The sequence below is a fragment of the Alicyclobacillus pomorum DSM 14955 genome (genome assembly GCF_000472905.1).
In the GTDB taxonomy this organism is placed as follows: domain Bacteria; phylum Bacillota; class Bacilli; order Alicyclobacillales; family Alicyclobacillaceae; genus Alicyclobacillus_A; species Alicyclobacillus_A pomorum.
The window spans coordinates 1-230,686 of record NZ_AXAR01000002.1 but is presented as its reverse complement, the minus strand read 5'-3'; the positions used below and the strand labels follow the sequence as shown (position 1 = coordinate 230,686).

Sequence of the window (230,686 nt, the reverse complement as noted above, 5' to 3'; positions counted from 1 at the left end):
ACAAAGGTAGAGACTACAAGACAAAAGACGTCTACAAGGGAGAGAACATATCTATCTACTCGGAAGACATTTCCGACCTTAAGCTGGGATTTGAAGAATATCAGACGGGGAAATACCGGAAGGTCTTGAGAAAAAGTGAGCTCGAAACCGTGTACAAAGTAACGACGTATGCGCGCTACCGAGGCCATCGCTTCGTCCTGATGTCTGCTCATAGCGATGAGGTCACTTTGACTCAAGTTGGATGGCAGGACCCACCCATTTTGGTCGTTGTCCACTTGGGGTTTAACGAAGTCGAGAGGGCAGTCTTTGAGAAGACAGTGCCCATCGCTGCATTGGACAAAATATGGGTCGACATCCAACCTGTCGACGGCTTCCCAGCCCCAGTGGAAAGTATTATCAACCAAGGGAGATTCGAATGAAACAGCGGATTCTTGTCATAGAAGACGAGGAAAACATTAGAGATGTCTGTAGGCGATATATGGAACGCGAGGGGTACATAGTCGTTACGGCGACCGACGGACAAGAGGGATGGGAATTCTTTCAACTTCACGAGCCAGACCTGGTGGTTGTAGACATCATGATGCCGAAAAAGGATGGCTATCAACTGTGCCAGGACATTTGCCAACAATCGGATACGCCTATCATTCTACTGACTGCTCGGGGGGGAGGAGCGTGATAGAGTCATGGGGTTAACTCTCGGTGCCGATGATTACATCACGAAGCCTTTTTCTCCGCGGGAATTGATTTGCGTATACACAACATTTTTCGTCGCATCATGCAAGGAAACACGAATTACACCACCAAGGATGAACCTGAGACGATCCGGCGATGCGGCGGGTAGCCATCTCAGGCCAGGTTGTCGATTTAACGGTCAAGGAATTCGATGTGTTACATGTCATGGCCCGGCGACCTGGGCAGGTATTCTCCAAAGGGAAATTGCTGGAGCTCGTTTGGGGATTCCATCATGAAGTGGATACTAGCGCCGTAACGGTTTTGATTCGCAGACTCCGCGAAAAAATTGAAAAGAACCCCTCACAACCGAATTGGATTCACACCGTGTGGGGGATCGGATACAGGTTTGAACCGAACGGAGATCAAATGCAATGAGACTCAGGACACAACTACTGCTTATTAATCTTGCGAGCCTTGCATTATTGATGGGAGCGGTTGTTTATGGCTATAGCAAAATGTTGCTGAATTTGGACCAGGCCAGACTGTTCTCTTTCATCGTCGTTGGCGCAGGAATCCTCTCTTCGGTGGCCTATTGGTTCATGTCGATTCCCATTACGAACTCTGTGAAACGCTTAATTCGCTTTGCGGAACAGGTCGGTGATGGGCGGTTTGAGGAAGTTCACATCAAGAATTCGGGTCCATATGAAGTTCGCCAGCTCACCGAATCCGTGCAAGAAATGAAAGAAAAAATACACGACAGTTTACAAAAACTAGAGTCGATGGAGAAAACGCGCCGTGAACTGATTGCGAACGTGTCTCACGACTTACGCACTCCCATTGCTTCGATTCAATCCTTTGTCGAGGCATTGGATGACGGAATCATTGACGATGATGAAACGTCACATCTATACCTCACAACCATACATCGAGAAGTACGGAGACTGAGTTCGCTCATCGATGATTTATTCGAACTGTCGAAATTGGATGGTCCAGCTACATCATTACACCATCATCTCCTTCGTGTTATTAATGATGACAGGTGTTGCTCTGTTTTTGCCATACGTTCACGCCGCGCTGATATCGTACCTACCCGTTATCTATTACGTTCACATCGTGCTCGGCCTCATCTTCGGTGTGACCTTGCTGATACCACTGTTGACACAATGGCCGGTCGGGAAAGTGATTCGCCGTTTCGACTGGTTTTTTCCTCTGGTGTTTGGGACCGTCATCGTGGTGACGGGATTTTTCATTTGGCAAGTAACCCTATTTCCGACGACGTGGCGCGGCCTTGCATTCCACTGGCATGGTTGGATGTCGTACGCACTCTCGGCGTGGTTGCTTGTTCATGCAGTATATAAAGCGATAGGTTATCGACCTGCCAACGATGGCTTAAATGCACGCGAGGATCCAACGCGAAGACGATTCTTGCAGTGGTTCGGGACCGGGATTGTCGGCGCGGCTGTGTTCACCATTGTGGATCCAGTCGGATGGCTGACACGTTCGTTCAACGCCAGAAACGGGGAGGAAGGAACCAGCGACACAGCCACCGACTTTGCCGCCTACTACACAGTGACGGGGGGTTACCCAGTAACGGACTTGTCAACCTACCGGCTCAAAATCGATGGATTGGTAGCCCACCCGATGACATTGAAATGGAGCGACCTTATCGCCCTAGCGCCATTGCAGGAACAAGCCGACTTTCACTGTGTGACGGGATGGAGCGTGCCGAACGTCCAAAGGAAGGGTGTACATTTGAAGTCACTCATCCATTTGGTGAAGCCCTCACCACAGGCAAGCTATGTACACTTTTACTCGTTTGATGGTGTGTATACTGAATCCTTGTCGTTATCTGAAGCACTCCATCCCACCGTCATGTTGGCCTATCAGTTAAACGGCAAGCCCTTAAGCACAAAACAAGGTTTTCCGCTGCGTTTGGTCGTTCCAACAATGTACGGATACAAGTCCATCAAGTGGGTGAACAGAGTCGAGTTTAGCGATAAACCACTCGTCGGTTACTGGGAAGCACGGGGTTATTCGACTGAGGCCTACCTTGGAAAGGGGATGTAAACCACAGTTCCCAATTGCTCTCCAACGCAGTCGCCGTCTTGGGGATGTACAAGCCCATCTTGTATACTTTGTGCATGGGGCTTTGAAGGGAGCGTATGCAAATGACGAGTGAAATGTACAGTGAGCGCAGAAAGGCGTTATCCAAAGCGCTCGACAATCACTCCACGGTATTGTTGTTTTCCGGCACTGCACCGCACAAGTCTGAGGACGTCGATTATACCTACACCCCCAACCGCAACTTCTATTACCTGACCGGTATCACCCGTCCGAACATGATCTTGATGTTAACCAAGCAAGGGGAGTCGGTCACCGAAACGCTCTTCATTGAAGAAGCCAATCCGGTTCTGGAAAAGTGGATTGGCCGCCGCATGACGGTTGCAGAGGCAAAAGCCGTATCCGGCATTAATAGCGTCTATTTTCTTGATAGCTTTGAGGCGCAACTCGGCCGCCACCTGGCGAGGAAGCGCTGTGACGCTGTGTACCTGGACCTCGGTCGTGCTTCCTGGCAACAGCCGTTGTCGAAGGCACACGAATTCGCGGCGGAACTAACTCGCAAACACCCGTATCTGCAGATTCGGAATGTTCACCGAGAGCTGGCCAACCTGCGGCTCATCAAGAGCGAGGAAGAAATCAACAACATCCGCAAGGCGATTGACATCACGCGGCAAGGTATTGAAAACCTGCTCGCCAACGCCAAGCCTGGCATGATGGAATACGAGTTGGAGGCGTACTACGACTTCCCGCTCAAGCTCAACGGCGTGAAAGAGCCTGGGTTTACGTCCATCATCGCCAGCGGCCAAAACGGCGTCATTCTCCACTACGAGGAGAATGACCAGCAGACGAAAGATGGAGACCTCGTCCTGCTCGACCTGGGCGCTCAGTACAAATACTACAGCGCGGACATCAGTCGGACGTTCCCAGTCAATGGGAAGTTCACGGAACGCCAGAAACAGATCTACAACATCGTCCTGAACGCGGAAGAGGAACTCATCGCCGCCGTCAAGCCGGGTGTCACCTGGAAACAGTTGAACGACCTGGCGAAGCGGCTCCTTGCCGACGGGTTAAAGTCCCTCGGTTTGATTCAGGACGACGCGGAAATTTCGCGCTACTACTACCACTCCGTGGGACACCAACTGGGCCTCAACGTTCACGATGTCACCACGCTGGATGAAAACGATCCGCTGCAACCCGGTATGGTCATCACGATTGAACCGGGCCTGTACATCGAAGAAGAGTCCATCGGAATCCGCATTGAGGACGACGTCCTCGTGACGGAGAACGGACAAGAAAATCTGTCAAAACATATTCTCAAGACGGTCGAAGACATCGAAGCGTTCATGGCGAAAGCATCGAAGTAACTTGAGAGTCGGCCCGCCGGACACCCAACGGATGAATGGCGGGCTCTTTTGTGGAAAGATACGGATGAAAAACCCGCGATGACATGCCTGGTATCGCAAAAGGGGGGATGTCTGTGTTTCAGAAGTACGCGAGTTGGGTGTTTCGGCTGCGCTGGGTGATTGTCCCCATTTGGTTGGTCGTCATGGCCTTGGCGATTGCGCTTCTGCCCAATCTGCAAGCGGTCGTTGCGCGCCAGAACACCACCTATCTGCCGGACACCAATTCTGTGATTCAGGCACAAAAACTCGCAAACCAAGTGGATCCGGGAAAAAACGCCAAAACCACCGCCGTGATTGCAATTCAGCGCAGAAGTGGGCTGACGGATGCGGACGTACAGTATTTTGAGAATGGCTTGCAGTACTTGGAGCAGCACAAGAGCGCCTACGGCATTGTCACTGTCACAGACAAACGGAACACAGATTCCTCTCTTGCGTCCAAGTTCAGAAGCGGAGACAACACAACAGAACTCGGAACGGTTGGATTCAGCCACGGCGTGGGGGATCCAGAACTGCCAGATGACCTCGCGATGGTCAAGCAGGCGTTCTCGACGCCGCCCGCGGGTGCCCATGTGTATGTCACTGGGGATGCGCCCATTCAGGAAGAGGACATACAGATTTCTCAACAGGGGGCAGACAAGACGACGGTGGTCACCATCGTGCTGGTGCTCGTCATTTTACTCCTCGTTTTCCGGTCCATTCTGGCGCCCGTTCTCACCCTGGCTGCCATCGGGTTATCGTTCGTCTTGTCTTCGAGCATTGTGGCGGGCTTTGCAAAACTGGGATTGCCTGTGTCCACGTTTACACAAACGTTCTTGATTGCCGTGCTGTTTGGCGCGGGCACGGATTACACCATCATCCTCATCAACCGCTTTCGTGAGGAGCTAAGCCGCCATGGCGGGGACAAGCAAGCGGCGCTCATAGCGGCGTTTCAAGGCGTGGGGAAAACGGTCGTTTTCAGCAGTCTGACCGTCATCGTTTCTTTTGCCGCACTCGGGTTTGCGAATTTTGGGTTGTACAAGTCCGCGGTAGGCGTGTCCATCGGCGTGACCATCACGCTGGTGACGTGTCTGGCGTTCATCCCGGCATTGATGGGTATCTTGGGACCTGTCCTGTATTGGCCGCGAAAACCTGTCGGGGGTCATGCCCACGGAGACTCCAGAGTTTGGCGTGCGACGGCCCTAGTGTCCACTCGCTGGCCGTGGCGAACCATCCTCGTGTTGTTGGTCGTTCTGTTGCCAGTGGCGCTTTTGTTCGGCAGCGACAGGTCGTTCAATCCCATGTCCGACATTCCTCAGGCGCCAGCGGTCAAGGGGTTTCAGGCGGTTGCGCAGGCGTTTGGGCCGGGCGAGGCGCTGCCATCAACGATTGTGCTACATACCGACGGCAATCTCCGGTCTTCGGACGGGCTTGCCACGATTCAGAAACTATCCACCGCCATGGCGAACGTGCCTGGCGTGAAGGAAGTGGATAGCGCGACACAGCCGATTGGCAAGAAAATCACCGACTTTGAACTCAGTACCCAGAACCAGAAGGCGGCGGACGGTCTACACAAAGTTTCCAACGGCCTGACGACGCTGTCCAGTCAGTTGCTACAGAGCGCGCAACAAGCGCAGGATGGCATCTCTGGTGCAAAGTCGCTCGCCCAGGGCGCGCAACAGGTCCATGACGGCTTGCGAAGCGTGAACCAGGGCCTGTCTCAGTTGGCCGGAAGTGCGAATCAACTGAATCGCGGCGCGTCTCAGCTGTCTTCCGGCTTGTCGCTCGCTGCAGTGGGAGCCAACTCGGTGGCAGGAGGTGCCGAATCGCTGGCTGCGTCGCAACGAGAGCTATCTGATTTGGCCAGTCAGTTGAATTCCGGGTTACAAGCCTGGGCCGCGAAGCACCCGCAAGACGCGGCGGATCCTTCGTTCCAGAAGCTGCTGGGATTGGCCAGTGCACAGCAGTCCGGCAGCCAACAGGCCGCCAGTGGAGCGGTGACGGTAGCCGGAGGGGCGCAGGCCCTCGCAAAATCCATCGGGAAACTGCAACAAGGCGGTGAAGCGCTGAACCATGGACTCGGTCAGCTGTCACAAGGTGCGATGCAGTTATCTCAGGGAACGGCAAAACTCGCTGACGGCAGCGCGCAGGTGTCGAACGGTGTCGCGAAATTACCACCGTCCTTGCAGCAAACGGCCTCTGGGCTCCAGGCGGCTGGTCAGGGTGCGCGGCAGTTGGAAGACGGCGTGTCGCAAGTGAGGCAGTACTTGAGTGCCACCAAGTCGGCGGAAACGGCGGGAGATCCGGGGTTCCACGTCCCCGAGTCGGCGGTCACGTCCAATGCTGACCTTAGGAAAGCCATGGATGCCTACATTTCACCCGATGGACACATTGCGAAGTTCACGGTCATCTTGAGCCAGAATCCGTATTCTGCCGAGGCCATGGCCAATCTGGCCAGCATTCGGACCGCTGCGGAAACGGCGCTGCAGTCCAGTCCAATTCACACAGGGACCGTTCTCGCGGGCGGAACCACCGCGGTCCAAGAGGCGCTGAACGAAATTTCTGCGAAGGACTTCACGCGGACGATGGTCATCGTTCTGGCGGCGATTTTCCTGTTGCTCGTCGCCATGTTGAGATCTTTGATTGCACCGTTGTACATCATTGCGTCTTTGGCGGGAACTTACACGGTCACCATGGGCTGCCTGCAGACGATTGTCCTTCACGTCTTGCACAAGCCAGGGGTCTCGTGGGCTGTACCGTTCTTCGTGTTTCTCTTGCTGGTCGCCCTGGGCGTCGATTACAGCATGTTTCTGATGGCGCGCTTCGAGGAGGAGTACCTGCGGGGGATGTCGCCAAGCGATGCGATTCGGGAAGCGATGTCCAAGATGGGAAAAGTGATTTTCTCGGCGGCGGCCATCATGGCGGGGACGTTTGGCTCCATGATAGTGGCGGGCGTAGAGTCTTTAACGGAGATAGGGCTCTCCGTAGTGATGGGCTTGATTCTGTACGCCGCTGTCTTCCTGGCTTTCTTCATCCCAGCCAGCGTTCGCGTGGTCGGACGAGGCCACGGCTGGCCGTTCCGATTCGAGAAAACTGTCGCCAAGCACTTCCGGAGACCGGCGGAGGAATAATTCCGAGCCTGCAGGACCACTTTCGGCCCTCCACGCTGATATACTGGAGAAGAGCCATTCCATCGTAGGAGGCATTTTTATGCACAAATTAGCCCAACAGTTGAATGAGGCCATTGAAAGAGATACTCCACATGTGTACAACATGCTGTCGGACCTGGGACGGAAAATGTATTTTCCCAAGGAAGGCATCCTCAGCCAGTCTGCGGAGGCCAAGGCAAAGGCAACGAAGTTCAACGCAACCATCGGGATTGCGCTGGAGAATGGCCAGCCCATGCACCTGTCAGTCATTGCCGACCATTTGTCCGCCTTTTCCCCAAAGGATATATTTGACTATGCACCTCCCGCCGGGAAGCCGGAGCTGCGTTCCGCTTGGCGAAAAAAGCTGTTGGAGGAAAACCCCAGCCTGCGGGACAAATCGTTCGGAACTCCCATTGTGACGAACGCGTTGACCCATGGTTTAAGCATTGTCGCGGATTTGTTCGTCAATCCGGGCGATGCGGTCATCATACCGGACAAGAACTGGGAGAACTACGAGCTCAACTTCGGAACCCGTCGGGGCGCCGAGATGGTCTATTATCCGCTGTACAACGAACAACAGAAATTTAATGCGGCCGGCCTGCGCGAGGCCATTCTGGCGCAACGACCGAAAGGCAAGGCCATTGTCCTGCTCAACTTCCCGAACAATCCTACGGGATATACGCCCGGTGTAGAAGAAGGGAAGCAGATTGTAGAGGCCATTCGTGCGGGGGCGGAAGCAGGCATTGACATCGTCGCTGTGACAGACGATGCGTACTTCTTCCTGTTTTTTGAGGATTCCATGAAGGAATCTTTGTTTGGCTCTCTCTGCAACCTACATCCGCGCGTCTTGGCCGTCAAAGTGGACGGTGCCACCAAAGAGGAGTTTGTGTGGGGCTTTCGCGTCGGATTCATCACGTATGCCTCGGAAAGTGAAGCAACGCTCCAGGCCCTGGAACAGAAAACGATGGGATTGATTCGAGCCACGATTTCAAGCGGCGCCCATCCATCTCAAACGTTTGTGCTGCACGCGCTGAAGTCACCCGATTTCCCGGCGCAAAAAATGGAGAAGTTCCACATCATGAAGGGCCGTGCCAACCGTGTGAAGCAGCTGCTGGATTCCGGTAGATATCGCGACGCGTGGGATTACTACCCATTCAACTCCGGCTACTTTATGTGCTTGAAACTGAAAAAGGTGAACGCGGAAACACTGCGCGAACACCTTTTGAACAAATACGGAATTGGAACGATTGCCCTCGGTGAGACAGATTTGCGCGTTGCGTTCTCCTGCATTGAAGAGGAACACTTGCAAGAACTGTTCGACACCATCTACCAAGGCGCACGCGAGGTAGAGCAGGAATCCAGGGAATAGAAAGACAAGGTTTTGGCCCCCTCCGTATCCGAGAGGGGGCCAAACTTCTGAAATGGCACGCTGCAACGTATTGTAGACGGTGGGTAGATTACGCCTGATAGGCCGTCTCGAGGCCAATTTCAATCATCTGGTTCAAGGTGGTCTGACGCTCCTCGGCACTTGTCGCTTCGCCGGTTAGGACGTGGTCGCTCACGGTGAGGATGGTCAGTGCCTTGCGGCCGAACTTCGCTGCCAGGGTGTAGAGCGCCGCCGTTTCCATTTCCAGCGCTAACACGCCGTAATCGGCCCATTTGTGCACCGCGTCCATATCTTCGTTGTAGAACGTGTCTGCGGTAAACACATTACCGACTTTGATGTTCACCGCCTTCTGTTTCGCCACTTCATACGCTTTCAGCAGCAAATCGAAGTTTGCGGTAGGTGCAAAGTCAATATTTCCAAAGCGCACCCGGTTGATGGCGGAATCTGTTGAGGCGCTCATCGCCAGCACGAGGTCGCGCACTTTCATGTCCTTTTGAATGGCGCCGCACGTGCCAACCCGAATCAGGTTTTGCACGTTGTACTGTTCCATCAGTTCGTGCACGTAGATGGAGATGGACGGTACGCCCATTCCCGTACCTTGTACCGAGATCCTACGCCCTTTGTACGTCCCTGTGAATCCCAGCATCCCGCGCACGTTGTTGTACTGTACCGGGTTTTCCAGGTACGTTTCGGCAATGTACTTGGCGCGAAGAGGATCTCCAGGGAGAAGTATGGTATCGGCAATGTCGCCTGGTTTTGCTCCAATATGTATACTCATGCAAACGCTCCTCCTTGAAAGTGATTTCACAGACACCCTCAGACTATTGTACCACGGTCACGGAACTCGTTTTCGCCTGTGGGTGTAATGTTCCCATTTTTCTGCACTTGACAAGGGGGATTGTCACAAAACTGGTATAATCGGGCCAGGTGCAGAATGTCAGTGACCGACGGAATCGTGGTTTTTGCGAATCTATCGCGACAGGAAGGTGCCATGATGAAATTTTCCGAGATGAAGTACGAACGGCCGGACTTTGCCGCATTGGAAGCGGACTTTGAGCAGTTACTGAGCCAGTTTACCAATGCCAGCACGTTTACAGAACAAAATGAGGCGCTGCAGAAACTGACCGAGCTGCGCAATCATTTCGATTCGATGTACGAGTTGGTCTACATTCGTCACACGATGAACACAGAAGACGAGTTTTACGCGGCGGAACAAGACTATTTCGACGAGAAAAAGCCAGTCTACCAAGGCTGGGTTTCGAAGTTGTACAAAGCGATGATGGAATCCAGATTCCGCACAGAGCTCGAGGCAAAATGGGGACGCCAGCTGTTCGCCTTGGCGGAGTGCGCGGTCAAGTCGTTTGCGCCGGAAATCGTGGAGGATTTACAGCAGGAGAACAAGCTGGTCAGCGAGTACGTCAAGCTCACGGCGAGTGCGAAGATCCCGTTTGAGGGCGAGGATCGGACGTTGCCGCAACTGCACCCATTCCAACTGTCCACGGACAGAGACATGCGGAAGCGCGCATCGGAGGCGAAGTGGAACTTTTACAGCGAACACGAAGCCGAATTGGACCGAATCTTCGACGAACTCGTCAAGGTCCGGACCCGGATGGCACACAAACTTGGATTCAAGAACTACGCGGAACTCTCATACCTGTTGATGAATCGCACGGACTACAACGCGGAAATGGTGAAAGCGTTCCGCGACCAGGTTCGTGATGTGATTGTGCCGGTGGCGACCAGGCTGCGGGATCGGCAGCGTGAGCGAATTGGAGTGGACACACTCCGGTATTACGACGACGAGTTCATGTTTCCATCAGGCAATGCCGCGCCGAAGGGCAATCCGGAGTGGATTGTCGAGAACGGGCGCCGAATGTATCAGGAACTGTCGCCGGAGACGGACGAATTCTTCCGCTTTATGATGGACAACGAACTGCTGGACCTTGTCAGCAAGAAGGGGAAAGCGGGTGGTGGATACTGCACGTACATCGCAGAGTTCAAGGCGCCGTTTATCTTCTCCAATTTCAACGGCACGTCCGGAGACATCGACGTCTTGACGCACGAGGCCGGACACGCCTTCCAGGTCTATCTGAGCCGCGACTACGAGGCGCCCGAATACCATTTCCCGACGTATGAGGCGTGCGAAATTCACTCTATGAGTATGGAGTTTTTCACCTGGCCGTGGATGGAATTGTTCTTCCAGGAAGACACGGAGAAGTACAAATACGCGCACCTGACGCACGCGCTGTTCTTTGTACCGTACGGCGTGGCTGTGGACGAGTTTCAGCACATGGTTTACGAGAACCCTGACCTATCTCCGGCGGAGCGAAAGAAAGTGTGGCGCGACCTCGAGAAAAAGTACCTGCCCCACCGCAAGTACGAAGGCAACGACTTCCTCGAACGCGGGGGATTCTGGTTCCAACAGCGGCACATTTTCAACTCGCCGTTCTACTATATCGATTACACGCTGGCGCAGATTTGCGCGCTTCAGTTCTGGAAGAAGATGCACGAAAACCGCGAGGCAGCATGGGCGGACTACGTCCACTTGTGCAAGCTGGGTGGCAGTAAGTCGTTCCTTGAGCTGGTGAAGGAAGCAAACTTGGTTTCGCCGTTTGAAGACGGGTGCATCGCGTCTGTCATCTGCGACATCGAGGCCTGGCTCAACCGCGTGGACGACCAGGCGCTGTAAAGCCGCGAATGCAGGTGGTGATGGCGAAGGCCGCGAACAAGATGAGCCACGGCTCGACGGGCGCACGCATTCGGTCCCACGCGGGGAAGAGAAAGAACAGCCCGATGTAGTACAACGCGACGAACAGCCCTAACAACGGCCTCCGGTCTCGCCGTCGGAACACGGACAGGACTTGTAGGACAACGCCGATGGCAGCGAGCAGAAGGACGCACCGATATTCGGCCAGCGACAATCCGCGGATGGTTTCGTGGAATGTCTTGCTGACCGGAGGAATGGAGTGCCCCATGGACCAGTTGTCGGCGTTGTCTACACCTTGGAACAGGTGGTACCACTTCACGAACCCGAGCCGGATGGTGGCTCCAGGGTGTTCTGAGATATACGTCCACGCCATATGGCTGGCTTTTTGATTGTCCGCCACTTCGTTTTCCACGTATTGCAGAAACGGATTCTCTGTTGGATTGGACGGCCAATAGTACGCGCCGTTGGCATACGGGTTGTTTCCCTGCCACAGGTTGACGCCGCCATTGGTAGATACGAGGACCAAGTGGTGAAAGTGAATGTAGTTGCGGACGGTGACGGGCGAAATGGTGACGCACATAGCGGCCACCACCACCAACGCGTATTTCACGCTCTTCCAAAACCCGATGCGGTTCAACAACAAGTACAGAAACAGTGCGCCGGGGGCCAGCAGGGCGACTGGACGCACCACGCACGCGAGTCCCAGCGTAACGCCAGATGCAACCCACATGAGCAGGCTTGTCCGCGGAAGTGGGTTGCACACCCACAAGTAGTAAGACAGAAAGAACAGGAACGTAAACAGCATCTCGGAGCACAAGACGCTGGACCACTCAATGTGCGGCAAGTACAAGGCCATCAAGAGGCCGCCAATCCACCCAGCGAAACGGCCGAATTGTCGGTATGCTGCCGCGTACACGAGGCTGGCAGTCAACGCACTGAGGCAGATGTTGGCCAGCACGCCGGAAAGCCAGTGAACGCCAAATGCGGCGTAGACAACAGACAGAAACAGCGGGTATCCAATCGGGAAGTACGCTGTTGGACGACCGTGGAACTGGTATCCCTGCCCGTGAAGGATGCTGATGGCTTCGTTTTGATACCATAGAAAGTCAGACTGCGGCATGGGGTGAACGTACGCAATCCACGCCAATCGCACCGCGAATGCAACGACGAAAACCACCCACGCTCCAGCCGTCTTCCATTCATGTTTCACTCCATCCAACAGACTTCGCACAACGGTACCTCCTGATGTTGTATCCACAACTGCACAATACTCTCATTCTCGTCATCATTCGACAAAGATCAAGCGTTTCGTTTCAAGCCTCACCATCATTCGCCACGTGCGTCCGTTTTCCCTGTCCCGGTCATTCCCCGCGCGTGAATCGGCCGTTGGAACTTTCCACACCAAAGCGCCGTGGGAAATGGCGACGGGGTGACCGCAGACTTTGTCGATGGCCCGCACGACCACGTCCGGCAAGGCTTCATCGGGCGTGTTTGGATAGTACAGCAGGCGCCTCGCCCCGAGACCAGGCAAGTCCATATGCAGAATCTGAAGGGCATCCGCTTCAGTCAACCTGTCCCACGCGAGGCGAGACATTTCTCGCAGGGCTGCTTGTCTCTGCAGTGTATTTGCCGTGTACCCGTAGGGATTCACCATGGGAAACACGAAACCACTCTCCGCATTCGCCTGCATCACCACGGACGGATCCGGTGTCAGCACCAGCGTCGGTTGCCCGTGCACGGCCTCTGCAACAGGATTTCCTGGTTGGAGGGCTGCAGCGGCATCCGGGGTGTCGGTCGTCGGGAAAGGCGTCTCCGGGAACCAGGTGACGAGCACGCCGGCGACGGCTATCCAAACCACGGTGTGCCCGAACAGGGTATTGTTCCTTCGCAACCACGTTTCCCCAGCAGTGACGAGCAACACGATCACCAGGATGTCCCCGTACAGCATCAAACGGGACGGAATGGCACTGTTGATGAACGGCACGTGCTGGAGAAAACTCCACGGCAACCAGATGTCCGTGCGCTGTCCAGCGATGTGGAGGTGGGGACCCATCGACAGCAGCGCGGTGAGGATGACAGTGACCCAGGCGGATCTGGCAAACGGCCGTTTGTACCAAAGGGGCAGCGCAAGAACGAGAAGGAGGAGACAGATGATGCCAAGGTATCCGTTGTTTTCCCAATAGTTTCCCGTATAGTGCAAGGACACAGCCGTCGTGTAGGCAGAATGCAGCGCATACACGGGGGTAGGCAGGATGAAGTTCAGCAAGTCGTTGACGTACAGGTCTTCCTTGAGCAGATGCCCCTGCGGCCGGTCGGCGCCAAAGAGCAGGGTATAGACTCCGGGGGCGGCCAACACCACAAACGTCACCGCCGCTGCCATCAGAGACGGCCGCGGGGTGAAGCATAGAAGACGAAGTCTGGTGGGGCCACCCACAACGACGTGTACGAGAACAAAGATGGCCATGACAAGAACGAATGTGGTGAATATCTCAATGGACGTGTAGAACTGACAAATGGCCAGCAGACCTAGCACAACCCCGTACGGAACAGGTCTGCGTACACCTCTCATGCAGCCAGCGACGAGCCACCACATCAGCGCCAGCGGAACCGCGGTAAACCACAAGTGTAGGTGAAACAGCGACTGGGCGGTGGAGTACGGGAGAATCCCCATCAGCACACCGCCCACCACGGTGAGCCAGCGGCGCACGGAAAACAGCGCCAGCAGTTGCTGGCCGAGCCAGCAAGCGAGGACAAAATTCAACACCCACAGGGCGTTGTACAGAAACGTCGCATTCACCAGGACGGTGAGCCAGCCGAAGAGGAATGAGATGCTGAAAATTGATGTATTCCACATCAAGTTTTGGCCGTAGGGCGCATTGAGCCACTCCGTTTGAAGTGGATTTTGCCCGTGTGTCAGGGCGTACCAAAACCAGTGCAAGTACCACATGAACTGCTGGGGATCTCCTGGCCCGCCAAGGAAGCGGCGAAACGGATCCTGCAAAGCATTGCTGGCGATGGAAACAGCCAGGACAAGATACAGGACGCAAATCCACAACTGGTGACGGAACCGGATGGACGTGTTCGGCAGGCGCGCGGAAAACATGAGAAAGCCTCCATAGGATGATAGAACTCCATTAGAATATATTCTGAAGAAAGTGAATGTACAAGGAAGGGGTACAGCCATGACTCAGCGGATTGCACCGTACGGAAGTTGGAAGTTCCAACCCGGCGCCCCCTTAGGGGGATCCGCTTGCGGTATGATGGAAACGAAGGCAAATGCGAATGAAGTGGCGTGATGCATGTGAAAGCTCATGATGAGGTTGCCATCCGGGACGCGCTCGGGAGAGCCTTACGGGATCTGCGGATCTCAATCACAGACCGATGTAATTTCCGGTGCACATACTGCATGCCGAAAGAAGTGTTTGGCAAGGACTATCCGTTCTTGCCACAGCACGCCGTCCTGACTTTCGAAGAGATTGTCCGGGTGGTGCGGCTGTTTGAGCGACTTGGTGTGCGTAAGATCCGGCTGACGGGCGGGGAGCCGCTGCTCCGGCGCGATGTGGAGCGCTTGGTGCGCATGATTGCGGAAGTCCCCGGAATTGACGATATTGCCATGACCACGAATGGATCGCGGTTGACTTATGAGAAGGCGGCAGCACTGAAAGCAGCGGGGCTGCGGAGAATCACCGTGAGCTTGGATTCATTGGACGACGGTGTGTTTCAGGCGATGAACGACGTGTCATTTCCGGTGGACAGAGTGCTGCAGGCCATAGACGCTGCTGCGAAGGCTGGGTTGTCGCCTGTCAAAATCAACATGGTTGTGAAGCGTGGTGTGAACGAAGACAGTGTGGTGCCGATGGCGGAGCGGTTCCGCGGGACGGGCCACGTGGTACGCTTCATTGAATATATGGATGTCGGTAACAGCAATGGCTGGCGGATGGAGGACGTGGTGACTGCGGACGAGATTTTGTCCATGATTCATCAGCGTTGGCCGCTCGAGCAGATACCGGCACGGACCGCGGGGGAGGTCGCAACGCGCTACCGCTATCTCGATGGCCAAGGGGAAATCGGCATCATCGCCTCCGTCACGAAGCCGTTCTGCGGCGGATGTACACGGGCCAGGATGTCTTCGGATGGGCAGTTGTACACGTGTTTGTTTGGCGGAAAGGGGCACGATGTGCGAGCGTGGCTCCGCTCGGGGATGTCGGACGACGAGATTCTGGAACGGATTGCCTCCGTCTGGTCTCACCGGAATGACCGATATTCAGAAGTGAGAACATCTGAGACAGCGCGCTTACCACGCGTAGAAATGTCGAAGATTGGAGGTTAGTCAGTATGGCATTTGCTAGAAAAGTCGCAATTGTAACGGGTGCCGCTCGAGGGATTGGCAAGGCGGTTGCTGCAAAGTACGCCGAGTCTGGCGCCAACGTGGTGTTGGTGGATATGGATGCGGAGACGTTGGCAGAGACGGGTCGTCAACTTCGAGAAGTGGGTGGCAGCTGTATCACGCAAGTGGGAGATGTCGCGAATCCGGGTGACATCACGGCGTTCGTAGAGACGACTGTGCGTACGTTCGGGCGCTTGGACATCCTCATCAACAACGCCGGCATTGGCTTGTGGAAATCCCCATTCGATGTGGACGTGGCGGAATGGGACAGGGTCATCAACGTGAATTTGCGGGGGACGTTCCTGGCGTCCCGAGAGGCTGCGAAAGTGATGCGGACCACGGGCGGGGGTGCCATTGTCAACATTGCGTCCACGCGCGCACTGATGTCTGAACCGAACTCCGAGGCGTACGCCGCCACGAAGGGCGGCATTGTAGCCTTGACGCATGCGTTGGCCTTGTCACTTGGCGAGTACCGCATTCGTGTCAATGCCATTAGCCCAGGTTGGATTGAAACCGGGGACTATTCGCAACTCCGCAAGGTGGACCATGAGCAGCACCCTGCTCGACGCGTGGGCACACCGGACGACATTGCTCGCGCCTGCCTGTTTTTGACGCACCCGGACAACGATTTTATCACCGGGGAAAACCTCGTGGTGGACGGCGGGATGACGAAAAAGATGATCTATGAACCGTAGACATGCGAACGACAGGATTCGGCACCCTCTGGGATGAGAGGGTGCCTTTTTCACACTCAACTTCCGTTTGGCACATTGGTCAGCGTAATTCCTTTGACTACGCCCGTCTTCAGCTGTCCAGTGCTCTGATCTGCAAACTGAATGGTGACGGTTCCCGAAGTGCTACCAGTGGCGACCACGAAGTCGCCTGCCCGGAGTCTGGCGATGACTGTGGAGGAGTTCGATGCGCTGTACACCGGGACAGACACCTGAGACGGCGAATTCATATTCGCCACAGGCAGTCGATACACGTTTTTGAACGATACATCGTTGCCATTCACCCAACCTAGTCCGGGGATGTGGTACCAATCTATGGCGGTGCCGCCTGCCATGCCAATCTTCATTTGATCAATGTCGACCACTGTGCCCGGAGCGAGCTGTTGCACGCCTGCACCAATTTTCAAACTTTGCCACATGTTGAAGTCACAGATACCCGTCACCGTTCCTAGTGAAGCCTGGTACTGTTTTACGGCGGCTTCCGTCATCGGTCCAAACTTTCCGTCCGTGTCCAACTGCGTCCCCAGCTGTTGATTGAGAGCTGCCTGTAGCGTCGCCACGTCATCCCCTTGGTCCTTTAACTGCAATGGCCTCGTGAACATCTGTTTCACGCCGCTCGCCATGTCTGGGTAGACTGGCAGACTGTTGTAATACGGGGTGTGCTGTACAACACCTTTCGCTCCGTTTAGGTAGTAGACCGGTTCGGCCGTAGTCGGCGGAGCCGGTGCCGACGTGGACGTGTTTGGTGGATACTGCGTGTAACGGGTCTCGTTGTCGCCAAGGTCGATAGCGAACTGGTTCATGACATTGCCAATGGCGTTCGCCCAATTTTTGTCGGATGCGTAGTTCTGCTGCATACCCGCGAGCGTAGGCGTTTTCCATTAATCACAACGTTGACCGACCCACTCTTTGCGACGAGATTCAGATTCACGCTCTGAGACTGCTTCGTCTTGAGCGTCCAGACCTGCGGGGTGTGTGAGCCATTCCAGCTATTCTGAATGCCAATAGCCGTCAACATGTTCTGAACATAGTACAAGGGCATGTACGTGGTGCCGTTGTAAGTGAAGGCATTTGGACTTGAGTATTCGCGGGTGTTTACGACGATATGTGTGATCCGCATGGCCTGTGTGGATGCCAGTGCGGCCTGGGGGAATAGCGTCATTCCCAACGTGGCGAGAGACAGTGCCGCCACTTGAGATCTCCGATACGGCATGTTGTTAATTCACACTCCCATACCCCTTTTCCTACCACTTCTATCCATATGAATGAAATCCTCCTGTCTTTCATGGAATTTCCTCGCTGCTAGTGGTTGTACCAGCGCTCCATGCGAGGTATAGTATGACGTGTTACCTTTCATAGAACCCGTTACCGAACGGAGGCGAAGGCCGTCGAAGCGGGTGTCGTGCCGATATCGCAGATTTCCGTGAGTTTTTTTGTTGCGTTTTTGCTTTAGCTCGCTAATGTAGTAAACAAATCAAGCGGTCCGCCGCATGATTTTTGAGGAGGATATCGATGAGTAACGGGAAGCTTGGAATCTGGGTGCTGACGGCATTGGTCGTTGGCAATATGGTTGGATCAGGTATTTTTATGCTGCCTGCTACACTGGCCAAAGCAGCGAGTCCAGCAGGTGTCCTGTTGGCTTGGGGCGTGACGGGACTAGGCGTCCTCATGCTGGCGCTCGTGTTTGGGAGCTTGGCCATTCGCAAGCCGACGCTGAAGGGTGGACCACAGGCGTACGCTAAGGAGCTCTTCCGTGAAGGGACACGCCGATCTGATCTTGCGGGATACATGGTTGCCTGGGGATACTGGGCCGCCAACTGGGCAGGGAATGTCGCCATCATTACCACCTTCGCAAGTTACCTGTCCACGTTTTTCCCCATCATGACGAGCAGCGCGACGTGGTTTCGCCTAGGCGGATTTACGGTCACCGTCGGCCATGGATTGACGTTTCTCGTCTGCACAGCGCTCCTGTGGGGTGTTCACGCTCTCATCATGGGTGGCGTGGAAGGCGCGGGCAAGGTCAATTTCATTGCGACTGCCGCGAAAGTGCTTGGGTTTGTGTTCTTTATTGGAATCTGCTTGTTTGCGTTCGAGAAGAGTAATTTGTTGCCGTTGTTTCAGCCCCGAGCGGCATCGAACGGCACTCCGCTCGGCTTGTTCGGCCAAATGAACAATGCGGCGCTGGACACACTCTGGGCGTTCGTGGGCGTGGAGTCCGCCATCGTCCTGTCATCTCGCGCACGGAAGGCGAGGGACGTCAAGCTGGCGACACTGTTTGGACTGCTGATTGCACTTGCGATATACGTCGGGATTACGTTACTGGCCATGGGGGCTTTGCCGCAACACGAGTTGATGAATACGGACAAGCCGCTGATTGACGCGCTGGATCACGTGATTGGATCCGCAGGCGGGTACGTGATGGCGGTCCTCGGATTGATCTCGCTCACCGGATCCGCCATTGGTTGGATCCTCTTGAGTGCCGAAGTGCCATATCAGGCAGCGCGCGATAACATGTTCCCTCGGTGGTTCTTGAAGACAAACCGCCGTGGCGCGCCGAAAGCGTCGCTCATCGTCACCAACTTGATGGCGCAAGTCCTGATTTTTTCAACCCTTTCGGATTCCATGGCAGGCGCATTTAACTTCGTGATTACACTGGCGACACTGTCGTATCTGTTGCCGTACGTGGTTGCCTCCATCTACCACGTTGCGCTGGTCGTGAGGGGAGAAACGTATGCTGAGAATCCGCGTGGTCGTGTGGTGGACGGTATCATTGCAGTACTGGCCACGGTGTACTCATTGTGGGTGGTGAAGGCGGGATCGGCCGATTTGAAGACGTTCCTGCTGGGCGTAGCGATGCTCGTATCTGGTTTGGTGTTCTTCCCGCTGGTGCCGAAGTCGGACAATCGTCCCGAGCAACGCCCGTTTTCGTCCGAAGTTGGCGCATCCTCCTCGGCCCGACCATAGAGTATGTAGAAGGCTCCTCGCGGGGGCCGATACACACTCAAGGAGGGTGCACAGTGTCAAAGCCGGTAAAACGTACCGCCAAAAAAGGCAAAATCAGCGTGTCCAAGCCAAGTGCAACTCCGGCCAACCAGGACCCGGTCGGCGCATCCACGACGTCGACGCAAGGCGGGAAGCCACTAAATACACTGAAGCAGAACTTGACTGGCAAACGGAAGGCCATTTTTGAGATCCTGGATGACGTGAAAAAAGTCCGGCCGGAGCAGTGGCAAGATCCAAATCAAGTCGAGCAGTTGGCGAAAAACTTTGCGAACAAACTGGGGTTGCCTGTGCCGGAACAACGAATTAAGCAATTCGTCAATGCGTATAAAGACGCGACGAAAAACGGGCCCTCCGCCAACGTGGATGAACTGGTCCAGAAGTACGGACAGAACGTTGACGAACAGACATTGAAAGAGATCAAGAAGTTTATCCCGAAAACGAAGTGAATCTATGTTGGAATAGCAAAGAAAGTGCGGCGAAGCGATTTCGCCGCACTTTCATTTGTTTTGAGTGGAGGGTTCTTCTGTGCTGGTCTGTTCACTGTCGTCGGACTTGAACAGATGTGCCCCGACGGGCGAGTTCATCAAAGCCATGAGGATGTTTGTAAAGTCCTCAGTCTTCAGGTTCTTGCCTTTCGACTTGATGAGTTTGTCGAGTACGCCGGTTTCCTTCAGCGAGTTCGATGTCAGGAAGATGGTGTCCAGCAGTTGATCCGCCTGGTGTAAGTACTGCATCCAATTCTTAACCATGGTGCGCAAATTGCCGACCGTCTTCAGTGACTCCTGTAAGTTTTTTGGAGACAACAACTTGGACAGATTTCCCTTGCTCTTGGTTGCTTCTGGTTTTGCCGGTGCAGAACGCCGTTTGGCCGGACCGGATTTGCGTTTCGGTCGCCTTTTCCCTGACGACGGGCGGGATGTTCTTTGCAGCTGGCTTTTCGCCAACTGGATATCCGCCAGAATCTGTGACCGCTTGGTGTTGTAGCCTGGTACGGACGGATCCAGGCTGTTCAGTCTGCGCCGAAGTTTGCGTATTTCCATGCTCGCTGGTCGGCTCGAAGTTTTTGCACCCACGGGTAACCACCTCCTTACCCCGCGATGTGGGAAGGTGACTACGATATTCTATTGGTCCGGCGCGCCGTTGGTGCGAGCCGACAACAGTATAAGGAAGATGACCAGAGGAACAATATGGGGCGAGGGGGAGATGACATGCAGCGCGAGAGATCACTGCACTCCAAATACGGCGGAGTTCACTTCATTCAACTCAAACACGCCCGGGACATCAACGAATTCGTCCGGAACCTCCCGGCCGACAAAAAGGACAGTCTGTTTGAAGTGATGCAGGAATTGCACAACCACGGCTACATTCAAATTGCCAACGACGGCGAATGGATGGACCCAGGGGCAGAGATTCATCCCATCCATTGACTACACGAATTTCAAGTGCTGTAACCGAAAGGGAGCCGAACCTCGTTCAATCGAGGTTCGGCTCCCTGGAAGATGGATTGTTTATACCGAATCTCTTCCGTTCCCTTCCTCAAGACAATCTGCTGAGGAATTGGCGGATTCTTTGCACAGCTGTCCCGATGTTCTCGAAGGACGTCGCATAAGAGAGCCGGATGTTGTTGGGGGCTCCAAACGCTTCGCCAGGCACCGCGGCCACGAGATCTTGCTCCAGCAAGAGTTCGCAGAAGTCAGTGGCCGAGGAGATTACCTTGCCTTCTAACTCCTTGCCAAACAGTTCACTGATGTCCGGGAACACGTAGAAGGCACCATCCGGTGTCAGGCAGCGCACACCCGGCATGGATTGCAGTTCGCGGACGAGGTAATCGCGTCGGCGTTGAAATTCTTCGACCATCTCTGGTTGAAACGATTGGAGTGCGACCACGCCCGCGGCTTGCGAGATGGTAGAGGGGCTGCCTGTTCCATGGCTTTGCAGGCTGCTGATGGCCTTCGCGACATCCACAGGCGCGGCGGTGTAGCCGAGGCGCCAGCCGGTCATAGCAAACGCCTTCGAGAAGCCGTTGACGACAATGGTGCGGGACCGTAGCTCTGGCACCAGTGCCGCGATACTGTGATGCCGCGTGTTGTATACGAGCCGTTCGTAAATCTCGTCCGTGACGACGTACACGTCGTATCGCGACAGCACCTCGCCTAGTGCACGCAACTCGGCCTCCGAATAGACGGCGCCCGTCGGGTTGTTGGGCGAGTTGATGACGACCGCCTTTGTCTTTGGCGTAATGGCCGCTTCCAACTGTTCGGGCGTCAGCTTGTAACCGGACTGTTCACCGCACGAAACCACCACGGGCACGCCGCCAGCCAGACGGATTTGCTCCGGGTAGGAGACCCAGTAGGGGGCAGGCAAAACCACTTCGTCTCCATCGTCACAAATTGCCAGGAAAATGTTGAACAGCGCGTGCTTACCGCCGGAGGACACAACAATCTGCTCCGGTGTGTACTGCAGTCCGTTTTCCACCATCAATTTGGACGCAATCGCCTTTCTCAGTTCCAGAGTTCCGGCAGCTGCGGTATACCGGGTATTGCCCTCTGTGATGGCTTGAATGCCGGCGAACGACGCCGGCACGGGTGTATCGAAATCCGGTTCGCCAACGCTCATGTTGACCACCGGTTTTCCTTCCTTGAGCAGGGCTTTGGTTTTGGCGTCGACGCTCATGGTCGCTGACGGGGTAATGTTTCGCACGCGGCTGGAGATCCGGTGATGCATCTCTCCACACTCCTCTCCTATACACCAAAGGGAATCTATGCTTTGGACAACCATCCGCAGGTTGACGCCATTTTAGCACAATTCCGAAGGGTGCCGCTCAGAACCAGTGTGGAAGCCACGACTTGTACCACGGCCGTTTGTGGGCGCTATCTTCCGGCGTCGCGTGCAGAGGACAGGGTTGCTCTGGTTCCGTACCGCGCGCGAAATAGTCGGCTTCGGTCACGCTGCACTTGTCGGTTGCCAGTCCTGCTGTGACGGGGTCAATCACCTTGCGCACCAGCCCGCCAGGGGGCTTGAACCAGTCGGAAGGCAGCCGCTGCTGCGCGGTCCCCATAAATTTCGCCCAAATCGGCGCGGCCAAGTGGGACTCCGTGAGCGTGAGGGGGCGATTGTCGTCATAACCCACCCAGACGGCGCAGACCAGTTTTGGTGTGTAGCCGACCATCCACACGTCCGACTTGGTGGTCCCCGTCTTTGCCGCAGCCACACCGTGCAGATACTGGCGTGCAGAGTAGCCGGTGCCGTGCGGCTCGAACACGCTCGTCAGCAAATCGGTCATCTGAAACGCCACTTGTCTCGACAACGCTTTGTCCGCTTTCGGGTGGGACACCCACACGTCGCCGGTCTTGTCGTCGCGCACTTCGCTCACGGTAAACGGCGTCACGCGATAGCCGCCGTTGGCCAGTGTTGCGTAGGCAGTGGCCACTTGCAGCGGACTCGTCGGGAACACCCCCAGTGCCAGCGACGGATAGGGTTTCATCTGGGAATCAATTCCCATCCGATGCGCGGTATTCAGGACGGTGTCCGGTCCTACGTCGAGGTTGGTCGTGACCGCGTACACGTTGTCTGAACGTGCAATCGCTTCGCGCATGGTCAACGGGCGATGTGCGTAGAATTCGCCATAATCGTGGACGGTGTACAGCTTATCTTGGTCGTACATAAATGTAGTGACTTCACTGTTCACCTGCCGCGCCGGCGTCCACCCGTGTTCCAGGGCGGCCGCGTACAGCATGGCTTTAAAGGTAGATCCTGGCTGGCGCTCCGCGAATACGCGGTTGTACGGGGACGACCCGTAATCGCGGCCGCCGACCATCGCTTTGATGGCGCCGGTTTGTGGATCGAGCGCGACCAGAGCTGCCTGAAGGCCCTTGGTGCCTGTCAGTGTGGTGGAAATGGCGCGTTCGGCCGCCTGTTGCAACAGCGGGTCCAGCGTCGTCTTGATGCGCAGGTCACCGCGGTACAGGTCGTCCGGGCTGAGGTGGAAGTTTTGCTCCGCTTCCGCAACTGCCGTCGACGTAAAGTACGGCGCACGCTGCACCGGGGTGTGGAAGGTACTCAACTGAAGGGGTTCCTGAAACGCCTTGTCCGCCTCGGCCTGTGAGATGTGACCGGTCTGCACCATTCGAGTCAGCACGGTGTGCTGGCGTTGCTTCGCCAACGTCATGTTGACGAGCGGCGAGTACAGGCTCGGCCCCTTCGGCAATCCCGCCAGCATCGCGCACTCTGCCAGGTCCAGGTTCTGCACTGACTTGTTGAAATACAGGTGCGCGGCCGCGTCCACCCCGTAAGCCCCGTGCCCGTAGTAGACCGCGTTGAGGTATTCCTCGAGAATCGAATCCTTGCTCTCGTGCAATTCGAGCTGGATGGCGTAGAGTGCCTCGCGCAATTTGCGCGTTATGGTCCGGTCTTGACTCAGGAACAGGTTTTTCGCCAGTTGTTGTGTAATGGTGGATCCTCCCTCGACCACCTTCCCCCGGCGCATATCCACCACTAGAGCGCGCCCAATGGAGAGTGGGTTGAACGCCAGGTGGTGATAGAAGTTGGCGTCTTCCACCGCAATGGTCGCGTTGCGTAGAGCTTGGGGAATCTGTGACAAGGGAACGTGCATGGAGCGGTCGCCTTTGAGCGTCCACTCGGCGAGCCGCTGGCCGTCCGCGCTGTCGATGTGGGTCGGATTGACCATGATTCCGTCGGGGAGTGGGGTCATGCGCAGACACACCAAGAGGGCGGTCATGCCCCCGAATCCGCACACGAGCGGCAGCGCAAGGTACTTGCTCCACCACGGCAAGTTCCGCCACCAGCCACCGTTCCTGTAGTCTGCATTCGATTTTTCTTCTGGCGAAATGCTTGGTTGTTGGGTCGACAAACCAAATCCTCCTCCGTATACCAATCGGTATTATGCCCGGGCTCTGTTTTCCCATGCGAGTTAGGGGAGGATTTGGATGCGTATCTCGTTTGGAAATACGGCAAGAAGCGGCGTTTACCCAAGTGACAGGTTTGGTATAATACATCACGGCTAAATAAAGGAGGGCGCCCCATGACAAAGTCAGAACTGTGGTTCACGGAATTACAGAACGAGAATTTGACGATTGGACTTCGAATTAACAAGATTTTACATAGTGAACAAACTGAATATCAGACGATGGACGTGGTAGAGACCGAGCAGTACGGCACCCTGTTGGTGCTCGACGGCTGCGTGATGACCACCGACAAGGACGAGTTTGTCTACCACGAGATGATGGCGCACGTCGCACTGCACACGCACCCGAACCCGAAGAGCGTGCTCATTGTGGGCGGTGGCGATGGCGGCGTGATTCGCGAAGCCATTAAACATCCGTCTGTGGAGCGCGCAGTGCTTGCCGAAATCGACGGCCGCGTCGTGGAAGTGTCCAAGCAGTACTTCCCGAACATCGCGTCTGGCTTGTCGGACCCGCGCGTGGACGTCCAGATTACGGACGGCATTAAGTATGTGGAGAATCACCCGGGCGAGTTTGACGTCATTTTCATCGATTCCACCGACCCGATTGGCCCAGCGGTCGGTCTCTTCGCGAAGCAGTTCTACGAATCGGTGTCGCGCGCGCTGAAAGACGACGGGCTGTTTGTGGCGCAGACCGAGTCGCCGTTTATCAACCAGGACCTGATTCAAAAGGTCCAAGGCGATGTGCGTGACCTGTTCCCGATTACCGAACTGTACCTGGCTTACGTGCCGACGTACCCGACCGGCATGTGGAGCTTCACGATGGGCAGCAAGAAGTACCATCCGCTCCGCGACCAACAGCCGATTCGCGTGACGGATACGAAATACTACACAGAACAGGTGCACAAGGCTGCTTTCGCCTTGCCGCGCTTCGTAGAGGAGCTTATTCAGAAATGACCATCAAAGCGTTTGACCCGGCGTACTCTGGCAACGTGTTCATCGGCGCGACCGGCGACTTTGCCAGCGCGCAGGCTGTGATTTACGGCATGCCCATGGATTGGACGGTCTCTTTCCGATCCGGCACTCGCCTTGGCCCAGCTCGTATTCGCGAAGTTTCCATCGGTCTGGAAGAGTACAGCCCGTACCTCGACCGGGACTTGTCTGACCTCCGCTACTTTGACGCGGGGGACATTCCGTTGCCGTTCGGCAACGCGCAAAAGAGCGTCCAGCAGATCTACGAGTTTGTTAAAGGGGTGTACGCGGCGGATAAGTTCCCACTGGGACTGGGCGGCGAACACCTCGTGTCCTGGGGGAGCATTCGCGCCGCGCGGGACAAGTACCCGGATCTGCGCGTGATTCATATTGACGCCCACACAGACCTGCGCGAGCACTACGAAGGTGAGCCGTATTCTCACGCCACCGTCATTCGCAAGGTATGCGACGACATCGGTCCAGACAGGGTCTATCAGTTTGGCATCCGCTCAGGCACGCGGGAAGAGTTTCAATGGGCGCGTGAAAACACGCACTTCTTCCCATTTGACGTCGCCGCACCGTTGGAGAAAGTGCTGCCAGAATTGCAAGGGTATCCAGTCTACGTGACGTGGGACATCGACGTGATGGATCCGGCGCACGCACCGGGCACAGGTACTGCCGAACACGGCGGCATTGATCCGCGGGAGGCGTTCCGTACGATTCAGCTGCTTGGGCAACTGAACGTGATTGGCTTTGACCTCGTCGAAGTCGCGCCGCAGATAGACCCGAGTGAGCTATCCCAAATTCTCGCAGCGAAGCTCGTACGCGAAGCGCTGCTCGCGTTTGTGAAGTAACGGATGTACTGGCTGGCGGAAGAAGAGTTTGCGCATACCGTGACGTTGGTGTGGGAACGCACATCTCGCAGTGTTTCAGGGGACACACAAGTCGAGACAGACGCAGAGACAGAGCGGGCGGCGGTGTCGGACGCGGTGTGGCGGCAGAAGGGGGACACGCACTACCTGACCTTCGCAGACCCTGCGTCCGGTGACGGAGCAGCCGCGGGGAAAACCGTCCTGCGGTTTCAGCCGGGCGAGCTGGTGCTGACCCGATTCGGCGACGTCACCTGGAACCACACCTTCGAACCTGGCCAGACTCGGCAGTCCACCATGCGCATGGGTGGTTTTTGGCTGGATGTGGAGGCCAAGACCCACGAACTCGATGTCCATGTGGAACCGAGCGGGGGACGCATCTCTCTCTCCTATCGCATGGATGTGGGCGGTGTCACCCAAGAGGTTCACCTGCAACTTCAGTTTCGCGAGGGGGCGACCGGAGACGACCGCACACACGCGTAAAGACCCAAAGCTCGCACAGCTGATGGAGCGGATGCGCTGCGAAATCGCGCGCGAACTTGGGTTAGACGCCGCCTACACTGGCGACTTCGGCAACGTGTCCAGCAAAGATTGCGGCGTCTACGGGCGCTTGCTCCAGATGCGTGCGAAGGAATTGGTTGAGGGGTGCACCGATGACGGGGGTTAAGCAGATCTCGCTGTTCAGCTTCGTCTCTTCTTTTCGTTCCATGCGTTCGTTCAAAAGAGCATGCACGGAAAACAGGACCCACGCGAAAAGCGGGGTCCTGTTTTCACAAAGAAGGCATGTGTAAGGGAGCTGCTGTTTCCACTCACCAGGGGATGTTGGGACCCGAGTTGTCCCTTTTCACATTGAAGTTTGGATTGTACACAACACGGCTGCAGAACGCCATGTAGCACAGGAGAACGAGGATTGCAATCCCTGCGAACAGGTCCAGAATCGGAATGAGAATGCCGACGTACAACAGCAACCACCACAGGCTGATACCGAACGCTTTGTACAGGCGAATGACAATGATAATGCCGAGCACGGCGGGTACAAGGTCCAAAAGGACTGCTAGGAAAGCCAATACGCCGGAATTTCCGGCCATCGCCAACATGGCTAAAATGGGGGGGACAATCATCCAGAGAATGTGTATCCGTCGAATCTTCACCGTGTCAAACAGCGGCCACAGGTGTCCAATCGGGATCCAAGCCAACCATGGGTGGTTCACGTTGGCCTTACGGAACAACTTGTAGTTCACAAGGCCCATGAAGACGTAGACGGCAATCAACAAGAGAAGCCATACGACGATGGCACCTGCGATAAATCCACCTAGTGCCGCCGCCAAGCCCATATCCGGCGTTGAATACATACCCTTCTACTCTCCCTCCTTTGTGTTGTCGGTGCATGACCCTACACTCCCATCATCCTATGGGTGTACTGTGACGAGTAGACCAAGGTGCTGAAAAATTGTCATATGCTGAATATTCAGCACAAACGCGATGCTCTCAGATATAATGAGGGGCGAGAACTGTGCATGCTATCAGCCTCATCAGATGGAGGTGCTAGGCGTGAATTCTCGTCGGGATGCAGAGCAGGATTGGCTCATCCACATCCTCGACACCATTGACGAAGGCATTCACGCCGTCGACGTCGACGGCGTCACCATCTTCTACAATGCGGCTGCCGGGAGGATGGATGGTCTGGCGCCATCCGACGTCATCGGCAAACACGTGCTGGCCGCGTTTCCGTCACTTGAAAACGAAACCAGTACCCTGCTACAAGTGTTGAAAACGGGCCGTGCCATTCACGACCAGCCGCAAATCTACACCAACTACCTGGGCGTCAAAGTGCACACCGTGAACACAACACTGCCGATTGTCTCTGGCGGCAAGGTGGTAGGGGCGCTGGAAGTGGCGAAGGACCTCACCCAAGTCCGGCGGCTCACGGAGCAGGTGTTGGAATTGCAGGCGCGGGTTGTGGGGGATAGGCGGAAAGGGCAGCTGCAGAGGAAACACCGAGGGCCGTCCAATGCGGTCTACCGATTTTCGCACGTGCTCACACAGGATGCGCGCATGATGCAGTTGAAGCAGCGTGCGGAACGGGCCGCGAAAACTTCTTCCCCCATCCTCGTGTATGGCGAGACAGGGACGGGGAAGGAGTTGCTCGTGCAAGCCATCCATCACGAGAGTCCGCGTCACTCGGCACCGTTTATGGCGCTCAATTGTGCCGCGTTGCCGGGGACGCTGCTGGAGGGCATTCTGTTCGGCACGGTGCGCGGAAGTTTCACGGGCGCAGAAGACCGACCGGGGCTATTTGAACTGGCGGACGAAGGCACGTTGTTTCTCGACGAGATCCAATCGATGCCGATGGAACTGCAGGCCAAGCTGCTGCGGGTTCTCCAGGAAGGAGAGCTGATGCGCGTCGGCGACACGCGGATTCGGCGGGTGAACGTGCGCGTGATTGCCGCGATGAACGTGGCGCCGGAAGCGGCCGTCCAGGCGGGACAACTGCGGCAGGACCTGTATTTTCGCATCAACGTGGTACGTTTTGATATTCCACCGCTGCGCGAGAGAACGGGCGACATCAGATTTCTGACCGAACACTTTATCGACAAGTGGAACAAGCAATTTGGAACGGACGTAACTGGCGTGACCCCCGCAGTGCGGAAGCTATTTCAGCAGTACCCGTGGCCGGGCAACGTCCGTGAGCTTGAAAATGCGATAGAGGCCGCTCTGAACATGATTCATTCCGGGCTGATTGACGTCGATGCGCTTCCAGGTCATCTGCGGAATTGGCTGCAGAAGCAGCAAGGTCAATCCGACGCACGACGTGCTGAAAATTCGGCAGGAAGCCACCACCCGAGTTCGTCCCATCCTACGTACTTGGAGTGGGCGGACATTCTGGTGACGGAAGGCATGAACGAATTCTGGCAGTCGTTGGGGAGCGGATTGGATCCTGGCGTGCCGTGGCGGGGACTGCAGGTTGCTTTTGAAAGAATGGTCCTTCAGCGTACGCTCAGTGCACTTGGCGGCAACGTCAAGGCGGCGGCGAAACATCTCGGTATGCCCCGACAAACCCTTCAATACCGCATCAAGCAACTCGGTCTGTGAACCGGGATGTTTTTTTGTGCGCGCATATTCTCTGAATTGGCACGCAAATTGCATGGTTTATAAGGTGTCAGAGCACCGCAGTCTCGACAGGAGGTGTTGGTGTGCTCAAAGGGCACCCGTATGGATTGCATCGCGTCCTGGACCCAGTGGGCGCCATGCCGCAGGCGGCGTGGAAACTGGATAACCAGCCGGTTTGTTACGACAACGAAATATTGATTGACGTCGAGGTGCTGAACATCGACTCCGCCTCATTTGCGCAAATCCGCGAGGAAGCTGGCAACCATCCGCAACAGGTTGCGGCCATCATGCACCGGATTGTACGAGACCGTGGGAAGCACCACAACCCTGTCACCGGGTCCGGCGGGATGCTCGTTGGCCGCGTGGCAGAAGTGGGGCCTGTGATTCGGCGGCGGGGAGATCTCGAGGTTGGGGACAAGATAGCGACGCTCGTGTCCCTCTCCCTGACGCCGCTTGTAATGGAAGAAATCAAGCACATCGACATGAAGAACGGTCAAGTCGAAATCACAGGCAAAGCCATTTTGTTCGAAAGTGGGATCTACGCGAAGATGCCAGACGACGTGCCGGACAGAGTAGCACTCGCAGTCTTTGACGTGTGCGGGGCGCCGGCGCAAACGGCGCGCCTGGTGAAACCGGGGAACTCGGTGGTGATCTTCGGGGCTGGCGGTAAGTCCGGGTTGACCGTCCTGCGCCAGGCCCGGCTGTCCAGTGGGTCCGGAAACATTGTCGCCGTGGAGTACGGGGAAGCGGCCTGCGAGCGGGTCCGAAAGCTCGGCTGGGCCGACGCCGTCCTGAACCTCGATGCCACGAAACCAGCCGAGGTATATGCGGCGGTGCACGACGTTCTGGGACCTGACATGGCCGATGTGGTCATCAACTGCGTGAACGTGTCCAACACGGAGATGTCCTCCATTCTCTGCGCGCGCGAGCTGGGGTCCGTCTACTTCTTCAGCATGGCCACCAGCTTCACCGCGGCGGCGCTGGGCGCGGAGGGCATCGGCAAGGACGTCAACATGGTCATTGGCAACGGGTACTGCAAAGGGCATGCCGAGTTTGCCATGAACCTCGTTCGCAACACGCCGGAGTTGCTGCGCGTATTTGAAGAGAAGTTTGCCATCGTATGAGAGGTTATCCGACAAGGGATTGACAAGTCACGCACCTTACTACCAAGTCCCTGTTCGGACACGCAACATCAGCGCTTTGCAAACACCGTCCTGGCCGCTTGGAAGCGGGCCAGGCAGACCAAGGGGGAAGGAATATGAGTCTTGCAGAACACGAACTCACGCATCGCTACGGGAAAAAGCAGCGCCATTTTCGGGAGGTTGAGCTGTGGAAAGACGTCACAGATGAGCAGTGGAACGACTGGAAGTGGCAGCTGACGCACACCATCAACACCATCGACGACCTGCGCAAAGTCATCAACCTGACGCCAGAGGAGGAGAAGGGCGTTGCCCACGTGCGCGAGTCCATCCCGCTTCGTATCACGCCCTACTACGCGATGATGATGGATCCGGACGATCCGTTCTGTCCTATTCGCTTGCAGGCGGTTCCGCTCTCCAACGAAATGCAGCGGACGCCGTGGGATATGGAGGACCCACTCGATGAAGACGGTGACGCGCCGGTACCCGGTTTGACGCACCGGTACCCGGATAGGGTGTTGTTCCTCATTACCAACCAGTGCTCGATGTACTGCCGCCATTGCACCCGTCGGCGCTTCTCCGGGCAAGTCGGCCACGCGGTCCCAAAGCCGCAGTTGGACGCGGCCATCGACTACATTCGCAACCACCCTGAAGTTCGCGACGTGCTCCTGTCCGGCGGCGACGGGCTCTTGGTGAACGACAAGATTCTTGAGTACATCATCAGTTCGCTGCGCGCCATTCCGCACGTGGAGATTATCCGTATCGGTACGCGTGCACCGGTGGTGTTCCCGCAGCGCATTACCGACAATCTCTGCAAAATCTTGAAGAAGTACCACCCGGTCTGGGTGAACACGCACTTCAACCACCCGGATGAAATCACGCCGGAAGCTGCAGCCGCTTGTGAGAAACTGGCGGACGCGGGGGTCCCGGTGGGCAACCAGACGGTGCTGATGCGCGGTGTGAACGACTGTGTTCATATCATGAAGAAACTGTTGCACGACCTGGTGAAGATCCGGGTGCGTCCGTACTACCTGTATCAGTGCGATCTCTCAGAAGGCATTGAACACTTCCGCACCTCGGTCGCGAAGGGCATTGAGATTATGGAACAGCTGCGCGGCCATACGTCGGGCTACGCCATTCCGACCTACGTGGTCGACTGCCCGGGCGGCGGTGGCAAGATACCCGTGGGGCCGCAGTACTTGATTTCTCAAGGCCACGGCAAAGTGGTGCTGCGGAACTTTGAAGGCGTCATCTCGACCTACCATGAACCCATCTACGAAGACACCGGATGCCCGCCCACCTGCACACACGACAAGTCGACGGACGACGAGAACCTCATTGGCGTCGCCCGACTGTTGAACGACGTGCAATTGGCGTTGGAACCCAAAGGGTTGAAGCGTGCGGAGCGCAACCACCACTGAGACTGCGCGGATGTGGATGGAGGGGTACCCATGGACCTGATGGCGCGCTGCCGCGCACACGGCTGGAGCAAAGTCGCGTTCATTGGCGCGACCAAACACGCGGGGAAGACAACCGCGCTGAACGGCCTGGTGGAGCAGGCGCACCGTCAAGGCGTCACTGTGGGCCTGTGCAGCATTGGCCTGGATGGAGAGCGCTTGGACACCATCCTCGGGGTCGAAAAGCCGCCCGTGTATGCGCCGGAGGGCACCATTGTCATCTCCGCGGAGGCGGCGTTGGAGCAGTCGACGGCGGAGCTTGAGTGGCTGGAGGTTTTGCCCGTGGAATCTCCGTTGGGCTCTGTGGTTGTGTGCAAAGTCACGCGCGGGGGAAACGTGGTCCTGGCTGGCATTCGTCAACGCGCCCACGTGGACCTGGCCATGCCTCGCCTGATCGACTACGGCGCGACATTGCGGTTGGTGGACGGGGCGTTTGACCGGATTGCAGCGGCCTCCCCCGAATTGGTGGATGCTGTGGTGTTGGCGGTCGGTGCCGTCGCAGGCAAGACCGTATCCACTGTGCTCCAGCACGCACAACCGTTCCTACAGCGGTTTCTGCTGCCGGAAGTGGACAGGGGCATCAGGGAGAAGTTGATGCCCGCTCACCAACAACAGGTCATTGGGTGGTTGTCCGGCACTCGTGCGCACTGTACGCACCAACGCGGCGCACTGTTTGGCATCACGGCACACGCCGATTGGACGAAGGACGTGGATGCCGTCTACCTCCCAGGTGCTGTGACGGACTCCGTCATCTCGGAATTGCTCGGCCACAGCCGAAGTCTCACGGTCATTGCGCAGCACCCGGCGCAAGTGCTCGTTCACGCCGAAGCGTACCGAAAGCTGTACAGAGCCGGGCATCGCCTGTGTGTCTGGACTTCGTTGCCCATCCTCGCGGTGGCTTGTAACCCGCACAGCATCACTGGGTACGACTTGCCACGTCAACCGTTGTTGGACGCTCTGCGGGCATGGGTTGGGGATATCCCTGTATACGATCCGCTCCACGACGACGAAGTTGTCTCATTGCAGCATCCACTTGACGTTGGAGGCGACAGCCATGACGAATCACACACTCGCGCCGAATCACATCGATGAGATTCCAGTCCTGGACGCAGCGAGTGCTGACGTCATCCTTTGGGCGGATATCTGGCGTCGGTTTCAGCCGGTGACGCCCTATGGTCAACGGTGGAAAGTCTCAGTACAGCCTTTTGTACCGGGACAGGAGGAAGCTTGGACTCGCGCGCTGCAACAGCTCGAACGGGACGCGGACGTTTTGACAGAAGAGGACGTTCGTCGTTTGCGCGAGCAACTGCGCCGTGTGCCGGACATCGAAGACACGCTGTCCACATTGACTGCCCCAGACGCTGTCATTCAGCCGAAACAAGCACTGCTGTTGAAGCAGTGTGCATTCATCGGACGGGCGTGCGCGAATGATGAAGCGGCGCAGCGGATGGGTGGCCTACCGCTCTCGCTATGGACTTTGCTCATGGACGCCTTTGGGGAGGATACATCGCTCACCTTTGCTGTGGAACACATCGGTGGAGAGGCGTACCAGACATTGGGCCGGGAGGTGGCAAACGCCGCGGCTGCGTATGCTGAGCGCGTTCGGCGGCGGGATCAAGACTGGATGGAGGCCGTAGGAAGGAAGCCGAACCGGGACGGCGTCCTGGCGCTGTCGCTCCCTGTCGAAGCCACCACAGCAGAACGGCTGAAACGTACGGACGGCGTTCGCTGGATCAAAGACACGCCGTTTGAAAGCGTGTTCGAGGTGTTGCCTACGGCTGCCATGGCCGCCGCTGCCGAACGGCTGGAGGCCGCGCAGCGCGCCTTGGAAGATTGTGCACAGCAAGTGATGCGACGACTGACCGATGCGGTGCGTGCGGAACTTCCACATTGGTACGAGGCCGTTCGCCAATTGTGCCATCTCGACATCCGGCTCGCCAAAGTTCAGATGTTGCGGAGCATGTCCGGTTGTGTGCCGCATCAGGGAGACAGCATCCACATCCGCCTTGTGGACGGAGTGCACGTCGGCGTGGCGGACGCGTTGCAGCAGCGCCAGTTGGACTTTACGCCGCTGACATGGGCCGTCGATGCAGGGGTCAGTGTGATTTGCGGATCGAACATGGGCGGCAAGACGGTCGCGATGACCACTCTGTGCGCATGCCAGATGCTGGCCCAGTACGCGATGCCTGTGCCGGCACGGCAGTTTGAGACGGCGCTGGTGCGCATGGTCCGCTTTTGCAGCGGTGGGGCAACGGATGCAAAGAGCGGGCTCAGTTCGTTTGGCGCGGAAGTCGTGCGACTCACCCATGTGTGGGAGGAACTGCAGGTGGCGACACCGGCACTTCTTTGCTTCGACGAACCGGGCAAGGCCACCAATCCGGTGGAAGGCGAGGCGCTCACCATAGGGCTGATGCGCTGTTTGAAGGCGCTGACACCGCAGGTGGTGGGCGTCATTGCGACGCATTTCGCGGCTCCGCTTCGTGAACTGGATGTCTCATGGTTCCGGGTCAGTGGGCTGCAGGCGACGGCGTTAGAAGTGCGTGAGGCGTTCACAGACGCGACCGACAAGATCTCCCGATTGGAGCGGGCTATGAGATACACCATCGAGCGCCTGGAGCAAGGCGAGGTGCCACATGAAGCCGTCCTGGTTGCACAGTGGATGGGGGCGCCCGAGAGGCTGCTCCAGGAAACGCGCGCATTTTTGGAGGGGAGGACGGAGCCGTGAAGACCAAGCTACATTTGGATGAGTCCATGATTGCCCGCGGCCGCGCGGCGGCCAGCCAGATTGCGGACGACGTCGCAGACTTCATCGCGGAGCGGACGACGGTGGCGGTCGAGCGCACGGTGCTGCGGTTGTTCGGCGTCGATGGCGTGGATGCCGAGGGCGTGCCGCTGCCGAACGTGATTGTGGATGAAGTGAAGGACCTGGGAAGACTCGACCAGGGCGTCGCAAAGACATTTGTAGGGGCACTGCTGCAAACGGGGTTGTCCGTGCAGGAACTGGCGGAAGCGATTGCGGACGGCAGCGTCCGACTTGCCGATATTCCGCAACCAGCAGAGGGAGAGGTGCTGGAGAAAGGGCGTGCGCTCGCCGCTGTGGCGATGGAGCGGATTGCGGCGAATCGACAAACGCGCGACGAACTCCTCCACCGACTTGGCGAAGGCAAACAACCGTACATCTACGTGATTGTGGCGACGGGCAACATCTACGAAGACGTCGTGCAGGCGAAATCGGCCGCGCGCCAAGGTGCGGACATCATCGCGGTCATTCGCAGCACGGGGCAGAGCCTGCTCGACTACGTGCCGTACGGAGCGACCACGGAAGGCTTTGGAGGTACGTTTGCGACGCAGGAGAACTTCCGCATCATGCGCGAAGCATTGGACGAAGTGGGCGAAGAAGTCGGGCGCTACATCCGGCTGTGCAATTACTGCTCTGGCCTGTGCATGCCCGAAATCGCGGCCATGGGAGCCATCGAACGACTCGACGTGATGTTGAACGACGCACTGTACGGCATCTTGTTCCGCGACATCAATCCGCAGCGCACGCTGGTGGATCAGGCGTTCTCGCGGATGATCAACGCGTACGCCGGGGTCATCATCAATACCGGCGAAGACAACTACCTGACGACTGCCGATGCGGTGGAAGCGGCGCACACGGTGCTTGCGTCACAGTTCATCAACGAGCAGTTTGCGCTTCGGTCCGGGCTACCGGAGGAACAGATGGGGCTCGGGCACGCCTTTGAGATGAATCCGATGATTGAAGACGGATTCCTGTACGAGTTGGCACAGGCACAGATGGCGCGCGAAATCTTCCCGGACGCGCCGCTCAAGTACATGCCACCGACGAAGCACATGACGGGCAACATTTTTCGCGGGCACGTGCAGGACGCCTTGTTCAACCTCATTGGCATCACCACACAACAGGGGATTCAATTGCTGGGCATGATGACGGAGCAGATTCACACACCGCTCATCTACGACAGACACCTGGCCATTGAGAGCGCCAAGTACATCTTCAACAACGCGCGGCACTTGGGCGATGAAATTGAGTTTAAGGCGGATGGCATCATCGTTCAGCGGGCGCAGACGGTCCTGCGGGAAGCCGTGGAATTGTTGGAGGAGATTGTACACATCGGGTTCTTCGAGGCGCTGTCGCGGGGGCTGTTTGCCGACGTGAAGCGGACCATGACGGGCGGCAAAGGTCTGGGCGGAGTGGTTCATCGCCATGCGGAGTACTTCAACCCGTTTGAAGAGCAACTGCGGCAAAAACTCGGATTGCAGCCAGCAAAGGTAGGGGTCAGGGCATGAGCGTTGATTACCGCACGCAAATTGCAAAGGTAGACTTGACACGCGTTCGTCCGTACGGCGATACGATGGACGATGGCAAGGTGCAGCTGAGCTTTTCGCTTCCGGTTCCGGATGGCCCGGAGGCTGTCGAGGCGGCCCGGCAATTGGGTGCAAAGATGGGGCTGGAAAACCCCACTGTCGTGCACCACGAAGACATCGGCGAAAACTTCACCTTCGTTGTGATGTACGGGAATTGCGTGCACACGGTCGACTACGCACATATCCAGGTGCCGAAAGTGGACAGTCCGCGGATGGACTTCTACGAGATCAACCAATTCATTCGCGAGTGCATCGGCCGCAAGATCACCGTCATCGGCGCCTGCACCGGAACGGACGCGCACACCGTCGGCATTGACGCCATCATGAACATGAAGGGGTACAACGGCGAGTATGGCCTTGAGCGGTATCCGGAAATCCACGCGTACAACCTCGGCAGTCAGGTGGAAAACGAAGAGATGGTGCGAAAGGCCATCGAGTTGAAGGCCGACGCCTTGCTCGTGTCACAGGTGGTGACGCAGAAGGACGTGCACATCCACAACCTGAGTGCACTGGTGGACTTGCTGGAGGCCGAGGGACTGCGGCAGAACCTGGTCCTGATTGCGGGGGGACCGCGCATTACACACGAGTTGGCGCTGGAGCTCGGCTACGACGCAGGATTTGGGCCAGGCACCCTGGCACCGGACGTGGCTTCGTTTGTGGTACAGGAGATGGTGCGAAGAGGCCTGGCGTAGTTTGTATTCGAAGCTCACAGGGACAATGACAAATAAAGGGTGAGGAGGGCGTCACTGGGCGCCTTTTCTTGTTGTGTCCTCATGTGGTCATCCCACGAAACACAGGGTGTGTCCCGATCCCCGCGCGATTCTGTTTGACGGACAATAGACCATTGCGGCTCAAGTTGAGTTATATCATTCAGTCATTTCCAACTGTGGAGACAACTTAGAGTTCACAGATATATGCGATTCATGGTATGTTAATCATGATAGATTCGGCGGGCTCATTGGATATCCAAAAGTGCTTGTCCAGGCTTTGGGCAGTACGTGTCACGGTTCCCGTCTCATATCAAGTAGACATCGTATGGAGTTCCACGAACCGACCGGTCGGTAGGATGGGAGGGGATGCGACCGATGTGGTATGCAATTCAGGGCATTGTATTTGTGATTCTGTTTGCCACCGCGCTGTATCTGTTTGGGTCCGCGGTCGCACAACGCGTCAAGTTTCTCATGGCCGCCGCAAAGGATCCCACGCGCACCGACAGAAAAAAGGAGCGTGTGTTCGGGTTCTTGAAGTACGTTCTCGGGCAGCGCAAAGTCATTGCCGAGCCGTCCGGGATTGGTCACTTCTTCATCTTCTGGGGATTCATCATCCTCGTCTTTGGCGACTTGGACTTTCTGTTTTACAACCTGACCAACATTCATTTGCCGTGGGCAACCAACAACGTATACCTGTTTATCCAGGAACTGTTTTCTGCGTTTGTCTTGGTCGCCATTGTGGTCGGGTTGATTCGTCGTTACATCATCAAGCCGATGCGTGTGGAACAGACGTTTGAAGCCGGCTTTATTCTCGGTCTGATTATGACCATTGTGCTGACGTATTACTTGTCCACTGCGGCGGATATGGCGGCAAACGGCGTGCATCCCGGCTGGGCTTCGCCTGTGGTCAACGCGATTGCCGGCGGCTTCGCTGGACTTTCCCATGGGGCGCTCATCGCCATCAAAGAAATTTTCTTCTGGTTGCACGCCCTTTGTCTGATGACGTTCCTCGTCTTCATTCCGAGATCCAAGCACTTGCACATGGTGGGCGCGATGTTCAACTGGTATTTCCGCCGCCTTGACAGCCCGGGCAAGCTGACGAAGCTCGACCTCGAGGACGAAAGCATCGAAGAGTTTGGCGTCGGTCGCATTGAGCAGTTCACGTGGAAGCAATTGCTGGACGGGTACGCGTGCACCGAATGTGGTCGTTGCCACGTATCTTGTCCAGCCACGCTGAGCGGGAAACCGCTCTCACCGAAGTACGTCATCTTGAAAATGAAAGACCAAATTGTCAGCCAAGGGCCCGGTTTACTCGCGCAAATGGCAGCTGGCGCAGAGAACGTCGCCTCCGAGTCGCTCTTCGCACATACGTTTTCGGAAGAAGAAATCTGGGCCTGTACCACCTGCCGGGCTTGTGAGGAAGCTTGCCCCGTCGCGAACGAACACGTGCAGGCAATTGTCGACATGCGTCGCCACCTGGTGCTGACGGAAGGCAAGACCTCCCCAGAAGTCTCCAAGGTGTTCTCGAACCTGGAGCGGCAGTCGAACGAATGGGGGATCAATCGCCGTGAACGCGCCGCGTGGGCAAAGGATCTTCCGGTAAAAACGATGGCGGAAGTGGACGGTCAGGCTGAATACCTGTTCTTCGTCGGAAGCGCCGCTTCGTTTGACCAGCGTAACCAGAAGATTGCGCAGGCGTTTGCCAAGGTATTGCTTGCGGCTGGCGTGGATTTCGCCATTCTCGGTGCCGAAGAAGAGAGCGACGGCGACTCAGCGCGTCGCCTCGGCAACGAATTTCTATACCAGGAGTTCGTACAGCGGAACATCGAAATTTTCAACACGTATGGCGTGAAGAAAATCATCACGACGGATCCGCACGCGTTCAACACGTTCAAGAACGAATACCCGGATTTCGGCTTCGAAGCGGAGGTCTGGCACAGTACGCAGTTTGCGGCGAAACTGTTGCAGGAAGGCAAATTGAAGCCGAAGAAGGCGATTGAACAGACCATTACGTACCACGATTCGTGCTATCTGGGCCGGTACAACGACGTGTACGATCCACCGCGTTACATCCTCGAATCCATCCCGGGTGTCAAGCTCGTGGAGATGGAGCGGAGTCGCAACAAGAGCATGTGCTGCGGCGCTGGCGGCGGCGGTATGTTCAAAGAGGAGACTGGGACTCGTATCAACGTCATGCGCGCGAACCAGGCCATAGAGACAGGTGCGAGTATCGTAGGCACGGCTTGCCCGTACTGCATGACGATGTTGATTGACGGCACGAAAGCCAACGGGAAGGAAGACGACCTCGCCACGTACGACGTGATTGAACTGCTGGCGATGTCGCTGGAGTTGTAATCAATGGCTTGGCTGTGTGGTTGCGAAAATAGGGGGACACCGAAATATTCGGTGTCTTTCCTACTGATGAGAGGCTCGAACAGTGTACAATAGAGCTGTGACGTCATTGACGGTACATCTGTACCCGTGCAAATCGGAATCTATGAAAATGCATGAATGACGTGATTGTCCGATTTATTTTTGATAATGCCTGAAAGCGATTACGTGGCGACAGCGGGAGGGAATGTACGTGGCGAAGTCTGTGATTGTGAGTGCGGCGCGAACGCCGTTTGGGCGCTTCCAGGGTAGCTTGGCGAGCAAACGAGCAGTGGAGCTCGGTGCCATTGCCATTCGGGAGGCCATGACGAGAGTGGCATTGAACGCGGAGGAAGTGGATCAAGTCCTGATGGGGATGGTGCTGCAAGCCGGTGCAGGGCAAATTCCCTCGCGTCAGGCGGCACGGTTGGCCGGGCTGCCGTGGGAGACGCCGAGCGTCACCATCAATAAAGTGTGCGCTTCCGGACTCAGGGCCGTGACGCTGGCTGATTCTCTCATCCGCGCAGGCGACATTCAGGTTGCGGTCGCAGGTGGAATGGAGAGCATGTCGAACGCGCCCTACGCTTTGCAAGGTGTCCGCACGGGGCTGCGGATGGGCGATGGCGCTGTGATTGACCTGATGATCCACGATGGGTTGCAGTGTGCGTTTCACAACGTCCACATGGCCGTCCTCGGCAGCCGCGTCGCGAAAGAATACGAAATCACGCGAGAAATGCAGGACGCGTGGGCGTTGCGCAGTCATCAACGAGCCGTGGCGGCCATCCAGTCCGGCGTGTTCGCGGACGAAATCGTCCCCGTCACTGTGGAGACGAAGAAGCAGAGTGTGACCGTCACAGACGACGAAGCACCGAGAGCGGACACGTCCCTGGAGAGATTGGCTGCGTTGCCGCCGGTGTTTACGAAAGACGGCACCATCACTGCTGGCAACGCGCCTGGGGTCAACGACGGTGCAGGGGCGCTGGTGGTCATGTCCGAGGACTACGCAAAGGAAACCGGCCGCGAGCCGTTGGCTTACATCCTTGGCTATGCAGAGGTGGCCGCAGAAGCGGCGTACATTGCCACAACACCCGCGCTCGCCATCCAAAAATTGTTGGAGAAGACAGGGTACACACTGTCTGATATCGACTTGTTTGAAGTGAACGAAGCGTTTGCAGCAGTGACCTTGACCTCTGGCAAAATCCTCGGCTGGGATGAGGAAAAGGTCAACGTCAACGGTGGGGCGGTTGCGCTGGGACACCCCATCGGTGCCAGTGGCGCCCGCATTCTGATGCACCTGGTTTACGAGTTGCAGCGGCGCGGTGGCGGTCTTGGAATTGCCGCCATCTGCAGCGGTGCCGCACAAGGCGATGCAATTCTGGTAGAAGTACCAAATTGATAGAGAGGGTGGAGAGAGTTGGCTCAACACATTGGTAAAGTACTGGTGGTCGGAGCTGGACAAATGGGTAATGGGATAGCCCAGGTTGCTGCGCAAGCGGGACTCGACGTGGTTCTGAACGACATCAAGCAGGAGTTTGTGGAACGCGGATTTGCGAACATTCGCAGGAACTTGCAGCGGAGCGTGGAGAAGGGGAAGCTCACCCAAGACCACATGGAAACCGTGCTCGGCCACATCACCTTGTCGACGTCGTTGCAGGACGGCCACGATTGCGACATGGCGATTGAGGCGGCTACGGAAAATATGGAGATTAAACTCGGTATCTTCCGCCAATTGGATGAAATGCTTCCGTCGCATGCCATCTTGGCGAGCAACACGTCGTCGCTGCCCATTACGGAAATCGCGGCCGTGACGAAGCGGCCCGAGCAGGTGATTGGCATGCACTTCATGAACCCGGTCCCGGTCATGAAGCTGGTGGAAATCATCCGAGGTCTCGCGACCAGCGATGCAGTCTATGAGACGGTGTACAATCTGGCGGTTCAAATGGGCAAGACCGCTGTGGAAGTCAACGACTTCCCAGGCTTTGTCTCCAACCGCGTGTTGATGCCTATGATTAACGAGGCGATTTACTGTGTCTACGAAGGTGTTGCGACACCAGAAGCGATTGATGATGTGATGAAACTGGGCATGAACCATCCGATGGGGCCACTGACGCTCGCTGACTTCATCGGCCTGGACACGTGCCTTGCCATCATGGAGGTCCTCTACGAAGGGTTCGGCGACTCCAAGTACCGTCCCTGCCCATTGTTGCGCAAGTATGTGAAGGCAGGTTGGCTCGGTCGCAAGACGGGGCGCGGATTTTATACGTACGCCTAACGGGGATTGCGCGGGATACGCGAGGCTTTCTGAATCATAGAGACGAGGTGTGGAACATGGCGGAAGACCGATATGTGGAACTTCATGTAGACGGGCAGATTGGAACCATTACGTTGCGCCGGGAAAAGCAGTTAAATGCATTAAACCAGACTGTCCTCGCTCAACTCAATCAGGTACTGGACGAGCTTGCGGGACAATCGGAAGTCCGGGCGGTTTTGTTGCGCGGCGAAGGCCGTGCGTTTGCAGCAGGGGCCGATATCGCAGAGATGACCTCCTTGTCTCCAGTGGCTGCAGGACAGTTCGCGCGCTTGGGACAAGCTGTTTTCAGTAAATTGGAGAAACTGCCGCAACCTACGATTGCGCTTGTGCACGGGTATGCATTGGGCGGTGGAATGGAGCTCGCCATGGCTTGTGACATCCGGATTGCGGCCGAGGGGACGAAGTTTGGACAACCGGAAGTCACACTGGGCGTCATTCCTGGGTTCGGCGGTAGTCAACGCCTGCCGCGCATTGTCGGGCAAGGCAACGCGCTGAAACTCTTGTTGACCGGAGGCATCATTGACGCCGTGGAGGCACATCGCATTGGGCTCGTGAGCGAAGTCGTGCCCATCGAGGAACTCGCCGCAAGAGGGCGCGCGTTGGCGGAGCAACTCAGCGGGCTGGCCCCGAAGGCGTTGGCATGGGTGAAACAGGCCGTCTACGAAGGGGCCGAATTGGACCAAGACAAGGGCTTGGCGTACGAGGCGTCTTTGTTTGCTCTGTGCTTTTCTACGAATGATCAGAAGCAAGGGATGGAAGCGTTTCTAGCGAAGAGAAAACCGGCCTTTGAAGGGAAGTAGACACCATGAACTTCGAATTCACCACGGAACAGACGGAAATTCGCAACTTGGTACGAACGTTCGCCCGGGAAGTCATTGCTCCGCGTGCCGCGGAGATTGACGAAAAGGATGAGTTTCCGCGAGACATCCTGCGCAAAATGGGCGAGCTCGGCCTCATGGGACTGCCCGTACCAGAAGAATTGGGCGGTGTCGGAGCGGATTTCCTCTCCTACATCTCAGCCATCGAAGAAATCTCCTACGCTTCAGCCACGGTCGGCGTCATTCTGGCGGTTCACACGTCGGTTGGAACGTTTCCCATCGTGTACTTCGGCACCGAAGAGCAGAAGCGTAAATTTGTGCCGAAGTTGGCGTCAGGTGAATGGCTGGCTGCATTCGCATTGACAGAGCCGAACGCCGGATCCGACGCGTCCTCCATCCGCACCAGGGCCGTGTTGGATGGCGACCACTATGTGCTCAACGGCAGCAAGATGTTCATCACCAACGGCGGCGAGGCCGATGTGTACTGCGCCTTCGCGGTCACTGATCCGAAGCGCGGCAATCGCGGGATTACCGCATTTCTGGTAGAGAAGGACACACCAGGGTTTCGGGTGGGCAAGAAGGAGAAGAAAATGGGCTTGAACGGCTCCGCCACGTGCGAACTTCTCTTCGAGGATGCCCGCGTGCCCGTGGAAAATCGCCTGGGCAACGAAAACGAAGGATTTTCCATCGCCATGCGCTTGTTGGACGCTGGGCGCATTGGGATTGCCGCGCAAGGCTTGGGGATTGCCCGCGCTGCCTTTGACGCAGCCAATCGCTACGTCCGGGAGCGCAAGCAATTTGGACAGGAAATCTTCCAGTTTCAAGGCATCCAGTTCATGTTGGCCGACATGGCGACGAAGATTGAAGCGGCCAAATGGCTCGTCTACCACGCGGCACATCTCCGCCAACAGGGCAAGCCGTGTGCCAAGGAGGCATCGATGGCCAAGCTGTTTGCCACCGATACCGCGATGCAAGTGACCACGGATGCTGTCCAGCTGTTCGGTGGTTACGGGTATGTCAAAGAGTACCACGTGGAGCGCTATATGCGAGACGCAAAGATCACGCAAATTTACGAAGGGACCAACCAAATTCAACGCATTGTGATTGCACGGCATTTGCAACGTTAGGCTGTGAGCGATTTGCAAAATGACGCAGAACCCGTTGTTCGCCGTGATTTTGCAAATCGCCGGGCTGTCAGTGGTCTGCACGAGTCAGCGTCGAATCAACGTGCGGCAAGGCCGCCTTTGTAGGAGTTTAGAAAAAGGGAGAGAGCACAGTGAACTTTCAACTAGACAGGGAACATGAACAACTTCGCGCCCTCGTGCGTGAATTCGCGGAGAACGAGGTGGCACCAGGTGCTGCAGAGCGGGACGAAGCAGAGCGCTTCGACCGTGAATTGTTTGACAAGATGGCGGAGATTGGACTCACGGGGATCCCCTGGCCAGAGGAGTACGGCGGCGCAGGGATGGACTTTCTTGGCTATGTCATTGCCGTGGAAGAACTGTCCCGTGTCTGCGCGTCGACCGGTGTCTGCCTCTCGGCGCACACGAGTCTCGCCGGATGGCCGATTTACAAGTTTGGCACGGAGGAACAAAAGCAGAAGTACCTGCGGCCCATGGCGGAAGGGAAGTGGCTCGGCGCGTACGGGCTGACCGAGCCGGGATCTGGCTCCGACGCAGCGGGCATGCGGACCACTGCCAAGAAGGACGGGGACAGCTACATCCTGAACGGCAGCAAGATATTCATCACCAACGGCGGGCCGGCGGAGGTCTACGTGGTGTTTGCCTTGACAGATCCAGAGAAGCGCACGCGTGGAATTACGGCGTTCATCGTGGAGAAGGGAACACCGGGATTCACCATTGGGAAAAAGGAAAAGAAGATGGGCATTCGCGCCTCCACAACGGTGGAACTGGTTTTCGACAACTGTCGAATTCCGGCGGAAAATCGCCTCGGCGAAGAAGGCTTTGGGTTCAAGATTGCCATGATGACACTCGACGGTGGCCGGAACGGTATCGCCGCGCAAGCGGTGGGGATTGCCCAGGGCGCCTACGAATTGGCCAGGAACTACGCGCGTGAACGGAAACAGTTTGGCAAGCCCATTGCGGATCAGCAGGCGATTCAATTTAAGCTCGCAGACATGGCGACGAAAATCGAAGCTGCGCGGTTGTTGACCTATCAGGCGGCGTGGTTGGAATCCCAAGGGCTGCCGTACGGCAAGGCTTCCGCGATGAGCAAGGTGTTCGCGTCCGACACGGCGATGGAAGTGACCACGGAAGCGGTGCAGGTGTTCGGGGGCTATGGGTTTATCCGCGAGTACCCGGTGGAACGCTATATGCGCGACGCAAAGATTACGCAGATCTACGAGGGAACCAACGAAATTCAGCGGCTTGTCATCGCCCGCAACATCCTCGCAGAGCAATAGACTGCGGCTTTCATGGTAAACTGTCTCTTGTCTGCACAGCCACATTCGCAGGCAACCTCGGTATTCTGGAGGTGTCACGGTGCACCCGATAGTGCAACGAGTGATTCAGGGTGATAAGCGCGCGATTGCTCGCGCGCTGACCCTGATTGAAAACGACGACGAAAGCAAGCGCGAGTTGCTGCAAGGATTTTACCCGTACGCGGGGCGGGCGCACATTGTCGGCTTTACGGGGTCGCCAGGGGCGGGCAAGAGCACGCTCGTCGACCAGGTGATTGCGTACCTTCGCGCGTCGGGGAAGAAGGTGGGCGTTCTCGCTGTGGACCCCTCAAGCCCTTTTAGCGGTGGGGCGCTGCTTGGAGATAGGGTACGCATGATCCGACACAGCAGCGATCCGGGGGTTTACATACGCAGCATGGGCAGTCGCGGCAGTCTCGGTGGACTGGGCCGATCTACGCGCGAGATGCTGTACGCGCTCGAAGCGTATGGATGCGACGTCATTCTACTGGAGACGGTCGGCGTCGGACAGTCTGAATTGGACGTAATGACCGTTGCGGACACTGTCGCGTTGGTACTGACGCCAGGCTCAGGAGATCACGTGCAAACGGCAAAGGCCGGCATCATGGAAATTGCCGACGTGTTCGTGGTCAACAAGCAAGAACTGCCGGGCGCTGATGCGCTGGTCCGCGAGCTGCAGTTGATGCTGCACGACAAGCGACAGTACCGCGAAGATTGGAAGAACCCGATTGTGCGGACCAGTGCAACGGCCGGAGAAGGCATCGAACAACTTTGGGCAGAAATGACCCGCCACTATGAACACATCCGCACCCACGGCTATCTGGCCCAGCGAAGAAAGCAACGCCACATGGAGGAGACCATGAAACTGGTAGAGACCGCGTTTGCCAAGTACCTTCGGGCGCGTGCCGCATCCGACGAATCCTGGCGGAGCGTTTTGATGGACGACCTACAGGCGGACCCCTACATCGCTTCCGAAAAAATCCTGCGCGACTTGCCGTGGATCCGCTTGTGAAGTGGGTGTATAGATGTGCTATAATTCCCTTATTTGATTGCACATCTGCGGTTCGCGGTGTTTTGAGCCTTGTAGCGTTTTGTAAACGCTCGTGTGTCAAACAGCACACGTTTTCTCTATTTTGGTCTCTATGTTTCGGAGAATAAATTGACATCTCCGTGTCTATACTTGGGGAATCGCGGGCGCTTGGCAGCAAGGGAGGTTCACGGATGACAGTAGCCATTTCCAAATCCACGGAAGAGATTCGCGAGATGCCGCTCGTCGAATTGGCGTGTGAGATCTTAAAGGTCAAGAAAGAACCGTACTACTTCCGTGATTTAATGGCAGAGATTCAGCAGTTGCGGGGCATGAGCGACGACGAAGTCAAGGACGTCATCGCACGCCTGTATACGGAAATTAACATCGATGGTCGGTTCGTCTGCATCGGTCAGAACGTGTGGGGGCTGAAACGCTGGTACCCCGTGGATAAGGTCGCTGACCGGGCGCCGTCCAGTAAAAAGTTTGTGCGAGCCAGCGGCGACGCGTTCAGCGACGACGACGAAGACTTACTCGATGATTATGATGAAGAGTTGGAAACCGAAGAGCTCGAAGATGTGGAAGACCTCGCACTCGTAGACGACGAAACGGATGCATTTGACGCAGCGGGCGAAGACGAAGAGGAAGATGTCGACTTCGTCGACGAGGAAGAACATGAGGATGAGTTAGAAGAGCTCGTCGAAGAGGAAGTGGACGAGGAAGAAGACTGACTGACCGCTTCGGCCGGCGGGCACAGTGAGTGCGTATGTCAGCGATGGCACATCGCTCATGTATGACTGAGAAATTGAATACAAGGCTGCGTTCTGGTCGCAGGAGACCAGAACGCTGTTTTTGTGTGAAGTGCGGATATAAGGAGGAGCCAGTATGGCCAAGTTTATCTTTGTCACAGGCGGTGTCGTCTCCGGTCTAGGAAAAGGCATCACTGCCGCATCTCTCGGACGACTTTTGAAAAACCGCGGATTAAACGTCACCATTCAAAAATTTGACCCTTACATCAACATTGACCCAGGTACGATGAGCCCGCTTCAGCACGGGGAAGTTTTCGTCACCGAAGACGGTGCGGAAACGGACCTCGACCTCGGACATTATGAACGGTTTATTGACATTAATCTCACCTCTGCAAACAACGTTACCAGCGGAAAAATTTACTGGTCAGTGATTTCCAAGGAACGCCGTGGCGATTACCTCGGCGGTACGGTCCAAGTCATCCCTCACGTGACCAACGAAATCAAAGCGCGGATTCTCAAGGCAGCAACGCCCGAGACGGACATTGTCATTACGGAAATTGGTGGCACCGTCGGCGACATTGAAAGTCTTCCGTTCCTGGAAGCCATTCGCGAGCTAAAAAGTGAAGTCGGTCGCGAAAACGTCTGCTACATCCACGTGACCTTGATTCCTTACCTCTCCATGAGCGGTGAAGTCAAGACAAAACCAACCCAGCACAGCGTCGCCGAGTTGCGCAGCATCGGCATCAATCCACACATCATCGTTTGTCGCACCGAAGTCCCGCTCACTGCGGACGTGAAAAAGAAAATCGCGCAGTTCTGCGACACCGATTTGGATTCGGTGATTGAAAACCGCGACATCGACGTGCTGTACGAGGTACCACTCCACTTGCGGCAGGAAGGCTTCGATGACATCGTTCTCAAGCACCTGAATATGACCGCGCCAGAACCGGACCTGGCAGAATGGACCGCAATGGTGAATCGAATCAAGAATTTGGACAAGCAAGTGCACATTGCGGTGGTGGGCAAGTACGTCGCACTGCCGGACGCTTACGCCAGCGTATCGGCTGCGCTCCACCACGGTGGCTACGAGAACAGCGCGAACGTGGAAATCCACTGGATCCAATCCGAAGACGTCACAGACGACAACGTGGCCGAATTGCTTCAAGGTGTGGATGGCATTCTGGTGCCGGGCGGATTCGGAGACAGGGGGATTGAAGGGAAAATTGCCGCTGCGCGCTACGCTCGTGAGAACCGCATTCCGTTCTTCGGCATTTGCCTGGGTATGCAAATTGCGGTCGTTGAATTCGCGCGGAACGTGGCTGGATTGGCTGGCGCAAACAGCAGCGAAATTATGCCTGATACCCCATACCCCGTGATTGACCTGTTGCCAGAGCAAAAGGAAGTGGAAGATAAAGGCGGTACGATGCGCCTTGGCGGATACGCTTGCCGGTTGGTGCCGGATTCGTTCTCTGGAAAGGCCTACGGCAGTACGTGGGTAACCGAGCGGCACAGGCACCGGTACGAGTTTAACAACGCCTATCGGCAAACGCTCGAGGAAAGCGGATTGCGCATCGCCGGGACATCGCCAGACGGTCGGCTCGTGGAAATTGTCGAGATTCCGGATCATCCTTGGTTTGTGGGCGTACAGTTCCATCCCGAGTTCACGTCGCGCCCAAATCGTGCCCAACCTCTGTTCCGTGAGTTCATCCGTGCGGCATTGCAGAGGCAGTCTTAAAACGAACGGAAAGCCGGAGGCGTCTCCGGCTTTTTTCATTTGTCGAATCGAATTCCTCGAGTCGTACGGAAAAATGAAGGAATTTTGCTACATTTGCAGAAGAAAGCAAAGTCAGCCCCTGCCTATAATCATTCAGGCATGTGAACGATTCTCACTTTGTTCCCACAGATCCGTCGAGGGACGGTGGCTAAGGGAGGCAGTGACGTTGTCGAAAAAAATTCTGATTGTGGACGACCAATTTGGTATCCGCGTGCTCTTGCAGGAAGTACTTGTTCAGGAAGGATACAAGGTGTTTCAAGCGCCAAACGGCCCAACAGCGCTGGACATCGTGAAGACTCAGTCGCCAGACCTCATTCTACTGGACATGAAAATTCCAGGCATGGATGGTCTCGAAATCTTGCGCAATATCCGCAAGATGGAGGTGGATACCAAAGTCATCATGATGACCGCGTACGGGGAACTCGATTTGATTCAAGAAGCCATGGAAATGGGGGCCCTGGCGCACTTCACGAAGCCGTTTGACATTGATGAACTCCGTCAAGCGGTGAACGCACAACTGGTCGGGTGATAGAGCATGGCAGGCACAGATCAAACGAAAACATATGAAAGTCTCATTCGCGTTCGCATGAGTGAACACGATGCGCACTACGGTGGCCGCCTTGTAGATGGTGCGAGGATGCTGTCGCTGTTTGGCGACGTGGCGACGGAGTTGTTGATCCAACTCGATGGAGATGAGGGACTCTTTGTGGCCTATGACTGCGTGGAGTTTAAAGCCCCCGTGTACGCCGGGGATTACATCGAAGCGCGCGGAAAAATCACCCGAATTGGAAATACGTCACGCCAGATGGAGTTTACTGCGTACAAAGTCATTGAAGCCAACATCCATCCGAACGTCCCATCGGCGGCACGCGTCCTCGACCATCCGATTCTCGTTACATACGCGACGGGCACATGTGTGGTCCCGTTGGACAAACAACAGAAACGTAACCTCACCTGATACGGTTCCTGGTGCACGGTCCTGATGGACAGGTGTGCCAGGAATTTGTGTTGCAAAGCGGAGGGGGAAAGTCATGGATAAACTCATGATTACTGCGGCTGTCGTCGGGGCCGAGATCACGCGGAACCAGCAACCAAACTTGCCCATCACACCAGAAGAAATTGCGGACGCTGCGTACGCGTGCTATCGGGCGGGGGCGAGTATATGCCACCTGCACGTACGCAATGACGACGGCACACCGACGCAGGATAGAGAACGCTACCGTGCGACCATCGCGGAGATCCGCAAACGCTGCAATATCATTGTCCAGGTATCCACAGGCGGCGCGGTCGGGATGACTGCGGAAGAGCGTCTGCAGCCGATTGAACTGAATCCGGAAATGGCCACACTCACCTGCGGCACCGTGAACTTCGGGGACGACGTGTTTTGGAACGGGCCAAAAGATCTGGAGCGGTTTGCGGACATGCTGAAAACCCACCGCGTGCGACCGGAGTTTGAAATCTTTGACGCTGGTATGGTGAGTAACGCGCTCAACCTGTATCGAAAAGGTCTGGTGGAACCTCCGTTCCACTTCGACTTCGTCCTCGGCGTCCCTGGGGCGCTGCCCGCATCTGCGAAGAACTTATTGTTCCTTGTAGAATCGTTACCGGAGGGAGCCACGTGGTCGGTGGCAGGAATTGGCCGCCACCAGCTACCGATGGCGACCTTGGCCATTGTGCTTGGTGGCCACGTGCGCGTTGGATTTGAGGACAACATCTATTATCGAAAGGGCGAGTTAGCGCAAAGTAACGCGCAGTTGGTGGAGCGCGTGGCGAGGATGGCAGCGGAGCTGGACAGACCCCTCGCTACGCCGGACGAAGCGCGCAAAATTCTGGGAATTCCTCGTTGACGCTTCACCGCGTTTTCCAAGGTCCGCATGAGTGCTATCATAAGGACGAGACAATGTCGGAACACTGGACATGACAGACCGACACAAGTAAGGAGTGGAGACAACGATGAAACTGTTTATCGATACTGCCAACACTGCAGAGATACGAAACGCGGCAGAAATGGGCATTCTGAGTGGCGTCACCACGAATCCTTCGCTGGTTGCGAAAGAAGGACGGGACTTTATCGAGGTTCTGAAAGAAATCACCACCATCGTCGACGGCCCCATCAGTGCCGAAGTCGTAAGCCTCGATGCGGACAGCATGGTTGAAGAAGGCTTGCCGTTGGCGGAAATTCACGAGAACATCGTCATCAAGGTACCGATGACTGCCGAAGGGTTGAAGGCGGTACATCGCTTTGCGAAGCGCGGTATCAAGACCAACGTGACCTTGGTCTTCAGTGCAAACCAAGCGTTGCTGGCCGCACGTGCAGGTGCGACGTTTGTCAGCCCGTTCATCGGTCGTCTCGACGATATCAGCTTTGACGGTGTTGAACTGATTCAGGACATCGCCACCATTTTCGACATTCATGCGATTGACACGGAAATCATCGCTGCATCCATCCGCCATCCGATGCACGTGACGCAGGCGGCGAAGGCCGGGGCGCACATTGCAACCTGCCCGTACAACGTGCTCGACAAAATGATTAAGCATCCGCTGACGGACCAAGGGATTGAACGGTTCCTTGCGGACTGGAGCACTGTTGCCAAGAAATAAGCTGTGAGGCTGTGCAAGGGCGGCGGAGCCAAGACCGGTCTGTCGCCCTTCATTTTGTAAGGGAGTGTGTAAAAACCGATGATGGACGCCACACAAATCATTGAATTCATCCGCACCAGTGAGAAGAAAACGCCGGTCAAGGTCTACCTCAAGGGCCGATTGCAAGACATTCCGTTCCCCACCACTGTACAAACGTTTCTGTCTGGAGAAGCAGGGGTGGTTTTCGGGGAATGGAAAGACATCGCACCGCTACTTGACCAGTACAAAGGCAGCATTGACGACTTTGTCGTGGAAAGCGACCGCCGCAACTCCGCCATCCCGCTGTTGGACACCAAGAACGTACACGCGCGGATTGAACCAGGCGCCATCATTCGCGACCAAGTGACCATCGGCGACAACGCGGTCGTCATGATGGGGGCGGTCATCAACATCGGTGCCGTGATTGGCGAAGGCACCATGATTGACATGAATGCCGTCATCGGTGGCCGTGGCACCATCGGGAAGAACTGTCACATCGGCGCTGGAGCCGTCATTGCGGGCGTCATCGAACCGCCGTCTGCGAAGCCTGTGGTCATTGAGGACAACGTGCTCGTGGGTGCGAACGCGGTCATTCTGGAAGGGGTCACGGTTGGCGCGGGATCCGTCGTAGCTGCCGGAGCCATTGTTACAGAAGATGTGCCGCCGAACGTGGTGGTGGCTGGTGTTCCTGCCCGCGTCATCAAGCAGATTGACGAAAAAACACAGTCGAAAATTGAAATTAAGCAAGAGTTGCGGCAACTATGAGCGTGAAGATTCCGTTCTCACTGACAGAGATCCGTCGACAATTGCATCAAATCCCCGAACCGGGATTTGAGGAATTCAAGACCCAGAAGTTTTTGCTGGAGCACATTCAAGCGCTGCCGCAGGAACGAATGGACGTGCGCACCTGGCGTACTGGGATCTTGGTCAAGGTGAAGGGGACAAACCCACGGCAGACCTTGGCGTACCGTACGGACATTGACGGACTGCCGATTGAGGAACAGACGACGTACGATTTCAAGTCCACACATCCGGGATATATGCATGCTTGCGGACACGACATGCATATGGCAATTGCACTGGGTGTACTCGAACACTTCGTTCAGCATCCCATTCCGGACGATTTGGTTGTCATCTTTCAGCCAGCTGAAGAGGGGCCGGGCGGCGCGTTGCCGATGTTGCAAAGTGAGGTGTTTCAAGCGTGGCGGCCGGATCACATCCTCGCCTTGCACATTGCACCGGAGTACCCGGTCGGTACGATAGCCACCCGACCTGGCATCCTTTTTGCGAATACGTCCGAATTGTTCATTGACCTGGAAGGCACCGGCGGGCATGCTGCATTTCCACACACGGCAAACGACATGGTTGTGGCTGCTGCCCATCTCGTCACGCAACTGCAATCTATCGTAGCGCGCAATGTGAACCCGCTAGACTCTGCCGTCGTCACCGTGGGGAAGATCACCGGGGGGACAAAGCAGAACATCATCGCCGGGCACGCGCGGTTGGAAGGGACCATTCGCACGTTGTCCACAGAGGCGATGACTCAGGTCAAGTCCAGGATTGAGGCGTTGGTGAAAGGCATCGAGACGGGATTTGCCTGTCGCGCGGAGATTGATTACGGCAGCAACTACCGGCAGGTGTACAACGACGAACACCTGACAGCGGAGTTTATGTCTTGGGTGCGGCGTGACGGCGCTGCCCATTTGGTAGAATGCAGAGAGGCGATGACGGGGGAAGACTTCGGATACTTCCTCGACGCCATCCCCGGTTTCATGTTCTGGCTGGGCGTTGAAACTCCCTACGGACTGCACCACGCCAAAATTGAACCGGACGAACGAGCCATTGAGGTCGCCGTCCGGGTGGTCACGCGCTACATCGAGTGGAAATCGAATCAGTGAATCGAATCAGCGATGGCTGTGGGCTGTGAGGGTTTGGAGGAATGCCTCCATCCTATCACAGCCTTCTTTCAGTTCTTGACGGCTGCATGCGTACGAGATTCGAATGTACCCTTCGCCAAAGCGAGAGAACGCGTCGCCCGGTACCACCGCCACGCCGCCTTCTTTCAACAGACGTGTGGCAAAGTCGAAGGAACTCAGGCCGAACTTTTGAATAGATGGGAAGATGTAAAACGCTCCCTCAGGCTTGATGACGTCCATGCCCATGGCCGTCAGGCGTTGGTAGACGTAATCGCGCCGCCACTTGTATTCGTCCCGCATCGGGCCTGCGTCATCTTGGCCGCAGTTCAGCGCTTCGAGTGCCGCGTATTGTGCCACAGACGCTGCGCACGTCACGTTATATTGATGGACTTTCAGCATGTGGCGTGTGATTTCGCGAGGTGCGAAGGTGAAGCCGATGCGCCATCCGGTCATCGAATGGGACTTGGACAACCCGTTGATGACAATGGTCTTCTCACGCATCCAAGGATACGCCGCAATGGACTGGTGCTGGCCGTCAAAGAGCAGTTCGCTGTAAATCTCATCTGCGACCACGAAGATGTCCTTGTCACGCAGTAACTCGGCGATGCCGTCCAGTTCCTCCTTGGTGAGAACACAGCCGGTGGGATTGGATGGATACGGTAGCACAATGCAACGCGTCCGCGGTGTGATGTACGGTTTCAGTAATTGGGCTGTGAGTTTAAATCCGGACTTGGTCGTGTCCGCGAATAGCACTTTCGCGCCACAGAGCCTTGCGACTGCCTCATAACCTGGATACACAGGCCCTGGGAGAATGACCTCTGCGCCTTCCGTCAGAATGGTCCGGAACGCGATGTCAATGGCTTCGCTTGCGCCAATGGTGGTGATGATTTCGTCCTCCGGGTTGTACTCCAGCCCATAGCGGTTCGCAACAAAGTCGCTGGCGGCTCGACGCAGTTCCAGTAGACCGGCGTTATGCGTGTATTTGCTGCGGTTTTCCTCAATGGCGCGGATACCTGCGGCTCTGACATGTTCCGGGGTTGGAAAATCCGGTTGTCCGATGGTGAATGAAATGGCACCCGGGTACTGGCGGACCAGGTTGGAAAATCGGCGGATGCCGGAGATCTCAATGTTCTTTACGCGTGGGTTCAGTAAGTGCTCCATGCGGTCACCTCAAATCATCAGCCTTCATCCGATTCAGGCGTTCTTACAACACTGTAATCCAATCAGAATCCAGCGTCCAGAAAATGACGCTTTCACAGGTTCACGCCGGTTATCCATTGGATGAATGGGTTCTCTCCGTCCTGGCGATAATCAGAAATGAGACGCGCGAGATCCTGCGCTTGCACTGCGATGAAATGATTTTTCTTGCAAAAGAGTATGTCACATTCAATCAAATGTGATATCATACAAACGGGCGAAATCGAACAGATACATATTTATGGCTGCCTTGATGTACGGAAAATGAATGCTCCGGGAGATGAGAACGGCTGTGGATCGGGAACTTGCCTTGGAAATCGTACGTGTCACCGAAATGGCCGCATTGAACTGCGCTCGCTGGATGGGCCGTGGGCAGAAAAATGAAGCAGATGCCGCCGCGACCAATGCGATGCGCGAGATGTTTGACACAGTGCAAATGGATGGAACTGTGGTGATTGGCGAAGGAGAGATGGACGAGGCCCCGATGTTGTACATCGGCGAACGCGTCGGTTCCGGTACGGATGAAGCGGTCGACGTCGCGGTGGATCCACTCGAGGGCACCAACATCCTCGCGAAGGGTTTGTGGAACGCCATGTCTGTCGTTGCGGTTGCGCCAAAAGGGACGCTGTTGCATGCTCCAGACATGTACATGGATAAGATTGCGGTTGGACCGAAGGCGAAAGGAAAGATCCACCTGGACGCATCGGTGCAGGAAAATCTCCAAGCGGTTGCGAAAGCAACAGATAAGGATATCTCCGATGTGGTCGCGGTGATCCTTGACAGGCCGCGCCATGAGCATATCATAGAACAAGTCAGGGCTGCTGGTGCCCGAATTAAGCTGATTTCCGACGGCGATGTTGCAGCCGCCGTCAACACCGCGTTTGAGGACACGGGCGTGGATATTCTGTTTGGTTCGGGAGGCGCCCCGGAAGGCGTTTTGGCCGCTGCCGCCCTGAAGTGCCTGGGTGGAGAGTTGCAAGGTCGCCTGCTTCCAGAAAACGATGAACAGCGGGAACGTTGCAGGGCCATGGGGCTCGAAGACATCAACAAAGTCCTCACCATGGACGACCTCGTTAAGGGCGATGACGCCATCTTTGCAGCGACAGGTGTCACGGACGGTGAACTGTTGCGCGGTGTTCGCTTCATCGGGAAGTCTCGTGCACGGACCCACTCGCTCGTGATGAGAGCCAAGACGGGCACAATTCGCTTCATCGAAGCCACGCACGATTTATCTCGGAAACCACTACCAAAAGCGGGTGGGTGACCCCTCTCAGGACGCGTTACCCCCCCCCTTGAAAGTTCATCTAAACCTATGTGCGCATTTCGTTGTGCAAGCATAGGATAGGATTGACTGGGTAAACATGATATAATGCAGACGGCTTGTAGGCCGTGCCCTGCAAGCCACGGATTGGAGAATCGGGGGACGCCTATTGGATATTCATGAATTAGAATCGAAAAAGCTTACAGAGCTGTACCAGTATGCGAAGGAGTTCCAGATCCCCTATTACGGGAACATGAAGAAAAAGGAACTAATTTTCGCGATATTAAAAGCGCAGGCTGAGAAAGATGGCTTGATGTTCGCTGAAGGCGTACTTGAAATCATGCAGGACGGATACGGGTTCTTGCGACCGGTCGGATACCTGCCAAGCGCGGAAGACATCTACGTCGCCGCATCACAGATACGAAGGTTTGACCTTCGAACGGGGGATTTGGTCTCCGGGAAAGTGAGACCGCCAAAGGAAAATGAGCGGTACTTCGGGCTCCTGCATGTCGAAGCGGTCAACGGAGTCAGTCCGAACCTCGCTGCAGAAAGACTTCACTTCCCAGCCCTCACTCCACTGTTTCCTCAGAAACGAATGGAATTGGAAACCACACCGGATCGAATTGCAACGCGCATTATTGATTTGTTTGCGCCCGTCGGCTTTGGCCAACGCGGTTTGATTGTGGCGCCGCCGAAGGCCGGAAAAACGCTGCTGTTGAAGGAAATCGCACACAGTGTGGCGACGAACTACCCGGATGCGACGCTGCTGGTGCTGTTGATTGACGAACGGCCGGAAGAAGTCACTGACATGCAACGGTCCGTGAAAGGGGAAGTCATCGCTTCCACGTTTGACGAAGTACCGGAAAACCATATTAAAGTGGCGGAACTGGTGCTGGAACGCGCGTTGCGCCTGGTTGAACACAAAAAGGACGTCGTCATTTTGCTCGACAGTATCACGCGTTTGGCACGTGCGTACAACCTCGTGGTGCCGCCGAGTGGCCGCACACTGTCAGGGGGTATTGATCCGGCCGCGTTCCATCGACCGAAGCGCTTCTTTGGCGCTGCACGCAACGTGGAGGAAGGCGGTAGCCTGACCATTCTCGCCACAGCCTTGATTGACACTGGGTCACGTATGGACGACGTCATTTACGAAGAGTTTAAAGGGACCGGCAACTTGGAACTGCACTTGGATCGGCGGCTTGCCGAGAAGCGCATATTTCCTGCGCTCGACATTCGACGCTCCGGCACGCGCCGTGAAGAGTTACTGTTGCCGAAGGAAACGCTCGAAAAGATATGGGCTATCCGCAAGTCGATGGGGGACAATCAGGACTTTACGGAATTGTTCATCCGCAAGTTCAAGCACTACAAGACCAACGAAGAATTCCTCCAAGGGCTGGAACTGCAAAAGGAGAAGAAAGCGTAACACGCGTCGGCGGTGTGCCGACGGAGTCTTCTGGTTTTGGTTGGAGTGCTATCAGAGAGAGGTTATTCTGTGAAACAACCAGTGCTCGTATACGCCAATGACCGCGGGGAAGTCATGAACCACGATGTTTACCTGCCAACAGGTCGGACCGGCAGCTTTCTGACCGACATCGAGCCGTCGGAGTGGATTCCGCTTCCGAAAGGCGCAACACTGGCATGGTTGCCTGGAACCCACGTGATTGGCGTGGATCCGGAGACTGGACAAATGAAAAAGCTCAGCGACCGCGCTTTCGCGGTCGGCGCGTTGTTGCCACAGGGATTCACTCGACTGTACCTCCCAGGGTACGTGAAGCGCGGGAAAGACGCCGAGACATTGCCTTTGTTCGGATATACTGCTGTCGGTTGGCTGGATGGGCAGTTTGTGGTTGCTGCAGATGCGACCGATAATCCGGATCTGTGGGATCCTTCGGCCATCGGCGAGGGTGAAGTGGAGCTGGCCGTCGAGCGCATGTTGTCAGCACACCCTGACAACCGACTTTACGAGCACCTGTCACACTGCGCACTGACGTATGGTTGCCTTACCGCAAAGAATACGTTTCTGGGGCGACTGGAAGGCGCTTTGCCAATCTCCTCCACCTGTAACGCGGCGTGTGTAGGGTGCATTTCGGAACAGCCGGACGACGCTCCGTTTCCATCTCCACAGGTGCGGCTAAAGTTTCGGCCGACCGTCGACGAACTGGTGGACGTCATGCTGACGCACATCCGCAGCAACCCCGAGGGCATTGTCAGTTTCGGGCAAGGATGTGAAGGTGAGCCCGCCACGCGTTGGCCGGACATTGTGCAGGCCATTCGGAGGGTACGCGAGCAAACGGCAGACGGATACATCAACATCAATACCAACGGGGGATTGACCCGGCCGCTTCAAACCATTGTGGACGCTGGCCTGGATCTCATGCGCGTGAGCACCATCAGCGCCTTGGACGACCACTACAACGCCTACTATCAGCCGCGTGGGTACGGCGTGAAGAATGTTGCAGCCACCCTGCGCTACGCTGCGGACAAAGGGGTGTACACCTCCATCAATTACCTCGTGTTTCCAGGTGTCACGGACCGTGAAGAAGAGGTAGAGGCGATGGTGGATTTCCTGAGAGACAACGGGGTACGACTGGTGCAGATGCGCAACCTCAATATTGACCCAGAGTACTACTTGTCGAAGATCCCGCCGCAGCGCGGTGAACTGTTGGGCATGAAAACTGTCATTGAGATCTTTCGGGCAGAGTGTCCGGGCTTGGAAGTGGGTTCTTACACGCACGTACCGCCGATAAAGAGGCGAGTGTAACACAGGCGGAACCCTGCCGGCGTCCCGCCTGTGTACTCCGCGTTCGAAACTTTACTGGGCCACGATGGTGTGAATGGCGTCTTCGTGGAAGCCCGGCAACTCCAGCGGACTTGCGAACGCGGAAGCCGTTCCAACAAACAGACTGATACACACCGTCAGCACGCTCAGCGCCTTCTTCATGCGAACCCCTCCTTACATCGTCATTCAGGTTTTGGCAAACACTTGATGTGAGGTACATCCTGATCCTACGGACGACCATGGGATTCGACAATCAAATATGGAAAAATATTGTTCATTCGTGTATCACGATTTGCAAAATGAAATATAATTTACCATTCGTTTATTGGCGTCTGCTCGTTCCCGATGGGTGACAACGTCGGAGTTGCGTGATATAATGAGCAACAGTGTCTTATGTGTGTTGAATACAAAAGCGAGGTGAAACGACATGAAGACCGGCATTCATCCGGAGTACCATGTGACGACAGTCACCTGCGCTTGCGGCGAGACGTTTGAAACCGGCTCTGTCAAAGAGAATCTTCGCGTTGAAATTTGTTCTAAGTGCCATCCGTTTTTCACCGGCAAGCAAAAGCTGGTTGACGTGGGTGGCCGCGTTGACAGGTTCAACAAGAAGTACGGCATCAAGTCTCCTCAAGCGTAATGTAGGATGTCAGCGTGTATCTGCGCTATCAAAACGGGTCAGTGTCCGTTTCTGGACATTGGCCCTTTTTGACAATACAGCGATTGGCAACATGGCAATCCTCAGCAACTGTCGTCCACGAGGCACATCGCGCACTGTACACCCCGTTTGCCTTGACACAGGACTTGTCATAAAGTCCAGGTGCAGGGCCGTGTATAATAGATCTTGAGATCTCGCGGAAGATGGAACGAGAACCCCGGAAACGGGATGGCATAGAGGTGCAGGTCATGTTTGATAAACTGGAAGCCATGGAACAGCGGTATACGCTGCTCAGTGAGTGGCTGTGTAATCCGGATATCATCAGCGATACAAACAAACTCCGAGAGTACTCCAAGGAGCAGTCGGATCTGTCGGAGACAGTGGAAACGTACCGCGCCTACAAAAAGGCGAAGCGGGAATTGGCCGACGCCAAGGAAATGCTGCACGAAAAGCTCGATGACGAGATGCGTGATTTGGTGAAGATGGAAATCGAGGACAAGGAGAAGGAACTCGAGCGGCTGCAACACGAGTTGCAGGTGCTGCTGTTGCCCAAAGATCCGAACGACGACAAGAACGTCTTTCTCGAAATCCGTGCCGCTGCAGGCGGCGAAGAAGCCGCCTTGTTTGCGGCCGATTTGCTGCGCATGTACTCGCGTTATGCCGAGCGCAACGGTTGGAAGACGGAAATTATTGACGCCAACTACACTGATATCAACGGTTTCCGCCAAGTGACCATGTCCATTCAGGGCAAAGGCGCCTACAGCAAGTTGAAGTTTGAAAGCGGTACGCACCGCGTGCAGCGCGTGCCGGTGACGGAGTCTGGTGGCCGCATCCACACTTCTACCGCCACCGTGGCCGTGCTGCCGGAAGTCGAAGACATTCAGGTGGAAATCCACGAGAAGGACATCCGCATTGATACGTTCTGCTCCACAGGTCCTGGGGGACAAAGCGTCAACACCACGCAGTCTGCGGTGCGGATTACGCACTTGCCGACAGGGATTGTCGTTTCATGTCAGGATGAAAAGTCACAGATCAAAAACCGCGAAAAGGCCATGCGTGTGCTGCGGGCTCGGCTGTATGAAAAGTACGAGATGGAACGGCAGCAGGAGCTCGCGGCGAACCGAAAGAGCCAGGTCGGCACCGGTGACCGAAGTGAGCGCATTCGCACCTACAACTTCCCGCAGAGCCGCGTGACGGATCACCGCATCGGGCTGACGTTGCATCGGCTGGAGTCCGTGTTGGACGGTGATTTGGAAGAGATTATTCAGGCGTTGATTATGGCGGATCAAGCGGAATTGTTGGCGGCGGCAGAAGCGTAAACGGTTCTATGGGCACACGCAGCGTGGGCCATGTCTACCATTCGCGTTGCAGGAGGCATATCAGTGACAGCTCAGACCATCAGGGAGGCCATCGCGTGGGGGGCCTCCCTTTTACATCAGGGACTATCCAAGCAATCCCAGACGTTTGTCGGCGCACCGGCAGAAGAACAGGCGCGCCTGGTGCAACATGAAGCGATGATTTTGCTCGAGCATGCCACGGGCTGGTCTCGCACGCGCATTCTCATTTCCTTGGACCATTCGCTTCCAGACACGGCACAGGCCTCGTTCCGAGCGCTCGTACAGCGCCGCGCAGGGGGTGAACCGCTGCAGTACGTGACGGGAGAAGCCTGGTTCTACGGACGACCGTTTGCCGTGCGGCCCGGGTGCTTGATTCCTCGCCCGGAGACGGAAATGCTCGTGGAATGTACTGTCGGCTGGATTCGGAAGCATGCGCCTGCCGCGCGCGTGGTCGATCTCGGAACGGGCAGCGGTTGTATCGCCGTGACCCTGGCTTTAGAGTGTCCCGGTACGTCCGTCTGGGCGCTTGATATATCGGCGGATGCGCTGGAAATTGCCCGGAGGAATGCAACGCAGCACGGCGCGGGCGTCACGTTTGTCCAAGGAGACGGAATCGACTGGCTGGGACGGTCTGCAGCGGATGGCGGCACGCAGCTGAACGTCTTGGTGAGCAATCCGCCGTACATCCCCAGCCACGACGTAAACGAGCTAGATTCTGAAGTTCGCGCCTGGGAACCGCGGCTGGCCCTGGATGGCGGAGACGATGGGCTCGACATCTACCGAGCACTGAGCCGCCTCGGGGCAAGTATGTTTGCGCCTGGGCAGGCCGCGCTCTTCCTCGAAGTGGGGGCGGGGCAGGCTCAAGAGGTGTTGGAACTCTTTGCATACGTCCACCAGGACCAATGGTCGGGATGGACGTTTCACGCGGCGAAGGACCTGCGTGGTGTGGATCGGATTGTGTGGGGCGAGCGGGTGCGGTGAGGTTACGAATCTCTGAGGTTTAAACCTACCATTTCGGGGACACACTGTTGCTAGACGTGATAGAGCCGATATGAAGGGCTCGGTACCTCGGAGGGATGGTCATGGAGGCAATCAAGCGGATGTTGGTCTTTCTTGGCGTGATGGCTTGCATCGTTGGTGTTGGGAGAACCGTTCTGGCGCAGACTGCACATGCTGCAAGCCCCGACACAACGACGTACGACATCGCGGAGCCCCATGACGCGCCGATACCGAAAGATGCACTTCGGCTGCGGATTATCGCCAACAGCGACAGTGCAGCAGATCAGGAAGTGAAGCGCGAAGTGCGCGACGCCATTGTGGTGAAAGTGGCCACCATCGTCAAAGGTGCGCGGAACGCGGAAGAGGCCGAGGCGAGGGTGGAGGCCGCGCTGCCGACGCTTCGCACCACCGCCTTGGACGTCATGCGCCAGCGAGGGTATGATTATTCCGTGAGTGCTGACATCGGCAAAGTTCCGTTTCCAACGAAGGTCTACGGCAACCAGGTGTACCCGGCGGGTACGTACGAAGCGCTTCGCATTACGCTCGGGTCTGGACGCGGGCAGAACTGGTGGTGTGTGCTGTTTCCACCGCTCTGCTTCGTAGACATCGCCGACGGCGACGCAGTGCCAAACACCGGTCAATTTCCGGACCTCCCGCCGCTGGAGACGATTCAAGTGCCTGGACCAGACGGACAACCACGCGATGTGCAAGTTCGCCTTGCCGTCGAAGACTACGGAGAAACTGCATTGAAAGCCATTCACCACTTGTGGAATCGCTAGATGTGCGTGTCCAAAATGGGGTTCAGTGGTCATGCATGGGAGAGCCTGACACATTCCAGTGCTCGACCGTTGGATCCCTTGAGAAGGAGATTTCAATGAACGTTTGGAACGTAGAGAACGAGGAAGATATCACAGCGCTGGAGCGACAATTGCGTGAACCGGCTGCCGTCCTGTCCCAGGGCGGTCTTGTCGCATTTCCTACCGAAACCGTGTACGGCCTTGGTGCCGATGCGACCAACGAAAGCGCGGTCCGTGGCATCTTTGCTGCAAAATCGCGCCCAGCGGATAATCCGCTCATTGTACATATTGCAGATGTGGAAATGCTGCCTTGCGTCATCGCCAACCCAGCGCAGCTCCCTGCGCCTGCGCGAAAGGCGATGAACGTATTCTGGCCCGGGCCACTGACACTGATTCTTCCAGCCAACGAACAGATTGCGCCCTCCGTCCGGCCTGGAACCGACACGGTGGGGGTGCGCATGCCCGACCACGCTGTGGCTCGGACGCTCATTCGGCTTGCAGGATGCCCAGTGGCCGCTCCCAGTGCAAACAAGTCCGGGAAACCCAGTCCAACAACGGCGGGGGACGTACTGGAGGATATGGAAGGCGTCATTGATGGCGTGGTCGACGGCGGCTCGTGCGACGTCGGGGTGGAATCCACGGTGGTCGCCATCGAGGAAGAGTACGCTGTCATTTATCGCCCAGGCGGCGTCACCAAGGAGCAGTTGGAGGAAGCCCTCGCCATTCCGGTTTCGCTCGATCCGCACCTTACCTCACCGACACAGGCACCCAAAGCGCCCGGGATGAAGTACCGGCACTATGCGCCAAACGCCTCCGTTCACGTGTGGTGGGGCGAAGACGGCGCTGTACGGCGAGCCTTAGCAACGTTTTGTGATGCGCACAACGGTGAATCTCTGGCTGCCATCGTGCCAAGTGGCTGGGCGGATTTCGTACCAGGGGCGGACCCTGCCTGGTCCGCTCCTCCAGAGATTCCGTACGCCGTGGCGCTCTCGCGTGAACTCTACCGACTGTTGCGCCATTTTGACCGGGCGGGCGCGAGGCACGTGCTGATTGTCGGTGTTCCGCCGCACGGCATGGGGGCCGCTGTCATGAACCGCTTGCAGAAAGCGTCAGAAGGCCGTTTGTATCATGTTTGACGATACCCCCCAGCGCTGCCCAGAAGGCGGCCGCTGGGACGAACACCTGGTGGTTGACAAGCACTGCGGGACTTTGCAGGTTCACCGGCTCTCCGTCGACCACCACTTCCAGCCCCTGCTCTTGTAACGTCAAAGGCTGCGCCGTTCCGTCCATCTTCACGTGCATCTCTGCTTTCGGGGCAGCAGAAGGACCTCCTACAGGTGCTGGATCCAACAGCCCAGTTTGCACCAGTCCACTGTGCTGTGGCGTGTTGATGTCCACTTCCCGAGTTTCCACGTGATACGTCACTTGTGCGTCCGCGTTTTTGGCGAGGTACGCGACCGGAGCATATACGACGCCGTTCCACTCAAATACGTTGGTCGAACGCTGCGTGACACTATCCACGACCATCCCTGTCTGAAGTGGGAGCTGCGTGGCGGTCACGCTCACGTCAGGGTAACGGCGGAGGAGGACAGACACATCGTCTTGCTTCACGTACCCTGTTTTGCCTGTCGCGGTAACGACCTGCAGCCAGTCACCGTTGCGGCCGACCACCAGAGCACCGTCACCAGGGCTCAGCCAGTCGATAACTAAAGATCCGGGGGATGTAGTTGCATTCACCGGCGTCCATTTGCTGGCTACAGCATGCAACAGCGGTTGATGCGACTGAGGATGGTTCACCACATCCACCACTGCGTTCGCGATGGCCTGTTGGCCTGCGATGGTCGGGTGAATGTCCAGGTCGGATAACCGCACCATAGTATCCTGGTGATGGTTCACGACGCGGTAGACGTCGACCACGGGCAAGCGGTTCAAAGCGGCAGTCTGGTCAATCACCTGGTTGGCCGCAGCCACCACTTGTTCGCCAATGTCGTGGAGGGCGCTGCCGTCCGGGAACGGATCGTACAGGTTGAGCAGGATGATTTGCGCAGTGGTCCACTTCCGAATTTGACGGATGACCTCGGGCAAGGTTTGCATGTATTGTTGCAGCGCCTGTTGATAAAGGCTGTCCGACAGGACGTCGCTTTTTGCAGGCAGTTGTTCCTGTGTGGATGCCAGCAACGCGTACGTGGTGTGCAGGAAATTGTTGCTGCCAATATCGAGCGTGACCACGTTCGCCTTTTTCAGCGCACTTTCGTACGGTTTCGTCTGTAACGCGTTGAGAAGGTTGGCTGTTTCCCACCCTGGTACGCCGAGATCCGTGACCTTCCAGTGTTCCTCGCGACCGACAATGTATGGAAACGCGTACGGCGACGGCGTGGATGTTGTGGCGCCAGGCAGGTTGAAGCCAAACGTGATGGAATCGCCGAGCGCGACGAGTGTTTTGTCGCCTTGTGGCAGGGCGGGAATTGGATTTTGCGTAGGTGGTGCGGCTTGCGAAGCCGCAGGGTTGCCAGCCGCTGCGCCTGTCACTTGCTTTCCGACCGGGTTTTCGGCATTCGAGGCCATCGTCTTCGTCAAGGGCCTGCGCGGAAGGGCATCTACCGCGGCGATGTCCGGAGGAATGGATGGTTTCGGCATGCACCACCAACCGATGATGGCTACGGACACAGAAAGAATGGGGGCGAGAGCCACAGAGAGCACGCGCTTCCAACGAGTCTTCGCGCGTTGGGGCTGACGGCTGAGAGGGGGTTGACGTCGTTCTGTCATGGTGCCGATGCCTCCCATCGGTGTATCAGTGTACCACGCAGGCTGTACCCGTGTGAGAGAATGTGCACTACCCCTATTGTAAGGCGAACCGAGGTCCTCGGCTACCTGTCTTGGTTTTCAGATGGTGTGGGAGATCGGCATGTCCCCCTTTGTTCGTGCATAGAGTGAACTAGACTGGACAAAGGGGGAGCGCCGTGCTTAACCACTTTCACGACTTGATGGAAATCTTCATGATGGCCGTGGCACTGGGCATGGATGCTTTTTCGCTGGCCGTCGGCGTGGGGCTGCAAGGCCTGCCCAGGAACCGGGCTGCCCTCCTGTCGCTGTCCATCGGTACGTCTCACGTCGTCATGACGGTTGCCGGCATTTACGCAGGTCTCTTGATGCAAGGAATGATGGGGCAAATTGCGCAGTGGTTTGGCGCGTTTTTGCTGTTAGGATTGGGTCTGCACATGGCGTATACGACACTGTTTCAACGCGAAGAGCCGGTGGCGGTGGGTACCTCTGCCGCGGCGACGCTCCTCTTTTCGGTCGGGGTTTCGATTGACGCGTTGTCCGTCGGATTCAGCCTGGGGCTACGAAGCACGACGTACGGCATGGTCTCCGCAGCGGTGTTTGGATGTGTCGCGGCGTTGATGTGTGCATTTGGTCTCTTAATCGGCAACAAAGCCAACAGACTGGCTGGCATGTACGGAGAGTTGATTGGCGCCGCCATTCTGATGGGCTACGGCCTGTACTTCATGACGCAGTGATACATCATCATGTATTCCTCATTAAAATCCAATCATGGTCTCATCTAATTCATCGAATCCTCTCGGCTTTGCGATGCCGATTCTTGAATACCACGATATCACCTATATCAAAAACGATCCGTTTGCCATGAGCCCAACCCAGTTTGCGTCCGAGATGGACTTTCTCAAGGCGCGTGGTTTCCACGCCGTGACGCTGGACCAGGTGTACGCCGCGATGACGGGACACGCGAAATTACCAAGACGCCCAGTGGTCATCACGTTTGAGTCGCACACCGTGGACCATCCGCATTTGACGCAGTTAAATCCAGCGCAGTTGTGGCGTGAGGTGGCGCAGTCCAAAGAGACGCTGTCCAAGGATTTTGGTCGCCCTGTGCTGTTCTTCTGCTACCCGTACGGGGACTACAACAACCGCGTCATCCGTGCGGTCAAACAGGCCGGTTACCTCTTGGCGACGACCACCAACGAGGGATACGCCGATCCGATGGTAGACGGTCCGTATTGTCTCCGTCGCATTGCGATTCATCAGGGGTTGAGCTTGCGCCGCTTCGCGGCCCTGTTGCATACCTCGTTGCCATCGTCCGCGGTCTTGGGCCCATCCTTTGCAAGGGCTTCTGCCTGAGCGGTTGCATGCGTGTTTTGCAGAGGGATATACTGAAAAGAAAGCTGGAAGAAAAGGCACGGTACGACGCCTTTCGCGCGGTCTGATTGGAGATAGACCTGATGGCGAGAGGCGGACGAGCGGGACGCTTGACCCGTCGTTGAAGGGGGTAGGCGACGTGCACCTTCTTTTTATCTGTACAGGGAACACATGCCGCAGTCCAATGGCGGCTTTTTTTGCGAGACATGAAATCCATCAGCGGGGACTGGGGTGGTCGGTGGAATCTGCAGGGTTGTACGCAGTGCCGGGGCAACCCATGTCCATGCTTGCCGCAGATGCACTGACCCGCCGTCAAATTCCTCTGCAGAACCACGCGTCACAACCTGTGACAGAGGAGCTGGTGCAGTGGGCGGACGTCATTCTCGTGATGACGGCGTCCCACGCGCAGGACTTGGAACGTAGATTCCCTGCGGCAAAAGGTAAAACGGCGTTGCTCGGGCGCTTTCTCGCGGATGACCCATCAAATGAACAGGTGGAATGTGATATTGTAGATCCGTTCGGAGGATCCGACAGGGAGTACGAAGATTGTGCTCGAGACCTGCAGAATGCAGTTTCCAGGCTCATTGATTACCTGGAGACAAAGGGGGGTGTCCTATGAAAGTGGCTATCGCCAGTGATCACGCTGGATTTCGCCTGAAAGAACAGTTGAAGAAGACGCTGGACGAGTTGGCGCTGGACTACGAGGATTTGGGGACGTTCGACGAGACATCCGTCGATTACCCGGACTACGGTGTGAAAGTGGCCAAGGGCGTCGCTGACGGCACGTTTGACCGAGGGGTATTGGTCTGTGGAACAGGGCTTGGCATGGCCATCACCGCCAACAAAGTGAAGGGCGTTCGCGCCATCACTGCCCACGACGTGTTCTCGGCGCGCATGTCCCGCATGCACAATGACGCGAACGTGTTGACCATGGGCGAGCGCGTCATCGGGGAAGGCGTTGCGGCAGACGTCTTGAAGGTTTGGCTGACCACTGACTTTGAAGGCGGACGGCACGCCAGACGCCTGGACAAAGTTCACCACATTGAGCAGGAGAATCTGTGATGAGTGCGTGCGACGACGTTCGCCAGGAACTGGATGGCGCCGAAGTCGACGTGAACGTTCAGCAGATTCAGCATGAATTGAAAGAGTGTTTGGCCGATTTGCGCCAGGCCTCCGGTCTGGGCAGCGGTCAGTTACTGGTTGTCGGTGCGTCCAGCAGTGAAGTGGTCGGTCGGCGAATCGGAACCAGCACGTCTCTGGAAGTCGGCGAAGCCATCGTCCAGACCGTGCTTGAGTTTGCAGAGGAAGTCGGTTGCTCTGTGGCATTTCAGTGCTGTGAGCACCTCAACCGAGCGCTCGTCGTCGAGACCGAGGTCGCCGAGAAGTTGAACCTGAAGGTCGTGACAGCAGTTCCTGTTCCAGGTGCTGGCGGGGCCGTGGCCGCGCACGCGTACTTTGCGCTGCGTCAGGCCTGCTTAGTGGAGTCTGTTCAAGCCGATGCCGGATTGGACATCGGGGATACGCTCATTGGCATGCATTTAAAACGGGTGGCGGTACCCGTGCGCGGCCGGAGAAATCAGGTGGGAGAAGCTCACGTCACCATGGCCAGGACGCGTCCACCGTTGGTCGGCGGGGCGCGCGCGGTGTACGATGTGGAGGAAGCGCGCCGGCGAATCGGAAAGTCGTCGGAACATTGACACCATAGGCCGCAGGCGTGCACCTCAGAAAGGTGTACGTGCGACAGATTTGTGGGGAGGATTCAAAACATGTCTCGTTTGCAGTCGTGGGACCCAGAAGTCGCTGCAGCGATGCAACAGGAGTTGCAGCGGCAGCGCGACAAGATTGAGCTGATTGCTTCAGAAAACTTCGTCAGTGAAGCGGTGATGGACGCCATGGGGAGCGTGCTCACCAACAAGTACGCCGAGGGATACCCAGGGCGTCGTTATTACGGTGGCTGCGAGTACGTCGATGTGGTGGAAAACATTGCGCGCGACCGTGCAAAGCAGCTGTTTGGCGCGGAGCACGTAAATGTTCAGCCACACTCCGGAGCTCAAGCCAATATGTCTGTCTACTTTTCTGCATTGCAACCGGGCGACACGGTACTCGGTATGAACTTGTCCCACGGCGGTCATTTGACACACGGAAGTCCGGTGAACTTCTCGGGGCAGCTGTACAAGTTTGTGGCGTATGGCGTGGACCCGGAAACACATACCATCAACTATGACGAAGTGCGCACGGCGGCCAAGGAGCATCGCGTAAAAATGATTGTGGCCGGCGCCAGCGCGTACCCGCGGATCATCGATTTCGCGAAGATGCGCGAAATTGCTGACGAAGTCGGCGCCGTACTGATGGTGGATATGGCGCACATCGCCGGCTTGGTTGCCGCCGGGGTTCATCCGTCCCCTGTTCCGCACGCACAGTACGTGACCACCACCACGCACAAAACGTTGCGCGGACCGCGCGGCGGGCTTATTCTCACCACGAGCGAACACGCCAAAGCCATCGACAAAGCGGTGTTCCCAGGGGTGCAGGGCGGGCCGCTCATGCACGTCATTGCGGCAAAGGCCGTAGCGCTTGGGGAAGCGCTGAAACCGGAGTTCCGGACGTACGCCGAAAAGATTGTCGCCAACGCGAAGGCGCTCGCCAACGGGTTGCTGGAACGTGGCTTCCAGTTGGTTTCTGGCGGAACGGACAACCACCTCGTATTGATTGACGTACGAAACATGAACCTCACAGGCAAGGAAGCCGAACGCCGCCTCGACGAGATTGGCATCACGGTCAACAAGAACACGATTCCGTTTGATCCAGCCAGCCCCATGGTCACGAGCGGCATCCGTGTCGGCACGCCAGCCGTCACCACGCGTGGCATGGACGAGGCCGCGATGGATGAGATTGCAGAAATCTTCCATGTTGCACTCTCGGCGGACTTTACCGAAGACCGCAAGGCACACGCCCGGCGCCTTGTCCGCAACTTGACCGAGCGTTTCCCAATGTACCCAGGCGTTTCCTACGCGGAATAAGGAAACCTATCGTTCAGACCCCCTGATGGCTGCGACCGTCAGGGGGTCTTTCTTTCACTTGCACATATCGATAATTATCGATATAGTGGTGTCATGGACGTGATGTTGATCTTAAAAGCTTTGGCAAATCCAATACGCCTGCAGATCCTGAACTGGCTGAGGGAACCTCACCGCTACTTTTCAGATCAGGAGGTTGGCGACTTGGACGCAGACGGCGTCTGTGTGAGTGTGATCCAACGGCGAGTGAACCTCTCCCAGTCCACGGTTTCTCAGTATTTAACAGAATTGCAACGAGCGGGACTGGTTCAATCGAAACGCATTGGCCAGTGGACCTATTATCGTCGGGACGAAGCGGGCATTCGACGGTTTCTGGACGAGTTGGAGCGAGTCATCGGCCAGGGCGAAGAGAGAACGTCTTAGTGGACTCGTACTGTTGCCAACGGCGGCAAGCACGGGTCTCTACGCGCTGATATATCGGGATTTCACGAAATACAAATATTATGTGCTTCAACAAGAGGAGGAGTATCTTATGTTTCATCCACCGCTTTCCACGCAGGTGACGGAAGGACGGGGCTACCGCCGCATGTTCACCCAGGGGAAACTGACGCTGGGTCTCTTCTTTCCCATCGAAGCCTTTGTTGGAGACGAGCCGACCATGCAACACCAGGAACAGCTTGCCCGCCGCGCGGAAGAACTCGGGTTTGCCGCTCTGTGGGTGCGGGACGTGCCCCTGCGAGACCCGAATTTCGGGGACGTCGGACAGGTGTATGATCCGTGGGTGTACCTCGGCTGGATGGCGGCTCATACAAAGGAGATTGCCCTCGCCACTGGATCCATCGTATTGTCGCTGCGGCATCCCTTGCACACCGCAAAGGCGGCTGCCTCGGTGGACCAACTGTCTGGCGGACGCCTGGTGATGGGCGTGGGCTCCGGCGACCGTCTCGTCGAGTTTCCCGCTTTTGGCGTGCCCTTTGACGAACGTGGAGACCGGTTTCGCGAAAACCTTCGGCTGATGCGCGAGGCATGGTCTGAGCAGTTCCCCGTCCTGGTCTCGCCGTACTACGGTCACATGCAGGGTGCCGACCTGGTACCAAAGCCGAGCGGACGGATTCCGATTCTGGTGACCGGGCACAGCCAGCAGAGCTTGGATTGGATTGCCCGGGAGGCGGACGGGTGGATCACGTATCCGCGCGGGCTGGCTGTCCAGGCGCAAATTGCCCGGCGCTGGCAAGACGCGCTGGCCAACGCTGCCCCTGGCCAGTTCAAGCCGATGGTTCAGTCGTTTTACATTGATCTCACGGAGGATCCCGATGTGCCGCCGGAGCCGATTCATCTGGGATTCCGCGGCGGTCGTAAGGCGATGCTGGCATACTTGGAAGGGTTACAGCAGGTGGGCGTGAACCATGTGATCCTGAACTTTAAGTACGGCCGGCGTCCCGCAGACGAGGTACTGGAGGAGGTTGGCGAGGAGATTCTGCCACTGCTGAAGTGAATGAGTAGCCAAAACACGCAGGGCGGCTGTATCGCCGCCCTGCGTTATCTTCGCCGTTCAGACCCGTACAACTTCACAATCTCATCGCGCGTCATCCACACGAGCTTAACCTCCAACGCTTGACGCCCTTGCTTCAGCCGCGAGAAACCTTCCGGGTGATACATCCCCATCAGAAAGCGCATGTAACGCTGCAGCCGCTTTTTCGTTCTCGTTTCAGGCAGATCCTCCACATGGAAACCCAGCATTTCGATGCCGCGATTCATCAGTGTGATGGCGACTGCAACCTGGACATCCTGGTAATTCGGGTCGTACTGGAGCAACTTGGCGATGTCTTGAAAGCCTTCCTTCGCCATGCGCAGGCCACGAATCAGCGCCCGATGGTCGTCCGCACTCGAAAATGTAATGAGCGTATCGTTCTGGAAGTGCAGGTCAAGCGCCTTGGTTCCATTCGTCACGACCACTTCGCCTTCGTCGTTCGTACGGGTACCGAAGCGCCACGTGGTCGGTGCGATGCGGAATATCCGATTGACGCTTTCGATGTGGTACAGCTTCGTGAATCCGAACTCCACAATGCGCCACAGCACAATCAACCAGCGACGCAACAGCGGGTAGCGGCTGTAGAGCGACTTCATGGTCTCGGATTGCTCGTGCAGAGCGCGTTCCATCTCTCCAACGGTCGTGAAGGAATAACCTCGCTGGGCTAATTGCTCCAAAATCACCGGCAGTGCAGCAATCGTGTTGAGTGGCGCCTTGTCCGCACCGCCTGCGTCGTGGCAGAGAACAATCGCGCCCGTATGTGCCCCTCCGACCACCCGTTGCACCACTTCGTCCGCGTACTCGCCGGGTAACCAGTCAATCGCACGCAAAGACCAGAGCGTCGGTTTCAGGTGGAGCACGTTGCAGGCCAACCGCGTCACCCAGTTGAACGCTCCCCAGGGTGGCCGGTAGTAGGCAATGGTCCTTCCCGCAATCTGTTCCAGTCGCCGCTTTCCCCGTGCGACGTCCAACCACGTGGAAATGGGGTCAAGCAACCAGGCGTGGCGGTGCGCATCGCCGTGCGACGCCAGTTCGTGGCCGTCTTCGAGAATGGCTTGAACAAGGTCTGGGTGCGCTTCGGCGCGCTTTCCGACCAGGAAAAACGTTGCTCTTGCGCCGTGTTCCCGCAGGATTTGCAGAACCTGTGGGGTATAGCGTGGGTCCGGCCCGTCGTCAAACGTCAAGGCGATGTTACGCAGTGTTGAGGGCCCTTTGTACAGCGTGCCGATATGCAACAGCTTGAACAGAAGCTCGGCGAGCGGTGCGTAGAGTATGTACATAAGGATGAGGAGTCCAAGGATAACCAGTATCAGCAAAACCGCTTCGTCCTCCCTAAACAGCCCGTTGTCCATCGGATGAAATGGCTCTTTCTAGATGATACCACGCGAGGACACAAAGGAGGTGTTTCACGGTATTTTTGAGTGTCCGGGCACTCGGTGCGGGCACCAAGGGCCGTGTTGTGCTTATGTTCGTTGCTTTTGCCTGACCGACACAACACGCCCTCGGGTCTCCGCGCCCTCGTCCTGAACCCGTTCGACGTTTCGCGGCCGCTCAATCGGCAGAACCATGTACAACAGCCCCATTACGAAGATAACGGCAGCGCTGACCACAAAGGGCGCGCGGGGACTGATGGTGTCCCAGACGAGGCCACCAAGATACGGCCCCACGGCTGAACCAAGGCCTTCTACCGTCATGAAAACGCCCCACAGAGTGCCTTTCTTGTCTGGATCTATGGACTTGTCGAGCACCGAGTTCCAGGCTGGCAGGATGAACCCGTAGCAGGAGCCGAGGACCGCAACGGCGACAAACGTCGCAGGAACGGAGTGAAAAAACGGGCAGATGCCGAGCGTAAGCCCCGCAACGAGGAACGCCGGTACGAGAAACTTACGTGGCCCGAAGTGGTCCACCAGCTTGCCGGCCGGAATCAGCAACAAGACGGCGAATGCTCCGCCAAAGACGAGCATGACACTGTACATGGCCCCACTCAGATGCAGAATCAGCTTGGCGTACAGCGACAGAATGGGGAGCAGTGAAGCGACGGCGAACGTCTGGGCAAACATGCCAGGAAACAGAAACGCCGCTTCCTTGACATTTCTCCACAATGATTGCCAGTACTGTGCTCTGCCGATGTGTGCATGGTGTCTTTTCTCCACAGCAGCGCCGTGGACGCGGATGGTTCCTTTGCGAACCAGTATCCACACCAGTGCAAATGCGGCAATATCCACCGCTATCAGCAGCCAGAACGCCACCGTATAGGTCCGGCCGATAATCAGGTTGATCACTATAGGGCCGAGTCCGGTTCCGGCGAGCCAGAAGATGTACAGGTAGCCCATGAATTGTGCTCGGCTTTTTTCCGGCGTCGCGAGACCGATGCCAGAGATGGCCGAGGGCCACATGGGCGTGACGCCAAATCCGTACAGCGCAAGGCTGCCAATCAAGCTCCAGATGGTGGTCGCGTGCATCATCCAGAAGATGGATATCAAGGCGATGCCAAAGCCGGTCAACAGGAGGGTGCGCTGGCCGAATTTGTCCGCAATCCAACCCGCGGGGGATCTCAGCAGGTTGTCCGCCAGGTAGTGGATGGATAGCGCGAGTGACGTCCATTCCACTGCGAAGCCGAGGACGCTCTTGCCATATGTAGGAATCATGGAGAGCGTCAGGGCACCGCGAACAAATTCAGACAGCGTCAGGGAGATCAGGACACCAAATACAAATGGCTGAAACAGCTCCGGTTCCAGCCACTTGGAGAGTCGGGATGACACCCACGTACGAATGTTCATTAAACCACTCCTTGCAGTCGCTAGTCATCCCAGCAATGACCTGGGGAATGGCCGGCGTTCGCTGACGCGGATTAATGCTGGTAGTGGTAGTGTGCCCGAGATTTGTTTCGATTTGCGAGGTCCATCAAAATTTCCGCAATGTCTTCCGCGGAGTTCACTTTTCGGACCTTTAGCGCTTTCGCTTTCATCGACGCCCGCTTTTCTGGATTTTTCACCAACAGGTCGTACAGATGCTCGCTCACCTGCTTGCGGTTGCGGGCGAGAACGGCCACGCCGGAGCGGACCAAGAACTTCGCGTTTTGCACTTCTTGTCCCGGAATGGGCCGATATAACAGCATCGGCAACTGAACCGCCAGTGCCTCCGAGATGGTGAGACCGCCGGCCTTCGTCAACATCAAGTCTGCCACGGCCATCAGCTCGTACACTTCCGACACAAAGCCGTACACCCAGGCCGGGCGCGTAGCCGTTTTCACGGCTTCGTCCAGCTGCATTTTCATGCGCTTGTTTTTGCCCGCCACTACAATCACTTGCACTGGGTACGGATATTGAAACAACTCTTCACAGATTTGATTGACGTCGCCCATCACGCCGTAGCCGCCACCCATGACCAAAACGGTCGGGATTTCTGGGCGTAGGCCGTACTTCTTGCAGAGCGCTTCGCGGTCGAACGACTGCAAAAACGCGGGGCGAACAGGAATCCCGGTCACGTGAATGGCGTCACTCGGAATGCCGCGTGCGAGCATGCCCTTACGGACGTGTTCAGACCCCACGAAGTACGCGTCCGTGAACGGGTGAATCCACTGGCTGTGAATCGCGTGGTCCGTGATAACCGTGGCCAGAGGCACGTCGACTTTACCCTGTTGCTTCAAGTACGACACCACGCCCGCGGGTGTTGGGAACGTGGCCAACACGACGTCGGGCTGGTATTCACGAAGCGTTTCCTCCATTTCGTCGATGCCCAGCGAATTCAACTGGCGCTGGATGATGGAGGAGGGTGGGATCTGACTGGTTCCTTTATAAAACCAACCGTACAGTGCAGGTGCAAACCGGACGCTGTTCAAGTAACAGTACTTCATCACAGAGTCGAGCATCGGATGCACACTGCGCATATAGTCGATGATCTTCACTTCCGTATGAGGGCTCATGTTCTTCAGCGCGTCGCGAATTGCAACCGCCGCCTGTTGGTGGCCTTCGCCGTACGAAGCCGACAGGATAAGCAGTTTCTTTAAAGAGGACACGATGAGCACCTCCTCTCAGGAGCTTTAGCGAAAGTCAGCAAAAAAGGTGACCACATTATACCATAATCGGCGATGGCAACTGCTTTGTGGTACAGCCTTCTGGTATAATTGCAACGATAGACAACCTATTGGATAGTATATGACGGATAGCGACGAAAAAGGAATGTCCAACTCGAAAGTCACGGACAACGCTTTGTGCGTGAAATTCTCCACAGCATGCGGCGTTTGGCTTTTCGCACGGACAACCGCTGAAAAAGGAGTGTCCATTCATCGTGGGACAAGTCCACGTCTTAGATCACCCGTTGATTCAACACAAATTGACGTTCATCCGGTCCAAGGAAACCGGCACGAAGGAGTTTCGTCAACTTGTTCAGGAAGTAGCCATGTTGATGGCGTACGAAATCACTCGCTCCCTGCCATTGGTGGAGACGGAAGTACAGACCCCTGTGGCACCCGCGAAAACCAAGGTCATTGAAGGCAAGACGCTCGCTCTGGTGCCCGTTTTGCGCGCCGGCCTGGGCATGGTGGACGGTATCCTCGCCATGATTCCGAACGCGAAAGTCGGACATGTGGGACTATACCGGGATCCAGAAACGCTCAAGCCCGTCGAGTACTACTGCAAACTGCCGCCTCATATCGAGGAGCGCGACGTGATTGTAGTGGATCCTATGCTGGCCACGGGCGGATCGGCCGTCGCAGCCATTTCTGCTGTCAAGGACCGCGGCGCAACGAACATCAAACTGATGTGCCTCGTCGCTGCACCGGTTGGTATTGAGAAAGTCCAGGCGTCCCACCCTGACGTCGACATCTACGTGGCCGCCGTGGACGAGGGATTGAACGAACACGGCTACATTGTGCCAGGGTTAGGCGACGCGGGCGACAGGCTGTTTGGTACTCGTTAGGCGTCGCCAAGCAGTGCCCCGAGATTCACACGTGAAACAACGCCGTACGAGGAGGTCCGCTTGTGGATACGCCCATCAAGGTGATGACGGTGTTCGGAACACGGCCGGAAGCCGTGAAGATGGCGCCGCTTGTGAAAGTACTCGAACAGCAGGAAGGGATTGAATCCCTTGTCTGCGTCACTGCACAGCACCGCGAGATGCTGGACCAAGTGCTCGAGGTCTTCGATATTCATCCCGACGACGACCTCGATATCATGGAACCGAAACAAAGCCTCGGAACCATTACTCGCAAGGCGCTCTCTGGCCTCGAGGACGTGATTGCCGCGCGCAAGCCGGACATCGTCCTGGTGCACGGAGATACCACCACTACGTTTGCCGCTGCGCTGGCTGCGTTTTATCATCAGACGGCCATTGGTCACGTGGAGGCGGGGTTGCGCACATACGACAAATACAGTCCATTTCCAGAGGAGATGAATCGGCAGTTGGCCGACGTCCTCTGTGACTTGTACTTCGCCCCCACCACATGGGCGGCTGAAAACCTGTGGCGGGAAGGCAAGTCGCCGGAAAAGGTGTTTGTCACTGGCAACACTGTCGTAGACGCCATGAAGACGACCGTCCGCCAGTCGTATCAGCACCCTGTACTCGACAGCATTCCCAAAGGTGCTCGGTTGATCTACATGACGTCGCACAGACGGGAGAATTTGGGCGAAAAACTGCATAATATTTGCAACGCCGCAAGGCAGCTCGCGGATACATTTGAGGATGTTCACCTTGTCTACCCTGTGCACTTGAACCCAAGTGTACGCGAAGTCGCGTTTGACATTCTCGGCGGACATCCGCGAATTCACTTGATTGATCCGCTGGGCGTCGTCGACAACCACAACTTTCTGGCGCGGTCGACGCTCATTCTGACGGACTCAGGGGGCATTCAGGAAGAGGCGCCATCCCTCGGCGTCCCTGTACTGGTCCTCAGAGACACCACAGAGCGTCCGGAGGGAATTTCCGCCGGAACGTTGAAGTTGGTCGGCACCAACCAGGAGGATATATACAACGAAGCGGTGCACCTACTCACGGACGAACAGGCGTACCGGGATATGGCGGGGCGCAAGAACCCGTATGGGGACGGCTATGCGTCGGAGCGGATTGTCCAAGCCATTCTGCACTATTTTGGCCGTGGTCCGCGGCCTGAACCGTTCACGTACCGTGTTGGCATGAGCAACGACTTGCAACGATAGGAAGAGTCTCACTGAGCTCGGGCAAGAGCTCCATGGCGAGAGGGTTTTGACTTGGCGTCTGCTGCGAGGGCGCTGGAGAGGAGATACCAGATTCGACGGGGAGGAATTTCGATGGGCAAGGAAGTTGTGATTGTCAGCGCGGTTCGCACCGCGATTGGAAGCTTTATGGGGACGTTGTCTTCACTTTCAGCGACAGAGCTCGGGAGCGTCGTGATTGAAGCGGCCCTGAATCGCGCTGGCGTGGACAAAGCGCAAGTCGAGGAAGTATACATGGGCAACGTTTTGCAAGCAGGGCTGGGTCAGAATCCAGCGCGGCAGGCGTCCATCAAGGCTGGGCTTCCAGAGACCGTGCCTGCCACCACCATTAACAAGGTGTGTGGGTCTGGCTTGAAAGCCGTGATGTTGGCTGCGCAAGCCATTCGAGCTGGAGATACAGACATTCTGGTCGCCGGTGGCATGGAGAGCATGTCCAATGCGCCCTATTTGTTGTCAGGCGCCCGCAACGGTTTCCGGATGGGCGACCAAAAAGTCGTTGACAGTATGATCCGCGATGGCCTCTGGTGCGCGTTCTGCGACATTCACATGGGCATCACCGCTGAAAACATCGCTGAGCGCTACGGTTTGACGCGGGAAGAGCAGGATGAATTCGCTGCGCGCAGTCAGCAGAGAGCGGAAGTGGCACTGAAAGCAGGCAAGTTTAAGGATGAAATCGTCCCCGTCGAAGTTCCCCAACGCAAGGGAGATCCTCTTGTGTTTGATACCGACGAGTTCCCGCGTGCTGGAACCACGAAAGAAACCCTCGCCAAACTGCGCCCTGCATTTAAGAAAGACGGTACTGTGACCGCCGGCAACGCATCAGGTATCAACGATGGTGCGGCGGCTCTCGTTGTGATGAGTGCAGAGAAAGCGAACGAGCTCGGCCTCAAACCGCTTGCCCGCGTGGTCAGCTATGGCAGCGCAGGTGTGGATCCGTCCGTCATGGGCCTCGGTCCGATTGACGCGACGAGGAAGGCCTTGGGCAAAGCCGGTCTCGCAGTGGAGGACATGGACCTCGTGGAAGCAAACGAGGCGTTTGCCGCGCAAGCACTGGCTGTCGGGCGTGACCTCGAGTTTAACCCTGAGAGGCTCAACGTCAACGGTGGCGCCATTGCGCTCGGTCACCCGATTGGCGCAAGCGGTGCCCGCGTACTGGTCACGCTGTTGCACGAGCTGCAAAAGCGTGAGGGGCGCTACGGACTCGCCACACTTTGCATCGGTGGCGGCCAAGGCGTCGCCATGGTGGTTGAGCGCCTGTAAGGCGAACGTGGTTTGTTTGAACAGAGTGTAGACTCTCACTTATCTTCATTCAGCGCCTGCCGACGGGTAGGCGCTTTCTGTCTGCATGGATCATGCGGATCCATCAGAATGTTGAACACGAGAGATGGACACAATCTTGGCTGGAATCCAACGGAAACCGTGCGAGCGGGCAGCAGTCTATGGTAATTGATATATCACCAAAAGGTGTTATAATCCGATGTGACACCCTTAGGTGTTATATCTAGGCGACGAGGAGGTATTTCCTTTGGGAGAGAAATTGCCAGAAATCCGTAAAACCGTTGTATTGAATGCACCGATTGAGAAGGTGTGGAAAGCTGTTGCAACGTCAGAAGGAATTTCGGCATGGTGGATGCCGAACACGTTCGAACCTGTTCTAGGACGTGAATTCATACTTCGTGCCGGTCCGTACGGCGACTCACCTTGTAAAGTAACAGAACTCAATCCTCCGCACCGTCTTGGCTTGGATTGGGACAAGGATTGGCACGTTGTATTTGAACTTCGGGAGCTGGAAGAGGGTAAAACGGAGTTCACACTGATTCACTCTGGTTGGGATGCAGACAAAGTCACGAAGTTTGGACAGCCGCACTCGAACGTTCGCAGCATCATGGACGGCGGGTGGGAGAAAATTGTCAAAGAGAAGCTTCCCTCGTACATCGAGGCTTGAATTGGCTGCTTCCGAGTCGAAGCACGATGTATTTCAGGCCATTGCGGACCCTACGCGCCGTAAGATATTAAGATTGCTTGCTGACAAGGAAATGCCTATCGCTTCCATCGTAGAACGCTTCCCAATCAGTCGAACCGCTGTCAACAAACATTTGCAAGTTCTTTCCGATGCGGGGCTTGTCAGTCGTCGCCGGATTGGGAGAGAAACTCGTTACAAGGCCCAGCCGCAGCCTTTGGCCAAAGTAAAACAATGGCTCGCCTTTTTTGAACAATATTGGGATGAAAAGCTGTCCGCTCTAAAGGACTACGTGGAATGTGAGGATGAATAGTGGTTACAAGAGGCATCTGGGACGTTTCAGTACATTGAATGAAAAGGGATTCCGCTTCAAGGGACGTGGAATCCCTTTTCATGATGAAAACGGTGATCACACACAGAGCGGTTCAGGTACACTATAGGAGGGCTGGTTGCTTGAAGGGAAGGGGAAAAACCGCGCAATCTCCATTCGTTGGACAAGCCGAACCATGTATCGAGGATGCCTGGATCCCATTGGATGGTCAGATGCAACTCTCTGAGAACGCTTTCTTTTAGTTCCTGAAGTATCTATCGGGCGTAAGCGAGAGCAATCGCGGCAATTTTATGAACAAGTGGGGAAATACCGTCTGAAATCGCGCTGTATCACGGTTTTTTCGTTGACAAGGGTCTATGCATTCGGTACTATTAGCGAGGGTTACGGCATTTCACTGTGAGGGACAGCTGTTTCACAGTGCGAAACAATGAACCTCCAAGTACTTGAAGACAGATCTCTCACGGTTGAGAAGGCTGACGTTCGGGAAAGATGATTCTTGCCGGTGGTCGGTCTCTCTCATTTCGCGCGACCTCGCACTGTTACTTCCCTTCAATTGTTTTGTTAGGCGGTGAAGATGTTCGCAGACAACAACGGAAATCGAAAGCAAAATGATGCACCGAGCGCACTCAGAACCATTGCGGTGTTGCTCAGCCTCATGATGCAGTTGGCGACGTGTACCGTTGTGTTCGGGTTTATAGGACATCTTCTCGCGGACAAATGGCATCACCCGTACATCACGGCAGTCGGCATCGTTGTGGGCCTGGCAGTTGGAATGTCGGGTTTTGCTTATCTGGCAAAACATTTTTTAGGAGAAAAGCCGTGAATACTGACATCGTAAAACTGCAAACTCGGTTGCGAGTGATTCAGTGGGCTGGTTTGGCGTTCATCGGACTGACGGTGATTGCTCGGTTTGTGACGCCCTGGCACGAGGTGTTAAACGGTTTGCTCATCGGGGAAGTTGGAGGCGCGGGTGCAGTCTGGAGCATGGTGCGCCAAGGTCATTTGCGGGACAATCAGCAAGGCCCTGCGCTCATGGTATCTGGAATCATTGGCTTTTTCACGCGCATGATCCTTCTGATTGCCGTCATGGTGCTCGCCATCAAGTTGCCGCACGTCAACGTTATCGCGGCCCTTGTTGGATACTTGCTCGGATTTGTCTTCATTGTTGTGGGTCTGTCCAGATCCGCCTAGGCTAACCTGAGCATGCAAATCTCGCAGCGAAAGTAGGTGAGAAGGTGCCTCAACATCCATTTCTGTTCAGTGGCCACTGGTACAAGGTTGACTTGGTCACCGTCGCTTGGACGCTCATTGCGGGGTTGATTCTCATTATCGTTTCCGCCTTCGTCGTTCGGAGACTGGACATGCGGAGCCCCAGGGGCCTGCAGAACTGGTTCGAGTGGGCGATTGAGTTCACGCAGAAAATGTCGCGTGACATGATGCCCTCCGAGGCGGGCGCGCGCTTTGTGCTTCCGTTTGCGTTCATCGTGTTGGCCTACTTGTTCGTGGCAAACTGGCTGGGTCTCATCTTCACCTGGGAGTTCGAGCCAAGTCGTGATATCCCATGGCTGGGCATGGTCGCGGGGAAAAAGTACTCGCTGTTGAACTCTCCAACCGAGAACATGAACATGACGTTGGCACTGGCGATTCTCGTGTGGCTCGTCAGTCATGCGTATGGTCTCCGTCATCCGTTGCGGTGGTTGAAGACCTATCGCAACCCGATGGCCATCATCGACGAGATCACCAACCCGTTGACGCATGGCATGCGACTTTTTGGTAACATCCTCGCTGGTGAAGTCTTGATTGAAGCGCTGCTTCGGATGCCGATGTTGTTTGGGTGGATCCCGACGGGATTGCCGCTCCTGATTATCTGGCTCTTGTACAGCGCTTTCGTCAGTACCATCCAAGCGTATATCTTTGCGCTCTTGTTGACGCTTTACATTGGTCACAAGGACTTTAACGCTGCACATCATTGATGTGCGGCATTCCACGAAACCAATTTGGGATCTCAGAGGAGGCTTTCTTACATGAACCACGAATTGCACCTGATTGCTGCTGCGCTTTTGCTTGGTTTTGCTGCTGTAGGTTCTGGTGTAGGTAACGGTGTTTTGTTCAGCAAGTTCGTTGAGGGCGTATCTCGTCAACCTGAAGCTCGCGGTACCCTGCTCGGAAGTGCCATGATTGGTCTCGCGTTCGTCGAAGCGTTCCCGGCCATCATGCTCGCTCTCGGTTTGATTGTGTTCTTCAGCTAATCAGCGAATGAGTAGGATTCACGAATGCCAGTCACACTGTAAGCCGACGAGCAAACGAGAGGGGTGACGCATGTGGGTATTATCGAACCAGGCACAATGATTGTCTCGTTGCTTGCCTTTCTGATTGTGTTTTTCATCATTTACAGAGTTACGTATAAACCGCTGTCCAACATGATGGAACAACGCCGTCAGCATATTGAGCACCAAATCCTGTCTGCAGAACAGGGGCGTGCCGAAGCCGAGAAAATCCTTGCGGAACAGCGCAAGTTGCTGGATGAAGCTCGCCGCGACGCAAAGGAAATCATGGACACGGCACGCGCTCGCGCAGAGAAGCAAGCGCAAGATATCATCGATGCTGCACAAGCAGAGGCACAGCGTATTCTCGACGAAGGACGTCAGTTGATTGAGCGCGAACGCGCTGAAGCCATGAATGGCGTCATGCAGCAGGTTGCGGCGTTGACCGTGGAGTTGACCACGAAGTTGCTGCGCAACCACGTTTCCGAACCTGTGCATGAAGAAATGCTGAAAGAAGCGCAGAAAAACTTGGGAGAGCTTGTGTCATGAGTGGGGTCGTAGCACGTCGATACACGGCAGGTCTGTTTGATTATGCGCAGGATCACGGTGTCGTCGACGTTGTCGACCAAGGCCTCAAGCTGATTGCCGACACGCTGACGCAGCACCCTGAGTTCAAGTTGTTGCTGGAGCACCCGTTGATTCGCGTAGAGCAGAAAACGGCGATGGTGCAAGAAGTGTTTGGTCAGGCTCTGGACCCGGTGGTGACAAGGTTTGTGAACCTACTCATTGGCCGTGGACGAGCAGACCAGTTACAGGCCGTTTATGAAGCGTTTCACGCACTGGCTGAGGAGGCTAAAGGCGTGGTGGGTGTTACAGTGCAATCGGCGTTTCCGATGAATGAACACCAAGTTGCAGAGTTGGAACAGCAGTTGGGGGCAGCGCTGAAAAAGAAAGTGCACGCTGTCGTCGAAGTGCGTCCAGAGCTGATTGCAGGCTATCGTGTGCAAATCGGCAACAAAGTGCTCGACGCGACCGTCAAGAGTGCACTGCGCCAGTTCAGTGGAAAATTACTGCGCCACGGCGTAGTTCAAGGTTAGATGGACGGACCCGTATAGCGAGGAGGGAATGCATTGAGTATCCGACCTGACGAAATCAGTGCTCTGATTCGTAAACAGATAGAACAGTTCGAAGCGCAGGTGCAAGTGCAAGACACTGGCGTCGTGCTCCAGGTAGGCGACGGTATCGCCCGCATCCATGGGTTGGACAACGTCATGGCTGGTGAGTTGGTTGAGTTCAGCAACGGCGTGTTCGGTATCGCGTTCAACCTGGAAGAGGACAACGTCGGTGTCATCGTCCTTGGCTCTGTCACAGGCATTCAAGAAGGAGACCAGGTGAAGCGGACAGGCCGCATCGCCAACGTCCCTGTCGGTGAGGCGCTGCTCGGTCGCGTCGTCAATCCGCTGGGACAACCTCTGGATAACCGCGGACCGATTGAAACGGAGCATTACCGCCCGATTGAGTCTCCGGCACCGGGCGTTATCGTTCGTAAATCCGTTCACGAGCCGCTGCAAACGGGTATCAAGGCGATTGACGCGATGATTCCGATTGGCCGCGGTCAACGTGAGCTCATCATCGGCGACCGTCAAACCGGTAAGACTGCCATCGCGCTTGACACCATCATCAACCAAAAGGGTAAAGGTGTCATTTGTATTTACGTAGCTATCGGTCAAAAGCAATCGACCGTCGCCCGCGTCGTCGAAACGCTGCGCAAGCACGGCGCGCTCGACTACACCATCGTGGTGGCTGCAAATGCGTCCGACCCTGCGCCGCTGTTGTACTTGGCTCCCTACGCAGGCTGTGCGATGGGTGAGTACTTCCTGTACAACGGTGGACACGCGCTTGTCGTATACGACGACCTGTCCAAGCAAGCGGCGGCATACCGCGAAATGTCCTTGCTACTCCGTCGTCCACCCGGTCGCGAAGCGTATCCTGGCGACGTGTTCTACTTGCACTCCCGTCTGCTGGAACGCGCAGCCAAGTTGAACGAAGAGAATGGCGGCGGGTCGCTCACCGCACTGCCGTTTATCGAAACGCAGGCGGGTGACGTATCGGCGTACATTCCGACCAACGTCATCTCCATCACCGACGGACAGATTTTCTTGGAATCCGACCTGTTCTACTCCGGTGTTCGCCCGGCCGTCAACGTCGGTATTTCCGTCTCTCGTGTCGGTGGTTCTGCACAAATCAAGGCGATGAAGAAAGTGGCCGGTACACTTCGCCTCGACTTGGCGCAGTATCGTGAACTGCAGGCCTTCGCCCAATTTGGTTCGGACCTGGATAAAGCGACTCAGGCTCGCCTGGCTCGTGGTGAACGTACGGTCGAAATCCTCAAGCAAGGCCAGTATGAGCCAATGGCGGTTGAGAAGCAGGTTGTCTCGCTGTGGGCAGTCGTCAATGGATATGTCGACGATATTCCAGTGGCTTCGGTCCGCAAGTTTGAACAGGATTGGCTGTCGTTTGTGGAAACGCAATATCCGCAAATCTACGAGAACATCTTATCTACAGGTGACCTCAAGGATGACACGGTTGCCCTCCTGAAGGAAGCTGTAGCGAAGTTCAAGCAGACGTTCGTCGCGTAACGACGACTCCGTCCGAGACAAAAGTGCGGGGTGCTCCAACGTTGTGAGAACAGGGGATAGGCCCCTGTTCCGCGACCGCGAGGTCCCGAAAAGGTGGTGAGCAGAGTGCCACAAAACCAACGAGATATTAAACGCCGTATCAACAGTACGAAAAATACAGCACAGATCACCAAGGCCATGGAGATGGTTGCGGCGGCAAAACTCCGGCGCGTGCAAGAGGCCGTTCAACAATCCAAGCCATTCCTGGCGAAGATGCAGGAAATGCTCGCAGGCATCTCCAAGTCTGCGCGTTGGATCAAGCATCCGTTGCTCGCAGAGCGTCCAGTGAAGCGGACAGGCTACTTGGTGATTACGGGAGATAGAGGTCTTGCCGGACCCTACAACTCGCAAATCATTCGCGTTGCACTGCAGGAGTTCCGGGGCAAGGACAAGTCCACGTACACGGTGTACGCCGTTGGGCGCCGCGGCCGCGACTTCTTCCACAAGCACGGCTACCCCGTGGGTGGCGAAGTCATCGGAGTGCCGGATGTACCAACGTACGACAGCGTGAAGGACCTCGCTCGACAAGTCGTCGCAGCGTACGCTGCGGAAGAGTTTGACGAGTTGTACTTCATCTACAACGAGTTTATCAATCCAGTCACGCAGCGACCCGTGGTGAAAAAGGTACTGCCGCTGTCCGATGTCGGCACAAGTCACGAGAGTAACACGCAATACCTGTTTGAGCCCGACGCAGAAGCCGTCTTTGAGAAGCTTCTGCCGCGGTACGCAGAGACGCTCGTGTACCAAGCCGTACTCGACGCAAAGGCAAGTTTCCATGGTGCACAAATGACAGCCATGGGCAACGCAACGGATGCGGCGAAGGAAATGATTGAAACGCTGACGTTGCAGCTGAACCGTGCGCGTCAAGCGGCGATTACCACTCAGATTGTTGAAATCGTGGGCGGTGCGGAAGCGCTCAAATAGCGCCACGTAAGCGCCCCGTTTGTACGGTTTGAACGTCAAAGCCAAGAGCCACTCCCACGCCTCCCCACGCTTGGATGGCCTTGGCCAGAGGAGGGACTATTTTGAACAAGGGACAGGTTGTGACGGTCATGGGCCCCGTCGTCGACGTGCGCTTCGCCGAGGGTCAACTGCCAGCCATCAACAACGCCTTGCGGATTGATCACGACGGCGAGGTGTCCATTCACCTGACACTGGAAGTCGCCCTGCACCTCGGGGACAACGTAGTTCGTACGGTCGCCATGTCCTCCACGGACGGCGTTGTGCGCGGCATGGAAGTGGTTGATACGGGCCGACCGATTTCCATTCCAGTGGGGCAAGCCACACTGGGCCGCATCTTCAACGTGCTCGGCGAAACGATTGACGAACAAGGGCCAGCCAAAGCGGAAGAGCTGTGGTCCATTCACCGTTCGGCGCCAGAGTTCAGTGAACTTTCGACCACCATGGAAATCTTCGAGACCGGTATCAAGGTCATCGACCTGCTTGCGCCGTACGTCAAGGGTGGTAAGATTGGTCTCTTCGGTGGTGCCGGCGTCGGCAAGACCGTCTTGATTCAGGAGCTCATCCACAACATCGCGAAGGAACACGGCGGTTACTCCGTATTCGCAGGTGTTGGTGAACGTACGCGTGAGGGGAACGACCTCTACCACGAAATGAAGGATTCTGGCGTTATCGAAAAGACCGCCATGGTCTTCGGTCAGATGAACGAGCCGCCCGGTGCGCGTCTGCGCGTGGCGTTGACCGGTCTGACGATGGCCGAATACTTCCGCGACGTGGAGCAACGCGACGTGTTGTTCTTCGTGGACAACATCTTCCGCTTCACGCAAGCGGGTTCCGAGGTGTCGGCATTGCTCGGCCGTATGCCGTCCGCCGTCGGTTACCAACCGACCCTGGCAACGGAAATGGGCCAGTTGCAAGAGCGAATTGCGTCCACCGTCAAGGGTTCCGTTACGTCGATTCAGGCCATTTACGTGCCTGCCGACGACTACACCGACCCAGCGCCGGCGAACACATTTACGCACTTGGACGCAACGACGAACTTGGACCGTCGGATTGCGGAAATGGGTCTGTACCCAGCTGTCGATCCGCTCGCGTCCACATCCCGCGCGCTCTCCCCGGACATTGTCGGCGAAGAGCACTACACAGTGGCTCGCGGCGTTCAACAGGTGTTGCAACGCTACCGCGAACTCCAGGACATCATTGCCATCCTGGGTATGGACGAACTGAGCGACGAAGACAAACTCACGGTGCAGCGCGCGCGGAAGATTCAAAACTTCCTCTCGCAGCCATTCTTTGTGGGTGAAGCGTTTACGGGTCTTCCCGGACAGTACGTCCCAGTCAAAGAGACCGTTCGGAGCTTCAAGGAAATCCTCGAAGGAAAACACGACGACATCCCGGAACCTTACTTCCGTTACAAGGGCTCCATCGAGGATGTGGTCGCGGCAGCCAAGGCGGACGGTATCAGCGTTTGATGTGGATGAGGGCTCCCGAGAGACCATGTCTTTCTCTCCTGTGGGAGCCCGTCCGCTGTACCAAGTTCCTGGTGACCTGCCGACGTACATCTGATGTAGGCGTCGGATGGGTCACAGACTGGAGGTTGACATGAGTAGCGTGCTTCTGGAAGTCGTCACACCAGAGCGCCTGGTTGTGTCGGAACAGGTCAACTTCATCACCGTGCTGACCGGCGGCGGCGAACTCGGCATCCTCCCTCGGCACGCGCCGCTCGCCGCGACCGTCAAACCGTGCATTGTCAAGGTCAAGACGGACGCTGGCGAAGACTTCATCAACGTGAACGGCGGATTTCTGGAAGTGCTGCCGGAAAAGGTAACGATTCTGGCAGATGCTGCAGAGCTCGCCTCCATGATTGATGTGGACAGGGCTCGCGCCGCGAAGGAGCGTGCGGAGAAGCGCCTAGCCCAGAAGGAAGGCGTGGACATCGCTCGAGCGGAAGCTGCCTTACAGCGGGCGTTGCGCCGTCTGGAAGTCGTCGAACTGTCTAACAAGGCGGGAGGCGCCCTAAGTTCCGGCAAGGCATCTGAGCAGTGACAATGACTCTATACATCTTGTTTCTATGAACCATCGAAGGGCTATTCGGGCCACAGTAGAACTGGCACCGGATAGCCCTCTTGTTTTACACCTAAATGAACGTTTGTTATAATTACGCGAAGACTCTATTGAATTGAAATATTGATTCGGATGTTCCATCGACGCAAAGTTTGCAGAGCGCTCCCCTCTGAAAGATGTGCGATTTGTCACAACGCTCCGTGTGACGGAGCCGTTCTCATCTCATTCTCAGCCTGGAGGGACAGTCATGGCCCACATGTTCCAGTACTGGAACGGCTACCTTTTTGTCACGTTCTTCTTGGTCCTCGGCATCCTCTTGCCGGTCGGCGCGCTGTGGGTGCTCGGTCCCCTACTCAGACCGCATCGGCCGACCAGTGCCAAACTCACCACCTATGAAAGCGGTGTCGAACCCATTGGAGACGCGCACGTGCGGTACAATGCGCGCTACTACTTATTTGCGCTGTTGTTCGTCGTGTTTGACGTCGAAACGCTGTTCCTATACCCTTGGGCCGCCAGTTTTCACAAACTCGGCCTGTTTGCATTTGTAGAGATGCTCCTATTCCTCTTCATGTTGGTGATTGGGCTCATGTATGCCTGGAGAAAGAAGGTGCTCGAATGGACCTGACCCGCGCTTCGCAATTGCCCATCATCGAGTACGAAGGGCTCACGCCGGAAGAAAACGCGGAGCTGAATCGCGGAGGCGTCCTCCTCAACTCTTTGGAAACGTTGAAAGGATGGGCCCGCAGCAACAGCTTGTGGCCGATGACACTCGGATTGGCGTGCTGTGCCATCGAAATGATGGGGGCAGCTGCTGCACACTACGACCTGGACCGGTTCGGCATGATCTTTCGCGCGTCACCCCGCCAGTCGGATGTAATGATTGTGGCTGGTACTGTGACGAAGAAGATGGCGCCGCTGATCCGTCGTCTGTACGACCAAATGGCAGAGCCGAAATGGGTCATCTCCATGGGGGTCTGCGCGACGGCCGGTGGTCCATACGTGCGGAGCTACTCGGTGCTCAAGGGCGTGGACCAGGTTGTTCCCGTGGATGTGTACATTCCCGGCTGCCCGCCGTCTCCACCCGCGCTCATCTATGGGCTCAATATGCTGCAGGAGAAAATTCGCATGGAGGCCCGCGGAAAGAAGGTGACCCGTGCGTGAGTGAAGACAGAGAACATCGGACGCCACCCAAGGGGCCCGAAGGCAAAGAGCCATCGGTCACTGCCGCGGAGAGGCCCAAACCGGTTTCCAAGCCGGCTGCAGCGTCCGGCGCAGCGGTCAAGCCAGCTCCACCCAAAAAGGCGCCACCACCGCCAGATCCGCGGGTGGAGGCCGCCAAAGCCAAGGCCGAAGAGATCCGAAAATTTATAGATCAGCAGTTGAGCACCGAAGCTGTAGTGGAGACGGGAGCTGCCCACATTCACCCGATGCTCCTGATTCGGAAAGAAGATTGGGTAGCTGTTGTGGAACTCTTAAAGCGCAGCGACGCCTATCAACTCAATTACTTGGAGTGCATGGCTGGCACTGACTACCCGAACTACATTGAGGTGGTCGTTTACCTGCAATCGACCGAACTCGGCCACTTCATCTGTCTGAAGACGAGGACAGACAGGGAACAGGCGGAGATACCGTCGCTGTGCGCAGTGCACCCGGGCGCCAATTGGGAAGAGCGGGAAATCTACGATTTGCTCGGCGTCACATTCACCGGCCACCCGGATCTGAGGCGAATTATGCTGGATGATGACTTCAAGGGCCATCCGCTTCGCAAAGACTACAGTGCATGGGAGGCCTGATGCCCAGTGTCACTCATTGACGAGAAAGATCAGGTCCGCACCGAAGAGATGTTGCTGAATCTCGGACCGCAGCACCCAAGCACGCACGGCGTGCTCCGGCTGCTCGTGAAAATCAACGGCGAGACCATCACGGATGTGGAACCGGTCATTGGCTACTTACATCGCGGCACGGAGAAACTGGCGGAGGATTTGCAGTACACGCAAATCATACCGTACACGGATCGCCTCGATTACTTGGCCGCCATGCTGAACAACTATGCGCTGTGCCACACGATTGAGCAGGCGATGGACCTAGAAGTTCCTGAACGGGCCGAGTACCTACGCGTGATTGTCATGGAGATGCAGCGCGTGGCGTCGCACCTGATGTTCATCGGCGCCTATCTGTTGGACCTCGGCGCCATGAGCCCGTTCCTGTACGTATTCGCAGACAGGGAACAAATTGTTCAGCTGTTCAATGAAATCTGTGGTGCACGGCTCACGTACAACTACATGCGTGTGGGCGGCGTGAAATGGGACGCGCCTCCGGGATGGCTTGAAAAGGTCGCGGACTTCGTCCAGTACCTCAAGCAGAAGTTTCACATGTACGACGAATTGATTACGGGCAACGAGATCTTCCTGGCGCGCACGCGCGGCATCGGCAGGTTTGATACAGAAACCGCACTGGCCTACGGCCTGAGTGGCATCAACCTGAGGTCCACAGGATACCCGTGGGATCTGCGCCGCAAGAAACCGTACAGCATCTACGACCGCTTTGATTTTGACATCCCGGTCGGGCAAAATGGTGACTGCTTTGACCGCTATTACCTGCATCTGCTGGAAATCAAGGAGTCCCTGCGGATTGTGGAACAGGCACTGAAAAGTATCCCGTCCTCCGGTCCGGTGCTGGGGAAGGTGCCGAAGATGATCCGCGTGCCTGCCGGCGAGTACTACAGCGGCATTGAAGGCGCCCGTGGGGAACTCGGCTTCTACATCGTCAGCGAAGGAAAAGACAAGCCCTATCGCTTGAAGATCCGGAAGCCTTCGTTCATCAACTTGCAGTTGCTGCCGGAGTTGTTGCGCGGCCAAAGCATCGCGAATGTCATCGCCATTTTGGGTGCCGTGGACATCGTGCTTGGGGAGGTGGACGCCTGATGTGGGATTGGCGCAGCCAACCGCTGACGGTACCGTCAGTCATCGCGATGCTCATCGGTGCGGTGGTCATCCTCCTGCTCGCGCTGGGGGTCGTGACGTATACCATCTATGTGCAGCGAAGGATTCTCGGCTGGATGCAACTGCGCATCGGGCCCAACCGCGTCGGACCGTTGGGTCTGTTCCAGACCATTGCGGACGTTCTGAAACTCCTCATCAAGGAAGACGTCGTTCCCGCCAAGGCGGACAGGGCGTTGTTTATGCTGGCACCCATCATTGCGTTTGTACCTTCCTTTACGGTGATGGCTGTGATTCCGTTCAGTGCGCACAACGTGTTTACAGCAAACCTCGGCATCGGTGTGCTTTTCTACCTCGCGTTGTCCGCCATCACCATACACGGCGTGATGCTCGCTGGGTGGGCGTCCAACAACAAGTACGCCCTGATTGGCGGCATGCGGAGCGCGGCGCAGATGCTTTCGTACGAAATCCCTCTTGGACTGTCGCTGGTTGGTGTGGTCCTGATGGCTGGGTCGCTCAACCTCAACGACATTGTGCTCGCGCAACAGCACGCCGGACTGTGGAATGTTATCCCGCAAATTCTCGGCTTTATCGTCTTTCTCATTGCGTCGACTGCGGAACTGAACCGGACGCCGTTTGACTTGCCGGAAGCCGAATCGGAATTGGTGGCAGGGTACCACGTGGAGTACACCGGTTTTCGGTTCGCGTTCTTCATGCTCACGGAGTACATGTACTTGTTTGCCATGGCTGGCCTGTGTGCCACCTTGTTCCTCGGTGGTTGGAGTGGCCCGCTCCTGCCGGGTTGGCTGTGGTTTGCCATCAAGGTGTTCCTGTACATCTTCTTTCAGTTCTGGCTGCAGGCCACGCTGCCGCGATTCCGCGTGGACCAGCTGATGACGTTCAGCTGGAAAGTCTTGTTGCCGCTGGCGCTTGTCAACCTCGTACTCACAGGCGTCGTGAAGGCGATTTGGTAAACACGGGAGGAATGGGGTGAAACCATGATTGGTTTCCTGAAAGGACTCAGCGTCACGCTGCGTCAACTGCCCAAAAAGAAGGTCACCCTGCAGTACCCCGACGTGAAGCCGGAGTGGCCGGAGCGCTTTCGAGGCGTTCATCGCTTCATCCCGGAGCTTTGCATTGCGTGCAACCAATGCGCGCGCATCTGTCCCACCAGTTGCATTTCTCTGTCGGGCGAGCGGGATGAAAACAAGAAAATGAAAATCCACACCTTTGACATCAACTTCGACATTTGCATTCTCTGCGACCTGTGCACGGAGGTGTGCCCGACCGAAGCGGTGCTCATGTCGGATACGTTTGAGATGGCCAAGTACTCGCGAGACGATTTGTACCTCGATATGCACTGGTTGCACGACAACCAGTTGAAGTACGAGCAGGCGCACCCCGATAGATTTGAACGCGCTAGGGGTGAAGCCGATTGAGTGGGCCACTGATTGCCTTCTACGTCATCTCGTTGTGCATCTTGGGCTGCGCGGTACTCATGCTGAGCTTTCGCAAGGTCATCTACATGGCGCTCGCCATCGGCGGCGTGTTCGTGGGGTGCGCGGCCATCTACCTGCTGCTTGGCGCGGAGTTTGTGGGCGTCGCGCAAATTCTGATTTACGCGGGTGCCATCACCATTTTGATGATGTTTGCCATCATGCTGACCAACCACGAAGCGACAGAGCCACCGTTCCAATGGAATGCACGGAATGTGGCAAGCGCCGTAGGCTGTATCCTGCTCGGGATACTCATTCTTCTCGTCATCCGATCCACACCCTGGCCACAGCCGGACACGTCGGTCGACGTCAACGGCGGGAACAGCAATCCGGTCGCCATCGGCATGGCACTCTTCAAGCAGTACGCGATTCCGTTTGAACTGGTGTCGCTGTTGCTCATTGTCGCGCTCGTTGGGGCAGTCATTCTCGCGCAACATCGAAAGGAGGACGAGTAAGGTGGCTGGAGGGGCGCCGTTTCCGATTCCAACCGGTTCTGTCCTCGCGCTGGCAGCGATTCTCTTTTGCATCGGGCTCTACGGGGCGCTGACCAAACGCAACCTCATCATTGTGCTGGTGTCTATCGAACTGATGCTGAATGCGGCGAACATCAACCTGGTTGCATTCTCAAAGTTGAGCGATAAACCGAGTTTGAACGGGCAGATCTTTTCACTGTTCACCATTACGGTCGCAGCCGCAGAGATTGCCGTCGGCTTAGCGCTGTTGCTGGCCATTTTCCGGCTGCGCAAGACGAGCGAAGTCAAGGATCTCGACGTCCACAAGTGGTAAAGGGGTGATTCGATGGTTGCATACGCATGGCTCGTTCCACTGTTGCCGCTTGTGGCGTACATATTCCTGCTCTGTCTCGGGCGGCGTGCCCCCGAAGGCATCGTCACCGGCGTTTCCGTCGTGCTTACGTTCCTCTCATTCCTTGTCAGCGTGGCGGTGTTTCGCGCTGTTGGGTCGAATCCAGACCAGGTCGCAGCCTACACCTTCCACTGGCTGACAGTGGGCTCTCGGTCCATCAGCGTCGGGTTTGAAGTCACGCACCTCAACGCTCTGATGCTGGTTGTCGTCACCCTGGTCAGCACGTTGGTGCTCCTGTTTTCCAAAGGCTACATGCACCACGATGACCGATTTGCAGTGTTTTACCAATACCTGAACTTGTTCGTCTTCTCCATGCTGGCATTGGTCATTTCGCCAAATTTCCTTCAACTATACATTTTCTGGGAAATGGTCGGCCTGTGCTCGTACCTCCTGGTCGGGTTCTGGTACTTCAAACCCGAAGCGGCGCTCGCAGCCAAAAAGTCGTTCATCGTCACGCGCATCGGCGACGTCGGCTTGTTCGCGGGTATCATTCTGCTGTTCTTGGCCAGTGGATCCTTCGACTACAACACCATTTTCGTCGCGGCTGCCGCTCACAAACTGACCTTGGGGTGGATTTCCGGGCAAGCCTTGGTGACGTTGACGGCCATCCTCATCTTTGTCGGCGCCATCGGGAAATCGGCACAGTTCCCGCTTCACGTCTGGTTGCCGGACGCAATGGAAGGCCCAACGCCGGTCTCCGCGTTGATTCACGCGGCGACCATGGTTGCGGCCGGCGTGTACCTCGTGGCGCGAGCGTACCCGCTGTTTCAAGCGAGTCCCGCGGCACTGACGACGGTCGCCTGGATTGGCGGTATCACCGCACTGCTGGGGGCCTTGATTGCGCTCACCCAGCGCGACATCAAGCGCGTCATTGCGTACTCGACCATCTCGCAGCTCGGCTACATGATGATGGCGCTCGGCGTCGGCGCGTACGCATACGGTGTCTTCCACCTGATGACGCACGCCTTTTTTAAGGCGCTCCTGTTTTTGGCGGCTGGCTCCGTCATCCACGCCGTTCACACCCAGGACTTGTTCGAGATGGGGGGGCTGCACAAGAAACTGCCGCTCACCACGTGGACGTTTCTGGCCGGAGCCCTGGCACTTGCGGGCATTGTTCCGTTTGCGGGATTTTGGTCCAAGGACGACATCATGAGTGCGACGCTGCAAAGTGGACACACAGTGCTCTACGTCTTTGCGCTGGTTGCCGCGTTCTGCACAGCGTTCTACATTTTCCGCGTGTTTTTCCTGACATTCACCGGGGAGCCGCGGAATCCAGCAAAGTACGAGAACGCACATGAAGGCGGGTGGGTGATGAACCTTCCGCTCGTGGTGCTGGCTGTTCTGGCCACGGTTGGCGGGTTCTTCAACACGCCGTTGAATGGAAACGGGCTGGAGAAGTACCTGTTGGCGGATGGCGCGGTGGGCGTCACCTACAGCGAGAACGTCCCCTTGATGGCCCTGAGCGTCGTCATTGCGCTACTTGGCATCCTGTTGGCAGCCATCCTCTACTGGCGCCCGCTGGTGAAGCCCGAGAGGCTGGCCCGAGGATTTGGATTTCTGTACCAGCTTTCGTACCGGAAGTTCTTCTTCGATGAGATCTACGGCGCGGTGGTTGTCGGAGGCGGCAAAGTCATGGCGGCCATCGTGGACGGTGTGGATCGGTACATTGTGGATGCCATCGTGAAACTGGTGGGCAGGGTCGTCTACTACCTGGGCCTTGGCCTCAAGTACACGCAAACGGGGCAGGTTCAAACGTACGGCGTCGTGGCAGGGTTTGGCCTGTTCATTATCCTCGCCATTGCGATGTACCGCGTAGGAGGTGTGTTCTAGCATGGGCCTCGTATTCTGGCTGGTCGTAGCACCTCTGATTGCAGGGCTCGTCATCCTGCTGGTGCCTAGGCTCGGCGCCGCTGTGCACCGCGGGCTGGCGTTCTTAGGATCCGCCGCAGCCCTGGTGCTCACCGCTGTCGCCTGGGACCAGTTCCAATACAACATCACAGGCTTCCAGCACGTCACGGCACTCTACTGGTTTACGCTGCCGAGCTTGTGGCACGGTGCCAACCCGAATGGGCCAGGCAATCTCATCATTGGTCTGTCGTTCGGCGTGGACGGGTTGTCGCTGCCGCTACTCGCGTTGACCTCATTGATTTCGCTGCTGGCCATTGTCGCGGCCAAGCGCTCGGTAGAGCGAACGAGAGAGTACTACTTCTGGATCTCGTTGGTGACTGCAGGCCTGCTCGGCGTCTTCTGTGCGCTGGACCTGTTCACGTTTATCGCCGCACTGGAAATCACGCTGTTTGCAATGTTCTTCCTCATCTACATCTTCGGGGAAGAACGTCGCCAGTCCGCGGCGTTCAAGTTCCTCCTCTACCGGGGGCTGGCGACGGTCGCGCTGTTGGTGGCGTTGGTCGGAATCGCATACGGCGCAGCTGGCGCCTACGGATCTCAGCAAGCGGCCACGCTGTCCGGCACGGGACTCAGTTTTGATATCCCGACGTTGACCAACGTGATGCACACCGTGTCCACGCAAGCGTTCTCCAGCCACGCGCGCAGTTGGCTGTTCTTGTTCCTGTTGCTTGCTGTCTTTATTGAAGAAGCGTTTGTTCCGTTTCACACGTGGTTGCCGACGGCGCACGAATCTGCCGATACGCCAACGAGCATGATGCTCGGTGGAGTCCTAACCAAGACCGGCGCGTACATACTGCTTCGCTTCGGCGTTGGATTATTGCCTGGGGAAGTACGCCAATACGGCGTGTTGATTGCCGTGTTCGGCGCCATCAACATCCTGTACGGCGCCTTTGCCGCGTGGGCTCAAACGGATTGGCGGCGCCTCATCGCGTTTGGCAGCATCAGCCACATGGGACTCGTTCTGCTCGGGATTGCCGCGCTCAACGCCGTCGGTCTGCAGGGGGCGATGTTCATGATGGTGTCGTCCGGTCTCTTGACAGCGCTTTTGTTTTTCCTGGTCGGCGCCATTAAGGACCGAACTGAGACCAGCCGCATCCCGGCACTGGGCGGACTGTCGCGCAGTCTGCCGATGCTGTCCGGATTCTTGCTGGTGGCTGCGCTGGGCTCTCTCGGTTTGCCGCTCACGAGCGGCTTTATCAGTGAAGTCCAGGCGTTTATCGGAGGCTTTGACACCTATCCGGTCATCTCGTTTGTCGGCGTGTTGGGGGTTATCCTGTCGGCGGTGTACCTACTCTACGCGATGCAGAAAACGACGTTCGGCCCGCTCGACCCAAGGTACGGTGAACTGGTGGACGCGACACCGCGCGAATATGTTCCGGCCCTTGTATTGACGGCGCTGGTACTCTTCATTGGAATTGACCCCAAGGTCATTGGGGAACTGTTTGGCCTGTCCGTAAACGCCTTGATGAGGATTGGGGGGTAAGTCGATGCCGAATCTGGACGCACTACATCAACCATACTGGTCTGCCATGGGTCCCATGATTACCCTCACTGTTGCGGCGTTTGTGGTGATGATTTTAGAATTTGTGTTCAAATCCGAGGACAAGCGCTGGCTGCACGGTCTTAGCATGCTCGGCGTAGTTGCAGCCTTGGTGGTCGCCATCTGGCACTTCTACGCAAAGCCGCAGGCGGTCCTCGCGACGGTGCAGAACGATATCATCGCCACCATGTTCACGCTGCTCATTCTCATCACGGCGCTGTTGGTCTTCCTGTTCACGTATGATTACGCCGCGCAGGTGAAGGTGGCCTCTGAACACACGTACCTAATCCTGTTCGCCGTTGTCGGCGCCCTGGCCATGGTCTCATCCGTGGACATGGTGACGCTGTACGTCGGCCTGGAACTGCTCTCCGTCTCCAGTTACATCCTAGCCGCGCTGCGGACGAAGTCAACACGCTCCGTGGAAGGCGGCATCAAGTACCTGTTGATGGGGAGTATCGGATCGGCTGTGCTCCTCTACGGGCTCTCCTTCATCTACGGGCTCAGCGGGACGACCAACCTGGGCGAACTGTTCTCCAAGCAGACACTCACGAGTGGTGCGTCCCTATTCGCACAATATCCCGCGGTGACCGTCCTTGCCTTTGTGCTGATTCTCGGAGGATTGGGCTTCAAGCTGTCGTTGGTGCCATTCCACATGTGGACGCCGGACACGTACGACGGCGCGCCGACACCCATCAGCGCGTTTCTGTCCACGCTATCCAAGACGGCAGTGTTCGGGATGCTGCTCCGGATGATGCTCTATGTGTTTTCCGTGTCTGGCTCCAACATGTTCTACCTGGCGAGTCTTCTCGCTGTGGCCAGCATGTTGGTCGGTAACTTGATTGCCCTACCGCAACGCAACATGAAGCGGCTACTTGCGTTCTCCAGCGTCGCGCAAGCAGGGTACGTCCTGATTCCGTTCACCATGTTCAACGAGAACAACGTGGTGGATTGGACCTCACTCGTGAACAGCATCACGTTCTACCTGTTCGCGTACACGTTCACCACCGTTGGGGCGTTTGCCATCGTGCACGTGGTCTCGCACGCTCGCAACTCCGGTGACTCGGACGCGCTTCTCGGGCTGTATCAGCGGTCACCTTGGCTCGCCGGCGCGCTGACTATTTTTCTACTCGGCCTCGCAGGTATGCCGCTGACTGCTGGATTTGTCGGGAAGTTCTACATCTTCGCCGACACCATTCACTTGCATCAAGCGTGGCTCGGTGTACTGCTCTTTCTCACGAGCGTTGTGTCGTTCTTCTACTATTTCGGCTGGATCCGCAAGATCTACCAGAAGAGCGAGGCCAAGGACAGCGTCCTCATTCGCCCCAGCGGCATCATGAACACGCTGCTCGGGCTCTGCGTGCTGGGGACTCTGATTCTTGGCGTGGTGCCTGCGACTTTACTTCACGCATTGGCTAAATTGGCGTAAAATAACGATGTCTAAGTCGGTCAGTTTCGTCTCACAGAGGGCTCCATCGGATGGCCTGGGCCCTTCTGTGAGGCGTTTTTATGAAGGAGGAAGCGGCAGTGAACGATGTGACTACCAGTACCGTGATGCTTGCCGCCGCCGGCGCCATCTTTATCATCGCGTTTCTTGGCGGGACATATATCACGTGGCAAGCACTTGGGGTGTTGAAGTGGGATAAAATCGTGTTCGATCCCATCGGGCACCAGACCCGCATGCTCCGTTTTATCCTCGCCATGATTGGCGGCTTCTTCATTGCCAGCACCGCGGCTGCCTATTTGCTGGCAGGTCAAGCCCTCCGCGCCCTCTTATAATCGTCCAGTCAGCGCCCACCTGGCGCTTCGCGGGGCCAAGCGCTGACTGTCAATAGAAAACGTTGAATATTCCTCACTTTATTGGAATTTCTCAGAAGGAAATCGACAGAAAATCCAGAAATATGACAGATAAATCAGAGATAACGCGGTGTTTGAAGGGGGATGAGTATGCGCGCCATTGGCGTCGTGCGAAAACTGGACCAACTCGGGCGGATTGTGATACCCAAAGAGTTGCGCAAGAAATATTCCATCAATGTAGATGACGACATTGAGATTCTGGTAGACAGCGACACCATCATCTTACAGAAATTTGTACCGAGGTGCGTGTTTTGTCAGAATCCTTCCGAAACCATTCGGGTCTTCAAAGAAAAGCACATCTGTCGCGACTGCTGGGACAGCATCACGGCGCACGGGCTGTGATGCGGCCGAGCAATCCAATCGGTGAACCGCGGATGGAATTCACCGAGCGCGCATGGGTATAATCTCGTGTCTCCGGCGAACGATAGTAAGAAATTCGTTCTCGAGGAGGCACTTACTTTGTTCTCCCAGCGAGCACACCGCTGTTTTCAGGTACTCATCACCACGATTGCCATGATGGGTGGCGCTGCAGCAGTCTTTCCCATGCAGACTGCACAAGCGGCACAGTCCGGTGCCACCGCGCAAACCACCCCCGTTCCCCGGACGGTAGAGCGAGAGTATGGAAAGCCCATACCGGCCTATGCCAAGTGGGGAAAGATTGCGGTGGCACAAGCGAAGCGCTGCCATCCCAAAGCGGCTGTGGTGGACTACTTGCACCTTGGCAGGACTGTCGTATCGGGCACGGTTGCGGAAGAAGCCTTTCGATTGTGGATGCGGGAAGGAACCAAGGAGTGGGGAATCCTCGTTCGCGTTCAATTTAACCCCCAAACAGACGAGTTGATACGCGTGACCTGTCAGAACTTGCGCTGACGAGCTGGGGTTTACAGTGTGGGCAAAACGGATGAGAATTTGTGGGACGCTGCCTATTTCAACGAAGTGCAAAACAGCGACGAACGAATCTAGTAAAATGTTGTGATCTATCATCTGCTGACACTGCAAATCTCGTAAATGAGAATCAGAATAAATCGTAGACTCCTTGTCCAAACTGACGTGTATAGAAGACACGCGGACAGGGGATGAAATACATGAAGAAGCTCGGTTGGTTGGCAATCGGCGTTGTCCTGGCAGGGGTGTTGAGCGCGTATGCGCCGGCCGGTACCCACAAGTCCTCACCTCTCACAGGAAATTCCTCTACTTTGGACGAGCCGACGGACAAAAACAGTACCCCTTTCACCGAAGTAAATTATCTAGAGACCAGTTTTACGGCCACGAACGCAAATGTGGATGGCTACTTGATTCACAATTGGAGTCAACTGAATGACAACTTTATGTCGGAACGCGAATTGCGCCAAGCGGCCGACAAGCTCAAGCAGGACCTGCACATTCAAGGCGCGAAATGGATGACACATGCGGATGCGTCCGAAAACTTTGCGGAAGTGTACGGAAGCTGGTCCGACAACACGGATATTTCTGTTACGCTTTCATCCATGCGCTACTCAAGCACACAAAGTACCACCGTCCTGGTGGTGCACGCGCACCACGCAGGTAAGGGCTTCGTGCGCCTTGCAAGCGAAGTAGCTATGGTTCGCAAAGCGGTGACAAATTCGGGATGCGCACCACAAATTAGCACTTGTATAGAGGGTTTTACCAATGCTAGAATGATGGGCGTTCAAGTGGATGGGCTCGTGACACGCGCATTTTCCGCAGTCGGAGCGCATCGCGTTGAAGGTGTCAAATCCGATTTGGTGACCAGTATATCCGGCTATTCATCGAAAGCCCCAGGATACATACAGACCAATGGGCAGAAAATGAACCTACAAGTGGCCGTTCATTACGACGCCTACCACCACCGGACAAACGTCCTGGTTGGTACCCCCATCATTACGGAAACGTATTAACGGGGTACTGTGCCGGACGACACGGGGCGGACTGGCACAGGAGTTGAAGTCATGGCAAAGATAGTGATTGACGGGGGCCACCGTCTGGAAGGACATGTGCGCATTGGTGGCGCGAAGAATGCTGTACTCCCCATCCTCGCAGCAAGTCTTCTCGCCTCTTCGGGAACAAGTACGATTGACGAAGTTCCGTCACTTCTCGACGTTGAGCATATGATTAACACCATCTCCGCCTTGGGCGCAGACGTTCAACGAGAAGGAAGCACACTGCATATCAGTGCCAAGTCGGTGAACAGTGTGGAACCGCCTTATGAACTGGTACGCAGTATGCGGGCCTCATTTGTCGTAGCGGGACCTTTATTAGCCCGCTTCGGTGAAGCCATCATTGCGATGCCGGGCGGTTGCAATATTGGACCGCGCCCAGTAGATCTGCACATCAAAGGCTTCGAAGCGATGGGTGTGCAGACACAGATGGAGAACGGGTACGTGCATTTCCGCGCGCCGAAGGACGGATTGAAAGGTGCGCGTATTTATCTCGATATCCCAAGTGTCGGCGCTACGCAGAACATCATGATGGCCGCTGTGCTGGCGAAAGGGCAAACCATCATTGAGAACGCTGCGAAGGAACCGGAAAACGTGGACCTCGCGAACTACCTCAACGCGATGGGTGCCCGCGTGCGCGGTGCAGGGACGGATACCATTCGCATCGACGGCGTGGATGAACTGCATGGCGCGAGCCATACCGTGATTCCCGACAGAATTGAGGCAGGTACGTTCCTCATTGCCGGCGCTTTGATGGGGAACGGCGTGTACGTGGAAAACGCCCTGTCGCATCACCTGACTTCGATTCTGGCGAAACTCGAAGAGGCTGGTGCACATTTGGAAGACGACGTGCGAGGCATTCGCGTTTGGCCCGTGGAAAATGGGCGCATGAAGGCGCTCGACGTAAAGACGCACTACTATCCTGCATATCCCACGGATATGCAAGCGCAGATGGTGGCTGGCTTGACCACCTGTATTGGTACCAGCATGATGACGGAAACGGTGTTTGAGAACCGCTTCATGCACGTAGCTGAGCTGCAGAGGATGGGCGCTGAGATTCACATTGAAGGCCGAACAGCTGTCATTGAAGGCGTGGAAAAGCTCTCTGGCGCGGAAGTGACAGCGACCGACCTGCGTGCTGGTGCTGCACTCGTCATCGCAGGTCTGATGGCGGAAGGTACGACCACGGTCAGTGGGCTACACCATATCGACCGCGGCTACGACAACCTGGTCGGTAAGTTCCAGTCGCTGGGTGCGAAGATCTGCCGAATTGACGACTGAGTCGAATCGGCCGAATGGAAACATGGACTTATATGCGCTATTTGTCTGTGTCTCGGGCATTTTGCAAATCGCTACACCTGTGAGAAAACGTGTGGATGTTCACCATCCGCACGTTTTTTTTTTTTTTTTTGTGCGCAGATTTGAGCGCAAAAAAGGACAGCCGCAAAGCGACTGCCTAATCGTGACAACAAGGGGGAAACTGGAGTCTACTGGCCATCGGTTGATGACATTACCATCATGGACGACAATTCACGTTTTTAGACCTGCAGGCAAAGAGAACGTGACAGCCCAAGAATAATCTGGTGCGCCGGAACATACCTCTCTAGGAGACGAGCCTCTGAAAGCGAGGAATGTACATTGGCGCAATTCCGTCCCGTCAGATCTAGACATACATCCAGAGCCACGCGGTCGGTCATTGGGTTTCCCATCCACCGATTCCCTCGAATACACCAACTGTGGCTTCGTGTGGATTGGCGTGGAAAAGTCCTCGTGGTACTTTGCGCGTGCTTTTTCGTGCTTGTGATTGTACCAACGGCGATGGCCAACATGGTTCACCGACGCGATACAGATCCCGCACGTGCCTGGATTCAGTCGGATGACGCGGGGGTTCAGGTGAAAGTCTACGATGTTCAAACGGGACACGTGAACAACGTGGCTTTGAACGATTATCTTGTGGGCGTACTCGCTGCAGAGATGAATCCCCACTCGCCGATGCAAGCTTTGGAGGCGGCTGCGGTTGCCGCGCGCACATACGTGGTTCACGCCATGTCCGCCAACGTGGGTTCTCATCCTACATTTGCCAATCAGCACGGCGCGGACGTCACAGACAACGCGAGTCTCGACTTGCCGTGGTGGTCTATGGCCGTGCAGGAACAGCGGTTTGGGAAAGACCTGAGCGTGAACACGGTCCGTCTGCAGCACGCCGTGCTCGCCACAGACGGCCTCATTCTGACGTATAACAAACAGCCCATTCTGGCTTTCACGTTTGGGGAGTCCACCGGTCAGACCCGCGATGGCAGCAAGGTATTCGGCAAGCCGCTGCCGTACCTCAAGAGTGTGGCATGCCCAGATGACGCACACCAGCTCGCGAAGTCGCCCATCCACATTTCTGCCCCTACGTTGCAGCAGGCCTTGCAGATACAAAGTAACAACGTCCAACTGAATCAATTCCGCATCGCGATGAGAGATGCACAAGGGTATGTGAAAGCAGTCGCTTATCATGATAAGTCGTGGACGGGAGACGACTTTGCCAGTGTACTTGGGCTTCCATCCTCAAATTTCACGTGGACGGTCAGCGGCAATGAGTTATTGGTTCAGTGCAAAGGTGTGGGTTCCGGGATTGGTATGAGTTTGAACGAGGCCAAAGCGCTTGCCCAGCAAGGCAAGGCGTGGGCGGAGATTGTCCAGTACTTTTATCCGGGAACGCAAGTGGAGGGCGACGAGCGGTTCACGCAGCCAGCGACCACGGAAGAGTAGCTGAGCGAGGTGCAGCCTAGGATTTGATGGAGTGTGTCAGCAATTAGGGCTGAGCTTTCAACAGGTGCGTCTCTTCCTCCACTTTGGCAATGCGGGCATTGTGAAAATCCAGCCGATGCCCGACAACGATGAACTTGTCGTCCATGCCTTGAAGCGTTTTGATGATTTCAAGCTGTCCTTCCTCAATCGCGGTTTGCTTTTCCTCGAGGGCGGACACGCGGTCCACAACTGTGTCAAACCTTTGGTTGACTTCCGCGCGAAACGCGTCGAATTCATTGCGTAGACCTGCGACGTTCCCAATCAATTGGACGAGCAGGTCTTCAATGCGTTGCAGGCGGTCTTCGGACATGAGGTTCACCTCACAGAGAATTGGAGTCCGTACGTCTACGCCGTTTACGAGAAACGAAAGCGACTTCGATGCATGCAGCGAAGATAGCTACGTGTCGTATATTGTACCATTCTGCGGTTCATGCTGGGACAGGTTTTCACAAGAATCGACAAAACTTCTCCACCAATAGGGAGCTTGGTTGGCGTATCGTCTGAACCAGACTGGGCGGTACGCTGGGTGCGTGGTATCCTCAGCGATTTGCGCGCGAGCAACACCTCGTCGTGCTGCACAACTCTAGTGAATTTTGCAAATCGATTTTTATACCAATAAAATTGTTTCAAAACAAAAGATTTGTATGTATGGTGATGTGGCTCGACGACGTGTGGTCGTACGTCAGGGCCCATTCGAAGAGGGGTGATATCCTATGTCAGAACTGCGGTACAATCCTCTGCTGCGGGACTGGACGATGGTCGCCTCCCATCGCCAGAAGCGCCCCAACATGCCCAAAGACGATTGTCCGTTTTGCCCAGGTTCCGGCAAAGTGCCGGATCATTACGATGTATACAAGTACGACAACGACTTCCCGGCGCTGTCACAGAACCCGCCGACACCGGATCCGGTTGCGACGGAGCTGTACAAAGTGGCCCCTGCGTACGGGAAGTGCGAAGTGATTCTCTATTCACCGGAACACCACGCAACGCTCCCGCAGTTGCCAGTGTCCCACATTCGCAAAGTCGTCGATCTGTGGACAGAGCGGCTTGTGGAGTTGGCGAAGAATCCAGAGCACAAGTACGTATTGATTTTCGAAAACCGCGGGCCGGAGGTGGGCGTCACGATGCCGCACCCACACGGCCAGATTTACGCGTTCCCGTACATCCCGCTCAAGATTCGCACCGAGTTGGATTCCTGCCGAGAGCATCACAAAGAAACCGGCCGCTGCTTGATTTGCGACATCAACCGCGAAGAGGAAACGTCTCAGGAACGCGTGCTTCTGGAGACGGAGCACTTCGTGAGTTATATTCCGTTTTTCACCGATTACCCGTACGGGGCGTTCATCTCCAGCAAATCGCACAAGGGTAGTCTGGCAGCGTTCAGCGACGCCGAAAAGGATGATTTGGCCAACATCCTCAAACAAGTGACTGCGGGGATGGACGCGCTGTTTGACCGTGAATTCCCGTATATGATGGTGCTGCACCAGGACCCTGTCAACGGCCCGGACACGAGCACCTACTTCCATTTCCACATCGAATTCTACCCGCCGCTTCGCGCCAAGGACAAAATCAAATTCCTGGCCTCCGCGGAGACCGGTGCCTGGGCGCCGTGCAACCCGACGGCGGTCGAAGACACAGCGAAAGCGTTGCGGGCGGCCATTGCGCGTGCGAAGGGAGCGGTGCACGGTGACTGATGCAAACATATGGCAACGGTTTTTGGCATTCTCGCCCGGGGACGTCTCGCAGGTGCGCGTGTTCTTCGCGCCTGGGCGTGTGAATTTAATTGGAGAGCACACCGATTACAACGGGGGCTACGTGCTGCCTGCGGCCCTTACCGTGGGGACGTGGGCTTTCGTGCGCCTGCGCGAAGACGGCGTGTACCGCTTTGCCTCCACCGCATTCCCGCAGGTTGTGACTGTGCAAAAGGGTGATCTCAACTATAAACTGGAGGACGACTATGCCAATTACCCGAAAGGCGTGGTCTGGGCGATGGAGAAAGCGGGCGTATCCATCCCTGGTGCTGACATCCTGTACCACGGCAACCTGCCCAACGGCGCAGGGCTGTCCAGCTCCGCTTCCATTGAAGTGGTGACGGCGTTCGCCATCAATGAACTGAGCGGTGCCGGGCTGAGCGTCGAGCGATTGACGTTGCTGTCGCAAGAAGCGGAGAACCAATTCGTCGGCGTGAACTGCGGCATCATGGACCAGTTCTCGGTGGGCATGGGCAGGGCGGATCATGCGCTGTTGTTGCAGTGTGCCACGCTCCACTACCGACTGGTGCCCGTTCAAGCGCCTGGGTACAAACTGGTCATCACCAACACCAACAAACGTCGCGTCCTGTCCGATTCCAAGTACAATGAACGCCGCCAGGAATGCGAAGCCGCGCTGGCGCAGATGCAGCGGGCGAACCCGAGCCTGACGTGTCTGGCGGACGTCTCGGTGGAGGATTGGGAGCGGCTGTCCGCCGTGATTGACGATGAAAGACTAAGGAAACGGGCTCACCACGTGGTGTTTGAAAACGCGCGGACCCAGCGCGCCGCCACCCTCCTGGAACAGGGGAATTTGCGCGCGTTTGGCGAGCTGATGAACGAGTCCCACCGGTCGCTTCGGGATGACTACGAGGTCACCGGCCCGGAGTTGGACGCGTTGGTCGAGGCGGCTTGGACTGTCGAGGGCTGTATCGGATCCAGAATGACTGGCGCTGGATTCGGCGGCTGCACTGTGAGCTTTGTGGAAGCGCCTCAGTTACCAGTGTTTGAGCAAGTCGTGGCAGAACGGTACATAGAGCAAACCGGATGGGCACCGTCCTTTTACGTCTCCGACATCGGAGACGGCGTCCGCGAAGTGACGAGCGACGAGTTGGCTCAACTGGCGAAATCAATACTCTAGGAGAAGGTGTCAATATGTCCGTATTAGTGACGGGTGGAGCAGGTTACATTGGAAGTCACACCGTGGCCGAGTTGGTGGCGCATGGTGAAGACGTCGTCGTCATAGACAACTTGCGCCAAGGCCACCGCGCTGCGGTGCGGGATGTCCCATTGTACGAGGTGGACATCCGCGATACCGAACAGGTCGGGCGGATTTTGCGGGATCACAAGGTGGACACTGTGGTCCATTTCGCAGCGAACTCGCTCGTTGGGGAGAGCGTAGAGAAGCCGCTGCAGTACTACGAAAACAACGTCGCAGCGACGGCCAAGTTGCTGTCCGCGATGGTCGACAACGGCGTCCTGAACATCGTGTTCTCCTCGACGGCGGCTGTATACGGAGAGCCGGTTCGAACCCCAATCCACGAAGAAGATCCCACCGTTCCTACGAATCCGTACGGCGAAACAAAACTGGCGATTGAGCGCATGTTCCGCTGGTGTCACCAGGCGTACGGCCTGAAGTCCATCAGCCTGCGCTACTTCAATGCGGCAGGGGCGCACCCGACGTTGCCGATTGGCGAAGACCACAACCCCGAGACACACCTGATTCCGATTGTACTGCAGGCGGCGCTCGGTCAGCGCCCGCACGTCTCCATCTTCGGCAACGACTACCCGACGCCGGATGGCACGTGCATCCGCGACTACGTCCACGTGATGGACCTCGCAAGCGCACACCGCCTGTCTGTGAATCGCCTGCGGACGGGCGGGGGGGTGGAAGCGTTCAATCTCGGCAGCGGCACCGGATTTTCCGTGCAACAGGTGATTGATGTCGCCCGAGAAGTCACAGGCCGCGATATTCTCGCGGTTCACTCGCCGCGTCGCCCTGGCGATCCGGCCGTCCTCGTGGCCTCCTCGGACAAAGCGAAACAAGTGCTGGGATGGAAGCCCCAATACGATGACCTGTCCACCATTGTCGCGTCCGCGTGGGCGTGGCACCAAAGCCATCCGAACGGCTACGAGGACTAAGGAGGTGAAAGCGGTGAACCAGGCGATTCAAAACATCCGCAACTACATGGTTCAGGCGGGGTTTGACGCGATGGTCCTGAAGACCCGCGCGAACTTCGCCTGGGTCACGGGCGGCCGGGACAACCACATCGTGTTGACCTCCGAATTCGGTGTGGCGGACTTGATTGTCCTTCCCGAGAAGGTCGTGTGCGTGACCAACTCGATTGAAGCGCGCCGAATCCAGGAAGAAGAGTTGTTTGACCTGGACTTCGAAGTGGTGGCGCCCGACTGGACGGAAGGCGTGGATGGCCAACTACATGCTCTACTACGTGGCAAGCGCGTCGCCTTTGATACCGATGACGCCCGCGGCGAAAACGTCGCCGCTGCTCTCTCGGAACTCCGGCGCACGTTGACCCCACATCAACAGGAACAGTATCGGTGGGTCTGCCTGGAGACCGCGCAATCTATCGAACGGGTGGCTCGTCAGATTCGGCCCGGACAAACAGAACATGAAATCGCCGCGTCGCTTGCGGGGGAGGTGATGCGGCGCGGGCTGACGCCTGTGGTGACGCTCGTGTCCACGGACGAGCGTGTCTTCAACTACCGCCATCCGATTCCCACAGCCAAGCGGCTGGAGAAGTACGCGATGGTCGTCATTTGTGCGGAAAAGTACGGGTTGGTCGCCAACGCGACTCGCTTCGTGCACTTCGGCCCGCTGCCAGCCAACCTTGCGGAAAACAAGCAGAAATGCGCGTACATCGACGTTCGCATGAACGCCGCAACGCGCCCAGGCAAGCGCGTGTCGGATGTGTTCCAGACCGCGATGGACGCATATCGCGAAGTCGGTTACCCGGACGACTGGAAGCTCCTGCACCAAGGCGGGCCAACCGGATACGCCTCGCGCGAGTTTTTGGCCACGCCAAAGACGCACCAGCTCATTCAAGTAGGACAGGCGTACGCCTGGAACCCTGCCATTCGCGGTATCAAGTCGGAGGACACCATTCTGGTGGGCGAGGCAGGCAACGAGTTTCTCACACACACGGGCGACTGGCCGTACTTGCAAGTAGAGTGGGACGGGAGGACATACTTGCGGCCGGACATTTTGGTGCAACCTGAGTAATGGCTATCCTATGAAAGTGTGCGAACGACATCAGCATGTTCTCTCAGACCCCCTGTTATGGTTGCACTAGAGTTCATCCAATATATATATGCCCACCCGCGCATTTCCTATGTTCTCTCCATTGCCTCGAAACCGCTGGTACAGGCGGGTGCTGCTGCACAATGCCCCCATACCATCGTTGACAACGTTGGAAGATCACATAGAAAATTGCACGTATTCTCGTGAACGGCTCGCTTTAGCGCAGGAGTGAACGAGAATACGTGCAACAAAGTATAAAACATTGATAACGTGGCGACACTTCGTAGTGAGGTGAGCGCTACATGGATGAAAACAAGCATCCACAACAACCACAAGCAAGTAAAGAGATTCAGGCCAGTAAAGAGAATCAAAAGGGTAACCAGACTCCTGCAAAGCAGGTGGTGCCCACAGCAAACCGCAAGATTTTTGCGAAGCGTTGGGTGTACCCGGCTATCTACCTAGGAGCTGCCGCACTCATCATCGGACTTATGTACATCAAGAGCCAGTCCGGCGGCAGCACTCCAACAACCAGCACCGGCGTGGACAACGTTCCATCCGGAAACACGGCGGTTTCGAGCGAGTTTCAGTGGCCGGTCGCAGACGCGACCCAAACCAAGGTTAGCCTCGGTTTCTTCAGCGACAAGGCCAGCGCCAAGGAACAAGCCGCTTCATTGGTTTTCTACGACAACACGTACTACCCGCACACCGGCTACGACATCCAGGCATCCAATCAGCAGCCGTTCACAGTAGTCTCCGCTGTTGACGGGAAAGTGACCTCCGTGACGCCGAATCCGGTTTACGGCCTCACCGTGGAAGTCGCCACGAACGATGGCTATGTCGTTCACTATGAATCTTTGAACGACGCCAAGGTCAAAGCTGGAGACAAGGTGACACAAGGGCAAGCCATCGGTACCAGCGGTACCTGCGCCTTTGAAAAATCGCAGGGCAACCATCTCTACTTTGAGGTCTTGAAGAACGGCAATCCGGTGGATCCGGGTACATTATTGCCCAAGGCCTAAGGCTAAGACACAATACCCAACCCTTTGCAGTACGATTGATTTCGGCCGTCTCTCTATGAGACGGCCTCTTTCTTTTATTTCCCGAGGAGAAATCGAGAGATATCGGAAGATATTTCGATAAAACAAGCCGTGATAGGGCGTAATTGGATAAACCAAGTCATACGGTGTACACCCCCTCATATACTGTATCAGACCATCTGAGCAGAACTGGGGAGGCGAGGGGAGTGCATGATTATATCAAGGAGCGTACTCTGAAAATCGGTGAGTACATTGTGGAGACTCGCAACACCGTGCGCACCATTGCACGTGAATTTGGAGTATCCAAAAGTACGGTACACAAAGATTTGACGGAGCGGCTGCCGGAAATCAACCCCGATTTGGCAAACCGAGTGAAAGAAATTCTCGAGTATCACAAATCCATTCGCCACCTGCGCGGAGGCGAAGCAACCAAATTGAAATACAATAAGGAGGGCGTAGATCCCGAAGCGGATCGAAATTCGTCGAAAAACTTCGAGACGAGAAAAGGAGTTTCCAGCAGCCTGTAGAAACATTACTTATCTTGAATGAAACACCAAGTGCATGTGATGGATTGTAACGGATCATTGTCACACAATCCGTTCATATACCGCCCATAGATGGTCTATTGCAAGATGGTCTACATGCATATCACCGTGGCAACAGATACGCTCAGATGCACGCTCAGTTGGGGAGGACTCGCCGCAAATGTTTTCAAAGGAAATTGGCGTTGACTTAGGCACTGCAAACGTACTCGTTCACGTGAAAGGACATGGCGTCGTACTGAATGAACCTTCGGTCGTCGCGATTGATCAAAATACGAAACAAGTCGTAGCTGTCGGCGAGGAAGCCCGCCAGATGCTCGGGCGCACCCCGGGGAACATCGTCGCGATTCGTCCGTTGCGCGATGGCGTGATTGCCGACTTTGAGGTTACTGAAATTATGTTGCGTCACTTTATACGCAAAACCATCGGCAAGAGTGTCATGTTTCGTCCGCGTCTCATGATCTGCGTGCCGGCTGGGATTACTTCGGTGGAACAAAAGGCAGTGCGTGAAGCTGCGGAGGCTTGCGGCGTCAAGCACGTCGATTTAATAGAGGAACCGAAGGCTGCTGCCATCGGCGCTGGGCTCAATATCTTTGAACCGAGCGGCAGCATGGTTGTAGATATTGGTGGAGGAACCACGGACATCGCCGTCCTGTCACTCGGCGATGTCGTGACCTCCGCTTCTCTTCGCATCGCGGGGGACAAGCTTGACGATGCGATTATCAAATATATTAAGAAACAACACAACCTCCTCATTGGGGAACGTACGGCAGAAGAGCTGAAGAAAGAGCTTGCCACGGTATATCCGAACGGCCGCGGCGGGCAACAGGACGTCCGCGGCCGCGACATGTTGTCCGGCCTCCCCAAGACGATTACCGTGCAGGCGCATGAGATGCGCGAAGCACTCCAGGAACCCATCGAGGCAATTATTGCAGCCGCGAAGCAAGTGCTGGAAAAAACGCCGCCCGAGCTGGCGGCGGACATCTTTGATAAAGGTGTGATTTTGACTGGCGGTGGCGCACTCGTCGACAGCCTGGACAAGCTGATGGCGGATGAGCTGCAAATTCCCGTCCACGTGGCGGAAGATCCGATGAAGTGCGTCGTCATCGGTACCGGCATGTTGTTGGAAAGTCCGCACTGGAAACGCATCAGCAAACTGCCAGGCAAGGTCCAAAAGGTACGGTGACCTCCTCGTGTTGAGGGGTTTGACCACAGCGGCTTCTGGAATGCTGTCGGATGAACGCATGCAGCAGGTGCTCGCCAACAACCTCGCCAACTCGGAGACGCCTGGTTTTAAGTCGACGACTGGAGAGCTGTTGTCGTTTCCGGAACAGCTCCAAGAGTTGATGAACTATGGAGACAATGGCAGCACAACCACAGTGGGGAAGATGGGCACGGGCGTCGTGTTCCAGGAAGGTATCCCCCAGTTCATTCAAGGTCAGTTGCAAGACTCGGGTCGCAACTTGGACGTGGCGATTGTGGATAACACGCCGGCCGGTACCTATGCGGCTGTCCCTGCAGGACAAGCAGGGGTTCAATCCGCGGTCGGGACGGTCGCGGTCGGTGCGCAAGGGCGTCTCGAACTCGGTGGTGTGCCGCTCGCAGTGGTGGGACCGAATGGACAAGCTGTATCCGGCGTGTTCGCTGTGAGAAATCCGAAATATCAGGGACAATCCCTGTACGCGGCGGACGGCAAACCGGACTACGACGCAGCAGGGAACCCGTCCTACGTATTTGCGGATGCGAGCGGACACATCATGGGATGGCCGGGGCAACCGGGGTTCACTGAGCAAGGGTTGCGGATTGGGAACCAGACGGACATGGGCGACCACAGTTTTTTTGCCGTCGCGTTTCAGTCTCCTGAAGGTCAAAGCGGCATTGCGCTTGCGCGAGATGGGCACTTCGATGTGACGTCCAACAACCTGTTGGTGGACGCTTCGGGGCACAGGGAACCCTGGTGTGGAAAGCCAGGCTGGGCGAATGACTCCGCCGGGGTGGTGGGGCGGCACGGGCGTGATTCCGGTCAGCGAAGAAAAGAATTTCTCTGACATGCCTTTGCAGCGAACGGACAATCCCATGGATTTCGCCATCCAAGGAGATGGGTTCTTCGCCGTGCAAGGCTCGGATGGACAATTGCACTTGACGAAAGCGGGGAACTTTACGTGGGGTAAGGGTAAGGACGGATCGTTTTTCCTCGCAACGCAAAGTGGCGAGCCTGTGTTAGATACAAAGGGTGGGCGTATTCGCTACGCGGGCAAGGGGTCACCCCAGATGACCATCGGAGCCGACGGTTCTGTGACTTTGAACGGCAGAGCAACTGGGCAGAAGCTGGCCATTGTGACCGTGTCCATGCCAGGGCAGCAGCTGTCCGCCATCTGAGGTAACGAGTTTGTGCTGAATCCGGGGGCGCAGTGGACTTTGGCCAACCGTGGTGGGCAGAACACGGGTGGATCCATCCAGCAGGGCATGTTGGCTATGAGCAACGTGGACTTGACGCAGGAAATGGCCGACATGATTGCGGCCCAACGGATGTTTGATCTGAACGCAGAGGCAGAGCAGATGACCAACCGGATGATGGGAGATGCAAACCAAATCCGTAGATAACGATATCCCATAGACGTAGATGCTCTGTACACACAAAAAAGACAGGCTGCAGGGCAATCCCCGGCACAAGTTGGTCTGGGGGTACTTTTTATAAAAAGAAGGTATTGGTAGGCTCCTCCGATGGGCATACTTGGTTGCCACGCCACAAACGTCAGATATATAATGGGCATGGACTAAGGGGGTACCACCTTGAATCTCCCAAATACGCTCACATTATTTCGTTTCGTACTGATTCCAGTTTATCTTTGGGCCTTCTACGGAACTGAAAGTGAACATAAGGTAGGGGCTCTTTTTGTGTTGCTTGTGGCCGGGCTGACAGACATCCTGGACGGGTACCTGGCGCGGAAACACGGCCAGGAAACGCAAGCGGGCCAGCTGTTGGATCCTCTTGCGGACAAAACCATGATGCTTGCCGTCCTGTTTTCCCTTTTACAGTCCGGGCGTGTGCCGTTGTTGGTGGCAGGACTGCTTGTCTTTCGAGATCTCGCCATGATTATTGGCGCCACCTTCTTTTACGTCCAAGGCAAGCGCGCCGTACCGAAGGCCAACAGGTGGGGAAAGAGCACCACCGTTTGTTATTACATCACCATTTGCTCCGTCATGCTGCAGTGGCCAAGCACTGACGCTACAAACGGCTTACTGTGGTTTACAGTGGTATTGTCTTATATCACAACGCTGTTGTACGTCGCCAGCATGCGTCTGATTGACGTGCATCGTCGCGTGCTATAGGGTATGCTTTGTCCAAGATGACGTATGTCAGCGATTTGCAAAATTACGTCCAACGCTCTAGAGGAATTTTGCACATCACTCATGTATTGATGATATATGAGCAAATTGATCCGAAAGGGGCGGACGTGGGTTCACCCCATTTCGAAACGTATTGATTCACACGGTGTTGTGGCTGTCTGAGCCTCGATGCAATTCGGTCAAACCGGCATCTTGGCCAGACAGCCCAACACCTATGCTAACCCGCCAGCACCGATGTGCCGTCCAGGAGTACCCCTATTGTTCACACGAGGTACTGTACCGTATGTCGGTAATGTTTGGGGTGAATGCGCGGCGCGCTGGCAAGGATCAATAAAGGAGCGTGTTGTTGGTGTCTGAACTGAGCCTTCCACTCTACGTGGAAGACATTCAAAAGATCTTGGCCCATCGCTATCCGTTTTTGCTTGTGGACAGGGTCACCGAGTTGGACCCTGGAAAACGCGCAGTGGGGTACAAAATGGTGACCATCAACGAACCTCACTTTACCGGGCATTTCCCGGCGTACGCTGTCATGCCTGGCGTACTCGTGACGGAGGCCATGGCACAGCTCGGGGGCGTTGCTGTCCTCACGTTGCCTGAAATGAAGGGCAAGCTCCCGATGATGGCGGGCCTCGACGAATTGCGGTTCCGCGGACAAGTGCGGCCCGGAGACAAGCTGGAGATGGAAGTGATCATCGATAGGCTGCGTGGAACGATGGGCAAAGGACACGGAATTGCCAAAGTGGATGGCCAGGTGGTCGCCGAGGGGAGAATCCTGTTTGCCATCACCGAATGAGCCGCTTCTCGCTTCAGACGCGATGCCATTCGTTCATTGATGGCCTACAGGCCGACCACCAATACACATTTGCCTCAAGGCGACATGCATAGACAGCCGTATTTGCGATACAATAATACATAATGATAAGCCGCCAGCGCGGCAACGCTGGCGGCCCGCATAGAGCCCTCACCAGGGGCGGCTCGTGCGGAACAACGGCAATAGACCGCTCACCGCTGACTCAGGGGCGGTCTTTCTTGTTGAATGCGACGATGGCCAACACCAACCCTGCAAGGTTAATGGCAAGCGTCAGTGCTTGGTACGTCGTCAATCATCTCTCACCCCCTTCCTGTGAAAAAGGGAGTGAGCCGCCCCTGAAAGAGCCGTTCTCTATGCACGTCCATTATATCAATCCGTAGTGTCGAAGGGTGTCACCCCTACAAATCCGAGGACTTCGCGCAAAGTCGAACAATTGCTTAACCCTCGTCAGATAAGGCGATTTTCAACTTCCGCAGCGCTCTTTTCCGCCACGTCTTGACGCTTTCTGTACCAACCCCAACGGCAGCGGCCACTTCCTTGCAGGTCAAGCCCTGCAGTAGCGCGTGTGCGGCCAGCCGCTCTCGATGGCTCAGCCCGGCGCTGTCCAGCCACAGCAACGTGACCACGTCCTGGATGCGTCCCTCGGCTGACGGGCATTTGAGAGCAAGGTCATTCCACGGGTCCAGTTCGCTCTCTCCATCTGAACTCGCGTACACCAGTCGGGCTTTGCGCGATTCTGTCCGCCACAATCGCCGCATGGCGGTCCTCACTTCGCCAAACACCTTACGCTGGATGTACCCGGGGAACGGAATGCCGAGCTCATGATTGTACTCCGCAATTCCCTCCAGAAACGCCAGACACGCTTCTTGCAACGCGTCCTCATAGGATATCCTTCTGTACTTGCTCGCTGCCTTCCGCAACAAAGGCATAAATTGCGCTGTCAGTTCCGCGGTCGCTGCAGGGACGCCCGATTGGGCCTGACGGACCAGGTGGTGAAGGGGATCGTTCAGGTTGGTTTGGATACGGATGTTCACTTTGTGCCATCTCCCAAACGGGAGACCGGTCTCCATCAGATTTGCGCGCAAGATAAACGTAGGGCAAAGGTTTGTGAAGACAAAATACAGACTTTCACCAAAGTACGTAATCTTTTAATAATTGTATTGTCGACTGGGGTTACACAAATGTATAATCCGTGGTGTGTAATTGTAAAACATAGGAACCTTTGAGGGGGATAGGGTGAATGCAATACTTTGCAGATGGGATTCCGATGTACCTGAATCGGAAGTCGAGACCGGCGGACAAGCTTTGGATCCCCAAAGTGGCGGCCTGGCTGCCCATCTACGTCCCGGGCTACGGGGGAAACGCGAGCGATGTGTACCTGGCTGACGGGGGGCGGTTCATACTGGGGAGCAGTTCATCTCGAATCTTTCAGTCGGTGGCCAACTACTACGGCATCGACATCCGCCAGATGCGAAAGCATTACGCACAGGCAACCCGAAGGTCGCAATGGGTGCCGCTCGTGATTGGCCCGCGCGGCTTGGCATTGTTCGCATTTAAAGCTCGTACGCCGTTCATCCGCAGCGACGGCGCCACGGGATACATAGCCACAACCTGCATCGAGCACATTGAAAGGGTGACCAGCAAAGGCGCAGATCCCGTCTCCATCAGCATCAAACTCACATCCGGAGCGGATATCGTAGCGCCCATGCCGCTGCATCTCTTTGAGGAACACCGGCACACGGCGTCCTACTTTCACTTCTACTTGCGCATGCACGAAATCATCTGAGTATCGCTTATTCCGCTGGTGACCAGACACCGGTGACAAATCCTCCGTCTGGTCGAATGCCCACGTATTCTGCCTCAGATGTCACACACTCTGCCTGGCCATTCGACCAGTTGGAGACCTCTTCGAGAAATTTGTCCACAGTGCTCTCTTCCAACCAGACCTGGAACGACACCGCATCGGTAAATTCTTTGTTCAACATTTTCATGTCGCGCGCATTTAACTCATACTCAAACTTGCCGTACTGCGCGTAATCGCAGCGAATGGTGACCAAGACCATTCGCTGACACGTCAGCATGGGCGTATGGTCCAATACCTCCACCGTTGCATCCGTGTAGGCGCGAACCAAACCGCTTGCACCGAGCAACGTACCACCGAAGTAGCGCGTGACGACAACCAGCGCGTTGTCGATAGGCTTCCTCCGCAACACTTCCAGAATCGGCTTTCCAGCCGTACCGCTCGGCTCGCCATCGTCGGAGAATCGCTCAACGGGCACACCGAGCCCGACGCGGTACGCGTAACAATTGTGCGTCGCCGTCTTGTGCACCGTGCGAATGCGCTCCAGCGCAGCCTCCGCGTCTTCCACAGACTTTATTGGAACCACATGTCCAATGAACCGAGACTTTTTAATCACAATTTCGTGTTCATTCGACACTTCCGGCGTAACAAACGAAGATGGGATTGCCATCAACACACCTTCTTTCTGTAGGTGTACTGCGTTTTTCAGTATACAACGGCGGCTAGGTTTCGCGAAGCTGAGAAACTGTTCAAGAGGTCTGTAACAATGCCGCAACCACGTGAGTCTATCTGGTCGGCGTCCACTGGCCATCCATGTTCTGGCGGCACGCAAATGGATGACGGCAAGATAGCACGACATCGTTCTAATTTATTTTGCGGCTTTAGAGCTGCGGTGGCACTTGTGAGGTTTTTATTGTGTGTTGTGGTATGACTCTTTGACGTGGAATTGCTGACCCCCGAAGCTTCATTATTTGTGGACGTATTCGTGCTACATCCTGTAAGGCCAAGGGTACCGAGGATGAGTAATGAGGTTACGCCTGTCAGAATGCGTTTTGTGTTCATGATATACCTCCCACGAAAATACGTTATGTAGCCCAATATTGGATACCACAGTAGGAGAGACTCGAACGTGACGAGGGGGATGGGGTTTAATGTTTGGAGGAAATCATATCGATAGGCGGGAGTGAGGGACATACTGTTGATTGGAAATAATAAAAGGTCGATTAAAGAGTTGGGCACTGTGGACACAAATTGGTTAACCCAATCCGGGTTGGGTATTACCAAAGTTACTGGCGAAGACTCAACACTCTTGCAATACTCGCTACCAGATCATCTATATGAAAGGCTATGCTTCTGCATCGGACTTGCTGTAAAAGGCAAGTGGGTGGGTTAGATAGTCACTAACCATGAAAGACAAAGGATGTTGCAAGGCAATCTTCGCCATTATCCCCCTGCCACCTCTCCATGTGCAGTCTGGCCAATGAGATGGACACGGAGGAATCTCGTTATCTCTATTCAAACAATCTCAGGTCACTCAATCCGCCGAGTAGAAGCTCGCACCACATTTTCATTCTCTAACGTCGTGACTTTCACCATCCCCGTCTACCATTACAGATTCTTTAAGAGTCCTTAACTCAAACTCCAAAGGCCCTTTATTAAACCGGTTTAATATCAGAGGCGAAGGAGAAGTGCCATGGCAAATATCGATGACGTAGCACGCTTGGCTGGCGTTTCCAAAGGTACTGTATCAAACGTCTTCACGCAGAAACGCCCAGTTCGAAGGGAGGTTGCAGAGCGCGTACTGCAGGTGGCAAAGGAGCTGAATTTCAAACCGAATTACTGGGCCCGAACCTTGTCCATGAAAGAGACCAGAATTATCGGTTTGAGCATGCCCGCCGAACGTGCAAAGTTCAGCCAGTTTCACATGTCGTTGATGAATGGCGTTCTACAAGTTTGCTACGACCATGGATACCGATTGCTGGTCAATACCCTGACACCAGACTATCAGGGAGAGTCGAAGCATATCACCACAAATCCAGTGGATGGAGAAATCTTTTTAGACCCTGAGCAACAGGATACTCGACTAGATGGGTATACGGATTCTGACCCGCCAGTTGTGGTGATTGGCCGTCCACCAGAGAGATATCAATCGCGAGTCTCGTATGTGGACAACGACAACGAAGCCATGGCAGAGCAAGTAACTCGATATTTGCTCGAGCTTGGCCACGAAAACATCTTATTTCTCAATGCCACGAACGAACGCACTGTTTCGGCGGATAGACAGCGCGGATATCAGAAGGCATTTCTACAAGCGGGAGTTCGTATGCGCCCGGAACTCCACGTTTTTAAGAGGTTGGATGTACCTTCTGTGGATTATGGTTATCAGACGCTTAAGGACGTATTTTCCAACCATATTTCGTTCTCTGCAGTGATTACTGACACGGACAAGGTTGCGCTAGGGGTATACCGAGCGGCGATGGAATTGGGGATTTCCATTCCGCAAGACATCTCTGTGTTCGCCTTCAGCGATAACTCGGTATTCGCGCCAGAGTTCAATCCACCGTTGTCGGGCGTCTCGCTAAATTCAGAGGAATTGGGTCGCGAAGCGGCTGCATTGTTGATTGAACGAATTCGCGACAATTCTGCACCCGTCATTCACAAAATAATTCCTTCACATCTCGTCTTGCGTGAGTCCTGCCGACCTTGGACTCCGCCGTCCAACACGTAGAGGAGCGTGACGTTATGCCATCCATTCGCCGTATATTGGCCGTTTTGTCCACATCTGCCCTGACCCTTACGCTCATTGGCTGTGACAACGGTTCATCCAGTTCGTCCAACTCTGGCGCAGATGCGAATGAACCGACGCTGACCATCGCGTCCAATGTGGTTGGTGGGAAAAATCCGCAAGAAGACCAGCAGTTCGCCGCTGAAATTGGACAAGCTCTGCACTGCAAAGTAAATTTCATCCACATCCCTACGGACTACGATCAAAAGCTTCAAGCCATGTTGTCATCCGGTCAAAAGCTGGATGTCATCTACACCACGGGCCCCAACCTTGCCGACATGGTTCAGAACGGCGAAGTCATGGACCTGCAGAGTAAAATCCAGCAGTCCCCCGTGCTCGGTAACCCGAAGGTCGTACCCCAGTGGGAATGGAATGACATCCGAATTCCGCAAACGAACGGGATTTATGCAGTGCCCGTGAAGTATCAGGGCGCCTTGATGCCCATCGTTCGCCAAGACTGGATGAACGAGTTGGGGCTCTCGCAGCCGAAAACGCTCAACGACTTCTATCACATCTTCCAAGTCTTCAAAGAAAAGAAGGGCGTATACGGTTTGACACTGTCGCAGTTGTACGACATTGAACCGTTTATGAGCGCGGTTGGACTCAAAAATGAGTACGTCATGGTCAACGGAAAGCGCACCATTCCGTATGCCACTTCAGAGGCTGTTCCTGTCTATGAATGGTTACACAAGCTGTATACCGATAAACTGTTGGACCCCAATTTTGTCACAAATAGTACAGCGGATGAACGAAACGAGTTCTTGTCTGGACGGGTTGGCATGTTCGTGTATTGGGACGCTTGGGTTCCCATGCTGAACAACTTGGCCAGCACAGCGGGAGCTGCCTCTACGTTCGATGCCGAAGCCTTGCCGGGAGCGGTCGGTCCGGATGGGAAAGTTCTCGTTTCGAAAGGGGACACAAGTGTTTGGGCCATCCCGAAAAACGCACCACATCCCGACCTCGCGTTCAAGTTCTTGGAGTGGTGGAACACAGAGGCCGGTGAAGTGCTTGGCTCCCTGGGTGTGAAAGGCGTCGACTACACAGTCAGCGGCGGCAAGTATCAATTGACGGAAGTCGGCAAGGCAGAAAACATGGACCACGGCGATCCGCAACCCATCAGTTCTGAGTGGAAAAACCCATTCCCAGCGTTGCAAAAAGGATATGCGAAGGCGAAAAGCATTGGTGTCCAATATGGATATCAGCCCACTTCATTGCCAGGCTGGACCGAGGCCCAAAAGATTGTGTGGCAATACGGTGAAGAGGCGGTTCTTGGGAAGTTGTCCGCCCAAGAAGCCGTTGCCGAGATGCACGCTACACTACTGCAAAAACACCTGGTGGATGAGTGACCCTCATCCACCCGTGAAGGGGGGCCCAACGTGGCGAGCACGCAGACACTCTCACCTCGGACGTCGATGACTGCAACCACATTGCGTACTCAAAGGGCAGCGAAATTAAAGCACGCCGTACCGCTCTATCTGATGTTGTTGCCAGCCATCGCCTATTTTGTGATTATGACGTACTATCCGCTGGCGCATGCAGTGCTTATCAGCATGCAAAACTTCCGCTTCATCGGCAACCGGCCTTTTGTCGGGTTTCAAAACTACGTCGATGTTTTGTCGGATAGTGAATTTTGGTCTTCCTTTGCCAACACGTCCATTCTCGGAGCTGGAATTCTGGTGATTGGCTTCGTGGCACCCATTGTCATTGCACTGTCGTTAAACGAGGTGCTGCAAAGCTGGTTAAAGCGTACGATTCAAATGGTCATCTACATTCCCCACTTGTTTTCCTGGGTGGTGGTGGGCGGACTGTGGATTTACATGCTGACCCCGGACGGTGGACTCGTGAACACCGTTCTACAGGTGCTGCATCTGCCTCAGGTACAGTTCATGACCAATCCGAATCTGGCCCGCTGGGTGCTCATCCTTGTCACCGTTTGGAAGGAAGTTGGTTTCAACTGCATTCTCTATCTCGCGGCCATTGTCGGCATTAATCCGGCATTGTACGAATCTGCTCGCGTGGACGGAGCCACTCGCTGGCATGAGATGTGGCATGTGACCATTCCCATGCTCCGTCGCACCATGAAAGTCGTTGGGCTTCTCTCCATCATGGGGCTTTTGCGGCTGTTCCAACAAATTTACGTCATGAGAAACGCCGTCATTGAGCCGAAGGTTGACGTGTTGATGACGTATGTTTACGACAAAGGGCTGCAACAGATGAACATCGGGCAAGCCACGGCAAGTGCGCTTCTCATCCTGTTATTTACGCTGCTTCTGACACTCATCACCCGCCGTCTGGTGCAGTACAACGAACTGTAGGAGGAGCGATGCAACATGCCTAGATTTGCGACGAGGGTGGGAAACACGCTATTTGTGTTCGTGAATGTGGCTTTTCTCCTCCTTATTTGTGCGACGATGATTATCCCACTGTGGAACGCTTTGGCGGTTTCGTTCAGCTCAAATCTCGCGTCGATGCAACCAGGCATCCAACTGTGGCCTCGTCACTTCAGCCTTTCGGGATATCGGACCATCTGGTCTGTACTGGCCATTTGGAAGCCGTTTGAAAACAGCGTCATTGTCACAGTGGTGGGCACCGTACTACATGTTTTGCTGTCGGCCCTAGCTGGATATGCACTCGCACAGCCACGATTTCCTGGGCGCCGAGCATTGACTGTATTCATCCTCGTCACCATGATGATCCCCTTCGAGGCCATCATGATCCCGGTTTACGTCACGATGCAACAGTTGGGATTGCTCAACACGTTAGCGGCCCTGATTCTATCAGGCATGGTGTCCGGTTTCAGCATTTTACTCATGCGAAACTTCTTTCTCTCGATTCCTGGCGACATTCTGGAATCGGCGAGAATCGATGGCGCTGGTCACTTTCGTCTGTTTTGGCGGATTTGCCTTCCTTTATCGAAAGCAGGACTGGCAACGGTTACTCTTTTCGAGTTCGTCGGACGGTGGAACGACATTCTCTCCACCATTCTCTTTGTGAACGACCCGAGTAAATACACGCTCCAAGTCGCCCTCAATGCCCTCGTCAACTCGGGCGATTCCATGTCGAGCGGAGAACTCGTGACGAACAACGTGAAAATGGCCGGCATTGTGATTGCCATACTGCCGCTGATCCTGGTCTATCCATTCGTCCAGAAGTATTTCGTGAAAGGGATTTTCCTGGGATCGACCAAGGAATAGGAGGCTTGTGCATGAGTGCCGTGTTGACTTTGTCTGCAAATGTTACATCCATGGACATGGGGCGATTCCTAGAGCTTCCTTTTACAGTGCCAGAGGGTACATGTGAAATTCACGCCCAGATTACGGTCACACCGAATCGGAAAGAGACTTGCATCATTGATGTAGGACTTTCAGATCCCCTACAGGTTCGCGGCTGGAGCGGCAGCACCAAGTACGACCTAAAGGTTGGCCTGGATGACGCAACCCCCGGCTACCTAAAGGGAGATATCGTGCCCGGAGAGTGGGCTGTATTGCTTGGAGTCTATGTAATCGGTGAAGGCGGCGCTGAGATTAATGCCACGATAACGCTTTCGGGCCCAAAGTACCGGTGGTTACAGGGAGATCTCCACCTGCACACTGTCCACAGCGATGGCGCGTACACACTCGCTGACCTCGATAGGATTGCAAGAGGTGTGGGACTCGACTTTGTGGCGTTGACCGATCACAACACGGTGAGTCAGAACCTTGCCCAACCTGCTGAGTCTCCTGTTACATATATTCCCGCGATGGAATTGACGACGTATCACGGCCACGCGAATCTATTCGGCGTCCCCATTCCCTGTGACGACTTCAGGGTGCAACATGTGGAAGATGTGCGGCGCTTGTTGGAACAAGCGAAGCAGAGAGGCGCTGCAGTTTCCATCAATCACCCGTATGATGACGCGGGTCCAAGTTGCCAGTGGCAGTGGGGCTACGAAGTTCCTTTTGATTGGCTTGAAGTTTGGAACGGCCCGTGGCGTAGGTCGAACCAGGAAAGCCTTGCACTGTGGCAGTCCATGTTAGAGCAGGGCCAACGCATCATTGCCGTCGGTGGAAGCGACACACACCGCTCTCATCCGACTGTCCGTCATGGTTACCCAACGGCGTATGTGTACGCGAAATCTCGCAGGGCAGAGGACATTCTGGAGGCCATCCACGACGGGCACATTACGCTCAGTTACCGCCCACATGGCCCTCGATTGGAGGTGCGAAGTGGTGACGCCATGATGGGAGACGAAATCATGCCTTCGGAATCTGTCTCAGTGTGTTTGGAAGGGGCAAAGCCCGGCGATGTCGTGGTCATTATCAACGAAGAGGGCGAGATCATGCGACATGCGATTGATGAGCCAGGCTCCTTTCAGGTCGAACTCTCACATCACTCGAAGCAATTCATACGTGCTGAGTTGTGGAGGCATTGTTCCGCAGCCAACAGTATGCTGGTGGCAGCCCTTTCCAACCCCATATTCATCAGGAACTCGCACTAGACGAAGTATTGAAACTCGCAAAAACCAGGACATGTAAACATAGAAATCAAATGCGGCGCTCTCGAAGATGTTGGATTTGAACACCGAGGTAGGTCGATTCATAACTGATTTTCTCTCGGGCCAATTGAAAGCCGATGTGGACAGCATTGATTGAAAGATATCCCAAAGAGAAAAATGAACGATTCTGAGACCAACCGCTCAATGTCGTTTGAAGAGCACGTATAAACGAACCAGTTCTTCAATCAAGTCATCGCGTTCAATCCGGCGGATAGTGTTACGGGCATCGAGATGATCGGTAATATACGCCGGATCTCCAGAGGTCAAGTAACCAGTGATCTGGCGGATTGGATTGTATCCCTTTTCAACGAGTGCGAAATACGCCAACTGCAAGGCCTGGCATGCATCCGTGTTTTTCAACATTGATTCGAACGCAGCGACCGGAAGCATTGACCCACGCAATCGGTTCATCACATGCACCCCTTCGGTAAATTCATATCGCTACGTGAACGGCACCTGCCATTAAGAACACTTGCGAAAGACAATGATGAGTTGTTCTTTGTCTCGCTGAATGTCGACAACTTTGATGTCAGATGACTCGACGAGACCGCGAATTTTGTTCAAAATCGCTGGCCAATAAACCAAGTCGGAGCGCGACAAAATCAAAGTTTCAAATACACTCGAATAATCCATGGTACCTCCTTCCCTGGGACCACGATTGGCGGCCCAACTTCGACAAATACCTGAGGAGAGGAGCGCCGGTCAAAACTAGAATGAATCTCAGTCGCGATGTAACAAAAACTCAGACGCGCGATATGAATTGACACATGGAGCACCACCGCTCACATCGTCGGCCGTTTAACTATATCTCGTCATCGACCACCTCCGCTGTGCTGAGATTTGATTTCAAAGATCAACGGAGACGAGGTTCTTCAGGATGATTACCATTGGTGGTGAAATGAAACATGGTCATACGGAATGATTACACAAAAGGGGCGTTCATTAGACGCCCCTGTAACTCAGTTCTGTGGATAACATCGCTGGAGTAACAAGGGGTTCAGTTACTGGAGATAACGGTGGGTAATCCTCATCGTTCTGTATACTGAAATGGTTAATTGTGGTTCACCTTCCCACCTTCCACCGGCTTTCATCCACCGACGGCCGATTGAATGAGGATCTGGGGACCACTGTGTGAACGAAACTCGACTGCGACCGCAGGGCTTTCGCCCTCTGAGCCTTAGGGGTCTCTGTTTTTGATGACCGCTGTGATGAACTTGGAGTCACCGTATAAATAGGCATAGCACAGCTCTCCTCTCTTAAACGCTTACGAAGTTAGCTGTCGGGTTTGGGCTTAAGAGATTGCCCTACCAGTCAGGCAGACTGGATTCACCCCAAAGATTGGTTCCTCCGTTCCCTTTCGGGATTCAGCGCAAACGAAGTTTAGTAGAGTGTAGCTCGTCCATAACGAAACATCAAAGACTAACTTGTATAGGAAAAGCGAGGATACGGGCGGATTTCGCCGGATACAACCGCACATTCGGTCTGCACGTGAATGCCCCATGCTTATCGAAGTATACTGGTATATCTGGAAATTAGGAATCTCAGAGAGGCTACTACATGAGATTTGGCCAAACGGTAGCCTGCTTCATTTGCTCATCTACGAGGAAAACGAAATGATCGTGGTCGAGATCAGGAGATGACGACTATGAGGACATCGTGTTCAATACACTGATTCGCCGCAGGACCAGGATTAAGGAGTTTTCATTCGAGGGATTACAGAACCGTACCCGAGTAGACTTAGCTGCACTCAGACCGTATCAAGACTTTATCAAGGAGTTGAAGGAACGTGTCATCTAAGAAAGAACATTTGGGCGGTCTTCTGGGAAGGAAAAGAGCAGAACCTGTTAAAAATCCACTGCTCAGTACGAGATAATTCAAGGAGAAACCACAGCAACACAGGAATCTGTAAATACAGGAATACAGGACTCTGGTACAGAACAGAAAAGGGCTGTGAAAAAAGCAACCTTTGATATGGACTTGGAGTTGCACAAGCGGCTAAAGATGCTTGCCGCCCAATCTGGAAAGAGCATGGTTCAAGTGTTGGAGGAAGCACTCGAAAAACACTTGCAAGCAAAGTGAGACAGTGCTTAGTGTCGGGATTCCCCTCAGAAACAGTGAGTGATATCAAAATGCAGAAAAACGCGGCGCCCTGATGTGCCGCGTTTTGTATATGAATGGACCTCGGTGGTCTTATCCTAATTGAACATTCGCCCCTGTGAACGCAATAACAATGCTCCCTCCACGCTCCGTGAGGAAAGATCATTACGTGACATGACAGTTCTGTAATGTATCTTACATTCGACACTAGACTGAAGGGGGATGGAGAGTCTCCACATAGAGACGCCCCAGTAAATACTTGAGTCTGAAAGCGCTTCGTTGTCAGTAAATCATTTTACTGCTCCCTACATCGTGCAATCGCTTCCCGAAGGTCGTCCGCGCTGGCTGCTTCAGGTATCCTAATTTGGACACTGTAACTGTCTTCTCCAAAGTCCTTTATGGTCACGTCTACATCTCCGTTGAATACCTCCTGTATTCGCTGTTTAAATGTGGATACAGAAAGACTGTATGGCAACGGAATGGTGTATAGCTGTGTTGAAGGAAGTTCTGACACGATCGTAATTGCTGATGCAATCACAGCGGAATTTGGCACAAGGCGTCTCTGTGACCCATCAACCAGGACGGTATAGTACCAATTGATATCCGATACTGTTCCACTGTATTCAATGCCGCTGAACAGGTATGTTCGAAGTGTCACGGTTTGACCAACGGAAAAAGGACGAACGGTGAACAAAACCAACCCGGCAAACAGATTCGATAACGTTGACTGAGCGCCTATACCTACAAGGACACCGGTGACCGCACCGCCAACCAAAATACTCCCGACCCTGATGTGGAGTAGGTGCAGAGCGATAACCAGGACAAAGGCGTAACCCATAGCACTGAACGCTCGGCTCCACAGCGTGGCAACACGATTATCCAGTTTGGTTCTCCCAGAGACCATTCGAAATATTCCTCTTTCGACATGGCGGATCAACCACGCGCTGCAAACAAACCAAACAATACAAAACACCCAATCTATCGCCAGCTGTTGCTGCCTAGGAATATGCCCGAGGAGATCAGAGTCGTTGGCGAAACTTAGAATGGTAGCTAACACAATGAGCATGAACACTGTTATTGTTAGCCGACGCAGCGGTGTCTCACGTGTGCCATGCTCTGGAATACCCACTGCGATTCACTCCCCCTGTGCTCTTATCTATACGGGTGGGACACACACGGTTTTATCCTCGTATTCGTCCGCCCACATCATCATTGCCCCAGTTGCAATCGGATAATCGGGTCCTAAAACGTTATGATTCACCCATACAAAGAGACCACGGGATGTCTAATAAAGTTCAACTGAACGAACGTAGCGTTATTTCTCGGTACAACCGTGCATCTGATTCATCCATTAGACGAATGTTCGTAAACATCATCTCCTTTTAATATCCACTTCGCAGAGACACGCGAAAGGGATTAATAATCAATGTTTCCGTGTCACTGTGCACGAAACCAGCACATCTCGGGGGTTATCGTTTATACTTCACATAAACACGACAAGATTGGACGGACGAGATCTGAGATTGGGTATAAACATCGGGGAGGATGCTGAGATGAACAAACAACGTAACGGTACAGAACAAATATCTCTTGATGATTATCCAAAGTGCACACGAACTAAACATGGGAGACCAGGCGATCCCATTAATATTTTAATACTTGCGGACAAAACAACCATTACACAGGTTTTTCTCAAAGCAGGTTGGGAAGTCCCAGATCCCATTACCGGTAAAACTTCATTAAAAATTGGCATTAATTCGATTTTTGGAAGACCATATCCAACAGCTCCTGTGAGCAACTTATACTTATTTGGCCGAAAGGAAGATTTAGCGTTTGAACGACCTGGAAAAACCGCACGTACGCGCGAGCACATCCGTCTATGGGATACAGGAGATGTGTATGCTGGACAAGATATATGGATTGGTTCAGCAACTTACGACAGCGGCATTGAACTTAGTCATATCAATGATTTACCAACCCATCATATAGATGCTGATGTGGATAAGGAACGGGATTCGGTTGCGGCACAATTGAAACCGTTTATGGCATCGGAAATTAAAATCCCTTATTCCACGCCCACTAACGATGGATACAACGGTGAAGGCGATCGGTACTATACGGATGGTTATATCGCTATCTTAGCGGCTGATAAATTTATCGATGCAGCAAATTTTACGCTAACCACACTAAAGTAACAAAGCGAAGACGAATCCCTAGTTTCGTTCGTGGGATTCGACGTAAGTGACGCAAAATAGCCCCGACTACAGTCGAGGCGAAGTTAGATAGTTTCAAACAATAGTTAGTGGGTTCTCAATACAAAATTAACCACTAATTTACATTCATTAAGTATAATGAGTCCATTCGAAATTACTCAGATAAACGGCAATCTAGTTCGGTATGATGTGTCCCAAACGATACACACAAGGATCGTGCCTTCATTTTGAATGTAAAGGGAGGTCTTCGCCTGGAAATGATCAAATTGTCTGCGTGAACGATGCTCCAATCCAATGAAACGTTTTTCATCTCTCCAAACGAAGTGGAGGTAGAGGAATGAGTCTTAGTACGAAAGCTCAAATTCATACATTCTTTTCTCCGGATGATGATACGCAGAAGGTTTTTTTGGACTTTGTTCGTAGCACGAAAAAACATTTGCGGATCGCGATTTATTCATTACATCTTCCGCCTTTGGTGGATGAATTGATTCGATTGCATCGTTCAGGAGTGGATGTAGCTCTTGTCTGTGACTATTCACAGGCGGAAGGGAAATACGAACATCCTGAAATTCAGCAGCTACGTTCAGCTGGGGTTCCACTTGTAGTAGGGACCAGTCAAAAGCATAAAATTATGCATCACAAGTTTACTGTGAAAGATAAAATAGCCGTGGAGTCCGGCAGTTGGAACTTCTCATTGAGTGCGAGTGAGGAGTCGAATTACTTCGATATTATTGAGTCCTCGGATAGAGCAGCGTTATTTTTATCTAAGTGGCAAGAAATGTGGAACTGGATCAGTAAGAACGAACCTCAACAATAAGTTACGACATCTCCCGAACAGTTTCAGCTACATGCCAACCATACTGAGGGGACAGGATATTGACCGTCGGTAATCATAAGGGGCGGTTATTTTGTGTACAGTTCGGCGTCTTTACGAACAGCCTTTCTGGATGGTAGGCACCATAGTAGGACTTACATTGCACGCTTGCTGTGGAGAGGGCCTCCCGTGGTGAACCAACCTGATTGGGAGGCCAAAAACTCCACCAATTTACGTTGTTCGTTTTCCCGTCAACGTATTTAGGGGTGGCATGAACGAAAACAGAAAAAAGATAACAAGAGATTGAAATATTCCCCCGTAGTGTCTGCAGAAAAAGTTGTCATGAACTCTATTCGACATCTTAGAGGTGATTGATATGTTGAAGAAAGTGTTTACTTATTCTGGGCACAGGCGCAATAGGCTGGAACAGCCACTTGCACGGGTACTTCCGATGAAAAAGATAGTCACGATAATTTTTGTCTTAATCACCTTCTTTTTACCAGTGAGTGCGTATGCACAAACAACGCCCGCTCCTCGTCAAGTTGTTGTTGTGACTGCAGCAAATTATACAACGCATTTGGCAACATTGACTGGGTACACAGTTACCGGAAACAAATGGGTAAAGACGTATCCAACCGTAGCTGCTGTCGTTGGCTATCACGGTGTTACATGGAACAAACGAGAAGGTGATGGAAAGACACCCCTTGGCACTTATCCACTGTTGTTTGCGTTCGGTTATCACCCGAATACATTTACAAAAATGCCCTACAGGCAAAGCACGAGCGAAGACTTTTGGGTTGAGGATCCGACTTCACCCCAATACAACAAATGGGTGCGCGGAAAACCGAACGCAAAATCATACGAAGTCATGAGACGAAGGGATAATTTGTATGAGTATGGCGTTGTCATTGGCTATAACACGAAGCGAATCCCTTATAAGGGAAGTGCGATTTTTATTCATGAGTGGCGGTATTCTACGGGTGCGACAGACGGCTGTGTTGCAATCTCAAGAACAAATATTATCAATCTGTTAAAGTGGTTGAATCCAAAAGAAAATCCCGAGGTTGAAATCGAAGTCAAATAAGAATGTATGCCCTAGCCGCAAGGCTGGGGCTTACTCTTGCTTTCATTTGAGTTTACCTCTAACTTCTCGTTCCTTTCATCCCCGATTCGAGCTATCCACTATTGAGGACCTACCATCCGCGGTGGGGCATCACTCGGGCTGCTCGTGATCTACGCATCTCAATACAATCTCCACACTTTCTCCACCGGCACACAAAAACGACTGTCTATGATTAAACCTATCTGTGATGCACTTACGTTTTATCGTCCACGAGGACGTTGCATGCTTTGAATCCTGATGAACTGATTGTGGAGTTGAGAAAAACATTGATTCGTAAAGCGGTGATTCCTGCCGGCGGGATTGGGTCGAGGCTCTTACCCGTCACCAAGGCAGTGCCAAAAGAAATGTTGCCCATCGTGGATACCCCGGCCATTCAGTTTGTGATTGAAGAGGCCGTCTCCTCAGGCATCGAAAGTATTCTCATTGTGACCAGTAGCGGTAAATACGTGCTGGAGGACTATTTCAGTAAGTCCAAGGAATTGGAACGGATGCTTGAGGAAAAGGGCAAGCACAAGCTGTGTCAAGTCATTCGCGATATCTCGAGTATGGCAGATATCCACTTTATCCGGCAAACAGAGCCCCTTGGCCTTGGCCATGCACTGCTCTGTGCTCGTCATTTTGTGGGTGACGAGCCGTTTGCAGTACTGCTGCCCGATGACTTGATTCAGTCGGAAACGCCCTGTTTGAAGGAAATGATTCAAGCGTATGAACAGTTTTGTACTTCGGTCATCGCGGTTCAAAGGGTGCCTCGGAATGAGGTGGATAGGTATGGCATTATCACGCCCGTTCGATTGCCTGAGTGCTCCAATCGCAGAATGTTGGCGATTGAAGACGTCATCGAGAAGCCCAGTCCGGAAACGGCTCCATCGGATCTCGCGGTGGTCGGGAGATACATCTTGGAGCCGGACTTGTTTCCGATTCTACACACTACAGCCCCCGGAAAAGGGGGAGAAATCCAATTGACGGATGCCTTGCGGGTGCTCAATCAGCAGCACCAAATGCTCGCGTGGGAGATTCGTGGCAACCGATACGATGTCGGAAACAAGCTGGGGTACATTCAAGCCTCAATTGAATATGCACTCAGCCGAGACAATCTGCGTATTGAATTGTTGGCGTATTTGCGGACACTCCTACAGTCACCACTGGCCGCCGATCTGATGTCCACGGGTGTATCCAAGTCATGAATCGTATCCGGATGGGGAACCATTGGGTGTCTCCTTCCACATCAGACGATAGGTCAATCATCTCATCGATATCTACAGAAAACGAGGGGAGGAAATCGCGTGACACGCTTCAAGTTGAAATGGAATCATGCGGTTCTCGCAATGATTTTGCTGGTTTCCGCATTCCTTAATATTTATGGTTTGAATCGTGAAGGCTATGGGAACGCGTATTATGCAGCTGCTGTGAAAAGCATGCTCATGAACTGGCATAACTTCTTTTTTAATTCTTTCGATCCCAATGGATTTATTACCATCGACAAACCTCCGGTGGATTTCTGGATCCAAGCGTTGTTCGCCTGGATCTTCGGTTTTCATGGATGGGCCTTGCTGCTTCCGCAGGCCATCGCAGGTGTCTGTTCTGTGGCTGTTCTCTACCATTTAGTGAAGCGAATCTTCGGACAGGTGGCCGGACTGATTGCTGCTGCGGTGATGGCGCTGACACCCATTGCGGTTGCTGTGCAAAGGACCAACGAAGTGGATGGCATGCTTGTCCTGTTCATGTTGCTGACCACTTGGTGCTTGTGGAAGGCCATCGAGACAAAGAAGCTGCGTTGGCTGTTATGGACTGGCGTGCTCGAAGGCATCGGGTTCAACATCAAGATGATGGAAGCCTATCTCATCCTACCTGCACTCTATGTGGGCTACTATTTTGCAACGAAATTGAATTGGCGAAAGAAAATCGTCCATCTCCTTTCCATGAGCATCGTACTCGGGGCCATCTCGTTTTCCTGGGCCGCCGCGGTGGACCTAACGCCAGCAAGCGACAGACCCTATGTCGGAAGTACGCAAGATAACAGTGAAATGTCGTTGATCTTCGGATATAACGGGATATCGCGATTGACGGGGGATCGGTTTGGAGGTCATGCTGCAGCCTATCACTCTGGGAATTCTGCCCAGTCCGGCGGCCAATACAATATGGGCCGCACAACCCAATTTGCCCAGTCCAATACGGGCGCTGGCTCTGGAGGGAATCCATCTGGTGGAAACGGTGGATTCTCCAGAAGTGGTATGAGCGGCAATGGGGGCTCAGGTGCTCAGTGGCGTGGCCAATTCGGAGACAACCCCGGCGGGTTCAACGGACAGCGGATGGGCGGGAACTTCCGTGGTGGAGGCATGTTTGGTACGGGAACGCCGGGCGTCTTACGACTGTTTCAGCCCGCTTTGAGTGGTCAAATCAGCTGGTTACTGCCCCTTGCGCTCCTGTCGGCGATTTCGCTCCTTCGTGGTGTGCGTTGGCGTCGCGATTTGACGCGTGAGGAGAGCGGAGCGTTGTTCTGGCTGGCCTGGTTGTTGCCGATGGCCGCGTTCTTTAGTGTCGCGGGATTCTTCCACCAATATTACATGGTGACGATGGCGCCTGCCATTGCAGCGCTCACCGGTGCTGGGCTTGTCAAGATGTGGCGGGATTTTCAGTCGAACAGCCGTTGGAAGTGGTTGCTGCCGATTGCATTTGTCGTTGATTTGGCGTTTGAAGCCAGCATCGTGTGGAACTACCCGACGCTGCGTACGGTGCTTATTGTCATCAGTGTCGGTGCAGCGGTGATTGCGGCGTTCCTGATGTCTCGCGCACGGCAGTCTATCGGTGTGAAGGCTGCAGGAACCGTGCTTGGGCTCGTTGCTCTCTTGATTTCCCCAGGTTATTGGGCCCTCACGCCCATCCTCTACGGGGTGAGTGGAAGTATGCCGGCGGCAGGTCCAGAGACAAGAGGTTCCAACGGCGGCGGGGGATTCGGAAACATGCAGGCGTTCGGGGCCGATTCGGAGAAGGGCGACGCGGCACTCGAAGCCTATTTGGAGAAACATTACAAGCCGTCTCCAGGGTCTTATCTTGTGGCGACACTCAATGCCACCACGGCAGCGCCTATCATCCTCGACACCGGTTTGCCGGTGATGGCGATGGGCGGCTTTATGGGCGCAGATCCCGCCATCGATGTTCAGGGTCTCGAGCAATTGACCAAAGAAGGGAAGCTGAAATACTTCTTAATTCCATCGTTCGGGGCGGATCGGACTTCGCGATTCGGTAACGCTACAAGTGCTCGCACTGGTCAAGTTTCGACGTGGGCGGAGACAAGTGAAGCCAACGGTGCATTCAGGCAAAGCCGAATGTCCGGGAACACTTTTGGATTTGGCGGTTTCGGGGGTTCACAGTCGGCGCTCACGCAGTGGATCACATCCCATTGCAAACTCGTACCGAGTAGCGAATGGGAGTCCACGTCTTCATCGTCTACTGCGACGGGATTAGACCGGGTGCGAGGAGGATTGGAACTCTATGAATACACTGGCTTGTGATGAGATTCGTAGTAGCCGACCTTCATTGAACCGAGGGGAGGGAGCGACTGTGAGCACGCGCGTTCGTTACTCAGTGGTTGTGCCTGTCTACAACGAGCAAGAGGTCCTTCCGACGACCTACAAGCGCCTCAAAACCGTCATGGACGGATTGAGTGAACCGTATGAACTCGTGTTTGTCAACGATGGAAGTTGGGATGCATCGCAAGCCATCTTGGAGTCCCTGTGTGATGAAGACCCCGCTGTCAAAGTCATCAATTTCTCCCGGAACTTCGGCCACCAGGTGGCCATCAGTGCAGGAATGGACTATGCGGCGGGGGACGCTGTGATTGTCATTGACGCGGACTTGCAGGACCCACCGGAACTGATTCCAAAGATGATAGAACGTTGGTCTGAAGGCTACGAAGTCGTGTATGCCAGACGAACCGTTCGACTCGGGGAAACTTGGTTTAAGCGATGGAGCGCGGCACTCTTCTACCGAGTGCTGCGTGCACTCACCGATGTTGACATTCCAATGGATACGGGCGACTTCCGCCTCATTGATAGGCGGGTGTGTGACGTGATGAAATCCATCCGCGAGAAGAATCGATTCATCCGGGGCCTCGTCTCCTGGTCGGGGTTTCGTCAAACCGCTGTCGATTACGTGCGGGATCCACGTCTTGCAGGCGAGACGAAATACCCACTGAGGAGAATGCTGCGTCTGTCCTCCGATGCCATTACGTCCTTCTCGGACAAACCGCTGAAAATGCCCATCTACATTGGAACTATGGTCATCATCCTGTGCCTGGGGTTGCTCGTGTACGCGGTTTTCTCATCGCTCTTGTTCAGGCATGACGTCTCAGGGATCATATGGGGCGTCGACACCTGCGCTCTCCTGAACGGCGTTGTCCTCGTCTCACTGGGCATGATGGGGCAGTACCTGGCCCGCATTTACGACGAGGTGCGGGACAGACCGTTGTACGTTGTCGGCAGCCAAAAGGGGTTTCAAAAGGAGTCGCCGCCGGGTGGAAGATAAAGGATTTCATCGAAACACGGTCAACCAATCGGTGCGCTTTGCACTGGTTGGTTTACTGAACACGGCGGTAGACTTTGGGACGTTCTTTGTGATGGTGCGATTTCTGCACTGGAACGTCATCCTTGCACAGTCGGTTTCGTATGCGTGTGGCATATTGAACAGTTATCTGTGTAACCGATACTTGACGTTTGCCCACCGCAATCCACCGAAGTATTCCGAAATCCTCAAGTTCATCACCCTAAACGGGGTGTCTTACGGGATTTCAGTCTGTGGACTGTCCATGTTACGTAAGCTCCTGTGGCCTCTTGTGTTGTGTAAGGTGGCCTCCACGCTCGTCGCATTTGTCGTAAACTTTATTGGAAACAAATGGTGGGTATTTCGCAACACAAAACACAACAGTGTGGCTCACGGCGGGGAGTGAAGGGGGTAACTGTTGATGGATTTGGTAATTTCAATTCTATCACTCCCCAGCATGACGAACGCATACGCCACCCCGATGTACTCAATGGACACTTATTCTCTCGGAAGAAATGTCAAACAGAGCTGTTCCACAATCTCCTCAGGCGAATAACCACGCACCTCTCTTTGAAATAGATAGGAATCGCTACTTAAAGCCGTGAAAAGCATATCAGCTCTAAAGACACTGTTAGCATGGGTCTGCTCGGTAGTAGCCATCTCGTCAAATAGTTCGACGAATAGTTGATGCAATTCGTTATATAGAGGACTCTGCGTCCGGGACCTAAGTGGATTGGTTGACGCGGAGTTCTCGACTCCTTTAAGCAATTGTGCTTTGGTTTCTCTGAAACGGATAAATAAGCTGAGAATCCCTTTCAATCGTTGACTTGGTGGCTCTGTCCGGTTCTGCTTCAAGTACGCTTCAATATCCTCGAACAGTAGAAAAACGTTGTCCTTAATTAAATCCAGACATAATTCACCTTTGTTTCTATAACGGCGATAGAGCGTTCCCGGACCAATCTGCGCTTCTGTGGCAATTTGATTCATACTGACTTGTTCAACACCGTATTGCTCAAATAGCTTAATAGCCGCATTCAATATACGCTGACGATTCTCGGCAGCATCACGACGTTCAGAACGAGTGTGGGTTGTCTCCGCATCATTCACTCTACCATCACTCCCTAACATTCAATTGCAAAGCGCTCTTGACAAGCGGAGAATTCTCCGTTTAATATCAAACGGAGAATTCTCCGCTTGAGATTAGCATAATGAAAAGGAGTGTACAACACGTGCAGAATCATCACGATAAGACCGCACTGTTGGTCATGGATGTACAAAACGGCATTGTGTCGCGTTTCGCAGAAAACGGGAAAGCGCTGCTTCCGTTCCAAAAAGCCGTGGAAGCCGCACGTCGACACAACATTCCGGTGATTTTTGTGCGAGTCGCATTTAGTGAAGGTTATCCCGAGATCAGCCCACGAAACAAGTCTTTCTCACAAGTTTCTCAATTCGGTGGAATGACTGTCTCAGACACAGCGACGCAAATTCATGAATCCGTGCAGCCACAACCAGGCGAGCCAGTTGTTACGAAGTTTCGAGTTAGCGCGTTCGCTGGAAGCAATCTGGAAGTCATACTCCGATCCCGCCAAATCGACACGCTGATTCTTAGCGGTATTGCCACGAGCGGAGTCGTTCTATCGACCTTGCGGGAAGCGGCGGATAAAGACTTTGCGCTTACGGTGCTTTCAGATGCATGTCTCGATGCCGATCCTGAGGTTCACCGCGTTCTCATCGAGAAGGTGTTCCCTCGTCAGGCAGATGTGCTGACGGTCGACGCTTGGATTGAGTCATTGGGTTAAAGTCGATACCAGTATGCCCGGAAACACGAATCTTATGATAGACACTCTAGCTCAACTGGGCATGAAGTCTGATATCCACGCGCACGGTGTATGAACCCACCAAGACGAAAGCATTGTAGATAAACCGCGTCATGGATAGGGATCTGAAGGAATAGCGCCATCACCGTTGACAGCATCAGACGGAAAGAGGAAATCTCGATGCAAAAGACTAGAAATCGAGCTCGAGCTGACCGCAGTCAGTCGGGCGGCCCAATTGGAGGTGGGGACGCCTTTTCGTGGCGGTTCGTGACGCCGATGTTCATCGGGTCTGCGTTGAACCCCATCAACAGCTCCATGATTGCAACGGCCCTGTTAGCTATCGCCAGTGCAACGCACGTCTCGGTCGGTAGCACGTCAGTGCTCGTTAGCGCGCTCTACCTGGCTTGCGCGGTCGCCCAACCGACGTGTGGAAAGCTGGCGGAAGTATTTGGGCCTCGCCGGGTCTTCCTAACGGGCATCCTCATCGTTCTTGCAGGCGGCCTCGTGGGCGGGATGGCCCAGAACTTGCCGACGCTCATTGTCTCCCGAGTGCTCATCGGGATCGGTACCTCTGCCGGCTACCCCTCTGCCATGCTCCTTATCCGCCGCCGAGCCGAACGGGCCGGGCTGACCGAGCCGCCCGGGGGTGTACTCGGCGGGCTGCAGATTGCGGCGACGGTGACAGCGGCTCTTGGGCTGCCTCTAGGTGGCGTACTTGTCGGCGCTTGGGGATGGCGGACGGTATTTTTCGTCAACGTCCCCGTCGCGCTGGTTGCGCTGTTAATGGCTGCTCTCTGGATCCCCCGGGACACCCGCGTGGAGGGTACAAGAAGTGTCAGAGAAATTGCATCTCGAATCGACGTTACAGGCATTGTTGGCTTTGGTGCAACGGTTACCGCGCTCCTGGTGTTCCTGTTCTCGCTACCCCACCCGGACTGGGTCGCTCTCGGGCTGGCCGTGATACTCGCCGTTGGCCTCGTGGTATGGGAGTTGCGAGCACGCCATCCCTTCTTCGACGTTCGCCTGTTCACTTCGAACTTAGCGCTCACCCGTACTTATCTCCGGATGGCATTGCTATCGCTTTGCGTCTATACCGTGCTCTATGGGATTAGTCAGTGGCTCGAGGCTGGACGGGGGATTTCCTCGCAAGGAGCCGGTTTACTTTTGTTGCCCATGAGTGGCCTCTCGGCCATCGTGGTCCGGCCCATCTCACGTCACAACCTGCTGCGCGGACCCCTCATCGCGGCCGCCGTCTCTTCACTCGTAGCTTCTGTCGGAGTCCTCCTGCTCACCACGAGTACCCCGATGATTTGGATGGTGGCCATCACCTTAATCTTCGGGATCACACTAGGTACCATGGCCATAGGGAACCAGACCGCCCTCTACACCCAGGTCAAAGCCAACCAAATCGGTACCGCGTCGGGTCTGCTCCGGACCTTTGCGTACATCGGCTCGATTGGTTCCTCTTCGATTATTAGCATCGTCTTTCACAAGAGTGTTACGGATCATGACCTGCACGTCATTGCCATCATCATGATTGCAGTGAGCGCCTTGGCACTTGTCATGACCCTCGCAGACCGCCGAATTCGCACGCAGGCCCGGGCCGTCATGGCAAGCAATCCAACCAAAACACAGATATGAGGAGAACCTATGACCCATCAAATTCCTGCAATCAATCCCAAGCGCACTACTGCAGACAGGGAGAACTCCTAATCGACGGCTGACGCCCAGTGCAGATGTTGTAATGTATAAAGAACTAGCCTCCGCGACGGAAGTTGTCTTTTTGTTGGTTGGTCGTGGATACGATTGGTGAAGGCGCCTCACGCCCCTCAGTCATGTGAATCCACGACTAATTGCCTTCTCTTTGATATGTGTTCACGTTGCCAGAGACGACTGTGAGATATGGTAAAGAACTGGACAGCATCGTCAAGTCTGTTCGGTATAAGCAAGAATGAACCGAGCAAGTCTTCTTCATTTTGCATTCGAGTAACCCAATTCCATGGGTTCAACTCAAACAAATCCCAACACCCAAGTCATCACACTAGGTTGGTTGTCAACGAAATGATATGAAATGATTGTTATTCACGGGGGCGAGTGCTGAAGTAGGATGAAAGCATCGATGTGCATGAATATACAAAACGTGGTATATCAGAGCGCCGCGTTTTTCTACATTTTTTAGTTGGGGAAACACAAAGGTGAAACCAATGGAAGGTTTCCCTTCTCCTGCCTCTACATTGATTGAGCTGCCTCAATGAATCATCACGGGGTGTCCGGAAAGCTGCACAGCGGAACCGCCGATGGACAATCAAAACTTGCATTTGCCGTCTCGAGGCAGTTTCGAGCACCTTCATGGAATGCCCTTCCTTAGTCTTGAGGGGTGTATACATCAGTCAAAACACGATTTATCCTGCTCTAACGCCAAGAAGCGACAAACATCGCATATCCTTATTGAGTTCAGTATGCGTTGTCATCATCAACACAAAACCGCCTTTCAGGCGTTTATTTTCATTCGTTGCACCATCTATCCGCCCATTTTTGAATTTCATCCATCGCCGGCCCCAACGTTCTACCCATTTCCGTTAATCCGTACTCAACGCGTACGGGCTTCTCTTGATAAATGGTACGTTGGACAATCCCTGCATCTTCTAACTCACTCAGCCGTTGATGAAGCACTCTGCTGCTTATGCTTGGAATGCTTTCGAGAATTTCTTTTGAACGCTTCGGTCCACTCAGCAATGCCCGAACAATCATGCCAGTCCAAGGTCTCCCAAGCAGGGTGAATGCCCATTGAAATTTTGAACAGAGAGGAACAACTTCCTTCGCCTTCGCATTCGTACTCATCTGTTTTCGCCTCCCACTCTAATTTTACCCGAACCGTTGACAAACGAAAAGTAGACGATGTATAGTTTGTGCATGGGTTACGAAAAGTAACTGAATAACATTGTGTAAATCAGTTTCATGAGTGATATAGACGAAGGAGGAGATAATATGGCAAGTATTGCAAAGGTAACAGACCAAACGTTCACATCGTTCACGAATGCGGACAAACCGGTGCTACTCGACTTCTATGCGGATTGGTGCGGTCCATGTAAAATTCTTGCACCCGTTCTTGAGGAAGTCGCGAACGAGCTGGATGGAACTTTGCAAGTTGGCAAGCTGAATGTTGATGAAAATCCTGAAACCGCAAGCAAGTTTGGCATTATGAGCATTCCCACCATGATGGTTTTTAAAAACGGTAAACCGGTGAAACAACTTGTCGGCTACATGCCAAAGAACAACATCATGGCAGAACTCGCTGACGTTTTGTGATAGTCAGTGATAGCACAGCCAAAAGGCAACATACTGACGTGTTGAATCACTTTGGTGAAATTTTGCAAATGGATTCATGTTTTATGTTGGAAGGAGTGAAACCATCATGGCCATCAATGATGATGTTTTGTACAGAAAGTCGTATACTGCTCGACTCAAAGAGATGGGAGACCTTGCGCCTGATGCTGTGAATGCTTTTCACACGTTTTCGGCAAAGGCGATGGCACCAGGCCGTATTTCAGGAAAGACCAAGGAGTTAATCGCAGTTGCCGTATCGCATGTAACAGGGTGCCCATACTGCATCGAAAAACATGTTGGAGATGCAAAACGCAAATATGAGGTTTCAAAAGAAGAAATGGCTGAGGCCATCATGGTCGCCACGTATCTCAAAGCCGGCTCTTCCATGGCTCACGGCGTGAACGCGTTGAACGCTTACGATGAGACCGCAGACGATGTCTTGTATCGGGGTTCCTATTCGAAGAGACTCGGCGAATATTCCAATCTGCACGAGGACGCATTCAAGGCGTTCCGTCATTTTGCCCAAGAGGCGATGAAGGCGGGCCGGATTTCTGCGAAAGATAAGGAACTGATTGGCGTGGCCGTTGCACACGTAACAGGGTGTCCTTACTGCATTGACGCGCATGTAAAGGCGGCAAAGAAACAAGGTGCAACGAAAGAGGAAGTCGCAGAAGCTGTACTGGTCGCCACGGCCGTCAAAGCGGGTTCAGCTTTTGCACATTCCATCAATGCACTGAATGCGTACGGAGAGTAATGGCGACACTTCCATCCGCTCTGAACCGTGGTTGAGCCGCACAAACCGTTGAATGGAGACCATGCGTCGGCTCCGGAACGGTGGTCGGATGGTTTGTGGCCGAAGACGCCTCACTCGCGACATGGAGACTCCACACCGAAAAGCCCGCAGGCCAATGGATAGGTCTGCGGGCTTTGCTGATGTGAGGACAGGCATATCTTCATACCACTGTTCGACATTTCTCGGGAAATAATGACGTGGGTGGACATCATGCTCTCATTCCTGATCCGAGCCGTGGACCCGGTGTTTCCCGACGTTATCCCACCGAAATAAAAGTGAAAGGCGTTCACGGCATTCCCCGAACTTTCGACAATATGCTCGAAATATTTGATTCTTCCTTTCCGTAGCCACTGCGACAACGCTGATGTGCCACGCCGCTTGTCTTACGTCCGAGCGGACGGGGTACATGGGGCATCTGCCAGCGCCAGTTGTTCACGAACCTCATGTCACATGCAGGAGCCCATTTTTTCGAGCGGATTGGACTCGGGCGTACACCCAGCATAGTGTGACAGTGACTTCGAAAATACCACAGACAAGGTGGACGCGATGTACAACTACAATCCGCCAAACTTCTGGAGTTTCGACTCGCACGAGGTCGGAGCCAATCCGTCTTATACACTAGATCCGTACTTAGTACGAGGATTTGTAACTCAGGATAGCCATCGTGACGGTCATTTCCGTAGTGATCCTTCTCGACAGCAGCCTCCATTGGAAGGCGGGCCCGAACGGAGTCCGGAACGCCCACCGTATGCCGTACATGTTGACTGGCACGCGCTGTATCCCAACGAAATCATCCTAGAGGGGCCAACAAATAAGCGAGAGGTGGCACTCACCTTCGACGATGGTCCGGATGACCTCTGGACACCAAGAATACAGCAGGTTCTGGATGCATACAGAATTAAAGCCACCTTTATGTGCGTAGGTCAACGAGTTCAGTCGAACCCACGCATCTTAAGGCGACTGGTACGAGATGGACATATCGTAGGCAATCACAGCTGGAGCCATCCGAACTTCACGAAGATCCCGGCGTCACAGGTTCCCGTGCAAATTGAAGAAACCACAAATCTCATCCATCGCGTAGCTGGCGTCCGCCCACGGTTTTTCAGGCCTCCGTACGGCGCGTTGGACAATGAGGTCATCCGTGAGGTCATCGCGCTGAAGGACAAAATCTTGTTCTGGAATGTGGATAGCCTGGACTGGTCCGGCCTCACTGCAGAACAGGTGTCCGTGAATGTGTTGGCACACACAAAACCAGGGTCCATCATCTTGATGCATTCGGCGGGGGGACGTGGTGAAAGTCTGAACGACACGGTTCAAGCTTTGCCTCACATCATTCGAACCCTGAGAGGTGGAGGGTATCAATTTAAAACAGTACCGGAATTGCTCGATACTCCGGCGTATTATTGAATGCCTCGCAAAGGGTCAACTGCGTCCGTGATGACAGGCCTTCCGCTGAAACGATTGCTTTCGCTATAAAACCCGCAGCCCAATGGGGGCTGCGGGTTTTGGGGTGCGCGGATGGTATTGGAGTCCTTACATACTCACTCGAATCAAAACAGACACCAACATAGGCACAGGAGCAGACAACACCAAATCAAACCTCGGCGTGTACGCGCGAGGCAACTTTGGAGTTTCTCTCACCCTTGTACCCGTGTCACGGCTATTCTCTGTGATTCAACCGTTTCTCTGTGTAGGTGATTGGAACAACAAAAGATTTCTGCGGAGGAACTGAAGATTAGCGGCCAAATGTATTGGCAATCTGTGCATCAGTAGACTCGTAGTTGGCAGCAGCTTGAGTCATCAATCGAGAGATTTCGGTCAACGCTTGGTTCAGACCTGCTGCGTCCCGTTGCCATTGCGCCCACAGTTCCAAGAAGCGAGCTTGTGAGTCAAACGCCTCTCTGCATCACCGCAAATCATGGTAGGCGCGGTATGAAAACGCGCTAGCTTTGATTCCCTCCAGAAGACACCCGCTTCACGATGGTATTCATATGCACCAGCAAAACACATATGTGCCATTTGGGGTAAGGGAACTTGAATCAGCCTCAACGATGCGAACTCATGGTCAGCCATGCGTAGACAATCTACATATGTGTTTCGGAAGCTTCTTCAGTTTTGTGACGTGCCTCTGACCACCGGAATTGGTAACTTCGCTACGCATCCCAGTGCGACGATAAATGCAACGATGGAGGTCATCGGTGGAGGCCTCGAGGCTGCGGAGGTGCAGCGTTTGGAGTGGCCACATCCGAAACAGGTGTGGGTGCCGTGGTCGGTGGGGTGGTGGCGGTCGATGGTGGATCGACATCAGCAGATAATCTCGGCATTTCGAGTTTACTGAAGGAGGTCGGTGTTCAGGATGAAATATTCATATCGATTTGAAATGAAGCAGCACCATAACGGATCACCTATTCTTCTGATGAGGCTTCCAGAGGAAATTGGCATGGTCGAGTCATTTCTTTATGCTAAAGTTCATTCCCGTAATGGAAGTCATTACATCACCTCGGCAATCAGTGACGTCCTCACTGGAGTTTCTGAGTACATGGAAGTTGCCGGAAATGTCTATGGTTTGGAAATAAGACCAAAAACCACTATGCTGGTCAATGAAATAGACCCTTTAGAGGAGCAACCGTGTGAAATTGAGACGAATGAGTTAAAGGAAATCATCGAGATTTGGTTGGACGAGAAGGATAAACTATCGTAACAGTAACAAATGTATGGAATCTGTTAAGATGAACTTGAAGGGCCATAAGGGAAATGAGCCAGACTCTTTCGGGTTGTGGCTCTATTTTTTACACCATTACTTATTAGTAGAGCCAGGTGACTGGGGGCGGATTCAGACTCAAAGAAGCGGACCCTCGGTGGATTGTACATACGGTCGGGATCAATTGGTGAACGCTTATCGGAGGCAATTTACATTGAGCAAAGTCCATGAATTTATCAACTTGTGTGATCAAATCACTGAAGAGGCGAACAAGTTACGTACTTATTACTCCAACTTGGGTAAACCACACATCGTCGACCAAATCTCTCTGCTCATTCAGGTGGTTGCTTCCAAGAGAGAGCAGGCAATCGACAACACCTTGAGGAGTCCGTCGGAGGGAACAGGTTTTGGGTTGACACGAATGGTCGGGGATTGGGGATGGCCAGACTCGCCTGAGGGTGCTCGGCTATTGGATTTGTGTTATGAATTGGAGAAAAACTGGTACACGAATTTTTAGATGGATTAACGGAAGAGAGGGGGTGACTGAAGGTTAGATGATGAATGACAGGTATGCTATTTCGCCTCGTGACGTGTTTACTCTATAATATTCTGAGTCTTCAATATTTCAATATATAAGAGCAACCGTTCTGCACAACATCGTGTTTCTGGTGCTGAGGAAGCACAACATCTTGTCTGCTAAACCAGTCTATTGAAGGACACACTTTGAATGAGTATCAACCATGCTGGAGGGATCTCCGCTTGCCTAGACGTTGGATTCATTTGGCTGCCTTGTTCGCAATCACTTTACCGCTCCTTGGAGGGTGTGCAGCTGACACAAAGAATGCCATGCGTGTCGCCGCGTCCACGGATTCGGCAAAGGGAATACATCAAGAACAATCCGTACGAGGCGTTTCACCCCTTGTCGATAAACACTGGGTCCAAGACCCACGAAATTACTACGAGACACAAAACGTTGTCATCAACAAGGCCGTTTCTGTACCGATTCTGGAATACCATGAAGCCAAGTACGTCCCTGGAGACATCGCAACGTTGAAGCCCGGGCAGTTTTTGTCGGAAATCGAATGGTTACACCGTCATAACTTTCATACCATCAACTTCGGACAGTTGTATGCAGCGATGTACCATGGCTATAAGCTACCTCCACGCCCAATTATCCTCACTTTCGATGATGGTTATGAAAGTGTCTATTTTAACGTATATCCACTTCTGAAGAAGTACCATGACCAGGCGGCGCTGTTCGTCATTGCTGGCTATACGCATGAGAAACCGAATCGTAAGAAGGAATTTCCGAATTTAACGATTCCGGAGCTCCGGGAGATGCAGGCCAGCGGACTCGTAGATGTTGAGGATCATACGATGACTCATCCGGATCTCAGAACGCTCAGCGAATCCAAAGCACAGTATGAAATTCATGGCTCTGCACAGGTGCTTGAGAAAATTGTGAATCACCCCATGCTGTTTTTTTGTTATCCAGACGGCGGCTATACGCAGGAAACCATATCACTGGTCAGAAAGGCGGGATACTTACTGGCCGTGACGCAGAACGGGGGTTACGCCAACTGGAGACAAGGGCCTTGGACGCTACATCGAATTTCAGTTCTGGATTTTACGACGTTACAAGACTTTGCTAAAAAGCTTAGCCCCTCTCTCAGCTAAATCCAGTTTTTCTCATCGTGCTTATGGGGGTATGTTTCATGAAGCGTAGCGTGGTTCCCGGTATCACGACGTTCGTCTTGTCATGCACAGGATTCTTGATGTATGGATGTGACCCGGGTGACGTAACTGTCAATCATCCGCAGTCAAAGCAAGTCATAGATCGTGGAAAAACGTCAGCGCCGAGTTCAAAGGATACGCACATACAACAAGCAGTTGAAGCAAAATACGAAGCGGGGGTTCGTGCCTTTACGGACAAACATTATTCTCAAGCCATTGAACTTGAAAATGAGGCCATTCGCATGGATAGGTCCTTCTATCCAGCGTACAACGTGAAAGGGATTGCACTCTGCTACGCGGGGAATGACAACTACAGTGTAGCAATGAGCAACATCGATAGAGCGTTAGCGTTGAATCCAAACTACGGATATGCAAGGTTTAACAAAGCCTTGTGCGAGGAACGTTACGGTGATTACAAGGATGCCATCAAAACATATCAATCGGCATTGGACTTAAAGACGCATGACTGGTGGGTGCCATGGGCCTACTACGGTATTGCTAGCATATATGGCCGATGGGGTGATGTACAAAACGCTGTTACCTATTTGAAGCGCGCGATAGCCTTGAATCCTGGTATTAAACAAGAAGCGAGAACCGAAACGGATTTTGACAACGTCCGATACAGCAGCGCATTTCAAAAAGTACTTCAATGAACATTGTCCGGCCATTGATTACAAGTCGGGTTCTTGTTTTTCGCGTCGGCGAACATTGTCCTGAATGCATGGTATAGGGCACTAGCGGGAGGCCGCAAGTCAATTCCTACGACGACTTTGTCACCAGTGTAGGCCGTTGCCAAGTACGCGATTCTCGCTCTGTTTGTAAACCTGCGACAATGTGACTGAATTTTCGACATTCAATCGTTCATCAATTGCTCGCTCATTCGACCAATTCGCCCATTCTTCGACAAACCACAGGTATCGTATCCACCGTTCACTCTCCTGTTTTGGGTCTTTGTAGAAAAGGCAACCTCACTCCATATCCCCCATTTTGAGACTCGCGTGTCATTCCCGAACTCCTATATCTTTCATATCTCATGATGCCGCGGAATGGTTGCTTTGGTAAGGATGGTGAGATACGCTGGTCAGCGTCTTAGGGGTTGACGGTCCTGAACTCGGAGGCACATATCGCCCAGCGGTAGGAAATCCATTTGATAGATTCTCTCATGACAATATTTGCAGAAATTTCGACATAGTCACACGCCGAATTCGCTCCCCACAGGAGGCGACGCTATGAACGGTGTGGAATACAATCGTCCCGCGCGCGTGTATCCGGGACAGCTCCCCTCGGGTGAAATCACCATGATAGCGCCACCGACCATCCCGCAATGGCCGAAGGGAGTTGCTGCATGGTTGCCGTTTTTGATGCCTGTCATTGGCAGCCTCGGCGCCATCGGCTTCGTTTTCATCTACCACAACATCTGGATGATGGTGTTCGGCATCGGCTTTGCCGTGTGCTCGATTCTGTCCGGGGTCCTCATGTGGTGGGGCCAGCGGCGCACGGTGAAACTGCAGTACAAAAGCAACCACGAAAAGTACACCAAGTACTTGGAGATGCAGGCGGAAAAGTTGCAGGAGATCACGGACAAACAGCGAGCATTCCAGGATGTGCTGTTTCCGGATGTAGGGCAACTGGTGGAATTTGCAAAGACGCGGCAGCGGGTTTGGGAACGCCGCCGCACGGATGCGGACTTTCTCCACGTTTCCATGGCGCGGGGGCCCGTCAAGCTGTGCTGCCCGATTCGCTTCGACGCAGCAAGCAACCCGATGCTGGATTTTGATCCGCTCCTCCTCGAACAAGCGTCCGCCCTCGTCGAGGCGTACGAGCATGTGGACGATGCCCCCATTTCCTTGTCACTCCCGTCCGTAGGATCATTGACCGTCACCGGGGATATAGAGGAGGTTCGTGCGCTCGTCCGGTCCATACTCACCCAAGTGGCTGTGCTGTACGCGCCGAACGACGTTCAACTGATGGCGTATTGCGAAGGGAACACCGTGGAGCACTGGTCTTGGATGAAGTGGTTGCCGCACTGCCATTGGGGCAACGGATTGAAGGCCACCTCAGGGGGGACGTCGCTGTGTTATCTGGCGGACAACCCGGTCGACTTCGCCGCGATGTTCGAAGAGCAGATGTTGCCGCGGTTGAAGCGGATTGGTCGCCCAGATGAAGCGCTGCAAGATGCGCCCAACACATTGGCTGAACCACCGCATCTCATCCTCGTTCTCGACAGACTAGACAACCCGAATCGGATTGGTGAGATTGACATCGCGGACATTGCCGGGTATGCACAGCAAGCGGGGATCACCATCATCCACATCGCGGATGCATCGACGCAGATGCCGTCCTGGGTACAGGCACGCGTATGCGCAACGTCTGCATTTTCTTACGAAGAGCTGAGGTTTGACGGCCGACGCGTCACGGATGGGCGGCCGGAACAGGTGGATTTGGCGACAGCGGAAACGGTGGCTCGCGCGTTGGCGCCTCTGTACATCAACGAGCGGAAGTCGGCCGCCGACTTGGCAGACACGGTGCGCCTCGCCGATGTGATGGGACTGGATGTGCTGGAAGCGGTCAGTCCGGAATCGATGTGGCGACTGGACTCCCACGAAGACCTGTTGCGCTTTCCGATTGGCGTGAAAATCGATGGCGATCCGCTGGTCTCGACCTCAAAGAAGCGGCCGATGGCGGCATGGGGCCACACGGGCTGATTGTAGGGGCGACCGGTTCGGGGAAAAGCGAACTGTTGCGGACCATGGTGACGGCGATGGCGCTGACGCATGCGCCGGACGTGCTCAACTTCGTCTTCGTGGACTTCAAAGGCGGGGCCGCCTTTGCGGATCTTGCCACGCTGCCGCACAGTGCGGGGATTGTCACAAATCTCGAGCAAGACTTGACGCTCGTCGATAGAATCCACGCTGCACTGTTTGGCGAACTGGAACGCCGCCATCGCATGCTCCGCGAAGCGGGGAATTTGGACAACATCAAACAGTATCACGCCAAGCGCCGGAACCACCGAGACATGGAGCCGATGCCGTATTTGCTCGTCATTGTGGACGAGTTCGGCGAACTCCTCGCCAATCGCCCGGAGTTTCAGGAGCTGTTCATTGCCATTGGCCGGATTGGACGAAGCATTGGCATGCACCTGCTTCCGTACGTGCCGGTAAAGCAGGTGAGCAGTACAAAAGATCTGATTCGCGAGTTCACCCCAACGGGGAAGCTGGTGCCTGTGCACCCGATGTTGAAGACCGTTGCGGGTGACGCATCCGTGGCACAGCCAAAGACGTCCAAGACCGACATGAACGTCCTGATCTCACGTCTGAGTACGCCAATGGAGTATGCGGCGCACCAAGTGTGGCTACCACCTCTCCCAACTAAAATCACATTAGGGCGTCTAGTAAAGGAGGCCGGGTGGCAGTATCACTGTGTCCCAGGGCGGTGGAACAAGCATCCAAGTCTTGGGATGCTGCAGGTGCCTGTTGGGCTGCTGGACATCCCGGCGGATCAACGGCGGGAACCGCTGCTGCTCAGGTCCATTGCAGCGGGCCTGATGTTGACGCACACGCCGCATGACGTCCAGTTGTACGCGATTGACTTTGGCGGGGGACTGCTCCGAGTGTTTGAAGGATGGCCCCACTTTGGCGCGGTCTGTGGCAAGGCGGATAAGGAGAAGATTCCACAGCTCATCCGCCACATCAAGAACATTATTGAAGATAGAGAACTGCTGTTCCGCGAGCGGGGGATTGATGGAATGGCCGCTTACCGCGCGCTTCGGGCTGCCGGTCACTTCCGCGACATCCCATATGGCGACGTCTTTCTCGTGGTCGATGACATTGCACAGCTCCAAGCTGAGCTTGACACCATCGATTACGACCTGACCGACATTGTGACGGCGGGCTTGAGCTATGGGGTACACGTGATTGTAACCGCCAACCGCTGGCCAGATATCCGCATCAAACTGCGTGACAACATCAGTGGTCGACTCGAGCTCCGGTTAAACGATCCCGTGGATTCTGAAATCGAGCGCGCCGCCCAAGCTGCGTTACCAGCGGGTGTCCCTGGCCGTGGATTGACGAGACAGGGACTGCAGTTTCAGGTGGCCTTACCGGCACTGACTGAGGTGGCGCCAGACAGCGACCTCGCCGCAAAGTCCGAATTGGTGTCGCTCGTCGAGCAGATTGCCGCGGGGTGGGACGGACCCGCCGCTCCACAGGTGAGAGTGTTGCCCGAGCTTGTGACGACCCAGGATATCGCCGTGTTGCATCGTGGGAACACATCGGGTGTTCCTCTCGGCATCGAGTCGAGCAAGTTTGAGCCCGTGTATTTCGACCTGCAATCTTCGGATCCCCACCTCATCATCATGGGCGACTCGGAATGCGGGAAGACGAATCTACTGCGACACTGGATCAAAGGGCTCACCCAGCAATCGACACCAGACGACGTTAACATCGCGGTGGTGGACTACCGGCGGATGCTGATTGACGTTGTGGATGGGCCGCATCTGTTCGGGTACGCGTGCACCGCCCCGATGGTGACCGAGATGGTGACGCGCCTCCTGGCAAAACTGAACGAGCGCATGCCGTCCAGTCAAGACCTATCGCTTGCCGCGTTGCGCAATCCGCACCGTTGGACAGGGCCGCACTATTACTTGTTCGTCGACGACTACGACTGGGTGGCGTCGCAGGGCATGGGCCCATTGTCTCCTCTGGTCGATGTCTTATTGCAAGCGCGCGATCTCGGATTTCACCTCGTGTTGACCCGCCGGCTCGGAGGAACGTCCAGTTCCATGTACGAGGCTGTGTTCAAGCGACTTCGAGAGATGGGGACGTCCATGTTTGTCATGAACAGTGATATGCAGGAAGCCAAGTTGCTCGGCTGCCCGAACGTAGGTAACCTGCCGCCCGGCCGCGGTTATCTGATGCGGCGCAACCAAAAGACGATGCTCGTGCAAACCGTGTTTGAGCGTGCGGAAACCTCGATGGACATGGTGGACCTACCGACTCGCAAGGTGCCCTCGCAAAGTTTGTGATAGTGTAAATCGCGGATTGTCAGGTTCTGCACACAAAAAACCAGAGAGGCGAGGTCGCCTCTCTGGTTTTCACTTTATCCCATCGTGCGTATCGGAACGCTACCAGCGTTTCGTATCCAGAAATTCCGTTCTGAAGCGCCTGAAGAACGACGGTGTCGTGCTGGAGGTACCTGACTTCGCCACCGCCGCCGATCCGCCTTGTCCCGCTGCGGCATTTCCACTGCTTGCCTGGCTGGGGAGACCACTGGGCGCGGTCATGGTCACGTTCTCAAATCCGTTGGTCAGTACAATGGTTTCGGTCATGTCGATGCTCGAAACGTATTTCTGCATGTCTTGCGTGTCGCTGGAGGGCGGCAGTGCAGAGACGGGGATATTCACATGCAGCGTGGCCTTTAGGTTGGTGACATACGTCCCGCCTTGCGTATTGCTCAAGGTATACGACACGGTCCCTGTGCTTCGCTTCATGATGGCATTCACCAGTGCTTGTTGTGGGGCCGGAGTTGCGCTTGGATCCGACAAGCCGTCCAACAGGGCACTTTCCATATCGGGTGACGCAGACAGATCCATGTTTCCTTGATACACGCTTCCGCTGGACGACCGCGTGACGGTGAGTTTGGATATGTGTTGCAAGTTCACGTCCACATTCGGTTCGGCGTCTTGCAAGATCTGTTGTGCGCTCGCATCGCTAGAGATGTCTACCCAACCGTTCCCGTCGTTTTGGTTTTCATAGATATGTTGGCCTTGCGCATAGAGCTGGTCCTGCATATCCTGGGACGCATCTCCACCGTCGTGCATCACCGTCTGCACGTAGGTCGCATCTTGCCCATCGACAGTGCCGGATTGCATGTGCACTGTAACGGTCATATGGTCGTCCGTTTGCGAAGGATCTGAGCCCATCATTTGCACCCCAGCACTGGTCAGGTTGAGGTGCGTTTGGAGAATAGAATATTGCTATCGGTAAATTGTGGTGCAAAACAAAACCCGCAGTCCATCTACTGGACTGCGGGTTTTGTTGGAACGCGAAGGGGCCGTTTTCAACGTCGACCGGGGGAGACCTCGGGTTGCTCCACAGGCTGTCCGGTCTGCGGAACACCCGTGATTCGGACACGTTGCGGACCGAGGCCGAGACCGGTCACGTGATTCCCAGTATTCATGGGAACAAGGTAGTGGACCGCGCCGACGCTGTGCTGGCTCAGGTCGAGGCCCTTCGACTCTTCCGCTGAGGTGACTCGCAGAGGCACAAGCCAACCAATCAGCTTCAGCGCTCCATACGTGGTGGCCATCCCCCAGACGGACAACACGACCGCACCGAGCGTTTCTACCCCCAGCAACCGCCAGCTTCCCGAGAGTAACAGTCCGCCGTGGGTGGCAAAAACGCCGACCATCATGGTTCCGAACAGCCCGCCGACCCCATGGACTGCGACCGCTCCGACCGGATCGTCCACGCGTAGGCGGTCAATCCAATTCGTGGCTAGAATCATCAGCACGCCTGCGGCAGCGCCGATGATGATGGCGCTCCACGCCGGTACGTATGCACAGCCAGCGGTGATGGCGACCAGACCGACCAGCACACCGTTGATGGTCTGCCCTACGTCCGCTTTGCCATCGTGAAAGAGGGTGTACAAGAGTGCCGCGCCACCGCCGCCGACGGAGGCGAGGAGGGTGTTCACCGCGATGGGTGCAATGACGGTCGACGAGGCGTCGAGCGTACTGCCGGCATTGAATCCGAACCACCCAAACCAAAGGATGAACGTGCCGACGGCAGCTAACGGAATGTTGCTCGGAGGAAACACGTTGGCGCTTCCGTCCGGATTGTACTTACCGAGGCGCGCTCCAACCATTTGCGCCGCCATCAAGGCGGAGAAACCGGCCATCGCGTGAATGACAGCTGAACCTGCGAAGTCCTCCATGCCAAGCTGTCCCAACCAGCCCCCGGCCCCCCACACCCAGTGGCCGGAAATCGGATAGATGATGGCCGTCATGACCAACACGTACAACAGATACGCCTTGAAGTTCATTCGCTCCGCCACGGCCCCGCTGACGATGCTCACGGCAGCCACGGTGAACGCGGCCTGGAAGAACCAGAACGCAGCGTGTGGAATGGTCGGTGCCAACTGGCTGAGGGTGCCGGTCAGCGCGAATCCGCTTGTGCCCACCAGGCCGAGGGCGTCTTTGCCAAACATGAGCCCAAAGCCCACGACGAAGTAGGCCAACACGCCGAACATCAGGTCCGCCAACACTTTCATCACAATGGACACGTGATTTTTCGAACGGATGAATCCAGCTTCCAGCAGTGCAAAGCCGCCTTCCATAAAAAAGACCATGGCGCCGGTGAGCACCACCCAAACCGTATTTAGATTGATGGAAAGTGTCATCGGACTCATGGTGAACCTCCTCGGAGTACTGTGGGACATGGGGTCGAACGTCGACGGTTCACGACCGTCTGCACGCGCTATCCGTTTGTGCTGTCCCTGTTTTTTCGCTCGCTTCAAACGTTTGTAACTCATTATTCACGTTTTATCGCAGTACAGCAAGAGGTTATGTTAGGTTTCGTGACACAAAATACGAAGAATTTTCGAAGCGGTGCTCGGACTGTTCGAATATGGGGGTGTCTTCGTCTAGGGGTGTGTAAGGAATCATTACATGAGAGGGTCACTTTTACAGTGAAACAGTGTGAGACACGATGACGTGCATGCCGATACGTGTGAGGCCCTGTTGCGGAGAAATGTAGAAAACTTTACTTAAACCACGAAAATCGCAAGCAACGCGAGAGGTTTGTGGTACAAAAAGCAACATCGAGTCCAAATTAGGCTGATGGCCCGATTGACGAGCATCTCTATCGAGACGCTACCGCGCCGCGTGGGCAAATACGTAGGGGGCAAGTGGAGGTTCTGCGTTCACCCGCGGTGACGTCGCCAGCACAGTGGCCGCGTTTGCGACGTAATTCGCGTAGTTGGTGGCGAACGTCAGTGGGTCGACGCCCGGTTGGAACAGGGACAAGCCGACGGACGGAGGGATGCGTGCGGGATTGGCGGGGCCGGGATGAGTGAAGGCGTCCATCGCCAGTGCGTACGCCACTGGGTCATAGCTGCCCATCGCGAGGTGTTCCGAGACATCCGACGGGCAGATGTCCTGTACGGCGATATTCGCAATTTGCCCTTGCCCCGTGTGAAGGGCGGAACAGCCTTCCGCGTTGAGGTTCGGGAACACGACTTCGTCGGTACGGCTGTAGATCACCGTGTACGAAATCCCCGCAAACGTTTCCGCCCCGCTGTTTAACGCCTGCAGGAAGTGAGAGTTCTCCTGCTGCTGCCAGATGGCCGGCGCGCTGGGTGTGAGGCACAGCGCGTTTGCGTCAAGTGTGCCATGGTTGGACGGGTCAATCGCGACGAGGTCATCCACCATCGCCCGCGTATCAGGCCAGAAGCGGAGCGCCCAGCGCGGCACCATCCCACCTTGGCTATAGCCGAGGATGTCCACCTTGCGCCCGGAGATTTGGTGGATGTGGCGAATGGCGTAGGCGATGTACTCCCCGGCGGTCTGAATGTCCGACATCTCGTGGTTGGGCAGTGTCACCGTGCAGAACGGAATGTTTTGCTCCTTGAACGCGCGCTCGTAGTTCCACGAGAAGTTGATGTCGGGTGTCATGGTTGTGCCCGCGACGAGCAAAATCGGGTTGGTCTTGGCGTGCACGACGTTCGCCGTGTAGGTGAGGCTAGCGGCCAAAGCGGACTGCGGTACGTCGAGCGGTGGCCCGGGCTGGTTCAGCGGGGCGTAGGGACCGGTGGAGGAGTCTGTCGACGCCGGATTACCGGAGAGTGGGGCGGCGTACACGTGGGGGGACCCCACCGGGACGCCGACCAGTACGGCTGCCGCCGCGAATGCCGCTGTCCAGGCCGTTCGTTGTATCCATGGTTTCTTCATCTTCATCTTCATCTTCCTCCTTCCCATAGCTTTTCGAATAAACACAGAAAACTCTGACGGTTGTAGGGGGAAGGTGTCTGTTGAGGGGCCTTTGGAATCTTCGCAGCTCGATGGTCTGCAGCCGAAGTGACAGTGTTTGCATTTTGTATCGAGGAAACACGCGTAACTTAAAAAACCATCAGTAAGTCCGCACTTATTTTCGTGCAGATTTACTGATGGTTTTCGAGGCTCGATTACGGGCGGCGGGCGCCCAGATAGTGTGCAGACCAGTAGGGGTTAGACAAACTATCGATTTCTACCTTTGAGCTCGTCGCGCTAATGAACTGACCATTGCCGATAAATATCCCATCGTGGGATGCACCACTGCCAAACGTGTCAAAGAAAACGATATCACCTGGCATCAGATCGGATGTAGGAACACTGGTTCCGATGTTAAACTGTTCATAACTCGTTCTTGGCAGCGTCGTTCCAAAGTGTGCATACACATACTGGACCAACCCTGAGCAATCAAAACCACTGGGTGTGGTTCCTCCCCAGACGTAGGGAACCCCAATGAACTGCTCAGCATATTGCGCCACTTCGTATCCTTTGAATCCAACCACACCAGAAACTGGACTGCTCCTGCGGCTTCCTAGCGTGAATGATCCGCCTTTAATGATGATTTTTTGACCAACGTGCAACACACTGCTGGCCCTCAGGTTATTCCACGCTTCGAGTGAAGACAGAGGAATGCCATAACGTTGACTAATGGACCAAAGGGTGTCGCCCGACTTGACTATGTACGTGGAACTAGAACTAGAGGGTGAGGTCGTCTTCGTACTGGACGTACTTGTGGACGTGGAAGAACTCTCTTTCTCGATCACAATTCTTTGACCAACATGAATCACGCTACTTGCACTGAGGTGATTCCACGTTTCTAGCGAAGACAAAGATACGCCATAACGCTGACTAATTGACCAAAGGGAATCGCCACGGTGGACGGTGTATTGTACTGTACTGGCGGCATATGCGGTTGAGAAAGAAAGACCCATCACGGCGGTTGCAGACAAACCCGTTAACAGTTTAAAACGCACAAGAACGAACTCCATTCCTGTCCTACACGGATCCAACAATAGAGTTTTGTAAATAACGCTTCAGAACCATAGGTGTGCGTGATTCACCAATTCGCTAATTTGGCTAGTTTATCGTTTCGTTGCATTCACCTATATATTGTTAAACTATGTAAAATATTGTTGGTTCCCGTGCCTCTAGCGCCAAGAGTACGGACTAATTTTTGGTGCGCTTACCATAGTGTAATCTAAAAATATTGGATATCGATTAAAAAATGATAGATGACGAAAATTGTTCAATAAATCATCCTATATATGGTATGAGTACCTTAATTTATAATAATCCGGTTGTGAGGATAACAATGGGGGACGCCGCACCAAGCGTACTATTCATCAAACGGCTCATTCCATTAGAACAAACAATAAACCATGCCGCGTACGGCCTTCCGCTCTGGATTGTGCTTGCCCTTGGGACCGACGAGCGCATCCACCCCTCTGGCATCTTGACTTGATGACTCGTAATCCGGTTTGCACCGCCAGCGCCATCAGACATTCCTTAGCGCTTCTACGCCTCCGTATAAGATTTCGTTGTGTTTCGTTAAGAATTGGACACTGGATGCTCTACTTAATGAACGTTGAAAATGGCGATAATGAGGGAGATCACGCCAAGTAAAGCTACGAAAACTCCCAACGCTCGAATCCAAAGTCTGGAGGTTGTAAAGGTCAAATAACAGCCCACGCCAACTGGTGCTGAGAGAAAAGTGAGTAACGCCCATCCACCATAGTTCTTTACCAATCGCCTCCGACCATCGTAAATGATAGCGCCAGTAGCTTATAAGGAAATTAAAAGCGTCACTATAGTGCTCGTAGTAGAAGTTAACATTGTATCTCCATCACTCTTATGGTTCTAGGCGTTTGCACCATTTGTGGCACATGCATCTAAAACTTAGATGGCGGCCGATTCCGATGTTTTCTTGAGGAACTTCTGTTCAAACTGATGCGCTGGGATGGGTTCGCTGAACACATATCCTTGAATGAAATCGCAACCTTCTTCACACAGTTGATTGAACTGCGCACTGTCTTCGATTCCTTCAGCCACCACCGATAGGTGTAAATTCTGGGCAATGGCTAAGATCGCGCGGACGATGGACACATTCTTCGGGTTCATGTCCAACGTAAACGAACGGTCGACCTTCAGCTTATCCACAGGAAAATCTTTTAGATAGCTCAATGATGAATACCCGGTTCCAAAGTCGTCGATTGCAGATTTGATCCCGAAACTCTTTAGTTGTTGCAAGGTGTCAATCGTGCGCTTAACGTCGCAAACAATGGTACTTTCGGTAATTTCAACCTCCAGCAAAGACGGGTCAATGCCTGTCTCCTGAGTGACTTCGATAAGTTTCTGTACGAAGTCGTTTTGTAAGAATTCTCGTCCCGAGACATTGATGGCGACGGGGACTGGTTTATATCCAAGGTTTTTCCATGTTTTGATTTGACCGCAGACAGCTCTCATCACCCATTCACCGATGGGTGAAATCAAGCCGGTATCTTCAGCGACTGGAATGAAGTCTTGTGGAGAGACCATCCCATAACCTGGGCGATTCCAACGAACGAGAGCCTCTACACTGGCAACCGCCTTTGTCTTCACATCAATAATGGGCTGATAGAATACATCCAGCTCGCCATTTTGTATTGCTACACGCAATGCAGATTCAATTTCTAACCGCTTGGTGTACGCTTCATTCAGTTCGTTTGTGTAGAACTGGTACTTGTTTTTGCCTTGTTCCTTCGCTGCATACATCGCAATATCTGCGCTTCGAAGAAGTGACTTCCCGGTGTTTCCATGGTCAGGTGCGAGAGCCACTCCAATGCTTGCGGTCAAATAGAATTTATCTTTACCAACAATTAAAGGTTGATTGAATGCGGCCTTTATCGTTTCCGCAATTTCCTCCACATGACGTCTGGAAGGTATGTTTGGAATCATGATGGTAAACTCGTCTCCGCCAATCCTACAAATCACGCCCTTGGGAAAGACACAACTGCGTAATCGCTCGGTGACCATGATCAAAACCTCGTCCCCGACGGAGTGGCCGAGTGTATCGTTGATTTGTTTGAAGCGGTCGAAGTCTAGCAGCATGACGGCAATCACTTCATTGTCCTTGCGGGCTAGGAGTGCTTCCTCAAGTCGTTCTCTAAAGATGGTCCGGTTGGGTAGCTTAGTAAGCGGGTCGTGGAAGGCCATAAATCGAATGATTTCCTCCGCCCGTTTGCGTTCAGTAATGTCTTGTAACACAACTTGTGCAGCCGGTCTGTCTTCATACTTAATCGGGAAAGCAATTACTTCAACGTCAATTGCCTTGCCATCAAGACGCAAGAATTTTTCTTCCATCGGTTCTAACATCGTGGTGGGGGCGGCCTTCATACGCTCACGCACAACCGCAGCATTGTCTGGGTGAATAAACTTGTCCGCAGGTTGCCCAATGATATCAGAGATGTCGTTTCCGCCAACTAACTTAACCCCAGCAGGATTAGTGTACCGGATGAAGCCATCTTGGTGGACGATAATGGCAATTGGTGAGGCTTCGACTAATGTCCGGTACTTCTCCTCGTTTTCTCGAGCACGAGCTTCGCTGGCCTCCAATTGTTGGACAGCGGTATGGGCTTCTGTGGTGTCGATAAACGTCACCAACCGAGCCTGTTCTCCATCATATGGAATTGTGGTTGCTGTAATGATACATGGGACGAATCCTCCATTAAGGCGGGTTAAATACCCATAATGTTGTAATTTATTTCCTGATGGAACACATTTAATGGGCTTATCTCGCCACGTTGTGACTAAATCATATGCAGACACCGTTCTTAGCTCATCGAGACTCCCTGCACCGAGTGTTTCTAGTGCAGCGGCATTCGCATACACGATTTTTCCGTCCACGTGAACTAGTTGACCAATAGGAGATGCATCAAATAGAACGCGGTAGAATGCTTCGCCTTCTTCAAGGGTATTCCACATCTTTTTCTCCTCAGTGACATCTCGTCTAATGAAAAAGCCGACTTTCACGTCCGGTTTCACATGTTTCCCTCTCTTTTGAGATTCCCTGAACTTTCCACGTCAACTGTATATTATCACGTTCTGTTTGGTCCTTCGGCCATCTGCTCATCCTGTTTTTTGGGGTACATCGAGAGCAGTCACATATTTCAGTACCGAGGCCTTACTAAACTCGACGTGCGGAATGGTACTCCATAAGTACGGAGGCTAGGAAAACCAGTCCCCAACTCTACCGAAAAAATAGTGGTAAATGTCCTACGTCCCTGTGGCTGAATCAATAGGGACGTAGAATGATCCATTCATGATAGGTACACGGGTTAGCCTGTCCCGCCACGTCAAAGTGTGTCGCGACCTGGGGAGGAAGATGAGGAAATGCGACGGCTTCTAAAACAACCGTCACTATCCAGGCTAGCTATCCCCACTAAGGCATCGCACTTCCTTTACTCCGTTCCACCATTGCTGTCACCGCCAAATTTTTAAAGACGTTGCACCGTTTATTCAGAATAGTTTAAATTGTTACCGAAAAACCGTTCAAGAGATGGTCCAGTACGACGGTAACAGTTCCTGGTTACACAAAATTTTCCACATAAGCGAACCTTCCGTTTGGTGTAATTGCAATTCCCGCAGGTGTTGGAATCGAACCAATCGTATTCAGCACCATGTTTGTCGTCGTGTCAATCACTGAAACACTGTTAGAACTTAAATCTGTTACATAAGCACGGGAACCATCGGGAGTAAATGCAATATCAAATGGTCCGCTGGCTGGTGCTAAAGAAATGGTTGATGTTACGGTGTCTGTTGTAGTATCGATGACTGCTACAGCATTACCCCCGTTTACTAACGCGGGACCAAAGTTAGCTACATAGGCAGTCAGACCATTCGGGTTTACAGCGATACCTAAAGGACCCATTAAACGAGCATCAGTGATGGTGTCTATCACCATATCTGTCGTTGTGTTAATGACGGAAATACTAACAATTTGATTTCCTTGGTTTCGGTTCAGAAAGGGTGAGAATCGTGGAGAAATTCGTCTTGTACTTCAAAGAAGTCGACAAAGCATCATTACCGTACGTCGGAGGGAAGGGAGCAAACCTTGGGGAATTGACGAAGGCAGGTTTCCCTGTACCACAAGGCTTTTGCGTAACCACCTCAGCGTACCAGGCCCTCGTTCAGGCCAGCAATGAGATGAATAACTTCTTTGACCAGCTTGACCGTATCCATGCTGAAAACTTGGACGAAATTCGTCTGATAGGCCAACGAATTCGAAAACATTTAGAGGATGTACCCATTCCTAGTGATGTTGAAGCGGCGATAGTAGAGGCATGGGAGTGCACTGGCAAACAGAAACCTTACGCCGTTCGTTCCAGTGCAACGGCGGAAGATTTGCCGACTGCTTCATTTGCAGGTCAACAAGACACGTACCTAAATATACGTGGGAAAGAGCAACTCTTGAATGCTGTGCGGCGTTGCTGGGCGTCTCTGTTTACAGATAGAGCCATTTCGTATCGAGCGAAAAACGGTTTCGATCACCGCTCCGTGTATCTCTCCGTCGTCGTACAGGAGATGGTATTCCCAGAGGTATCGGGCATCATGTTCACAGCGGATCCGATTACCGGGCACCGCAAGGTGACTTCTATTGACGCGAGTTTCGGACTCGGAGAGGCCCTCGTTTCGGGTATTGTTTCGGCTGATTTGTACCAGGTTCGAGATGGCCAAATCATACAGAAGAAGATTGCCAAGAAGAAACTCGCCATTTACTCGAATCCTGAAGGGGGTACAGTGACACAAGATCTACCGCTTCAAAAACAGGAGGAGCAAGCTCTGCAGGACAGCCAGATTGTTCATCTCGCACAATTGGGGCAACGAATTGAGGAACATTTTGGCGCGGAACAAGACATTGAATGGTGCCTCGCGGAGGGAGCTTTCTACATTCTTCAAAGCCGTCCCATCACATCACTGTACCCCGTACCAAAGGTTTCGGACAACCGACTGCACGTCTTCATCTCAGTTGGTCATCAGCAGATGATGACGGATGCCATGAGTCCTTTGGGGATGTCGGTGCTTCGTACGATGTTCCCGTTTGGGAAATCGCATTCTGTCCGGTCAGAGAGCAAATATGTCTTAGAGGCGGGCAATCGATTATTCTTCGATCCGACTGATTTACTACACGTGAAACAGGCCCAGCGGATATTGCCTAAGCTGCTTAGCAATATCGACGAGCGAATTGGAAGTGCGATTGAGGACGTGATAGGCCGCCCCGAATTTCAGCGTCCCGCAAATAAACAGCTTACTGCGAGCGTCCGCCGATTCATCCTTGCCGCTGTGAGAAAGGTGATGCCGCATCTGTTGATGGGCAACCTGTCCGGAGCCAAACAAGCCGTGAACGCATTCATGAAACGTAAGGTACAGGCGTCAGAACGCTTTGTCTTCGAGGTTTCAGGGGCTCAGCGTATTCAGCGGATCCAGGAAGTCCTCGGCACCGTTGCAGTGGAAATCGTAAAAAATGTCTCACCGTATCTGGGCCCGGGAGTTGTATCCATGAAGTTGACGGAGGCATTGGTAAAGAAATGGCTTGGTGAGGATGAGCAAGTACATCTATTGAACAAATCTCTTCCGGGAAACGTCACCAGCGAACTCGGGCTGATGATTGGCGATCTCGCTGACGTAGCAAGACAGTACCCTGAGGTTGTCGACTACTTACAGCATGCCAAAAATGAGACGTTTTTCGAGGGCCTTGGCCAGGTCCAAGGAGGGAAAGTATTCAAAGAAGCTTTCGAGAAATTTTTGGACAGATATGGGATGCGGTGTCCGGGGGAAATCGATATCAGCAACCCGAGGTGGCGTGAGACTCCTACCGCACTTGCACCGTCCATCATCAGCCACATCCGTACCCTTGCCCCGGGCGAGCATCGGGAAAAATTCGCTGAAGGGGAACGAGAAGCAAAAGACGCTGCAAACCGCATCATTTCACGGGTAAAGAGGACACGTGGAGGTATACTCAAGGCGAGAATCATATCGCGTCTCATTCATGTTTATCGCAATACGGTGGGACTGAGAGAACATCCCAAGTACATCCTTGTACAGCATTTTGATATATTCAAGCGTGCGATTTTGGAGGAAGCAAATCGGCTCGTGAAAGACAGCGTTCTGCGACACCTGTCAGATGTGTTCTATCTGTCATTGGACGAACTCATCGCTTTGGAGACTGGTGAGTTCAAAGGAGATGTTCACCAACTCATTGAAGAACGAAAACATCAGTATGAACAAAATAAGAAACTCACACCGCCTCGTGTCATGACCAGTGAAGGTGAAGTGATTACGGGCAGACGGCGTGACGTAAAGGTGCCGGAAGGGGCCTTGATGGGTACACCGGTGTCAGCTGGGATGGTAGAAGGATATGCAAGGGTCGTGTTGCGGCCGGAAGATGCCAAATTGCATCCAGGAGAAATCATGATTGCACCGTTTACGGATCCTGGGTGGACACCACTGTTTCACTCGGCGAAGGGATTGGTGATGGAAGTCGGTGGGATGATGACGCATGGAGCCGTCGTTGCACGTGAATATGGCATACCAGCAGTGGTAGGCATCGATGGTGCCACTGAGATCATCAAAAACGGACAATACATTCGGATTGACGGAACCCAAGGGTACGTGCAGATTCTACGGGAATCGAATAACCCGAACCAAGTTTGAACCTTGAACACACCGGAAATGGAAGCGATGCACGTATTATAAGGTTCGATAGAAGGAAGCACAGGAAGAGGCGTGGTGCCGTCGCCATAGCAGTGATGACGAATATAGGTAGTGGAGGGGACCTTATTCGCCATTTGCTTTGAGATCACGCCTAATCCGTGCTTTTCCCGATCCAGTTTACGTGGCGCGTTCAAGCGATGCGTGTGTGGTTGTTACCATAACGAAGGTTTCCGGACGATAAGACCTGGCGTTTCTAAGGCGTCAGGTCCTTCGCTACTGCTGGTGGCTATGCGATTTAATAATGCGAACAACCTGTTCAAACGTGTACTTATGATTCACCACATCGACCACAAAATCTTCAGCCTGCTTTTGATCCATCACAAATGCATACCCATTGTATGCAAAGGAACTGAAGCAAAGATGCCGGGTAGGATCAGCTTCGATACAACAACATTTGGGTGATGACCTCACACTATGTTCAAATACTTTTAGTTTAGATGTAAATTTGGAAATGAGTGATAAATCTTTGCTGATTTTAAAATTGTCTGATGGAGGTCAATGGATGAATCTTGTGATTCGACCCGTTCAGCTGAGTGACGTTCCTGCCATTCATCGAATTCAATCTCAGAATCATGTGATGCCGTATATTCTCTCTCTTCCCAGAGACCGCATTGAACAGTTAGAAGAAAGATATCGAAAACTGGGGCCAAACCATCACGAATTCGTTGCTGAGTTGGATGGCGTCGTGGTTGGACACGCTGGACTTGTACAGATGTCTGGACGAAAGTCCCACGTTGGAATGTTTTATATCGCCGGGATGCCGAACACCATGGCAAAGGGATTGGAACCGCACTTGTGACGAAAATACTGGATTTAGCCGATAACTGGCTCATGCTTGAACGCGTAGAACTCGGTGTGCTTACGACGAATCCTCGTGCTCAAGCATTGTACGAGCGGTTTGGCTTTGTCGTCGAAGGAAGAAAGGCCGGAAGCATCAAATCAGTAGGACAGTATGTCGATGAAGTGATGATGGCTAGGTTCCGTCCCAATGGGCTGCTTTCACATTAGAACGATAGACCATTTACCATAGAACTACGTTGTCGGATTAGAAACTTTTACGAACGTATTTTTCAAAATATTGTATAACTGACTTTTCCAATTCAAATAAAGCTGTAGGGGGATAGCATACATATGAACCTATACATCATTGATGCCTTCACCAGTGAACCGTTTAAAGGAAATCCGGCTGCCGTGTGCCTGTTGAAGGAGCGTAAAGATGATCAGTGGATGCAGAATGTCGCTAAGGAGATGAACTTATCGGAGACAGCATTTCTGTATCCGTTAGAGGATGGGTACGAGTTGCGGTGGTTTACTCCGGTTGCAGAGGTGGAGCTGTGCGGACATGCAACCCTCGCCAGTGCCCATTACCTGTGGGAGACAGGGATAGAACCGGAAGAAAAAGAACTCCGATTCTTTACGAAAAGCGGATGGTTAACTGCGAAGCTGGATGGAGGATGGATTGAACTAAACTTCCCACTTGAACAAGTGGAGGCTTGTGAAGTGCCCGAGCAGTTAGAAGATGCTCTTGGAGTGAAGCTGGTGTATGCTGGATCGAATCGCATGGATTTGCTGGTAGAAGTGGAATCAGAGCGTCAACTTCGAGAACTTCAGCCGAACTTTTCAAAACTTTCGACCATAAATGCGAGAGGCATTCTGGTAACGAGTCGAGCGGAGGAAACACCGTTTGATTTTGTTTCGCGTTGCTTTTTTCCGGCGGTCGGGGTGAATGAGGATCCGGTTACGGGTTCAGCCCACTGCGCGCTAGCACCGTACTGGCAGTCGAAGTTAGGTACAAACCATTTCCTAGCTAAGCAATTATCGGCACGAGAAGGTATTTTGAGAGTGCAGATTCAAGATGACCGCGTATTATTGGCTGGGCAAGCGGTGACGGTTGTCAAAGGTGAGCTACTCTAGATTTAGACGCTCGGTGTGTTTCCCTCGGGCGAGAATGGCTCCATATTGTCCTGAACCAGTTGTTTGTCGTTATTTCGCAAATCGCTGACCATACAAGCCGTGATTGGACAGGGGGAGAACTTATCGTGGATCGTATCGTATACGATTGGGTTCGTCAGACACGCGGCGTGCTCTTTGATTTCTGCAATGAACTGGATCCCAAGGATTTCACTTGCGAATTGAGTGGATTCGGTTGGGGGAGTGTACGAAAGACGTTCGTTCATATCGCGGACTGCTACAATGCTTGGTTAGGTGCTTTTGTGTTGGGTAAATCGGACAGCCCATTCACGCCCGAGGAAGAACTAGCACGCCTCGACATACCGGGTATTCGTAGAAAGTTTGAGGCCGTGGACGCTTTGGTAGATGACCTCTACGAGCAGTGGGGTGATGGTATGCTGCAACCGCTCCATCGAACAATTCCGTGGCGAGAGAAGGAAACGCTCACAGCCTCCCCTCTTCAATTGCTCATGCACACCATCACACACGAATTTCACCACAAGGGTCAAATCGTCTCAATGACTCGTCACATGGGATACCTGCCCCCAGATACCGATCTTCTAATAACGTGCGAGTAGTGAGATGAAGAATGAACATTGAAGAGTTGCATGCTCCCTCATGTTGCCTACGTGCAGTCAGGGCGTCTAAAGGCCGTCATGGACGATGGCTCTGAGGAGGAGTTTGGTCCTGGAGACATCATGATGCTGCCGCCTGGCCACGATGCATGGGCGGTTGGTCACGAGGCATGCGTCTTCATCGAGTTCTCGGCCGGCACGAACTACTACGCGGACTAACCACTACGCCCAGATTCATAGCGCAGGCGCTACACGACTGATTACAGGCGGCTGTCCACATCACCCATCTTACGATGGTGTTGGGGACAGCCTCATGATTGGAACGAGCGGCCTGCGCCATCTCCTCATGATTGCGAATGTCTCCCCGTACACGAAAAACAGCTGACTGCCCCCGTGAATTTCTGTTTCAAACCTCTTGTTGAAGACGTCTCTAAAAAGAGAGCTGAAACATGCTTCACCAACGCTTAGAATGGAAGAACATACAGTTTGACCCACGCAATGCCAGGCTCAGTCGCGAAACCTATTCATATACGCCAGGCAGCGACATATCTGTAATGGGGTTGAGCGATTTGGTAAGGGACGGTGCCAAAATTGGCCACATTTAACACATTCACTTCGCCGGAGGAGTTTCAAGCGTACGGTGCGCAACTCTTCACGATGGATGACGTCGGGAAGTTTGTTCTTTTCGATGGGGTCAAACCGGAGGTTGAAGCCTTCTACGCAGACAAATGGCCTGGCCTTATCGATTATTGCAGGAGCTACACGAGCGAATGGAGTACGCGCAGTGAAGTGGGAGATATGTTGTACAAAGTGTTGCGCAGGCCAGTGGATAGAGACATGAAGGCAGAAACCATTTTAGCCAGCTTGCGGCTCTGGGGGATGCAGGTCGTCGCGGACTTTGTGGCTGCTGTATGCCTGTTGGAGGCGGATGCGGACGTGTACGGCAATCATCAGTTCATTCTCCAGAAGATTCGCAAACACACCCGTTCTTACTCGACCTATTTATCCCGAAGGGAACAGGAACTTCATTTTGGTAACCAGGATCACCCGAGACCAGGTGAAGGATTCTACCTGGCTCTGCCGTTGTTACGAGAAGCGAGCGGATTCTTTCGTTGGTCCACGAGCACGATGAACGCGGCACTGGCCTGTCGAAAACCAGCGATTCTCACGGCGCTGGAGCAGTGGTCCACAGATGACATCCGCGTGGATGCAGGCAACGCGACCCTGGATGTGATTTTCAACCTTGCCGTGATTGCGGGGTACATGGCCTACAGGTTGGATTTCAAGCGCTATTACGCATCCCAGCGATGACACTTGTGGTTGTTCACGTACCTGCCTGCTAAAACCCCAACATCTCCCGTACGTACCTGACATGGGATTGCCCGACCGTCAAGTGTGGGTTTGAAGGGTGTTTCAAGCTGACCACCAAGTTTGAGCGTGCATCGCGATAAATCGATTGGATAAACGAAATGTTCACGATGTAGGAGCGGTGAATTCGGAGAAACCGCCCCTTCGGCAGTCGAGCCTCGAGCGATTGCAGCGTATGGTTTGTGGTCAAAGCGAGATCTTCGGTGTACAGCCAGGTCTTCTTCTCGTAACTTTCGAAGTACGCAATATCCTCCACCGGGGTGGGGAGCCACATGTTGTCCAGCTGCCCCATGACGAAATGAAGAGGCTGTTGTTGGATTCTTCGGTTGGGTGGCAAAATGACGGTGAGTGCAGAGAGATCGCCAGACGTGGACTGAAACGGATACCCCATGCCGTAATAGGGAATCCCAAACACGGACGAGTCCACATCGGATGCCACGCGTGTCCGCTCTCGAAAGACCCTATCCGCCACACTTCCGGGGCGAACGGGTTCACCCGGACGAATGCGTAAATCGTACTCTCCCGGTGCGTAATAAACGTACTGATGATGATCTGCCACCGCGATGGAAGCCGTTTCAGGAATCCAATCCTTTAAGACCCGTTCCAGCTGCTCCAGGATGGGTAATGCCGCCACGTCGATGCACTCCTTCTTGGATCACTTTCCATGGTGCACGTAGATGGTGACAAACAGGAACCGGGGTGTTCCCCCGGTTGGCTTAGTTTTATTATAGACTGTCCTTCAATCGGAACTCGATGGAATATTTATCCGAAGAGTGCTCCAAGAGACGAGCAATGCCTTCCAGTTTTGCGGACAACGTCTTTCCGTCAAAAACGCCTTGGATGGTCACACTTAAGTTCTTCCGCGCATCTGTCTGTTCCACATCAATGGATACAGTACCGGATGATGTTGTAGGAGTCCCGGAATCTGGATTTGCAGACGTCTGAGAAGTGGGCGATCCCGCCGTACGGATCTTTTGCCGGTAGCTGGGTAAGTCGGACAGCTTGGTGGCCGTTGGTTTCGGCAGGTCCCAGGGGACGGTGGTTCTCGTTCGGGTTGGCACGCCAAGCTCGTGTAAAATCTTGTAGAATCCGTTGGGATCCAGTCCCCACTTGTTTTGGATATCTTTGGTCTTAAATCGGTTTCTCCAGTCCAGCAATAGATCTTTTTGTTCGTTCTTTGGGAGTTTTCGAAAATCTTCTAACGGTAGAATCTCCGTTGTAGACATGTCCATTCACAACCTTTCATTGAGTGGCACCGCACGCAAGCGTTTTACCTTTATTCTACTAAACAGTGTGATAATTTTCTAATGGTAAGCGGTTGGAAAGTGTGATGAAGAACTGAATATTTCGCTCGTGGATAATGGGAATATTTCACCACAGATGAACATTAGAGTGGTATTATTCTTTGTAACAATCCATCCGTTGCGTGGAAGCAGTGGGCGTAAGAACGAAATCAATGACGTTCGCGTACGCTCACATTGTCCAAAAGGACATAGGACAGTGCGTAAGGGAAGGCGCTGTATTGGGTGGAGTCGGGAAGAGACGAGGGAGAAGACGCAGATGAAGAAAACCGCAAATGGAGCCAGTTCCATCGCGATGTTGAAGAGCATCTACAATTCGTTGTCGAAGGCAGAACAAAAAGTGGCAGACGTGGTCCTCGGGGATGTGCAGACCACGGTGTATTCTTCCGTCACGGACCTGGCCGAGAAAGCGGCAGTGGGGGAGACGACCGTCATCCGATTTTGTCGAAAGTTGGGCTTTCGTGGGTTTCAGGAGTTTAAGCTGTCACTCGCGCAGGAATTGGTGAGCCCGAGCGAGCACGTGCATGGACAGCTGGAAGAATCGGACACGCTCGAGACGATGAAGAAGAAAATCACCTCGTACAACGTGAAGGCGCTGGAGGATACGCAGAGTCTCTTGCAGGAGTCTGAACTCATGAAGGCGACCGACGCGCTGATCCGCGGTAAGCGCCTGTTCTTCTTCGGCGTCGGTTCTTCCGGGATTACCGCGTACGATGCGAAATATCGATTTATGCGGCTCGGGTTTAATGCCGACGCAGCGTCCGATGCTCATGTCATTGCGATGAACTGTGCGTTGGTCAATGAAAACGACGTCGTCGTAGGGATCTCTACATCGGGGAGTACGAAGGATCTGGTTGACGCGATTCGCATTGCAAAGGAGAACGGAGCGTTCATTATCTGTCTCACCAACCACGCGAGATCTCCGATTACGTCCTACGCGGACGCCACATTGCTCGGCGCGTCGAAAGAGTCTCCCATGCAAGGCGGTGCGTTCGCGTCGAAATTGGCCCAGATTCATATCCTCGACATCCTCTCCACCGTGGTGGCGCTGCGGATGAAAGAATCGGCGTTTTCAGCCCTTGAGCGAACCGCGAAAAGTGTGGTGGATAAAATCTACTAAGGCAGGTACATGCATGCCAAAAGTAAACGTGCAATCGCTGAAACCGTCCGAGTTGGCTCCGGTGGGTCCGGCGCGGTACGCTCGTATGTCCGCGTATTATTTCCTCTTCTACACAACAGTCGGTGTTTTTTCGCCGTACTACAGCTTGTTTTTGAGATCTCACGGCCCCAACGACACCCAAATTGGAAGGGTGTTAGCCGTCATCCCTGCGGTGGGAATGCTGGTTCAACCCCTTTGGGGCGTGCTGAACGACCGGTACAATGTACCTAGGCGTAGCCTTTTCGTCGGCATGCTGATGGGCCCGTTGGCGGCCTATCTCTTGTTGCCGAACCTTCACAGCGTTTGGGCTTTTGCCTTCGCGACGGGGGTGATGGCCATCTTTCAGACGAGCTTGATCCCACTGTCCGACAGTATGACGGTGTACAACACGGGTATCCGTCTGTACGGGAAGATTCGCATGTTTGGATCGCTCGGGTATGCCATGGCTGCGAACGCGGCAGCACTTGTGTATCAGTATTTTGGCATTCATTGGCTCATTCCATCCTACTTGGTCGCCACTGCGCTGGCCTTGTTCGGGTTAGCAGGTTATCCGAGTACACCGTGGTTGGGGCGGCGCGAGGTACGCGGGGTCCATCGGCTGTCCAGCGTGCTGCGGAACAGCCAGTTCGTTCAGATCTTGGTTCTGTCGTTCCTCATGTCGGTGACGCAGTGGATGAACAGCAACTTTTTCTCGCTGTACTACGTGGATTTAGGGAGACCCCAGTCATGGCTGGGGCTCATCTACGCACTGGGGGCCATGAGTGAGTTGCCGCTATTCTTCTTGTCCGGGCGACTGATTCAAAAGATTGGGCCGCTGCGCGTGCTGTGGCTATCCACCGCCGTATTCGCCTTTCGGTGGGCCGTTCTCTGCCTGAATCCACCCACCGTTGTCATGATTTTGTTGCAACTTCTGCACGGCGCCTCCTTCGGCCTCGCGCTGGCGGCGGGGATATCCCTGGCTGCCCGGGTGAGCAATGAGTCCAATCGCGTCACCTCGCAAATGGTGTACAGTGCAACGAACACGGGGATTGCTGCCATTATCGGTAGTCTGGTGGGTGGCACGATATTCGATAAAGCTGGAGGAAGCGTGCTGTACGCGGTTGCTTTCGTCACCTGTTTCGTCAGCCTCGGTGGTTTTACCTGGATGGTGAAGCGCGGAGGGGATGTGTTTTAGCAACCCACCTGAGGCCAAGACGTCGAATGGCTCAAATAAAAAGTGAGAATTGAATGAGTATTGACACATATCTACAGCTAGGTTACGCTCTCTGTAAAGAAAATATCCGGCAAAATGTATTTTTATGGATATGAACTCCGCTCTACAAATATCAGTCAACGAATTCGTGTTCAAATCGTAAACCTCTAAAAATGTGTACTCCATAGTGACTCCATCTTGAATCTACCCTTTCAACCACATCACAGGCATCACGGCGACAGACTTCAAAGAGGCATGGAAATCATTCCAGCGATTTGCATCATCGTGACGATCCACTGCTCTGGACATTTGCAAATCGCTCGTTGAACAACGGATGGGGTGGTGCATCGATGAAAACAACTCGCGTAGGCATCATTGGGGTTGGATCCATTGCGCTCGCGGCGCATTTGCCCAGTTACGCAGCTCGACAGGACGTGGAGGTCGTGGCGTTTGCGGATCCTGAAGTGGAGCGGGTGTCTGCTGCAGCCGCGGCATTTGCCAAAGAGACCGGTCGGCCTCGGCCTTGTGTGTACGGCAGTGCCGAGGAGATGCTGGCCAGCGAGTCACTGGACGCGGTCAGCATTTGCACGCCCAACACCTCGCACGTCCATCTCGCGTTGAAGGCCCTCGACGCCGGCGTGCACGTGCTCCTTGAGAAGCCGATGGCCACGCAATTGGACCAGGCGCAGGCGCTGGTCGACAAGGTGACGGAGTCTGGCAAAGTGCTGATGGTGGGCATGTCCCACCGCTACCGAGATGACGTAGCGGTGATGAAGCGGTATGTGGAGGCGGGGGACCTCGGGCAGGTGTATTACGCAAAGACGCGCATTTTGCGGCGGAGGGGCACGCCAAAGGGCTGGTTCACCGACAAAGCGGTGTCCGGTGGCGGGCCGCTGCTGGACATTGGCGTGCATGCGCTGGATGTCACCTGGTGGCTGATGGGCAAGCCGGAGGTGAAATCGGTCAGCGGTTTCCTGTACCAGGGGATTGGCAACGACAAGCTCGACTTTATCCAAACGTGGAAGGCCAAGGCGCAGGGTAATGAAAACAACGAGATATACACCACGGAGGACTTTGCTTCCGCCTTCATTCGCTTCGCCAACGGCAGTGTGTTGCAACTGGAAGTCTCGTGGGCCATCAACGGCCCGGAGGACGACGCGTTGCAGGTGGATCTCTTTGGCGCCCAAGGCGGCATGTCACTCCATCCGCTTCGCTTCTACAGCACAGCCCACGGCGTGCTGACCAGTACCACGCCGTCGGTGGGGATGGGCCCCCTGTACCAACGGGAGATTGACCATTTCCTTGAATGCGTGCACACCGGTGCCCCCCCATGCAGCGACGTGGCGCAAGGGAGGGACGTGGTGCACATGCTCGTCGCCATTGCGGCGTCGTCTGAACAAGGTCGAGAAATCACATTCTGACGGGAGTGGAGACGGATGAAGATTGCGCTCAGTATGTGGAGTGTCCATCAGTACTGGTACGACAACACGTGGGATATGGTGGACTTCATTGAGTTCGTCAGCACCACGAAGGCAGAGGGTGTTGAGCTGTTAAGCATGTTTTGGCGCAACAAAGAAGAGGAGATTCCGCGGGTGGAACAGGCTTTGCAGCGGACCAGCCTACAGGTTGCGAGCTTCTCAGCTTCCAATAACCTGGCCATCACCGATGAAGTGCGGTGGCAGGAGCAAGTGAAGGACATCACGGATTCCGTGGACATGGCCGTCCGCTTTGGTGCCAAGGTGGTGCGTGTGTTCTCAGGCGATAAAGCGGGAGATACGTCCTTTGAAGAAGCCAAGTCTCAGATTATCAAGGGGCTGAAGAAAGCGGCCGAGTACGCACAAGCTCAGGGCGTCACGCTCTGCCTGGAAAACCACGGACTGTTTGCCGGCAAGGCGCATCAAGTGCGGGAAGTGATTGAGGCGGTGGGCTCGCCTGCGTTACGGTCCACGTTCGACACGGGCAACTTCCTGTTGGTCGGCGAGAACCCCAGCGAGGCCATCGGTAAGCTCAAGGACTACGTGTCTCACGTGCACTTTAAGGACTTCCAGAAGGTGGACGACGATTACCCCGGTCACGCGTACGCATCCACCACCGGCGAGAAGTACGTGGGCAAAATCGCCGGCGAAGGAGAGGTGGATCTCCGGTATATTCTCCGCGCGTTGAAAGACGCCAATTACAACGGGTGGCTGACCGTCGAGTTTGAAGGGGAGGAAGAGCCAAAGCGCGGATCGACTGATAGCATTGACAATCTGGTGGAAATCCTGCGCACGCTGTAGCCGGAGCGAGGGGGACGGCGGATGGAGTACAGTATCGGGATTGACATCGGAGGCACGAAAATCGCCGGGGCCATTGTTCATCAAGAAGGGCGAATTGTAACCCGGAAAACAGTGCCGACGCCGGAGAAAGGTCGGCATGCCGTGTTGCAGTCACTGCGGCTTCTCTTGGATGCGCTCCTCGAAGAGGCTGCGAGACTCGGGGTAAACCCGCTTGTCGGCATCGGGATTGGCACGGCTGGTCAGATTGACTTTGCGCGCGGGCGAGTTCTGTCCGGAACCACCAATATCCCCGACTGGAATGACGTTCCGCTGCGCGACATATTGTCCGAATCATACGACTTACCTGTGTGGGTAGACAACGACGTGAACGTCATGGCACTCGCGGAGCGGTCGTTGGGCGCAGCCAAAGGGCATGACGACGTGGTCTGCCTGGCGTTGGGCACGGGTGTCGGAGGCGGTGTCATTTCGGGGGGCCATCTGGTGCGCGGCGCGTGGGGTGGCGCTTGTGAACTCGGGCACATCACGGTGGACATGAATGGGCCGGACTGCAGCTGCGGGTTTCGCGGGTGCCTCGAGGCGTACGCGTCCGGCGTCGCCATTGCGCGGCGGATGAAGCACCAGTTGGCACTGGCAGTCGGCGACGCTGACACGCCTGCGGTTCGCGCGTATCACAAGGACCCGGACTGCGTGACCAGCCGTGCTGTGTTTCAGTGGTTCAAGGAAGGCGATCCGCTGGCCACAGCGGTCATCTCGGAAACGGTGCAGGCATTGGCGTTCGGTGTGGTGACCCTCATCCACACGTTCAATCCCACCATCGTCGTACTCGGGGGCGGCGTGATGGAGGACGGTGAGTGGCTGCGCGCTCTGGTGGAGCGGCAGGTTCGAACCCTCGGCGTGCGGTCCCTGGTGGATCCAGTCCAGATTGTCTTGTCCACGCACGGGGCGGACGCGGGGGTTCTTGGAGCTGCCTATCAGTGTTTCACATACGGCACTCCTCAAGCATCACAGACCTTGAGGGAATATCGGTGAACGCCATCCAAGACGCAGTATCGGCGGGGGAAGGAGACTGAGTTTGTGAAAAAAGGTGCCAATCTGTACTGTTTCCCCAGCGAGTGCTGTTTCCCCAGCGAGTGGTCTGTTGAGCGAGTCTTTCAAACCGCGAAGGAAGCCGGATTTGACGGCGTGGAACTGGACCTAACGGAGAACGGCATCGTGACGCTGGATACGAGCGACAAGGAACTGGCTCGGATTGCGGAGCTTGCCGCGTCGTTTCAACTGGAGTTGCCCAGTGTATCGACCGCTCTGTTTTGGCGTTATCGGTTCACGGACCCGGACATGGCTGTTCGGCGGCGTGCCTTGGACATTTGCAAGCGACTGATAGAGGTGGCTTCCGCGCTTCGGGTGGACACGGTGTTGGTGGTACCGGGCGTGGTGGACGAACACACGCCGTACGACGCGGCCTACGAGCGTGCGCAGAGCGCACTCGCTGAACTGTCAGACTACGCGGCGGCGCACTCCGTTGTGATTGCGGTTGAAAACGTCTGGAATCGATTTTTGTTAAGCCCCTTGGAGATGAAGCGGTTTGTCGAGGAAATCCACCACCCGGCGCTCCAGGTGTACTTTGATGTGGGAAACGTGTTGGCTTTCGGGTTTCCGGAACAATGGATCCGCATCTTGGGAGGTCTCATTCGACGCGTGCACGTGAAGGATTTTCGCCAGGACGTTGGCAACGTGCACGGGTTTACGTCACTCCTGCATGGCGACGTCGACTGGACTGTGGTCATGAAGGCGTTGCGGGACGTTGGGTATGACAGTTACCTGACAGCGGAGATACCACCCAATCCCCGTTTTCCGTCTGAGTCACTGGCGGAGATGTCCCGGGCACTGGACGTCATTCGCAGAGGAGGCGGTATTCCATGTTAAACGTTGTCGTGGTTGGTGCGGGCACCATGGGAACCGTGCACGCAGAGGCATATCAACGCATGACACAGGCCAGACTGGTCGCGGTCGTTGACATTCGAGAAGACGTGGGTACCGCGCTGGCAGACCGGTACGGGGCGCGGCACTACCTCCGGTTGGAAGATGCCTTGCTACAGGAGGACGTGCAGGTCGTCGATGTTTGCGTGCCCACTTACTTACATAGAGGTTACGTAGAACAAGCCGCGCGGGCCAAGAAACACGTGATTTGCGAAAAACCTATCGCCCTGACCGCGGAAGACGCCAACGCCATGATGGAGGTTTGTGCGCGCGAAGGGGTTCGACTGCTGATTGGGCACGTGGTGCGATTCTTCCCGGAGTATCAGCGGGCCCATCATCTGGTCCAATTGGGGGCGGTCGGACCCGTGGGGACAGTCCGAACGTTTCGTGGCGGCGCATTTCCTATCGCATGGAACGATTGGTATGCAAGCGCAGACAAGAGCGGGACCCTCATCACAGACCTGTGCATCCACGACTTCGACTTCCTGCGCTGGACGTTTGGAGAGGTCGCGAGGGTGTACGCAAAAAGCTTGTGGAAACAAGCGTTCAACCGAATGGATCACGCGCTCGTCAGTCTGCGGTTCTCGAGTGGGGTGATTGCCCACGTGGAAGGAACCTGGGCCGCACCCAGCGGATTCCGCACAGCGTTCGAAATTGCCGGCACGGGCGGCATCATTCAGCATGCGAGTGACGAGGCGACGTCCATCCATACGGATTTGCGAGCGTCGGAGTCGGGCACGACAGGCGTCGCGGTCCCGGAGAGCCCGCTCGTGAAGAGCCCGTACCAGGTGGAATTGGAACACTTCATAGACTGTCTCATCACGGGGCACACGCCGCTCGTCACGGCGGAAGACGCGTATGAAGCCCTGAGAATCAGCTTGGCGGCGCTTCAATCTGTGCAAACCGGCGAGCCTGTCTTTCTGAGGGAGGGGTTGCAGTGAAAGTCGGCATCATCAGTTTTGCCCACATGCATGCGTACAGCTACGCCACGTGTCTGAAGCAGTTGGACAACGTCGAACTGGTTGCAGTTGCCGACGACAATCCGTTGCGGGTGACAGAGGCAGCCAAACAGTTCGGATGCGCGTACTACAGTGACTACCGGGAATTGCTCGCAACCGATGTCGACGCCGTTGTGGTTTGTACAGAAAACGCAAAGCACGCGGATGTGGTCGTGGATGCCGCCAAGGCAGGGAAACACGTGCTCTGCGAGAAGCCCATCGCGACCACGTTGGATGATGCGCACCGGATGATTGACGCGTGTCGAGAACATGGGGTCATCTTGCAGATTGCGTTCCCCGTCCGCTTCAACACGCCGATGCGCCGCGTCAAGCAGATGATTGATGAAGGACAATTGGGGCGAATTGTCGCCATGCGGGGGACGAATCGTGGGCAAAACCCCGGCGGTTGGTTTGTGCAGAAGGAACTGTCCGGGGGCGGAGCGGTATTGGATCACACCGTACACGTCATTGACATCATGCGGTGGTACCTGAACAGCGAGGTCAAGGAAGTGTACGCAGAAGTGGACACCCGCTTCTCTGACATCGCGTGCGATGACTGCGGCCTATTGATGCTGGAGTTTGAGAATGGGGTGATTGCCTCTCACGATCCGAGCTGGTCCAGAAGCGAGACGTTTCCCACCTGGGGGGATGTGACCCTAGAGATTGTCGGAACCCAGGGGGTGACGCGAGTGGATGCGTTCGCCCAGCATTTGACCGTCTACAGCGACTTGGACAACAAGGTGAAGCACGACTTCTGGGGCGACGAGATGGACCTGGGTCTGGTGGCGGACTTTATTTCGTGTGTCCGAGAGGGACGTACGCCGTCCATCACGGGAGAGGACGGCCTACGTGCCTTGCAAGTTGCACTCGCCGCCTATGAATCTGCGAGGTTGAGAAAGCCAGTGCGGTTGTAGAGATATTGGAATGACACGTAGCAAAGCCCTGCCTCCGACAGCACTCGTTCGGATGGGCAGGGCCTTTCTCTGTGAGAACCACAATGTGAGTCAATGGATGGGCCATACCCCTAGAAACTCGGCGGTGTCATCGCCCAGATGGACCGGCACACAGTGTCACCGGGGTTCACAAATCGATGCGGCGTGGACGAGGGAAAACAAATGCTGTCTCCTTCATTCAGGTGAATTTCCTGGGTACCGAGCCGTACAATCAACTCACCTTCGAGAATCACACCGCACTCTTCTCCAGTGTGGGTCACCATACCTTCTGGATCATGCGCAGTGCCGGGCTCAATTTCCACGAGCAAGAACTCAATCTGCCCCTGCAAGTTCGGACTGAGCAGTTGGTATTTGACGTGAGAGTTCGGGAATTGGATGATTTTTCGCTGATGCTTGCGGACGACCATGCTTTCGGAGCGATGATGTCCAAAAAGTAATGCATGGGGATGTCGAGTGCCTGACAGATCCGCCAAAACACGGTCAACGTGGGCGTCACCTTGCCCCGTTCGACCTGGCTAATGAGACTTGGGCTGACATCACAAGCGTCCGCCAATTCCTTGATGGTGAGACCTTTTTGTTGTCGAACTTGGCGCAGCTTTGCGTAGTCAAACTCCATGTGATGCTTCCTTTCGGACATGGGACTGTACGTGCAGCGACACCTTGGACGTCGTGCGGAATCAACATCTGGCTGTCGCTGCGAGAAAATGTTTTCATCAAAAAGTGCGCCGCAGACTTACGCGGCGCACCTGTCCGTGCCGCACACCCCTTTTATTCGACTCGCGCTTCCGCTTCTCCTACCTGGCTGGCGCGACGGTCTGCTCGAGTGCGAAGATATGCGAGCCAGTACACCAGACCCACCACAATCATAATGGCCGTCTTGAGCAAATCTCCCGCGTCTTGTTGCGCCAGTGCGAGAATCACCCCGATGATGGCAATGATGGGCGGCAGCGGCCAGAGTGGCATGCGGAAGGGGCGCTCACCGGATGCATTCTTGAGCCGGCTGACAATCGCAGATATGGCAATGAGCAGGTAAATCACCACGATAATCACGCCCGTGAACGTGATGAGGCTGTTCAGGGACGAAAAGTAGCACAGCAACGCGTTCCCAATGGCGAGAAAGACAAATCCCCATTTTGGAACGTTATGCCGGTTCATACTCGCAAAGAAGCGGTTTATGGGTTCAGGCCAGCTGTTGTCGCGAGCAGAGTCCAGGTAGATTCGGGCATAGGCGAGGTTGCCGCTCAAACCCGTGTCAAACATCGCGATGATGACCCCAATGAGCAAGACCGTTGCCGCACCGTGGCCGGCAACAGACTGCGCGATGTAGGTGAGAGCGGATTCCGACTTCATGGCGTCTGAGAGGTTGGGAATGGCGAGCGTCGCGGAAACGACGGCCAGGACTTCAATCACCACGGATGCGAGTACCGCAATCATCACAGCGCGTGGCAGGACCCGCCGGGGTTCTACCGTTTCTTCAGCAAAGTACAGCGGCCAGTCGTAGCCGTTGAAAGCAAACAGTGCAGGCACCACAGCGGCGAGCAATGCGCTCCAGCTGATTCCGGTGACGGTACCAGAGCTGTCTGCAGCGATGGGGTGAAGAAGGAATGACAGCGGGTGCTGTGCTCCAACAAAGGTCACAATGATGAACGCAAAAATGACGACCAGTTCAACAATCAGCATGACCGCAGCAACCCAACTGGCCGCCCCGATTCGCTCCAACGAAAACCACGTGACCACCAGCATCATCACCACGGCGGCCCAGTTCGCTGGAATCTGTGGGATGAGCGCATGTAAATAGGTCGCGGCCGATACGAGAATACTCGCGGTGATAACCAATCCCAACACCAGAAAGAGCAGGACGGCGACAAACCCCATCGGTTTCCCTAAGGCCCGGCGGACAATCGTGTACGCTCCACCAGCGCCAGGGTACTGGGAACCCAGCTCCGCGTAGCAAAATGCCATGGATATGGCAATGCACGCGCCAATCACAAACGCCCAAAAGACGCCAGTACCTGCGTGCTTCAGGCCATCCTGGTAGACGAGAAAGACAGAGGTTGTCGGCGAGATTGCGGCAATCGCAATCGCCAACACTTGCCGAATCCCAAGCACCCGCTTGAACCCGCCTTTTGGCTCAACGTTCTGCACAATCGTCCCTCCTAGCCAGCTTTCGTAACGTATTCACCGAATGCGTAAGAAACGCCCGGGATCAATGTAACCCAACACGACCAGCCTGTCTACCTGATTTTAGAATATTAAAATATCACGGCTCCTGTTTATGATCTTGATTCAGGTCATATTCTAGACGCTGCTAGACTTGGCGTGACAAACAGTAGGCACTCGCGGTGGGTGGGTGACTTTTTGCTCATAAAAAAGAGCCTTTAGAATCGCTTCTAAGGCTCGTTGAGCACTCTACTCGAAAGTAGACTCTTATGGTTAAATCGTGGGCGCTTCCATCCCCATCTGACTCCATTCTTCCCTTGCAGGCCCGTAAACTCCAGGAACTTTTAGCCCGGCTTGGCGCATGAGAACCGTCATTTGTCCACGGTGATGAATGATATGCTTGATGATCAGTGCAAGGAATGCAGCATTCGACATATCCCTTCCGAATGCATTCTGAACTTGCTTTAGGGATTCATCGGTCCACTGCTGCTTCACTGTTTCCGCTGCGTCGGCACTGACTTTCCGAAAGCGCTCAGCGATTTCCTTCGCTGAGGATGGAACAGTGGCTGCGTCTTTCACCATTTCAATCTTCAATCCGAAGTGGGAAAGAAGTTCAGGGATACTGGTGATGATGTGCCATGCAATTCTCCCCAGAGTGCGACCATTCGGCGAAACTTGTTGTTGAAGGGACGCATCCGTCAATGCGTCTAACACCTTCTGCGTAGCGGTCGCTTCTTGGTTCCACTCCTCGAGAAATTCCGCGATTGTGGTATACATTTTGGCACCCCTTTGTTTTTCACACAATTGGATTCGATATACCTTGTCTGACCTGCTGTTTTTGTAGCGTAGCCGCTCGACATCGATGCAATTCCGAATGGAGCACGCTTGCTTTTCCTACTTGACGATTATAGAACATATGTTCGTAAATAAGCAAATCCATTGCCCTAACGATATCGTAGGGCAATGGATTTTAGAATACCCGGTTCAGATGAGTTCACAATGCGTGTTCATGAACCAATTGCGGTTGCGCTTTGCGCATGTCTCCGGTTTCGGCGAAACGTTGGTGCCAGCTGAGCGCTTCCTCCAACAGGTGGGGCGTGTGTCCACCGCGAGCACTCGCGCGTTTGAAGTAATCGAGCAATTCATCTCGATAGCACGGATGGGCGAGATTTTGGATGATGGCCTTCGCCCGTTCACGGGGTGTCAGCCCACGCAAGTCAGCAATGCCTTGCTCGGTGACGAGGACATCCACGTCGTGTTCCGTGTGATCCACGTGGGTGACAAACGGCACGACGCTGGAAATCCGGCCGTCTTTCGCCACCGACTTGGTGACAAAGATGGTCAATCCGGCATTGCGCGCAAAATCGCCGGATCCACCAATTCCGTTCATCATGCGCGTCCCGCTGACGTGTGTCGAGTTGACATTTCCGTAAATGTCCACTTCGAGTGCGGTGTTCATCGCAATCACGCCAAGGCGCCGCACGACTTCCGGATGGTTTGAGATTTCCTGTGGGCGGAGGATCATCTTGTCTTTGTATTGCGATATCGACGACGTGACCCGCTCAACCATCCTTTTGGACAGTGAGAACGAGCACGCAGAAGCAAAGCTGACCTTTCCTGCGTCGAACAGTTCAAACACTGCGTCCTGCATGACTTCCGTGTAAATCTCGAGGTTCTCAAAAGGAGCAGTGGCGAGCCCACTGAGTACCGCGTTGGAGACAGACCCTACGCCGCTTTGCAGTGGAGCCAAGTTCTGCGGCAGACGTCCATAACGGACTTCGTGGCTCAAAAAGTCCAAAATGTAGCCGGCCATGCGCTCTGTCTCTGCATCTGGCTCGACAATGTTGGACGGTGTATCTTGCAGTCGTGTGAAGACAATGCCGACAATTTTGTCTGGATCGCATGGAATATACGTTGTGCCAATTCTATCTCGAACCTGTGTGATAGGAATCGGGGAGCGGTTCGGCCGGGATTCCGGCTGATAGATATCGTGAACGCCCTCGAACGCTTCCGGGATGGTCTCGTTGATTTCAACAATGACACGCTTCGCTTTCTCTACAAAGATGGGACTGTTGCCGACGGACGTCGTCGGAACAATGCCACCATCTTCGGTGATGCAGGTCGCTTCAATGATGGCCAAATCAATTTCCCCGAGGTAGCCGCTGCGAATGAGCTCTGCCGTGTGGCTGAGGTGTTGATCCGTATATCCGACACCGCCGAGATTAATCTGCTTCCTCAGCACGGAATCCGATTGGTACGGTAACCTGCGGGCAACCACGTGATGCATTGCGAGTAGTGCGTCAGTTTCTCCCAAAGAAGCCCCAGAATACAGATTGATTGAAAGCTGTTCCCCAGTTTCTCGAACGCGGTTTACCAAGGCCTGCAGCACGGCCTTCGCGTCCCCAGACTTTGTGAATCCACTCACACCGATGGTCATGCCGTCTTGAATCCACTGCTGAGCTTCCTCGGCCGTGACAACCCTCGACCGTAACCCGGTGTGCCGAATACGGCTTTCCAACATCCCTTCATCACCTCGAAAACGCTTTCCTACTAGGTCCGAGTATAGATCTCAGAAAAGTCTTTGTCTTTGCTTGTAGATATACGTCGATATTCGCGGATGAACGTGGAATATGCAGGATGAACGTGTGTCATATTTTGAGGGCCAGACAAAAATGCTGGCCAATAGTAACTTATTATTCCGACGAAGGGATTTGCTGGCGCACGACCTCTTCCCACAATGCCATGCTCTTTCTGTCCTCTGCGTTTCGCATGGCCCGCAATGCCGCGCCAGCAGCTGCACTGCAGTCCAGCAGTGTAAAGTGCCGCTCTGGCAACCGCGCGATGAGGCCGTCTCGCAGCATGGCTGCGTGGGTAAACAGTCCACCCGCCAACACGACGTGATTGTCTGCCGGACCCGGGAAGCGAGAAAACACGGATTCCACCAATTGTACGTAACTTGAGATGGCTTGGGACAAAATATTGGACGCCACCTCGTCGACGTCGCCGAGCGCGATGACTTCGCGGGCGAAGGAGGCGACGGTGCCGACAGGGTTGTTGGATTCATAGATCTGTGGAATGATATCGCCAGGTTGCGACACTTGGAAGAAGTCCGCAGCGCGTTCCCAGAGTTGCGTTTGCGGTCCGCGCCCTTCTGCAGCTTGCACAGCGGCCATGAGACCGCGGCGTCCGATGTCACATCCGCTGCCTTCGTCGCCGATTAAGTTTCCAAATCCTCCAGACCGGACCATATGGCCTTCTGTGTCTTCGCCCACCGCAATAGATCCGGTTCCAGCAATGAGCACCACCCCGGAGGCACCTCTCGTCCCGGCTGTCAAGGCGGGGAGTGCATCGTTGACCACCTCCATGTTCAATCCGGCCGGGAGGTGGGAGGACAGCTCCTGCGTCATGCGCTCCACCTGTTGCGGCCTGTCGATGCCGGCCATGCCGATGGAGAGTCCACTCAGCTGTTCGGGAGATGCACCAGCGGCCTGTAGAGTCTGGAAAATCAGCTGGAGAACGGTGTCTCGGGCCGTGGCCCAGCCCACAGTGCCTGGGTTGGCCGATTCGCCCACAATCGAAACCGCGCGCTTCGCCTCAGTGTTCACCAGAAATGTCTGCGTCTTTGTACCTCCTGCGTCTACACCCAAATACACTGACATTGGCTTCGCCCCTCGTATGCTTTGAATTCAATCGTTCTTTGCCATGCTCGCATTACTCTATCAAGCTGCTCCCAATGAGGTTGTGTAGGAGCCCTCGCAAGCGCACAATGTGTTTCTTTTCTCGCCCGTAGTGGACGTCGTTTGTCAAAAGGATCATCCACAACTTCGACACCGGATCAAACGCGAGGCTCGTTCCGGTGAATCCCGTGTGGCCGACGGTCGTTTCCGGCCACAAATCACCGGTGTGGTCATACGCGTCGTGTCGACACACCCAACCGATGCCGCGCCGCCCGTTCAATCCTTCGGTGTGACATTGTACCGCAACGCGTCGAACGGCTGGGGATAACAAGTCCGACGTTGGATTGAGCCACATGGATACATATTGAATCAGGTCTGACATGGAGGCAAACAGACCAGCATGACCTGCGACGCCGCCGAGTGCTTCGGCGTTCTCATCGTGCACAACGCCCACTTTCGCCGGTTGGCCGTCCATTTCTTCCGTCGCGGCAATCCACGGTTTGAATTCGGGGGATGGGCAGTACCCGGTGGTTTTCATTCCAAAGGGCTGGAAGATCTGTTTCTCTGCGTACTGATCCAGAGGCATCCCGGTCACTGCTCGCACAATGTCGCCGAGGAGAACAAACCCCAGGTCGCTGTACACCACCTGCGCCCCAGGTGCGTGTTCCAGCGGTTCGCGACGTACTGCCTCAAGGATAGCGTGTGGAGTGGTGTGCATTTTATAAAACAGGCGGGATGCCGGGAGGCCAGAGGTATGGGTCAATAAATGGCGGAGGGTAACCGTTGATTTCGCTTCCGTTGTAAACTCGGGAAGGAACAGGGAAACAGGGTCGTTCAAGCGGATGTGGCCGTTGTCAATCAACGTCAGGATGCTTGGCAGTGTGGCCACAACTTTCGTGAGAGAGGCGAGATCGAAAATGGTGTCGTGGTGCATCGCCCGCACGTGACCTCTCAGGTTTTCCGCGTATCCAAACGCCTCGCGGTAGAGGACGTCGCATCCGATACCCACCGCCACCACCGCGCCTGGAATGCGCAGGTCAGAGGTTTGGCGTTCGAGCAGTGCCGTCATCTGTTGAAACCCTTTGGGATGAATGCGCATCCTCACACCTCCCTTGGATGGGCGTCCGCTTGAAGGGCTTTCCGGAGGAATCCGTCCGCGCGGTCCAGTAAAGAGCGGGCTGTTGGCTTGTCGACCTGCTTTTGAAGCATGATGATGGCGAGCTTGACGTGACCCTCTGCGTCCGACAGCGCGCGTGCGGCCACATCGTAGGGCACGCCGGTGGCGAGCATGATGATGCGCTTAGACCGTTCCACCAACTTCTCGTTGGTCGCTTTCACATCCACCATCAAGTTTCGGTAAACTTTGCCGAGCCGAATCATGGTGCCGGTGCTCAACATGTTCAGGACCAACTTCTGCGCGGTGCCTGCCTTCAACCGGGTGGAGCCCATCAGAATTTCCGGGCCCGTGTTGACTTCAATGGCAATGTCTGCGTATTGGCTGACCCGTGCGTTCACATTGCAGGCTAAGGAAATGGTGGCCGCCCCAACGCTCCGCGCGTACTGAAGCGCGCCAATCACGTAGGGCGTTCGGCCGCTGGCTGCAATCCCAACCACCACATCGGCGCCACAGACACCTCCATCACGCAAGTCCGCCGCGCCGAACTCAGGGTGGTCCTCCGCATGTTCTAGGGCTTGAAAGATGGCGCCGGTGCCTCCGGCGATGACCGCCTGCACCAAATCGGGCGGCGTATTAAACGTCGGGGGGCACTCCGCCGCATCGAGAATCCCGAGTCTGCCGCTGGTTCCGGCACCGACGTAAAACAGCCGACCGCCTTCCTTCAGTTTATCCACAATACAATTGATGGCTTGGGCGACCGTCGGCAATACCTTGCCTACGGCGTCCGGCACCGACCGGTCAAATTCGTTCATCTTGGTGACAATGTCCAGCGCGGAGAAGCTGTCTAAGTCCGGGGTGTCCGGATTCGGCTGCTCAGTGAGGAGCTCTGTCCAAATCACGTCGAGGTCACTCATGTCGATTTCGCTCCTAGTAAAGATAGAATGGGGAAACCTTGTCGTTGAATGCTTCCAGTTCCGCTTTTGACTGCTCCAGGTACTCGGTGGCACGCCCCTCGAAGATGAGGTCTCCGAGTTCATCGGTACCCGCTAACAAATCCAGGAATCGACGGTCGTTTGGCCGGGGCTCTAATATAGAAAATTCGTTCGGATACAGTTTGGCGAACGTTTCAAGGAGAAGGAGGCCTGTCTTCACGGGTTGCAATGCCGCTGCGTCGGTCACGTGCAACTGTACGCCTTGGCACAGTACGCCGACGTATTTCTTGTACGTCGGGACAAAGTAGGTCGGGCGCGCGATGACGCCGGGCAGGCCATATTCTGAGAACACGTTTGCCACGCGGTGGGCATCCGCGAAGGGAGCACCGATAATTTCGAAGGGACGGGTGGTGCCACGACCCTCGCTCAGGTTGGTGCCTTCCACCAAACAGGTGCCTGGATAGAGGAGGACCATGTCAAAACACGTGGTGTTGGGAGAAGGCGGTACAAACGGGAGACCGGTTTCGGGCCACATCATCTGTCGTTGCCAGCCTTCCGCGCGTACGACGGTCAAGTCGCAGGGCCGAGGCAGCTGTTGGTTGTAGAGCATCGCCAGTTCACCGAGGGTCAGACCGTGGCGGTTTGGCATCGGGAACATGCCGACCAGAGACGCAAACGATGGGGACAAGATGTTCCCTTCGCGGGTGAGGCCATTCAACGGGTTGGGTCTATCCAGTACAACCAGTGGCAACCCGAGTTCCGCGCAGGATTCCAGGCAATGCACCATGGTCCCGATGTTCGTGTAGTAGCGGGCACCCACGTCCACCAAGTCAAAGACCAAGACGTCCATCCCTTGCAACATCTCGGAGGTGGGCTTGTGAGTGTCTCCGTACAGGCTGTAGGCGACCAGTCCGGTGTAAGGATCTACTTCAGAAGACACCTGTTCGCCTTCCTTGGCACAGTTGCGCACGCCGTGTTCCGGCCCAAACAGCTTCTTGACTTCCCAGCCTCGTTCTTGAGTCAGCAGATGGACGGTGGAGCGAAAGTATCTATCCATGACGTTGTAGTTCGTGACGAGTCCAATTCGCTTGCCGACGAGAAGTCTGCGCTGCCTTTCCAACAACGCTTCAATGCCTAGTAAAACCACCGTTTGCCGCCTCCAAACTGATGATTGAAAATTTAGAATTGACCAACGCTGTTAAAAGCATAATAATATGTTTCAAATATAGAGTAAATTGTGTAAAAAATTTTTTCAGGGGTGATAGGATGTACATCCCGGGTGGTGGGCTTGTTCGATTGAAAGAATCGCTGGCATCGCTGTCCGAGTCTGAAGCAAAGATTGCAGATTACGTCCTCCGCCACCCCGCGGATATCGTGAACCTCACGGTGCAAGAACTGGCGCAAAGGAGCGGGGGAAGCCCGGCGGCGGTGGTTCGCCTGTGGAAATCGCTCGGCTTTGAGGGGTACAACGACTTCAAGCTTCGTGTGGCCAGCGACGTCCAGTCCAATGCCACCGGGGAATACACGGAGTTGCAGTTGGACGGGTCGTTCGGATCCATAGTGCTGGCCGTGGAGGAGAGTCTGAACCAGACCATCCAGAATACGTTTCGCTTGCTTCGCGAAACGGACGTGGAAACGGCCGTACATCATTTGGTGAACGCGCGTCGCATTCTCACATTTGGCGTTGGCGCGTCCGGGATGGTGGCCAATGACTTGGCGCAAAAGTTGCTCCGTATTGGGTTTTCCGTGCAGGCGTCCAGTGACTTTCACACGGCAGCGACAGTGGCCGCGCAGTTGGGATCGAAGGATACCATGGTTGCCGTGTCCCATTCTGGGAAGACGTCTGACGTAGTGGAAGTGGCTCAAATGGCATCGGACAACGGTGCGCACATCATTGCCATCACGTGCTTTGGAGACACGCCACTCCACCGCATCGCCAACACGCGGCTTTGCACCAGCGCCGTGGAACCCCGTTTCCGAGTCGCCGCAACGGCCTCTCGGATTTCGGCACTCGCCATCATTGATACGCTCTTTATCTATCTCGCCAACCATTTTGATGAAAAGATTTATGCGCCTTTGGAATCGTCGAGAAAAGCTGTGGCCAGCCACAAATTGGAGCGCTCCGGAGACCAGCCTTCTCCATGATGTCCATCAACGGGAGTGAAACCGCTTGCAACGAAAAAATCGAACCGTGATTGCCGTGTTTCTGGCCCCTGCCGTACTGCTCTATCTCGTGTTCATCGTGTACCCGTTTCTCTCGAGCTTGCGCTACAGTCTCTACAATTGGGACGGCGTCGGCCCGCTGAAAGACTTTGTCGGGCTGAAGAACTTCACCTACATCCTGTTTTCACCTCAATTTGCCGGGCAGTTCTGGCGCGCCGTATATCACAACGTGTACTTCTTTGTCCTGTCTATGATTCTGACGAGCATCATCGGCTTGGGACTTGCTTACCTATTGATGCGGATCCGAGAAACGGCCTCGCGTTGGCTGCAAGTAATTTACTTCATCCCCATGGTTGTGCCGCCTATCGTTGTCGCGTACCTGTGGGCGATGTACCTCGAGCCGAACGATGGAGCCATCCCGGTACTGCTCAAGGCATTGCACCTCAATTTCCTGAACATCGCCTTTCTTGGCAGCGAGCAATGGGCGTTGCCGGTGATTGCCGTCATCACTGCATGGGCCGGTATGGGGCTGCCTATCCTGATTTTCATCGCAGCGCTCATTGGCGTGCCCAGCGAAGTGTTGGAAGCCGCGAAGGTGGACGGTGCCAGCGAATTCCGCACGTTCTTTTCCGTCGTGTTCCCCATGATTAAACCGACGTTCCTGACCATCACCACGCTAAACTTCGTCGGTGCATTCGGCGTGTTCGACTACATCTTCATCATGGAGGGCACGCAGGCCGGTCCCAACTACGCCACCGATGTCATTGGCACCTTGTTCTACCGGACGGCATTCGGCGGCTTCGGCACCACAGCGCAGGGCATGGGTCTGGCGACGGCGCTCGCGGTCCTCGGCTTCATCATCGTGATGATGGCGTCCGCCATTCTGGTGCTCATGCAAAAACGTGCCTCGGCAGATTTGTAGAGGCACCGATTCGGACACGCACTTGCTAATTTCTACCTTCTTCCAGCGATTTGTCAACGAAGGGAGTTCGGCCCATGCAGACAAAGCGACCGGTCATCTCGTACGTGTTGCTGGCCCTCTACGCGCTTATTGTCCTACTGCCGCTGTTGGACTTGGTATCGATGTCATTCAAAGACTTGCCGGGCATCATTAGCCATCCGTTCAGTATTCCGACATCCATTCAGTGGTCCAACTATGCCGACGCTTGGTCCGAAGGGAATATTGGCACCTTCCTCGTCAATACAGCCATTGTCGCTGTGGTGTCGGTGGTCATCATTGTGGTGTGTTCATCCATGGCTGCGTACGTCATTGCACGATTTGAATTTCGCGGTAACCAGCTGATCTACCTGACGTTTCTGGCGGGCCTAGCGCTCCCCATCCAGATGATTGCAGTGCCCCTGTTTGTCTTGATGAAGCAACTGCATATGCTCGACAGCCTCTTGTCCGTCATCCTTGTCTACTCGGCGAGCGGTCTGTCGTTCAGCGTGTTTTTGCTCGTCAACTTTATCCGGTCCGTCCCGAAAGACCTGGAGGAGGCCGCTCTGTTAGACGGCGCAAGCCACTTCCAGACGTTCTACCGTGTGATTTTGCCGCTCGTCCGGCCAGCGCTGAGTACGGTGGCTTTGCTCAACTTCGTATCCGCTTGGAACGGCTTCTTCTTCCCGCTGATTCTTTTGTCCGATCCGAACCAGATGACGGTCGCTGTCGGTGTCCTGTCGTTTGTCGGACAGTACGCGACCCAGTGGAATTTGCTTTTGCCAGCACTTGTGATGGTCATGCTGCCGACCGTCATTGTCTTTATCTTCGCATCGCGTCAATTCATCAGAAACATGACGGAAGGCGCTATCAAATTATGAAATGCGTTGCAACGCAAAGGGAGTGATGCACGTTTGCAAATCGCTGGGCTTGTGAAGTCAGCCTGAGTTTCACAACAAAACAAACCCGAGGGGGACTATGAATGAAAAAGGCACTTGCGGTATTGGGCATCTTCGCCACGAGCGGCATGCTGCTCACCGGCTGTGGGTCAGGGTCTGGTGCAACCACTATCACCGTTTGGACATGGCGTTCCCAAGACAAGCAGCTGTGGCAGCAAGTTCAGGACGCACTCAACCAAAAAGGAGAGAACATCAAAATCAGCTTCAGGCCAGTTCAGCCGACCAGTTACGACTCGGTTCTGCAGACCGCGATGGACGGGGGTAAGGGGCCCGACATCATGTACACGCGCGCCGGGGAAGGTACGCTGAAATACGCCGCAGCCAACATGCTGAAACCGCTGGACAACGTGGTGAACTTCTCCAGCATCAATAACAAGGCTTCGCTGCAGTCGGCGCAGTACCAAGGAAAGACATACGGCGTTCCGTTCGCGATTCAAACGATGGAGATTTTCTACAACAAGGATATCTTCGCGAAATACAACCTACAGCCGCCAAAGACGTGGGACGACTTCATTCACATTTGCCAAGTGTTGAAGCAAAACGGCGTCACGCCCATCTCCACCATGGGCATTCAGAGTTGGATGTTGGCGCTGAACTTTGACGAAGTCGGCGCGACGTTCCTGGGTAACGACTTCACGAAAAAGCTCGTGGCCAAGGAAGCGAAGTACACAGACCCACCGTACGTCGACGCGTTGGCCCATTATCAGCAACTCGCGGACTACTTTGAACCGAACTTTAAAGCCGTCGGTTCTGGTGGGAACGAGCAGGAAACGGACTTCGCGCTGGGCAAGTCCGCCATGGTGATGGACGGCATCTTCGACGTCCCGACCATTCAGAAGGACAATCCGAACATTCACATGGGGGCGTTCCTGGTTCCGCCGGCCAAATCCAATCAGCAGACAAAGATTGACTGGTACGTCGACGGCAATATTGCGATGAACAACAACATCAAAGATCCCAAGGTGGAAAAAGCTGCGGAAGATATCATGAAGTTTGTGGGAAGTCAGCCATTCGGCCAGGACTTCTCTAACATCGCGGGCGAAATCTCGCCGATTTCCGGCGTCAGCATTCCGTCCAAGTACCCGCTGTCAATTCAGGCGTATCAATGGTATCAACAAGAGGCCATCAACCCCATCTTCGGCATTCGCAGCCCAATGGACACTCCGCCTCCGACACCGGTCACCTCGTCCAAATCCGTGAACGACGACAACGGCATTTTCTCGGCGGAACAAAAAGTGTTGTTGCCGCTCCTGACCAAGCAGAAGACACCGGAACAGGCGGCGCAAGACATTCAAAACACACTCAGCTGGTACTTCAAATAAAGATATATCAAACCAAGTGGGGCACAGTGCCCCGCTTGCGTTTGTGGAGATGAGGCACTGGAAAGGCAGGGGAGCGCATTGACAGAGTGGATTCCGGGCGTCTCCGACGACATGCTGTCAGCCGAATACTGGATGGAAAGAATCCCCCGACGTGCAACCCCTGGGTGGACGCGGGAAGCCTGCAACCACGCCATACGGCGCCACAGTCCGGCACTGGTGGACCTACTGCACGCCTTTCACCACGAGTCACCCATGGACTATCTTCCCGAATTCAAGCGTGATGCGCGTACGCTCTACGATGAAATCGGAACCCTGTTGGACCATACCTTCTGGGATCGCATCCGAGACAACGCGCAACTGACACCGTTCCCAACGTGGATGCCAGGGTTCACCGTGGGCCAGGCGGACGTGCGGACATACCCCACCCACACAATGGCTTTTCGGACACCAGAGGATGTGGAATTCAATCAGTTTCAAGAGACCGCACTTCACACGTTTGAGCCGGTGTTGTGTTTGGGGACCAGTGCCGACAGGATGTGGCAATATGTGGTGTCTTGCACGTATTCCGGTTGGGTGCAGAGCGAACGGATTGCGCACGCATCTCCAACACAGTTTGAGCAATACGTGCAATCACAGGACTTGTGGCTGGTCACGGACACGGGGGTGACCACACAGCCAGATTCGTTTCATCTCTCTGTCTCGCGACAACCGGTGGAGTTTGCTGCCGCTTTGCCTGTTCCCAGTCCTTACGCTGCACCCATTGGCGACGTTGCGGCGGTCTGGCCGGACCGAGACGCTACGGGGGCGTTCTCTCCGCACCAGGTGCTGATTCGGAAAACGCCGCACATCCGGCGCGGGTATTTGCCGTTTTCACGGGAATCCGTGGTGGAGATAGCGTTTCAGTTACTCGGCGAGCGCTATGGCTGGGGCAGCCGTTGTGGTCTGCACGATTGTTCCAGTCTGGTGATGGATGTCTATCGGTTGCTCGGGGTACAGCTTCCCCGCAACACCGGAGATCAGGAGCGGGCGTTGCCCAGCACACGGATGGTCCCAGAAGCGGCGTCGGTGGCCGATAGAGTTCAGGTGCTGGCAACGCTGTCGGCCGGAGACCTCTTGTTCATGCGCGGCCACGTCATGATGTACCTCGGCAAAGTCGGACATCAGCACTACGTAATTCACGATTTTTCCGGCTACCACACCATGGTGGATGGCCAGCGCGTTCGGGTACCTGTCCACCAAGTGATGGTGTCTCCCCTCGAACTGGGTGCTGACAGCGAGAAAACGTACCTGGAGTCCATCACAGGCGTACTCGACGTCTTTGCAACGGCACAAGAGTGAGGTGATGCATGGTGAACATCAAGTGGGGTATGGAGATTCCCATACGGGATGGCGTGCGGTTGGCGGCGGACTTGTTTTTTCCAAACGAGCGGGTGGAGTCGGCACCGGTGATTGTGGTTCGCACGCCGTACGGTCGACAGACCAACGCCCTGGTGGAACAGGCTCGCTACTTCGCGACCTGTGGGTACGCGGTGCTCAACGTGGATGTGCGCGGCCGGGGAGACAGCGAAGGGGAATTTGTGCCGTATCGAAACGAAGGAAAAGACGGGTACGACACCGTGGAGTGGGCAGCGGCACAGCCGTGGTGCAGCGGGGCCGTGGGGACGCTGGGAGCCTCCTATCTGGCGAAAGCACAGTGGCTCTGCGCGCTGGAGAAACCGCCGCACCTCCGGGCCATGATTCCCCTCGTATCGCCTTCGGACCCGTTTGTCGAATGGCCGACGGGCGTGCCTCAGCCACCCCATTTGTGCTGGCTGTTTCTGACCAGTGGCCGAATGGTCCAGAACATCCACGCCGTGGACTGGGCGAAGGTGTACGAACACCTTCCGCTCATCCACATGGACGAGGCGGTCGGGCGTTCCATTCCGGTGTGGAGAGAAGAGTGTGAACATCCGTACGGAGACCAGTGGTGGGAACCTGTTTGTTACCAAAACCGATTTCACGACATTGACGTGCCGGTGCTGCACATCTCCGGGTGGTACGACGACCAGCTCGTGGGAACCACCATCAACTATATGGGAATGATGCAACATGCTCCGAGCGAGTGGGTTCGCAAGGCGCAGCGGCTACTGATAGGCCCTTGGCCGCATCAGGTCAACGCGTCCACGAAGCTTGGCGCCATCGACTTCGGATGGAACTCGGTCATCGATTTGCAGGCGTACGAACGACGCTTTTTTGACCGCTGGTTGAAAGGGATGGACAACGGGGCGGACATGGAGGATCCTGTACGCATTTTCGTTATGGGGATCAACGAGTGGCAAAGTGAACGGGCGTGGCCGTCCATGCGAGCGGACTACCAGCGCTGGTATTTGCACAGCCGGGGACAGGCACACAACAGCTCCGACGACGGCATGTTGTCGCTGGAGGCGCCTACTGCGGGAGAGCCCCCAGACACATACGTGTACAATCCGCACAACCCCGTGCCGTATATCATGAAGCCTACGTCTGAACAGATTGGCGGTCCCGACGATTACAGCCAAGTTCACCAACGGGACGATGTCCTCGTCTACACCAGTGCGGCCATGGAAGATCCGCTGCACATCGCCGGGCCGATTACCGTAGAACTGTTTGCCGCGTCCAGCGCCCCGGACACCGATTTTATGGTGCAACTCCATGATGTCTGGCCCAATGGGTTCGCACAGCGGTTGTGCGACGGCATGGTCCGCGTGCGATTTCGGCATGGACTGGACACCCCGGAGCTCGTGAGGCCGGGAGAGGTTGTGCAGTTGACCATCGACTGTTGGAGTACCGCCCACGTGTTTCTGCCCGGACACCGCATCCGGTTGCATGTCGCGTCCAGCGCCTTTCCGAAATACGATAGAAACCCCAATACGGGTGAAGACATCGCGTGGGCCATCCGATTCCAATCCGCGAAGCAAACCGTCTATCACCATAACAAGTACCCGTCGGCTCTGATTCTCCCGGTGATTCGTACCTGAATGAATTTCACCCGTATTTTCTAAAGTTTTTTTATTGATTTGTAGGAAAATGAGGCTTCTTGTCGAATTATGGAGCAATATGCCTAATTTATCCACAGTTATGGTTGTGCAGGTCCCACTGGAAAGGGATGGTGCAGCGCGTCCATGATGTTAGGCAATTCTTTTGTGTCTAGTTCGTAAGGAGACGTGGTTGTGAAACGGAAATCATTCGTAGCGTTGTGTACCGCAAGTTTCTTACTGAGTCCGTTAGGTGTGACCGTTGCCGCTCCGACAACGGTGCAAGCGGCAACGCAATCGACACCGAGGTATCCGGGTCAAATCATTCAAGAAGGGTCTACCGGTACCGCAGTGAAGGCCATTCAGACGCAGCTCAATAAACTGGGTTACAGCTGTGGCACCGCGGACGGGATTTTTGGCCCTAAGACCAAATCTGCCGTGGAAAGATTCCAGAAGGCAATGAAGATTACAGTAGACGGACAGGTTGGTCCGCAGACCTGGTCAAAACTGTTCGGGACCTCATCGTCCAGTGCAAGTGGTTCCAGTACCCCTTCCACCGTCCGTAAGAGCAGCTCTAGTTCTAGCAGTGGCAGAAATTCCAGTGCAAGCGGTTCAACACCCACTTCCTCCAGTTCCGCACCGGCGTATCCCGGCACGGTCATCCAAGAAGGCGCAACCGGTACTGCCGTGAAGGAAATTCAGAACCAGTTGAACCACTTGGGCTATAACTGTGGTACCGCTGACGGGGATTTTGGTCCAATGACTGTGGCAGCAGTTAAATCCTTTCAGCAAAGCAAAGGGTTAACGGTGGATGGACAAGTCGGTCCGCAGACTTGGAATGCGCTGTTTGGCATCACGACGAGTACCGTATCCTTATCCTACGAAGCCTATTACAGTAGCAGTGCCGGGACACTAACTGGAGCGAAGTATTCGTCTTTAGCGACGGCAGAAAGCCATAAGGCGGATGGATTTGTCGTCAATCTGGCCTCGAATACCATTGTGGATATGCCGAGCCAGTATTATCACGAGGTCAATGGCCAGTGGTACATGAACTTAAATGGAATCGACTTTTTCCGCAGCAGTACAGTGCCATCGTTCGCCAAGCCAAACGTACTGTATTTCGCAACCAATACACAGGATTCTCCACATTACGTGAACTACTATGTGCTTTCAGACCACAAGAATTCCAGCGGGGTTCCCGTCTTTAACGGTGCATTTGCTGGAAAATGGGAAAATCCGTATCGGACCGCCCCATTGGTCTCAAAGGCGCCAGAAAGTGCAAGCACTATTGATGCTTGGTTAGGAAGCCATGGATACGCTCTGTACGGACTCGGGTCCTCCATGATTGACGCGCAAAACGGTTACGGCGTCAACGCCACATACTTGATGGCCCATGCCGTGGAAGAATCGGCGGGTGGCAACAGCAGTATTGCACTAGCCAAAAACAACATCTATGGCTACGGTGCCTATGACTCCAATCCGGCAAGTCTCGCAGGGATATTTCCCTCTGAGGATTACGCCATACACTACCAGGCTTACATGGTACGTACCAGTTATCTGGATCCGTCCGGGCCATTCTACGATGCAACCACCGGTGGCACGCTGGATGGCATGAACGAACACTACGCGACGGATGACAACTGGTCACCAACGATTGCTGCGGTGGTCAATCAATTCATGGTTGATGAACACGTGAGCACCTTTGCCACCTCTGCGTCCGTACCGACCATCTCGACGGTGAAGAACGAGGGAGAACCCATCTATCTGACAAACGGAGCACAAGGGCAGTTCGGAGGGAATGCGCAACTCAACTTGCTCGCCTATCCCGGCCAGTTGCAGCAAAACGCACAGGGTGCCGGTGTCAGAGCCTTACAAACGCTGTTGATTCTCAACGGATACTCTGTGGGCAGCAGCGGGGCTGATGGTGATTTTGGTCCGGCGACTTTCTCGGCGCTAAAGGAATTCCAGGCGTCCACTCCTGGCTTAACTGCAAATGGGATCTGTGATGTAACGACGTGGAATGCGCTGACGAAAGGACTGCCGAGCAGCGTCTCTGTCAGTGCCATCCGGATTGGTTTCGTGGGTGGCGTAGTGGTTGACCTTTACCAGGTGCCACAAGTCAATGGACAAGGCAGTGTATGGATTGATGGCCGTTACGTACACCTGACCAATGTCTATCGAGTGGTTCCGAAAGGTGTTGCGCCAGGGAGCTCAGCTTATGCCAAAGAGGCTGAAATCTCGAGTACATTGCACGCTGGCGACTACGTAGTGGCCTCCAGTCCTAGCTCAAGTACGGTTCAATACAGCTATCAGCAGTATACTGGCAGCGACAACGTCGTCGTTCCTGCGTCGGCAACCATCAATACATCCCAATACGAACTCGTACCATACGACGAGGCCGTTTCTCAGTGGTAGGTACATCGCAATAGAGGAAGGAAAACGGGTCGAGGTTTTGCACCTCGGCCCGTTTTACATGGGGACGAATTCATCCATTCCAAAATACTGGCGCAGAATCGCAGGAACGTCATCTTCCCGTATTCTCTTTCTCATTTTCTTGTCGCCGTGTGTCATCGTCAACGTGTGACCAGAAAGTGTAATGCGGCCGTCAGGCGTCGCAATGGTTACAATGCGGCCTTGCGTAAAAGGGGATTTATCCGATGTTTGGATAAACCGAGAGGCTTCATGAAACTGTTTGAGTTGCTTCTCTTCGGTTGAAAAACGGAACTTTGTGATCCACTTTTCGCCCTGCTTGTTTTGTAAGTCGAACAGCGCTGTACCTATAACAGGAATAATCCGATACGTACCACTTACATCGTGAATTTCTTCTCCTGAAAGAGGTAGAGGTTCTCGAACACAATCTCCAAACCCAACATCTACTACGTAACTCTTTTCATCAAGGGACACAATGGTCGTCGCATGGCTGTCCTGATGTACCCATTCACCCTGTTCATTGAGTACCGTAGCAGCGACTAATTTCGCCCGGTATCCTAGTTCTGTTAACAACCATTGAAATAAACGATTTAGTTCGTAACACAAACCTCCCGCGTTTTCTTTCAACAATTTTCGTAAAGAAACGGTTTTGGTCCAAAATGATTTCGTTTCTCTATAACACATCTAGGTTCTCAAAAGGAATATGGCACAAGTGCTGCTGTTGTAGATAACGTAAATACTGAAGATCTGTTGATCCAACTTTTGCGTTTATGCGTTCTAAATACGCTGTTGCATCCATCATATGCACTCCTTGGGTTCAGAAGGTGAAGGTGAGGCACGCCATCCGTAGTCGAATGCCCAGGAGCGACAAGGGTTTATGGTCATTCATCGAGAAACCAAGTGCACGGATGTGCGTGACAAAATCCTTCGCACGTGACGGACCGCGAGACAGTCCATGTATCAAGGGAAACGTGCCTATGTTCCATTGTAGCAGCCTCTGTAGATACGGGTGTTCCATGCGCACCTCTACCTCTGCGCGTGCAGAAGGCATATCAAAAATTATATTTTCGAGATGAAAGATATCGGAAGAATCGGGTAAATGGAGGGGAGCGAATGATGACGCTGCCAGAACGCAGGGACTACGAGCGTCTGCTTCAAGCGCAGATTGACCTGGAAGCGATATTGAACTCGTTCCATGGCGATCTCGTGATTACTGATGGAAATGGCCATATCTTAAATGTCAGTCGGTCGTGTGAGCGATTGTATGGGTTATCCAAGGAAGCGTTTATTGGAAAGAATGTGGAAGAGCTGGAACGTCAAGGGGTTTTCAAACCTTCCATTACGAAAAAGGTCCTACAAGAACGCAAACGCATTTCAATGGTCCAGCAGGCACGGGATAACAAAAAGGTTTTAGTCACTGCGGTACCTGTCTTTGACGAGTCAGGGGGCATTATGCGGGTGGTCAGCTACACACATGACGTCACGGAGATGATGGAGCTGCAGCAACATCTCGGTGAGCTTCGACAGGAAATGATGCGGATGACCAGTGAACTGGAGCTTCTGCGAAAAAGAGAACTCAGTGGCGGCGAAGCCGTTGTATTTGGGGATGACATGGCGAAAACCGTGGAGATCATGCACCGTGTTGCAAAAATTGACGTCACCTTGTTGCTGCTCGGCGAGTCGGGCGTTGGGAAGAGCTTGTATGCGCGTTACATTCACCAGCTGAGCGCTCGAGCGGACGGCCCGTTCATTGAGGTGAACTGTGGCGCCATTCCGGAGTCGTTGTTCGAATCCGAGTTGTTTGGCTATGAGTCGGGGGCGTTTACGGGTGCGAGAAAGGGCGGAAAGATAGGCCTGTTTGAACTCGCGAACAAAGGCACAATTTTTCTGGATGAGATTGGGGAATTACCCTTATCCATTCAAGTGAAGCTGTTGAAAGTCATCCAGGAAAAGCGTTTTCGGCGTGTTGGCGGGACGCAAGAAATGAAGAGCGATGTTCGGATTATTGCGGCGACCAATCGAAACTTAGAGAACCTTGTTCAGAAAGGAAGATTTCGTGAAGACCTCTATTTCCGCCTCAACGTTGTACCCATCCGAATTCCTCCACTGCGGGAACGCTCGAATGATATTCGCGTGCTCGCCGAGCAGATGCTCGAGAAATTCAACACGCAATACGGGCTTCGGAAGACGATTTCAGAGAACGTCTACGAGCGATTAAGGAATTACGCGTGGCCTGGGAATGTTCGAGAGCTCGAACATTTGATTGAACGGCTCATCGTGACGGTGGACGGACCTATCATCGACGAACCTATGCTTCCCCGTGAGTTCTTTGAACCATCTGACGTTCGGAGGAAGCCTCATCGTCCGGGTGGAACCTTACCGGAAATGTTAGCTGAAGTTGAGAAACAGATTTTATTGGAGGCGAGAAATGCAGGTAAGAGCACAACACAAATGGCGCGGGAATTAGGAATTAGCCAAGCCTCCGTGGTTCGAAAACTTCAGCGTTACGGGATTACCAAGGGAAGGTGATTATGCAATTTTGTATACCTATACGATGTTGTATAAGAGTGGACGAACGTCCTTTCCGGGATGCCGACGCAAGTTATTCAAAAACGTATAAGGAACGTCCAGAACGAGGGGATGAACTGGAAAGTCCTTATAAGATATCTCCCGGATCCGTCGGAATGGCCCGTGATGTTGCGTATAGCGACAAGTCAGTCCATGTTTTCCTCTCCATCTCCACTTCCGCGAACCGTGCATTGTCGCGGCGACAATCTGGTTTGGCACGGAATTTGCATGTCTGAGAGGTGTAAGAACCAATTCACAGGGGTACGAGGAGGAATTTCGATGCACTACCAACCAAAGGACTCTTTTCAGTCTCCGAGATTCTGTGGACCTCGGACATTTGCTCGCATGCCATACGTTGAATCACTGGATGGCGACTTGGACTTTGTCATTACAGGGATTCCGTTTGATTCGGGCGCTTCATTCCGTACTGGACAGCGGTTCGGCCCAGGTGCGATTCGGGACTTTTCTATTCTGTTGCGGCCGTACAATCCAGAACAGGACATCAATGTGTTTGACTACGTGTCAGGCGTAGACTACGGCGATATCCCCGTTATCCCAGGGTACATCCAGGAAACATACGACAAGATTGTGGAGGGACTGACGCCCGTTTTAGAGCGCGGCATTATACCGATTGCAATGGGGGGAGATCACTCCATTACGCTGGGAGAATTGCGCGCAGTCGCCAGACAATACGGCCCAGTGGCGCTGGTACACTTCGATGCACACTCCGATACGTGGGACATCTACTTTGGCCAGAAGTACAACCATGGTACGCCGTTCCGGCGCGCGTTGGAGGAAGGGCTGTTGGATGTTTCGAGATCCATTCAAGTGGGCATGCGCGGATCACTGTACGGCCCTGAAGATTTAAATGACGCTCGAAACCTTGGGTTTGAGGTCTACTCAACCAACCAGTTCAAGAAACTCGGGGTGGAGCGGACGCTGGACATCATCAAGGAACGGGTTGGCAGCGGACCGGCATTCCTGTCGTTTGATATCGACTTTCTGGATCCGATTTATGCACCGGGAACCGGAACGCCCGAGGTTGCTGGTGTGAGTATTGACGACGCGCTGGCGCTGGTGCGTGGGTTGACGGACATTCGTTTCGTGGCATTCGACCTCGTTGAAGTGCTTCCACAATTCGACCACGGTCAAATCACTGCGATGTCTGCCGCCAACATTATCTATGAGTTCATTACACTCCTGGCGTTGCGCAAGCGTGCTGAAAGGGACCAAGAATCACAATTTGTTTCGAACGCCAATACCACCATTTAAAGGCGGTGACGCGAAGATGAGTACAGAAGTTGGGTTTGTTCGTGACAGCGTACGCCCCGTGCCTCAGTCGGAACGTTCGATGAAAATGTTTTCCACATTTTCGTTATGGATTGGCGCGAATGTGGTTGTGACGACGGTCTTTACGGGCATGTTGTTCGTTCCGGATTTGAAGTTTACCACCGCGATGCTGATTGTCCTCATCGGGTCCCTCATTGGTGGCATTCCTCTCATTTTGACTGGAAACATCGGGACCCGGACGGGGCTGCCAACCATGATTTTGACTCGAGGTTCGTTTGGCCACCGTGGGTCTGCCTTGCCTTCCGCGGTCAATACGTTGGTGCTCATTGGGTGGAGCTGGATACAGGCTTACATGGGCGGTTTGAGTTTAGATCACGCTGTCAAATATGCAACCGGTTACAGTAACATCAACTTGTTTGTCATTCTCACTGAGGTCTTCGTCGTTGCCATTACCGTGTATGGCCACCATGCCATTGAGAAGACCGAAAACATTGTGGCAACTTTAATGCTCATTCTGTCGGTCGTCGTTTTTAGTTTCATGTTTGTTCATTTTCATATTTCCAATCTTCTCAGTATGCCGACCAGTGCACATCCGGTCATGACGACGATGGTTGCCTTTGATATCGTTGTGGCCACAGCCTTTTCTTGGATGACTTCCTCTGGCGACTACAATCGAAATTGCGTAGACCAGCGCACGAGTCTTCTGGGAACATGGCTTGGCTATACCGTGGCTACCGTTGTGGCCATGGGACTGGGAGCGGCTGTCTCCGGATTTTCTTTGCTTAGTCACACCACACAAACGTACGATCCGACCGATTTGATTGGCGGAATTAATCCAACGCTTGGATTCGTCGCGGGCATTGTGATTTTCCTGTCGGTGTTGTCGACGAACGTGATGGCATTGTACAGCGCCTCCATGTCTTATCTCGCGATTTTTCCGAAAAGTAAGTTCTTTATGCCAACGCTCGTCATGGGCATCATTGCAATCTTTGGTGCGCTCCTCAAAGGGTGGCTGCTCGACCACTTTGAAAACTTCCTGCTGATGGTCGGTACGCTGTTTATCCCTGTCAGCGCCATCGTGCTTGTCGACTACTACGTGTTAAAACGCGGCCATTACGAGGCAGAGGAAATCATCTCAGGTGCGAAACGAAAGTACTGGTACTCGGGAGGGGTCAATTACCTGTCGTACCTTGCCTACATCATCGGCGCAGTTTTCGCGTACTGCTTCACCTACGTGCACCCGCTGTGGACAGGTGCAACCATCCTCACGTTCGTGATCACAGCGGTCATTTACTTCGGATTGATGAAGACCGTGGGCGTCAGACTGACTCTACCCTCAGTTGAATCACTAGGAGAGTGAGACAAGGTGTTCAAACCTTCCAAGATAGTAGACTTGTCATTGAATCTAACGAATGATACGCCAATCTACCCTGGCGATCCGGTTCCCAATATCTCCGTAGCCACCACACTCGAACACGACGGCTACAATTTGCATCATGTGCATATCGGATCGCAAACCGGATCTCACGTCGATGCTCCATACCACTTCTTAGAATCTGGAGAGCGGATCCACGAGTCGGATTTGAGCTTGTTTATTGGGACGGGTCTCGTGGTCCCGGTTCTAGGGAAGGGCGAACAAGAACGAATCACCTTGAAAGACGTTGAGCCCTACGTTGAGAAGGTGGAACCGGGGCACATTGTGCTGTTCCATACGGGGTGGTCGAAGTTTGCGGGACAAGAAAAGTATTTCCGCCACCCGTTTGTGGACGTAGAAGTGATTCAAGTTCTTCTAGAGCAAGGCGTCCGAACGTTTTGTATCGACTGCATCAATCTTGATTACACAGGTGGCACGGATTTTCCAGCACACGAAGCGATTGCAGCGGTGAATGGAATCATTGCGGAAAACCTAACCAATTTTGAAGGCATTGATTTCCCGGACCCGTTGATCTCGCTCTTCCCTCTGAAGCTTGTGGGCTGTGACGGTTCCCCCGTACGAGCCGTCGCAATGAAGGTGGATTCACTGTAAGTTCGTTGTTCGAGTGGATGGAAGGCGGGGGCGATGCTTTGAAATTCCGACTGGGACTTGTGCAGATGGCCCCGACACCAGGGGATGTTGAAGCCAACTTGTCGTTGATGGACGAAATGGTTCAACGGGCTGGAACCACCGGTGAGCAAGTCGACCTGCTTGTCTTTCCGGAGTTGTGTGTCACAGGCTATTCACCGGCGTATTGGAAACGACGCCCGACACGCCAAGACGAGCAGGCATGGCAGAGCCGAGTTCACGAACTCGCAAAACGGGAAGGCATTTGGATTATCTACGGTCACCCTTCCTATTGCATGGCAGTAAACGCGTCTGCCAAGAGCGAATTGGCCCGTTCTTTGCACGGTGACGACGCGCATCTGCCGCTGTACAACGCAGTGTCACTGATATCTCCTCACGGGCTCGTAGGCACCTATGCAAAAGTCCATTTGTTCGGGAATGAACCGGCAACGTTTGCCCGTGGCGACGCGTTTCCGGTTTGGGAAACACCGTGGGGCAAGGTTGCAATCCAAATCTGCTATGACCTTGAGTTTCCGGAAGGAGCGCGCGTCGCCGCGCTACATGGGGCAGACATGTTAATTTATCCTGCAAACAATATGGCCCCATTTGGGGAGTATCACCGAATCTACACGATGGCGCGCGCGATGGAGAATGCAATGTTCGTTGCGACTGTGAATCGCACTGGGGTTGAGGGCAATCTCCAGTTTTGCGGGGGCTCTTGTGTCGCTCACCCGGAAGGACGCTGGCTGATAGAGGCCGGCCCTGCCCCAGGGTTGTATACATGTGACATTCACATGGACGATTTGAAGTGCTTAGATGAATCGTTAGGGTACTTTCGTCATCGACAGCCTCAGTTATATGAACCGCTTGTCGCGAAGTCTGGCGGACATCCCGCTGGGAGGGGATCGATTTGAAAGAATCACTTCAGACGTATATCGCTGGGACATGGGTCGTTGGTAAAGGTCCAGAGCGCGTGCTGCGCAACCCGGCCACTGGCGAGGTCATCACGAAGGTGCTGGAGTCGAGTCATGAGCAAGTAGACTTTGCGGTCCGCTCTGCAAAGAATGCCTTCCTTCGCTCTGAGTGGGCGCATGATGTTTCAACTCGTGTGCACGTGCTTCGCCGCATGGCAGAGCTATTGGAAATTTCAGCGGATGAGTTTGCCCGCCTGGAGACGAAAAACACAGGAAAACCGCTCCGTGAATCACAGCTAGACGTTGCAGATTCCATCACTTGTTTGCGGTACTACGCAGATTTCATCGAATCAAAACAGCCGTGGACAAAAGAGATGTTTGACGGGACAAACAGCACCATCACAGAGGAACCCATCGGGGTATGCGCATTGATTGTGCCCTGGAACTTCCCGTTGTTGCTTGGAATCTGGAAATTAGCGCCGGCTTTGGCCGCAGGCAATACAGTCGTGTTGAAGCCCTCAGAGCTCACTCCGTTGACCATGCTGAAGCTGGGGGTTCTCGCAGATGAAAGTGGTATTCCTGGCGGTGTGTTCAACATCGTGTTGGGGGATGGGGCGGTTGGACAAGCACTGGTTTCCCATCCCGACGTCGATAAAGTGTCCTTTACAGGAGGTACAGAGTCTGGCACACGCGTCTATATGGAGTGTGCCAAGTCGTTGAAGCGTGTATCGCTCGAACTTGGCGGTAAGTCGCCTCTCATCGTATTTGACGATGTAGACGTAGATATCGCTGTCGACCTGGCGTTGTTTGGTGCTTTTTACAACCAGGGACAAGTCTGTGTGGCATCCTCCCGCTTGTTGGTGCAGGAAAGCATCTATGAACCTTTCTTGGAAAGGTTGGCGCAGAGAATGGCTGACGTGCACATTGGAAATCCGCTCAATGAAGAGACCGAGCTGGGTCCGCTCATCAGTGAACAGCATCTAGACAAGGTTCTGAATTACATTCACATTGGGATTGAGGAAGGTGCCACACTGTTCTGCGGAGGCGAAAGGTTACTCGCACTCGGTGAATTGTATGTGTCTCCAGCTGTATTCATCAACGTTCGCCAGGATATGAGAATTGTACAAGAGGAAATATTTGGACCGGTGGTCACGGTGCAGTCTTTTTCGAGTGAAGAAGAGGCTGTTGATTTGGCGAATGGGACAGTCTATGGATTGGCAGCCGGTGTTCTGAGTGCAGATATCCATCGTGCCGAACGTGTCGCGAAGAACATCCGGGCTGGTACGGTATGGATCAATGGTTATCACACACCCCATGTCGATACCGCTTGGGGCGGGTTTAAACGAAGCGGCATCGGACGCGAACTTGGTATTTACGGCCTCGCAGCGTTTTCAGAAGTGAAGCACACAAACCTCAATCGGACTGTGGCAAAAGTCGGGTGGTTTCGAGACACACAGCGGGTGTAATGACGAGAAGCATGGGATGCAAACTGGAGGGAAAACGGGTCGAGGTTTTGCACTTCGGCCCATTTTCCGTATGATATCGTTTTTTCTGATTGGGTTTCGGATCATGTAAAAATAATACACATAATACCTCTTGATTGTCTGAGCGAGTCGACGTAGTATCTCAATGGAAGATTGCGGGGGAATGGGCGGCGGTACATTATGGGGTTCGTACACTGATGAAACCGAATTCACAACCCGTAACAAGCGTGAACGATATAGGCAGCATCGCGTTTAGAATGGGCACAATCTATCCCATCCCCTGTACGGTAAGGAATGGTCAAAGGAGGTAGTTTTTTAAATCACTTACATAGTAAAGCGCTTTCTGGTTTACGGAAATTTTAATTTGAAAGGTGAGTATTCCCATGGATATCTTGCGAGGACTCGTGGGTATTGTGGTCCTTCTGTTGCTGGCTTTTCTGCTTTCAAACAACAAACGGCGAATCAAATGGAGAACCGTTCTCCTTAGCCTTTTACTTGAAGTCCTGTTTGCAGTTCTGGTCTTGCTGTGGTCGCCTGGACGTGCAGCGTTAAACTGGGTGACGAATCTGGTGGAGAATGTCGTCAGTTACGTGAATCAGGGTATCTCCTTCCTCTTTGGCCCGGTTGTTCAACTCCATGGAACGATTTTTGCATTCCAGGTCTTGCCTGTCATTATCTTCTTAGGTTCACTCATTGGCATACTTTACTACCTGCGCATAATTCAGTGGCTCATTCTCATCATTGGCGGAGCCATCGAACGGTTGCTGGGGACAAGCAAACTGGAATCTCTGTCTGCCATTTCGACCGTTTTCTTGGGCCAATCGGAGGCGCCGTTGCTGATTCGGCCATATGTGGGGCGGCTAACCCAGGCTGAACTGTTTCAGGTGATGGTATGCGGCTTTACTTCGGTTGCGGGATCCACGTTGATTGGTTATTCCATGCTCGGAATCCCTCTGAAGTATCTGCTGACCGCCAGCATCATGGATGCCCCTGCCGCGATTTGCATCGCGAAGATCATGTTTCCGGAAACAGATACACCGCTGACCGGTGAGACGGTGCGGATGGAGAAGGATACCGAATCGAAAAACATCATTGATGCAGCTGCAAACGGCGCATTGAGCGGTCTGAAGCTGGCTGTAAACGTGGGTGCCCTCTTAATCGCATTCATCTCGCTCATTGGGCTCATCAACGGCATACTTGGCGGCGTTGGCGGTTGGTTCGGTCATTCTCACCTTACGTTGCAAGAGATTTTGGGGTATCTGTTCTCGCCCATCGCGTTTTTGATTGGCGTGCCTTGGCACGAAGCGGTCACAGCGGGCGGCTTTATCGGCGAAAAGCTGGCGGTGAACGAGTTTGTAGCGTACACATCTCTGGCGCCTCAACTGCATCACCTGACAGCAAAAACGGTAGCCATCGTGACATTTGCTCTATGCGGCTTTGCCAACATTTCATCCATCGCCATCCAAATTGGCACATTCGGCGGCCTGGAACCGAAGCGCAGACATGACGTGGCGGCCTTAGGGGTGCGCGCGCTGTTAGCGGGGACGCTCGCTAACCTGTTGAACGCAGCGATTGTCGGCATGCTGATTCGTTAAACATAGTGGAAGTGTCAGCGATGGGAAGGTGATTCCATGAGAATGATTGACCTCATCAAGAAAAAGCGTGATGGCGGTGAGTTGAGCAAAGCGGAAATCGAGTTTATCGTGCAAGGATTCACCACGGGTGAAATTCCCGATTACCAGATGTCTGCTTTTGCGATGGCTGTGTTATTTCGCGGTATGACACCTGTGGAGCGGGCACATTTGACCCTGGCCATGGCGGCATCCGGAGACCAGTTGGATTTGTCATCTATCGATGGCGTCAAGGTGGACAAGCACAGCACAGGCGGTGTGGGCGATAAAACGACACTGGTGCTCGCTCCGATGGTCGCATCGCTCGGCGTTCCGGTAGCCAAGATGTCTGGTCGCGGATTGGGTCACACGGGTGGTACCATTGACAAGCTGGAGTCCATTCCTGGATTTCAAGTCGAATTGGAAGAACATCAGTTTATTGAACTCGTCAACAGGAATAAAATTGCGGTGGTCGGCCAAAGTGGAAATTTGACACCAGCCGACAAAAAGTTGTACGCGCTGCGTGACGTAACCGCCACCGTCGACTCCATTCCATTGATTGCGAGCTCCATCATGAGCAAAAAAATCGCCTCTGGAGCGGACGCCATTGTGCTGGATGTGAAAACGGGCAACGGTGCTTTCATGAAGACCTTGGATCAGGCCCTTGAATTGGCACGAGCGATGGTGGATATCGGAAAGTTAATCGGGCGGAGAACGATGGCAGTCATCTCGGATATGAATCAACCGCTTGGGAATGCGGTGGGGAATGCCCTGGAAGTGCGTGAAGCCATTGATACCTTGAAGGGTCAGGGTCCCGCAGATGTATACGAGCTCTGCTTGACGCTTGGCAGCTATATGGTCTATCTAGGGAAAATGGCTGCCAGTCCCGAAGAGGCACGGAGCCAATTGGAGGAAGCTATCGCGAGTCGGAAAGCCCTGGAAACCTTCAGGACTTTTGTCGCTGCTCAAGGGGGTGATCCCACAGTCGTGGACGAACCCGGCAAGTTGCCCACGGCTCGATTCACGTTTGATATTCCGGCGAAAGAAGACGGCTTTGTTGCCGGGATTCGAGCGGAGGACATTGGAACAGCAGCGATGATTCTCGGCGCGGGCAGGGCGACAAAGGATTCACCCATTGATCTGGCGGTAGGATTGGTTCTGCACAAAAAGATTGGTGACCGGATAAGCAAGGGAGAGCCCTTAGCCACACTGCACAGCAACCGAGAGGACGTCGAAGAGATCCGTGAGCGAGTGTACGCAGCCTATTCCTTCAAGAAAGAGCCGGTACATCGGCCGACCTTGATTTACGAAACCATTCGTGAGTGAGAGGAGCAACTGTTCATGAAGATTGCGCAAATGATTGATCACACGTACTTAAAGCCCGAAGCGACACGGGATGACATCCTTCGTCTCGCCGAGGAAGCAAAGCAGTATCAATTTGCATCGGTCGTCGTGAACCCGGTGTGGGTGTCGACGGTCTCTGAAGTATTGAGGGGGACGCCGGTGAAGGTCTGCACCGTGATTGGTTTTCCCCTGGGAGCCTCCACTTCGTCCGTGAAAGTATTTGAGACGAGGGACGCCATCGAACACGGGGCTCAGGAGGTGGATATGGTGATTGATGTGGGCGCTTTGAAAGGCCGGGACGATGAACGGGTGGAGCAGGACATCCGTTCGGTCGTGGATGCCGCCAAAGGCAAAGCCTTGGTAAAGGTCATCATTGAGACTGCTCTCTTGACCGATGAGGAAAAGGAGCGTGCTTGCCGCTTGGCCGTGAAAGCGGGCGCCGATTTTGTGAAAACCTCAACTGGTTTTGCTAGCTCGGGGGCCAAGGTGGAGGATGTGGCCCTGATGCGGAAAGTGGTAGGATCAGATATTGGAGTGAAGGCTTCAGGCGGCATTCGCACCTATGAACAGGCGCTCAGCATGATTGAGGCGGGTGCAACACGCATCGGGACGAGCAACGGGGTCGCCATTGCGAAAGAAGCTCAGCTTCGGGAGAAAGAATAGTACATGCTCGGGAAAGTCGGAAACGAAGAATAGGAAGGGAGGAAAATTGTGTGTCAGAATTTCGGCGTGTCATTCTCATTGTGCTGGACAGTGTAGGCATTGGTGAGGCAAAAGATGCTGCCTCGTATGGCGATGTCGGCGCAAACACCCTCGCCAATATTGCCAAGGCAGTGGGAGGCTTGAACATTCCTCACTTATCCCAGCTCGGTCTGGGACGCATTCACCCCATTCTTGGGGCCTCTACCGAGAATGTTGTGGGCTGCTACGGAAAAATGGAGGAGCAATCGGTCGGAAAGGATACGACAAACGGACACTGGGAAATGGTCGGTGTGCGTTTGGAACGCCCTTTGCCGACGTACCCCAACGGGTTTCCTCGGGAGCTGATGGATGAATTTGAACGGCAGATTGGACGCAGAACCTTAGGGAACAAACCAGCTTCGGGAACCGAGATCATCAAAGAGTTGGGCGACGAACATGTACGGACGGGCTATCCCATCGTCTACACGTCGGCGGACTCGGTCTTTCAGGTGGCTGCTCATGAAGAAGTGATTCCTGTGGAGGAACTGTATCACATCTGCGAAGTTGCGCGTTCTCTCCTGGTGGGGGAACACGGGGTGGGCCGTGTCATCGCCAGGCCTTTTATCGGCAGTCACGGTCAATATGTACGCACCAGTAATCGACGGGACTATTCCCTGGACTTCGGACGAACGGTGCTCAACGAGCTGGCCGATGCAGGATATCCCGTGATTGGCATTGGAAAAATTGAAGACATCTACGGTGGTTCGGGCATTACGGAAGGAAGGCACACCAACGGAAACATGGACGGCGTCGACCAGACGCTGAAATATATGAGCGATGTCGAAAAGGGATTGATCTTTACCAATCTGGTGGACTTCGATATGTTGTATGGTCACCGGAACGATCCACACGGCTTTGCCAAGGCGATTGAAGCCTTTGACCAGCGGCTTCCGGAGATTGAAGGAGCCATGCGAGAGGATGATCTGCTCATCATTACAGCCGACCATGGCTGTGATCCGACGACACCGGGAACAGACCACTCCCGCGAAGACGTTCCGCTGTTGGTCTATGGAAAGAGAGCGAAGCGGGGTGTCGACCTGGGCACGAGAAAAACGTTTGGCGACATTGGCGCGACGCTGGCTGACATCTTTCAAGTGCCAAAACCAAAGATTGGCGTCAGTTTTTACGATTCCATCCGCGGATGAATGCGCGTGCTGCCTCACACCGTTGCTTCACGGTCAAGCGGCGGTGTGAGTGTGGCTGCGGTAACAGTATTTGAATAAGGTTCTGAATTCCGTTAATATCGGAATTGGTGAAGGTGACGTACTGTTCTGCGTGAAGATATCCAACCTACCGAACATGAACGGGTGTACTGAGGAGGAGCATCGGTTGCAAACTGTACAAAGAAAATGGATTCGCTTGAACACACCGGTTCCTGGTCCTAAAGCACAAGCATTGCTCGAGGCGCGACAGCACAATGTTCCTCGAGGTGTGTCCAATACGGTCCCGACTTTTGCGAAGAAAGGCAGCGGCGCACTGTTAACGGACGTAGATGATAACACGTTTATTGATTTCGCCGGAGCTATTGGTACATTAAACGCTGGACATTGTCCGCCAAACGTTGTGGAAGCGTTAAAAGCGCAGCTCGAGAACTACATTCATCCCGGTTTTAACGTCATGATGTACGAGCCGTACATTCGATTGGCGGAAAAGCTCAACCAGATTACACCGGGTACACACGAAAAGAAAACATTTTTCTTGAACAGCGGAGCGGAGGCGGTTGAAAACGCCGTCAAGATTGCCCGCAAATACACAAAGCGGAAAGCTATCATTTCTTTCGAGAGAGGGTTCCATGGACGGACTCTGTTAACGATGTCTCTGACCAGCAAGGTCAAGCCGTACAAATTCGAATTTGGCCCATTTGCGCCGGACACGTACAAGATGCGCTATCCGTATTACTACCGTGCCCCTCAGGGTTGGACCGAGGAACAAGTGGATCAATACGTTCTGCAGCAGCTCGAGGATTTCTTCCTTGCCGAAGTCCCGGCAGAAGAAGTTGCAGCCGTCATCATGGAGCCTGTGCAAGGCGAGGGCGGATTTATCGTCCCGTCGAAGGCGTTTGTGCAGGGTGTCAAGGCCATTTGCGAAAAACACGGAATTCTCTTCATTGCGGATGAAGTGCAGACAGGCTTCGGCCGTACTGGGAAGATGTTCGCGATGGAACACTACGGCGTCACCCCAGATTTGATGACCATGTCCAAATCGATTGCCGCTGGATTGCCCATCAGCGCAGTGACAGGCCGAGCTGAAATCATGGACGCGGCAGCACCGGGAGAAATCGGCGGCACATACGGCGGCAGCCCATTGGGTTGTGTTGCGGCACTAGAGGTCATTCGGATGATGGAAGAGGAGCGGCTGCCCGACAGAGCGAACGTCATTGGCGAAAAGATTCTGTCCCATTTCAGGAAGTTGCAAGAGACCTATCCCTGCATCGGTGACGTACGTGGACTTGGCGCGATGTGTGCCATTGAAATCGTGAAAGATCCCGAAACCAAAGAGCCGGACAAAGCGTTAACGAGTCGCATTGTTCAAGAGTGCTATCAACGAGGCGTCATCGTTCTCAGTGCGGGACTGTACGGAAACGTCATTCGCACGCTTTGTCCGCTTGTGATTACGGATGACCAGTTAGAAGAGGCGCTGGACGTCATGAATGAAGCGTTTGCAGCAGCTCTTGCTTGATGTTCTGTTCGCTCGTGAAGAAGTGACCGAAATGAGGTCTACCTGAAAGGGTAGGCCTGATTTAGTATGGGTAGCCAATGGTGTTACGCTTGGATGGATCAAACGCTAAAAGAAACATTTAACATTGACGCACGCCGTATTCTCGGAAATACTATCGATGTATAAGTGAATAATTAGGATAGAGGCGCAGCCTTTAAGAGTACTGTCACAGAGTGAAAGCGGCGATGAAGTGGCAGGAAAGGAAATGCTGCCGAAGCGTATCGTGGGCGCTTTACCACGGTACAGCTGGGGTTGCACAGAATATGTGTAACACTGCCACAAGGATTTTTGTGGAGAGCTATCATTCTTTGCTACGGCACACGCGTTGTAACGTGGGTCTTGCTAGCCTTGAGTGAAATGCTCAAGGCTTTTTTGCGCTCATCCTAAGGTTCTCACTTATCGGCGACATCAAACCGATAGGAGGCACTCGTAGAAGATGGAACAAAATTGTCAATCTTCGGAAATGGCCGACAGAAGTAGTGAACAATTGCACCGGGGTTTGAAATCTAGACATCTGTCCATGATTGCCATTGGTGGTGCCATCGGAACAGGTCTATTCGTGGCGAGTGGGTCTTCCATCAGTACAGCTGGACCCGGCGGTGCATTACTCGCTTACTTCGTAGTGGGCGTTATGGTGTATTTCGTGATGACCAGCCTGGGTGAAATGGCAAGCTTTCTTCCCGTATCAGGCTCATTCGAGACGTACGCGTCGAGATTTGTCGACCCTGCTTTAGGTTTCGCCTTAGGTTGGAACTATTGGTACAATTGGGCCATCACCATCCCTGCTGAGCTGTCAGCAGGCTCCTTGGTTATGAAGTATTGGTTTCCCCACAGCTCTTCCGTTCTGTGGAGCGCAATTTTCTTAGCCTTGTTGTTTTTGCTCAACGTTTTATCAGTAAAGGGATATGGAGAAGGCGAGTACTGGTTTGCCGGTATTAAAGTGGTAACCGTTTTGGTGTTCCTCGTCGTGGGTGTATTGATGATTTTTGGCATTTTCAATGGACACCCCATCGATTTTCATACGTTCACACTTGGAGGAACGCCTTTTCACGGTGGTGCGCTAGCCATCTTTAGTACCGTCTTGGTCGCTGGTTTTGCGTTTCAAGGCACTGAATTGGTTGGGCTTGCCGCAGGTGAGAGCGAAAATCCTGCACGAAATGTCCCGAAAGCCATTAACCAAGTATTTTGGCGCATCCTGATATTCTACGTCTTGACCATTTTCATCATTGGGATGTTGATTCCGTACACAGACCCAAATTTATTGAAGGCCAGCATTGACAACGTTGCCATCAGTCCGTTTACCCTTGTATTTCAGCGGGCTGGACTCGCACTGGCCGCGTCCGTCATGAATGCTGTCATTCTTACTGCTGTACTATCCGCCGGCAATTCAGCGCTCTATGCTTCGACCCGCATGTTGTGGGCCTTAGCAAAAAGCGGGAAGGCGCCGCGTCTATTTACGAAGGTCAATGGCCGTGGTGTTCCCATGAATGCTCTATTCGTAAACCTTCTTGTCGGGTTCGTTGCATTCCTGTCCTCCTTGTATGGAAACGGGGTTGTGTATACCTGGATGGTCAACGCATCTGGACTCAGTGGCTTTCTCGTCTGGTTGGGCATTGCCATCAGCCATTATCGCTTTAGAAAAGCGTACGTAGCACAGGGTAGGGACTTAAAACAATTGGCTTATCGAGCAAAGTGGTATCCGTTTGGTCCCATTTTCGCTTTCGTGTTATGTGCGACTGTCATCATTGGACAGGACTATAGTGGCTTCACCGGAGGATCGATTAACTGGGCAGGGGTCATCGCGACGTACATCGGAATCCCGTTGTTCATCATGCTGTGGTTAGGCTACAAGTTGGTCAAAAAGACAAAAATGGTTCCTTTGCAAGAATGTGATTTTGATAATCATCTGTAAGCCACTGACTACGACAAGACCCAGGATAAGGACTTCTGGAAGTTCGCGTTCTGTAGTGGAGGAAGTGCTATACCAACGGTGGGGGACTCTCTGTTCGCAGGGAGTCCCCTTTCAATAGGCAGACGTCTGTCAATGCAGAAGATTTCTCTGTACAACATCAACACAGAGTCCGTGTCGGACCATTCGGACGAGTTTTTTTATTCCTCATTCCTCATAGGCCCGACACGTTCTCACCACTTTTCTATTTGTACTTAGTCAACACAAACCACTATCATGTGCTCAACCTACATTCAGTATGACTTTCAACGCCTTCTCGGCAGATGCATTGGAGAATACGTCGTAGGCTTTTATCACATCGGACAAGTTAAAGTGATGCGTAATGAGCTTCTTGGGATCCAATTTTTGAGACATAACCGTCTTGAGTAACATAGGGGTCGAATAGGTATCGACTAAACCAGTTGTTAACGTAATGTTACGTGTCCATAATTTCTCCAAATGTAAATCCACGCTCTTTCCGTGAACACCGACATTGGCAATGTGCCCACCCGCAGCGACAATGTCTTGGCAAATTCCAAATGTTGCGGGTATTCCAACGGCTTCTATAGCCACGTCCACGCCTTTGCCGCCCGTTAATTCCATCACTTTCTCAGGAGCCTTACCATCAGCGCTGTTAACAGTTTGCGTACCGCCAAACTGCCGTGCCACCTCTAACCGATTGTCGTCCAAATCCACAACAATAATTTCGGAAGGAGAATAAAATTGTGCAGTTAACAGCGCAGCCAGACCAACAGGTCCAGCGCCTACGATGGCTACCGTACTGCCGGGCTGTACTTGTCCCTTTAACACCCCAACTTCGAAGCCCGTGGGTAGAATATCGCTGAGCATCACCAGCGCCTCTTCGTCTACTCCTGATGGCAATGGATACAAGCTGGTATCCGCATATGGAATCCGAACATACTCCGCTTGGGTTCCATCAATAAGGTGACCGAGGATCCATCCCCCGTCTTCACAATGAGAGTACATTCCCTTCTTACAGTAATCACATTTTCCACAGGAAGTGATGCAGGAAATCAAGACCCTGTCGCCAGGACGAAATTGTTGAACTCCGCTTCCAACCTCTTCAACAATACCGACACCTTCGTGTCCAAGAATGCGTCCCTCTTCGACCTCAGGGACATCCCCCTTCAGGATGTGGAGATCCGTTCCACAGATGGTTGTCTTGGTGATCTTCACGATGACGTCTGTCGGATGTTGGATCTGCGGTTTCGGCTTTTCGGTCAACACCTTCTTGCCAGGTCCTTGATAGGTAAGCGCTTTCATCATTGTCATCCTCCTTGTAGTCACGAACTCATAATACATTCGTTAACGTACGCTGTATTCCTCCTTACCTTGAACAATACCTGTGTGCTTGGACTACAAATTCGCGTTGCTCGTATGAATCAGTCATAAAGTCTTTTTCATTATGCGTAGGGCAGATGGCACAGGGATAATCAGTTCAGGGGATAAACTTCGTTCTGCAGCAAACTGTGGATATACGTGGCAATCTGACGTCGTAAGCCGGAAATAATAAAGGCGCAGTCATTGACCACGCCATACGGAAAGGTGTCACTTGCCAACATCCCTAAACCCATCTTATGTACACACTCGAGGTTGTGTGCTGGATTTACACCATAACCACGAACTTTTCACACCGACTATACAGATGCTTAACATTTGGCCTGTACATTCTTCCATGAGCTGAGTGCCATGGGTTGTCTTCATGGTCGCTGGCGTAGGCCAGTGATGATTCCCTCTCTCCTTTACCTTTTTTTCACGCTCACTTGTCTGAGCGTCTTTTTTTCGAGTATCCCTCATCGTGTGTTGAGATTTCAAATGTATAATCTAATGTAGATATCATGACTTTTTAGAGGAGAACTAACCTTTGCTGCGACAAACACGTTTATTGACGACGATGGTGGTTGGTGTTGCTATGACCGTATTGGTTCTGGACGGCTGCTCATCCGACCGTGCCGTCGTTGGACCTGCAGTACAAAATCAAAGTAGCAATACGCCAACCAGGGTCCCTCTCACGGAGCCCATGCCGAAACCGCAGACGAGTTACCCGAAGTTTTCCACAGCAGGTTTGGTTCCGGAAATTTATTCCGTTCCACAAGGGGACGTCGCGATAACGATTGACGATGGACCAAGTTCCTATACGGATCAAATCATTGAGGTTTTGAAGCGATTTGGTGTACATGCAACCTTTTTCTTTATCGGTGACCGACTGAAGATGTACCCGAATGCGGTTCGTGACGCTGTCAATGCCGGCGATGTGGTGGGGAACCATAGTGAAACCCACCCACTGATGACTGACCTGTCACTGGAACAGCAACAGCAACAAATTGAGACGACCGAGCAGCAGCTCAAGCAATACGGAGATCCCTCGCCCATGTTTTACCGACCACCGTATGGGGCCTTCAACAACGTCACGGAGCAAATCTTGTCGAAGGACCATCTCATCCTGGCTCTTTGGAATCGCGATCCGCGGGACTGGGCGACTTCGTCACCACAACAAGTGATTGATGCAGTCGTCAACGGCAACCCATCTGGGGGCATCTTCGATATGCACGACAACCGTGTGACCTTGGAGGCGTTACCTACCATCATTCAAACGCTTCAGCAGCGGGGATTGCATTTTGTTGTATTAGGGGAAGTACCGACCTATTCCTACGTTTCAATCTCTAGTGCAGGTTCCGGTTCGGGTTCGAGCTCCAGCACAGGGTTTGGTTCAGGTACGAGCTCTAGTGCAGGTTCTGCTTCAGGTTCGGGCTCTCGTTTACACGCGAGCGTGGGCTCACATGTGGTGACTTCGACCGGAGTACATACACACCACCAGCAGTACGTTTCATCGGGAGCGTTGTCTTACGAGGCGAAAGTCAGTACATCGCACAACACTTCGACTTGGTCAACAAGTAACACCACAACGGGTAAAGCGCCCGGAAATGGAAGCTCGTCTGGGAATGTTACGGGAAGTAGACAAGAGCATACAACGGGAGGTTCAAGTGAAAACGCGATAGGCCATTCCACCGGAAGTAAAACGGAGAATCGAATCGGGAATACCCCTGCAAATATCGGGAATACAACCGCATATAAAAGTGGAAACAACACGGTAACCCCCGGCGGAAATGTGATAGGGAACACCACGGAAGGTACACCAAAGTAATTTGACAAACACATTCACTCATCGCAAACGTCAAGAACCACAAGAAATGAACCGATGCAGTACGACTTATGACCAGTACTATGCTATCGCCGTGATGTAGAGGAAACAATATGCGTAACGTGTACAGTGGCCCTCACAATGACCCTCACGATGACATGAGTGGGGGTTTTTGTAATCACTGCTTCATGAAAATCAAACAAAACCTATACGAAATCTACGCATATTTTTTATTTCCAGAGGGTACAGTAGTTTCGGCTCCTCCATGGTGAAAGTGAGTCCAGTAACACTTTCCCCATCTCATTTTCCTCTATCGCGCTCACTACTGTGGGCGTCTTTTTTGTGTCAATCCCACACCGTGTAGGTGTTGTCGCCATCGACGATGTTGTGCGGATACGGCTGTTTTTGTCATTCCAGACTTTCCCGTATGGACAACGCCCATGCCGGACGCTGTAAGACCTTATTCATGATGTAATAGTCTGTTTGAAAATCCATACTTTGGAAAGTATTTGTACACGAAATCAGTCTAAGGAATGCTGTTAAATTTCTAGTTAAGTTAGAGTTAATATTTTGGTAAGTCAGGTAAAATGTGCCATGATTTCCGTGTTGCAACCGTACTCAGAGTTTAACATCCTCTTTGAAAAATCAATTATTTCGTAACAAAGCAGATGACTACAACGTCAAATAGAAGGGAGTTTCATGTACCGGGGTTAAAGGAATACCGGTATACCAATAAGGAGGAATTGGTCTTGAAAGTCAAAAAAGCTGTAGGCGCGGCTGCAAGCGCGGCCGCCATTCTAACTACCCTGTCTCCCGCATCTATTACTTTTGCTGGTACATCATATAGTATGCAGACGAAGTGCACTGAACTAAATGGTACGCCCTTGTCCAAGCCTTCAGGATTCGTGTATCAGAACACTACGTACATGCCGCTGTTCTACGTGCAACAGTTATTGAATGCTCTTAAGGTAAACAACACTTGGAACGGAAATACAAATACATGGAGCATCAGCACACCGTTTTCGTCACAGCCTACGATAACGATGACGACGACGAGAGGACCGATGGGAATCATAATCAACAACAAATGGTTTGCACATGTAAACAAAATCGTCACCGATGACCCATCATCTCACAAAGCCACGACGTTCATCCCCATCTGGTACATTATGAAAGCCTTGCAGGCCATCGGATTGCAAAGTTCGTGGAATGGAACTACGTGGAACGTAGAGGCGAATTATACGGACTATACCAAGGACACCGCAACCAAACCTGGATCGGTGCTCGGGTCCTTTACAAACTTATCCGATGCGAAGGCGGGACTACTTCAGTATCCGGGCGGAAAGGTGATGGATTATTCAAAAGTAACGGGGACACCAGTTTGGACTGAACCGTCATTTGTGAATGTCGACTTGCGCTTTGACGCACCTTCCAATGTCAATGCGGCTTCGATTGATAAGTATTTGTCCTATCACAATTCCATCATGGCGGGACTCGGATCCGTGTTCATGAAAGCTCAGTCCACCTATCATGTGGATGCAAACTATCTAGTCTCTCATGCCATGGAGGAGACAGGCAGCGGTGGAAACGTCAATCCTATCGCGCTGAGCAAAAACAATCTCTATGGATACGGCGCCTATGACGATAATGTGTCGGCGTATGCGGGCACGTTTCCAAGCGAGGCATACGCAATCCTGTTTCAAGCATGGGAAGTTCGGAACAATTACCTCAACCCGGGCTCATCACACTATGTGAAACCGACTTTGGATGGCATGAAAGCAGCCAACTATGCTTCTGATCCAGATTGGGAGTACCACGTAAACGACCTAATGAATCAGTTCGCGATTTACTTAGGGGACAACGTGACAAGTTATCAGCAGTACAACGCGTCCAATCAACCACCGGCTCCAACGGACGTTGACAGCCCGCCCGTTTACTATATAAACGGCGTGACAGGAACGGTAACGCCCGATGCTTACTATCAATCGACTGTACCCGTCTATGCAAATGCTGGTTTGGGGCATCAGCACATGTTCGCACGTGTGCTGCATCAAGGTGATCAAGGGGATGACGTAGAGACGCTTCAGGCAGCACTCAACCAACAACTGGGGACGCAGTTGGACACGGACGGTATTTTTGGTCCACAAACGGCGCAAGCAGTGGCCGACTATCAGACGAACCATGGATTGTCTGGAACGCCTGGTGTGGTGGACTTCAACACGTGGAACAGCCTCAACCTTTCCCAACCCGAAACGACAGTCAGTGCCGGACAACCCGTACAAATTGACGAAATCGTTCAGGGTATGGTCGGTAACCAAGTGACGGAGTGGTACCACATTCCGAGTGTGAATGGCTGGATCAACTCAATGGATGTAACGCTCAACAACGTGTACAAGATCACGGTGCCCAATCCGTCGTCTGCGAAGTATGTGTCTGTACCTGTTATGGCAGAAAATGGAAAACAAATCGCCATTTTGCATGCCGGAGACTATGTGGTGTCAACGGGGCAAACGGTTGGCGGCAAAACCCAGATTCAGTTTAATGACCTTTTGAGCGGAACTCCGGAGTCCGGGTACATCCTCTCAACCAATGCAACGTTGTCCAAGGTCACGCATTAAGAAAACTTGGACGGAACGAAATGCTTTCAATACGATAGGGCCGTCCCACGAGTTATCGTAAGATGTGCTGAGGGGCTGCCCCATCGTGTTCAAAAATGAAATTGAGTCCACGTGAACAACGTCAATCCATGCACTGACGACCTTTTGAGTCGAGTCGTTTCTTTAATTCTTCAATCTGTTGGATGTGTCGCTCTTCGTGAAACAGAGCCGCTGTAATCCACTGCCTTGTACTCATCTGTCCAAAAACGGGGTGGGATATTGGTGGAGATGTCTTATCAAGAAGTGCAATGTTTTTAATGCTGTCGAGAGCACCAAGGAACTTCTCTCGACTGGTATCTAAAATTTCTTTGAGCTGTGCCATTGTCTTCGGGTCTGCGGAAGGACGTAGACGGTCTGGGGCGTTTACTTTTTTAGAACGATCCAATAGTAGTTGTTTGAGCGGTATATCTCTCGGTACAAAGTTTGGTTCCTGTGCAAGACCAAGTGTAATCGTCTGCGCTGCGCCACCCTCAACGGTGGCAATGTGCTGTACGACTTGTGCGATACTCCAAGTAAAATCGTCCGGTTTCCAGTTGAGTTGATGGTCAGTGAGTCCGTCGAGCATGGACAGTAGACGCGACCGCGTAGCGTTACACTGTTCTCGAATCGCTGCCAACATGATTTGACCTGCTTTCTATAAAAATTTCGGAACCGTTCCAGTATGGTATCACAGTTTTTATAGCACATAAAGTAAGCGAAGATACGGTAGGCCTATACTTCGACATATATGCAAAGTTTTCGTAAAATTACGTCTGTTGAACGCGCCTAAGCGGAGGTGTTTAGATGAAAAACGATTGGAACGCACAACTGTACGACAGTAAGCTTCGATTTGTATCAGAGTTCGGGAAAGACGTTGTTGCATTGTTACATCCAAAAACGGGAGAGAAAATTCTAGATTTAGGTTGCGGAACAGGGGATCTAAGTTTTGAAATATCAAAATCGGGTGCCTCAGTCGTTGGAATGGATCTATCTCATTCGATGATTCAAGAGGCACTTGCAAAGTATCCTAACCTGCAATTTAAGGTGGAGAATGGAGAAGAATTCCGTACTGAGGAAAAATTTGATGCCGTATTTTCGAATGCTGCATTGCACTGGATGAAGCGTGCTGCAAATGTTATCGAGTCTGTTTGGATTGCACTGAAGCCTGGTGGGCGGTTTGTTGCTGAATTTGGGGGAAAGGGAAACGTTGAGTTGGTGATCAAAGGATTAGAAAACGCCTTACATGCGTTTGGAATATCTGCAGCAGAGAGAAACCCTTGGTTTTATCCGAGTGTTGGAGAGTATGCCTCTTTGCTTGAGAAGCAAGGCTTTCGAGTCACTTATGCACTCCATTTTGACCGTCCAACACCGCTGGAGGATGGAGAACGGGGCTTGGACCATTGGATACATGCCTTCGCAGGACACTTCTTGCATGGTCTCAATGATACCGAAAGACTTCATGTGATACACATGGTCAAGGAAGCCACACGTTCCCAACTCTATAGGGATGGTCAGTGGTTTGTTGACTATAAACGTCTACGAATTGTTGCTGTAAAAAATTGAACGGCATATATGTAGTCTGTTCCGTATCTAGTTATCTGTGATGGAGGTAACCCATGACTTTCATAAAACAACCATTTGATGAGTTCTTAGGTTTCCAATATGAAAGAATGAGTCCCACCAATATCCGTGTTCGTTTGCCCCTAAAGCCCTTGTACTTTAACAGCGTTGGTGTTGTACATGGCGGCGTGATCTCGTCGCTTGTTGACGTCGCTATGTCAAATCTAGTAGAAGCCGAGCACAACGGTGTGCAAACAGCCGTAACCGTTGACTTGCACATGACATTCCTTCAGGGGGCAAAAGGGGAAGTGCTTCTTGCAGACGCATACATCGTAAAGCAAGCCAGAACGCTCATGTATGCCGATTGTGTGGTATACGACGACAAAGACGAAGTTGTGGCGAAGGGAACGGGAACCTTTTTCATGAGGCATGTATAGAGCTCGGTCACGAAATTCCGTATCTCACTAGAGGATGACTTAATCAAGGAACCCTTATTGCAACGGGGCTTATGCGATAATGCCATGGGCACCCGTTGTCGTACTAAGGGGTAGAAATGTGCAATACAATATCAAGTCACCGTGTTAAATGTCGAACCATCAGAGGTAAATCAGTCGACCTGAAAGCGACGGTGAAAATCATGTTCCACGATAGTCTGATTCCAGAGTTTGTGCAATGGAAAGACACAAATGGTGATGACTTTTCATGGTGGGACTACGTAAATTTGCGGGCGGACCTACAGACAGCATTAGGGTTTGCAAAATTCTTTTATCCAGATGTTTTGGAAGTGGAAGGGTATTTCCTCCTCAAGGATAAATACAAGCCGGAGATTTTTGAGGAATGGAAAGCGGACCGCAAGCATGGCAAACAGAGTGTCGAGAAGATGATGAACCTTTATGAGGTCAATGATTTTTTTCACATCAATCATCGAGATGACGAGACAGATGAACAAGTTCACGGTCTTGGGGAAGCTTTAAAACTCTTTTGGACGCTGAGCTTTAGACATAGGTTTCCTGGGAGAAAAATCGTGGTCAGTGTGTTTGAAGAAGATGATGGCTGTCTTTTCATTACGGTTTACGAAGAAACGTGAAAAGAGGGGCAATCCGCCCCGTTTCCGACTGCATGTTTCCTCAGGGCACCGACCAATTCAGCCCCTCAAACTGGGGCTGAACGAGTCGGCCAGGTCTGTTGACATCAAAGTGATTTCATTTTTCCCCCAAATTGACCTTCAAAAACGATTTCGCTCAGTGGGCGTCGTGTGGATGGAACTTCTCTTGCTCGTAACGCTTCAGGCAAGTCTTGTGGGTCTCCATAATAACCAAGACTAATGACTATCTGTGGTTCATATTCTGCCGGCAGCTGCAAAACTTCTCGTGCTTTTTCCCTATCGAAACCACCCATTGCATGGGTGTAGATCCCTAACTGTGTCGCTTGAAGCGCGAGATATCCCCATGCAGCGCCTGCGTCAAATGCATGTTTATGATTTGGTTCACCGTTTGAATTCACTGTATGAGATACCAAGACTGCCAGGACAGGCGCTTTTTTGCACCAAGTCACGTTGCCTTCAAAGATGAACGACAAGAACTTGCTGCGGTCTTCCTCTGATTTTGCGACAATGAACCTCCACGGCTGCAAATTATACGAAGACGGTGCCCAACGGGCGGCTTCAAATATACGAAATAACGTTTCGTCGTCGATGGGTTGTTCACTGTATGCTCGTGGTGACCAACGGTTCAGGAAAATCGGTTCAATTTCATATGTAGGTGTTCGATGCTCCGCGACTTTGGTGGTCAATTCATCGGTCTTGCGAACAGTCATGGTGTACCTCCTGTTAGTTATGGTTGTACGATACCCTGCTCCAATTAGTATATACCGATCGTCGCTTTCATAAAGATTGTGTGTCCATGCTGGGAACAAAGCTCTATTCAGAAATCGAAATATTCATTCTCTATGATACATTGATACATGTAGGCCACTCGCGAAGGAGGAAGAGCGAGCGGCTCTCTTATCAGAGGTGACCTTTATGTCAGCCAAACAAGTGGTGTTGCAAAACCATCCAGATGACAACGTCGCTGTAGCTCTGGTGCCCCTGGTGAAAGGGGAAGCCTTCGATGTTGCGGGCAAGACCATCACCGTGCTTGAGGACATCCCACGTGGGCACAAAGTGGCACTGGCAGAGATTTTGAAAGGCCAAAACGTGATGAAATACGGGTATCCGTTTGGGCATGCCACGTCGCAGATTGCAACCGGGGCGTGGGTACATACGCACAATGTGGCTACGAATCTATCCGGAAAGCACGAATACGAATTCCACCCGGTGGCGCCTGCTATGCCCACTGTGTTCACCGACGTATCGGGCCCGCTCGCCACGCATTTTGACGGGTAGATACGTGAGGATGGTTCGGTGGGCATCCGGAATGAGATCTGGGTCCTCAATACCGTCGGTTGCGTGAACAAGACGGCGGAGATGTTGGCGAAGATGGCCAACGACCGGTTTGCTGGCGACGGGATTGACGGTGTCTATCATTTTCCCCATCCCTACAGATGCTCTCAATTAGGGGATGATCTCAAATATACACAAAAGGCGCTCGCAGGCCTTGTCAAACATCCGAATGCGGCCGGCGTCCTCGTGATTGGACTGGGATGTGAAAACAATCGCGTAGACGAGTTTGCCAAGGTGTTGGGGCCTGTCTCTGACAAACACGTCAAGTTTCTCTCCTTGCAGTCCGTGACGGACGAAATGGAAGTCGGCATGCAACTACTGTCGCATCTCGTGGATTACGCGCGGACCTTTCAGCGCACGCAAGTTCCGGTTTCCAAGCTCAAGGTGGGTCTCAAGTGCGGAGGATCCGATGCGTTTTCAGGCATGACTGCCAATCCGCTTGTGGGCGCTGTCTCCGACTTGTTGGTTGAGCAGGGAGCGACAACGCTGCTGACAGAAGTTCCGGAGATGTTCGGCGCAGAGACCATCCTCATGAACCGCGCAGTGAACGAAGGCGTGTTTCAGGATATTGTGTCTCTCATCAATGGTTTCAAGGATTACTATGTCCGTCATGGGCAGGTGATCTACGAAAATCCGTCTCCGGGAAACAAAGACGGCGGCATCACGACGCTCGAGGAAAAGTCCCTGGGCTGTATTCAAAAGGGGGGATTCAGCCCTGTCGCGGGCGTGCTCGAGTACGGTCAACAGGTGGACCAGCCGGGGCTTCACCTCGTCCAGGCGCCAGGGAACGACATGGTCTCAGTCACCGCTTTAGCGATGGCGGGGGCACACCTGGTCCTGTTCACCACGGGGCGTGGAACGCCGATGGGAGGCGCCGTGCCCACGGTGAAAATCTCCACAAACACGCAACTGTACGAGAAAAAACCGAACTGGATTGACGTGAACGCGGGAGGTTTGTTGGAGGGCAGTGATATCCAAGAGCTGGCTCGAGACCTCTATCAGCGTGTCATAGACGTCGCGTCCGGCCGCGTGATGACGCGGAATGAAAGAAACGGGTTTCGGGAGATAGCCATCTGGAAAGACGGAGTGACGTTGTGAGCCCTGAAGTATGGCTGAAGTCGTAGACTACTACATATTCACTGAAAAGTGTAATAGATTGAGATTGTGACTGAAAATGCATCGCAAATCAACAACGTCACGTGGACGGAGGGATGTTTCATGTTGTTGCGCGCGGTGGAACAACCAGGATACCAGGAAATTGTCGGAGCGGACAACGCAGCGGGGTTGAAATGGCTTCGATTTGGATTGTTACGGCTGAATCCCGGGGAGTCCTTCACGGGGGAGACGGAGACCCACGAAGTCGTCTTGGTCCTGCTGGAAGGCGCTTGTGACATTGAAGCGGGGGAAGCGTCGTTTTCCGGACTGACCCGGGAAAACGTCTTTCAGGAAAAAGCCACCGCGGTGTATGTGCCCATTGCAACGACGTACACCGTGAAGAACACCGGCGCGAAGCCGCTGGAAGTGGCCGTCTGCAAAACGCCGGCAGACACAAAGTACAGTCCGTTCATCGTGCGGCCAGAGGAAGTTTGGGACAGACCCGTTGGACGCGACAACTTCCTCCGCCACGTGCACGACATCGTGGTGAACAACGCAGAAGGGAAAGTGCAACGTATCATTGTCGGCGAGACGTTCAACCTGCCGGGTAACTGGTCCAGCTATCCACCGCATAAGCACGACGACTACAAACCGGGCGTGGAAGCCTGCATGGAAGAGGTCTACCACTACCGTTTGAACCCGAGTCACGGGTTCGGTCTGCAGTCCCTGTACACCGCCGACGGATCCACTGACGAGGTGTACAGAGTGCAAGACAAGGATACGTTCATGATTCCGTACGGGTACCATCCCGTCTGTGCAGGGGCCGGCTACGAGTTGTACTACTTGTGGGTGATGGCGGGGGATGTGGATCGCGTGATGATTCCCAATGACGATCCACAGCACACCTGGGTCCGCCAATAACCCAACGGACAGGCCGCACCGCACATCCGAGACATCCGGAAGGAACCGGATGAAAAGTCCGATTACCACCGGGCCTGACACACAAATGTGAAAGTGAGGGGTCCCATGCTGTTATCTAGAGCGTTTATCCGACATGGTGAGGACATCCAAGACCCTCTTGACAATGCCTCCTTCCCGGAGCGCGTCCTGCAAATCGGGGAGGGAAACTTCCTGCGCGGCTTCGCGGATTGGCTGATCCATCAATTAAATCAACACGGGCTGTTTCAGGGGAGCATCGTGGTGGTTGCGCCGCGGCCGAGTGGAGGTCACAACATCGACCGCCTGAATCGACAGGATGGACTGTACACCGTCTGGCTGCGCGGGCTGCACGACGGTCAGCGCGTGGACCGGAAGGACATGGTCACGTCCGTACGGCGCGGCATCAACCCGTACACGCACTGGAACGAGTTCCTCGCGTGTGCGGAAAACCGAAATATCGATATCATCCTTTCCAACACGACGGAGTCTGGCCTGGTGTACGTACCCGAGCCATATGAGCGTGGACGCCCTATCACCTCGAACCCAGGGAAACTGACCGCGTATCTGTACCATCGGTATCGGCACTTTGGTGGGGATCCATCGGCGGGAGTCACGGTCATTCCTTGCGAATTGGTGGATGACAACGGAATTCTGCTCCGCAAGTTGGTGGAGCGGTATGCGGCGGACTGGAGACTGCCGGATGGATTTGTCGATTGGATACGTACGGCCAACCGCTTTTGCAATACCTTGGTAGACCGGATTGTTACCGGATTTCCAGAATCCGAAAATAAGTCGGAAGTGTTTGCCAACTTGGGGTACGAAGACCACTTGCTCACCGTTGCAGAGCCGTTTCACCTGTGGGTGATTCAAGGGGACGGCGCCTTGTCTGCGGTGTGGCCGTTTGAGCAGCTTGGGTTGAATGTGAAGTACGCGGACCCCAAGCCGTACCGGTTGCGCAAAGTGCGGATCCTCAATGGTGCGCACACGGCCATGTCGGCCATCGCCCACTTTGCCGGGATTCCCACGGTTCGGGAAGTGGTGGAAGACCCAGACTTGGGCGCGTTCATTCGCGACCTGATATTCCAGGAGATCCTTCCGACGTTGGAATCGAAGGCGCTCGACAGACAGAGTTTGAACGCGTTTGCTGACTCGGTCCTGGAGCGGTTTGCCAATCCGTACGTGCGCCACGAGATTCAATCTCTCATGCTGAACGGATTGTCCAAAATCCGAGTCCGTTTGCTCCCCACGCTGACCGAATACGTGCGCCGCAGAGGGAAACTGCCGGAGCGCTTGACCTTCGCCATCGCGGCTTTGCTCCTGTATTTCCGAAATGCGGACCAGCCGGAGCACCGCTGGGAGATCCCGGACAACCAGGAACACGTTCAGTTGCTGCAGGAGATCTGGTCCCGTGAATCCGCGCGAGGGTTGTCGGCGACCGTCGAGCGCTTGCTCGCCGTGACCGAGATTTGGGGCCAGGACTTGAACACCATCCCTCAGTTTGCAGAGCGCGTGACGCGCGACATAGCGTCCCTACGTAGCGAAGGCGTCAGGCCGTGTATCGCGAAGACCGTGCACCGGTAACGGTGAACCCGAAGAGGGGGACTGAAGATTGAGCAAAATCACCCATGGAACCAAAGTATTGACCTTCGGTGAACCCCTGATTGCGTGGGTACCCAGTGCACCGGGGGTAATTTCGGCGTCGCACCAGTTTCGGCCGTACGCCGCGGGGGCGGAGCTCAACACGGCCATCGGGCTCGCTCGATTGGGCATCCCGGTGGCGTACGCGTGCGGCGTTGGACAGGACCCATTTGGTACGCTCATCCGTAAGGCGGTGCAAGCCGAGGGGGTGGACGCGCAATACGTGGAAGAAGTGACACCCGGTAGCACGGGGGTCTTGTTTAAACAGTGGACGGGACTGCAGGCGTCCACGTCCGTTTTCTACTATCGATCCACCTCTCCCATGGCCATCGGGAGTTGGGAACCTGAGGCCTTGTACAAAGACTTGACGCCGAACACATTTGCGTGGGTACATAGCACCGGCATCACGTGGGCGATTGGCGAGCAGAGTCGACGTCACGCGACCGCGATTCTGAAGTCCAGTCACGAAGTGGGCATCCCTACCTCTTTTGATGTGAACGTCCGGAGAAAACTGGCCTATCTCGACACCTGGCACAGCATCGTAGCCGAAGTCCTTCCGTATCTCACCTGGTTTCTTCTCGGGGACGAGGAGGCGAGCTTGCTCTTTCACACGGAGTCTGCCACGGTGTTGGAAACGGCCATTCGCAACCTTGGCTTTACCGGGGAAGGCGTCCTTCTCAAGCGCGGGATACAAGGCGCAGAACTATCCTGCCGAGGCGAAGTGACCCGTGTGCCCGCCAAAGCGGTGACAAACGTCGTGGACACGGTGGGCGCTGGCGATGGGTTTAATGCCGGGTGGATAGCGGGCATGTTGCGTGGTTGGTCCATCGAAGATGCGTTTCGCCTGGGTGCTGTGGTGGGCGCGTTTGCCGTGACGAGCGTGGGAGATCACGACGGGTATCCAACCTGGGCCGAAGCGCTACAGGAACTGGATGGAAGGGAGAATGTATTGCGATGAACCACATGGTTTTACAGGCGCGCGTCAAACAGGCTGGCGCCATTGCCATCCTGAGAAGACAGCCTATCCACTCGGTATTGTCCGTCGTGGACGCCCTGATGGCAGGCGGCATCACGGCGATTGAAGTGACGTTCGACTCAGAAGGCGCGCAGGAACTGATACAATCCCTGAGAAGGACGTTTGGACAGGACCTTTTCATCGGCGCCGGTACTTTGATGACCCCCGCCCAAGTCCGTCAAGCGGTGGAGGCGGGGGCAGATGTATTGCTGAGTCCACATTTGGATGTGACACTGGTTGAAACGGCCGCATCGTTGGGGGCGGTCATGATTCCGGGGATTGTGACGCCCACAGAAATTGTGCAGGCCACCCGAGCTGGTGCGGACACCCTCAAATTGTTCCCAGCCGGCCCGCTTGGCCCTGCGTACCTGAAGGACCTCTTGGGCCCATTTCATGGTACCTCTTTTATTCCGACCGGGGGCATCACCGTGGACAACGCGGCAGACTTCCTCCGCGCCGGTGCCATCGGCGTGGGCATGGGCAGCGCATTGGTTCCGAAGCACGAAGTGGAGGCGGGAGACTGGTCTTCCATCACCCGGCGGGCTTCTGAACTGATGCGGCGGATACGCGAAGTTCAGTCAGGTGTACAGCAAGAAACCGCAGAGAAGAGGCGATAAGGTATGGCGAAGATACGCGTTGGCTTGATTGGATACGGATTGTCCGGTGCGACGTTTCACGCACCCCTGTTGCAGTCCTTGGACGACTTTGAGATACGCGCTGTGGTCACGAGTCGTCGGGACCGGGTGGAAGCCACCCTCCCCGGTGCCCGGGTGTTTACGTCTCCGGAAGAGTTATGTCGTGACGCGGAAGTCGACTTGGTAGTTGTGGCCTATCCGCATGCGGAACACTACCGGATTGCCAAACTGGCGCTGACGCACGGAAAACACGTGGTTGTCGAAAAACCGTTCACCCTTCAGGTCGCAGAAGCGGATGAACTGATTCAGCTCGCGGAAAGCCAAAATCTGATTCTCAGCGTATTCCACAACCGCCGATGGGACGGAGACTTTCTCACGGTTAAGGAACTCGTGGAGAACGGTACGCTCGGAACCATTTCCACTTATGAAGCGCATTTTGACCGCTATCGGCCGGAGGTGCGGCCTCGCTGGCAAGAAGAAAACGGGGTAGGGGCAGGGACGTTGTACAACCTGGGCCCGCATTTGATTGACCAAGCGCTCGTACTGTTCGGTTTACCGGAGACGGTGTACGCGGACGTCCTGTCTCAGCGGCACCCCAGGATAGCAACGGACTACTTCCACATCGTCATGGGGTATGGACGGATGCGCGTCGTTCTCCACTCCGGTTCCCTCGTTGCCAATCCCGGTCCGCGCTTTGCTGTCCACGGAGACAAGGGGAGCTTTTTGAAGTACGGGATGGACCCCCAGGAGGATCAACTGAAAGCCGGAATCCGTCCGGGGCACCCGCAGTGGGGCCAGGATGACGAGCGCTATTACGGCCATCTGACCGTCGCGGACGAGTCCGGGCTGGTCACCAAGAAGCGATCCACACGTCCCGGTTGCTACGAAGTCTACTATTCGAAACTGGCCCGTGCCCTGTGCGGGGAAGGACCAGTTCCCGTCACCGCAACAGAGGCGAGACATGTCATTCAAGTGATAGAGTACGCCCTCGAAAGCAGTCAAGAGGGCCGCGTTATCTCCTGTCAGTGGCCCTGATGGCCATGAGCGGCAAAGAGGAGGTGGGGTAGGCATGAAGCTCACATTTCGCTGGTACGGACCGGAGGATCCGGTCACACTGCAGCACATTCGACAAATTCCCGGTATGAAAGGGATTGTCACCGCACTGCACGACGTTCCCGTCGGCGAGGTATGGCCCTACGAGGCGATTCTCGCACGGAAGCAAGAAGTGGAGTCACACGGGCTCGAGCTGTCCGTCATTGAAAGCGTCCCTGTGAACGAGGATATCAAGCTCGGCCGCCCCACCCGGGACAGGTACATCGCGAACTATATTGAAACGTTGCGCAACCTGGCCAAGGCGGACGTTCGGGTGGTCTGCTACAATTTTATGCCGGTCTTTGACTGGACCCGCTCCGACCTCTCGTTCCGCCTACCGGACGGCTCCACCACCCTGGCCTTTGATCAGGCGCAGGTGGAGCAGATGAACCCCGTCCGGGGTTCGCTGCGTCTACCAGGCTGGGACACCAGTTATCCGGACGGTGAGTTGCACCGATTGCTGCGCGCCTACGAAGACGTCTCCGAGGACAAACTGTGGGACCACCTCACGTATTTCGTACAGGCCGTGATGCCAGAGGCGGATCGTCTGCAGGTGAAAATGGCGATTCACCCGGACGATCCCCCCTGGTCCATCTTCGGCCTACCGAGAATCATGACCAACCAAGAGAACCTCGAGAGACTGACGAAGATGTACGATAGCCCAAGTAACGGGCTCTGTATTTGCAGTGGATCGCTCGGGGCAGACCCGGCCAACAACGTGGTGGAGATCTTGCGTTACTTCGGAGAGCGGGAACGGGTCAACTTTGTGCACGCCAGGAACATCAAGATTACGGGCGAAAAGGCGTTTGTAGAATCTGGCCACCTATCCGAAGACGGCTCCATCGACATGTGCGCGTACATTCGCGCGCTCAGCGACATCGACTACCAGGGGCCCATTCGGCCGGACCACGGACGCATGATCTGGGGAGAGCGCGGAAGGCCGGGCTATGGATTGTACGACAGGGCGCTCGGCGCGGCGTACCTCAACGGCCTGTGGGAAGCTGTCCGCAAGGCACGATATTCTTGATATATCGATTGGCCAGGTATGGGTCGCTCTGAGCCTCAACAGTCCATCCAAAACTCTGGCGATATGTTGCAGCGGTGTTACGCTTTCTTGACGATCTCGTCCCAAATGAGCAATTTATCCTTTGTGGTTATTCATACGGCGCTTTGATTGCCCGTGGCATAGCTCATTTTCGTAGAAATCAAGTCCGTGGTTTGTTGCTCTGTGCATTAGTGCAAGAAGGCTACGTAAAAAAGGTTATGAGACCCGCCAATCTTATTGAACTAAGAATAAGAGTTCAATAGCATCTCATTGAGTATAATTCGTATATTCAGTTGTTCTGAAAGTGAGGAAATGTGCTGTGAAACGTGTGAGATCTGTCTGTCCCCTCGATTGTCCGGACACCTGCAGCCTCTTTGTTGATGTTAAGGACGGGAAAATCGTGCGGGTCACAGGTCATCCCGACCACCCTGTTACAAAAGGTGTGATCTGCCACAAAGTTCGCAGGTTTCCAGAGCGGGTATATCATAAAGACCGCCTTCTCTATCCTCTGCGACGAACGGGACCAAAAGGTTCTTTGCAGTTTGAACGCATATCTTGGAGCGAGGCATACGACGAAATTAAACGCCAATTCCAATCTGCGATTGAAACGTATGGTGCGGAATCGATTCTTCCCTATAGTTTTTACGGAAATATGGGGGTTTTAAACGCGGAAGGAATGGACCGGCGATTCTTTCACCGCCTCGGGGCAAGCCGGCTCGAGCGAACAATTTGCAACGCAGCTGGAGCTGCAGGATTTACCTATACAATGGGCGCCAACGCCGGAACGGATCCAGAAGATACAATCTACTCAAAACTCATTCTCATCTGGGGCTGTAACGTTGTGAGCACTAACATGCACCAAATGCTGCTAGCGAACGAAGCTCGCAAGCGCGGTGCCAAAATTGTTGTTATTGACGTCCACAACAACCGCTCTGCCAAGTGGGCAGATTGGTTTATTCAAATCCGCCCTGGAACCGATGCAGCATTAGCGCTGGGCATCATGCACATTCTCATCCGTGATCATCTTGTTCAAGAAGACTTTTTAAAGCAGCACACCGTAGGCTACGACGAGCTGAAACGTCATGCGTCCGAATACACTCCAGAGAAGGTTTCGGCAATTACCGGTGTATCTGTGGAAGATCTCCGTTCCCTTGCGCATTTGTACGGAACAACGACACCTTCGTTTATTCGAATTGGCAACGGTATCCAGCATCATGACAATGGCGGCATGATTGTACGCGCGATTGCGTGCCTGCCGGCTCTCACCGGACAATGGGGAATTCGTGGAGGAGGGGCAGTAAAAGGGAACAGCTATTATGCCACTTTGAATACACGAGGGATTCAGAGGCCGGATTTGCTGCCCAAACCCTTGCCACGTTCCATCAACATGAACCGGCTGGGAGACGTCCTACTTGAAACAGCACGTCCAGTCAAGGTTCTTTTTGTCTATAACTCAAACCCAGCGCAGGTTGCGCCTGACCAAAACAAAGTACGGCAGGGGCTATTGAGAGAGGATCTGTTTACCGTTGTTCACGACCTCTTTCTTACGGACACCTGTAAATACGCCGATCTCGTATTACCTGCAACCAGTCACTTTGAAAATCTTGATTTATACAAATCCTACTGGCACTTGTATCTCCAGCTGCATGAACCGGTGATACCACCTCTTGGAGAGTGTAAATCGAATTTTACGCTGTTTAAAGAACTGGCAAAGGTGATGGGCTTTACCGATTCTTGCTTTAACGATACGGAAGAAGAAATGATTGAGACTGCCCTTCAAAATGAGCACAATCCATATTTGCGCGGCATCTCGCTCCAGTCCTTACGCGAGAAGGGATGGGTGAAGCTGGGGGGACATTCAGAGACAGAACTTCGCGAGGCAGGATCACCGACTCCGACCGGGAAAAAGATCGCCTTGTACTCGGAGAGCATGAAGCGTGCAGGGCTTTCTCCGCTCCCCACACATGTGGAGCTGTCTGAAGACACGTCCTACCCACTGTATTTTATAACACCACCTAATCATCACTTTTTGAACTCGACGGGAGCCAACGTTCCTGCGTTAATGGCGGCAGAGCGACGTCCTGTCCTCCAGATTCACCCAGTCGATGCTTTGGAGCGCAGAATAGAGCATGGACAGCTCGTTAAAATTTTTAACGACCGGGGATCAATCGTTCTCCGAGCTGACATAACTCCGGATGTACAGCCTGGTCTTGTCATTTCACAGGGGCTGTGGTGGGATGACGACGTACTTGGTTACCAGTCTGTAAATGTACTCACTTCACAGAGAATCGCCGATATGGGAGGCGGTGCAACATTCTTTTCCACTCGGGTTGAAGTTACAAGTCTCACATAATTCCGTAATCGTCAGTCCGCCAAGCGATGAATATCGTTTGTTGGCGGGCTTTTTCTTTTTTGCTATGGAATGTTATAGGCTGTTCTTCTTGAATTAAAGGGGGCGAATGCCCTATAAGCCCAGATGTAGCGTACATTTAATTATGCGATAATTTTGTATAATTAACGTCCTCGTGTTCCGTCGTTGTTACGCTCTCGGGCAGGAATTCCGGCATTGTTCCATTGGGATTAATGAACTGAACTGTTTTGGGGGTAACACATCATGCGTAAATTGTCATCAGAGCACTTCTCAATGGCACGTAATTTTATATTGATGAAAGCTCGACCCTTAGACAAAGCTATGCTTCGATTCGAATTTGAACAAGGGTCTGCAGCCGATGTAGTGAAAGAATTGGAGACCTTTCAGAATGACGATGGTGGCTTTGGACATGCCCTGGAACCCGATTTTCGCCTGCCCGATTCGTCAGCAATAGCAACCACCATTGCTTTGCAGTATATATCTCGTTTACGGCTACCAGAGATACCTGTTATGGTTGTCCAGGCACTCCAATATCTCCACCAAACATTCGACCCAGAACATCAACTTTGGGAGTCCGTACCGGAAAGCGTTACGCAGTTTCCACGTGCCATGTGGTGGGAGTATCCGGGCCCGGAGAAGGCGGAACAGTATTGGGCAAATCCGAGTGCAGAAATCATTGGTTATCTGTATGAATTTCCGGGTGTGATTCAAAATGGTTTGCGGGATACGCTGACCCGTAAAGCGTTCGAAAAGTTGGACAATCGCTCCGAGCCATTGGAAATGCATGATTTGCTATGCTATCTTCGCCTAGCCGAACGCCTGCCAGAGGATCGGAAAACGGAACTATACACCCGGCTTGATCCGCACGTGCGCACGGTGGTTACTACCGCTCCGGAGCAGTGGCGCACCTACGGACTTCAACCGACCCAGGTCGCCCCTTCGCCCAAAGCGTATTATTATCCTGTTCTCAAAACAGCAATAGACGAGAACCTCGACTTCCTGATCGAGACTCAAAGTGACGATGGTGCTTGGAACCCTACATGGCAGTGGGGAAGATATGAGGAAGAATGGCAGCAGGCCAAGGAGGAGTGGAAGGGTGTTCTAACCCTCGATAACCTTCGGATCTTGCGTGCATACCACCGGATCGAGACTTAACTCGTAATTAGGTCGTCAGCTGTAATAAGGAACATAGTCATAATGAACGACACCGGCCCCATTTCGCACGTCGTGGATTACACTGAATCTATCGAAAACAGTGCAGAGCCACATACGAAGGGGCCGATACTATGAAGAGTATCACAAAGTTCGTTGGTTTGGATGTGTCCAAGGAGAAAATCGCAGTTGCAGTCGCGGACGAAGGCCGGGGTGAGCCCAGGTTCATTGGGATGTTTCCTCATACAGTAGAGGCCGTAAGAAACCTCGTACGTCAACTCGACGGCGAGGGAGTAAAACTGGAGTTCTGCTACGAGGCTGGACCCACGGGCTATGGCCTGTATCGATTGCTCCATGCAATGGACGTCTCTTGTACTGTTGTGGCTCCTTCACTCATTCCCAAAAGACAGGG

At 54.2% G+C, this 230,686-nt stretch carries 212 protein-coding genes, 7 pseudogenes and 2 riboswitches (1 of these 221 cut by a window edge); of the genes and pseudogenes, 172 read left to right on the top strand and 47 right to left on the bottom strand.

The window, feature by feature from the left end; translation table 11 throughout:
• From YWK_RS0103315 to YWK_RS0103290, 7 genes and pseudogenes are all read left to right on the top strand, one after another.
• A protein-coding gene (locus YWK_RS0103315; protein WP_026963678.1) for a hypothetical protein crosses the window boundary here: on the top strand, window positions 1–419 show its 3' portion. Its footprint begins 31 nt before the window's first position; 419 of the gene's 450 nt are visible here — the last part of the coding sequence; its start codon lies beyond the left edge, outside the window; it ends in the stop codon at window positions 417–419.
• Window positions 416–1,107: pseudogene (locus tag YWK_RS18105) on the top strand (response regulator transcription factor). The gene YWK_RS0103315 and the pseudogene YWK_RS18105 overlap by 4 nt, the downstream one beginning before the upstream one ends.
• Window positions 1,104–1,601, top strand: a pseudogene (locus YWK_RS22810) (histidine kinase dimerization/phospho-acceptor domain-containing protein); the annotation flags it as partial. The pseudogenes YWK_RS18105 and YWK_RS22810, both read left to right, overlap by 4 nt.
• A 124-nt stretch (window positions 1,602–1,725) precedes the next feature.
• Window positions 1,726–2,739, top strand: a complete 1,014-nt coding sequence (locus tag YWK_RS18100; RefSeq protein ID WP_245578496.1) for a molybdopterin-dependent oxidoreductase — start codon at window positions 1,726–1,728, stop codon at window positions 2,737–2,739.
• Window positions 2,740–2,840: 101 nt separating this feature from the next.
• The gene (locus tag YWK_RS0103300) at window positions 2,841–4,097 is read left to right on the top strand and encodes an aminopeptidase P family protein (protein ID WP_026963677.1); all 1,257 of its coding nucleotides are present in this window, start codon (window positions 2,841–2,843) and stop codon (window positions 4,095–4,097) included.
• Between the two features lie 113 nt (window positions 4,098–4,210).
• On the top strand, window positions 4,211–7,243 hold the full coding sequence (locus tag YWK_RS18095; protein ID WP_051375029.1) for an MMPL family transporter: 3,033 nt from the start codon (window positions 4,211–4,213) through the stop codon (window positions 7,241–7,243).
• 79 nt (window positions 7,244–7,322) lie between these two features.
• Entirely contained in the window at window positions 7,323–8,630 is a 1,308-nt protein-coding gene (locus tag YWK_RS0103290; RefSeq protein ID WP_026963676.1) for an aminotransferase class I/II-fold pyridoxal phosphate-dependent enzyme, read from the top strand.
• Between the two features lie 88 nt (window positions 8,631–8,718).
• Here YWK_RS0103290 and deoD read toward each other — a convergent pair whose 3' ends face one another.
• Window positions 8,719–9,426, bottom strand: a complete 708-nt coding sequence (gene deoD, locus YWK_RS0103285) for a purine-nucleoside phosphorylase (protein WP_026963675.1) — start codon at window positions 9,424–9,426, stop codon at window positions 8,719–8,721.
• A gap of 216 nt (window positions 9,427–9,642) precedes the next feature.
• Between deoD and YWK_RS0103280 the strand changes: the two genes are divergently transcribed.
• Window positions 9,643–11,337, top strand: coding sequence for a M3 family oligoendopeptidase (locus tag YWK_RS0103280; protein WP_026963674.1), 1,695 nt, complete (start codon window positions 9,643–9,645; stop codon window positions 11,335–11,337).
• On the opposite strand, the gene YWK_RS18090 is transcribed toward YWK_RS0103280, so the two are convergent.
• On the bottom strand, window positions 11,309–12,586 hold the full coding sequence (locus tag YWK_RS18090; protein ID WP_051375027.1) for an ArnT family glycosyltransferase: 1,278 nt from the start codon (window positions 12,584–12,586) through the stop codon (window positions 11,309–11,311). The genes YWK_RS0103280 and YWK_RS18090 overlap by 29 nt on opposite strands.
• A 54-nt stretch (window positions 12,587–12,640) precedes the next feature.
• Complete coding sequence (locus YWK_RS0103270) at window positions 12,641–14,458, bottom strand: DUF6311 domain-containing protein (RefSeq protein ID WP_026963673.1); 1,818 nt, start codon at window positions 14,456–14,458, stop codon at window positions 12,641–12,643.
• Between the two features lie 192 nt (window positions 14,459–14,650).
• On the opposite strand from YWK_RS0103270, the gene moaA reads away from it, so the two are divergent.
• Both moaA and YWK_RS0103255 read left to right on the top strand, forming a co-directional pair.
• A complete protein-coding gene (gene moaA / locus YWK_RS0103260) occupies window positions 14,651–15,685 on the top strand; it encodes a GTP 3',8-cyclase MoaA (protein WP_051375025.1) in 1,035 nt (344 codons plus the stop codon).
• Window positions 15,686–15,690: 5 nt separating this feature from the next.
• The gene (locus YWK_RS0103255; protein ID WP_026963671.1) at window positions 15,691–16,437 is read left to right on the top strand and encodes an SDR family NAD(P)-dependent oxidoreductase; all 747 of its coding nucleotides are present in this window, start codon (window positions 15,691–15,693) and stop codon (window positions 16,435–16,437) included.
• 56 nt (window positions 16,438–16,493) lie between these two features.
• Here YWK_RS0103255 and YWK_RS0103250 read toward each other — a convergent pair whose 3' ends face one another.
• Window positions 16,494–17,330, bottom strand: coding sequence for a peptidoglycan-binding domain-containing protein (locus YWK_RS0103250; protein ID WP_026963670.1), 837 nt, complete (start codon window positions 17,328–17,330; stop codon window positions 16,494–16,496).
• Window positions 17,331–17,985: 655 nt separating this feature from the next.
• Between YWK_RS0103250 and YWK_RS18085 the strand changes: the two genes are divergently transcribed.
• Together YWK_RS18085 and YWK_RS0103240 are read left to right on the top strand one after the other, a co-directional pair.
• Window positions 17,986–19,437 carry an amino acid permease gene (locus YWK_RS18085; RefSeq protein WP_051375023.1) on the top strand — a complete coding sequence of 484 codons (1,452 nt, stop codon included), beginning with the start codon at window positions 17,986–17,988 and terminating at the stop codon, window positions 19,435–19,437.
• Window positions 19,438–19,490: 53 nt separating this feature from the next.
• A complete protein-coding gene (locus YWK_RS0103240) occupies window positions 19,491–19,922 on the top strand; it encodes a hypothetical protein (RefSeq protein ID WP_051375021.1) in 432 nt (143 codons plus the stop codon).
• A gap of 51 nt (window positions 19,923–19,973) precedes the next feature.
• Here YWK_RS0103240 and YWK_RS18080 read toward each other — a convergent pair whose 3' ends face one another.
• Window positions 19,974–20,549 (bottom strand): hypothetical protein, encoded by a 576-nt coding sequence (locus YWK_RS18080; RefSeq protein WP_051375019.1) that lies wholly within the window; start codon window positions 20,547–20,549, stop codon window positions 19,974–19,976.
• A 135-nt stretch (window positions 20,550–20,684) separates the two neighbouring features.
• On the opposite strand from YWK_RS18080, the gene YWK_RS0103230 reads away from it, so the two are divergent.
• On the top strand, window positions 20,685–20,903 hold the full coding sequence (locus YWK_RS0103230) for a hypothetical protein (RefSeq protein WP_026963668.1): 219 nt from the start codon (window positions 20,685–20,687) through the stop codon (window positions 20,901–20,903).
• Window positions 20,904–21,012: 109 nt separating this feature from the next.
• Here the strand turns inward: YWK_RS0103230 and YWK_RS0103225 are convergent, their stop codons facing one another.
• Window positions 21,013–22,200 (bottom strand): pyridoxal phosphate-dependent aminotransferase, encoded by a 1,188-nt coding sequence (locus tag YWK_RS0103225; RefSeq protein WP_026963667.1) that lies wholly within the window; start codon window positions 22,198–22,200, stop codon window positions 21,013–21,015.
• 97 nt (window positions 22,201–22,297) lie between these two features.
• Window positions 22,298–24,346, bottom strand: coding sequence for a transglycosylase domain-containing protein (locus YWK_RS18075; protein WP_245578495.1), 2,049 nt, complete (start codon window positions 24,344–24,346; stop codon window positions 22,298–22,300).
• Window positions 24,347–24,517: 171 nt separating this feature from the next.
• On the opposite strand from YWK_RS18075, the gene speE reads away from it, so the two are divergent.
• The 4 genes from speE to YWK_RS22805 are packed head-to-tail and all read left to right on the top strand — an operon-like array spanning window position 24,518 to window position 26,905.
• Entirely contained in the window at window positions 24,518–25,354 is an 837-nt protein-coding gene (speE, locus tag YWK_RS0103215; RefSeq protein WP_026963666.1) for a polyamine aminopropyltransferase, read from the top strand.
• Window positions 25,351–26,223 (top strand): agmatinase, encoded by an 873-nt coding sequence (speB, locus tag YWK_RS0103210; protein WP_026963665.1) that lies wholly within the window; start codon window positions 25,351–25,353, stop codon window positions 26,221–26,223. The genes speE and speB (YWK_RS0103210) overlap by 4 nt, the downstream gene beginning before the upstream one ends.
• Before the next feature lie 3 nt (window positions 26,224–26,226).
• Window positions 26,227–26,721: a YwiB family protein gene (locus YWK_RS0103205; protein ID WP_026963664.1), complete on the top strand. Its 495-nt coding sequence runs from the start codon at window positions 26,227–26,229 to the stop codon at window positions 26,719–26,721.
• Window positions 26,639–26,905 carry a small, acid-soluble spore protein, alpha/beta type gene (locus tag YWK_RS22805; protein ID WP_425387170.1) on the top strand — a complete coding sequence of 89 codons (267 nt, stop codon included), beginning with the start codon at window positions 26,639–26,641 and terminating at the stop codon, window positions 26,903–26,905. Before YWK_RS0103205 ends, YWK_RS22805 begins: the two co-directional genes overlap by 83 nt.
• Before the next feature lie 142 nt (window positions 26,906–27,047).
• On the opposite strand, the gene YWK_RS0103195 is transcribed toward YWK_RS22805, so the two are convergent.
• Entirely contained in the window at window positions 27,048–27,590 is a 543-nt protein-coding gene (locus YWK_RS0103195; RefSeq protein ID WP_156909021.1) for a hypothetical protein, read from the bottom strand.
• A gap of 199 nt (window positions 27,591–27,789) precedes the next feature.
• Here YWK_RS0103195 and YWK_RS0103190 point away from each other — a divergent pair, with 199 nt between their 5' ends.
• The 22 genes from YWK_RS0103190 to YWK_RS0103085 all read left to right on the top strand — a co-directional run bounded on the left by YWK_RS0103190 (window position 27,790) and on the right by YWK_RS0103085 (window position 53,044).
• Entirely contained in the window at window positions 27,790–29,331 is a 1,542-nt protein-coding gene (locus YWK_RS0103190; RefSeq protein WP_026963661.1) for a sigma-54 interaction domain-containing protein, read from the top strand.
• A gap of 101 nt (window positions 29,332–29,432) precedes the next feature.
• Window positions 29,433–30,473 (top strand): L-erythro-3,5-diaminohexanoate dehydrogenase, encoded by a 1,041-nt coding sequence (kdd, locus tag YWK_RS0103185; RefSeq protein ID WP_026963660.1) that lies wholly within the window; start codon window positions 29,433–29,435, stop codon window positions 30,471–30,473.
• A 134-nt stretch (window positions 30,474–30,607) separates the two neighbouring features.
• On the top strand, window positions 30,608–31,909 hold the full coding sequence (kamA, locus tag YWK_RS18070; protein ID WP_035465854.1) for a lysine 2,3-aminomutase: 1,302 nt from the start codon (window positions 30,608–30,610) through the stop codon (window positions 31,907–31,909).
• A 30-nt stretch (window positions 31,910–31,939) separates the two neighbouring features.
• A complete protein-coding gene (gene kamB, locus YWK_RS0103175) occupies window positions 31,940–33,037 on the top strand; it encodes a lysine 5,6-aminomutase reactivase subunit KamB (RefSeq protein WP_026963659.1) in 1,098 nt (365 codons plus the stop codon).
• The gene (gene kamC / locus YWK_RS0103170) at window positions 33,000–34,670 is read left to right on the top strand and encodes a lysine 5,6-aminomutase reactivase ATPase KamC (protein WP_026963658.1); all 1,671 of its coding nucleotides are present in this window, start codon (window positions 33,000–33,002) and stop codon (window positions 34,668–34,670) included. Before kamB ends, kamC begins: the two co-directional genes overlap by 38 nt.
• Complete coding sequence (kamD, locus tag YWK_RS0103165) at window positions 34,667–36,253, top strand: lysine 5,6-aminomutase subunit alpha (RefSeq protein WP_026963657.1); 1,587 nt, start codon at window positions 34,667–34,669, stop codon at window positions 36,251–36,253. The genes kamC and kamD overlap by 4 nt, the downstream gene beginning before the upstream one ends.
• On the top strand, window positions 36,250–37,023 hold the full coding sequence (gene kamE, locus YWK_RS0103160) for a lysine 5,6-aminomutase subunit beta (RefSeq protein WP_026963656.1): 774 nt from the start codon (window positions 36,250–36,252) through the stop codon (window positions 37,021–37,023). Before kamD ends, kamE begins: the two co-directional genes overlap by 4 nt.
• 384 nt (window positions 37,024–37,407) lie before the next feature.
• Window positions 37,408–39,396, top strand: a complete 1,989-nt coding sequence (locus YWK_RS0103155; protein WP_026963655.1) for a heterodisulfide reductase-related iron-sulfur binding cluster — start codon at window positions 37,408–37,410, stop codon at window positions 39,394–39,396.
• Window positions 39,397–39,625: 229 nt separating this feature from the next.
• A complete protein-coding gene (locus tag YWK_RS0103150; protein ID WP_211231371.1) occupies window positions 39,626–40,807 on the top strand; it encodes an acetyl-CoA C-acetyltransferase in 1,182 nt (393 codons plus the stop codon).
• Between the two features lie 18 nt (window positions 40,808–40,825).
• Window positions 40,826–41,683, top strand: a complete 858-nt coding sequence (locus tag YWK_RS0103145; RefSeq protein ID WP_026963653.1) for a 3-hydroxybutyryl-CoA dehydrogenase — start codon at window positions 40,826–40,828, stop codon at window positions 41,681–41,683.
• Between the two features lie 56 nt (window positions 41,684–41,739).
• On the top strand, window positions 41,740–42,522 hold the full coding sequence (locus YWK_RS0103140; RefSeq protein ID WP_026963652.1) for an enoyl-CoA hydratase/isomerase family protein: 783 nt from the start codon (window positions 41,740–41,742) through the stop codon (window positions 42,520–42,522).
• A gap of 5 nt (window positions 42,523–42,527) precedes the next feature.
• Window positions 42,528–43,667, top strand: coding sequence for an acyl-CoA dehydrogenase (locus YWK_RS0103135; protein WP_026963651.1), 1,140 nt, complete (start codon window positions 42,528–42,530; stop codon window positions 43,665–43,667).
• Between the two features lie 149 nt (window positions 43,668–43,816).
• On the top strand, window positions 43,817–44,962 hold the full coding sequence (locus tag YWK_RS0103130; RefSeq protein ID WP_026963650.1) for an acyl-CoA dehydrogenase: 1,146 nt from the start codon (window positions 43,817–43,819) through the stop codon (window positions 44,960–44,962).
• Between the two features lie 79 nt (window positions 44,963–45,041).
• Window positions 45,042–45,989, top strand: coding sequence for a methylmalonyl Co-A mutase-associated GTPase MeaB (meaB, locus tag YWK_RS0103125; protein ID WP_026963649.1), 948 nt, complete (start codon window positions 45,042–45,044; stop codon window positions 45,987–45,989).
• 209 nt (window positions 45,990–46,198) lie between these two features.
• Complete coding sequence (gene rpoE, locus YWK_RS0103120; RefSeq protein WP_026963648.1) at window positions 46,199–46,735, top strand: DNA-directed RNA polymerase subunit delta; 537 nt, start codon at window positions 46,199–46,201, stop codon at window positions 46,733–46,735.
• A gap of 154 nt (window positions 46,736–46,889) precedes the next feature.
• The gene (locus tag YWK_RS0103115; protein WP_026963647.1) at window positions 46,890–48,488 is read left to right on the top strand and encodes a CTP synthase; all 1,599 of its coding nucleotides are present in this window, start codon (window positions 46,890–46,892) and stop codon (window positions 48,486–48,488) included.
• A gap of 205 nt (window positions 48,489–48,693) precedes the next feature.
• Window positions 48,694–49,056: a response regulator gene (locus YWK_RS0103110; RefSeq protein WP_026963646.1), complete on the top strand. Its 363-nt coding sequence runs from the start codon at window positions 48,694–48,696 to the stop codon at window positions 49,054–49,056.
• Between the two features lie 6 nt (window positions 49,057–49,062).
• Window positions 49,063–49,485, top strand: a complete 423-nt coding sequence (gene kal, locus YWK_RS0103105; RefSeq protein ID WP_035465853.1) for a 3-aminobutyryl-CoA ammonia lyase — start codon at window positions 49,063–49,065, stop codon at window positions 49,483–49,485.
• 73 nt (window positions 49,486–49,558) lie between these two features.
• Complete coding sequence (gene kce, locus YWK_RS0103100) at window positions 49,559–50,374, top strand: 3-keto-5-aminohexanoate cleavage enzyme (protein ID WP_026963644.1); 816 nt, start codon at window positions 49,559–49,561, stop codon at window positions 50,372–50,374.
• 106 nt (window positions 50,375–50,480) lie between these two features.
• Window positions 50,481–51,128 (top strand): fructose-6-phosphate aldolase, encoded by a 648-nt coding sequence (gene fsa / locus YWK_RS0103095; RefSeq protein WP_026963643.1) that lies wholly within the window; start codon window positions 50,481–50,483, stop codon window positions 51,126–51,128.
• A gap of 78 nt (window positions 51,129–51,206) precedes the next feature.
• Window positions 51,207–51,911 carry a 2,3,4,5-tetrahydropyridine-2,6-dicarboxylate N-acetyltransferase gene (gene dapD / locus YWK_RS0103090; protein ID WP_026963642.1) on the top strand — a complete coding sequence of 235 codons (705 nt, stop codon included), beginning with the start codon at window positions 51,207–51,209 and terminating at the stop codon, window positions 51,909–51,911.
• On the top strand, window positions 51,908–53,044 hold the full coding sequence (locus tag YWK_RS0103085; RefSeq protein ID WP_026963641.1) for an N-acetyldiaminopimelate deacetylase: 1,137 nt from the start codon (window positions 51,908–51,910) through the stop codon (window positions 53,042–53,044). Before dapD ends, YWK_RS0103085 begins: the two co-directional genes overlap by 4 nt.
• Window positions 53,045–53,050: 6 nt before the next feature.
• On the opposite strand, the gene YWK_RS0103080 is transcribed toward YWK_RS0103085, so the two are convergent.
• Entirely contained in the window at window positions 53,051–54,223 is a 1,173-nt protein-coding gene (locus YWK_RS0103080; RefSeq protein WP_026963640.1) for an aminotransferase A, read from the bottom strand.
• Window positions 54,224–54,551: 328 nt separating this feature from the next.
• On the opposite strand from YWK_RS0103080, the gene glpX reads away from it, so the two are divergent.
• The 3 genes from glpX (at window position 54,552) to YWK_RS0103065 (ending at window position 58,281) form a co-directional block, all read left to right on the top strand.
• Complete coding sequence (glpX, locus tag YWK_RS0103075; protein ID WP_026963639.1) at window positions 54,552–55,523, top strand: class II fructose-bisphosphatase; 972 nt, start codon at window positions 54,552–54,554, stop codon at window positions 55,521–55,523.
• 166 nt (window positions 55,524–55,689) lie between these two features.
• Window positions 55,690–56,943, top strand: a complete 1,254-nt coding sequence (rho, locus tag YWK_RS0103070) for a transcription termination factor Rho (RefSeq protein ID WP_026963638.1) — start codon at window positions 55,690–55,692, stop codon at window positions 56,941–56,943.
• 114 nt (window positions 56,944–57,057) lie between these two features.
• Entirely contained in the window at window positions 57,058–58,281 is a 1,224-nt protein-coding gene (locus tag YWK_RS0103065; RefSeq protein WP_051375060.1) for a radical SAM family protein, read from the top strand.
• A 51-nt stretch (window positions 58,282–58,332) separates the two neighbouring features.
• On the opposite strand, the gene YWK_RS22615 is transcribed toward YWK_RS0103065, so the two are convergent.
• On the bottom strand, window positions 58,333–58,461 hold the full coding sequence (locus YWK_RS22615; protein ID WP_281172225.1) for a hypothetical protein: 129 nt from the start codon (window positions 58,459–58,461) through the stop codon (window positions 58,333–58,335).
• Window positions 58,462–58,726: 265 nt separating this feature from the next.
• Between YWK_RS22615 and rpmE the strand changes: the two genes are divergently transcribed.
• The 5 genes from rpmE to YWK_RS0103035 all read left to right on the top strand — a co-directional run bounded on the left by rpmE (window position 58,727) and on the right by YWK_RS0103035 (window position 63,226).
• A complete protein-coding gene (gene rpmE, locus YWK_RS0103055) occupies window positions 58,727–58,939 on the top strand; it encodes a 50S ribosomal protein L31 (RefSeq protein ID WP_026963636.1) in 213 nt (70 codons plus the stop codon).
• Window positions 58,940–59,205: 266 nt separating this feature from the next.
• Window positions 59,206–60,276 carry a peptide chain release factor 1 gene (gene prfA / locus YWK_RS0103050; RefSeq protein WP_026963635.1) on the top strand — a complete coding sequence of 357 codons (1,071 nt, stop codon included), beginning with the start codon at window positions 59,206–59,208 and terminating at the stop codon, window positions 60,274–60,276.
• Between the two features lie 63 nt (window positions 60,277–60,339).
• A complete protein-coding gene (prmC, locus tag YWK_RS0103045; RefSeq protein ID WP_245578493.1) occupies window positions 60,340–61,275 on the top strand; it encodes a peptide chain release factor N(5)-glutamine methyltransferase in 936 nt (311 codons plus the stop codon).
• A 101-nt stretch (window positions 61,276–61,376) separates the two neighbouring features.
• A complete protein-coding gene (spoIIR, locus tag YWK_RS0103040) occupies window positions 61,377–62,072 on the top strand; it encodes a stage II sporulation protein R (RefSeq protein ID WP_026963633.1) in 696 nt (231 codons plus the stop codon).
• Between the two features lie 95 nt (window positions 62,073–62,167).
• Complete coding sequence (locus YWK_RS0103035) at window positions 62,168–63,226, top strand: L-threonylcarbamoyladenylate synthase (protein ID WP_035465852.1); 1,059 nt, start codon at window positions 62,168–62,170, stop codon at window positions 63,224–63,226.
• Here the strand turns inward: YWK_RS0103035 and YWK_RS20770 are convergent.
• Window positions 63,177–64,856 carry a GDSL-type esterase/lipase family protein gene (locus tag YWK_RS20770; protein WP_051375015.1) on the bottom strand — a complete coding sequence of 560 codons (1,680 nt, stop codon included), beginning with the start codon at window positions 64,854–64,856 and terminating at the stop codon, window positions 63,177–63,179. The two genes, YWK_RS0103035 and YWK_RS20770, sit on opposite strands and share 50 nt — an antisense overlap.
• A 194-nt stretch (window positions 64,857–65,050) precedes the next feature.
• Between YWK_RS20770 and YWK_RS0103025 the strand changes: the two genes are divergently transcribed.
• From YWK_RS0103025 to YWK_RS0102990, 8 genes are all read left to right on the top strand, one after another.
• Window positions 65,051–65,608, top strand: a complete 558-nt coding sequence (locus tag YWK_RS0103025; protein ID WP_245578492.1) for a manganese efflux pump MntP — start codon at window positions 65,051–65,053, stop codon at window positions 65,606–65,608.
• Window positions 65,609–65,681: 73 nt separating this feature from the next.
• Window positions 65,682–66,227 (top strand): polysaccharide deacetylase family protein, encoded by a 546-nt coding sequence (locus YWK_RS20765; RefSeq protein ID WP_026963630.1) that lies wholly within the window; start codon window positions 65,682–65,684, stop codon window positions 66,225–66,227.
• A 157-nt stretch (window positions 66,228–66,384) separates the two neighbouring features.
• Window positions 66,385–66,864 (top strand): low molecular weight protein arginine phosphatase, encoded by a 480-nt coding sequence (locus YWK_RS0103015; RefSeq protein WP_026963629.1) that lies wholly within the window; start codon window positions 66,385–66,387, stop codon window positions 66,862–66,864.
• The gene (gene rpiB, locus YWK_RS0103010) at window positions 66,861–67,307 is read left to right on the top strand and encodes a ribose 5-phosphate isomerase B (protein ID WP_026963628.1); all 447 of its coding nucleotides are present in this window, start codon (window positions 66,861–66,863) and stop codon (window positions 67,305–67,307) included. Before YWK_RS0103015 ends, rpiB begins: the two co-directional genes overlap by 4 nt.
• Window positions 67,307–67,942, top strand: a complete 636-nt coding sequence (locus tag YWK_RS0103005; RefSeq protein ID WP_051375012.1) for a TIGR01440 family protein — start codon at window positions 67,307–67,309, stop codon at window positions 67,940–67,942. The genes rpiB and YWK_RS0103005 overlap by 1 nt, the downstream gene beginning before the upstream one ends.
• A gap of 69 nt (window positions 67,943–68,011) precedes the next feature.
• Window positions 68,012–69,265, top strand: a complete 1,254-nt coding sequence (locus YWK_RS0103000) for a serine hydroxymethyltransferase (protein ID WP_026963626.1) — start codon at window positions 68,012–68,014, stop codon at window positions 69,263–69,265.
• Between the two features lie 93 nt (window positions 69,266–69,358).
• The gene (locus YWK_RS0102995; protein ID WP_026963625.1) at window positions 69,359–69,685 is read left to right on the top strand and encodes an ArsR/SmtB family transcription factor; all 327 of its coding nucleotides are present in this window, start codon (window positions 69,359–69,361) and stop codon (window positions 69,683–69,685) included.
• A 109-nt stretch (window positions 69,686–69,794) separates the two neighbouring features.
• Window positions 69,795–70,757 (top strand): LLM class oxidoreductase, encoded by a 963-nt coding sequence (locus YWK_RS0102990; RefSeq protein ID WP_026963624.1) that lies wholly within the window; start codon window positions 69,795–69,797, stop codon window positions 70,755–70,757.
• Between the two features lie 44 nt (window positions 70,758–70,801).
• Here the strand turns inward: YWK_RS0102990 and YWK_RS0102985 are convergent, their stop codons facing one another.
• From YWK_RS0102985 to YWK_RS0102975, 3 genes are all read right to left on the bottom strand, one after another.
• Window positions 70,802–72,109, bottom strand: a complete 1,308-nt coding sequence (locus YWK_RS0102985) for a polysaccharide deacetylase family protein (RefSeq protein ID WP_026963623.1) — start codon at window positions 72,107–72,109, stop codon at window positions 70,802–70,804.
• 147 nt (window positions 72,110–72,256) lie between these two features.
• Window positions 72,257–73,573, bottom strand: a complete 1,317-nt coding sequence (locus tag YWK_RS0102980) for an MFS transporter (protein WP_026963622.1) — start codon at window positions 73,571–73,573, stop codon at window positions 72,257–72,259.
• A gap of 71 nt (window positions 73,574–73,644) precedes the next feature.
• Complete coding sequence (locus YWK_RS0102975; protein ID WP_026963621.1) at window positions 73,645–74,811, bottom strand: MGDG synthase family glycosyltransferase; 1,167 nt, start codon at window positions 74,809–74,811, stop codon at window positions 73,645–73,647.
• A 272-nt stretch (window positions 74,812–75,083) separates the two neighbouring features.
• Here YWK_RS0102975 and upp point away from each other — a divergent pair, with 272 nt between their 5' ends.
• The 32 genes from upp (at window position 75,084) to YWK_RS18020 (ending at window position 102,536) form a co-directional block, all read left to right on the top strand.
• Window positions 75,084–75,713 carry a uracil phosphoribosyltransferase gene (upp, locus tag YWK_RS0102970; protein ID WP_026963620.1) on the top strand — a complete coding sequence of 210 codons (630 nt, stop codon included), beginning with the start codon at window positions 75,084–75,086 and terminating at the stop codon, window positions 75,711–75,713.
• Window positions 75,714–75,796: 83 nt separating this feature from the next.
• Window positions 75,797–76,948: a non-hydrolyzing UDP-N-acetylglucosamine 2-epimerase gene (gene wecB, locus YWK_RS0102965; RefSeq protein ID WP_035465918.1), complete on the top strand. Its 1,152-nt coding sequence runs from the start codon at window positions 75,797–75,799 to the stop codon at window positions 76,946–76,948.
• Between the two features lie 111 nt (window positions 76,949–77,059).
• Window positions 77,060–78,244 (top strand): acetyl-CoA C-acetyltransferase, encoded by a 1,185-nt coding sequence (locus YWK_RS0102960; RefSeq protein ID WP_026963618.1) that lies wholly within the window; start codon window positions 77,060–77,062, stop codon window positions 78,242–78,244.
• A 265-nt stretch (window positions 78,245–78,509) separates the two neighbouring features.
• On the top strand, window positions 78,510–78,929 hold the full coding sequence (locus YWK_RS0102955) for an SRPBCC family protein (RefSeq protein ID WP_035465850.1): 420 nt from the start codon (window positions 78,510–78,512) through the stop codon (window positions 78,927–78,929).
• A complete protein-coding gene (locus YWK_RS0102950) occupies window positions 78,892–79,257 on the top strand; it encodes an ArsR/SmtB family transcription factor (RefSeq protein ID WP_425387169.1) in 366 nt (121 codons plus the stop codon). The genes YWK_RS0102955 and YWK_RS0102950 overlap by 38 nt, the downstream gene beginning before the upstream one ends.
• Before the next feature lie 592 nt (window positions 79,258–79,849).
• Entirely contained in the window at window positions 79,850–80,098 is a 249-nt protein-coding gene (locus YWK_RS18055) for an AtpZ/AtpI family protein (RefSeq protein WP_051375010.1), read from the top strand.
• On the top strand, window positions 80,095–80,466 hold the full coding sequence (locus tag YWK_RS0102935) for an ATP synthase subunit I (protein ID WP_026963615.1): 372 nt from the start codon (window positions 80,095–80,097) through the stop codon (window positions 80,464–80,466). The genes YWK_RS18055 and YWK_RS0102935 overlap by 4 nt, the downstream gene beginning before the upstream one ends.
• A 44-nt stretch (window positions 80,467–80,510) precedes the next feature.
• A complete protein-coding gene (gene atpB, locus YWK_RS0102930; protein WP_026963614.1) occupies window positions 80,511–81,248 on the top strand; it encodes a F0F1 ATP synthase subunit A in 738 nt (245 codons plus the stop codon).
• A gap of 51 nt (window positions 81,249–81,299) precedes the next feature.
• Window positions 81,300–81,524 (top strand): ATP synthase F0 subunit C, encoded by a 225-nt coding sequence (atpE, locus tag YWK_RS0102925; protein WP_084453436.1) that lies wholly within the window; start codon window positions 81,300–81,302, stop codon window positions 81,522–81,524.
• Window positions 81,525–81,596: 72 nt separating this feature from the next.
• Entirely contained in the window at window positions 81,597–82,088 is a 492-nt protein-coding gene (gene atpF, locus YWK_RS0102920) for a F0F1 ATP synthase subunit B (RefSeq protein WP_245578491.1), read from the top strand.
• Window positions 82,085–82,636, top strand: coding sequence for an ATP synthase F1 subunit delta (atpH, locus tag YWK_RS0102915; protein WP_026963611.1), 552 nt, complete (start codon window positions 82,085–82,087; stop codon window positions 82,634–82,636). The genes atpF and atpH overlap by 4 nt, the downstream gene beginning before the upstream one ends.
• A 33-nt stretch (window positions 82,637–82,669) precedes the next feature.
• Entirely contained in the window at window positions 82,670–84,178 is a 1,509-nt protein-coding gene (atpA, locus tag YWK_RS0102910) for a F0F1 ATP synthase subunit alpha (RefSeq protein ID WP_026963610.1), read from the top strand.
• A 105-nt stretch (window positions 84,179–84,283) separates the two neighbouring features.
• The gene (atpG, locus tag YWK_RS0102905; protein WP_026963609.1) at window positions 84,284–85,141 is read left to right on the top strand and encodes an ATP synthase F1 subunit gamma; all 858 of its coding nucleotides are present in this window, start codon (window positions 84,284–84,286) and stop codon (window positions 85,139–85,141) included.
• Window positions 85,142–85,242: 101 nt separating this feature from the next.
• Window positions 85,243–86,649, top strand: a complete 1,407-nt coding sequence (gene atpD / locus YWK_RS0102900) for a F0F1 ATP synthase subunit beta (protein WP_026963608.1) — start codon at window positions 85,243–85,245, stop codon at window positions 86,647–86,649.
• Window positions 86,650–86,779: 130 nt separating this feature from the next.
• On the top strand, window positions 86,780–87,223 hold the full coding sequence (locus YWK_RS18050; protein ID WP_035465849.1) for a F0F1 ATP synthase subunit epsilon: 444 nt from the start codon (window positions 86,780–86,782) through the stop codon (window positions 87,221–87,223).
• Between the two features lie 274 nt (window positions 87,224–87,497).
• Window positions 87,498–87,866 carry an NADH-quinone oxidoreductase subunit A gene (locus tag YWK_RS0102890; RefSeq protein ID WP_415782774.1) on the top strand — a complete coding sequence of 123 codons (369 nt, stop codon included), beginning with the start codon at window positions 87,498–87,500 and terminating at the stop codon, window positions 87,864–87,866.
• Complete coding sequence (locus YWK_RS0102885; RefSeq protein WP_035465847.1) at window positions 87,857–88,402, top strand: NuoB/complex I 20 kDa subunit family protein; 546 nt, start codon at window positions 87,857–87,859, stop codon at window positions 88,400–88,402. The genes YWK_RS0102890 and YWK_RS0102885 overlap by 10 nt, the downstream gene beginning before the upstream one ends.
• Window positions 88,399–89,034, top strand: coding sequence for an NADH-quinone oxidoreductase subunit C (locus YWK_RS20760; RefSeq protein WP_051375008.1), 636 nt, complete (start codon window positions 88,399–88,401; stop codon window positions 89,032–89,034). The genes YWK_RS0102885 and YWK_RS20760 overlap by 4 nt, the downstream gene beginning before the upstream one ends.
• Window positions 89,035–89,040: 6 nt before the next feature.
• Window positions 89,041–90,165, top strand: coding sequence for an NADH-quinone oxidoreductase subunit D (locus YWK_RS0102875; protein ID WP_026963605.1), 1,125 nt, complete (start codon window positions 89,041–89,043; stop codon window positions 90,163–90,165).
• Window positions 90,165–91,154 carry an NADH-quinone oxidoreductase subunit NuoH gene (nuoH, locus tag YWK_RS0102870; protein WP_026963604.1) on the top strand — a complete coding sequence of 330 codons (990 nt, stop codon included), beginning with the start codon at window positions 90,165–90,167 and terminating at the stop codon, window positions 91,152–91,154. Before YWK_RS0102875 ends, nuoH begins: the two co-directional genes overlap by 1 nt.
• Window positions 91,155–91,178: 24 nt before the next feature.
• Window positions 91,179–91,619 carry a NuoI/complex I 23 kDa subunit family protein gene (locus YWK_RS18040; RefSeq protein WP_051375006.1) on the top strand — a complete coding sequence of 147 codons (441 nt, stop codon included), beginning with the start codon at window positions 91,179–91,181 and terminating at the stop codon, window positions 91,617–91,619.
• Window positions 91,616–92,131, top strand: coding sequence for an NADH-quinone oxidoreductase subunit J (locus YWK_RS0102860; protein ID WP_026963603.1), 516 nt, complete (start codon window positions 91,616–91,618; stop codon window positions 92,129–92,131). Before YWK_RS18040 ends, YWK_RS0102860 begins: the two co-directional genes overlap by 4 nt.
• A gap of 1 nt (window position 92,132) precedes the next feature.
• Complete coding sequence (gene nuoK, locus YWK_RS0102855; protein WP_245578490.1) at window positions 92,133–92,462, top strand: NADH-quinone oxidoreductase subunit NuoK; 330 nt, start codon at window positions 92,133–92,135, stop codon at window positions 92,460–92,462.
• 12 nt (window positions 92,463–92,474) lie between these two features.
• Window positions 92,475–94,370 (top strand): NADH-quinone oxidoreductase subunit L, encoded by a 1,896-nt coding sequence (nuoL, locus tag YWK_RS0102850; protein ID WP_026963601.1) that lies wholly within the window; start codon window positions 92,475–92,477, stop codon window positions 94,368–94,370.
• Window position 94,371: 1 nt separating this feature from the next.
• Window positions 94,372–95,931, top strand: a complete 1,560-nt coding sequence (locus YWK_RS0102845) for a complex I subunit 4 family protein (RefSeq protein WP_026963600.1) — start codon at window positions 94,372–94,374, stop codon at window positions 95,929–95,931.
• Window positions 95,932–95,935: 4 nt separating this feature from the next.
• Window positions 95,936–97,414: an NADH-quinone oxidoreductase subunit N gene (locus YWK_RS0102840; protein WP_035465846.1), complete on the top strand. Its 1,479-nt coding sequence runs from the start codon at window positions 95,936–95,938 to the stop codon at window positions 97,412–97,414.
• 98 nt (window positions 97,415–97,512) lie between these two features.
• Complete coding sequence (locus tag YWK_RS18035; RefSeq protein WP_169727128.1) at window positions 97,513–97,764, top strand: DUF1146 domain-containing protein; 252 nt, start codon at window positions 97,513–97,515, stop codon at window positions 97,762–97,764.
• 168 nt (window positions 97,765–97,932) lie between these two features.
• Entirely contained in the window at window positions 97,933–98,184 is a 252-nt protein-coding gene (locus tag YWK_RS0102830; protein ID WP_026963598.1) for an AbrB/MazE/SpoVT family DNA-binding domain-containing protein, read from the top strand.
• Between the two features lie 117 nt (window positions 98,185–98,301).
• Window positions 98,302–98,712 (top strand): DUF3889 domain-containing protein, encoded by a 411-nt coding sequence (locus YWK_RS20755; protein WP_051375004.1) that lies wholly within the window; start codon window positions 98,302–98,304, stop codon window positions 98,710–98,712.
• A gap of 215 nt (window positions 98,713–98,927) precedes the next feature.
• Window positions 98,928–99,740: a YwmB family TATA-box binding protein gene (locus tag YWK_RS20750; protein ID WP_026963597.1), complete on the top strand. Its 813-nt coding sequence runs from the start codon at window positions 98,928–98,930 to the stop codon at window positions 99,738–99,740.
• Window positions 99,741–99,791: 51 nt separating this feature from the next.
• Entirely contained in the window at window positions 99,792–101,060 is a 1,269-nt protein-coding gene (gene murA, locus YWK_RS0102815) for a UDP-N-acetylglucosamine 1-carboxyvinyltransferase (RefSeq protein ID WP_026963596.1), read from the top strand.
• Between the two features lie 465 nt (window positions 101,061–101,525).
• Window positions 101,526–102,536, top strand: a complete 1,011-nt coding sequence (locus YWK_RS18020; RefSeq protein ID WP_051375002.1) for a SpoIID/LytB domain-containing protein — start codon at window positions 101,526–101,528, stop codon at window positions 102,534–102,536.
• A gap of 43 nt (window positions 102,537–102,579) precedes the next feature.
• On the opposite strand, the gene YWK_RS0102805 is transcribed toward YWK_RS18020, so the two are convergent.
• Entirely contained in the window at window positions 102,580–102,885 is a 306-nt protein-coding gene (locus YWK_RS0102805) for a hypothetical protein (protein ID WP_026963595.1), read from the bottom strand.
• Window positions 102,886–103,288: 403 nt separating this feature from the next.
• On the opposite strand from YWK_RS0102805, the gene galT reads away from it, so the two are divergent.
• The 12 genes from galT to fabZ all read left to right on the top strand — a co-directional run bounded on the left by galT (window position 103,289) and on the right by fabZ (window position 113,305).
• Window positions 103,289–104,269 carry a galactose-1-phosphate uridylyltransferase gene (gene galT / locus YWK_RS0102800; RefSeq protein WP_026963594.1) on the top strand — a complete coding sequence of 327 codons (981 nt, stop codon included), beginning with the start codon at window positions 103,289–103,291 and terminating at the stop codon, window positions 104,267–104,269.
• The gene (locus YWK_RS0102795) at window positions 104,262–105,464 is read left to right on the top strand and encodes a galactokinase (protein ID WP_026963593.1); all 1,203 of its coding nucleotides are present in this window, start codon (window positions 104,262–104,264) and stop codon (window positions 105,462–105,464) included. Before galT ends, YWK_RS0102795 begins: the two co-directional genes overlap by 8 nt.
• Before the next feature lie 14 nt (window positions 105,465–105,478).
• Entirely contained in the window at window positions 105,479–106,465 is a 987-nt protein-coding gene (galE, locus tag YWK_RS0102790) for a UDP-glucose 4-epimerase GalE (RefSeq protein ID WP_026963592.1), read from the top strand.
• Window positions 106,466–106,478: 13 nt separating this feature from the next.
• Window positions 106,479–107,564, top strand: coding sequence for a M24 family metallopeptidase (locus YWK_RS0102785; RefSeq protein WP_211231370.1), 1,086 nt, complete (start codon window positions 106,479–106,481; stop codon window positions 107,562–107,564).
• Window positions 107,565–107,884: 320 nt separating this feature from the next.
• Window positions 107,885–108,601 carry a M23 family metallopeptidase gene (locus tag YWK_RS0102780; protein ID WP_026963590.1) on the top strand — a complete coding sequence of 239 codons (717 nt, stop codon included), beginning with the start codon at window positions 107,885–107,887 and terminating at the stop codon, window positions 108,599–108,601.
• A 224-nt stretch (window positions 108,602–108,825) separates the two neighbouring features.
• A complete protein-coding gene (gene spoIIID, locus YWK_RS0102775; RefSeq protein WP_026963589.1) occupies window positions 108,826–109,146 on the top strand; it encodes a sporulation transcriptional regulator SpoIIID in 321 nt (106 codons plus the stop codon).
• Between the two features lie 178 nt (window positions 109,147–109,324).
• Window positions 109,325–110,347, top strand: coding sequence for a rod shape-determining protein (gene mreB, locus YWK_RS0102770; protein ID WP_026963588.1), 1,023 nt, complete (start codon window positions 109,325–109,327; stop codon window positions 110,345–110,347).
• 7 nt (window positions 110,348–110,354) lie between these two features.
• Window positions 110,355–111,209 (top strand): flagellar basal body protein, encoded by an 855-nt coding sequence (locus tag YWK_RS20745; protein ID WP_051375000.1) that lies wholly within the window; start codon window positions 110,355–110,357, stop codon window positions 111,207–111,209.
• Window positions 111,175–111,540, top strand: a complete 366-nt coding sequence (locus YWK_RS20740) for a flagellar hook-basal body protein (RefSeq protein WP_051374997.1) — start codon at window positions 111,175–111,177, stop codon at window positions 111,538–111,540. The genes YWK_RS20745 and YWK_RS20740 overlap by 35 nt, the downstream gene beginning before the upstream one ends.
• 12 nt (window positions 111,541–111,552) lie before the next feature.
• The gene (locus tag YWK_RS20735; RefSeq protein ID WP_051374994.1) at window positions 111,553–111,765 is read left to right on the top strand and encodes a flagellar basal body rod C-terminal domain-containing protein; all 213 of its coding nucleotides are present in this window, start codon (window positions 111,553–111,555) and stop codon (window positions 111,763–111,765) included.
• Window positions 111,766–111,954: 189 nt separating this feature from the next.
• A complete protein-coding gene (gene pgsA / locus YWK_RS0102755) occupies window positions 111,955–112,494 on the top strand; it encodes a CDP-diacylglycerol--glycerol-3-phosphate 3-phosphatidyltransferase (RefSeq protein WP_026963587.1) in 540 nt (179 codons plus the stop codon).
• Window positions 112,495–112,861: 367 nt separating this feature from the next.
• Complete coding sequence (gene fabZ, locus YWK_RS0102750) at window positions 112,862–113,305, top strand: 3-hydroxyacyl-ACP dehydratase FabZ (RefSeq protein ID WP_169727127.1); 444 nt, start codon at window positions 112,862–112,864, stop codon at window positions 113,303–113,305.
• 220 nt (window positions 113,306–113,525) lie between these two features.
• Here fabZ and YWK_RS22335 read toward each other — a convergent pair whose 3' ends face one another.
• Window positions 113,526–113,615 (bottom strand): putative holin-like toxin, encoded by a 90-nt coding sequence (locus tag YWK_RS22335; protein WP_245578489.1) that lies wholly within the window; start codon window positions 113,613–113,615, stop codon window positions 113,526–113,528.
• Window positions 113,616–113,760: 145 nt separating this feature from the next.
• Window positions 113,761–114,357: an RNA polymerase sigma factor gene (locus YWK_RS0102740; RefSeq protein ID WP_026963585.1), complete on the bottom strand. Its 597-nt coding sequence runs from the start codon at window positions 114,355–114,357 to the stop codon at window positions 113,761–113,763.
• Between the two features lie 206 nt (window positions 114,358–114,563).
• Here YWK_RS0102740 and YWK_RS0102735 point away from each other — a divergent pair, with 206 nt between their 5' ends.
• Window positions 114,564–115,109, top strand: a complete 546-nt coding sequence (locus tag YWK_RS0102735) for a hypothetical protein (RefSeq protein WP_026963584.1) — start codon at window positions 114,564–114,566, stop codon at window positions 115,107–115,109.
• A 7-nt stretch (window positions 115,110–115,116) separates the two neighbouring features.
• On the opposite strand, the gene YWK_RS18005 is transcribed toward YWK_RS0102735, so the two are convergent.
• On the bottom strand, window positions 115,117–115,794 hold the full coding sequence (locus YWK_RS18005; RefSeq protein WP_051374992.1) for a YigZ family protein: 678 nt from the start codon (window positions 115,792–115,794) through the stop codon (window positions 115,117–115,119).
• 1,023 nt (window positions 115,795–116,817) lie between these two features.
• Between YWK_RS18005 and YWK_RS0102725 the strand changes: the two genes are divergently transcribed.
• Genes YWK_RS0102725 through YWK_RS18000 form a run of 5 tightly spaced genes read left to right on the top strand, consistent with a single transcriptional unit; the run spans window position 116,818 to window position 122,386 of the window.
• On the top strand, window positions 116,818–117,852 hold the full coding sequence (locus tag YWK_RS0102725; RefSeq protein ID WP_026963583.1) for a LacI family DNA-binding transcriptional regulator: 1,035 nt from the start codon (window positions 116,818–116,820) through the stop codon (window positions 117,850–117,852).
• Between the two features lie 14 nt (window positions 117,853–117,866).
• The gene (locus tag YWK_RS0102720) at window positions 117,867–119,255 is read left to right on the top strand and encodes an extracellular solute-binding protein (protein ID WP_035465845.1); all 1,389 of its coding nucleotides are present in this window, start codon (window positions 117,867–117,869) and stop codon (window positions 119,253–119,255) included.
• 30 nt (window positions 119,256–119,285) lie between these two features.
• Window positions 119,286–120,224, top strand: coding sequence for an ABC transporter permease subunit (locus YWK_RS0102715; RefSeq protein ID WP_245578488.1), 939 nt, complete (start codon window positions 119,286–119,288; stop codon window positions 120,222–120,224).
• Between the two features lie 15 nt (window positions 120,225–120,239).
• Window positions 120,240–121,103 carry a carbohydrate ABC transporter permease gene (locus tag YWK_RS0102710; RefSeq protein WP_026963580.1) on the top strand — a complete coding sequence of 288 codons (864 nt, stop codon included), beginning with the start codon at window positions 120,240–120,242 and terminating at the stop codon, window positions 121,101–121,103.
• 11 nt (window positions 121,104–121,114) lie between these two features.
• Entirely contained in the window at window positions 121,115–122,386 is a 1,272-nt protein-coding gene (locus YWK_RS18000; protein WP_051374990.1) for a CehA/McbA family metallohydrolase, read from the top strand.
• A 198-nt stretch (window positions 122,387–122,584) separates the two neighbouring features.
• Here the strand turns inward: YWK_RS18000 and YWK_RS0102700 are convergent, their stop codons facing one another.
• Both YWK_RS0102700 and YWK_RS21770 read right to left on the bottom strand, forming a co-directional pair.
• On the bottom strand, window positions 122,585–122,854 hold the full coding sequence (locus tag YWK_RS0102700; RefSeq protein ID WP_169727126.1) for an IreB family regulatory phosphoprotein: 270 nt from the start codon (window positions 122,852–122,854) through the stop codon (window positions 122,585–122,587).
• A 51-nt stretch (window positions 122,855–122,905) separates the two neighbouring features.
• Complete coding sequence (locus tag YWK_RS21770) at window positions 122,906–123,076, bottom strand: hypothetical protein (RefSeq protein ID WP_156909018.1); 171 nt, start codon at window positions 123,074–123,076, stop codon at window positions 122,906–122,908.
• Between the two features lie 613 nt (window positions 123,077–123,689).
• A riboswitch (cyclic di-AMP (ydaO/yuaA leader) is annotated at window positions 123,690–123,823 on the bottom strand.
• 570 nt (window positions 123,824–124,393) lie between these two features.
• Between YWK_RS21770 and YWK_RS22610 the strand changes: the two genes are divergently transcribed.
• Complete coding sequence (locus YWK_RS22610) at window positions 124,394–124,522, top strand: hypothetical protein (protein WP_281172224.1); 129 nt, start codon at window positions 124,394–124,396, stop codon at window positions 124,520–124,522.
• A 313-nt stretch (window positions 124,523–124,835) separates the two neighbouring features.
• On the opposite strand, the gene YWK_RS0102675 is transcribed toward YWK_RS22610, so the two are convergent.
• The gene (locus YWK_RS0102675; RefSeq protein ID WP_245578487.1) at window positions 124,836–125,669 is read right to left on the bottom strand and encodes a mechanosensitive ion channel domain-containing protein; all 834 of its coding nucleotides are present in this window, start codon (window positions 125,667–125,669) and stop codon (window positions 124,836–124,838) included.
• A 424-nt stretch (window positions 125,670–126,093) separates the two neighbouring features.
• On the opposite strand from YWK_RS0102675, the gene YWK_RS17995 reads away from it, so the two are divergent.
• From YWK_RS17995 to YWK_RS17980, 7 genes are all read left to right on the top strand, one after another.
• Window positions 126,094–126,735: an LssY C-terminal domain-containing protein gene (locus YWK_RS17995; protein ID WP_051374987.1), complete on the top strand. Its 642-nt coding sequence runs from the start codon at window positions 126,094–126,096 to the stop codon at window positions 126,733–126,735.
• 355 nt (window positions 126,736–127,090) lie between these two features.
• Window positions 127,091–127,570 carry a phospholipase D-like domain-containing protein gene (locus tag YWK_RS20730; protein WP_051374984.1) on the top strand — a complete coding sequence of 160 codons (480 nt, stop codon included), beginning with the start codon at window positions 127,091–127,093 and terminating at the stop codon, window positions 127,568–127,570.
• Between the two features lie 373 nt (window positions 127,571–127,943).
• Window positions 127,944–128,651: a L,D-transpeptidase family protein gene (locus YWK_RS17985; RefSeq protein WP_051374982.1), complete on the top strand. Its 708-nt coding sequence runs from the start codon at window positions 127,944–127,946 to the stop codon at window positions 128,649–128,651.
• A 266-nt stretch (window positions 128,652–128,917) separates the two neighbouring features.
• Window positions 128,918–129,874: a UTP--glucose-1-phosphate uridylyltransferase GalU gene (galU, locus tag YWK_RS0102655; RefSeq protein ID WP_281172223.1), complete on the top strand. Its 957-nt coding sequence runs from the start codon at window positions 128,918–128,920 to the stop codon at window positions 129,872–129,874.
• 99 nt (window positions 129,875–129,973) lie between these two features.
• Complete coding sequence (locus YWK_RS0102650; protein WP_245578486.1) at window positions 129,974–132,202, top strand: ArnT family glycosyltransferase; 2,229 nt, start codon at window positions 129,974–129,976, stop codon at window positions 132,200–132,202.
• A gap of 49 nt (window positions 132,203–132,251) precedes the next feature.
• Window positions 132,252–133,214 carry a glycosyltransferase family 2 protein gene (locus YWK_RS0102645; RefSeq protein ID WP_026963575.1) on the top strand — a complete coding sequence of 321 codons (963 nt, stop codon included), beginning with the start codon at window positions 132,252–132,254 and terminating at the stop codon, window positions 133,212–133,214.
• Window positions 133,204–133,635, top strand: coding sequence for a GtrA family protein (locus YWK_RS17980; RefSeq protein WP_051374980.1), 432 nt, complete (start codon window positions 133,204–133,206; stop codon window positions 133,633–133,635). Before YWK_RS0102645 ends, YWK_RS17980 begins: the two co-directional genes overlap by 11 nt.
• Before the next feature lie 92 nt (window positions 133,636–133,727).
• Here the strand turns inward: YWK_RS17980 and YWK_RS0102635 are convergent, their stop codons facing one another.
• Window positions 133,728–134,336: a TetR/AcrR family transcriptional regulator gene (locus YWK_RS0102635; RefSeq protein ID WP_026963574.1), complete on the bottom strand. Its 609-nt coding sequence runs from the start codon at window positions 134,334–134,336 to the stop codon at window positions 133,728–133,730.
• 122 nt (window positions 134,337–134,458) lie between these two features.
• Between YWK_RS0102635 and YWK_RS0102630 the strand changes: the two genes are divergently transcribed.
• Window positions 134,459–135,028 carry a cysteine hydrolase family protein gene (locus tag YWK_RS0102630; RefSeq protein ID WP_026963573.1) on the top strand — a complete coding sequence of 190 codons (570 nt, stop codon included), beginning with the start codon at window positions 134,459–134,461 and terminating at the stop codon, window positions 135,026–135,028.
• A 198-nt stretch (window positions 135,029–135,226) separates the two neighbouring features.
• A complete protein-coding gene (locus YWK_RS0102625; protein WP_084453431.1) occupies window positions 135,227–136,687 on the top strand; it encodes an MFS transporter in 1,461 nt (486 codons plus the stop codon).
• An 864-nt stretch (window positions 136,688–137,551) separates the two neighbouring features.
• On the opposite strand, the gene YWK_RS0102620 is transcribed toward YWK_RS0102625, so the two are convergent.
• Entirely contained in the window at window positions 137,552–137,887 is a 336-nt protein-coding gene (locus tag YWK_RS0102620; protein WP_026963571.1) for a winged helix-turn-helix transcriptional regulator, read from the bottom strand.
• A 147-nt stretch (window positions 137,888–138,034) separates the two neighbouring features.
• On the opposite strand from YWK_RS0102620, the gene trxA reads away from it, so the two are divergent.
• From trxA to YWK_RS0102605, 3 genes are all read left to right on the top strand, one after another.
• Window positions 138,035–138,355 (top strand): thioredoxin, encoded by a 321-nt coding sequence (trxA, locus tag YWK_RS0102615; RefSeq protein ID WP_026963570.1) that lies wholly within the window; start codon window positions 138,035–138,037, stop codon window positions 138,353–138,355.
• Between the two features lie 106 nt (window positions 138,356–138,461).
• The gene (locus YWK_RS0102610; protein ID WP_035465843.1) at window positions 138,462–139,127 is read left to right on the top strand and encodes a carboxymuconolactone decarboxylase family protein; all 666 of its coding nucleotides are present in this window, start codon (window positions 138,462–138,464) and stop codon (window positions 139,125–139,127) included.
• A 585-nt stretch (window positions 139,128–139,712) separates the two neighbouring features.
• Entirely contained in the window at window positions 139,713–140,573 is an 861-nt protein-coding gene (locus tag YWK_RS0102605; protein ID WP_084453430.1) for a polysaccharide deacetylase family protein, read from the top strand.
• A gap of 328 nt (window positions 140,574–140,901) precedes the next feature.
• Here YWK_RS0102605 and YWK_RS22800 read toward each other — a convergent pair.
• Window positions 140,902–141,045: pseudogene (locus YWK_RS22800) on the bottom strand (WXG100 family type VII secretion target); the annotation flags it as partial.
• 477 nt (window positions 141,046–141,522) lie between these two features.
• On the opposite strand from YWK_RS22800, the gene YWK_RS0102600 reads away from it, so the two are divergent.
• The 5 genes from YWK_RS0102600 (at window position 141,523) to eccCb (ending at window position 148,624) form a co-directional block, all read left to right on the top strand.
• Window positions 141,523–141,867 carry a hypothetical protein gene (locus YWK_RS0102600; RefSeq protein ID WP_026963567.1) on the top strand — a complete coding sequence of 115 codons (345 nt, stop codon included), beginning with the start codon at window positions 141,523–141,525 and terminating at the stop codon, window positions 141,865–141,867.
• A 759-nt stretch (window positions 141,868–142,626) separates the two neighbouring features.
• Window positions 142,627–143,544 carry a polysaccharide deacetylase family protein gene (locus tag YWK_RS0102590; protein WP_026963565.1) on the top strand — a complete coding sequence of 306 codons (918 nt, stop codon included), beginning with the start codon at window positions 142,627–142,629 and terminating at the stop codon, window positions 143,542–143,544.
• 38 nt (window positions 143,545–143,582) lie between these two features.
• Window positions 143,583–144,254 carry a tetratricopeptide repeat protein gene (locus YWK_RS17975; RefSeq protein ID WP_051374977.1) on the top strand — a complete coding sequence of 224 codons (672 nt, stop codon included), beginning with the start codon at window positions 143,583–143,585 and terminating at the stop codon, window positions 144,252–144,254.
• Window positions 144,255–144,830: 576 nt separating this feature from the next.
• Window positions 144,831–146,306: a hypothetical protein gene (locus YWK_RS0102580; RefSeq protein WP_026963564.1), complete on the top strand. Its 1,476-nt coding sequence runs from the start codon at window positions 144,831–144,833 to the stop codon at window positions 146,304–146,306.
• A complete protein-coding gene (eccCb, locus tag YWK_RS17970; protein WP_026963563.1) occupies window positions 146,288–148,624 on the top strand; it encodes a type VII secretion protein EccCb in 2,337 nt (778 codons plus the stop codon). The genes YWK_RS0102580 and eccCb overlap by 19 nt, the downstream gene beginning before the upstream one ends.
• Window positions 148,625–148,723: 99 nt before the next feature.
• Here the strand turns inward: eccCb and YWK_RS0102570 are convergent, their stop codons facing one another.
• The 7 genes from YWK_RS0102570 to YWK_RS21320 all read right to left on the bottom strand — a co-directional run bounded on the left by YWK_RS0102570 (window position 148,724) and on the right by YWK_RS21320 (window position 157,583).
• Complete coding sequence (locus tag YWK_RS0102570) at window positions 148,724–149,521, bottom strand: hypothetical protein (protein ID WP_026963562.1); 798 nt, start codon at window positions 149,519–149,521, stop codon at window positions 148,724–148,726.
• Window positions 149,522–149,658: 137 nt separating this feature from the next.
• Entirely contained in the window at window positions 149,659–151,008 is a 1,350-nt protein-coding gene (locus tag YWK_RS17965; protein ID WP_084453427.1) for an ammonium transporter, read from the bottom strand.
• A 463-nt stretch (window positions 151,009–151,471) separates the two neighbouring features.
• The gene (locus YWK_RS0102560) at window positions 151,472–152,554 is read right to left on the bottom strand and encodes an esterase/lipase family protein (RefSeq protein ID WP_211231368.1); all 1,083 of its coding nucleotides are present in this window, start codon (window positions 152,552–152,554) and stop codon (window positions 151,472–151,474) included.
• A gap of 227 nt (window positions 152,555–152,781) precedes the next feature.
• On the bottom strand, window positions 152,782–153,621 hold the full coding sequence (locus YWK_RS0102555) for a C40 family peptidase (protein ID WP_245578485.1): 840 nt from the start codon (window positions 153,619–153,621) through the stop codon (window positions 152,782–152,784).
• Between the two features lie 922 nt (window positions 153,622–154,543).
• The gene (locus YWK_RS17960; RefSeq protein WP_051374972.1) at window positions 154,544–156,667 is read right to left on the bottom strand and encodes a sensor domain-containing protein; all 2,124 of its coding nucleotides are present in this window, start codon (window positions 156,665–156,667) and stop codon (window positions 154,544–154,546) included.
• A gap of 250 nt (window positions 156,668–156,917) precedes the next feature.
• Window positions 156,918–157,043, bottom strand: a complete 126-nt coding sequence (locus YWK_RS22795; RefSeq protein WP_169727125.1) for a DUF1648 domain-containing protein — start codon at window positions 157,041–157,043, stop codon at window positions 156,918–156,920.
• A gap of 168 nt (window positions 157,044–157,211) precedes the next feature.
• Window positions 157,212–157,583, bottom strand: coding sequence for a YncE family protein (locus YWK_RS21320; protein ID WP_169727124.1), 372 nt, complete (start codon window positions 157,581–157,583; stop codon window positions 157,212–157,214).
• 77 nt (window positions 157,584–157,660) lie between these two features.
• Here YWK_RS21320 and rph point away from each other — a divergent pair, with 77 nt between their 5' ends.
• From rph to YWK_RS0102510, 7 genes and pseudogenes are all read left to right on the top strand, one after another.
• Window positions 157,661–160,336, top strand: coding sequence for a rifamycin-inactivating phosphotransferase (rph, locus tag YWK_RS0102540; RefSeq protein WP_026963559.1), 2,676 nt, complete (start codon window positions 157,661–157,663; stop codon window positions 160,334–160,336).
• Window positions 160,337–160,898: 562 nt separating this feature from the next.
• A complete protein-coding gene (locus YWK_RS22745) occupies window positions 160,899–161,195 on the top strand; it encodes a GNAT family N-acetyltransferase (RefSeq protein WP_342664229.1) in 297 nt (98 codons plus the stop codon).
• Window positions 161,147–161,404 (top strand): annotated as a pseudogene (locus YWK_RS22740) (GNAT family N-acetyltransferase); the annotation flags it as partial. The gene YWK_RS22745 and the pseudogene YWK_RS22740, both read left to right, overlap by 49 nt.
• 123 nt (window positions 161,405–161,527) lie before the next feature.
• Window positions 161,528–162,310: a PhzF family phenazine biosynthesis protein gene (locus YWK_RS0102525; RefSeq protein WP_026963558.1), complete on the top strand. Its 783-nt coding sequence runs from the start codon at window positions 161,528–161,530 to the stop codon at window positions 162,308–162,310.
• A 125-nt stretch (window positions 162,311–162,435) separates the two neighbouring features.
• Window positions 162,436–162,924 (top strand): DinB family protein, encoded by a 489-nt coding sequence (locus YWK_RS0102520; protein ID WP_026963557.1) that lies wholly within the window; start codon window positions 162,436–162,438, stop codon window positions 162,922–162,924.
• 18 nt (window positions 162,925–162,942) lie between these two features.
• Window positions 162,943–163,140: a cupin domain-containing protein gene (locus YWK_RS17950; protein ID WP_051374970.1), complete on the top strand. Its 198-nt coding sequence runs from the start codon at window positions 162,943–162,945 to the stop codon at window positions 163,138–163,140.
• A gap of 372 nt (window positions 163,141–163,512) precedes the next feature.
• On the top strand, window positions 163,513–164,232 hold the full coding sequence (locus tag YWK_RS0102510) for a hypothetical protein (RefSeq protein WP_026963556.1): 720 nt from the start codon (window positions 163,513–163,515) through the stop codon (window positions 164,230–164,232).
• Between the two features lie 28 nt (window positions 164,233–164,260).
• On the opposite strand, the gene YWK_RS0102505 is transcribed toward YWK_RS0102510, so the two are convergent.
• Both YWK_RS0102505 and YWK_RS0102500 read right to left on the bottom strand, forming a co-directional pair.
• Window positions 164,261–164,923, bottom strand: coding sequence for a LytTR family DNA-binding domain-containing protein (locus YWK_RS0102505; protein WP_035465841.1), 663 nt, complete (start codon window positions 164,921–164,923; stop codon window positions 164,261–164,263).
• Window positions 164,924–165,014: 91 nt separating this feature from the next.
• The gene (locus YWK_RS0102500; protein ID WP_035465839.1) at window positions 165,015–165,515 is read right to left on the bottom strand and encodes a hypothetical protein; all 501 of its coding nucleotides are present in this window, start codon (window positions 165,513–165,515) and stop codon (window positions 165,015–165,017) included.
• Between the two features lie 334 nt (window positions 165,516–165,849).
• On the opposite strand from YWK_RS0102500, the gene YWK_RS0102495 reads away from it, so the two are divergent.
• From YWK_RS0102495 to YWK_RS0102460, 8 genes are all read left to right on the top strand, one after another.
• Complete coding sequence (locus YWK_RS0102495) at window positions 165,850–166,710, top strand: MurR/RpiR family transcriptional regulator (RefSeq protein WP_026963553.1); 861 nt, start codon at window positions 165,850–165,852, stop codon at window positions 166,708–166,710.
• Between the two features lie 13 nt (window positions 166,711–166,723).
• Window positions 166,724–167,923, top strand: a complete 1,200-nt coding sequence (locus YWK_RS0102490; protein ID WP_026963552.1) for an MFS transporter — start codon at window positions 166,724–166,726, stop codon at window positions 167,921–167,923.
• 368 nt (window positions 167,924–168,291) lie between these two features.
• Window positions 168,292–169,362: a Gfo/Idh/MocA family protein gene (locus YWK_RS0102485; protein ID WP_026963551.1), complete on the top strand. Its 1,071-nt coding sequence runs from the start codon at window positions 168,292–168,294 to the stop codon at window positions 169,360–169,362.
• A gap of 15 nt (window positions 169,363–169,377) precedes the next feature.
• A complete protein-coding gene (locus YWK_RS0102480) occupies window positions 169,378–170,217 on the top strand; it encodes a sugar phosphate isomerase/epimerase family protein (protein ID WP_026963550.1) in 840 nt (279 codons plus the stop codon).
• A 21-nt stretch (window positions 170,218–170,238) separates the two neighbouring features.
• Complete coding sequence (locus YWK_RS17945; protein WP_051374968.1) at window positions 170,239–171,246, top strand: ROK family protein; 1,008 nt, start codon at window positions 170,239–170,241, stop codon at window positions 171,244–171,246.
• Window positions 171,247–171,291: 45 nt separating this feature from the next.
• Window positions 171,292–172,140, top strand: coding sequence for a sugar phosphate isomerase/epimerase family protein (locus tag YWK_RS0102470; protein WP_026963549.1), 849 nt, complete (start codon window positions 171,292–171,294; stop codon window positions 172,138–172,140).
• Entirely contained in the window at window positions 172,134–173,135 is a 1,002-nt protein-coding gene (locus YWK_RS0102465) for a Gfo/Idh/MocA family protein (protein ID WP_026963548.1), read from the top strand. Before YWK_RS0102470 ends, YWK_RS0102465 begins: the two co-directional genes overlap by 7 nt.
• On the top strand, window positions 173,132–174,106 hold the full coding sequence (locus tag YWK_RS0102460; RefSeq protein WP_026963547.1) for a Gfo/Idh/MocA family protein: 975 nt from the start codon (window positions 173,132–173,134) through the stop codon (window positions 174,104–174,106). Before YWK_RS0102465 ends, YWK_RS0102460 begins: the two co-directional genes overlap by 4 nt.
• Window positions 174,107–174,216: 110 nt before the next feature.
• Here the strand turns inward: YWK_RS0102460 and YWK_RS17940 are convergent, their stop codons facing one another.
• The 9 genes and pseudogenes from YWK_RS17940 to YWK_RS17935 form a co-directional block, all read right to left on the bottom strand.
• On the bottom strand, window positions 174,217–174,618 hold the full coding sequence (locus tag YWK_RS17940; protein ID WP_245578484.1) for a cupin domain-containing protein: 402 nt from the start codon (window positions 174,616–174,618) through the stop codon (window positions 174,217–174,219).
• Between the two features lie 14 nt (window positions 174,619–174,632).
• A pseudogene (locus YWK_RS22330) lies at window positions 174,633–174,761 on the bottom strand (helix-turn-helix domain-containing protein); the annotation flags it as partial.
• 152 nt (window positions 174,762–174,913) lie between these two features.
• The gene (locus YWK_RS0102450; RefSeq protein ID WP_026963546.1) at window positions 174,914–176,290 is read right to left on the bottom strand and encodes an APC family permease; all 1,377 of its coding nucleotides are present in this window, start codon (window positions 176,288–176,290) and stop codon (window positions 174,914–174,916) included.
• Between the two features lie 288 nt (window positions 176,291–176,578).
• Window positions 176,579–177,082 (bottom strand): DinB family protein, encoded by a 504-nt coding sequence (locus YWK_RS0102445; protein ID WP_026963545.1) that lies wholly within the window; start codon window positions 177,080–177,082, stop codon window positions 176,579–176,581.
• A gap of 217 nt (window positions 177,083–177,299) precedes the next feature.
• Entirely contained in the window at window positions 177,300–178,826 is a 1,527-nt protein-coding gene (gene scpC, locus YWK_RS0102440; protein WP_026963544.1) for a succinyl-CoA:acetate CoA-transferase ScpC, read from the bottom strand.
• A gap of 172 nt (window positions 178,827–178,998) precedes the next feature.
• Entirely contained in the window at window positions 178,999–179,964 is a 966-nt protein-coding gene (locus tag YWK_RS0102435) for an N-acetylglucosamine kinase (protein ID WP_026963543.1), read from the bottom strand.
• 52 nt (window positions 179,965–180,016) lie between these two features.
• On the bottom strand, window positions 180,017–181,081 hold the full coding sequence (locus tag YWK_RS0102430; RefSeq protein WP_035465837.1) for a serine hydrolase domain-containing protein: 1,065 nt from the start codon (window positions 181,079–181,081) through the stop codon (window positions 180,017–180,019).
• Between the two features lie 2 nt (window positions 181,082–181,083).
• Window positions 181,084–182,013: an N-acetylmuramic acid 6-phosphate etherase gene (gene murQ, locus YWK_RS0102425; protein ID WP_026963541.1), complete on the bottom strand. Its 930-nt coding sequence runs from the start codon at window positions 182,011–182,013 to the stop codon at window positions 181,084–181,086.
• A 13-nt stretch (window positions 182,014–182,026) separates the two neighbouring features.
• Window positions 182,027–183,178, bottom strand: coding sequence for an exo-beta-N-acetylmuramidase NamZ family protein (locus tag YWK_RS17935; protein WP_035465836.1), 1,152 nt, complete (start codon window positions 183,176–183,178; stop codon window positions 182,027–182,029).
• A 119-nt stretch (window positions 183,179–183,297) separates the two neighbouring features.
• Here YWK_RS17935 and YWK_RS0102415 point away from each other — a divergent pair, with 119 nt between their 5' ends.
• The 7 genes from YWK_RS0102415 to YWK_RS20725 all read left to right on the top strand — a co-directional run bounded on the left by YWK_RS0102415 (window position 183,298) and on the right by YWK_RS20725 (window position 192,820).
• Complete coding sequence (locus YWK_RS0102415; protein ID WP_026963540.1) at window positions 183,298–184,176, top strand: MurR/RpiR family transcriptional regulator; 879 nt, start codon at window positions 183,298–183,300, stop codon at window positions 184,174–184,176.
• A 25-nt stretch (window positions 184,177–184,201) separates the two neighbouring features.
• A complete protein-coding gene (locus tag YWK_RS0102410) occupies window positions 184,202–185,116 on the top strand; it encodes a carbohydrate ABC transporter permease (RefSeq protein ID WP_026963539.1) in 915 nt (304 codons plus the stop codon).
• Window positions 185,117–185,190: 74 nt separating this feature from the next.
• Window positions 185,191–186,012, top strand: a complete 822-nt coding sequence (locus tag YWK_RS0102405; protein WP_026963538.1) for a carbohydrate ABC transporter permease — start codon at window positions 185,191–185,193, stop codon at window positions 186,010–186,012.
• Window positions 186,013–186,113: 101 nt separating this feature from the next.
• Window positions 186,114–187,412 carry an ABC transporter substrate-binding protein gene (locus YWK_RS0102400; protein ID WP_211231367.1) on the top strand — a complete coding sequence of 433 codons (1,299 nt, stop codon included), beginning with the start codon at window positions 186,114–186,116 and terminating at the stop codon, window positions 187,410–187,412.
• 78 nt (window positions 187,413–187,490) lie between these two features.
• Window positions 187,491–188,750, top strand: a complete 1,260-nt coding sequence (locus tag YWK_RS0102395) for an NlpC/P60 family protein (RefSeq protein WP_026963536.1) — start codon at window positions 187,491–187,493, stop codon at window positions 188,748–188,750.
• 11 nt (window positions 188,751–188,761) lie between these two features.
• The gene (locus YWK_RS0102390; RefSeq protein ID WP_245578483.1) at window positions 188,762–190,408 is read left to right on the top strand and encodes a CocE/NonD family hydrolase; all 1,647 of its coding nucleotides are present in this window, start codon (window positions 188,762–188,764) and stop codon (window positions 190,406–190,408) included.
• A gap of 192 nt (window positions 190,409–190,600) precedes the next feature.
• Window positions 190,601–192,820: a peptidoglycan-binding protein gene (locus tag YWK_RS20725; protein ID WP_051374966.1), complete on the top strand. Its 2,220-nt coding sequence runs from the start codon at window positions 190,601–190,603 to the stop codon at window positions 192,818–192,820.
• Window positions 192,821–192,874: 54 nt separating this feature from the next.
• Here the strand turns inward: YWK_RS20725 and YWK_RS17925 are convergent, their stop codons facing one another.
• Together YWK_RS17925 and YWK_RS22790 are read right to left on the bottom strand one after the other, a co-directional pair.
• Window positions 192,875–193,519, bottom strand: coding sequence for an arylamine N-acetyltransferase family protein (locus YWK_RS17925; protein WP_156909016.1), 645 nt, complete (start codon window positions 193,517–193,519; stop codon window positions 192,875–192,877).
• Window positions 193,509–193,634, bottom strand: a complete 126-nt coding sequence (locus tag YWK_RS22790; RefSeq protein WP_169727123.1) for an arylamine N-acetyltransferase — start codon at window positions 193,632–193,634, stop codon at window positions 193,509–193,511. Before YWK_RS22790 ends, YWK_RS17925 begins: the two co-directional genes overlap by 11 nt.
• Before the next feature lie 314 nt (window positions 193,635–193,948).
• Between YWK_RS22790 and YWK_RS0102375 the strand changes: the two genes are divergently transcribed.
• The 12 genes from YWK_RS0102375 to YWK_RS0102320 all read left to right on the top strand — a co-directional run bounded on the left by YWK_RS0102375 (window position 193,949) and on the right by YWK_RS0102320 (window position 209,457).
• A complete protein-coding gene (locus YWK_RS0102375; RefSeq protein ID WP_051374964.1) occupies window positions 193,949–195,364 on the top strand; it encodes a sigma-54 interaction domain-containing protein in 1,416 nt (471 codons plus the stop codon).
• Between the two features lie 318 nt (window positions 195,365–195,682).
• Complete coding sequence (gene speB / locus YWK_RS0102370) at window positions 195,683–196,675, top strand: agmatinase (protein ID WP_026963533.1); 993 nt, start codon at window positions 195,683–195,685, stop codon at window positions 196,673–196,675.
• 16 nt (window positions 196,676–196,691) lie between these two features.
• Window positions 196,692–198,053 carry a purine-cytosine permease family protein gene (locus YWK_RS0102365; protein WP_026963532.1) on the top strand — a complete coding sequence of 454 codons (1,362 nt, stop codon included), beginning with the start codon at window positions 196,692–196,694 and terminating at the stop codon, window positions 198,051–198,053.
• Between the two features lie 6 nt (window positions 198,054–198,059).
• Window positions 198,060–198,719: a cyclase family protein gene (locus YWK_RS0102360; RefSeq protein ID WP_026963531.1), complete on the top strand. Its 660-nt coding sequence runs from the start codon at window positions 198,060–198,062 to the stop codon at window positions 198,717–198,719.
• A 38-nt stretch (window positions 198,720–198,757) separates the two neighbouring features.
• Complete coding sequence (locus tag YWK_RS0102355; RefSeq protein WP_169727122.1) at window positions 198,758–199,648, top strand: carbon-nitrogen hydrolase family protein; 891 nt, start codon at window positions 198,758–198,760, stop codon at window positions 199,646–199,648.
• Window positions 199,645–201,114, top strand: a complete 1,470-nt coding sequence (locus YWK_RS0102350) for an aldehyde dehydrogenase family protein (protein WP_051374963.1) — start codon at window positions 199,645–199,647, stop codon at window positions 201,112–201,114. The genes YWK_RS0102355 and YWK_RS0102350 overlap by 4 nt, the downstream gene beginning before the upstream one ends.
• A 401-nt stretch (window positions 201,115–201,515) precedes the next feature.
• Window positions 201,516–202,727, top strand: coding sequence for a NupC/NupG family nucleoside CNT transporter (locus YWK_RS0102345; protein WP_026963528.1), 1,212 nt, complete (start codon window positions 201,516–201,518; stop codon window positions 202,725–202,727).
• Window positions 202,728–202,763: 36 nt separating this feature from the next.
• Window positions 202,764–204,068, top strand: a complete 1,305-nt coding sequence (locus YWK_RS0102340) for a pyrimidine-nucleoside phosphorylase (protein WP_026963527.1) — start codon at window positions 202,764–202,766, stop codon at window positions 204,066–204,068.
• Between the two features lie 9 nt (window positions 204,069–204,077).
• A complete protein-coding gene (deoC, locus tag YWK_RS0102335; protein WP_026963526.1) occupies window positions 204,078–204,749 on the top strand; it encodes a deoxyribose-phosphate aldolase in 672 nt (223 codons plus the stop codon).
• A 50-nt stretch (window positions 204,750–204,799) separates the two neighbouring features.
• On the top strand, window positions 204,800–205,972 hold the full coding sequence (locus YWK_RS0102330; protein ID WP_026963525.1) for a phosphopentomutase: 1,173 nt from the start codon (window positions 204,800–204,802) through the stop codon (window positions 205,970–205,972).
• A gap of 184 nt (window positions 205,973–206,156) precedes the next feature.
• Complete coding sequence (gene gabT, locus YWK_RS0102325; protein ID WP_026963524.1) at window positions 206,157–207,506, top strand: 4-aminobutyrate--2-oxoglutarate transaminase; 1,350 nt, start codon at window positions 206,157–206,159, stop codon at window positions 207,504–207,506.
• A 171-nt stretch (window positions 207,507–207,677) separates the two neighbouring features.
• Window positions 207,678–207,854: riboswitch (Lysine riboswitch) on the top strand.
• 127 nt (window positions 207,855–207,981) lie between these two features.
• Entirely contained in the window at window positions 207,982–209,457 is a 1,476-nt protein-coding gene (locus YWK_RS0102320) for an amino acid permease (RefSeq protein ID WP_415782771.1), read from the top strand.
• Between the two features lie 279 nt (window positions 209,458–209,736).
• Here the strand turns inward: YWK_RS0102320 and YWK_RS0102315 are convergent, their stop codons facing one another.
• Window positions 209,737–210,777, bottom strand: coding sequence for a zinc-dependent alcohol dehydrogenase family protein (locus YWK_RS0102315; RefSeq protein ID WP_026963522.1), 1,041 nt, complete (start codon window positions 210,775–210,777; stop codon window positions 209,737–209,739).
• A 601-nt stretch (window positions 210,778–211,378) separates the two neighbouring features.
• Here YWK_RS0102315 and YWK_RS20720 point away from each other — a divergent pair.
• Both YWK_RS20720 and YWK_RS17915 read left to right on the top strand, forming a co-directional pair.
• Complete coding sequence (locus tag YWK_RS20720) at window positions 211,379–212,659, top strand: polysaccharide deacetylase family protein (RefSeq protein ID WP_051374961.1); 1,281 nt, start codon at window positions 211,379–211,381, stop codon at window positions 212,657–212,659.
• Between the two features lie 1,061 nt (window positions 212,660–213,720).
• A complete protein-coding gene (locus YWK_RS17915; protein ID WP_169727121.1) occupies window positions 213,721–215,274 on the top strand; it encodes a peptidoglycan-binding protein in 1,554 nt (517 codons plus the stop codon).
• Between the two features lie 121 nt (window positions 215,275–215,395).
• Here YWK_RS17915 and YWK_RS0102295 read toward each other — a convergent pair whose 3' ends face one another.
• The gene (locus tag YWK_RS0102295; RefSeq protein ID WP_026963521.1) at window positions 215,396–215,932 is read right to left on the bottom strand and encodes a DinB family protein; all 537 of its coding nucleotides are present in this window, start codon (window positions 215,930–215,932) and stop codon (window positions 215,396–215,398) included.
• Between the two features lie 164 nt (window positions 215,933–216,096).
• On the opposite strand from YWK_RS0102295, the gene YWK_RS0102290 reads away from it, so the two are divergent.
• The 3 genes from YWK_RS0102290 to YWK_RS0102280 all read left to right on the top strand — a co-directional run bounded on the left by YWK_RS0102290 (window position 216,097) and on the right by YWK_RS0102280 (window position 217,939).
• Window positions 216,097–216,855 carry a class I SAM-dependent methyltransferase gene (locus tag YWK_RS0102290; RefSeq protein ID WP_026963520.1) on the top strand — a complete coding sequence of 253 codons (759 nt, stop codon included), beginning with the start codon at window positions 216,097–216,099 and terminating at the stop codon, window positions 216,853–216,855.
• A 53-nt stretch (window positions 216,856–216,908) separates the two neighbouring features.
• Window positions 216,909–217,289 (top strand): PaaI family thioesterase, encoded by a 381-nt coding sequence (locus YWK_RS17910; protein ID WP_035465833.1) that lies wholly within the window; start codon window positions 216,909–216,911, stop codon window positions 217,287–217,289.
• 200 nt (window positions 217,290–217,489) lie between these two features.
• Complete coding sequence (locus YWK_RS0102280; RefSeq protein ID WP_026963519.1) at window positions 217,490–217,939, top strand: hypothetical protein; 450 nt, start codon at window positions 217,490–217,492, stop codon at window positions 217,937–217,939.
• Window positions 217,940–218,043: 104 nt separating this feature from the next.
• On the opposite strand, the gene YWK_RS0102275 is transcribed toward YWK_RS0102280, so the two are convergent.
• Entirely contained in the window at window positions 218,044–218,667 is a 624-nt protein-coding gene (locus YWK_RS0102275; protein WP_051374958.1) for a nitroreductase family protein, read from the bottom strand.
• A 205-nt stretch (window positions 218,668–218,872) separates the two neighbouring features.
• Between YWK_RS0102275 and YWK_RS17905 the strand changes: the two are divergent.
• From YWK_RS17905 to YWK_RS17890, 10 genes and pseudogenes are all read left to right on the top strand, one after another.
• A pseudogene (locus YWK_RS17905) lies at window positions 218,873–220,390 on the top strand (UxaA family hydrolase).
• A gap of 120 nt (window positions 220,391–220,510) precedes the next feature.
• Window positions 220,511–221,308: a 5-deoxy-glucuronate isomerase gene (gene iolB / locus YWK_RS0102265; RefSeq protein WP_026963517.1), complete on the top strand. Its 798-nt coding sequence runs from the start codon at window positions 220,511–220,513 to the stop codon at window positions 221,306–221,308.
• A gap of 105 nt (window positions 221,309–221,413) precedes the next feature.
• Window positions 221,414–222,907, top strand: coding sequence for a tagaturonate reductase (locus tag YWK_RS17900; protein ID WP_035465832.1), 1,494 nt, complete (start codon window positions 221,414–221,416; stop codon window positions 222,905–222,907).
• 28 nt (window positions 222,908–222,935) lie between these two features.
• Entirely contained in the window at window positions 222,936–223,922 is a 987-nt protein-coding gene (locus YWK_RS0102255) for a sugar kinase (RefSeq protein ID WP_026963516.1), read from the top strand.
• A complete protein-coding gene (locus YWK_RS17895) occupies window positions 223,919–224,596 on the top strand; it encodes a bifunctional 4-hydroxy-2-oxoglutarate aldolase/2-dehydro-3-deoxy-phosphogluconate aldolase (protein ID WP_051374956.1) in 678 nt (225 codons plus the stop codon). Before YWK_RS0102255 ends, YWK_RS17895 begins: the two co-directional genes overlap by 4 nt.
• A gap of 3 nt (window positions 224,597–224,599) precedes the next feature.
• Window positions 224,600–225,649, top strand: coding sequence for an oxidoreductase (locus YWK_RS0102245; protein ID WP_026963515.1), 1,050 nt, complete (start codon window positions 224,600–224,602; stop codon window positions 225,647–225,649).
• A 34-nt stretch (window positions 225,650–225,683) separates the two neighbouring features.
• A complete protein-coding gene (uxuA, locus tag YWK_RS0102240) occupies window positions 225,684–226,733 on the top strand; it encodes a mannonate dehydratase (protein ID WP_026963514.1) in 1,050 nt (349 codons plus the stop codon).
• Between the two features lie 337 nt (window positions 226,734–227,070).
• Complete coding sequence (locus YWK_RS0102235; protein ID WP_245578482.1) at window positions 227,071–229,104, top strand: molybdopterin oxidoreductase family protein; 2,034 nt, start codon at window positions 227,071–227,073, stop codon at window positions 229,102–229,104.
• A gap of 261 nt (window positions 229,105–229,365) precedes the next feature.
• Window positions 229,366–230,277 carry a hypothetical protein gene (locus YWK_RS0102230; protein WP_026963512.1) on the top strand — a complete coding sequence of 304 codons (912 nt, stop codon included), beginning with the start codon at window positions 229,366–229,368 and terminating at the stop codon, window positions 230,275–230,277.
• Between the two features lie 131 nt (window positions 230,278–230,408).
• A pseudogene (locus YWK_RS17890) lies at window positions 230,409–230,686 on the top strand (IS110 family RNA-guided transposase); the annotation flags it as partial.

Excerpts from the sequence above, each read along its gene's own strand:
- YWK_RS0103300 (WP_026963677.1), top strand. The coding sequence starts at position 2,841 with ATGACGAGTGAAATGTACAGTGAGCGCAGAAAGGCGTTATCCAAAGCG.
- YWK_RS0103290 (WP_026963676.1), top strand. The coding sequence starts at position 7,323 with ATGCACAAATTAGCCCAACAGTTGAATGAGGCCATTGAAAGAGATACT.
- deoD (WP_026963675.1), bottom strand. The coding sequence starts at position 9,426 with ATGAGTATACATATTGGAGCAAAACCAGGCGACATTGCCGATACCATA.
- YWK_RS0103280 (WP_026963674.1), top strand. The coding sequence starts at position 9,643 with ATGAAATTTTCCGAGATGAAGTACGAACGGCCGGACTTTGCCGCATTG.
- YWK_RS0103270 (WP_026963673.1), bottom strand. The coding sequence starts at position 14,458 with ATGTTTTCCGCGCGCCTGCCGAACACGTCCATCCGGTTCCGTCACCAG.
- moaA (WP_051375025.1), top strand. The coding sequence starts at position 14,651 with ATGCATGTGAAAGCTCATGATGAGGTTGCCATCCGGGACGCGCTCGGG.
- YWK_RS0103255 (WP_026963671.1), top strand. The coding sequence starts at position 15,691 with ATGGCATTTGCTAGAAAAGTCGCAATTGTAACGGGTGCCGCTCGAGGG.
- YWK_RS0103250 (WP_026963670.1), bottom strand. The coding sequence starts at position 17,330 with ATGCAGCAGAACTACGCATCCGACAAAAATTGGGCGAACGCCATTGGC.
- YWK_RS18085 (WP_051375023.1), top strand. The coding sequence starts at position 17,986 with ATGAGTAACGGGAAGCTTGGAATCTGGGTGCTGACGGCATTGGTCGTT.
- YWK_RS0103230 (WP_026963668.1), top strand. The coding sequence starts at position 20,685 with ATGCAGCGCGAGAGATCACTGCACTCCAAATACGGCGGAGTTCACTTC.
- YWK_RS0103225 (WP_026963667.1), bottom strand. The coding sequence starts at position 22,200 with ATGCATCACCGGATCTCCAGCCGCGTGCGAAACATTACCCCGTCAGCG.
- speE (WP_026963666.1), top strand. The coding sequence starts at position 24,518 with ATGACAAAGTCAGAACTGTGGTTCACGGAATTACAGAACGAGAATTTG.
- speB (WP_026963665.1), top strand. The coding sequence starts at position 25,351 with ATGACCATCAAAGCGTTTGACCCGGCGTACTCTGGCAACGTGTTCATC.
- YWK_RS0103205 (WP_026963664.1), top strand. The coding sequence starts at position 26,227 with ATGTACTGGCTGGCGGAAGAAGAGTTTGCGCATACCGTGACGTTGGTG.
- YWK_RS22805 (WP_425387170.1), top strand. The coding sequence starts at position 26,639 with ATGTGGGCGGTGTCACCCAAGAGGTTCACCTGCAACTTCAGTTTCGCG.
- YWK_RS0103195 (WP_156909021.1), bottom strand. The coding sequence starts at position 27,590 with ATGTATTCAACGCCGGATATGGGCTTGGCGGCGGCACTAGGTGGATTT.
- kamA (WP_035465854.1), top strand. The coding sequence starts at position 30,608 with ATGAGTCTTGCAGAACACGAACTCACGCATCGCTACGGGAAAAAGCAG.
- kamB (WP_026963659.1), top strand. The coding sequence starts at position 31,940 with ATGGACCTGATGGCGCGCTGCCGCGCACACGGCTGGAGCAAAGTCGCG.
- kamC (WP_026963658.1), top strand. The coding sequence starts at position 33,000 with ATGACGAATCACACACTCGCGCCGAATCACATCGATGAGATTCCAGTC.
- kamE (WP_026963656.1), top strand. The coding sequence starts at position 36,250 with ATGAGCGTTGATTACCGCACGCAAATTGCAAAGGTAGACTTGACACGC.
- YWK_RS0103155 (WP_026963655.1), top strand. The coding sequence starts at position 37,408 with ATGCGACCGATGTGGTATGCAATTCAGGGCATTGTATTTGTGATTCTG.
- YWK_RS0103140 (WP_026963652.1), top strand. The coding sequence starts at position 41,740 with ATGGCGGAAGACCGATATGTGGAACTTCATGTAGACGGGCAGATTGGA.
- YWK_RS0103135 (WP_026963651.1), top strand. The coding sequence starts at position 42,528 with ATGAACTTCGAATTCACCACGGAACAGACGGAAATTCGCAACTTGGTA.
- rpoE (WP_026963648.1), top strand. The coding sequence starts at position 46,199 with ATGACAGTAGCCATTTCCAAATCCACGGAAGAGATTCGCGAGATGCCG.
- YWK_RS0103115 (WP_026963647.1), top strand. The coding sequence starts at position 46,890 with ATGGCCAAGTTTATCTTTGTCACAGGCGGTGTCGTCTCCGGTCTAGGA.
- kal (WP_035465853.1), top strand. The coding sequence starts at position 49,063 with ATGGCAGGCACAGATCAAACGAAAACATATGAAAGTCTCATTCGCGTT.
- kce (WP_026963644.1), top strand. The coding sequence starts at position 49,559 with ATGGATAAACTCATGATTACTGCGGCTGTCGTCGGGGCCGAGATCACG.
- fsa (WP_026963643.1), top strand. The coding sequence starts at position 50,481 with ATGAAACTGTTTATCGATACTGCCAACACTGCAGAGATACGAAACGCG.
- dapD (WP_026963642.1), top strand. The coding sequence starts at position 51,207 with ATGATGGACGCCACACAAATCATTGAATTCATCCGCACCAGTGAGAAG.
- YWK_RS0103085 (WP_026963641.1), top strand. The coding sequence starts at position 51,908 with ATGAGCGTGAAGATTCCGTTCTCACTGACAGAGATCCGTCGACAATTG.
- YWK_RS0103080 (WP_026963640.1), bottom strand. The coding sequence starts at position 54,223 with ATGGAGCACTTACTGAACCCACGCGTAAAGAACATTGAGATCTCCGGC.
- YWK_RS0103065 (WP_051375060.1), top strand. The coding sequence starts at position 57,058 with ATGAACCACGATGTTTACCTGCCAACAGGTCGGACCGGCAGCTTTCTG.
- YWK_RS22615 (WP_281172225.1), bottom strand. The coding sequence starts at position 58,461 with ATGAAGAAGGCGCTGAGCGTGCTGACGGTGTGTATCAGTCTGTTTGTT.
- rpmE (WP_026963636.1), top strand. The coding sequence starts at position 58,727 with ATGAAGACCGGCATTCATCCGGAGTACCATGTGACGACAGTCACCTGC.
- prfA (WP_026963635.1), top strand. The coding sequence starts at position 59,206 with ATGTTTGATAAACTGGAAGCCATGGAACAGCGGTATACGCTGCTCAGT.
- spoIIR (WP_026963633.1), top strand. The coding sequence starts at position 61,377 with ATGGAGGCAATCAAGCGGATGTTGGTCTTTCTTGGCGTGATGGCTTGC.
- YWK_RS0103035 (WP_035465852.1), top strand. The coding sequence starts at position 62,168 with ATGAACGTTTGGAACGTAGAGAACGAGGAAGATATCACAGCGCTGGAG.
- YWK_RS20770 (WP_051375015.1), bottom strand. The coding sequence starts at position 64,856 with ATGACAGAACGACGTCAACCCCCTCTCAGCCGTCAGCCCCAACGCGCG.
- YWK_RS20765 (WP_026963630.1), top strand. The coding sequence starts at position 65,682 with ATGCCGATTCTTGAATACCACGATATCACCTATATCAAAAACGATCCG.
- rpiB (WP_026963628.1), top strand. The coding sequence starts at position 66,861 with ATGAAAGTGGCTATCGCCAGTGATCACGCTGGATTTCGCCTGAAAGAA.
- YWK_RS0103005 (WP_051375012.1), top strand. The coding sequence starts at position 67,307 with ATGAGTGCGTGCGACGACGTTCGCCAGGAACTGGATGGCGCCGAAGTC.
- YWK_RS0103000 (WP_026963626.1), top strand. The coding sequence starts at position 68,012 with ATGTCTCGTTTGCAGTCGTGGGACCCAGAAGTCGCTGCAGCGATGCAA.
- YWK_RS0102995 (WP_026963625.1), top strand. The coding sequence starts at position 69,359 with ATGGACGTGATGTTGATCTTAAAAGCTTTGGCAAATCCAATACGCCTG.
- YWK_RS0102990 (WP_026963624.1), top strand. The coding sequence starts at position 69,795 with ATGTTTCATCCACCGCTTTCCACGCAGGTGACGGAAGGACGGGGCTAC.
- YWK_RS0102980 (WP_026963622.1), bottom strand. The coding sequence starts at position 73,573 with ATGAACATTCGTACGTGGGTGTCATCCCGACTCTCCAAGTGGCTGGAA.
- wecB (WP_035465918.1), top strand. The coding sequence starts at position 75,797 with ATGACGGTGTTCGGAACACGGCCGGAAGCCGTGAAGATGGCGCCGCTT.
- YWK_RS0102960 (WP_026963618.1), top strand. The coding sequence starts at position 77,060 with ATGGGCAAGGAAGTTGTGATTGTCAGCGCGGTTCGCACCGCGATTGGA.
- YWK_RS18055 (WP_051375010.1), top strand. The coding sequence starts at position 79,850 with ATGTTCGCAGACAACAACGGAAATCGAAAGCAAAATGATGCACCGAGC.
- atpE (WP_084453436.1), top strand. The coding sequence starts at position 81,300 with ATGAACCACGAATTGCACCTGATTGCTGCTGCGCTTTTGCTTGGTTTT.
- atpH (WP_026963611.1), top strand. The coding sequence starts at position 82,085 with ATGAGTGGGGTCGTAGCACGTCGATACACGGCAGGTCTGTTTGATTAT.
- YWK_RS18050 (WP_035465849.1), top strand. The coding sequence starts at position 86,780 with ATGAGTAGCGTGCTTCTGGAAGTCGTCACACCAGAGCGCCTGGTTGTG.
- YWK_RS0102890 (WP_415782774.1), top strand. The coding sequence starts at position 87,498 with ATGTTCCAGTACTGGAACGGCTACCTTTTTGTCACGTTCTTCTTGGTC.
- YWK_RS0102885 (WP_035465847.1), top strand. The coding sequence starts at position 87,857 with ATGGACCTGACCCGCGCTTCGCAATTGCCCATCATCGAGTACGAAGGG.
- nuoH (WP_026963604.1), top strand. The coding sequence starts at position 90,165 with ATGTGGGATTGGCGCAGCCAACCGCTGACGGTACCGTCAGTCATCGCG.
- YWK_RS18040 (WP_051375006.1), top strand. The coding sequence starts at position 91,179 with ATGATTGGTTTCCTGAAAGGACTCAGCGTCACGCTGCGTCAACTGCCC.
- nuoL (WP_026963601.1), top strand. The coding sequence starts at position 92,475 with ATGGTTGCATACGCATGGCTCGTTCCACTGTTGCCGCTTGTGGCGTAC.
- YWK_RS0102845 (WP_026963600.1), top strand. The coding sequence starts at position 94,372 with ATGGGCCTCGTATTCTGGCTGGTCGTAGCACCTCTGATTGCAGGGCTC.
- YWK_RS0102840 (WP_035465846.1), top strand. The coding sequence starts at position 95,936 with ATGCCGAATCTGGACGCACTACATCAACCATACTGGTCTGCCATGGGT.
- YWK_RS0102830 (WP_026963598.1), top strand. The coding sequence starts at position 97,933 with ATGCGCGCCATTGGCGTCGTGCGAAAACTGGACCAACTCGGGCGGATT.
- YWK_RS20750 (WP_026963597.1), top strand. The coding sequence starts at position 98,928 with ATGAAGAAGCTCGGTTGGTTGGCAATCGGCGTTGTCCTGGCAGGGGTG.
- murA (WP_026963596.1), top strand. The coding sequence starts at position 99,792 with ATGGCAAAGATAGTGATTGACGGGGGCCACCGTCTGGAAGGACATGTG.
- YWK_RS0102805 (WP_026963595.1), bottom strand. The coding sequence starts at position 102,885 with ATGTCCGAAGACCGCCTGCAACGCATTGAAGACCTGCTCGTCCAATTG.
- galT (WP_026963594.1), top strand. The coding sequence starts at position 103,289 with ATGTCAGAACTGCGGTACAATCCTCTGCTGCGGGACTGGACGATGGTC.
- galE (WP_026963592.1), top strand. The coding sequence starts at position 105,479 with ATGTCCGTATTAGTGACGGGTGGAGCAGGTTACATTGGAAGTCACACC.
- YWK_RS0102780 (WP_026963590.1), top strand. The coding sequence starts at position 107,885 with ATGGATGAAAACAAGCATCCACAACAACCACAAGCAAGTAAAGAGATT.
- mreB (WP_026963588.1), top strand. The coding sequence starts at position 109,325 with ATGTTTTCAAAGGAAATTGGCGTTGACTTAGGCACTGCAAACGTACTC.
- YWK_RS0102735 (WP_026963584.1), top strand. The coding sequence starts at position 114,564 with ATGCAATACTTTGCAGATGGGATTCCGATGTACCTGAATCGGAAGTCG.
- YWK_RS18005 (WP_051374992.1), bottom strand. The coding sequence starts at position 115,794 with ATGGCAATCCCATCTTCGTTTGTTACGCCGGAAGTGTCGAATGAACAC.
- YWK_RS0102725 (WP_026963583.1), top strand. The coding sequence starts at position 116,818 with ATGGCAAATATCGATGACGTAGCACGCTTGGCTGGCGTTTCCAAAGGT.
- YWK_RS0102720 (WP_035465845.1), top strand. The coding sequence starts at position 117,867 with ATGCCATCCATTCGCCGTATATTGGCCGTTTTGTCCACATCTGCCCTG.
- YWK_RS0102710 (WP_026963580.1), top strand. The coding sequence starts at position 120,240 with ATGCCTAGATTTGCGACGAGGGTGGGAAACACGCTATTTGTGTTCGTG.
- YWK_RS18000 (WP_051374990.1), top strand. The coding sequence starts at position 121,115 with ATGAGTGCCGTGTTGACTTTGTCTGCAAATGTTACATCCATGGACATG.
- YWK_RS0102700 (WP_169727126.1), bottom strand. The coding sequence starts at position 122,854 with ATGAACCGATTGCGTGGGTCAATGCTTCCGGTCGCTGCGTTCGAATCA.
- YWK_RS21770 (WP_156909018.1), bottom strand. The coding sequence starts at position 123,076 with ATGGATTATTCGAGTGTATTTGAAACTTTGATTTTGTCGCGCTCCGAC.
- YWK_RS17995 (WP_051374987.1), top strand. The coding sequence starts at position 126,094 with ATGAACAAACAACGTAACGGTACAGAACAAATATCTCTTGATGATTAT.
- YWK_RS20730 (WP_051374984.1), top strand. The coding sequence starts at position 127,091 with ATGAGTCTTAGTACGAAAGCTCAAATTCATACATTCTTTTCTCCGGAT.
- YWK_RS17985 (WP_051374982.1), top strand. The coding sequence starts at position 127,944 with ATGTTGAAGAAAGTGTTTACTTATTCTGGGCACAGGCGCAATAGGCTG.
- YWK_RS0102625 (WP_084453431.1), top strand. The coding sequence starts at position 135,227 with ATGCAAAAGACTAGAAATCGAGCTCGAGCTGACCGCAGTCAGTCGGGC.
- YWK_RS0102620 (WP_026963571.1), bottom strand. The coding sequence starts at position 137,887 with ATGAGTACGAATGCGAAGGCGAAGGAAGTTGTTCCTCTCTGTTCAAAA.
- trxA (WP_026963570.1), top strand. The coding sequence starts at position 138,035 with ATGGCAAGTATTGCAAAGGTAACAGACCAAACGTTCACATCGTTCACG.
- YWK_RS0102610 (WP_035465843.1), top strand. The coding sequence starts at position 138,462 with ATGGCCATCAATGATGATGTTTTGTACAGAAAGTCGTATACTGCTCGA.
- YWK_RS0102605 (WP_084453430.1), top strand. The coding sequence starts at position 139,713 with ATGTACAACTACAATCCGCCAAACTTCTGGAGTTTCGACTCGCACGAG.
- YWK_RS0102600 (WP_026963567.1), top strand. The coding sequence starts at position 141,523 with ATGAAATATTCATATCGATTTGAAATGAAGCAGCACCATAACGGATCA.
- YWK_RS17975 (WP_051374977.1), top strand. The coding sequence starts at position 143,583 with ATGAAGCGTAGCGTGGTTCCCGGTATCACGACGTTCGTCTTGTCATGC.
- YWK_RS0102580 (WP_026963564.1), top strand. The coding sequence starts at position 144,831 with ATGAACGGTGTGGAATACAATCGTCCCGCGCGCGTGTATCCGGGACAG.
- eccCb (WP_026963563.1), top strand. The coding sequence starts at position 146,288 with ATGGGGCCACACGGGCTGATTGTAGGGGCGACCGGTTCGGGGAAAAGC.
- YWK_RS0102570 (WP_026963562.1), bottom strand. The coding sequence starts at position 149,521 with ATGGGCTCAGATCCTTCGCAAACGGACGACCATATGACCGTTACAGTG.
- YWK_RS17965 (WP_084453427.1), bottom strand. The coding sequence starts at position 151,008 with ATGAGTCCGATGACACTTTCCATCAATCTAAATACGGTTTGGGTGGTG.
- YWK_RS0102560 (WP_211231368.1), bottom strand. The coding sequence starts at position 152,554 with ATGAAGATGAAGAAACCATGGATACAACGAACGGCCTGGACAGCGGCA.
- YWK_RS22745 (WP_342664229.1), top strand. The coding sequence starts at position 160,899 with ATGAATCTTGTGATTCGACCCGTTCAGCTGAGTGACGTTCCTGCCATT.
- YWK_RS0102525 (WP_026963558.1), top strand. The coding sequence starts at position 161,528 with ATGAACCTATACATCATTGATGCCTTCACCAGTGAACCGTTTAAAGGA.
- YWK_RS0102500 (WP_035465839.1), bottom strand. The coding sequence starts at position 165,515 with ATGTCTACAACGGAGATTCTACCGTTAGAAGATTTTCGAAAACTCCCA.
- YWK_RS0102495 (WP_026963553.1), top strand. The coding sequence starts at position 165,850 with ATGAAGAAAACCGCAAATGGAGCCAGTTCCATCGCGATGTTGAAGAGC.
- YWK_RS0102490 (WP_026963552.1), top strand. The coding sequence starts at position 166,724 with ATGCCAAAAGTAAACGTGCAATCGCTGAAACCGTCCGAGTTGGCTCCG.
- YWK_RS0102485 (WP_026963551.1), top strand. The coding sequence starts at position 168,292 with ATGAAAACAACTCGCGTAGGCATCATTGGGGTTGGATCCATTGCGCTC.
- YWK_RS0102480 (WP_026963550.1), top strand. The coding sequence starts at position 169,378 with ATGAAGATTGCGCTCAGTATGTGGAGTGTCCATCAGTACTGGTACGAC.
- YWK_RS17945 (WP_051374968.1), top strand. The coding sequence starts at position 170,239 with ATGGAGTACAGTATCGGGATTGACATCGGAGGCACGAAAATCGCCGGG.
- YWK_RS0102465 (WP_026963548.1), top strand. The coding sequence starts at position 172,134 with ATGTTAAACGTTGTCGTGGTTGGTGCGGGCACCATGGGAACCGTGCAC.
- YWK_RS0102445 (WP_026963545.1), bottom strand. The coding sequence starts at position 177,082 with ATGTATACCACAATCGCGGAATTTCTCGAGGAGTGGAACCAAGAAGCG.
- scpC (WP_026963544.1), bottom strand. The coding sequence starts at position 178,826 with ATGTTGGAAAGCCGTATTCGGCACACCGGGTTACGGTCGAGGGTTGTC.
- YWK_RS0102435 (WP_026963543.1), bottom strand. The coding sequence starts at position 179,964 with ATGTCAGTGTATTTGGGTGTAGACGCAGGAGGTACAAAGACGCAGACA.
- YWK_RS0102430 (WP_035465837.1), bottom strand. The coding sequence starts at position 181,081 with ATGCGCATTCATCCCAAAGGGTTTCAACAGATGACGGCACTGCTCGAA.
- murQ (WP_026963541.1), bottom strand. The coding sequence starts at position 182,013 with ATGAGTGACCTCGACGTGATTTGGACAGAGCTCCTCACTGAGCAGCCG.
- YWK_RS0102415 (WP_026963540.1), top strand. The coding sequence starts at position 183,298 with ATGTACATCCCGGGTGGTGGGCTTGTTCGATTGAAAGAATCGCTGGCA.
- YWK_RS0102405 (WP_026963538.1), top strand. The coding sequence starts at position 185,191 with ATGCAGACAAAGCGACCGGTCATCTCGTACGTGTTGCTGGCCCTCTAC.
- YWK_RS0102400 (WP_211231367.1), top strand. The coding sequence starts at position 186,114 with ATGAAAAAGGCACTTGCGGTATTGGGCATCTTCGCCACGAGCGGCATG.
- YWK_RS17925 (WP_156909016.1), bottom strand. The coding sequence starts at position 193,519 with ATGTGTTATAGAGAAACGAAATCATTTTGGACCAAAACCGTTTCTTTA.
- YWK_RS22790 (WP_169727123.1), bottom strand. The coding sequence starts at position 193,634 with ATGGATGCAACAGCGTATTTAGAACGCATAAACGCAAAAGTTGGATCA.
- YWK_RS0102375 (WP_051374964.1), top strand. The coding sequence starts at position 193,949 with ATGATGACGCTGCCAGAACGCAGGGACTACGAGCGTCTGCTTCAAGCG.
- speB (WP_026963533.1), top strand. The coding sequence starts at position 195,683 with ATGCACTACCAACCAAAGGACTCTTTTCAGTCTCCGAGATTCTGTGGA.
- YWK_RS0102365 (WP_026963532.1), top strand. The coding sequence starts at position 196,692 with ATGAGTACAGAAGTTGGGTTTGTTCGTGACAGCGTACGCCCCGTGCCT.
- YWK_RS0102345 (WP_026963528.1), top strand. The coding sequence starts at position 201,516 with ATGGATATCTTGCGAGGACTCGTGGGTATTGTGGTCCTTCTGTTGCTG.
- YWK_RS0102340 (WP_026963527.1), top strand. The coding sequence starts at position 202,764 with ATGAGAATGATTGACCTCATCAAGAAAAAGCGTGATGGCGGTGAGTTG.
- YWK_RS0102320 (WP_415782771.1), top strand. The coding sequence starts at position 207,982 with ATGGAACAAAATTGTCAATCTTCGGAAATGGCCGACAGAAGTAGTGAA.
- YWK_RS0102315 (WP_026963522.1), bottom strand. The coding sequence starts at position 210,777 with ATGAAAGCGCTTACCTATCAAGGACCTGGCAAGAAGGTGTTGACCGAA.
- YWK_RS17915 (WP_169727121.1), top strand. The coding sequence starts at position 213,721 with ATGGGAATCATAATCAACAACAAATGGTTTGCACATGTAAACAAAATC.
- YWK_RS0102295 (WP_026963521.1), bottom strand. The coding sequence starts at position 215,932 with ATGTTGGCAGCGATTCGAGAACAGTGTAACGCTACGCGGTCGCGTCTA.
- YWK_RS0102290 (WP_026963520.1), top strand. The coding sequence starts at position 216,097 with ATGAAAAACGATTGGAACGCACAACTGTACGACAGTAAGCTTCGATTT.
- YWK_RS17910 (WP_035465833.1), top strand. The coding sequence starts at position 216,909 with ATGACTTTCATAAAACAACCATTTGATGAGTTCTTAGGTTTCCAATAT.
- YWK_RS0102280 (WP_026963519.1), top strand. The coding sequence starts at position 217,490 with ATGTTCCACGATAGTCTGATTCCAGAGTTTGTGCAATGGAAAGACACA.
- YWK_RS0102275 (WP_051374958.1), bottom strand. The coding sequence starts at position 218,667 with ATGACTGTTCGCAAGACCGATGAATTGACCACCAAAGTCGCGGAGCAT.
- iolB (WP_026963517.1), top strand. The coding sequence starts at position 220,511 with ATGTTGTTGCGCGCGGTGGAACAACCAGGATACCAGGAAATTGTCGGA.
- YWK_RS17900 (WP_035465832.1), top strand. The coding sequence starts at position 221,414 with ATGCTGTTATCTAGAGCGTTTATCCGACATGGTGAGGACATCCAAGAC.
- YWK_RS17895 (WP_051374956.1), top strand. The coding sequence starts at position 223,919 with ATGAACCACATGGTTTTACAGGCGCGCGTCAAACAGGCTGGCGCCATT.
- YWK_RS0102245 (WP_026963515.1), top strand. The coding sequence starts at position 224,600 with ATGGCGAAGATACGCGTTGGCTTGATTGGATACGGATTGTCCGGTGCG.
- uxuA (WP_026963514.1), top strand. The coding sequence starts at position 225,684 with ATGAAGCTCACATTTCGCTGGTACGGACCGGAGGATCCGGTCACACTG.
- YWK_RS0102230 (WP_026963512.1), top strand. The coding sequence starts at position 229,366 with ATGCGTAAATTGTCATCAGAGCACTTCTCAATGGCACGTAATTTTATA.